This window comes from Desulforhabdus amnigena (assembly GCF_027925305.1).
Lineage (GTDB): Bacteria > Desulfobacterota > Syntrophobacteria > Syntrophobacterales > Syntrophobacteraceae > Desulforhabdus > Desulforhabdus amnigena.
In genome coordinates this window covers 4,128,603-4,359,288 of the sequence record NZ_BSDR01000001.1, presented here as the reverse complement: position 1 = coordinate 4,359,288, position 230,686 = coordinate 4,128,603, and the positions used below count along the sequence as shown (strand labels likewise).

The window sequence follows — 230,686 nt, the reverse complement described above, 5'->3', positions numbered from 1 at the left end:
CATCGAAGAATATGATGGGATCATATCGATAGCCTGCGGAGTGGGACCTCAGTTTCTCGCTGAGCGTTTTCCATCTTCGAGGATTTTTCCGGGAGTCAATACCAAGTTCATGGGAGGAGCCATCGAACATGGTGTCTGGGCGGAAAGATGTGCGGGATGTGGTCAGTGTGTGGTGCACTACTTTGGTGGTCTTTGCCCTATTGCGCGATGTTCCAAAAGCCTTCTCAACGGCCCCTGTGGAGGATCCGATAACGGTAAGTGTGAAATATCCAAGGATGTGGACTGCATTTGGGACATGATCGTTCGAAAAATGATGGAGCAGGGGCGTCTCGATGAGCTGCTCGAATTCAAACCGCCAAAGAGTTGGACCACGGCGCGGGATGGAGGCCCCAGGCGGTTGATCAGGGAGGAGCTGGTAAAATGAGCGAATACAAATCAGGAAGCAATCTCGAAAAAGTACTGAAGGCCGGCCATTTTGCCTTTACCGGTGAATGCGGACCTCCCCAGGGCGCCAACGTGGAACACCTCAAAGAAAAAGCCCGGCATCTGAAGGGTTGTGTGGACGCTGTCAATCTCACCGACAACCAGACTGCGGTCGTTCGAATGTCCAGTTGGGCGGCATCCCTCGTATTGCTTCAGGAGGGGCTGGAACCGAATTTCCAGATGGTGTGTCGAGACCGGAATCGCCTGGCCATGCAAAGCGATATCCTCGGCGTTTACGCTCATGGAATCCGCAATATGCTCTGCCTTTCGGGAGACCATCAGAAGTTTGGGAACCATCCCGAATCGAAGAACGTTTTCGATATTGATTCCATGCAGTTGATACACACGGTCAAGACCATGCGGGATGAGGGGAAATTCCTCAATGGCCAGGACATCGATGTTCCTCCCCGGATGTTTATCGGTGCTGCGGCCAACCCTTTTGCAGAGCCTTTCGATTTTCGCGTGTATCGCATGGCCAAGAAAATTGCGGCAGGAGCCGATTTCATCCAGACCCAGTGCATCTACAACATGGAAAAATTCAGAGAATTTATGAAGAGGGCTGTGGACATGGGATTGCACGAAAAGTGCTATATTCTCGCCGGGGTCACTCCCATGAAGAGTGTTGGGATGGCTCGCTATATGGCCAACCAGGTTCCGGGAATGGATGTTCCGGATTCCCTCATCAAAAGGTTACAGGGTGCCGGAAAGGGCAAGGTCGCGGAGGAAGGGATCAAGTTTGCCATCGAACAAATTGAGGAATTCAAGGAGATGAAGGGAGTTGCCGGTGTCCATCTCATGGCCATAGAGTGGGAACATCGAGTGCCGGAGATTGCCGAGAGAGCTGGAGTGCTTCCCAGACCGCAGGTTTGAGCGCCTTAAAGGTTATCCCTTTACCATAAACTTTTTAGGGAGTTTGGCGGATTCCAATATCCCGTTATTCACCACGAGGACACGGAGAAAATTTTGGAATTATTATAAAATTTCTCCACTATCTCTGTGCCTCCATGGTGAATGGGGATTTGAAGAGCGACTCACTCTTTTAGAGCCCGGAGATTCCAAGCAAGGAATCTCCGGGCTTTTTCATGCAGGCGCGTTTTTCCCTGTTTGAAAGTTTCAAGATCGTAAAAGACGGCTTGAACAATCTCCTATAAATTGATATGAAATTACTGTGCAAGATGGGCTGCTACGACTGCGAACGCATTGTGACTGCAAATCCGTGACTGATGGGACTGAAGCAAGAGCAGACATTCGACCGATTCCGATTCTGAAAGCTGTGTATGAAAAAAGGCCCATGGTTTTGAGCTCATGGCGTATGACAGTAGAACCTTTCAACAAAGTTTGTTGCTTCTTCTATTATTATTGCCTCGCAGCTTTTTACCGCCTTTTCATCCTTCATTGTGACCCGATGGGTCATGATTAGTTCATCGTTCGCTGCTTCCCACATGTCCTACCGTAGGAATGTCCCATCCTTGCTCGATGGGATGTCGGCTTGTTCGGAACGGAAAATTTTTGAGGTATTCCAGAGGTTCGAATTTTGATATATCCCCACCGTGTCATTGCCGACGGTATTTTGAAGCCGGGTGGCAAGGTGTGGAGGAAGCGCATTCCTGTTGTAGAGGTGTTTTGATTGTCGCTTCCCGGATCGTTTATTTTTGCTATTGACCATTTTTTTGATTCAGGTTTTATGCAATTGTCAAAAACTGGTTGATGCCTTTTGAAATGGGTCCCGTATCGGGTTGAAGTCCCATCCCATGTGATTTTTTTCGCAGGGGTCGCCTCAGGGCGCCGCGATAGTCACAACCCAAAATTTGAGTTTCAATGGATGGTTGAATGTTGCGGACGTTCAACCTCTTTTTTGTATATGGCGAAGGCAAACAACAATTTGGTTTGTATCCCATTCGGATCGGAAGGAAACAATGGAACGCATCCATACTCTGTCAATCCAGAAAAACAATTATGGCACCGAGTTTATCGAACAGGTGGAGAAGGCCAGTGGACAGCAGGTCAGCAAATGTTACCAGTGCGGTAACTGCAGCGCCAGTTGCAACTACACCTATGTCTACGACTATCCAGCCAACCAGATCATGCGTCTGGTTCAATTGGGACAAAGAGACATCGTGCTGAATTCACGTTCGATCTGGCTTTGCGCCTCATGCCAGGCCTGCACCACAAGATGCCCTTGTAACATCGATGTGGCCAAGGTCATGGAAAGTCTTCGGATCATGTCGCGAAAGGAAGGTACGGTCTCTTTGAGCGATATTCGTTTATTTTACGATGAGTTTTTAAAATCGGTGAAGACTTTCGGCCGTGTTTTCGAAACGGGCCTGCTCCCTATTTTCAATTTGAAATCCATGAAACTTTTTACGGATATGGATTTGGCTCCTCGAGTTTTGAAAAAAGGCAAGCTGGCAATGTGGCCTCACAAGATCAAAGGCCGCAGGCATGTTGCCGATATTTTCGACCGGCTGGAAGCATATAGAAACAAAAAATAGAGGAATGATTATTGCCGACATTTCGACCACTTCATGAATCCCGAATGAACATGAACATCATGGGACTTGCAAAACTCGCATCGAAACATGGTCGTTGTAAAATGACCCGACTCGATGAAAGACACAAGCGGAATGTCAGTCAGTGAAATCCATTCAGGTACTGAAAAAAGGAATCCCATTATGAAACGAGTCGCCTACTATCAGGGTTGCTCTCTGGAGGGACTGGCGGTTGAGTACGATGTTTCCACCCGTCTGGTATGTAAAGCGCTGGGCATTGAGCTGGTTGAAATTCCCGACTGGAACTGCTGCGGCTCCAGCCCCGCTCAGACAGTCGATCCACTTTTGTCTGCAGCCCTGGCTGGACGAAATCTCGCCATCGCCATTCAGCAGGGTTGCGACGTGGTCATGACCCCCTGTCCGGGATGTTTGAAAGCGCTCAAGGGAGCCCTGAAAACATACAATGACCCGGAAAAAAGAGAGGCTTTTTTGGAAGTTCTGGACATGCCTTTCGATGGGAATATAAAAGCCGTTTCCGTTTTGCAGCTCTTCTACGAGGATGTCGGAACGGAAGTTGTAAAGCAAAAAGTTACAAAACCTCTCACAGATAAGGTGATTGCACCTTATTACGGTTGCCTCACATCGCGTCCTCTGGCATTTGCGCAATTTGATGACCCTGAAAATCCCATCTCCATGGACCGCTTACTGGAAGCGATAGGCGCCACTGTTCCCGACTTCCCCTATAAAACAGAATGTTGCGGAGCAACATACGGCGTTACCCGCAACGAGATTGTCGGAAAACTGACAGGACGCATTCTGGACATGGCCCGCCGTGTGGGTGCGCAGGCCATTGCTGTTGCCTGCCCACTCTGCCAGCAGAATCTCGATCTGCGTCAGTCCCAGGTCGAACGCCACTCCCATCGTATTTTCAACATTCCGGTGGTTTATATAACGCAACTGATGGGTATGGCTTTGGGCATCGACCCAAAAGAGTTGGGGATGAAAAAGCTGTTTGTGGATGCAGATTTCATGTTCAGAGATCTGCGAAGGGCGAAGGAAGGCATTGGGGGTTAGCCGCTTAGGGAAGGGATGAAGATGGGCTGATTATGAGGTCTTCCGGTTGTCTTCGGCATCCGGTTTTCATCCCGAATAATCCTGATGTGCTGGAGTCTAAGAAATATCTCAAATGAGTTGAGGATAAAAAATGCGTATTGGTGTGTTTGTTTGTCAATGTGGAACCAATATCGCCGGTACGGTAGATACCGCGGCGGTAGCTCGCAAGGCTCTGACCTTCCCGGATGTTGTCTATGCGACAAGCTATATGTACACCTGTTCCGAACCGGGTCAGAAGGAAATCCAAAACGCCATCAAGGAGCATAATCTGCAGGGAGTTGTCGTAGCGGCATGTTCGCCCCGCATGCACGAACCCACGTTTCGGCGTGCCGTGGAGAAAGCCGGGTTGAACCGTTACATGTTCGAGATGGCAAACATCCGGGAGCATGTTTCATGGATCAGTTCCGACCGGGAAGCCAACACCCTCAAGGCTGCCGATTTGGTACGGATGGCGGTGGCCAAGCTGGCGTTGAACCAACCTCTTTTCTCGTCGAAGGTGCCCATCAACAAAAGGGTGATGGTTCTCGGCGGAGGGGTGGCTGGCATTCAGGCAGCCCTGGATTGTTCCGAAGGGGGCCTGGAAGTCGTTTTGGTGGAAAAGAATTCGAGCATCGGCGGGAAAATGGCGCAGCTGGATAAGACTTTTCCAACGGTTGACTGCTCCTCTTGCGTTCTCGGCCCGAAAATGGTGGATGTTTCTCAAAGAGAAAACATCAAGCTTTATGCCATGAGCGAAGTGGATTCCATCTCAGGCTATGTCGGCAACTTTACGGTCCAGGTCCGCAAAAAGGCCACCTATGTGAACTGGGATTTGTGCACGGGATGCGGTATTTGTACGGAAAAATGTCCATCCAAGCAGGTTCCGGACCCCTTCAATCAATACCTGGCTCCAACCCGGGCCATCAATATCCCCTTTCCGCAGGCCATCCCCAAGAAAGCGACCATAAACAAGGATTACTGCCGGCAGTTCACCAAGGGCAAGTGTGGGGTGTGCCAGAAGATATGCCCCGTGGGGGCCATCGATTATACCATGCAGGATGAAATCGTGACAGAGCAGGTCGGCGCCATCATAGTGGCAACCGGCTTTGACCTCTTCGATTATTCCGCCTATGGAGAATACGGCGGCGGGCGCTACCCGGATGTCATCTCCGGCCTGCAATACGAACGCATCCTGAGCGCTTCAGGTCCCTTCGGAGGCCACATCAAGCGTCCATCCGACGGCAAGGAACCCAAAAACATCGTTTTCGTTGCCTGCGTCGGTTCCAGGGATCCTTCTGTAGATCGTCCTTATTGCTCCGGTGTCTGCTGCATGTATATCGCCAAGCAGGCGATTTTGACCCGCGACCATATCCCGGATTCCAACTGCTATGTTTTTTACATGGACATACGCGCTCCAGGGAAAAACTACGATGAATTCGTCCGCCGCGCTCAAGAAGAATACGGGGTGCAATACGTTCGCGGGAGGGTCGGCAAGATTTACCCGAAGGGAGACCGCCTGGTGGTTCAGGGGGCGGACACGCTGCTGGGCGTTCAAGTAGAGGTGGAAGCCGACCTGGTGGTTTTAGCTACCGGTATCGAATCGGCATCGGGCGCGCAGGAACTGGCTGAAAAGCTCCGCATCTCTTATGACCAATACGGTTTCTACCTGGAAAGCCACCCCAAGCTGCGTCCGGTGGAAACCAACACGGCGGGAGTTTACCTGGCCGGCGTCTGCCAGGGTCCCAAGGACATCCCCTCTTCGGTCGCTCAAGGGAGTGCCGCTGCGGCCAAAGTCCAGGCCCTCTTTTCCAGGGATACCATTGAAACGGATCCTCAGGTCGCTCTGGTCAATGAACGGGCATGCATCGCCTGTGGGAAATGTATCGAGGTATGTCCATTCGGCGCCATCCAGTGGAAGGAACTCCGGGGTGGCGGACGAAAGGCGGAAGTGCTGCCGAGTGTTTGTCAAGGATGCGGCCTGTGCAATGCAACCTGTCCGCCGAAGGCGATTCAGCTGCAACATACCACGGACAGTCAGATCCTGGCAGAAGTCAATATACTTTGCGCTTAGGGAGGAATAAAGGTCATGACGGATTCCGCATCCAACAAGGATCAGCCAATTAAAATCATAGGTTTTTTATGTAACTGGTGCTCATACGGGGGAGCCGATACTGCCGGTGTATGCCGGTTCAAACAACCCACGGACTTGCGTGTCATACGCATTCCCTGCACAGGACGTATGGACCCTCTCTTTGTAGCGAAATCTCTCATCTACGGCGCGGATGGCGTATTGGTATCCGGCTGCCATCCAAGAGATTGCCATTATTCGGTCGGCAATTTTTATGCGCGTCGCAGGCTGGAAGTTTTGAAGCGTTTTCTCCCCTTCATGGGAATCGATGCCCGCCGTTTTCATTATACCTGGGTATCCGCTTCAGAAGGGCAGGTATGGCAAAAGGTGGTTACTGAGTTTTCCGAACAAATCCATCAGTTGGGACCAAATCCCGGTATCAGCCAGGGTATGGACATCTGCGAAAGGTTAGGGGTTGAAAGTGTCTGAGATCAAGACAAAACAATTGCGTGAATTGGTTGAAGCTGCCTTTCCTGAACTGGATACGGTGATCGGCTGGGAAGCGGGCTATGACGCTCTCCATACTACACCCGTTTTCATAAAAGATGCCAAGGACATCGGGAAGCTTGTCTGGAACCCGCTCTGCGTTCGAAACCTCAGCGGATATCTTGTGAAGACGCCCCCTGTCCAGTCTGCAGACGAAAACAAAAAAATCGGCATTTTCGTCAAAGGGTGCGACAGTCGATCCATAGTTGCCCTGATTCAGGAAAAATTCATCACTCGTGACAAGCTCTATATCTTCGGGGTCCCCTGCCAGGGAACCATCGATTGGCGCCGCGTGATGAAAGCCGCTCCGTTAAAAAATATTCAATCCGTCAAGATGGATGAAAAGCAACTGGTAGTGGAAGACGCCGATGGGACACACTCTTTTGCCTTGGAGGATGTTTTGGCCCGCAAGTGTCTTCGCTGCGCCTATCCCAATCCCCTCATGTATGATGTGCTGGTGGGTGAGCCGGTAGCACCGCGTGTTACCGTCAAAAATGCTTACAAGGACGTTCAAGAGCTGGAAAATCGATCTCTTGAAGAGAGGCTCGCGTTCTGGACGAAGGAACTGGACCGGTGCATACGCTGCTATGCCTGCAGAAACGCCTGCCCGCTCTGCGTGTGTCAGGACCGTTGCATTGCTGAAACACGGGAACCCAAGTGGCTCTCCCAATACATGCATACTTCTGAAAAATTCCTCTTTCACTTCATTCATTCCATGCACCTGGCGGGAAGATGCACCGAGTGCGGGGAGTGTGAACGGGTGTGCCCCATGGGGATCCCGGTCACCCTCATGAAGGAAGAGCTCAACAAGATCACCAGGGAATTATTGAATTATGAAGCGGGTGTTGATCCGAATGCCGTTCCTCCCCTGCTTACATTTAGTCCTAATGAAACAGGAATTTAATGTTCAAACATCCGCAATAGTGAGGACAATCAATGAGTGCGAAAGTATTCATCGCCCAGGAAAACTTGGGAACAGTCCTTGATGGGCTGTCCCGGAAAATAAGACTATGGGTCCCAGCATCGGCAGGGGAAGACAAGCATGGGGTGGAATTCGTGCCTTACCGCCCGGGGCTTGCTCCCGTATTGGACCGTCAGAGCACGATCCTTCCCAAGAAAGTCATGCTGCCGCAGGTAGAGAAACTTTTCAGTTATGAATATCTCAAGAACCCCGAGGACCCCTCCAAGGTACGTGTCAAACTGGAAGAACCCGAAGACTTCGAACCCACGCTGGTTTTTGGTGCACATCCCTGCGATGTGAAAGGCTTTTTCGTTTTCGACCGTGTCTTCACGCAAGGTCCGTTTGTGGACGGTTATTACAAGAAACGAAGAGAAAATACCCTTTTCGCCACAGTGGTCTGCCAGGAGGCCGACTCGGCCTGTTTTTGTTCCTCGGTCGGCAGCGGTCCTGCAGACCAGGCGGGCAGTGACTTTTGGATTATGCCCGTTGAAGGAGGCTACGTCGTAGAGGCTTTGACCGACCGGGCCCTGCCTTTCATGGACGCATTGGGTACAGCTCCCACCGAAGCTCAGGAAACCGCTGCGAAAGAACTTCATGAGCAGGTGGCCCGGCAGCAGGTGGGCAACCTCGATTTACAGGACAGCGTCGAATCCTTTAAGACGCGGTTTGAACAGACAGCATACTGGCAGGCCATGGCCGGGCAGTGTCTCAGCTGCGGCATTTGCACTTATGTCTGCCCCACGTGCTATTGTTTCACTATCAGCGACGAAATGAAGGGATTGAAGGGAGAACGTCTGCGTTCCTGGGATTCGTGCATGTTTTGCACCTACACTGCGGAGGCGAGCGGCCATAATCCCCGTCCCACTAAATTGGAGCGCTACCGTAACCGGGTAGGGCACAAGTTCAGCTATTTCCCGGAAAAGTATGACGGAATGATTGCCTGTTGCGGCTGTGGGCGGTGTATCCGCAGTTGCCCGGTATCCATCGATATCCGCAAGGTCGTGCAAGAGTTGAAGGAGAACGCCTGTGTATGCGCATAACCCATATCTGCCGGAGTTGGCGACCGTCCAGGAAGTGATTCAGGAAACACACAACATTCGAACGCTTCGTGTTCTCTTGGATGATGAAGAGAAGATGAAGCAATTCACTTTTCGTCCTGGTCAGGTCGGGCAGCTTTCAGTTTTTGGAGTCGGCGAATCGACGTTTGTTATCAATTCGCCCCCCACACGAAAAGATTACCTGCAATTCAGCGTCATGAGGACGGGAGAAGTCACTACCAAGATTCATCAACTCAATGCCGGGGACCAGATCGGGGTTCGTGCCCCTCTGGGCAATGGATTCCCCTACGAGGCGATGAAAGGGAAAAATATTCTCTTTGTCGGAGGCGGTATTGGAATGGCGCCGCTTCGAACCCTGATGCTTTACATGGCGGACAACCGCCAGGATTATGCCAATATCACGGCCATCTACGGCGCCAGGTCTCCAAAAGATCTCTGTTATACTTATGAATTCGAAGAATGGAGATCCGGCGGTGTGGATCTGGTGCTCACGGTCGATGCCGAATTTCCGGGATGGAAAGAACGGGTCGGTTTTGTTCCCACCGTGCTCAAAGAAGTAGCCCCATCCCCCGAAAACTGCCTGGCCATTGTCTGCGGTCCGCCGATCATGATCAAGTTCGTACTTTTCGGCCTTAAAGAGCTGGGGTTCGAGGATCATCAGATTTACTCCACCCTCGAAAAGCGCATGAAATGCGGCATCGGGATCTGTGGAAGATGTAACATGGGCACGAAATACGTTTGTGTGGACGGCCCCGTATTCACTTACGATCAACTCCGCCAGATGGTTCCCGAAATGTAGAAAATCCTGGTAATATTCTAATTGCCTTAAAATCAAAAACCATACCCCCGGAGCCCATGCGTTTTGCTCAAATGCATGGGCTCTTTCGATTGCCCCCGCCAATCGCGCAAATCCTCCATGTTCCATTCTGCGGTCCATTCACCCTGATCGCCAGGCTCACCAATAAAATAGATTGAGATAAGTCATCATTGCTGCCATATTACCTTTTATCAAATGACCTGCGGGAGCACTCCGGGAACAAGCCATTGCGGCCAAGGCCCATTCCTGCAAGACAAAAATTTCATTCTTCGTTGTGGCCCATGGGGTCATTTAAGGTTAATGGATTCCAGTTCGGATGACTTCCAATACCTGTTCTTACTCAGGAGTTGCCAGATGGTACGAACCTTGGCGGTTATGACGAGTGGCGGGGATTCCCCGGGAATGAACGCGGCCATAAGAGCGGTAGTCCGCAGAGCCCTTGATCGCAAGCTCAAAGTATACGGGATTTACGATGGCTACGAAGGTCTCGTTAAAGGAGGAGAAGAAATCCGCCAATTGAAATGGGAAGATGTCGGTGGGATTCTTCAGAAAGGAGGGACTTTTCTCGGCACTGCCCGGTCCGAGCGCTTCAGAACCAGGGAAGGGAGATATCAGGCGGTTCTGCAGATGCTCGAACGCAAGATTGAAGCCCTCGTTGTCATCGGTGGCGACGGATCTCTCAGCGGCGCACACGTACTTGCTCAGGAATGGCCTGAACATATTGAAAAGATCCGAAAAGACCATGAGGAAATGGCCTTGAAGGGCGACATCCCCATGCTGCAGGTGATAGGACTCCCGGGCTCCATAGACAACGATCTTTACGGCACGGACATGTCCATTGGAGCCGACACGGCCCTCAACCACATCATTCATGCCATGGACGACCTCACTTCAACGGCTGCCTCCCACCAGCGAACCTTTGTCGTGGAGACCATGGGAAGGCATTGCGGCTACCTTGCGCTGGCCGCCACCCTGGCGGGCGGAGCGTCCTGGGTGCTCGTACCCGAAGAAGAACTGGAACTTCGCTGGCACCAGAAAATGGTGGAAGCCATAGACAAGGCTCGAAAGATCGGCCGCCCACATCATATGGTGATCGTGGCGGAAGGAGCGAGACACCCCGATGGCTTGGCGATCACCTCCAATGATATCAAACGCATTCTCACCGAACGCCTGGGTTTGGACGTTCGCGTCACGGTGCTCGGGCACGTCCAAAGAGGCGGATCCCCGACGGCATTCGACCGCATCCTGTCCACCCGGCTGGGAGTGGCCGCAGTCGATATCCTGGTGGATGAACCGGATACACTTCATTGCCACATGCTGGGACTGGTCAAGAACGAAGTCGTCGCCACCCCCTTGACGACCGTCGTGGAAAAAAGCCGGGCGGTGGGCACTGAGATCGAGAGTGGAAACTATGGCAGGGCGCTTGAATTGCGAGGCGAAAGCTTCAAGAATATGTTGAAACTCGTCAAAACCTTGACCCGCATCATGCCCGCCCAGGAACAGCGTGAAAATGGGGCGGTCGCCATCCTCACGGGAGGCGCCGATGCTCCGGGCATGAACACTGCCTTGAGCGTCGCCGCACGCTGTCTCCTCAACCAGGGGGTCAAAGTCTATGGTTCAAAGGATGCTTTCCTGGGATTGATTCGCGGCGATTTCATTGAGCTGAACTGGGATGAAATGGTGGGGTGGGTCAACAGACCCAGTTCAGAAATCGGCACCTCCCGCGTGGAACTCAAGACCACGGATTTGGCTCAAATGGCCGAGAATATCCAAAAGTACAACATCAAGGGGATCATCGCCATCGGCGGCTGGGGAACCTATACCAAGATCGCACAAATAGCCGAGCAGCGTGAAAATTTTGACGCCTTCAATATCCCGATAGTGCTTCTTCCCGCCTCTATAGACAATAACCTCCCTTTAACCGATTTCTCCGTGGGCGCCGACACGGCACTGAACAACATCGTTGAAGCCGTGGACAAGATTCGGCATACTGCCGGCGCCACCCGCCGGGCCTTCATTGTGGAAGTGATGGGAAGGCAGAGCGGCTTTCTCGCCCTCACGAGCGCCCTGGCCTCAGGCGCGGAAAAAGCCTATCTTCCCGAAAAAGGAATCCGGCTGGCCGAACTGAACACAGACGTCGAAAATCTGAAGAAAAGCTTTGAATGCGGGAAAAGGCTGGTGATCTATATTCGAAACGAACAGGCATCTTTCCATTACACAACGGATTTCATAAGGCGTTTGCTCGAAGAGGAGAGCGAAGACCAGTTCGAAGTGCGCACAGCTATTTTGGGGCACGTTCAGCGCGGAGGAGCCCCCACGGCTTTTGACCGTATCCTCGCCAGCAGAATGGGGTCCAGTGCAGCCATGACCCTGCTCAACGCCATCCAGGAACAGTCCAGGGATATTTCCGTACTCGCACTGAGCGGTCGGGGAATCTCGACCGTTTCCCTTGCCGAAGCGCTGCAGGAAATGGATTTGCAAAAAGGACGCCCCAAGCATCAATGGTTCCTACAACTCATTGAAATTGCAAACACTCTGGCCAAGATCTATGCAGACTGACCCACCAACAGGGTCTCGTCCATTTGCTCTACTGTTTCTCACAAAATAGTATATCGAGGGTTTTGGGCAGTGTATTGCTTCGCAACCTTATCGAAGCACGGCTAATGAATGGATTCTCGACTTACGAAACGAAATGGCACGCAAAGTGCTTGATACAGAAGATCACGAATACGCAGTCGTTTCCGGAACGTAGATTGGGTTGAGCGGTTGGTTTCAACCAACTGCAGACCGGAAATTGCTGAGCGAAACCCAACGAGAACAAGTTTTTTTATGTTGGATTTCGCTTGGGGGGATGCGATTCGCAGTTCCCATGTGTTACACGATCAACCCAACCTGATTGCTTATGGTCACATCATGACGGTCTTGAATGCTTGGCCGATCATGATCGCCCAAGTTTAAAAAATATTCCATGGTTCAAAAATAGTCACAATGTTGGGTACATAGAAAGAGAATTTTGGGATGATCGATCTCCACAATCACATGCTCCCTGGACTGGACGACGGCGCTACAAACTGGAAACAGAGCCTGGCCATGGCCCGAATGGCCGTTGAAGACGGTATCGAAGAAGTTGTGTGCACTCCTCACTGGGTTGCGGGTTGCTTTGAAAACAGGCGGAAAACCATTGTTGATCTTGTCTATACTTTCCAGGAAAAACTGGATGCGGCCCAAATTCCGCTCAAGGTTTATCCCGGAGCCGAACTTCACCTGGACTTTGACCTGCCCCGGAAACTCGAGTCGGGAGAAGTCGCCTCGATCAATGATATGGGTCGATTCGCCCTCATAGAACTCCCCTCAGACATCGTTCCCCAAAACATGAGACATTTTTTCTGGGAACTCCTTTCCCGGAATATCACACCCATCATCGGCCACCCGGAGCGAAACAACGCCTTGAGAAGGCATCCGTCACGGCTCTTCAGATGGGTACAAATGGGTGCAATCACTCAGGTAACTGCGGGAAGCCTGGCGGGACGCTTTGGAACGAACATCCGCAGGTTTGCAGTATCCCTATTGGAGCATCACCTGGTCCACATCCTCGCAACCGACGCTCACGGCATCCAGGGAAGGATTCCAAAGCTCTCGGAAGGCTACCTGGAAGCCAGGAAAATTGTGGGGGAAGAAATGGCGCATCAAATGGTCATCGATAATCCACAGCAAATCCTCAACGGCGAGCCCGTCGTTTTTTATGACCCCATCCCCTATCGAAAAAGCCCACCCCGGTCTCCCTTGAGAAGACTGGTCTCGTTTCTTGGCCTGGGTCGAAGGGTTCAGCCCAGCTGACGGCCCTTCCCGCTTTCGTTAGATTTTGAACGGATAAGCCGAGACTCCGGGAGCACAACCATCTTGGCTGTTCTTTTTGGGGAGCCGCAATCCCCGGAATCTATCCGATAATGTAGAGACTTTGTCGGCAACCAAAAAACCTGATTTATTCCAAAATGATTCAGGATAATCAGTTCTTGGCTTCAATCATCTCGAGGAACTGTCGTGGTGTGAGGATAGGAATATTGAAATCTTTTAAGTGTAGCAAATGATCATCACCAGAAATGATCCAGTCAGCCTTTCCACTTTCAGCACACCAGATGAATATGTCGTCCGATGGATCGGCTGCGATGAAAGGCCTCCCGGCAGGGGCTTCGATTACTTCAAACCAAGGGAGGATTTCTTCGTAAAGAAGGAATTCAATCTCTTTCCTGGAAAGCCGGAACTTGGGATAAGCAAGAACACGGAGCACCTCCTTGATCATCTTTTGTGAAGCAATGGGCTGGATACGGCCGGTCTTCCAAAGCGGTATGAGGCGTACAGGATTTCCACCAAACAGAAGCGCTGAAATGAGCACGTTCGTATCGATGACAACCCTGATTACTTTGATCTTGCCCATTGGATTGCTTCTGAAACACTGTCTTCGTTTAGACCCAATTTCTTCATTTTGTCGCGGATCTGCTCCAGGTTTGTATCCGAAATGGCCACGGGCTTCATGATAATCGCCCCGTCCTTCCATTCCACTTCAAAATATCGTGTGCCCGGCATCTGAGCGAGGATTTTCCGGGGCACAGTAACCTGATTCTTGGAACTCAATTTGACCAGCATCTTCATTCTCCTTAAAGTAAAGAATTCAAAATTTCTGATAACTATAATCCTCACCATGGTAAATGGTCAACTCACGGTTTCATCAACTAGCAATTCTCATTTGGGATGGCTCTCATGATAAATGTTTCTCCCGAGGACTTCGGGCATGGGCATGAGTCGCCGACGCTCCTCGTAGAAGGCTTTCCTTGTTTATGAAGAAAAGCCTGGGTCTCAACGGTTCAAAGTATGAAGAGAGTGCAAGAAGGACCTTGACAACAGCCCATTTCTTGTGAGAGGAATACCGGAAATGTTCGAAACTGAATCATGAAATACGAGTATGAGTTATGTCAGGCGAGAGCCATCCAGACTCAGAGGGTCGGGGTGGTTTTTTTATTGTCTGGGTCCTTGACTGGCCCCCCGATCCGGAAGTCTTCTGCTCAGATTGCCGAAGGGAGAAACGTCATGAGACTCGTCATGATTGACAACTATGATTCTTTCACTCACAACCTGGTGCAATTGTTCTATGAATTCGATATCGAAGTTCTCGTCTTTCGCAATGACCGCATCACTCCTGCCGGGATCGAAAAACTGGCACCCGACTGGATCAGTATTTCTCCCGGGCCAAAAAGTCCCTCTCACGCGGGCGTAAGCAAGGCTGTCGTCCATCATTTCGGCCCGCACATTCCCATTCTCGGAGTATGCCTCGGAATGCAGGTCATCAATGAGGTCTTCGAAGGGAAAACCCGGAAAGCACCCGTTCCCGTGCACGGCAAAAGATCCCTGGTGAAGCATGCGAACCGGGGCATCTTTTCGAATCTTCCCTCGCCGTTCCGGGTCGCCCGTTATCATTCCCTCTGCATAGAAATCCGCTCACCTTTGCTCCAACCCCTGGCGTGGAGCGAGGACCAGGTGATCATGGGCATTCAACATCAAACCTGGCCGCTCTGCGGTGTCCAGTTCCACCCTGAATCCTTCATGAGTGAATACGGATTGGAGCTGATCGACCACTTTTTGTCCCTCCACCCCGCATGGTGTTCCGGCCGGACTTTCAAACCAAACGACGGTGCTCCATTTCCCCGTGTGCCCCCTCCCGCCGCAAGGCAAACACCGCCCATGTTTCAGGGACATTGGATGGAGCAAACTCTATGAAACCATTGCATTATACCCATCCAACACTTCACATCGCCGAAGAAAGAATCTTGAACAGGGCGGCCGACGACGACGCATTTCTCGGCTATGCACGAACTTGCACCCGGCAGCCCTTCAGTGTGGTTCTCTTGAGTGGAGGGAAGGCACGATCCCCCGGGAACAACCGCTATTCCATCGCAGGCTGGGATCCCCTGCTCATCTTCAAGAGCAAAGGAACCCGTTGCACTCTCACTACCGCATACGAAACATCCCGCATCCAATCGGACCCTCTCCAGGTGCTGGATCGCCTTTTCCCGGCAATGCCTCCAGAAGAATCTCCCAGAGCCCCTCTTCCCTTTGCAGGAGGAGCCATGGGCTATTTTGCATACGATCTCAAGAATTCCATCGAAAAGCTGCCTCAAACGGCCACAGACGATCTCGATCTTCCCGATATTCTGCTTTCATGGCCTGGAAAAATTCTCATCCATGATCGCCTGGAAAAAGAGCTTCGGCTTTTGACCCTTGCGACAAACAGAGAGAGTCGGGCACACAGTCCGATTCCACATCCTTCGCGCCCTGCTGAAGTGCCGTTAAAGGTCAAGGCAGGCGAACTGCAAAGCAATTTCAGTCATGAGGCATACCTTCATGCCGTGCGCACAGTACGTGATTACATCCGGGAAGGAGATGCCTATCAGGTGAACCTTTCCCAAAGATATCAATTCCCTTTTGAGGGCGAGCCTTTCGAACTCTGGACAGCTATGTTCCATCTAAATCCTGCACCCTTTTATGCCTACGTCCATGGAGGCGACCATCATGTACTCTCGACCTCAATGGAACGCTTTCTTTACCGCAGGGGTTCCTACGTGGAAACCCGCCCCATCAAGGGGACCCGAAAGCGGGGAAAAACACCCGGGGAGGATGATCTTCTGGCCAGGGATCTCCTTCAAAATCCCAAGGACGACTCGGAACTCTCCATGATCGTGGATCTGCTGAGAAATGACCTGGGACGTGTGTGCAAGCCGCGTTCCATTCGGGTCGAAGAGCATAAGCGTCTGGAAACCTACCGGAACGTCCATCACCTGGTTTCCATCGTGAAAGGCCAACTGCGGGAGAATACAACTTACGGGGAGATCCTTCGCGCCACTTTTCCCGGCGGCTCCATCACGGGTTGCCCCAAGATCCGGGCCATGGAAATCATAGATGAACTGGAACCGAATGTGAGGCACATATACACGGGGGCCATCGGATACCTGGGGTGTCAAAATAATCTCGACCTGAATATCGCCATTCGCACCGCCATCGTACGCGGGAACACATGCTATTTTTCAGTGGGGGGTGGAATCGTGTACGATTCCAACGAAGAAGATGAATATCAGGAAACTCTCCACAAAGGACGGACTCTTTTTCAACTGATCGAAAAGATAGGAAAGACCGCCGTATGAATTCGCCGGCCCAGCCCTCGCGGCAGATGCTCTGGTTGAACGGATGCTTCCTCCCCTTGGAGAAAGCTGCCGTCTCTCCTCTGGACCGTGGCTTTCTTTACGGTGACGGACTTTTTGAAACCATGCGCGCCGAAAATGGGCGTATTCTCTTTTTGAAGGAGCACACGGAAAGACTGCAAAGCTCCATGAGAGAGCTTCGGATAAAGGCCGATCCCTTTCCGCCGCTGGATGTTACGATCGGGAAGCTCCTGCACCTCAACAGCCTTTCTCAAGGAATTGCGACGGTAAAAATCATCGTGACGCGGGGAGATTGTTCCGGCCCAGGATTGCCCATGAATATCTCCGGTCCCCAACGCCCGACCCGATGTATCACCGCCCAAAAATACTCTCCTCCCTCCCCTTTCACCTACGAAAAAGGCTGGAAGCTGCATGTATTCGGGGAAGGCTATGCCCCTCCTCTGGCAATGCACAAGAGTCTCAACTATCTGTATCATTTGACGGCGCGACAATCCGCGTTGGATGCCGGAGCCGATGAGGCGCTTCTTTTGGACCCTTATGGGAATGTGACCGAAACCTCTGCCGGCTCCCTCCTCCTGCGGACCGAAGACACATGGTGGACCCCGGCCAACCCTCATCAACTGCCGGGCATCACTTTACACCGGGCAATCCGGTTCATGGAAAATTTGGGAAGGAAAGTGGAATACAAAACTGCAGGCATCGAAAAGCTCACGGAGGCAAAAACCATCTGGATCCTCAATTCCTTGATGCTCGTGATGCCCGTTTATGCACTGGGAAATTGTCCGGTGGAGGACCTCGCCGCAAACGACGCCTCACACCTCAGGAACGCTTTGATCCACCTCGAATGAGCTAATTGGACGGACTACTTTTTATTCTTGCAATTCCAATCGGGACCTATTTTGATGCCGCGTTTTTGAATCTCCTCGCTGTAAAGGGCAACTCCACGCATATACATTTCTTCTTGATTGTATCTCTTGAAAGCATACATGGCCCCTTTACTGTGGTATCCATTTCTGCTCAAGTAATTGGCCACGGATAAAATCGAATCCTCAACGGTATTCAAATCGATGGAACCATTGCCATCGCCGTCGGCTGCATAGCCCATGGACGCAGGCATGAACTGAGGAATTCCAATTGCGCCGGCCCATGACCCCTTGATCGCATAGGGATCCAATCCGAGCTTTTTTGATTGGATGAGCAGAACAGCCAGGTTATTCAGAGCGCGACTTTTGATGCGTTGAATGCGTTTTAGAGCCTCTCCCCTTGCCATGACCCCATCCTGAGCATAAGCCCCTTCCTCGTTGAGTTTTCTCTCGACATCGTCGATGTAAAAAGCTTGTCCAACGAACATTTTCAAAACATCATATTGACCTCTTTGTTCCCCCAGCCTCGATTCCCAATTCAAGATCGCAATGATGTCCGCAGGCGCGACACCCGTTCTTTCGTAGGCCAATTTGAACGTATCCGAATACGTTTCGAAGAACACCACTCCTTTGGAAAGGGTTTCGTCATTGACCAGTTTGGGAACCCAGTCAATATGTTGCTGTCTCTGCAGGCTCACTGAATTTGGGGATGCCATGAACAAAATCTTCTTCATATGGAAGTCATCCAATTCATTGCCCGCCTTCTTGGACAGCACAAGTCTCAGTTCCTCACGCGTAAAGTCCTTCTTGACCTCCTGGTACAGTCTGTCGAATTCGACAGGATAAAGCGCTGAAATATCCTTCCCTTCATCCCTGTAGGAAGCGACGAATTGCTTGAATTGTTCGGAAGGGGCAGGTAACGCCGAGACACCAAGGGCCGGCAAAAGGGTGCAGAGAAAAGCGAGGGTTGATACTTTCATTTTTAACATCAAGATCTACGGCTCCTCTTCTGATTCGTCAAAACAGCTTGAAATTAAACCGTGGCAACGGTTTTTTTAACAAATTTTCAAAAAAACATATGATTGGGTACTCATCAACCCATATCTAAGAACCTATCCAGAAACCACCTGTGGACTTTGCGACACCCCCCGTGGTCCCCCCTCGAGGGGGGAATTAAAGGGGGGTGTCCGCTGCCGAGGTAGGTTTTCGGATAGGCTCTAAGTCTCACGGGTTTCGATCGAACAGTCCCATCACTATACCAATGGATTGCATAAAAAAACAAGATAGCTGTATTATTACAAAGATAAAGTTATCTGAAATCTCAATAATCATGCGATAGGGAAGGAGATCAAAGCAATGTTTGCACTCTATCAGCCGGATGGCGGCATTTTCGGGGTTGGGGAAACCATTGAAGCTGCCAGAGCCGATGCGGCCGAATGGTTGGATGGCGGCCTGGATGAAGCAAACCGGGCAGAAATATCGAGCCCCGACAGGCACGACACCGGCAATAAGCTCTACATCCGGGAATGCACCGAAAGGCTCGCGGCAGCTATACGAAAAGAGGCCGGGACCGTCGTATTCGATATAAACGACAAAGGGATGTTGGATCTTGTGGAGGTCATCGATTGAAACATCGACGCCCTGCCCATATCTTGCCTAAGTACCCCAACGCACTAATTACGCGGCCATTTGCACGGATTTTGGAGCGAACTTGGCCACGAGCTTTGTTTTCGTATAGGTCCACTTTATGGGTTTTGGATGTCTGTTGAGCTCATCAAAGTAACCCATAAGCATTTGTGAAAGCTCCTTTTTGTCGTTGAAGTCGTTGGGAGTGAGTACATCCCTTGTAACCTTACTGAAGATGATCTCAACCTGATCGAGCCAACTGGCATATGTGGGAAGCCAGTAGATACGAACATTAAAAGAAAGGTTGAGAGAAGCAATCCATTTGCCCAGTTGTTTGGGTGCATGCGTAGAGCCATTGTCCAGAATGAGATCAATAACCTTGAATCCCTTGACAATGGCTGAAGAAAAGAAACTCAGAAGAAAGGTTTTGAACTCCGCGAAGCGCTTGCGAGCGAAGGTACGGGCGAAGGTGATTCCATTGGCGACGATAAGAGCACAAAACAGCTGTAATGCTCCCATCCGTTTGTATCGGGATGCCACGTGAACGGGGTGTTCGGCTATGGCGGGTTTGGTCTCGTGAAGAGGTCTTCTTGCTTGAATGGAGGTCTTCTCATCGATACAAACGGAAGCTTCACCCTGCTGGAACAACTGGGGAGCGTTCTCATAGAGATCCAGGACTGGAGACGCTTTCTCAACGAATTTTGGATCAGGAGATTTTTGCCATAGATGATATTGCCAGGGTTTGATCTTGTCCTGTTTCAGCCAAAGACGAATAGTGCTCGGGGCAATGTGGCTGACGATTCCTTTTTCTTTGGCGACTTGACAAAGCTTCTCTCCAGACCAGCGTTGCCATGGCTTGCCATGATCACACGGTTTCGAACAGGCCAACAAGGTGATCTGAGCCCTCACGGCAGAAGGATGCTTTCTTGGGGCTCCGGGTCGGGGGTGGTTTTTGAGGCTACCTTCATTGACCCATCTGTTGCGGAACTTCTTAACGGTGGATGGCCTGCATCCGACTTCATCAGCGATCTGCCGGATGCTCCATTCCGGGTGCTCATGCGATAGGAGGAGGATACGAGCCCTTACAACCTCCGCATAGGGTTTTGTGTAGCTCACTCTCAGATGTTTCAATACTTTCCGTTTCTCTGGAGGAATGTAGATGCAGTATTTGTGTTGAGGTCCAGGCATGGTTGTACTCCTCTCCTGTTTGTTGCCTTCTTATTTAATTTTAACATGCCTGGAACCTCTTAGGTTCTGTTGACATTTGGGTTCTAATTAATAGATGTCAACAGCACTACTACAAGATGAAACATGGTTGAAGATCCTCCAATTCCTTCGCTCCTGTGTGGATGTTTACGTAGGAGAAGAAGGTGATTGCCGTCTTTTCATTGAGGCACTCCTTTGGATTACACGAAGTGGTGCTCAGTGGAGACTGCTCCCGGAGAAATTCGGTAACTGGAACAGTGTCTATAAACGATTCGCCCGCTGGTGTAACAAGGGTATCTTCTCCAGAATGCACGAGCACTTCATAGATGATCCCGATATGGAGAACTTCATGTTTGACAGCACCATTGTTCGTGCCCATCCCTGTGCTGCCGGAGCCCTCAAAAGATCCGGTGGACAAGAGACACAGGCTCTCGGGCGCAGCCGAGGAGGTTTTTCCACCAAGATCCACGTAGCGGTAGATGGCTTGGGAAATCCCCTGAGGTTCATTCTCACTCCCGGTCAGAAGAGTGACATCGAACAGGGACCGGCTCTTATCGAGGGCTTCACCTTCGCTCATGCACTGGGAGACAAGGGCTATGATTCGGATGCCTTCGTCCAGGCGATCACCCAATCTGGAGCTACTGCTGTGATTCCACCCCGGTCCAATCGCAAAGAGCCCCGCGAATACGACCAATGCCGCTACCGCGAACGACATCTGATCGAGTGCTTTATGAGCAAGATCAAACATTTCAGACGCATTTTCTCCAGATTCGACAAGCTCGACAGAAGCTTCTTGGGCTTTCTTGGCTTTGTCGCAGCTCTCATCTGGTTGAGGTGAAATGTCAACAGAACCTAGGGTTGAACAAATCTGGTTGCGTAATTATCGCGCTGGAGTACTAAGTTACGAAAATCCACAGGATCGGATTCTTCCTGTTCGACAAGAGGCGCCCCCACTTTCCCTTCTCCCCAAAATATTATTATATAGCCTTTAGGATAGGCTCTCAGGATCCCTTCTCGGATTACTCTTCCTTGGCCGCGGGAGCTCCGGGGGCAAGAGAGGCCGAAGGTTCCAGGTAGATGATTCCTGTATTGTCTTCGTAGGCCAAGATCTCTGCATAGCGCCCCCAGTTTACGGCTGTATCCAGCTGTCGCTCGGCTTCGTCCACGGGAAATTCCAATTCCAGCGCTGTTTGAACGACTTCCCATTCCAGTCGATGTTTGTCTGCGGCTCTCAGCATGGCTATCATCCACTTGAAAATGGGAAGGCGCCGGATACGGGAGGCAAAGATTTCCTTGCGTGCCAGGATGCTGGCTTCAGCAAAGGTTTCGCCCAGGGAAGTCAAAAGGATATCGCCTTGAGTGATCGTAGCAAACCCCAGCAGCTCCGCACTTTCCATCAAGAGGAGGAGATGATCCGAATTCAATTTCAATTCTTCGGCCATCCGGTAGATGTCTGCCCGGTAGTTGGGCATTTCAGCTACCCGTTCGAGCAGCCCCGTTAGTTCGTTGAGGGTGATGTGGGGGAGCGAGCGCGTCTTCCCGGGTTCACCGGGCGCGGTTCCCAGTTCCAGGTATTCCGGCAGCGTCTGCCCGGCCAGTATGGCATACACCCGGTCCACAACCTCCAGAAATTTTGGATGCTTCCTCACACGAGGATGAATCAGAGGGACTCGCAATTCCTTCACCACACGACCCGGCTCTTTATCCATTATGACGATTCTATCCGCCATAAAAACCGCTTCTTCAATACTGTGAGTGACCATGAGGAGGGCGCGGGTGGGAATGTTGCCACTCGTCCACAGTTCCAGCAGTTCTCCTCGAAGGGCTTCGGCGCTGAGCACATCCAAAGCGGAAAAAGGTTCGTCCAGACAGAGGAGTTCAGGTTCCACGGCCATGGCACGCGCAAACCCCACCTTTTGGCGCATTCCCCCTGAAAGTTCACGGGGATAAGCGGTCTCAAACCCATCGAGACCGACTCTGTCCAGCAGATCGAGCGCCCGTGTGGTGCGCATTTTTTTCGGAATTCCACGGGCCTTGAGCGCCACTTCGACATTTTCCAAAACCGTGAGCCAGGGGAAAAGGGCGAAAGTCTGAAAAACGATGGAGGCGTGGGGGTTTACACCTTTCATGACCCCTCCGCGATAGAAAACCCGTCCTTCAGAGGGAGATTGCAGACCGGTGATGAGTCGCAGCAGAGTGCTTTTGCCGCATCCAGATGGCCCAAGGAGAGCAACAAATTCACCTTCGTTTAAAACAAGATTTACATCTTGAACCGCGGTAAAACTTCTCTGCCCACTGCCGTACACCTGGCTGATATGTTCCAGCTTCAACAGGGGGGTATCCACATTATCCATCTGCATATGCATCACTCCATGCGGTAGCGCTCTTCGGCCAACCGGTAAAGCCGCCTCCACCATAAACGGTTGATGGTGACAACCATGAGAATCATGCTGAGAGTGGCAGCCAGAAGAAGAGGATAATCTCCTACTGCCGTAGCGTGAGCGATTAGAGCCCCTACCCCCACCGTGTGAAATTCTTTCCCGCCAAATTGAGCGTACTCAGCCACAATGCTTGCATTCCAGGCGCCTCCGCTGGCAGCAATGCCTCCGGTGATCATGTACGGAAACAAGGCCGGCAAAATGAGATTGCGCCAGCGTTCCCATCGATTCATGTGTAAGAGGACGGTGGCGTATTTCAAATCCTGCGGAATCACGGCCGCCCCGGCGATGATATTAAAAAGCAGGTACCACTGGGTTCCCATGAGCATGAGCAACACTGCGGCCAAGTTCAGGCCGCCCGGCAGATTCAACAAAAAAAGCAGCAAGACGGGGAAGAGGGCCGTGGCCGGCACGGAAGCAGCGATTTGCACAATGGGTTGAAGCAACACGGCAAGCCGTGGATTGGTGCCGATGGCGACTCCTAGCGGCACCGTCCACGCCAAAGCGATGAGAAGGGTCACCACCACTCGCAACAAAGTAGCAATCAGGCCGATGCCGATTTGGCCCCACTGATACATGGACACTCCAAAAAGCATTTTTCCGGCGCGGTAACTCCCGTAGAGCATCAGCACGGCAAAGATGATCTGCAGGAAAATACCCACTCGGAATCGTTTTGCACTCCATCGGGGTAACCTCACGGGCAGCTTCATCGGTTTCGCAAGAAGGCTGCCGACAGCGGCAGCCAGATACTCGTTCACAAACTCAACCACCTTGATACGAACCCATTTCAGCAAACGCGAACTGACCAGAGCATCATAAAACCAGGATGTGGGCGGGACTTCGCCTTCGACCATTTCCAGTTTAAAGCGATCCGACCAGGCCAAAAGAGGTCTCCAGACACACTGGTCCAGCACAACAATGACGAGCACCAACACACAGATCCCCCAGGTGATCGCTTCGGCATCTCCCCGGTTCGCTGCTTCTTGAAGGTAAGCCCCCATGCCGGGCAAACGAAAATCCCGCTGCCCTACAGTGAAAATCTCGGCTGCCATCAAAAAGAACCATCCACCGGCCCAACTCATCATACTATTCCAGATGAGACTGATGGCCGCAAAGGGAAGCTCCAGAGTTTTGAAGCGCAAGGCCCGTCTGAAACCAAAAATGGTGGCAGCTTCCCGAAGCTCCTTGGGAATGGTGATGAGTGACTGATACCAGGCAAAAGTCATATTCCAGACCTGGCTCGTAAAGATGAGAACAACAGCAGCCAGCTCTACGGCAAATCTTTGAGGCAAAATGGCGGTTAAGCTCAAGAGCACAACGGGCAGAAAAGAAAGGATGGGAATGCTCTGAAGAATGTCGAGGATCGGGAGCAAAACCCGCTCAGCCGAACGATGCTTGGCGGCAAGAGATCCATATACCATTGTAAATATAAATGAAAGAACATAGGCAGATGCCATCCGCCGGAGGGAATACCCCACATACCAGGGTAAGGCGGCGGGCGAGAGGGATATCTCAGGACCTCGGACCACTGCCGCTGCACCGTGAGACAGGTAAACACCGATGTAGAGGACCACAGCGATACCGGCGAAAACGACCACATCTCCCCAGGCGATGAAGTGGTCACCTTGCGCCCCCACCTTGAACACATGGGACGATTGAGTCATGGGCATGCCACCGGTTCAAAAAAGCGAGTTGTTGTATCCATTGAAAGATTCTCCGTCAATCTCGGATCCTTCTCACTTTACCAGGGAAAAAGCTCTTCTGGTGGTGAGGTCCAAAGCGCTTTTCCTGCATTCCAACCTTCTGCTCAAGGCACCGTGTAACCATTCACTACCCTTTGCATATCTGCAGATTACGCAGAAAGGGAAAAACAGCCAATGCCAAACTTTCTTTATTCTCTATGCTCTCCGCGTCCTCTGCGGTGAACGGTTAACACACCGTAGTTTCAGGTGGAATTCCAAGGAAGTGAGCCGCTTTTGAAATCCCCCTTTACCACGGAAGCACAGAGATCACAAAGGAATCCCATAAGAATTCCAAAATCTTCTCCGTGCCCTCCGTGTCTCCGTAGTGAATAACGGGATATTGGAATCCGCCAACTCCCTAAAAAACTTTCTGGAGAAATCTGCGGCCCTTGTAACTGAAGATAGCCCCATCCTGGGTAATTTCCTCAAGCTTCAATCCGGCAGAAACTTCCTGTCCTTCACGTGTGGTGCGGCCGTCAATGATGACCATCCGGTCTGCAGGTTTTTTGGAATATACGAAAACGCTGAAAGACATTTTAGGGATCTGCAACTGTACATCCAGAGGCAAATCGGCCAAAGTGGGAACACTTGATTTCTTCGCCGTTTCCGCAGGGAGAGGTTCGGGAGACAGCTTTGCTGTGGGAGGAGAAGGTGGCCGTTGTGGCGCGGTCATTGCCGGAGAATTCAGAATCGCCTGGAGCAATTCCTTGGGGTAGGCGGGTGAGGAGGAGTCATCTGATCTCGCAGGGCTATTTTTCGTTGAATCGGGAGACAAAGATTTTCCAGCACCCCTTTTATCTGCTTCGCTCCGGCCTGCGGAGGAGGCAGTCGAAGGCTCTTGGGGAGTAGAAGCGACCCTTGTCACAGGTTCTGCAATCCTGACATTTTCATCCCTGTTTTTTGGACGGGAGGAAGGTTGAGCAACGGGTTCCTCCTTGGAAACGGCCTGAGGAGGCACGACAGCTTTGCGTGGAGAGATCTGATTTTCAGTCTTCTCGATGCTCTTATTCTTTTCTGTAAGCTTTGAGATTTCGGTTTTTTCTTTGGGAGAAGTAGTCGTTCCATCCACGAGTGGATGCACCGCCGCAGTTTGCATTTCAGCCGGAGACGCGGTTTTGTTGCCGCTCATCCGAGATTGGGAACCCTTCGGGGAATCAGGCGATGGAATCGATGCCGAAGATTCGGAATGTGCCTGATCTCCTTCAGATTTCGCAACATTTTGAGCCATCTGTCGCTCAACGCCCGATGGGGCGATATCGGCTTGTTTCTCTGAACTCCAGGGGCGCAACCACCAGAAGAGCAAACCGGCATTCAGGAGAAGTGCCAGGAAGAGCAGGTAGGGCCATAAGGCACGCTTTTCCGACTTCAGTGCAGGAGTCGCCTGCACTGTCCGCAAATTCGGAACTTCACCACGCTGCCGATCCTCTTCAGATTTCTTCAGTGCATCAAGAATGTAGGACATTTACCGGCCATCCTTTTTATTGCCCCACAATAACGGAATCCCCTGCCCCAAAGCGGTATTGATCCGAATCAGAGTCTGAGGTCCCACCAATCCATCCGGCTTCAGTCCGTGCGCAATCTGAAACTTCTTCACCTGCTCCGTCAAGGTTTTATCAAATACATCAATTTTCCCAAGGGGTTGAATCGGTTTTCCCTGAAGATTGGCAAGACGGGATCTCACCCATCCTACAACCGGGCCTTGATAACCCCCTTGAAGCACCCGCTCATAACCCGGCGGCGGCTTCCACAGCAAAGTATAGTCTCCTCGCCACCACTGGGCGATTTCAGCAATGCCAACTGATAAGGTTTCGCCACTGGAAGATAAAGTGGCCTCTCGCCCGTTCAGGGAACTCAAAGTGGCATAAAATGCCTGACCGTTCTTGTTGTGCAATTTCAACACGGCGGGACGATTCAATTTGGACAGTTCATCCAAACCTCCTGCAGCCGAAAAGCATTGCAGTCCCTGACTTTCCGCCTGCCGGCAGTCATCGCCGCCGGCATCCCGCCGAAACGTGATCTTCCATAGCTTGAACAGAGACTCGTAGGCACTCGACTGATTATATACATGAGGTCTGTCTGCCCAGCTTTCGAGACTCCCCGAATTCACCTTTTCCGTCGTCGCATTGCCGGGAGCAACAGCAGCACTGGAATTAGACCTTTGTTCCGGTTCTTGCGATGTTGTCAATGAAGGCATCGGTCTCCGATACGCGGGAGAGGCAATGACATTTTCCGGCTCCGGTGCGGGTGCGGTCACCGGCACTTCCCTTGTCTTGGCATCCGGGCTCTTATCATCAGGTGGATCCAGTGCTTTGGGCGGTTCAGCCCCTTTCGGAGATTCCACTACTTCAGGGACCTGGACCACATGGGCTTTCAAATCGGGCAGCTTGTGGTCGTAAAAGGGTTTGTAATAGTAAAAAGCTCCTCCCGCCAGGAAGCCCGCGGCAAGGATTCCCAATCCGATATAGGCCCTATGCAATTTCTTTCGATGAAAGCCGCCTTCGGCTTCCATCTCGCCGAACACCTCTCGAGCCGCTCGTTTGAGTGTCTTCTTATCGACCCGCTTTTTGTTTTGAGCATAAGTCCCAAGCAAGGAGCGATCACACAGGAGATTGATCAGCCGCGGAATGCCACCACTCATGCGATAGAGTCTGTCGAAAACCGAATCTGAAAAAAGCTCGTTGCGCATGCCGGCCACGGCGAGCCGGTGATTAACATAGGCCGACATGTCCTTTTTTGTCAACGGCCCCAAGTGGTAGCGGGCAATGATACGCTGAGCCAATTGGCGCAACTCGGGGCGGGCCAGGAGGATTCTCAGTTCCGGTTGACCGATGAGAATGATCTGGAGCAGCTTCCTTTGGTTGGTTTCCAGGTTGGTCAGGAGGCGCATCTGCTCCAAAACGTCCGTGGACAGATTCTGTGCTTCGTCGATGATGAGGACGGCCTTCAATCCCCTGGCATTGGCGTCCAAAAGGTAGGCATTGATCTTATCCACAAAAACTTTGACGCTCGTAGCACCTTCGGCGTAAGGAATACGAAATTCATCGCAAATGGTGGAGAGCAACTCCAGAACGCTCAATTTGGGGTTCAGGATAAAAGCCACCACACAATTTTCCGGCAGTTGTTCCAGCACACAGCGGCAAATGGTTGTCTTCCCCGTCCCCACTTCACCGGTCAGCAGCACAAAGCCCCCGTCACTATTGATGCCGAAAAGCAAGTGCGCCAAAGCCTCCCTGTGCTGCTCGCTCATGAACAGATAACGCGGGTCCGGAGCGATGGAAAAAGGCGTTTCCTTGAAACCGAAATATTCATTATACATAGGCTTTGAGACTCAACAATATTCCTGGAAAAATTTTTCGAATTATATGTAAGACTTTTTCCCTATACAAGCACAAACCGGCACGGCTGATAGCCGGGGAACATTCGTTTGTCCAAAAAGATTCAACCGGTAGAAGATGCTTTTAACCCTAGGGGGTCATCATTTCAACAGATCCGTAGAGAATACGGATATTCTCCTTATGATTCCAAATATATACAATAGGCAGAGTAAAAGAGTAAAGCGGACGACTTTTTGACTCTCCAAGTTTCTGTTCGGGTATAAATATTTTGCTTTGACATGTTCAACGGTTAAAATATGCTACGTCGCCCACTGGGTACGGCTATTTTCTGACTTTGCACCGAGTTTGACGTGCTTCTGCCTCCCGTGGAAAAAGCCTCAAGATGGAGTTCAAACAACTTTTTTCGTGCATACGCATTCGGTTCTCGTTTCCTTTAGCCGTTAAGGTTTTGTTTTATGGGTGAATTAAAAATTGACAGTTTTGTTTTCCTGGATGCTCGTGGAAAACGCTGGCCACGCTTGCGTAAATGGATTTTCTTTATAGGGCTTTTTTTCTCTTTAGCCATTATCCTTTTCATTCAGTCACTCTTCGTAACTTCACAACTTCAATTGCCTGCATCCGTCCGGCAATTGAAAGCCCGTTTGAAGGTGCTTCAAAAACAGGAATCCGGAAGCCCCCCCAAGACCACTAATCCCCTCTGGCTTCAATATTCCAGGGGAGGGCCAGGAGCCCCTAAACAGATATATGCAGCACAAAACGCAGTGGAAGGAGCCGGCAAGAATCGCACCAGAGAAGTCGTGCTTGGGTTTTATCAGAACTGGGACTCCAGGAGCTTTGAATCTCTAAAACTGCATGCCGATCAAATGACACATGTCTCTTCCCAATGGCTAACCATTGCCGACGGCCTGGGGACTCTCGTGTCAAACCCCGACCCTCAACTCCAGGCTTTCTGCGCAAGCAAAGGTATCGTCCTGATGCCGCTTTTGGACAACCTCATTGGAGACACCTGGCAGCCTGAAGCCGTAGAAAGTTTGGCCAACGGCCCCGAAGCCAGACAGGAGCAATTCATCTCCAACCTGATATCCCGACTGACCGCCCTAAAGGCCGGCGGGGTGGTAATCGATTGGGAGCAAGTGGACCCAGCCTACCAGGAATCGGTCACGGCTCTGGTACAGAAAATGGCGGTCGCACTTCATCAGCACAATATGGAACTCTGGTTGAGTGTACCTATGGGACAGGACCTCAAGGTATACGACCTGGAGACCCTGGCACACAGTGCAGACCAGTTTATCGCCATGCTGAGCGACGAGACTTCGGAAACCGATCCCCCGGGCCCCATCGCTTCCCAGGAATGGTTCAATGGCTGGGTGGAGTCCATGAGCGATTATGGAACTCCTTCCCAATGGATTATCGGCGTTGGATCTTACGGCTACGACTGGACCATGGATGGCAAGAAGGCTGAAACCATAAGCTTTCATGATGTCATGACCCGTGCCGGCCGTGCAGGCCTGACGGATTTTGAGCTGGATTCGGCATCCGGAAACCCTCATTTTTCTTACGAAGACGAGGATACGGAACATACCGTTTGGTTCCTCGATGTCGCCACATTCATCAATGAAATCCAAAATGCCCGAGAGAACATGACGGGAGGAATTGCCATTTCCCAACTTGGCAACGAAGATCCGGATATCTGGAAGGCATTGAAGTTCATCCGCGCCCCCCGACTGAAGGCAGAGATGCTAACGGACCTGCAGCCGTTGAAGCCCGAAGGCATCATTACGCATGTGGGTACGGGAGAATTTATCACGGTGGACGACGATCTTTCCGAGGGAGCACGCAGGCTTACTCTGGATGCCGACGGGAAGGTCTCCGAACGTTATGAAAAATTTCCCAATTATCTTACTCTATGCCATATGGGCGAAGGCGATGACGATCAGGTGGCTATTACGTTTGACGACGGTCCCGATCCCAAGTGGACGCCCATTATACTGGATGTATTGAAAGAAAAGGGAGTGAAGGCTGCCTTTTTCGTTGTAGGTGCAAAAGTTGAAGCCAATCCGGACCTGGCCGAAAGGATCGTGCGAGAAGGACATGAAATTGGAATACACACTTACACACATCCCAATCTGGCCATGGTGTCTGCAGAACGGGCGCTTCTCGAATTCAATGCGACAGAGCGTTTGATCGAAACGATTACCGGACGATCCACCATTCTCTTCCGCCCTCCATACAATGCGGATTCCCGTCCTCAAAATATGGATGAGATCGTGCCCATCAAATGGGCCAACGCCCTAGGGTATCTTACCGTCATGGAAAACATTGATACGGAAGACTGGGCACGACCTGGATCCGACGCTATTCTTCAAAGGGTCAAACAAATGCGCCGCGCTGGAGGAAACATCATCCTCATGCACGATGCCGGTGGAGACCGCCGCCAAACGGTGGAGGCCCTGCCTCACATCATCGATTATCTGCAGGCGAGAGGAGACCGAATTTCTTCTTTGGGTCAGGTATTGAACGAGTCACCGGACTTTCTCATGCCCCCCGTGCAGCAGAGCAGCCAATCGGTCACCCGGTTTGTAAGCGGCAGCGGATTTCGCATGTTACACATTGTTGAGAATTTCCTTTGGGCATTCATGATCTTGGCGACCTTTCTCATTGTCTTACGCACCCTGATCGTTGCCTTTTTTGCACTCGAAAACAGACGTTCACCGGCACAATCCGAGGAAGACCTTTTCCAGCCCCCTGTGAGCATCATTGTCGCAGCCTATAACGAAGAAAAGGTCATAAAAAGCACTCTGCAGAATCTGCTCAAAACCCGTTATCCAGGACACTTTGAGGTAATCGTCATCGATGACGGATCAAAAGATCGAACCGCCGAGATCGTCGCCGGACTGGCCGCAGCCGACTCCCGGATTCGCTTGATTCGGCAGCCCAACGGGGGCAAGGCACGCGCATTGCGCAGGGGGATCAACGCTGCAGCTAACGAAATTCTGGTCATGCTGGATGCAGACACTCATTTTCAGCCGGATACCGTAGAGCGCCTCGTTCAGCCCTTTCGAGACGAGACGATAGGTGCGGTTTCAGGTCACGCAAAAGTAGGAAACATGCGGACGTTTATCGCCCGTTGTCAGTCCCTGGAATACACGTGCGGGTTCAACCTGGACCGGCGCGCCTACCATCAGTTGAACTGCATCACGGTGGCCCCGGGCGCAGTGAGTGCTCTCAGGCGAACCGCTATTCTGAAGGCTGGGGGAATCAGTACCGACACGCTTGCGGAGGATACCGACCTGACTCTCAGCCTCCACAGGTGCGGGTTCCGTATCGCCTATGTACCCCAGGCCATTGCATGGACAGAGGCTCCTGAAACCCTTCGCACCCTTGCCAAACAACGTTTTCGGTGGGCGTTTGGAACACTCCAGTGTCTATGGAAGCACAGGGATCTCGTTTTCGATACCCGCTACAAGGCCCTTGCGTGGTTCAGCCTGCCAAGCATCTGGCTTTTCCAAATTCTCCTTGTGGCTGTCGGTCCCCTGGTGGATGCCTTCCTCATTTATTCGATGCTTTTTGGGATCGGTGAATCCGTTTACGTTTATTTTCTCATTTTTCTGCTTATGGATCTCTTTCTGGCCGCATTGGCCTGTTTGATGGAAAAGGAATCCCTGGGACACGCCTGGCTCATTATCCCCATGAGGTTCATCTACCGTCCCCTCCTCAGCTGGGTCATCTGGAAGTCCATATTCAGGGCCGTGCAGGGGGTCTGGGTAAGCTGGGGCAAATTGGAACGGACGGCCTCCGTGCCAAACCACCTGTAGTATCAGGGACTGTCCGGTAATCCTTCTCCCCACCGCTTCCCAAGAAGGCGAGAACGACTCATGGGCAGCCTGTTAACAAGGACCTCTTCATGATTTTTCGGTACAGAAATCTCAACACTCGACCGTGTTTCCCAGCTCTCTTGATGGTCGGCATTCTTATAATGTCGCTCACCTTGTGCGGTTGCCAGGAAGAGAGCTCTCCAAGGATCCAGGAAGCCCGTTCCCAGGTGACGGTTTTTCCGAAAAACGGGGCCTATACCGGTGCATTCATGGACTTTGGCGCTACCGAAGACGAGATATCTCTCGACATCCTCGAAGATTTTGAAAAAATGTCGGGAAAACACCAGACAATCGTTGCGTTCTCGAGCTTTTGGGGAGAACAGAACTTTCCCATGAAAAATGTGCAGATCATTTCCCATTATGGAGCCATACCCCTCATTTTCTGGTCCCCCTGGGATCGTCCTTACGCAGAGGATCGGGGCCCCGACCGTTTCAATTTGAAGAATATTCTGGCTGGAATGTGGGACAACTATATCGATCAGTGGGCAGATCAGGCAAAAGATTACGGCAAACCCATCCTGGTTTCCTGGGGACTAGAGATGAATGGATACTGGTTTCCCTGGTCAGGATATTTTTATGGTGGGGGAACACCGGTAACAGAAGGAGAGCCCAACCGATATCAAGGACCGGAAGTCTTCAAGCAAGCTTACCGATATGTCGTGAATCGCGTCAGAACCCGCGGTGCCAAGAATATCTTGTGGGGATTTCATGCAAACAACTTCACCTATCCGGATGAACCATGGAACTCCATGGATCGGTACTATCCCGGCTCAGACTATGTCGATTGGCTCGGATTGAGCGTTTACGGCAAACAGCTTTCAGATGACGATTGGATCTCCTTTCATACTGCCATGAATTCCGCATACGAGAACATCTGCAAACTGGATTCCACAAAGCCGGTCATCGTGGCAGAATGGGGTGTAGGCGAATTCCCCCGCGCAGGCAGCAAGTCGGAGTGGATTCGTGAGGCTTTCACGGCACTCGAAACGGAGTATCCTCGGGTAAAAGCCGCCGTCTACTGGCATGAACGCTGGAGAAACAAAGACGACACCTACAGCAACCTGCACATCAATTCCTCACCGGAAGCTCTGGAGGCGTATCGAGCCGGCGTAGCGGCCCCGCATTGGCTGGGGCATTTGCAGTATGAGATAGAAAAACCCAATGTGCAATGACAGAATTTTCCAGAAGGGTGGAACGAATCACCTTCCGGGTTTTCATTTTGGCAGGCAAGAAGAGACCGTTTCCAACCACCGGAGGTCCAGGGACACCTGCCGAGCTAATGATTTCGTCCAGCCTATTTCCCCTGAAAAACCGCTTTTCGCTTTTCCTGAAAAGCTTTCACTCCCTCTTGATAGTCGGCGCTCCCGTATACCGAACGGCAGAGTTTCCTCATATATTCCCATACCTCCGGCCGGAGAGGGACGGCATTACACAAAATACGGGCTTGTTCCTTCGTGCTTGAAAGGGTAAGAGGAGACTTGTTTGAGATTTCCCTGGCCATCTCATAGGTGAATGTTTCAAGCTCCTCCTCCGGCACAAGAAAATTGAGAAGGCTGATCCGCTCCGCTCGTGCCGCATCGATGGGCCGGGCTGTAAAAAACATCTCTTTGACGATATTCAATGGAAGGCGATTCAAAAACCGAAGAATGCCCCGGGCGCTGTAGGGTACGCCAAGATTTGCGGGAGTCACGGCAAAAGAACAGGTAGGGTCCCCAAAGACCAAATCGCAGGAGAGAGCAAACTCACAGGCTCCTCCCCAGACGGAACCGTGAACCATGGCAATGACCGGTGCAGGGAAATGGGTGATTTTTTGCAGGAGGAATTCCAAGGGATCGTTTTGGTCGGAAGTAAACTGATCCTTTGTATTCGCCAGTTCTTTGATGTCATATCCTGCAGACCAGATGCTGCTGCCCTTTACCGCGCGAAAAACGACCACACGAACGCCTTTTTCCTGCATTGCATCCAAAGCAGAGGAAATCTCCGCAATCATCCGACTATTGAAAGCATTTCGACTTTTTGGGCGGTCAAATACAATGGTTCCGATGTACCCTTCGATATGGACCTCAATATAGGACAAATCTGATCCCACTCTTCAATCTCCTGCCTGCTTTTCCCGAGAGGAAATCACTCACCTTCTCAGACGGGCGTTTTGGTGCTTTTCCGCCACTTTTCCAAGTATTGGAAGGCCTCTTGAGCGGCTTCGGCGGCCCGGCTTTCATAGGTGTAGAGTTCCACGGTCACGAACCCTTCATACCCGATCTTGTTGGCTGTTTCGAGTATCCCCGGAATATCGATTGCTCCCTTTCCCAGCATGAGGTGGTGATGCTCACGGGAAGCCGCAATATCTTCCAAATGAAAATGATGTATGAAGCCTTTCATATCCCTCATGAGTTCAGCAGGGTCTTCAGACACACAAAAGAAATGTCCTATATCGAAGTTGATTCCGAACACTTCGGGATCGAGCTCCCTGAAAAATTCTTTGAACTGAGTGCTGTTTTCGATAAGAAGTCCCGGTTCGGGTTCTATGAGGATCCGGATTCCCCTTTCCCTGGCTCTTCCCTCGACCGAATCGAGGCCCTCCTTGAAAAAACGAAGCCCCTCTTCCCGGGGTAATCCATCCAGAGGCCCTCCCGGTTCAGTGGAAATGGCCGGGGCTCCAAGCCTCTCCGCAAGATCGATGCATGCAAGGGTATAATCCACCCGTTTGGCTCTGAGCACCGGGTCCTTCTCTATCCACGAGGGATGATAGGTGTCTCCGTCCGCATGGTGCATGAAAGCATTGATATTGGATATTTCAAGACAATTGTCGTCCAGGGCTTTGCGTATGTCGCGGATATCCCCCGCACTCAGATGGGGGGGGTAAGCATGCGGAACATCGGCCATGATTTCAATGCCCTGATATCCCACCGAAGCTATAATGCGGATTGTATCCAGAAGATTGTAACGAAGAAACGCGTTGGAACTGAAAGCAAACTTCATTCTCTTTCCTTTCTTTTGCGTCAGACAAGGCTCCGCAAATAGCTCAGAGCACTTTTTGCAGCCGCTTCGGGCTGATGGGGATAGGTATAAAGCTCCACGGTTATGAAGCCTTCATAATGATGTCGGCCCAGTGTTTCAAAAAGACTCCCAAAATCCAGATCGCCCCTCCCGGGAATCAGGTGGTAGTGTTTTCTGTCTTTTATGTCCTCGATGTGAATATGAAAAATCCTCTGCCCCAGCCCGCCGATCACCTTCTGCGGATCCTCCCGCAGAAGGTGGCTGTGCCCTAGATCAAGATTGGCGCCGAGATTGGGCAGATCCAGCCCGTCCAGCAGCGAGGCGAGTTCTTCATAGCATTCCACGAGAAGTCCCGGCTCGTATTCGATTCCAATGCGAATGCCATGGTCATGAGCATACTCTGCAACTTCTTTCAGAGACTGCCTCAGAAAATCGAGAGATTTTTCCGGAAGAACGCCGGGAACCATCCGGCCGGATGTGACGCTCACACAGGGTGATCCCAGGAAGCTCGCCATGTCGATACACTTGCGGGTATAATCGATGCGCCACTGCCTTTCTAAAGGCTCGGGATGAGCCAGCGAAGGTTCGAAAAGCGGCTCCCAGAAGGATCTGCCATAATAGCCGACGGCCGTATTGGCATTGAGATTGGCCACGCGCAGCCCTGTTCGGCTCAGATGTTCTTTCAATTTCTGAAGATCTGATACAGATACGGAATCGGCATAAAGATGGGGGATATCAGCCAAAAGTTCAATGCCTTCATAGCCCGCCGCAGCTATCTTTTCCACTGCATCGAAAATGGAATATTGAGTGAACGCATTTGTACTGAAAGACACTCTCATTTTGCTCTAATACTCAACAATCGGCAATCCCTGTTCGAGCCGTCAGGCCACCCGGTCATCTCCGCCACCGGCTTTCCTTGCGTAATTCAGCAGCATCTCGAATTGCTCGTTCAGACGGTATTCTTCCACGCCCATCGGCGCCTTGAAATAGGAGGCAAGATGGGGCATCAGTCCCGATTCTCCGCGCCTTTTAGCCAGTTCGGCCAGGCGGACCAGGTCCAGAACCAGGGGGGCGGCCAGGAGGGAATCATATCCCTGCCAGACGAACTGGAGGGACATCTTGGTGCCGAGGAACCCCTTGAAATGAATGTAATCCCAGGCCGTTTTCTGATCGTCCAGGGAGGGGACGTAATGGATATGGACTCGAGAATGGGGCGTATAGCCCAGGATCTTTGAAAGCACCTGGTCCTTGCTCTTTATTTTCGATTCCCTGTTTTCCGGATGGTCCAGAACGCATCCATCCATATTGCCGAGAATATTGAAGCCCTCCCAACTCAGAACCTGCAGATTCCGGCACAGGAACATGGGCGCCAGGGCGGACTTCACCAGGGTCTCTCCGGTTTTTCCATCGTTTCCCATAACAGGGACCCCATTTCGCTCCGCCATTTCTACCACTGCCGGTATGAGGGCCCCATTGGACGGCGTAAAATTGATGTAAGGACACCCTTCCTGGACAGCGGCATAGGCATAGATCGTGCTCGCTCTCACCACATCGAGATCATTGCGGTCCAATGCGGCTTCAAAAGCCCCCAGGTCATGATGTACCTCCTGAATCGGCAGAGGTGGTTCCGTTGAAGCCAGATTGACCACGACGAGCTCATCCAGCGATTTTCTCTCTTTGAAGCTCCGGAACTGGCCGCAGATCGCCGCGACTTCCTGCCGGATCGATCCCTCGTCGAACAAAGTTGAAACAGAGAGCTTTCGGATGGCCTCCCCGCAATTCCTGACCGTCCCCATTTGGATATCACGCTCGATGGCCATAAGATCTTCATCGATCTCTTCCAGAAACTCGGAACTCAGGGCACCCGTTTCCCGGACAACATGACGGGCTGCATCCCGGAGTCGTCCCTTTCGCAGGTCACATCCCCCAAACTCCAATCGATCCAGGGAGACCAGCCCGAGCTCTTTGAAACTGCCGGTTTCCGTGATCATACCCGTGGTTTCTTTCGTTCCCTTTCTGAAAGACAAGGCTCCAAGGATCACAGTGGTCGCAATGGAACCCAAAGCTCCCACCAGCCATACACCGATTCTCCTATTGCTCATGGTAAAGCCAACCCTTTCGAATATCGAGACCAGCGGCAGTAAATCACCAGGTTCAAGTTACTCTCTTCCCCCCCGATAAGTGCTCTTGCCGAGAGGCAAGGGGCTGCAGTTGGGCGGAAGGCTTCCCGTTTCCACGACCACATCGATGGGGATTCCACCGCGGGCAAACCATAACCCCACAACCCTTATGTACTTGGGAGCCAGAGCTTCACGCAGGCGATTGTGCACGTACACCGTACAATCCTCGTGAAATGTCCCGTGATTGCGAAAACTGTTCAGAAACAATTTGAAGGACTTACTCTCGACGAGGCGATCTCCGGGAACGTAATCCACAACGAGGGTGGCAAAATCCGGCTGTCCCGTAAGGGGACAAACGGTGGTGAATTCCGGGGCGGTCAGGCGCACAGTATAGTCCACATTGGGATGGGGATTCGAAAAAGTTTCCAACGGAGCATTTTCAGGTGAGGAAGGGATTTCCGCTTTTGCCCCCAACTGAGTCAATCCGGAATAGTTCGTCGTCATTCAATTCTCCACATCATGAACAAAAAAGCCATAAAACAAATCGTATCGAAACTCCCAGAACGGTTCACGCACAACAGTTACCTGGTAAAACGGTGCAATCGCTTCAAGCAAAAGGAGCGTAGCGCGTAGGATCAGGAATTCCCGCTTCGGCAAAACCCTTCTTGCGAAGCAGGCAACTGTCGCAGTGTCCGCAGGCGAGTCCCTCCTCATCCGGATCATAGCACGAATGGGTGATGCCGTAGTCCACTCCCAATTCCATACCTCGCGCAATGATCTGAGCCTTGGTCAGGTGAATGAGGGGCGTATGGATTCGGAAATGCAGCTTGCCTTCCACCGACTCCCTGGTCGCCAGGTTGGCCATCCGCTCAAAGGCCTCGATATATTCAGGGCGACAATCCGGATAGCCCGAATAATCCAAGGCATTTACTCCGACAAAAATATCCGGGGCGCCGAGGACCTCCGCCCATGCGAGAGCATAAGAGAGAAAAATGGTATTTCGGGCGGGAACATAAGTGGCCGGAATTCTCTTCTGCATTTCCTCCGGAGAGACATCCCTGGGAACAGCAAGGTCATCGGTCAATGCCGATCCCCCGATCCGCCGAAGGGGAACTTCCAGGATCATGTGCTCACGAACTCCAAGTGCCGATGCCACGCGCCGTGCGGCTTCGATTTCTACACGGTGCCGCTGATGATAATCAAAACTGAGCGCACAAGGCTCATAACCTTCTGCCTTGGCTATGGCCAGACAGGTAGTGGAATCGAGTCCCCCTGAAAACAACACCACGGCCTTTGCCGATTGCTTTTCCGGCATATTGTATACCTCGTTTTCAAATGGCCCCCGCACTTCACGACACGAGGCCATCATCCGCTTTCTGCTGCATAACAAAAGATTTGAGGAGACGCCACTCAAAACCGAACCGATCCATCAGGAGATATCCTTCCAGATGAGATCCTGACTTCTCGACGACCTTGGAAGTCAAGGTTTCAACCCTTCACAGTATAAAAGGATCCGGATATCACACTCCCCGCCGATCGGGACTCCAGATTATTTTTTGCAATTGCAGGTTGAGCCGCACCCGAAGACGGTCTTCCAGAATCCATTCGGTCAATTGTTTCGGCTCCAGCAACCCGAAAACAGGGGAAAAGTGGATTGTATTTGCGCGAGAACAACCGCACAAGGTTCGGCGGGCTATCTCCCTGGCAAATATATAATCCTCCCTGTCCGCAATCACGCATTTGACCTCATCCTGCTCCGTCAAACGCTCGACATTGGTAAGATCATTGGAATCCGATTCCCCGCTGGACGGGCATTTGAAGTCGACAATTTTGATGCAGCGGTTGTCGACCCTTGAAATATCCTGACTGCCGTTGGTTTCCAGAAGAACCCTGTATCCATGATCGATCAAACGGGTGATGAGTTCTGGAGTCTCTTCCTGGATAAGGGGTTCGCCGCCGGTTACTTCCACAAGCCCACAATCTATCAACTGCAAACGATTCAGGATGTCGGGAATCGCCATCCCTTCCCCTTCATCGTAGGCATATTGTGTATCGCAATAGGAACAACGGAGATTGCACCCCGAAAGCCTCACGAAAATGCACGGCCATCCCGCATAAGTCGATTCCCCCTGGATACTGTAGAAGATTTCATTTACCGCAAGAGCCACTCAATCCTCCCAGTAGATAGCACCGGCGCCGGGTGTTTCACAGACTTTGACTTTGGAAATCTTGACCGTCCCGTCATTCAGTGCTCGAGAAAGTTCCCGGTAAAGAAATCCGGCAATATTTTCCGAAGTGGGGTTCTCATCTTTAAAGGCGGGCAGATCATTGAGATCACAATGGTCCATCCTGCCAAGAACTTCCTTCACGGCATTCTTGATATCACGGAAGTCGATGGCGATTCCGATTTCGTTCAATTTTCTGCACTGCACATACACTTCTATGATCCAGTTGTGTCCATGCACTCGGGCACAATCGCCGGGATATCCGCGGAGTCGATGCGCGGCGGAAAAATGTGTTTTCACATAGACCTCAAAAACTCCAGGCATTTAAACCTCCGTTCCTGCCGATATATTCCTGTCCGGGTTTATATGAAAAAAAGCTCATGGTTTATGGTTCATGGCTCATGGTTCATAGCTCATGGTTCATGGCTCATGCTAACATCACTTTTCAAGAGCTTTTCCCGCTTCCCCTGTTGTCTTTGTCTTCTTTCATTTTTCGTTGCGACCGTTCCGGCCGTGGGAGTTAAAAAAGATTCCCCTCTTAACATTCTTGATGTACAGGCCGCAAATTTAAAATTTATAACTTTTTCAGCAGGCCAAAGAAAAGACCGGTTGAAACTCTCTACGACACATGGAATCAAAAAAACCAGACTGCGGGAATCAGATTATGGAAAAAGGCTGGACGCTGAAAGGCTTTTATCGGATAAAATAGCGTCTCCAGAAGAGATCAAACCTCACAGGAGTCAAGAGAAGGTCCGGCCTGATTCCATTCAAAGACGCACAAGAAATTCCAACGCATCCTTTTTGAGATGGAGACTATTATGAAAAACTTTGTTTCAAAATGGATTCCGTTCTCGGGAATGTTGCTGGGACTCCCCCTGCTCGGTGTTTATCTGAAAGGTGCTCCCATCGGCAACTACCTTGAATTCCCCCCAAGAACACACTATGCGACACACGCTCCCTTTTCCTGGAGCGCATTTGTCGCCTACTCTTTCTTGATCGTCCTCACGACCGCCCCTTTGGGATGGCGATTGTTTCACGCACAAAAGGAGAAAACAGGTTCCCCACCCAAGCGCTGTCCGTTTCCCTGGTGGGGATGGGCCGGACTTGCGGCCGGTTCCGTTTCATGGATTCTTGCCTGGAACCGATTCGCCTGGTTTGCTCCCTTCCAGGCCTATACTTTCACGCCTTTATGGCTTTCTTTCATCCTGGTTGTCAATGCCGTGGGATACAAGATGAGAGGACAATGTCTCCTGGTGAATCATACGCGTTTCTTCCTGCTGCTCTTCCCCGTCAGCAGCCTTTTCTGGTGGTATTTTGAATACCTCAATCGATTCGTTCAGAACTGGCATTATCAGGTGCCCCGCTACGACGCTTTGCAATATTTCCTTTCCAGCACCCTGCCCTTTTCAACCGTTCTTCCAGCGGTCCTGAGCGTACGGGAATGTCTGATCGGCTGGGAGCGTCTTCAGCAAGCCTATGCTAACTTTCTTCCCCTGAGGCCTTCTCACCCCAAAGCATTGGCGGCCATCGTTCTGGCGGGTGCAGGCATGATTCTCACCGGTGTCGGTGTCTATCCGGATTATTTTTTTTCTTTCCTGTGGGTCTCTCCGTTCCTCATCATGGTCTGCCTCCAAACTCTTGCCGGGGAAAGGCACATCCTGTCGGGAATCGCCGAGGGGGACTGGCGGTTGGGTATGGCTTCCGTAATGGCGGGACTGATCTGCGGCGGGTTTTGGGAAATGTGGAACTATTACAGCCTGGCACGATGGGAATACACCATTCCCTTCGTGCAGAGGTTTGAACTTTTTGAAATGCCTTTACTCGGATACGCGGGCTATCTGCCCTTCGGACTGGAATGCGCCGCAGTGGAAAATCTGATGCGATCGGCGGAAAGGAGTTGAAATTTGAAATGGTTCAGTTTTCCTAAAATCACAGGAAATTTCATGGAGGATTATATGCCGCAAACGGCTGAAACCTTGACTTCAGGGTCATCGAGAAGTCAGGGTCTCAGCCGCGCAGAGTATAGCAAGAGGTGCGCAACGCGAAGTCACGAAATTCTCTTGCTATAGAATCCCCCTGTCCGCTCTCGGAAGTTTCAGAAGACGCTCTATTTTTTATTTTTTTTCGAGAGCTTGGCCTTCAGCATGTCTCCCAGCGTCCCCATGGATTTTGGTTTTTCTTCCAGATAGCTTTCATAATCCCCGGTTGCATCCTCTTCTTCGTCTCTGCGATTGTCGAGAACCATTGAAAGGGAAATCCGCTTGTTATCTTTATCCAGAGATTCAATTTTGACCTCCACGGTTTGGCCGACCGCGAGCACCTCACGGGGATGATTGATGCGTTTGCCCGCACCCAATTTGGAAATATGCAGCAGTCCGTCCACCCCTTCGCCAAGGGAAACAAAAGCTCCGAAATTGGTGAGACGCACCACAGTGCCCCTCTGGTAAGATCCCACGGGATACTTCGCTTCCGCCGTGTCCCAGGGATCGGGCAATGCTTCTTTCAGACTGAACGAAAAACGGTCATTCTCCCAGTCCAGCTTGACAATCACCACCTCCACTTCCTGCCCGACATTCAGAACATTGCGGATATCTTCCACTCTCCCCCAACTGATCTCAGAAACGGGAAGCAATCCCTCGATGGCTCCAATATTGACGAAAGCGCCGAAATCCCGAATGGAAGTGATGACACCCTTGACGGTCATTCCCTCCTGTAGGGATTTCTTCAAAAGCTCCTTCTGGGTCTGGCGTTCTTCTTCCAGAACGGCCCTGTTGGAGACGATCACATTGCGTCCCTTTTCAGCATATTCCGTGATCTTAAAATGAAGCCGCTGTCCAATAAATTGACCAGGATCATTGACCCTGTGCAAACCCATCTGCGAAAAAGGACAAAAGCTGCGCACGTTTCCGGCAATTTTGACTTCAAAACCGCCCTTGATCTCTCTTTCCACCAAGCCTTCCACAGGAATGCCGTTTTGCCATGCTTCTTCCAGAAACCGGCGCGCACTGTCCCCTGCACCGATCTTGGTAGTGAAAAGTTTTTCGTTTTGACCTTTCGAAAGGAAATACGCCTGGATGGTATCGCCTTCTTTCACTGTGAGGCGGCCTTCGGCATCCAGGAATTCCTTGCTGTCGATATATCCTTCGCTTTTACCTCCGAGATCGATAAAAACGGTCTCAGGGGTGATCTTGACAATCACCGCCTTCACCTTCTGGCCCGGCTCCAATCTTTCGGGTTTTATAAAACTCTCTTCCAGAAGTTCGGCAAAGCTCTTTTCTTCGTTTTCCTCAAAACTCTCCTGATATTCTTCTTGCATACAACTTCACCAGCCTTTTGATTGGATGACTTGAATGCAGCCTATTCAGCCGCAAGGATCAGAAAAACTCCTTATCAAACATTGTGCACAACATACCAAGCAGGCAACTACAGGGTGACCATGGCATCAACCGTGCCTGCTCACCTTTGCAGTTTTCACATTTTCGGTCTGTTGATGGAACCCAATATCATATCCGGGAATTCTTCGCCACTGCCGCTCGATTCTTTCCTCCAAAGCCTCAGGGGAATCGCGGAGAGCATCGAACTCACCGGTGCCTTTGACTTAAGGGAGTTGGCGGATTCTAATATCCCGTTATTCACCACGGAGACACGGAGAGCACGGAGAAGATTTTGGAATTCTTATGGGATTCCTCCGTGATCTCTGTGCCTCCATGGTAAATGGGGATTTCAAGAGCGACTCACTCCCTAAAAACGCTCATTCGTACCGATCCACTTCTCCCGGGGATTCCACGGTTTCCACCATTCCTTGAAGATCTTGCTCAGATAGACCTTGGATTTATTCCACACCTGGAGACTCGGAGGTCTTGGATTTTTCTTCCCGGTCCACAGTTTCAGGCACCTTCTTACGAATCTTCAAAGTATTCTGGATGCCGGAATCGAACTGGGAAGGCATAGGAGCGGCAGCCTTCTTTTGCAAAAGCGTGCCTTGACTCTGCTGAGACGCACTCATGCGCGTCTTGAGCATCCCCAATCCCGCAACATTCGATAGAATCCATTTGCCATAGGGAGAAAGCAAAAGCAGCCCGGCAATAAAAACCAGGACGGTAATGGAAATGAAAACCCATTTCCATTGCCGTCCAACCTGCTTTCCCTCCAGATCGGCGATCATTTCTTTGATGATTTTGTCGGAAACGGGCTTTTTCATATAGCCGTAGCCATTGATCAGGGCATTGTCACAGAGGATGTTGATCTTTCTCGGTATGCCAGCCGAATGTCGCACGATACGTCTCAAGGCCCCCCGATCGAAGATGCCGGCACTCCTGCCTCCCGATGTCAATAAACGGTGCTCGATGTAGTCGTAGCTCTCCTTTTGGGAAAGGGGAGCGAGTATCGCATGCACTGCAATGCGCTGACGAAGCTGCCTCAACTCGTTCAGGTTCAAAATACTCTCGAGTTCAGGCTGACCGACCAATACGATCTGCAGAAGTTTGTCCTTGGATGTCTCCAGATTGGAAAGCATCCTCAGATTTTCGAGAGTCTCCACCGGCATGTTCTGGGCTTCATCGATAAGAAGCACCACATTATTTCCCTGTTTGTACTCCTCGATCAGAGCCATGTGCAGGCTGTGAACCATCTCAAAAGTCTGGTCCGACGAAAACTCCACACCCAGTTCCCTTCCAATGAATTTCAAGAGGTCTCCGTAAGAAACATTGGCATTGAAAACAAAGACGGTTCTGATGTGGTCGTGGTTGATTTGTTCCAGGAAGGAATGAAGGATCGTCGTCTTTCCGAGACCGACCTCCCCCGTAACGGCGATGAATCCCTTCCTTTGTTGAACCCCATAGATCATCGCAGCCAGGGCTTCTTTGTGACTCTGGCTGAGATAAAGGAATTCCGGGTCCGGAGTGATATGAAAAGGCTCTTTCTTGAGTCCGTAAAACTCTAAATACATCTTATGGCCACCTTACATTAGCGGGAAAAAATCTATCCCTTCAGAAGATACGAGGCGTCCCTCGGTACCGCCATTCCATTAGAAGTGTGGTCAGGGAGGCGACACACTTCCACCGGATCGAAATCGTGACACCCGCGGGGAGGAAGTATTTCAAGGAAAACGACCTTTCCATGCGTCGAAATTTATACCACGAGATAACAGATCGACAAGGGAAAAGGCGTGGTTATCCCTTTTAAGCCGCAACCCGTGAGCCGCCTCCCGCCTCTCCGCCTGCACAGCATGGAAGTTGACAGTATGTAAAAGCGCATGTTACAAGAAACACTGTTGTTTTGAGTATTTTCATATGAGCAAATCTTTGAATGCTCGCTCTTCCATTGCCTTCTCTTCAACCGGCATTGCGCCTGCGTCGAAATTCAATGCCGTTAATTAACGGTTTTTTTGTGACACATGCAACTTTTCTTCAGGCTCACCGTATTTTCAAATTCTTCCTTGTAACAATCAATGCAAGAAGGAGAGAGGGCTCTTCTGTCTTCTGTAACCGGATTTGGAAGGCCGCAGGGTTTTCTGAACAGGTCTGCGCCCGTTATCCCCATGGGATGCATGCAGAGGGAACCATTTGCTCTGATCAAAAATTGAACAATGGAGAAAATGATGGAAAAGCAACCGTCCAAACCAAATGAGGTTGATGTTCTGGCGACATGTTCCGCCGCTTGTCCTGTGCATACAGATACCCGCGGCTATGTGCAGTGCATCAGCCAGGGCGATTATGAAGGCGCTCTGGACCTGCTCCTCGAGGTAAACCCCTTTCCGTCCGTGTGCGGACGCATCTGTCACCATCCCTGCGAATCCGAATGTCGCAGGAAGGAGATTGATTCCCCCGTCAGCTTGCGCATGTTGAAACGGTTCGTCGTGGAAAATACCAGAGAATACAGAAGTAAGAGGCGCAAACCCATCGAACGGACCAAGGGCAAAAAAGTGGCTGTTGTGGGTGCCGGCCCCTCCGGCTTGACAGCGGCAAAGGATCTGGCCGTCATGGGATACGGCGTCACCGTCTTCGAAAAAGATAACGTACTGGGCGGCATGCTGGCCCATGCGATTCCAAGATACCGGCTTCCCGTGGATGCCCTGCAGGAGGATATCGACGACATCCTGGCCACAGGGATTGAAGCAAGAACCAACGTCGAAGTGGGAAAGGATATCTCCTTTGAGCAATTGAGAAAAGACTATGACGCGATTCTCATCGCGGTGGGCCTTTCCGAGAGCAATAGCCTTCCCATCTCCGGAATCAATGCTGAAGGCGTGCTCCTCGGCATTCCCTTCCTCTGGGATGTGGCCAACCAACAACCTCCCAAGCTCGGCGACAGAGTCCTGATCATCGGCGGCGGAAACGTCGCCATCGATGTAGCCCGCGCGGCCAAGCGGCTGGGCCCCTCGAAAGTGTATATGGCCTGCCTTGAATCCCGTGCAGAGATGCCGGCATGGAAATGGGAAATCGAAGAGGCGGAAGAGGAAGGGATTGAAATTTTCAATTCATGGGGACCCAAAGCCATTTTGGAAAAGGATGGCAAAGTGACGGGCATTCAGTTCAAGAAATGCACGAGGGTCTTTGACGAAAACCGGCGTTTCAGCCCTCAATTCGACGAAGAAACAGTCAAGACCGTGGAAGTGGACAATGTCATCGTCACCATCGGCCAGAGATCCAACCTGGACTGTCTTACGGGAAGCCCGGTGGCTGTGGATCGTGGCCGCCTTGTTTGCGACCGGGCCTCCCTCACCACATCGGAACGGGGCGTTTTCTCCTGCGGTGAAGTCATGACGGGTCCCGGTTCCGCCATCGCAGCGATCGGGACCGGGCATGAGGCAGCCAGGGTGATCGACCGTTACTTGGAAACGGGGGAAATCCTCAAACTGCCGCAAAAGGCCATCCAGACCATAGGGGACCTTCCTAAAAAAACGGCGGCAAGAGCAAAGCAGTTCAGCCGATTGGAAGTGCCGCTCACAGACCCCGCACAACGCATCAGGGATTTCTCCCCTATTGAGCCCGGCTATACCGAGGCGGAAGCCCTCAAAGAAGCTCACCGGTGCCTGGCCTGCGCCACCGGCGCGGTCCTGGAAGACCCTGCCGTATGCGCCGGCTGCCTGACCTGCGTACGCATTTGCCCCTTTGGGGTTGCCACGGTGGATAGAACGGCCGTTATGCCTGCACAAGAATGTCAGACCTGCGGGCTCTGCGCAGCGGAATGCCCCGCTGCAGGGGTTGCTCTCGCCAGATTTGCCACCAACAAGATGAAAGAACAACTGGGCGTCATCCTGAATCAAGCCGACCAGAGCCGGATCAGCAGACCTTTTATTGTCTCGTATTGCTGTCTCAACGAAGCAACCAGCAGAAAATACCTCGTTCAGCAAGAGCACGTAGAGATCGAGGAAACGGGAATTTTGCGCGTGATGGTGCCCTGCGTGGGACGCCTCAGCGCTCTTGACCTGGTCAGCCCATTCGAACTGGGAGCGGACCGCGTGGTGGTGATCGCATGCAAGGAAGACGGCTGCTTCTACACCGGAGCGGAAGAACTGCTCCAGCGGCGTATCAAGAACGTCCGTAAGTTCCTGGATGAAATCAAGGTGGGAGCAGAAAATCTGCTCTATTATCAAACAAAAACCAATGCAGAAGAATCCTGGCCCGAGTTCTGGCAGGAGGCTAAAAAGATAGTGGGCAAAGCCGTCGTCGCATGACCTTGCAACGAACCCCCTTTGCCGTAGGATGGGCAAGAGGAGAGCGTTGCCTGGGGGATGCTTTCGGATAGGCTTCTTATATGGAGGAACTACAAGATGATAGTTGCCGATCAGAAACCGTTTGAGCAGATAAAAGGCTTTGTGGAGGATTATGAAAAGATCCTTGTGGTGGGATGCGGCACCTGCGTGACCGTCTGTCTGTCGGGAGGAGATGCTGAAGCCAAGCTCCTGACATCGGGCTTGAACATTGCTTTCAAACGGGAGGGCAAAAACAAGATCATCCTGGAAGACACTGTGCAAAGACAATGTGACGAGGAATTCGTCCTTCCTATTCTGGACCGGGTGAAGCAGGAAGAAATCGATGCCGTTATAACGCTTGCCTGCGGTGTGGGAGTGAATTTTCTGGCGGACCGGCTCGGGAATATTCCCGTGTTTCCCGGCGTGGACACGACGTTTTACGGGGCCGCCGTCGAGCAGGGCATGTGGGCTGAAATGTGTGCCGGATGCGGCAACTGTATCACTCAATATACCGGGGGAATCTGCCCTATCGCGCGCTGTTCCAAGCACCTTTTCAACGGTCCCTGCGGGGGTGCCGAAAACGGCAAGTGCGAAGTCGATCCTGAGAACATCGACTGTGTCTGGACGCTCATTTACAAGCGCATGAAGGCTCTCGGTCGTCTCCAGGATATGCAGAACATCATCCCCATGAAGGACTGGCGGACGGCAGCCGACGGTGGAGTACGACGCACTGTGCGGGAACATATCTTCAGGCTGGATTACAAAAAGCAACAGCAGGAGCGGAAATAGGTCCTGAAGGCCTGTTGAAACCAAAGGATGAAAAATATCAAAGGCTAATTTCGGAGCGTATACATGAGTGATACAAACGGAATGAAAGCAGGGAGCAACCTGGAAAAAGTATTCCGCGCCGGTCATTTTGCGGTCACCTGCGAATGTGGTCCGCCCAAAGGCGCCGATGTGGAGCATCTCAAGAAAAAAGTGAACATCATCAAGGGATACGTCGATGCCGCCAATGTCACGGACAACCAAACGGCCGTCGTGCGAATGTCAAGCATTGGAGCAAGCGCCATTCTCGTTCAGAACGGTATCGAACCCATCATGCAGATGGTCACTCGGGACAGAAACCGCATTGCGGCCCAGAGCGATGTTTTCGGGGCCTATGCCCTCGGTATTCGGAACATGCTCTGCCTCTCGGGCGATCATCAGAAATTCGGCAACCATCCCTTTGCGAAAAATGTCTTCGACATCGATTCCATCCAACTGCTCGACATGATGCGCGTCCTCCGTGATGAAGGAAAAATGAACTGCGGCGAAGAGGTGGAAGGCGGCATCAAGATGTTTTTCGGTGCAGCAGCCAATCCCTTCGCCGATCCCTACGAATTCCGGGTCATCCGCATGGCGAAGAAAATCATGGCGGGGGCGGACTTCATTCAGACGCAGTGCATCTACGACATGAAGCGTTTTAAAGAATTCATGAAGATGGCCTGCGATATGGGGCTGGATAAAAAGTGTTTCATCATGGCAGGATTAACTCCCCTCAAATCCGCCGGCATGGCCAACTATATGAACAAGCGCGTCTCGGGCATCACCATTCCCGATGAAATCATCCAGCGCATCAAAGGTGTTCCCAAAGACCAACAGGCCGAAGAGGGCATCAAACTGCTCATCGAACAGATCGAAGAAGTCAAGGAAATCCCAGGCATTGCCGGCGTTCATGTCATGGCCATAGAATGGGAAGAAAAGATTCCGGAAATCATGGAAAGGGCCAAGCTTCTGCCACGGCCTCAGGTGTAGGATATCCATCGCTTCAACGAGCACACCAAGCAGCATGAGAACGGTGGAATCAAAACGAGGAGCAATCCATGAACGATTCGGAAAAACATCCCAAACAAATCTTCGACATCCCTGAAAAAGGATTCGGTATCGGAGACACAGCCAAACGAGAAGACAGGGTTGATGTATCCCCTGCCGGGACAGAGGGCTGTCTGTGGGTCGATGACTTTCCCGAACTCGATGGAGAATAGTGGAGCCGTACCTATTGCGACATTGTCAGATCAACCACGGAGATACGGAGGGCATGGAGATTTCATTTGAAGGTCTTTCTCCGTGTTCTCCGTGCCTCCGTGGTTCAGATGAAATCTGACCATGTCGAATTATAGCCTATCCAGAAAACCAATTGTGACAAGTCAAACCCTCGAGGCAACCCTTCTTGGAGGCAACCCTTTCGAGCGGCCGTGACGCCATCCAGGAATATCTTTGCGAATCGGCCGGATTCTGTTATTCTTGTTCCAAAACCTACTCCGATCCCCAAAAGGGAAACGTGGCACGCTCCTTCCGCTCCGTTTTCATGACCGGTTCTTGCGCCTGGAGCGTGAATCACGGAGAAGCCCTTTTGAACCCTGGTTACAAGCATGACCTATCTTTTTATCTGCTATTGCTGTGTGTTCCTCTTTTTGGGAAGACAACCAAGGATGTTTTTATGGCAGACCTTCTCGACAATCGAAAATCCAAACAGAACCACCCGGATCGGGAGAAGGAAATCCCCGTACAGGATCATGGCACACCGAACATGAAAAATGAGTTGGCATGCCTGCAAGGCCTTTACGATCTGGCTCTAACCATGACAGTCGGCGGGAACCTTTATGAAAACCTCAGGCGCATTGCAAAAAAGTGCCGGGAATTGCTCCTTGCAGACGCTTCGAGCATAGCTTTGAAAGATCAAGGCAGCGACGAATTTTATATCCAATCCTGTTATGGGTTCAAAACGAGCGCCTTCAAACAAATGCGTTTTCCATTCAGCAAGGGACTCCAGACAATCTTTCATGATCCCGCCTCGCCACGTGTTTTTAGCGATTGCACCCCGGACGACGTATTCGACAAGACGACAGTAGAAATTCTAACTCACGAGCACATTGTCTCAGGAATGGTCGCCCCCATTGGGACGAAGGAAGAAAACCTTGGCGTTCTCTATGTCTTCTACCGATCGTCAAGAACATTCTCTCAAGGTGATCAAGATATCCTATGTAAGATTACAAAGCTTGCCACATCGATCATCCACCGCAAGCAGACCGAGGAATTGCTGCGGGAGAGCGAAGAACGGTTTCGCTTTATGGCTGAAACCACAGGAGACGTGATCTACCGCTTGAAATATGAATCCATGACTTACGATTATCTCAGTCCCAGCATCAGGAAGCTCACCGGATATTCTCCTGAAGAAATCAAAAGCATTGGGTTTTCGAAACTGGTACAGCGTATCGAGCTTCTGGAAAAAGGCCTCGTACCTCCCGATTTCATTGTCAGGAACCGCACGGAAGGTAAAATCGGTGAATACCGGGCCGACTATCAGATCCTCACCAAAATGGGCGAACTGAAGTGGGTTCGAGACCATTCTTTTCCCTGGCTGGCTGCAGGAAATCAGATCATTGGTTCAGTGGGAATATTGAGCGATATATCTGACTACAAACGCGCTGAAGTCCGGGTCCAGGAACGCACCAACGAACTCATTGAGTCCGAGGAAAAGTATCGAACCCTGGTGGAGAATGTTCCGCTGGTGGTCTATCGCATGAAACCGGGAAAAGAAATCCTTTTTGTGAATCATTTTGTGGAGGAGGTTTTGGGGTATAGCCCTGCGAAGATCCTCGGCAACCCACAATTGTGGACAGAGAGCCTCTATGACGAAGATCGCGCACGGGTCATGGATCTCTGGAAGAACAGTTTCGAAAACGGCAAGGAATTTGTCGCAGAATACCGCGTCGTCCACAAGAACGGTCACCTTGTCTACGTGATGGATCATGCCATTCCGTCTCAAACAGCCGATGGGAATACATACTGCCTGGATGGAATCATTATGGATGTGACCGGAAGAATGCGTCTGCAGGAGCAACTGGTCCGCTCCGAAGGACTCAAGACCATCGCTGAAGTCTCGGCCCGGCTGGCTCACGAATTCCGCAATCCGCTCGTATCCGCGGGAGGTTTTGCGCGGCGCCTTCTATCCGGCATGAAGGAGGATGATCCCAACCGGGGAAAGGTGGAAATCATCGTCAAGGAAGTGGGCCGCCTGGAAGGGATCCTGCGAATGGTCCTGAACTACATCCAGCCCGTGGAGGTGCACAGATCCGCAACGGACCCGAATCAGTTGGTCCGAAAAGTAATCGCTGGTGTGGACGCAGAAATGCGGGAAAGAAACGTTCGGCTGGATATCCAATTGTCTCCGACGATCCCTGATATTTCCATTGACCGTCCGCAAATGGAACGCGTCCTGGAAACCCTGATCAAAAACGCCTTGAATCAGATGCCGCAAAATGCCGCTCTTTCCCTTTCGACCAACTGGAACAAAGAATCCTTCTTCCTAAAAATGCACTATCCCGTCGAACACCTGTCGAAAGACGACGTAGAGCACTTCTTCTATCCCTTTACCACCTTCAAGACAGGATACCACACGGCGGACCTTCCCTTCTCGAAAATACTCGTCAGCAAGCACGGAGGCGAAATCGATGTCTCCATTGACAAATCGGGATGCCTTCTCCTCACTATTTCCCTTCCTTTTTGACTTTCACCGCCATACAGGAAACCGGCAGATCAAAATCTGCAACCGGTCTCCAGGGATATGGAGGTTGTAATGAGTGGACCTTCCCTTCTTGACTTCGGAAGCTATCGAATCTAGCTTTTTCGTATGTATCGAAATCATACTGCCAAAATAAATATTATAGATCCCTCCATTTACAATGCCGACTTGTCTCATTGAATTTCATCGAAGGGAGGTGGTTTCCGTGGTGAATTGAATGGGTTCAGGAATATTGAATTCCAAGTCTTTGTATCCGCAAGATTTTCTTGTCATCAGCAAATCAAAGGAGACGACAATGAGTATAACAAAATTTGCTGTATCTCTGGTAATCGGGCTTTTTCTTTTGACGGCTTCGGGACTTGCACTAGCTCAAATGCCGATGAAGGAGGTGATCAAAGAAGGGGTAAAAGAAGGCGCCCAGGAAATGCTCGGGGTGGAAAAGCCGGTTCAGGGTAGAGTTGAAATGATGGACGGCGCCAAGAAAATGATGGACGGCAAGAAAATGATGAAGGATGACCTTGTCAAGCATGGAAAAATAAAAGAAGGAGAGGCTCTGAAAGGTGAACGCATGATGTCCGATGGGTACGACATGGTGGCCGAAGGGGACAAAATGATTCAAAGCCAGAAGGCAGCCGAAGGCAAGAAGAAGATGATGGACGGCAGCAAAATGATGGCTGACGGCAAGAAAAAGATGATGCATGACATCTCCGAAAAGAAAATACTCAAGGAAAGTGAAAAATCCAACGGCTATACCATGATGGAAGATGGCGAGAAGATGATGAAGGACGCTGAAATGATGATGCTCAAATAGGTCGGATCCCTTGCCGAAGAAGGATTTCTGCAATTTTGAGCAGCTTGACGCAGGAAAGCTTTTCGACCAGGAGAAACCTTAGGATCCGAATTTTTTTCCTGTTCGGACCCGGGCGTTGTGAGAAGGAGTAAACGTGCCTGCGAACCGGCTCCTTTCGATGGGCCAACAAATCCTATCATGACGACGCGGGAAGAGAAAAGCCCCTTCCTGGGCAGATGAAAATCAGCCCCTATGGATAATATGGCTTGATCCGGTTTTTATGCCCTTTCAGAGTATAAAAACCGGAAAAACCAATCACCTCGTTTCGATTCTATATTTCGTTTGTTTTCATCACCCCGGAGGGCACCCATGAGCACCATTAGGTGAGGAGCAATGCTGCCCCGGCAATTGCAGCAAGGACTCTGTAGTAACCAAAGATCGCCAAACTGTGCCGGCTCAGATACCCAACCATCCACTTGATGGAGAATACAGCGAAGAGAAATGCAGAGAGGAGACCGATAAGAAGAGAGAGACCGTCAAAGGTCTGCAGCATGAGCTGACCGTGTTTCAAAAAATCATAGCCTGTAGCAGCGCCGAGTGTTAAGAGACCTAAGAGAAAACTGAACTCAACGGCGGCAGGTAAAGAGAGACCCACCAATATCCCTCCGACTATGGTCACGAGGCTTCTGCTCACACCCGGCCACATGGCGATGCATTGTACAAAACCAATGATGAGAGCCATTTTGATTCTCAGTTGATCGAGCGTTCTTCCAGCCCTCATCGACTTTCCACTCCCACCATTGAAGTGAACAACCACGAGGATTGCCAGCCCCCCCAAAAACCAGGCAGAAATTACAGGCCAGATACCGAAGAGATGTGTCTTTATGGCGTTATTAAACAACAGTCCAACGATAGCCGCAGGCAGGAACGCGGCGACCACATTGATCATCATCACCAGCCCCTCTCTATCTTGCCCCAAAATGCCTCGGCCAATCTGTTTTATGCGGCCGAAATACAGCCAAACTACGGCAAGAATGGCTCCAGCTTGAATACAGATCGTATAGGCATCCGCAGCGGTCTTCGAGCGTTTATCGTCTAAGGTGGGAGAGGTGCTTTCCTTTTCCAGTCCCATGAGTCTTTCTGCGACCAGGAGGTGTCCCGTGGAGCTCACAGGCAGGTACTCCGTCAGACCTTCGACAGCTCCAAGGAGTACGGCCTGAGTCATTGTCATACGCTTATTGCCGGTATCTTTTCCTGCAACACCTTCTGCGATGAGACATGTTGGAGCAACTAAGTTCAGAAAAACGAGACCCATTGATATTACTACGCCAGCCTTGAATCGCATTTTACATTCTCCTGATTTCTTTCAGGTAAACTCCGGCTCTGCCGAGAGACTCGCCGGAATCCGACCATTCCGGGAGTGTGTTCTCGAAGAGGAACATACTATTTTCAATCGCTCATTTCTTTTTTAACGATTCTTCCGAGTCCCTCCATTGAGTAGGGTTTTTTGAGAAACCCGCGGGCGCCGAGTTGCTGCGCGCGATAAACCTCTTCGTTCTCGGAGAATCCACTGGCTATAATGGCCTTCTGGTTTGGATGGATTTCGATGATGCGTTCGTAGGTCTGGCGGCCGTTCATACCGGGATGCATGAGCATATCCAGCAGGACCAGGTCCACACGGTTTTCCCGGAGATACTCTATCGCCTTTTCCCCGGAATCGACACATTCAACATCATAGCCCAGCACCTTCAGCATGCGGCCGGCAACATCCAGTTGCAGAGGTTCATCGTCCACGACCAGGATTTTTTCTCCGCCGCCTTTCAGCTCTTCTATCCCCGTATGGCTCTCTTCACGGGCCATGTCCTGTTTTGAAGCTGGAAAGTAGAGATCAAAAGAGGTTCCTTTAGTGCTGCTTGTAACGAGAACGGTACCCTCATGGTCCGTAACGCTGTTCCACACAACGGTCAAACCCAGGCCGGTGCCACTTTTGCCCATTACCTTCCGGGTATAGAACGGTTCGAAAATGCGGTCTAAATCCTCTGCAGGGATCCCTTTTCCGTCATCCTCAACGGTGAGAACGGCATATTCACCCGATTGAATGCTGTTTTCCCATGCCATCTTTTCATCCACCCTTCGATTACAGGTGGAAATAACGATATGTCCTGCGCCGTCTATCGCTTCCATAGCATTTATGACCAGATTCATGATACATTTTTTTATATGGACCGAAGAGCAGTGAATATTATAGAGGCTTGGATCGAGTTTGGTTGTACACTTTACATCCCCGTACGATGACATCAGCTTTTGATTTTCCGGGGAATTCAAATATTCCGATACAATCTGGTTCAAGTTGGCCGTTGTCTTAGTACCTGCAACTCCGCGGGCTACGGTGAGAAGATCCGCAACCACGGCGGCGGCTCTTTGCCCTGATTCCTGGATGGCCTTGAGGGGTTCTCTCAGACTGCTCTCCTCCGGGATTTGCATGAGAAGAAGCTCTGGATAACCGACCAGCCCCGACAGGATGTTATTGAGATCGTGAGCGACCCCGCCGGCCAGCAATCCTATGGTCTCTATCTTTTGCGCCCGCTGCAGTTTGGCTTCCATGGCTTTTTTTTCAATCTCGGCCTGCTTTTGAGCGGTCAGATCATCGTAAACGGCAACAATTTCTCCTGACGGAAGCTTATAAACAGAGCTTTCACGCCAACCCCGAAGCCTTTCGTCCGAATAATAACTGGCAGGATGGCGGGCGGATTGCCCTGTTTTCAAAACCTTGCGGAACACGTCGAGCAGTCCGAAGTCTATAACTCCCGGGAATACCTCGGTTATCTTTTTCCCTAGCGCTTCCTCGCGCTTTACCCCTTCAATTTTTTCAACAGCCCTGTTCATATCCCTGAGGATGAAATCCTGCCCCTCTTCCAGCGCTTCATAGACCAACACGCCGCTGCTCGAGTGTTCAAAAAGTTCGCGATACCGCCTTTCACTTTCAGTGAGTTCAGCCGTGCGCTGTTCCACTTTTTGCTCCAGACCGCCTATCAATTCACGAATGTGAGAGGCCATCACATTGAACGTGTGTGCCAGTCGGCTCAACTCATCCGTTCCTTCTTCGGCGGCCAAAACATCGAGATTGCCTTTCCTGAGCTCCTCGGCCGACCTTGTCAGCGCCACCACCCTTCGAGTAATCCCGTTGTTGAGTATCCTCGCTATATTCGCCGCTGCGACCAAACCCGCCAGTGTGATCGCCACCATGACGGCGATCGCTATCCTGTGCGCACGAACGATCCTTGCCTGTGCACGATCGACCTCTTCCTTTGCCAGTCGGATGAGAGTCTTTGAAACGGCTTCGGCGGCATCGGTCTGCAGGGCGAAGTCATTGAATTTGGCCTTTATCGCGACATCAATATCCAGAATGCTTTCGGCAGCGGAGATACAACGGTTGAGCATCTGGTTGATTCTCTCCCTCGACTCCCCTGTGAAGTTCGGCATACTGGCTATTTCCTTTCGCATCTGGAATGCCACATTGAAGGCGGACTGCATCAGGAAACGCTGTCGAGTGATCCTGTAATCCTGGGCAAAAGATTTCATCTCCCCATACAAGCGCGTCAGGTTCCCGGTTCCGACGATTTCAGCCTTCAAGGCATCAAAAGCTTTCTCCAACTGCGCCTCCAATCCATTTTCCGGAGCGGCCAGGTCCGTAACCAACTCAACGGACTGTATGGAGGTGTCCGCAAATCGTTTTGCGGAAGAAAGGTATAAATTCAAATCCACGTGGCTTTTGCGAAAAGCGTCGTTGGCGCTGGGCTGGGCGACCAGGCCCTTCAACCTGTTGCTGATGGTGATGACCTGGGCAATTTGTCTCACAGCGGGTTGTGCATACTGTTCATGGGCATTGGTGAGGCCAATCCGAGGGTACTGTAGAAAAAAATCTCGATGAAGACGACGAGCCTTCTCCATCCCCCGGTCCATCTCCAGCACCATTCGCTGTATTTCCGTACTGGTCCGAATGGATTCTTCCGTATCACGAATGAATGCCAGAGAAAGATAAGCCGTTGCGGCAATCATCACAATGAGCCACAGCAACAGCCCTATCCCCAAAGCAAACCTGGTTGTGATGCTCATCCCCCAAAGGAGTTGATACCATCTATTCCAAATATTCATGTTCTTTTCTCTCCAGGAAAATCAGACAAACGCTTACGGGGGCATCACGAATGGATTTGAAAGGATCCTGAAGCGTTCTTTATGCCCTTGTTCATTTTTCAGGAGAATAAGTGAACATCACATTGGACTGCAAACCTTCGAGCCCGGCCGTGGGATCGTTCAACCGCAGAACATTGAAAACAGGAAGAGCACAGTCTCCAAATGCATCACAGGACAGAAGGCCTGTTACCCCTTGAAATTCCCTGGTGGCGTAAAGGGCGTCTCGAAGCGCCTGGCGCCCCATATGCAGCGATCCATCCGGATCCTGGACGGCAATGGCCTCAATGGTCTTCAACAGCAGGTCGGCGGCATCGTAAGCGTTCTGATAGTAGCTCGCTGCGGGAGATACATCATACCTGGCCTTGTAGTCCCGGGCAAGCTTTTCGATGGCGGGGCCCGTAGGAGGAGCAGGCCCAACAAAATACATACCGATTCCATCCCCTTGAACATCTTCTATGAATGAGTTTTCTATCAATGCTCCATCGCTCATGAGGATTATTTTTTAAAAACCCGCTGTTTTTCTGGCCTGCCGAAGAATATGATTGCCTTCCGGCTGAAACAAGGGAAAGAATAAAAGCTGTGCGTCGGAATTCATCACAGCCGTCAGGACCGGCTGCATCTCCTTGTCCCCTTTATCGACAGAGGTCGATAAAACGATTTTGCCCCCAAGTTTTTCGAAGGCCTGCACGAATCCATCGGTCAGCCCCCTGGTATAGATATCTCCATCGTTTATGGTAGCGGCGTTGCGGACACCAAGTTCATGAAAGGCATATATAGCGGCGGCCTTGCCTGAAGCTTCCTCATTGGGGGCCGTCCGGAAATAACCCGGTTGCCAATGGGGAGCTTTCTTTCCTGCGACAGCCGTCAGAAACGGGGCGCTATTGTTGCCGGAAATCATCGTCAACCCTGCATCAGACATGGCCTTGGATGCGGTAACGGCAGCACCTGAGCAGGTCGTACCCAAAATGGCCACCACCTGTGGATCAGCTATGATTTTCAAAGCGGCATTGGCGCCGCCCTCTTCTGTACAACCGGTATCCTCCGTCTGCAACAGGATGGGGTGCCCAAGCACTTTATCCCGGTGTTTATCAATAGCAAGCTCAATTCCCCGAATTTGCTCAAACCCCAGTGGTGCGACCCTGCCCGACAAGGCCTGCAAAACACCAATTTTTAATGGTTCTCCAGGAGCCACGCTCACACAGCCGATGCTGTCCTTACACTCAAACCGGGGGGCCGATTTTTCGCAGGCCGTCAGCAATACGGCAGTCACTAAAGCACTTGCGGCAACCAATGAAATGATCCTTTCAGATTTCGGCATTTTCCTCTCCTGCCTTTTTTCTGTTGCAGTACGCCCCCTTCCCCTTTCGTGCTTCCCTTTGCACAAATCGACTTTCGCAAAAATTTGAATTTTCTGCTATATTAATTTGTTGGTGACGCAGGTTGAGAAACGATTTCCGACTTTTGTTCCCTGTTCGTCTTTTTTCTCAGGCAACTTATCTTTATTCATCCCTCATCTTTTCGGAGGACACTGATGCGAAGTTTTGGGAAAAACGGCAGTCAGAATCGTCCCTTTACCGGCAACGTTCAAGGATTTCGAGCTGCTATCGCCACAGAGCATTTTCTTTCCGCTCAAGCCGGCATGGACATCCTGAAACAGGGAGGCAACGCATTCGATGCCGCCGCTGCGGCGACGCTGGTGGAAAGTGTCGTCAATCCCCACATGTTTACCCTTGGGGGCGAATGTCCCATGGTCCTCTATGTTGCAGATCGACAAAAAGTGGTCTCCGTCAACGGCAATACCCAGGCCCCCCAAAAAGCCACGATCGAAGCCTACCAAGCGAGGGGGCTTGAGCTGATTCCTCCCGATGGAGTTCTGGCAGCCGGGGTTCCCGCTGCCCTTTCAGCCCTAGTGGAAATGCTCGTCCACTACGGCTCCCTTCCCTTCGAAACCGTCGCCGAACCCGCTTTTCTCATGGCCCGCGACGGGTTCCCCGCCCATGAGGGGCTGGTGGGTATGCCACGCTTTTCACTGGAAGCAAACAGGGAGAAGTTTCTCGAGCATTACCCCAACACGGCCGCAGTATATCTCAATGCGGACGGATCAGTACCGCACCCGGGTCAAAAGATAAGCAACGCACCACTGGCCCGGTTCTTGAGCATCCTGATGGAAGAGGCCCGGCGGGCTGCAGGCGGGGGGAGAGAGGCCGGGTTGAGGGCGGTCAAGGAAGCCTTTTACCTGGGAGACATGGCAAGAGAGGTGGAGCGCTTCGTTCAGGAGCGGGACGGCTATTTGAATATGCAGGATCTCGCCGCATTCGAAACCTTCCTGGAAGAACCCGCATCCACTCGGTTCCGGGACGCAATCGTTTTCAAATGCGGCCCATGGTCTCAGGGGCCAGTGTTCCTGCAGCTCTTGAACCTGCTGGACGGCTTCGACCTGGAAGGATTCGGGCACAATTCCACGGATTATCTGCACCTCTGGACCGAAGCGGCCAAACTGGCTTACGCCGACCGGGAACAGTATTACGCGGACCCGCGGTTTGTGGATGTTCCTCTTAAAGAACTGCTGAGCCGCGAATACAACGCAAAGCGTCGGAAGCTCATCGACATGGAGCGTGCGAGCGCTCTTCACCGGCCTGGAGATCCACGAAGGGGAGATTCTCTCCTGTCCAGGGAAGAGGTTTTCCAACGGGGAAACTGGGGGTTCGGCACGGTCCACATCGCCGTCGCCGACAGCAGGGGAAACCTGGCGGCCTTGACTCCCAGTGGAGGATGGATTTCTGCAAATGAAGTGATTCCCGCCCTGGGCTTTCCCCTCACTTCCCGTCTTCAGACCTTTTATCTGGAACCCCGGCATCCCAATGTGATCGCCCCCGGCAAGCGGCCCAGAACCACCCTCAGCCCTTCCCTCGCATTTTACCGGGGGCATCCATGGATGGCTTTTGGAACCATGGGTGGAGACCAGCAGGACCAGTGGACCAGTCAATTTTTCTTGAACCGCCTTGTCTTCAGAATGTCCGTTCAGGAAGCCATTGAGGCCCCCAAAATCACATGCGATCACATTCCGGGGTCGTTTTACCCTCATGACGCTTTTCCGAAAAGCATCAGCCTGGAAGGACGTATTGCCCCCGGGGTTGCGGAAGAACTCAAGCGCCGGGGGCACGTAATCAAGAGGGGAGACGATTGGAGCGCCGGCTACATTTGTGCGGTTTCCAGAGATGAAGAGGGACTGCTGCAAGCCGGAGCCGATCCGAGAGGGCAAAAGGGGAGCGTTTTCCCGGCGTGCGCTCTTGCATGGTGAGGATGGTATTACTGGTGTCCGTCAGCCTCTTTCCAAATGAAGCTCGAAAAAAATGTGTGGGGTTCAAAAGATTGCCGGAGCCGTTCATCAGTAAACACAGCAGCCATTCCCGGGCCTTCCTGCTTTTTTTGATCTCCCTGGCTCTATCATGCCTTTCCGGCTGCACACCAATCACACGGCAGGCCATCCTCGTTCCAATGCCCACGCCGGCCTGCATCCAGGACATTGCCCTTCTTCCTCAGAATGCCGCCGCCTATTTGAATCCTTCAACCTCCGGAAAAGAACTGATTCCTTATCATCTTTCAAAACTTTTATTTGAAAAATTCAAGGAAAACCATTTTGCTCCCTGGCACCGGAAAGAACCTCTCTACAGTAAGGATGTTGTCTCCAGAGGGAGACAACATCTTGAATACAAAAATATTTACGGAGAAAATACTCTACCGCGGGACAAGGAATGGCTTTATGCCCTTGATCGCATGACAGCGATGGAAAGCTACCCCAACACCCATCGATGGGCCATTGCCATTACAAATTCCAACCTCAGAGTGCTGCCCACGACCAGGCCCGCTTTTTATGATTTCGGAAGCGCCGGAGAGGGCTACCCGTTCGATCACCTGCAAATATCCGCCGTGTGGGGAGGCACCCCCCTTTTCATATCTCACACCTCTGCAGACGGTTCATGGCTGATAGCTGAAACGCCCTTTGCCTCGGGATGGATTCCCGTTTCCGATATCGCCTATGTCGACGAACCCTTTATAAAAGAATACGAAACAAACCGGCTGGCGGCCCTGATCAAAGACGAGATCCCCATTTCCGACCATGCTTCCCGTTTCCGGTTCATGGGCAAGGTGGGCTCGGTCTTCCCCATCGTGGCGGCAAAAGAGGGAGCATTTGAAATACTGATTCCCGCTGCTGACTGGAACCGCAATGCCATCTTGCTTCGTGGAAATCTTTCAAGGGAGCGGGCAACGGAAATGCCCCTGGCCGCCACACCTGAAAATATCGCTTCTCTTATCAACGAACTTCTGAGAAAACCTTACGGGTGGGGAGGTCTATACGAAAACCGGGATTGTTCGTCCACCATGAAGGACCTTTTCACTCCCTTTGGTATCTGGCTGCCCCGAAGTTCCCCAAGGCAGGCAAGGGAGGGATTCTTCATTCCTCTTCAAGGACTGGAACTCCGTGAAAAGGAAAAAACCATCATCCGGAATGCCGTTCCCTTCCTCACACTCCTCTGGATGCCCGGCCATATCGGGCTCTACATCGGGGAAGACCGCGGAAGAGCCCTCATTTTTCACAGCACCTGGGGAATCAAGACCAAGGATTCCGTGGGGCGGGAAGGGAGGAAAATCATCGGAGAGACAGTCATCACCACCCTGCAGCCCGGTATAGAACTCCCCGACATCCTGCTTCCGGGAGGAAATTTACTTTACAGAATCGCTGGGATGACCCTTTTGACGCCTGAGGGAAGCGCTCAGGATTTGAATGCAAAACGAGAGAAACAAAAATGGATGAACACGCAATCGCCCGGGAACTGAGGAACCTCGAGCAATCCATCAAGAACCGAAATCTGGACTTCAGCGCGCTCTATGTAGCACTCACCGACCTACGACAGTGGATCGAAAAATTTCCGGCAGCGGTCTGTGTTGAGACCGTCAGCGTTTTGAAAGATGTTCTGGAAGATTCCAGGCACACTTCACAAAAACAGGCCTATTTCCTCTTCAAGGAAGCTGCAGACACACTGGCGTGCATTGCTGTGGCGCAGAGAATAGACCGACCGGTTGTTGAAGCGGCCATCGGCAGCTTGAGATCCATTGTGAGCCGGACCAAAGGACATGCCCACAGGGCCGCAGCCGAAGCCATGGGATCCTTTCCTCTCGGCATACGAGGTCCTGAACTTCCGTTAGAACACTCAGAAAACGCCCCTCCCATTCACTGGGAAGAATTGCTGGATCGAAACGCATTGTCCATCGCCTCAGATCCCTTCATGATGGGCAGAAGCCTCGTGGCGCCGATCGAGCAGCATGAAGCCTTACTGGTCGTCAAGCTGGCGTGTTCAAAAGACAGCCCGGCTGCCATTGGCCAGGAAGCGGCCTGGATGGAACATCTTTGTTCCTGCAGCTCGGCTTTTTCAGTCCGATTCGACGTGCCTGCGCCTTTGAAGATCGATGGCAGTCTTCTTTTTCGGTTGAAGAGCCTTCCAGCCATTAGATGCATCCGGAGCGACCTGCATCCGGAAGGCTATGCCATCGCCTTCACTGCCCATCCGGATTACTTCAATTATATCAACGAACCCAACAAAAATTTACAGCCAGACCACAGTCCATTCAAGGAAACCATGCTGCGAAATGCTTGGCTGCTCGGAAAACTCGCCTCATGGGGCATTGTTCATTCGGCTCCCATTCCGCTGTTCCATAACCGCGTTCAAAGAGAGCGCAGGGCCGACGGCGGCCTGTATGAATGGCCACGAGGTGGGAGGTTGGACCGGTGGCTCCATTCGTGCCGTTATCCCAACTTTGGTCTTACAGGAATTCGAGACCTGGAACACCTCATTTCATTTCAAGGTATGAGCCGAAAACTCTATCAATACATCGGGACGCACATCTTGAGCCTCCTCCTGGTGGTGGGCAGCTATTTCCGCAATCAGGATTCGAGCCGTGTCGGTTTCGATTGCCGGGGCAAACCCGTTGACGCCCGGGAACTCTTCCATCAACCCTCTGTGAGGGAACTCATCGAAGGGATACTGAAATTTTATTACCGGGGATTTGTAGGACGTGAATTGGCCGACGCCATTCCCGCCAACCTGGACAGGCTCACCCGGCGCATGATCGACGAAATGGGCGTTGATCGCCATATGGAAGAAATTTTGCGCGCGGTGGACCAACGGGAAATGACGGATGATGCCTTCAGGGAATTTTTGCTTGAAAGAGGTTTTTCGCAGACGCAGGTCAGCACCTTGAGAAAGGGTACGGAAGATATCGTCATCCATACCGGCCCTCACCTCGGAGGCTTCAATGACAGGATCTCTCTGCCCGAACTCATCGAGTTCGTTGCGACGGCTTCTGCCCTCTGCATCGCCGGCCGCTATGCGGCGGAAGCCGTTTGAACCCTTATCTTCGGCATCAGAATGTCGTCAGCCGTTTCTCGTAAATCACAAGAGGTTCATACCCGAAAAGAGCGTTCAGATGATGCAGGAACGCATGCTGCCCTTCTTTCTGCCATGTCGCACCGATGTCTTCATTTACCCCTTTGTAAAAAGCCAATATATCCCGGCAGGATGCCGAGCGGTCTATTTTTCCTCTTTGAACCACCCCTTGTTCAATCAGGTCCAGCCACGTTTGACTGACTCCCATGATGAAATAGGGCCAGGATTTCTGGATGGGCAGGGACCAGTTGCGATCGCTGGTATCCTCCACATTGGGTTTGCTGATTCTGCCGGTATCGTCGTAAACGTCCTCCAGGATGATACCGGCACTTTTCATATCTTTCAGAATTCTGTTGGATCGAATAGACGCAAAAACCCGGTCGGCCACTTGGGGGTCCGCATAAAAGATGAAACTGAACTGGTGTCCCGATGCATCCGGAGCGGCCCTTCGATGGAAACGCCACAAGGAGATCTCCTCACTGTAGCGGCTTAGAACAGGGGCTATGACCCGGTGCGCCAGGAGCGGGTCCATGTGCCACAGTGGCTCCGCATCCTTGGGCCAATCCATTCGAAACTTTGCGTACCACCATCCCTTTGCGCCAGTTTTCTCCTCCTTTCGAAAGGTCTCTCGCTCCAGGAATTTCTTCGAATTCAAGGAGGCACAGCCGGAAAACAAGGAAGTGATCAAAATTAAAAAAATAATTAAAAATATATACTTATTGATCCAGCCCAAATACTTGCTCCATTTTGCCCACCATATTTTTCAAATAGCCCCTTAGACCTGTTACGCCCCCGTCCTCTCCCAGATCAACACTCCATCACGAAAGACCTGCCGCACCCTGTGGAAGGGAATGGTCACCGTTTCGCCTCCGAGACCCAGCAGTTGAAAGGAGAAATGGTTTCCCTCCTCAAAATGTATTTCACGGAACGGAATGCGGATGATCCGCTGTTCGATATGATCAAAATACCCGATTTCGAAACCGGCCCTGCCAAATTCCCTGTCCCACCGGATTCGGTTAAAAAGTTCGTGGATCGGAATCATGGGAAATTCTCATGAGAGATTCGACCGCAATTTAGAGCCTACCCGAAAACCTTCCTCAGCAGTGGACACCCCCCTTGGTCCCCCCTCGAGGGGGGGAATTGAAGGGGGGTGTCGCAAAGTCCACAGGGGGTTTCCGGATAGGTTCTTAATGCGATATTGTAAGAAGCGCTCACATGCAGAATTTTAAAGAACTTGTGATGGAGCGCTTATCCCAAAATGGATCACCGTGCAATCATGGCTCGCATCATATCACCCGCGTTTTCCGCATGATTGGAAATGTCCCCCATATACCGGATCAACTCAGCAAGATGATATGCTGAAGTAGGGCTTTCAAACGGATAGCTCAGGATGTCCGAAAGCAGTTTTCTTTCCACCTGATCGGACTGAAATTCATATTCACGGATCAGGCGAATCGCCTGTTTCACCTCCTTGCGCTGATTTTCGGAAAAATGCTGAAAATAATTGTCGGCCGCAACCACCAGGGGATGGATGGATTTCAAAACGTCAATCACCTTTTCAACCATCAGCAGAAGATCGTCCACCAATTCATCGGGGACAACGGTCTTTCGATACGAAAGCCAGTGCAGTACATCCTGTGTCCCATCGAGCACTTTATCCTGCTCACGCAGATACCAGAGCAGTTGAAATTTATCCATGGGCAGTAAAATCCCTCGAGGCAGATGGCCCCGAATGTTGCGTTTGATGCCATCGCCCTGGTCTTCTATGATGGTGATTTTATTGTGATAACTTTCGAATTCAGTATTATTCCCATCCAAATGGGCCAGGACTGCAAGCCTGAATATGGGGGCCGCCTCTTGAATCAGTTTCGCGTGTTTCTTGAGGCCTTCAAAAGGGGATTGGCGAAATAACGTCAGAAATGCCGTGCGCATAGAATCTCCTTTACTTATAAAAAGATTGCTTCAAGAATCTTAAATATAACGATTGTCGGCAATGCCGCCAGAGGGAGGGTAATCAGCCAGTACAGCGTGATCTTCCACACCATTTTAAAGTCCACCGCGGCGAGCCCCCCGGCAAGCCCAACGCCGATCACCGCCCCCACCGCAGCATGCGTTGTCGAAACAGGCAACCCCATTTTCGAAGCAATGAGTACAGAAGTGGCTGTGCCGAAGTCCACGGAAAAACCCCGGGTATTATTGAGAATGGTGATCTTGTGGCCAATGGTTTCAATCACCCGGTATCCCCATGTGAAAACCCCTATGGCAATGAAAATGCCTCCACCGGCAAGGAGAAAAAAGGGAACTTCGGCGCTTTGCGGAATGTGCCCCATTTTATAAATGGCGAAAATGCCGGCAACAGGCCCTATGGCATTGGCCACGTCGTTGGCTCCGTGCGCCAGGGAAACATAGCAGGCCGTAAATACCTGCAATCTCCTGAAGATTTCTTCCACCCCCTCTTCTTCTACCTTGCGAATCGTTTTAGCCATCCATTTTTTCGCTGCAAAGCCCAGCACAACCGTAAAAAGAATGGAAACAGCAGCGCTGGCTCCGGGGTTCAATCCCAACCGTTCTCCCAAGGGGGTTTTAGTAAGAAGAGAGAGCATGACGATAAGAATGGTTGCACCCGAAAAAAAAGGGGTCCAGCGGAGGGCTTCCAGAAAAAGTTTGGGTTTTCTGAGGATCCGTCTGCGAATGAACACGAAAATCATGTAAGCGAGGAAACCCGCAAAAACGGGGGAAATCAACCAGCTGAGGATGATGGGAATGATCTTGCCCCATTTGACGGCCGACACCCCCCCGACAACTATTCCGAATCCCACCACCGCCCCCACAATGGAGTGGGTTGTAGAAACCGGCAGCTGCTTCCAGGTGGCTACGAATACCCAAAAAGCAGAAGCCAGCAGGGCGGACAGAAGTCCAACACTCATCACCTGAGGGTCGGTGACGAGTTCTGCTTTGAGAATCCCACTGGATATGGTCGATGTGACGTGAGACCCGATAAAGGCTGCCCCAACAAAATCAAGAAATCCACCGATGAAAACCGCCTGCCGCAACGTGATCGCCTTGGCGGCCACCGGTGAGGCCATTCCATTTGCAATATCGTTGGCGCCGATATTCCACGCCATATAAATTCCGGCCAGAAGCCCCAAAGCAAGTACAATTTCCGCCATTTGAACCTCCCAAAATCAGACCATCATCGGTCGATGATCAATAGATGAAAGTTTGGCTCGCATTCGGACAGGCGTGCCTGAGATGGCCCCCATCTGCCTGAATGCAATATGAACCGATGAAATGGGAAAAAGGGCGAGAAGAAAGGTCTACCGATCGAAACCGCCTTGCCGATCCTGTTTCAGCAGCAAATTCGATCCCTTGGCTATCCAAAACGAATGCTCGGCCCCTGCTCAAACAACGCCAGAAAGATCATGGAATACTGAAAAACCGGTCAAGGGTTGGTACACTATACCTCGCGCGAAGAACAATTCGAGGGATGGTTGTGTTCTCATCAGGAAGGGGCATGAACTTGACGCGCCGAAGACGCAACATCCCCCGGCGGGCGGATCAGCTCCGTCTGCCGGGGGATGTAAAACGTTAAGATCGAAACAACACCTCACTCCATGGCAAAAGGAATTCCAGGCAGTATGCCGAAAAAAAGCATCCCGGGGAGGGAAAGCCGTTTTCTGGAATGCAGGCTTGGAACTCACCCTTTTTTCCAGGAGGTTATTCAGGGATCATCTTGCTGAAAAGGTGGCGGATGGACTGCCAGCCCATTTTACGGCGCAACATCCCCAATTGATCCTGCAGAGGAATATCTTTCGGACAAACATCTTCGCATCCCAGCAGACCGAGACACCCGAAAATGCCTTCTTCGTTGCCAACCACTTCAAAGTACTCGTTTCCGGTCCTCTGATCGCGAGGATCCATCATAAAACGCGCAATACGGTTGAAAGCAACGGCGCCCATGAATTCAGACCGCATGTTGGCCTTTCCGCAAGCCGCTACGCAGCAACCGCACTCAATGCAACGTTCCAGTTCGTAAATATCTTCGGCCAACTGGTTTTCCATACGCTCTTCGGGAGCATTGGGATCGAAGACCTTGTCCGTGTGAACCCAGGATTGAACCTTTTCATTCATGGCTCGGAACCAGGTTCCTGTATCTACAGAAAGATCTCCGATCAGCTTAAAGACCGGAAGCGGCAACAGGGTGATCTCTTCAGGCAGCCCTTTCGTCTTGGTGTGGCAGGCCAGATCGGGCCTTCCATTGATGAGCATGGCGCAGGAACCGCAAATACCGGCGCGGCACATGAAATCAAACTGGAGGCTCGGATCCTGCTCCTCGCGAATGCGATTGAGCGCGATGAAAAGAGTCATAGCGTCGGTTTCTTCCAGGTGGAAGGTGTCCATGTGGGGAACAGACGCAGGATCTTCGGGGTTATATCGAAAAATATTAAATTTTAAAGATCTTCCCACTTTAATACCTCTCCTCAATTGGTTTCCGGCGGTGTAATTCCGCGGCCCATAACCTCAGGATCCTCAGAGCAAATGATCTGGCAGGAACCGTAGCCTCTTTCTCCTGGAGGAATTTCCCAAACCTTCGAATTGGATTCATAATTCAAGGTGGGCAATACATCCCCCTCTTTCCATGTGGCCAGAGTTCTCTTGAGCCAATCTCTGTCGTTCCGTTCCTTATAGTCTTCGCGCGCATGGCAACCGCGGCTTTCCGTTCGTTGCTCGGCACCGTAAGCAACGCAGAGAGCCAACCGGACCATTCCCTTGATACGGAGAGCCAAAGCGAGTTCAGGGTTGGCACCCACACCGTTGGAACGCAACCCGACCTTTTCCGCACGTTCAGCAACAACCTGCAATTTTTCCACGGCCTTATGCAAGTCTTCGCCGTTGCGGAAAATGCCCACGCCTTCCATGAGGGCATCCTGCATGGCTGCGCGTACTTCGTAGACGTTTTCCTTACCGTCTCTGCCGCTAATGACCGCCGCAATGCGTTCCTGTTCCTTCTTCACTGCATCCCTGATGACTTCCGTTCTGAAATCGGCTTCATAGCCTTCCAGGAAATCGGAAACCTTCTGCCCCACGATCCTTCCGGCCACGATGGTTTCCGCCAGGGAGTTTCCACCCAGTCGGTTGAACCCGTGCATATCCCAGCAGGCCGCTTCGCCGGCGGCAAAGAGCCCCTTCAAGCCGTAAGCGGCACCGTCTTTGTTGGTGCGAACGCCACCCATGCTGTAATGCTGGCAGGGTCGGACGGGAATCATCTGAGTGATGGGATCTACACCGAGGAATTCGTTACAGATTTCTTCCACTTCACGGAGCTTGGTCTTGATGTGTTTTGCCCCCAGATGGCGGATATCCAGCCAGAGATGATCGCCGTAAGCACTCTTCACCCCCAGCCCCTTGCGAATGTGGTGGGTCATCCAGCGGGAAACGACATCGCGAGAAGCCAGTTCCTGTTTTTCCGGTTCATAGATGTGCATGAACCGTTCGCCGTTTACATCCTTCAAAGTTCCACCGTCACCGCGGCAGCCTTCCGTCACCAGGATGTTGGTGGGAACGATGCCGGTGGGGTGAAACTGCACGGCTTCCGGGTTTCCGATGGGTACGATGCCGGTCCTCAGAGCCAGGATAGCGCCGCTTCCATCGCAGATGACGGCATTGGTCGTTTCACGATACAGGCGGCCATATCCACCGGTCGCTATCAGAGTGGCTTTTGCCAGATACACACGCAGCTTGCCCGTCTTGAGGCAACGGGCCACGGCGCCGATACAGGTCTCGCCGTCGTGAATCAGGGAGATGGCTTCCACCCGGTCGTGGACCGTTACGCCCAGCTTCACCACCTGGTTGTCCATGGTAAAAAGCAGAGTATGCCCGGTTCCGTCAGAAGTGTAGCAAGTTCTCCACTTGGCCGTTCCACCGAAGTCACGGGCGGTAATGAGGCCTTCCTTCTCTTTGGATTCGATTTTCTCGAATTCCTTCCCACCCTTGAAGTAGGTGCTCTTGCCGGGTACAACGCGGTTCCAGGGGATCCCCCAGTGAGCCATTTCGCGAACGGCAATGGGCGCGGTTTCTGCAAACATGCGGGCAACTTCCTGGTCACATCCCCAATCAGATCCCTTGACGGTATCTGAAAAATGGATATCCGGGCAGTCGCCTTCGCCCTTGCAGCAGTTCCCCAAAGAAGCCTGCATGCCGCCCTGGGCTGCAGAAGAATGGGAACGCCGTGGTGGCACGATACTCAAACAGATGGTTTCAAAGCCCCGTGAAGCCGCCTCAACGGCCACCCGCTCGCCGGCCAAGCCCGCTCCGATACATAGCAAATCGGTATAAAAGGTTTCCAACTTTTGGCTCCTTACGCAGGGTTAATGATGAAGTATAAAGTGAAGAGTGTGATCAGACCAATGGTGATGAAGACCAGCGTCAGCTTATTTTCAAAGCGCTTCAACCCCTTACGGTTGGAACGGGTGATCCAGCCCCATTTGACGCCGATGCGGTAGAAACCGATTCCCACATGGAGTTCGATCATCGGAAGCAACAACAGGTAGAAAAGAAGCCACCATCCTGTCTGCACACGGGCTGCACTCTTGGCGGCCGTGATGGGCAGGTTGGTCAAAACGGTCCACATATGAATACTCCCCATGATCAGAATGATCATGGCGGTGATGGCTTGAACATTCCAGAGCCAGGTATCCAGGTGATTGAAGCGCACACTGTGCTCCCACATGGCCTTCTGTTCCTTGGCTCTGAAGGGAAGCTTGCGCGCCGCCAGAACAAAATGAACCAAAAAAACGAACGCGATAACAGGCCCACCCGTCTGAGCCAGATAGGTTCTTTCCAGGAAACCAGCAATCGCATTCATTACCCCCGGCCCGAAGTTCACACTGGCCACTAGGATCATGTGACTCCACATGAACAAGATCAGAGCGACACCAGTGAACATCTGCAGGGTATCCAGGTACGCGTCGGTCCTCACAGGTTGTGCTACTTGAGCTGCTGTTGGTTGGTTGGACATCATTCTCCCTCTGTTTTCGGATAAGGACTGTTAAGGACTCGGGTCGAAAAACCCTTACTCATCACAACCAGGAGAACATAGAGTACTTCTATCAAAAAGTTAAATATTTTTTATCCTTAGAAGGGGGAATCCCATGGTAAGTTACCATTATGACTTTAAGTTTTTTTTTTAACAAAGTCTGTTTACGTTATACAAATTCATTGATTTCAGCAGGTTAATAGTGCCAGGGGATAGCGGAGGGCTCACAGGAGGGTTCATCAAAACATGCAACCCCTTTTCGGGTTTGTTCAGCACCCTTTTATTTCCATCCAGGCTCGATGGTATTTGGCAATGCGCGTCAGATCTTTTTCCGTCACTTTTTCCATGCGGCGCATGTCCATATTGTCCTCCAGGTCCGCAATCTTGACCTGTACCGCAAGAGGATGACTTTTCACCCGCTCGATGAACCGCTCATAGGTTTCTCCTTCACGGCGTGTGAGGCAGTCCAGGGCCTCGAGGATGTCATTTGAAAAGCCTTCATCTCTTAGATTTTCCAGGGAAAACACCGTATCTTCTATGACATCGTGCAGAACAGCTATGACCCGCAGCATTTCCGTAGGCATTCGCTGCATTACTCGAAGGGGGTGCAAGATATAGGGAGCACCCGACTTGTCCCTTTGTCCATAGTGGGCTCGAGCGGCAATTAAAATCGCTCGTTCAAGATCGGCCATAATTTTTCTCGTTGGAGGTTCTCATCCTTGCCGGCTGCAACGACCAGAAGAGTCAAGAAGAGCGGTAGCCGCCCATTTTTCGAAGCCATGCTTCCCAATAAACAAGTTTTGGAAAATAAAGGACCATGAGCAGCAGCGCAAAAAGGAGAAGCGCATAGAACTGGCTGGTATATCCACCTATCAGGAAGAGGACCAGTCCCAGGATTGCCGGCACTTCACTCAGAGCGTAGGTCGCGATGTTTGAAATATGCAGTTTGGCGACCAGGGTCTTCAGATCATCCCCGGCGGATCTTTTTAAGATGGCTTTTCGCACCACCCTTATGCCGACCAGTGAGAGCAAGGCAAGTCCATAAAAAATATCCGGCAGTCGAACCGCATTCTGGGGGGCAAACCCTTCAAAAGGCTGGTGCGTCCTTTTCATGAATTCGACGATAACAGGATAAACCAGCACGGAAACCAACATGGCAACGCTTATGATTTTGCTTGCTCGGTATACCTTCTGAACATCCACTTGTTGTTGCATTTCTTCTCCTTTTTTTGCATTGCATCCAGCATGAGCACACTTCCATCAATACTTTCATCTCTGCCGTTTTGCAAGCCATGATGCTGTTTGCCTCGAGAAAACGGAAGAGTTCATGGATCTTGCGGTCGAAAACGACGTTGGGAGGTTCGATCAAAAAGAAACGATCTTCTCGGAATTTTCTAGAAAGGAGGGATGGGGCTTGTAGTTATACGAGGGGTACTCTGAACTTTGGAAGAACGCCTTTCGGATTACATCCGCACGGAAACGGAATATTCAAGTGAACCGGCAAGAAATGAGACCGGCCATGTTGGAGTCCAGGTCACGTTCGATCCAACATGGCTGCTTCAGGGAATGATCCGATTCCGAAAGAACCGGTTTTCCCCATTCTTTCAGAATCAAGGCATCATAAAAAAAATTTGATGGTCAAATCGAAATTTCCCAGGCAAGAAAGGTTCAAAAGCCTCAGACACTGCTTCCCTTCATGGCTTGTCCGATCTTGCGGCCAAGCTCAACGCATTTTTGAAGATCTTCGTGTGTCGGCGCAAATTGGATTCTCATACCCGGATCCACCACCTTGACCTTCATCTCTTCCAGGGCAGTGTTGAGAAGTTTTACCGCCTCTCCGCTCCATCCATAGGATCCAAAAGCGGCACCGATCTTGTCCGCCGGTTTCAATCCCTTCATATAACAGAGCATATCGGCCATCGTCGGCATGATGCCGTTGTTCAATGTGGATGATCCCAAAACCACGGCCCTGGCATCCAGGACTTCCGTCATGACATCACTGCGATGATTCAGCTTGAGGTTGAGCACCTTGAACTCCACCCCTTCCTCTCCCAAACCATCAGCTATGGCCATGGCCATCTTTTCCGTGCTCTGCCACATGGTTTCATAAATGATGAGCGCCTTCTCCCGGCTCTCCTGACGGCACCATTTCCCATACGCTTCAAGGATCTTGGCCGGATGAGTTCTCCAAATGAGACCATGGTCGGGGGCGATCATGTCGATCTCGAGACCCAGCTTCTTCACATTGGCAATGAGTTTTTCCACGAGGGGAGAAAAGGGCAGCAGAATATTGGCATAGTACTTGGCCGAATGGAAAAGCAGCTGATCGAGATCCACTTCATCGTCGAACCGCTCGCTGGTTGCCCAGTGCTGCCCGAATCCATCGCTGGAAATGAGGAGTTTATCTTCCTTGATATAGGTCATCATGCTGTCCGGCCAGTGAAGCATGCGGGTTTCGACGAACTGGAGGGTCTTTTCTCCAAGGCTGATCTCCCGTCCGGATTCAACGACTTCATAAGGCCAGTCTTCCCTGTGATAATGCTGCAGAAGAGCTTTCTTGCCCATAGCCGAACAGAACACCTTTTCGGGTTGAATCAGATCAATGATATCGGGAAGAGCACCGGAATGGTCCATTTCCACATGATTCACGACGATATAATCGATCTTCTCGGGATCGATGACTTTGCGGATATTATGGATGAGGGTATTCTTGTAGGGCAGTTTCACCGTATCGAAAAGAGTGACCTTTTTGTCCATGACCAGGTAAGAATTGTAGGTGGTGCCTTTGGGCGTTGAATACCCGTGAAAGTCACGCACATTCCAGTCAACAGCTCCAACCCATTGGATTCCCTTTTTAATTTCAACCGGCTTCATTATAATCCTCTCAAATGGCCCCATTCGAGGCTGTTCGACAAATGATAAAACCCCACCCTTAGGCGAGGGAAGGGGCTTCGCTACGGCACGGATTCGGAAAAAAACCGGAAAGCTCAGGCTTTCTCTCCAACAACGGAGCCCGGCCCTGCGAGCGGTTTGAACATTTTTTTGCTCGCTCCGCAAACGGGGCATTTCCATTCCTCGGGCAATTCACAGAAACGGGTGCCCTTGGGGATTTTCCCGCGGCGATCCCCCCTGTCGGGATCATAAAAACAACCGCAATTCGACGTTTGGCATTGATAGATTTCTTTTGGATCTGCCATGAAATTGTCCTCTTAAAATTGTCCACTCAAGCAGGAAAGACTCTACCAGTTCTCTCCCAGCAATTCATAGTAAGACTGAGGGTGTGCACAGGCGGGGCACGACTGTGGAGCTTCGGGGCCCTCATGCAAGTAGCCGCAGTTCATGCAGCGCCATACGACGGCGGTGTCTCGTTTGAAAACCTTCGAATTTTCAACGTTGCCTGCGAGGTCACGATACCTTTTTTCATGCTGCTTTTCAGCAACGGAAACAAATCTGAAAACTTTGGCGATGGCGTCGAAACCCTCTTCCTCGGCGACTTTGGCAAAGCCGGGATAAAGTTCCGTATGTTCGAAATGTTCCCCTGCGGCAGCAGCCTTCAGGTTCTCCAGAGTATTCCCGATAACCCCTGCGGGATAACCCGCCGTGATCGTCACTTCGCCACCTTCCAGAAAGCTGAAAAACCTTTTAGCGTGTTCCTTTTCCTGGTTGGCCGTCTCTTCAAAGATGGCGGCAATCTGCATCAGACCGTCTTTTCTCGCCTGCCCGGCAAAATAGGTATAACGATTGCGCGCCTGGGATTCTCCGGCAAAGGCTGCGAGTAGGTTTTTTTCCGTTTGAGACCCTGCAAGCTTTTTCATGCATTCCTCCTGATTGAATTCAGTGTTTATTTTGACTTTGTTTTTCTTGAGAAGTCGTCTTTGCCTCTTTGCATCTGGGGCAGAGTCCGGAAAACTCCATTCGTACTCCCTGTATTTCAAAACCATGAGTGTCCTGAAGTATTTTCTCCACCGGATAGAGAGGCAAAACCACCACATCTTCCAACGCTCCACAGCTCACACACCGCACATGATGGTGGATTTCGGTATTCACATCAAACCTTCTTTGACTGCCGGCCAAGTCCAGTTTCTGGATGATCCCCTGCACGGCAAGCGCATCGAGATTCCTGTAGACAGTTCCCAGGCTGATGCGCGGCAATCTACGCCGTACCCTTTCATAGATTTCATCTGCCGTAGGATGAAACCGGGCATTGTGCAGCTCCTCCAGGATGATTTTGCGCTGAGGAGTCATTCTCTGGAATTTTTTCTTGCCCATAGGTGACCCTTTTTCCTTGCTAATAGTAACTGTTATTAATAATATTCATTCGATCCGTGTCAACCCTCCGGCATAAACTCTTTTGCAGACCGAAACCAGAGGATGGGATTTTAAAATGTGTGTTGGATTGACTTTGCAACCGTTCTGAAGGAATATAATAAATCAGTGCGAAGATGTATTCTGCTCTTCAATATTAGATCGAAAGGTCCTTTTGCATGCATTCTTCCGATCTCATCACCAAGAAAAGCCTCTTTTCATGGATTCTGAAACGTTACGTGGGATTGCAGGTTTTTCTCATACTGCTGATACTGAGCACGATTTTCTTTCGTGTTCTTCCGTTGGAGCTGCAAAAAAGGATCGTCAACCAGGCCATCGCTTTCAAAAAGGTCGATATCCTTTTGATCTATTGTGGGCTCTACATCGGTGCAGTAATGCTTGCGGGGATACTCAAATACGTCATCAACGTTCTCCAGAGCTACATCGGTCAAAAGATTCTCAGAGAACTCCGCGAAAAACTGTACGACCATATTCTCAGCCTTCCCATTTCCTTTTTTCGCCGCACTCCACCGGGCATGGTCATCGCATCCCTCACCTCGGAACTCAGCGCAATCGGGGATTTCCTCGGCGGATCCATCGCCATTCCCCTTATAAATGTTTTGACGCTGGTGACATTTGCCGGCTACCTGATCTATCTCAACCCACTCCTCGCCATCCTGAGTTTCGCGATTTATCCCATTGAAATCATCATCATCCCCTTTCTTCAGAGGCGTTTCAACCGCCTGAACACGGAGCGGATCGATGCCACCCGCACCATGAGCAACGTCATTGGGGAAGCCATATCCGGCATTCATGAAATTCATGGAAATGCCAGTTATCACCTGGAAAATAAAAAACTCGGTCTGTTCAACAACCTCTTGTTTTCCCTCCGGAACCGGATGAACAATTTGAAGTTTCTCATCAAATTCGTGAACAACTTTTTTCAGAGCCTGGGCCCTTTCATCCTGTTCCTCCTGGGAGGTTATCTCACCATACAAGGTCGGCTCGACTTGGGTGCCCTGGTCGCCTTTCTTTCCGCCTACGAAAAACTTTACGACCCCTGGAAGGAACTGATGGATTATTATCAGGACCTTCAGGACAGTTACGTGCGCTATCACCGCATCATGGACTATTTTGACGTTCAACCCGAGTTCGCTTTGGCTCCCACTGAAGATCGTGAACCCTACCGGCTCAAAGGCGAACTGGACATCCGGGATCTCTCTTTTATCGTCGACGGCCAAATCCGCCTCCTGGACCAGGTGTCTCTGGAAGTGAAGCCTGGCGAACAACTCGCCGTGGTCGGCCTGTCGGGAAGCGGGAAAAGCACACTGGCCATGGTCATAGGCCAGCTTTACAGTTATACGACGGGGCATGTTCGCATCGACGGCAGGGAGCTCAAAACCCTTTCAAAACTCGATGTCAGCAAGAACATCGGCTACATCGCTCAATACCCCTTTATTTTTGACGGTTCCATTCGAAAGAATCTGCTCTACGCCTGTGAGTCCATCCTGCAGGAGGGAGAATCGTCCTCATTGCCCGGCAGGGAAGAAATCCTGAGAGTCCTTGAACTCGTGGGGCTTTCAGACGACATTCTCAAAATCGGGTTGAATACCCTTCTCAAACCCGGCGAACACCAGGAATTCACCCAAAAAATCATCCGCCTGAGGGAAACCTTCTTCAAGCGGTGGGGCGAAGAGCTTGCAACCGCTGTCGATTTCTTTGATCTGAATCGATTCCAACGCCATATTCGAGTGGGAGACAATATAACCTTCGGTTATCCCAATCGCGATGAATACAAGCTGGAAGCGCTTCCTCGAAATCCACTCTTTCTCGAATTTCTTTCGGAAAACGAGCTCATGGAGCCTCTGTTCCATCTCGGTGAGGAAATCGCAAGGCAAACGGTGTCTCTTTTGAAAGATCTTCCGGATGATCCCTTCTTCTTTGCAATGAGCCCGATTCCTCAGGAAGAATTCGATTATTACACCGATATTGTGGATCGCATGACCAAGTCGGGCAGGAACATGCTGACCCGACAGGATGAAGATGCCGTGCTGCGGCTGGCGTTGAGATTCATTCCGGCGCAGCACAAAATGGCTTCCATATCGTTTTACCTGGAGACTTCCATCGTGAGTGCCAGGAGGCGTTTCATGGAAAAAATCGCTCAGGAGGATCCAGGAGCTTTCAACTTTTACCGGCCGACGGATTATGTTTTCTCTCAGAACATCCTGGATAACATCCTTTTCGGCCAGCCCAAGGCAGACCATCCCCAAGCCATGGAGAGGGTCCGGGAGAAGGTGGAAGAGCTTCTGAAAGAACAAAATCTGATAGATGAAATCATTGAAATCGGACTTGATTTTCAGGTGGGAAGCAAAGGCGACCGGCTTTCGGGAGGGCAGAAGCAAAAGATTGCCATAGCTCGGGGACTTTTAAAAAATCCCCAAATTCTTATATTGGATGAAGCGACCGCCAGCCTGGATAATGCTTCCCAGGCGCGCATACAGCATCTCTTCAGTTCCGAACTGAAAGGGAAATGCACACTGATTTCCGTCGTTCACCGGCTTGAACTGGTGCGTGGCTTCGATCTCATTGCAGTCATGAAGGCGGGCAAAATTGTGGAAATGGGGAGATTCGACGATTTGATGCAAAGAAAGGGACTTTTTTATGAACTCGCACATGGCACATAGCAGTACCTGCTCATTGGATCACAGTGGCGGCCGCTGCGAAATGGATGCAAACCTGGAAATTTACCGGAACGTAGCCGCTTTTTCCGGAATTCCCATCGAACGCCTCAAGCTGCTCGCATATCTAAGCAAGCGGGTATACTACCGGGCGGGAGAATTTCTTTTTCACCATGGAGACATCGATGATCGCGCCTATCTGATCCTTTCCGGCAAGGCGCAGGTGATCAGGGAATTGAGCGATCATTCCGTTTTTCTGCACGAATTTACGGAAGGCGACTTTTTCGGCGGGCTAGCCCTTTTGTCCGATATCAAACGGCGCTTTTCCATCAAGGCCATTACAGACCTCGAGTGCCTGACCATCAACCGGGAAAGCTTCCAAAAACTGCTGCTACAATTCCCTGAAATTGCCATAAAAATGTTGGACCCCATGATCAAGCGCATGGTCCAAATGGAGGAAGAATTCCTGAAAGCAAAAACCAACCAGTGCCTTTACGGTTGAGCGGGCATCGAAAGACAATCCTTCTTACAGACAGTGAAGCCGAAAGGTATTCTGTTTCTCCCTCTCCGGAGACTATCGGCTGAGAAGAGTCGGCTTTTATGGATGAAGTAAATCAAAGACTTCAACTGGAAGCACAGCGCATCGCGTCGCGACATCCCATTCCGGAATTCTATGTGCGGTTCAGAACCCCCCTGGCCATTGCCCGAAAACTCTATTTCAGCGACCCCATGGTCCGCCTCCTGCGGGAAGTCCTCGAACCGGTGTTCACGGACGATTTCGGTCACGGTCTTTTCCACTCTTCGCGGGTCGGCATCGACAGTGCCGCTCTTCTCTTCATTGAACTGGAGACCACTCCCATGGAGCAGAGCCGGGTGACGCGGTTGATGGTTCTGGGGCTCCTGGCAGGGCTTCTTCATGACATACGGCGCAACGAGGAAAACCATGCTGAAGCGGGAGCCGAAGAGGCCGAAAGGGTTCTTCGGGATATGCCCCTCGATGAAGACGAAGTCCGGTGCATCTGTCTTGCCATAAAAAATCATGAAGCCTTTACAGAAACCGTTCAAAGCAGGCGCCCCTGGTTTCAACTTGTCAGCGACTGCCTTTACGACGCGGATAAATTCCGCTGGGGGCCGGACACTTTCACCCACACTCTTTGGCACATGGCCCATTACAATCACCTGACCCCCCAGGAACTCATCGGGAAATTCCCCTGGGGCATCGAGGGCCTCTTTCGCATCCAGAAGACTTTTCGAACCAGCATCGGAAGGGACTTCGGACCGCAAATCATCGATACGGGCCTTGAAATCGGGAAGGAAATTTACCGCTACCTGTTGAAGCATTTTGGAGAAGACGCGTCGGGATAGAATCCCGGCCATTTTCATGCTTCGCCATGACCGCTACGGTCATGGCGAGGTTCATCTCAAGCGAACAGGATCTTTCTTATGGATGAAAAATTCAACCCCTTTGCCATCGCTCAGCAGCAAATCGATAAGGTTGCGGAAAAGCTCGGTCTCGATCCGGCCGTTCACGAACTGCTCCGGTGGCCCATGCAGGAAATCAAGGTGACCCTGCCCGTCAAAATGGACGATGGAAACACCAGAATATTCCACGCCTTCCGGGTCCAGTACAACACGGCCCGCGGCCCGGCAAAAGGAGGGATCCGCTGGCATCCACAGGAAACCATCGACACAGTGCGGGCCCTCGCCGCATGGATGACCTGGAAAACATCGGTGGTGGACATCCCTCTGGGCGGCGGAAAAGGGGGAATCATCTGCAATCCCAAGGAACTCTCAGAAACGGAAAAGGAGCGGCTTGCAAGAGCTTACATCCGGGCTCTGGCGCGTTCCCTTGGAGTCACCAAAGATGTTCCCGCGCCGGACGTCTACACCACCCCGCAAATCATGGCATGGATGATGGACGAATACGAAAAGATCATGGGGGAGAGCCATCCGGGCGTCATCACGGGAAAACCCATCGCTATCGGTGGATCGATGGGACGGGGCGACGCTACGGCCCGGGGGGGGATCTATGTCACCAAAGAGGCGGCCGCAGCATTCGAAATGGACCTCAAGGGAAAGACCATGGCCGTCATGGGTTTTGGAAATGCGGGGCAAAATGCAGCCCTGCTGGGCGAAGAAATCCTTGGCCTCAGGCTGGTGGCGGCCTCGGATTCCAAGGGGGGTGTTTACAATCCAAAAGGGATCGACGCCAGAGCCCTCGTCGATTACAAGATCAAGAACGGCACGCTTAAAGGCTTTCCCGACACAGAAGACATCACCAACCAGGAACTGTTGGAACTGGATGTTACCGTTCTTTTTCCGGCGGCGCTGGAAAACGTGATCCTCAAAGAAAATGCGCCCCGTATCAAGTGCAAGATCTGCTGCGAACTGGCCAACGGCCCCACGACTCCCGAAGCGGACGCCATTCTGAACGACAAAGGCATTCTCGTTCTGCCCGACTTTCTCGCCAATGCCGGCGGTGTCACCGTTTCCTACTTTGAGCAGGTGCAAAACGCCTACAATCTATACTGGGAACTCCAGGAAGTGCACTGGAGGCTCGAGAAAAAAATGAGACGCGCCTTCAAGAGCGTCCACGAAATGAGCCAGACCAACAAGCTCCCCCTGCGGGAAGCTGCCTACCTGGTGGCTGTCGCCAGAGTGGCCGAAGCGTGCAGACTTCGCGGCTGGGTCTGATGAACGAAGCGATAAACCCGGCTGAGCCTACGATGGAATTCCGGCTGCTGGATCTCGTCAAAGCCTATCGCATGTACCAGCAAATGATGCGATATCCGCATCTTGTGGATGAAATGCGCGGGCTTTTCCTCTCTGCCCTCGAAGAAGCTGGAATCGGCGGGCGGGCGATGATCGAGGAAGCGGTGCGCAGGTTCCTGGCAAAAAAAGAAGAACCCTTCTCGGAAGGCGATATTCCGGATTTTACCGGCACCTTCATCGATCTCTACTTCGCACATCATTTCAGTGACGAACAAATTCAAAATTATATCCACCTGGCTCGGAAAAAAGATGCCTTTCGAAGGCTCAACCAGATCCTCAACATGGAAGGGGTCACATCGGGCCGCATCAAGAAAGCCTTGAAGGAGTTCTGCGCCATCCCCCAGGGCAACCTTCGCATTTCTCCCGATGAAGCCGAAGGCGTGCGCGTCTCCCTCATCAATCATTTTGTCTCCAACCAGCTTGCATTCATCGGCATCGCAAAACAATACATCACCATTCGAGATATCGACGAACTCCTGGAGCACTCCTACTGGAACCGTCGACGCTCCGGCAGAATCGGAGGAAAAGCGGCCGGAATGTTTCTGGCCGGAAAGATCCTTTTGCCGCGATTCGAAGAGAGGGACCCAGAAATCGAAAAATATCTCGCCATACCGGAATCCTATTATTTCAATTCAGGCATTTTGTCCGATTTCATCGATTATAACCACCTTTATTCCTTCCACAGCCAAAAGTACAAAAGCCGGGAAGCCATCGAGGAAGAATATGAGAACATGGAGGAACTGCTTCGAAGGGCATCCTTTCCCCCGGATGTCATCGAGGATTTCTCCGTTTTTCTGGAAAAGATCGGAGAACATCCCCTCATTCTGCGCTCTTCCAGCCTTCTCGAAGACAACTTCGGCTTCACATTCTCCGGGAAATACGAATCCTTTTTTCTTGCCAACCAAGGCGCCCTTCAAAAGCGCCTCAACGATTTCATGTGGGGCATGAAACAGATCCTGAAGAGCACCTTCAGTCCGGCGGCCATTCTCTACCGGCGCGACCACAATCTCCTCGACTTCGATGAACGCATGAGCGTTCTCGTGCAAAAAGTGGTGGGCCACCGGTGCGGGCCTTATTTTCTTCCCTTCGCGGCAGGCGTCGCCTTCTCTCAAAACATGTACACGTGGAGCCCCGTCATCCGGAAAGAAGACGGGATGGTGCGCCTGGTCCTGGGGCTCGGGACCCGCGCGGTGGACCGGACGGGCCCCGGCTATCCCCTCATCGTCCCCCTCAGCCACCCCCTCCTGAGGCCGGAAGTCTCGGCGGAGAGGATCAAAAAATATTCACAAAAAATGGTCGATGTCATCCACATGGAAACGGGACGTTTCGAATCCGTATCCTACTTTGACATTCTGGAGGCGCTGGATGGATCGGACCTCTTCCATGCCGTTTCCGTCGATCAGGAAGGGCACCTCTCCCCTCCTCTCTTCAAGGGGCAGAAGATCGACAAGGCACAGAGCTGCATCACCTTCATCAACTTCCTTTCCAAAACGCCCTTCGCGGCCCTGATGAAAAAAATCCTCAAACGGCTGCAGGAAGCCTATGGGTATCCGGTGGACGTGGAATTTGCCTGGGACGACGAAAAACTCTATCTTCTGCAGTGCCGACCGCTGGCGATCCGGGAACACATGGCCTCGGTCATTTTTCCGGATCACATTCCTGGGGAGCGGATCCTTTTCACCAACGACCGCGATTTGACTCACAGCTCCGTCAAGGACATCGAATACATCGTCTATGTCAACCCCAAGGGCTATGCGAGACTCTCAACCTTTGAGGAAAGAATGGCTGTGGCCCGCACCGTGGGAAAGCTCAACCATCTCCTTGAAGGCAAACGCTATGTCCTCCTGGGGCCTGCGAGATGGGGCACCACGGACATCAACCTGGGAGTGAAAGTCAGTTATGCAGATATCAACCACACGCTGATCCTGGGGGAAATCGCTTTCGAAGAGGATGGCCTCATTCCCGAAGTCTCCTATGGAACACATTTTTACAGCGACCTCGTGGAGGCGCGGATCATCCCTCTCGCTATCTACCCGGATCAAACCGGGATGGTTTTCAACGAAGCATTCCTCACGGACTCCCCGAATATTCTCCCGGAACTCGCTCCGGACCTTGCACCTAGGGCCCAGGTAGTTCGGGTCCTCCATGTTCCATCCTGCACCGGCGGGCTTTTCCTGCAGGTGCTTCAGGACGCCGAGAACCGGAAGGGAGTGGGTTTTTTCGCTCCTGCGGAAAATCGCGGGAAACAGGTGTGACTTGCACAATTAGGGAGTTGACGGATTCCAATATCCCGTTATTCACTAAGGATGCACGGATAAAATTTGGAATTCTTATAGAATTTCTCTGTGATCTCTGTGCCTCTGTGGTAAATGGGGATTTCAAGAGCGACTCACTCCCTTATTTGATACGAATATGGAAAAATTATATGGTCCCGGATGACCCCTTACCCGGTCCAGAGAGAGCCGACAATGAGGCCCTCCTGAGCCGCTTCCACCAATTCTTTGGTACTTGTCTTAGGTCCTGTTGACACTTCGCATCTGAGCATCATCGTAAAAGCTTGCCGGTAAAGGATTCTATTGGATAGCCCATTGAATATACGCACTCTACCATCCGATTGAAAAACACAACAAATCCGGAAAACATCAACAGAACCTAAGATTTTTCAATGAATGCAAGGTGGGTAATTTCCAATGTCAAGGGCTGACCCCGTTGATCTCTGCGGGAGCCTTCCTGATCAACGCCTTGGAATCGTCATCAAGAAGCCGGACGGAAGCCTGTACTTCTCTGTCGATTCCCATCCGCTTGCAAAGGTAACCTGCACATAAAGCAAAAACGATGTGTAAGATGTCTGCTGCCGCATGGGGGACAGAGCTGTCGCGGCCGACAATAATGTAAGTCATCGAGATATATAAAGGACTTATATAAAAAAAGGCTCATGATTCATAGATCATGCTGACATCGCTTTTCAAGAGTGTTTCCCGCTTTCCCTATTGCCTTGTATCTCTTTGCCTTTTCCGTTTTTCGTTGTGACCGTTCCGGTCATGGAAGTTGATAGCTTTGGGGAGAAAAAACTTTTCAGAACATGTCAGGAAAAAAAATAATTTACTTTGACGCTTCGCGGCTGCCCCAGGGGACAACGATCCTGGCGCGGGGGCCTGGGCCCGAAGCACAGAACGTCGTCCAATTCCTCATGAAGGTTTTAAAACAAGGACGGCAGTACCTTCAAGCGCACGTATAAGTTTGACACTCACATCTCCAACCAAAAATTCTTCAGCTTTTGACATCTTTCTCCGCCTTATCATCACAAGATCAAATTTCTTTTCACTTTTATTGAATTGATCAATAATACCCTCTGTTACAGTTGGATAAAAATCGGTAGTTAATTTAAGTTCGATATGGTCCGACTTGAAACCGGATTCAACCAGCTTATTTTTTGCCTGCTCCAGCATATTCATACACTTATAAATTTCCTCTTCAGTACATTTCTTGCCCATTAGCTCTTCTTCGGCAGGAGCCTTCCTGAAGATATGCAACAAAGTTATATATACATTATCCCTACACAAAGGAAGATTTGACATGGTATCGATTATCGCTCTTGTTTTACTTACATCACTTATTGGCATAAGTATGAATAAATCTTTCACTATCCACCTCCAGCAATAATCATGATTATTGCCATATATAATTGCAATATATTATTGACTATCTATAGCATTTTGTGCATTATATGAATATTATATTAAATTTATATCTTTAAGCATTCTTAAAGGTAAACTTTCCATAGCCACTTTAACTTGATCAAGAAAATTCTTAAGACCGTTATATTCAATTACAAGCCCCAGATGTTCTGCCAGGACACACATTGAATTCAAATCTTCCTGATTGAGTATCCATGGTTCATGATTATATATTTTGATCAACCCAATAACCGCTTTATGAGATTTGATGGGAACCGACAGCATGGAAACTATCCCTTCTTTAATAGCCTCCTCCGGGTACTGAATACGGGGGTCTTCTCTAAAATCGCTAAAAAAAACGGGTTTTCCAGTCTCAAATTCTGAAAATCTTTCGTCAACATATATGGGACCCTTGGAAAGATATGATTCGCTCAAGCCATAGCTGCTCACACAGAATAGCTGTTTTTCCCTATCGTCATACAGAAAAATGCTCGAACCTTTTACATTGAAAGACTTACACATCATTTCCACAAGATGATCGTTGAGTAAATTAATATCCGAATAAGTCGATATAGCATGACTGATTGCGGTAAACTCTTTTAAGAAAATTTTTCTCTCCGGCTGCTGCATCGGTTCATCTCCTGCTATAGTTAAAACAATGGTTCATTTTTCCAAAGCACGTTCTGTAAAATCTTTTGGTCTCACCATGCAGATCCACGGCTCAATACAAGGACATGAAACTTGCGACACAGGCAAATCGCAAGCTGCGTAAAAGATACAGATCCTGACAAAATAACGGTCTGGTCGTTGCTAACCGCCAGTATGACACCCAAAAGGCAGCCAGTCCAATCTAATTTTCATTGACTGCAGCCAAAATAAAACTGCCGCCCGATGAGACTCCTCCCATGCAGTTGGAGGAACTTCTCCCCTGTCGGCAACCGTTCACCCCCATTTGCACATATCCACAGATATCGCAGAGAGGGGAAACCGTAGAACATTTATTCCGGCAGGGATTGCAATCAAAAAAAGGGGCCATCAAACGGGCGGGATAGAGATCCAAAAGGAAAGCCACTCACGTGGGGCGCCGAGTGTTTACCGGCCTTCAGAATGGATGCTCAAAAAAGTTATTGGGCTTTGTATATGCACCGGCAAATTGTTGCTGGAGAGCATCCTCTCTCGAAAGGAGAGGATGCCGGGTGAGAACGAAAACTTTTCGTCATGGAAGACCCAGCTTTCTAGCCGTTCTTCCTGGCAAATTCCTTCATAAAATCGACCAGGGCCTGGACCGCCTCGGTGGGTACGGCATTGTAGATGGAAGCTCTGCAACCACCGACAGAACGGTGCCCCTTGAGTCCTCCCAGGCCGCTCGCAAGGGACTCTTTAATGAACTTTTGTTCCAGTTCCTCTGTCGGCAACCGGAAGGTGACATTCATGAAGGATCTGGAATCCGGCATCGCCGTGCCTCGATAAAAATTCTGACTGTCCAGGTAGTCATAAAGCAAGGCGGCCTTCCTATTGTTGACCCCTTCCATCTTCTCAATGCCTCCGACCGTCTCTTCAATCCATTGGGTCACCAGACCCATCACGTAAATGGCGAAAGTCGGGGGCGTATTGAACATGGATTTCTTTTCAACGTAAGTGGTGTACTTGAGCATCGTAGGCAGAGTCGCAGGAACGCGCTCGAGCATGTCGTCCCGGACGATCACCAGGGTTACGCCTGCAGGACCTGCGTTTTTCTGCGCTCCGGCATAAATCAGTCCAAAGGGTGCGGGGTCGAAGATGCGGCTGAAGATGTCCGAAGACATGTCGCAGACGATGGGAATCCCTGCGCTATCGGGGAAGAGACGCCACTGGGTGCCGCGAATAGTGTTGTTGGAAGTGAGATGGAGGTAGGCCGCTTTCCCGTCCGAGGGCACTTCCTTGGGAATATAGGTAAACTCTTTTTCCTGGGAACTCGCCACTACCCGCACGTCAAGCCCCTGAATGCGAGCTTCCTTGATCGCCTTGGTGGACCATGTGCCGGTATCCACGTAATCCACGGGTTTACCCGCTACGGCAAGGTTCATGGGAACCATGCAAAACTGCATGCTGGCTCCACCCTGCAGGAACAGTACATGGTAGCGGTCATCGAGCTTGAGCAATCGCTTGATCCGGGCGGTGGTATCATCCAGGACATCTTCAAACCACTTGGAACGATGGCTCACTTCCAGGATGGACATTCCGGAGCCCCGGAAATCCAGCATTTCTTCCTGAATATGTTCTAGAACCGGGAGAGGCAACGCAGCCGGTCCGGCATTGAAATTATAAATCCGCTGAGTCATGACTTTTCCTCCATAGACAAGATCTTAACCGAATCCAAATCCATTTTTCGACCGTTCGAAAGAACTATGCACGCTAACGAGGGAGCCGCTTTTTGTCAATGAGATTTTCCCTTGAGTTCTCTCAAGATATGTCGGCCCCTCTCCTCTTTTCTCCCATGATTGGCATTGCGACGGCAGTTCACATTAGTGTATCTTTTCCTGATATTCCGGCAAGGGACTGACAAGGGACTGATCCTAATTATCTGAAGAGCTTCTGATATACATGACGTTATTAACCGACAGAGCGCGAACACAAGACTACGGTGGCCAATCCATTCGAGTCATCGATGAAGACCAGCTGCTGCAGTGGGCTGTCCAAAACGGACTGTCTCCCTTGCAGGCACAGAGGGAAGCCCTCGAAAACGAAATCCTTCCTCTGCGTTATCTCAAGAATTTTCAATCCCTGAACTTTTCCGACCAGCTCCGTCTTTGCCGAAGCAGGGTTTTGATCTGCGGCTGCGGAGGATTGGGGGGAGTATTGATCAACCTGCTGGCTCGAGCCGGAGTCGGAATCCTACGACTGGTGGACGGTGACGTCTTTACCGTCTCCAACCTCAACCGCCAGTGGCTATCCGACACGGAACAACTCTCCCGTCCCAAGGCATTGGTGGGAATGGAGCGCGCCAGGCTCATCAATCCCTTCATGGAAGTGGAAGCTTTTCCTCATCCTCTGGATGAAACCAACGCCGCAGACCTGGTACAAGGCAACGACCTCGTGCTGGATGCCCTGGACAATCTTCCTGCCCGGTTTCTTTTGGCCGGAGAGGCGCGCAGCCTCAGGATTCCCATGATTCATGCCGCCGTTGCGGGGTGGTGGGGACAGATCACGACTTTTCTTCCCCAGGCAACTACCGATTTGACAAACATTTACGGGCAAAAGCGTTCGCGGGACGCCGCCGAGGATGCCGTGGGAGTGCTCGGCCCCACAGCTGCGGTCATCGGGAGCCTTGAAGCCCTTGAAGCCATACGCCTGCTCACGGGAAAAACCAGTGCGTATGCCGGACAACTTCTTTATTTCGATGGAGAAAGCGGACGGACGGAAATGCTTCCCCTCTGACTCCATGAGTTCACTTTACCTCAGCTCGAATATGCTCTGAGGCCTTTTTAAGGAGAAATCGATGTTCATTGAGTGGCAAATAACCAACCCCAAGGAATGGCAGGCAGAAGCCATTGTCTTTTTCAGTTTTGAAAAGTCATCGGAACCTCTTCCCGGTTTCAAGCGGTGGATAGAAGAGAACGCCTCCTGGATTTCCCAGTCCCAGGCTCTCAAGGATTTCAAGGGGAAACACCAGGAAGTCGCTGTCTATTATGGCCCTTCGGGCTCGAAAATACCCAGGATCCTCTACGTTGGACTCGGACCGGCTGAAAAATTCGAACTGGATAAGCTGCGAAGCGCCGCTGCCGGCGCCCTGCGCAAGTGCAGGGACCTTGGACTGAACCGCCCCGCCCTGCCCCTTACCGCATTGGAAGGATTACCCTTTGAAAGTATGGATGCTCTCCGGGAAGCGCTCATTGGAGGCATTTGCGGCTTGTACCGTTACGACGCCCTCAAAACCCGTGATCTGGAAGCCTCCACAGCTCCCGAAACCCTGCTGCTTCTTGACGAAAAAGAACCGGACGAAAACACCCGGTCTGCCCCTTCTGTTGCCCAGGCCATCGCCTCAGGGGTCTGTTCTGCAAGGGACCTGGTCAACGCTCCCGCCAACCGGGCCACCCCTTCCCATATGGCCGATGCGGCGCGGCGTCTTTCGGAAGAGTATGGTTTTCACATCCAGGTGCTGAATTTCGATATGGCCCAGACCCTGGGGATGGGCGCTTTTGCTGCTGTTGCACAGGGAAGTCGGGAACCCGCCTTTGTGATCATCCTGGAGCACCAGCCCAAAGGGACCGAAAAGGAGCCCCCCATGGTTTTCGTAGGAAAAGGGATCACCTTTGACACGGGGGGAATCTCCATCAAGCCGAGCGCCAACATGGAAACCATGAAGGAAGATATGGCAGGGGCAGCGGCCGTGCTGGGAGCTTTCGAAGTGATCGGAAAGCTGAAAATCAAGCGCCACGTGATTGGAATTCTCCCCTGCACGGAAAACATGCCCGACGGAAAAGCCTATAAACCCGGCGATGTCATTCGCTCTCTCTCGGGCCTTACCATCGAGGTCATCAGTACCGACGCCGAAGGGCGCATGATCCTTTGCGACGCGCTCACCTACGCCCTCCGTTCAGAACCCGCCCTCATCGTGGATCTGGCCACCCTGACGGGAGCCTGCCTTGTGGCGCTGGGAAAGGAAGTTGCGGGAATCATGGGAAACCATGAAGGACTCATCCAGAAAATCCAGGAAATCGGCAGACAGGTGGGAGAAAAATTCTGGCCCCTGCCCCTCTGGGATTTCTATTTCGAATATATCAAGAGTGATGTCGCAGACTTCAAGAACGTTGGCGACCGGACCGCTGGAACCATCATCGGGGGGATGTTCCTGAAACAGTTCGTACCCGATGAAATCCCCTGGGCTCATCTGGACATCGCCGGAACCGCCTGGGCGGACAAGGACCTCGGCACCGCTCCCAAGGGAGCCACAGGCTTTGGAGTGAGGCTCCTGGTCGAACTGGCGCAGCGCAAGGATGAATTGAACTTCGTTTAGCGCATCTCCACCCTCCCTCGCCCCTCTTGAGCGAGGGGGGAATGGAAGGATGGTGTCATCTCAGAAAATGGTTACATCTTTTCGAGCGTTTCCAAAGCCTTGGACAACAGATATTCTTTTTTGCGCCTCGGGGAAAGGATGCGAAAAACACGGTTGTTCTCGATATCGAACCCGTTGATGTAGCCGCGCGGCAGGGACTTTCCATACAGATTGAGGGTGATGAGGGTCTCTTCGGTGGGATTGCCCGTCTTATGGATACCCGCTTTCAAAGGAAAGGTATGAGCCGTTTCTCCCTGACGCAGTATCACACGCTCCACTTCTACCAGGCGGGCATACGCCTCACGAGATTCGTCGTCCTCGCGCTGGTAATTGATCACCTCGTACCCATCTGAAGCCGGTCCGATAACTCCCCAGGAATTGTGGTCGTGGGGCGTCGTAAATTCTCCCGGCCCCCAGAGGTACATCCTCAAGGAAAAAAGGCGGTCCTTATCGATATAGAGCACCAGTTCGTTGTCGAACGTCGTGGGGCGTTGAACGTCCAGAAAGCCCTCTCCTCTCAATGAATCTTTTATGATATCGATGAAAAGCCCCCGATTGCAAAGGAGTCCGGGCAGTTCTTTTTTTACATATTCGATGCAGGCTCGCGGGTCTTTCAGGTCTTTCAGAGCAACGGAGCTGCGTTCACAAAATTCGAGGATTTCCGATGGAATATTCCGCGATGATTGAGTCATTTCTTTTTTCCTCTCACCCGTTTTCAAGTCGAACATACTGTTGATAGTAAGGGGCGCCTTTTCCTATATCGGTAAGACCGGCAGCAATGAGCTGATTGGCGCCTCCGCCGAGCTTCATCCAGTCGCCCCTTCGATAAACCACCACTTCAGGGTGCAAGCCTTCCAAAATTTCAACCGCCACTTTGAGCCGCCCCAAAGGAGAGACGAGATAGATGTCCGCTTCCAGATCCAGATGTTTCAATGCCTGATGATCCGGCGCCACCCAGACTTTGGGAGGCATTTCTTGCTTGTCCGGCAGAATCTGCGAATGAATGGCATCCCCGCGAATGAGAGTCAAAAAGCGGTAGGGATATCCCGCCGGTGGAGACGCCTCGGCGTGGAGCACCGTTGGAAAACGGTATTTTCCGTCGGGATGATCGAAGCGCATTCCGGCATAGGCAATGAGGGGTCGTTTCGCCCGTACGTATCCCCTTTTTCGGAGTTCCTCAAGAGAGATATCTATGTAAGGGGAACAGAGTGAATTCCTGAAACACTCATCGGGATCTGGAAGGATAACAGGGGGATCCAGACGCCTGCCCAGCTCCGACAAGATCCAGTAATCGCTTTTGGCTTCCCCGGGAGCTTTGAAGACCGGTTTCACATAGTGCACATAGTCATGGAGGTAGGATGCTTCGATGTCCTCCTGTTCCATCATGAGGGCGCAGGGAAGTACGAGATCCGCCCGCTCCGCCGTATCCGTCATGAATGCATCCACCACCACTTTGAATTCGATGGATTCGAAGGCACGCATCATTTCATGGGAATCGGGAGCCTGGTTGACCACATTGGAACCATCCACCCAAAGCATTCGAACGGGAGGATCCGTCGCCGCCAAGATGTCGCGGCCGATAGTCGGCATCAGCAAAGACCGGCGCAGCTTCCTTTCAGGCTCTTTTGTCCAGTCCAGATTCATGTTTCTCAAAGAGTGGAGATGAAAATAAGTCCCCCCCCCGGAACGACCGATATTCCCTGAAAGCATGGCAAGGGCATTGATGAACCGGACGTTCTCCCCTCCGTAAGCATATCTTTGCAGGCCCGCACCAATGAGCGTTGCGGTCGGTTCCGGCGAGGCATAAAAAGAATAGATGCGCTCGACACCCTCCCGGTCTATGTCGCACCATTTCATCAACCGGTCCGGAGGCTGAGCCCAAATGAGATCTTTAAAAGCATCCCCGTTGTGTGCGTGGTCCAGGATATGAGAGGAAACCCCGTTGCGTTCCCACAGAAGGCGAATGACGGCTGCGGCGAGAAACCGGTCCGTGCCGGGCCGGATCCGGACCATCTGATCGGAAAAGGAGCCGTTTCCATCTCCACCGGGAGAAATGGTCAAGACTTTACAACCTTCGCGGCGGGCTTTACGCACGATGGCCGCCGTGTGGACGGAACTTCGCGCCAGGTCCTTGCCCCAGTTCACGATACGGCGGGCATGGAGCAAGTCATTGATGTCGTTGTTGTCCCGGGACCCAAAATCCGCAACGCAGGCAACATATCCGGCAGCATCACAAAGGGCTCCCTTCACCTGGGTGGAACCGAGGAGGGCAAAGAACAATTTGCTCGCCTGTTTGAGCACCCCCTTTGCCCCCTCACCGTGGAAATGGAGTATGGATGCCGGTTCCCGGCGATACCTGGCGATCTTTTCGGCACATAGATCCAGGGCATCGTCCCAACCGATGGCTTTCCATCCCCCATCGACCCGCAAGAGGGGGGTCTTGAGACGATCCGGGCTCTGCAATCGCCTCAGAAAATCCCTGGCTTTCCTGCAGGTGAAACCTGAAGTGAAGGGATGATCGGGATTGCCCTTGATTTGAACCTTCCCCTCCGCATCCTCCAAAATGAGGAGAGAACAGGAATCCGGGCAATCCAGGGTACAGGCTGTAATTTCTCTCATTTTTACTAAGCCATTCCCTCGGTCTTTGAAGTTTCTTCAAGAGCGGCAGCAGAACTCTTTCCCTTGAATTTGGCGGCAAATGCCTTGAGCTCATCGCCTTCGATGGATTCCTTTTCCAGAAGAATCTGTGCCAATTCTTTCAGGGAATCGCTGTGCTTTTTCAATAAACTCTGAACCTTCCGATGCGCTTCCTCGACGAGCCCGGAGACCTCTTCATCGATCTCCTGGGCCGTGCGCTCACTGAATTCCCTTTCTTTGGGTCCCATGCCGAGGTCCAGGTGAGCCGAACGGGGTTCACGAGTGTAGGTAAGAGGCCCCAGGCGCTCGCTCATGCCATATTCCATCACCATGCTGCGGGCAATGTCCGTAGCCCGCTGCAGGTCATTTTGAGCGCCGGTCGAAACGTCTCCAAAGATGACCTCCTCGGATACGCGTCCCCCCAGGAGCACCTGCAGACGTTGGAGCAGTTCGTTTCGTGTCATGAGATAACGGTCTTCGGTGGGAAGCTGCTGCGTATACCCGAGGGCCGCAATGCCGCGGGGAATGATGGATATTTTATTGACCGGATCCACATTGGGCAGAGACATGGCCACGAGGGCATGGCCGGATTCGTGATAGGCCACGATCTCTTTTTCCCTGGGATTCATAGCACGGTTCTTCTTTTCCAGTCCGCCGATGATACGGTCGGCAGCATCCTGAAAATCGACCATGGTCACTTCATTGCGATCCCGTCTTGCCGCAAACAGTGCCGCTTCGTTGACCAGATTGGCCAGATCCGCTCCGACAAATCCCGGAGTCATGGCCGCTATCCTCTTGAGGTCCACGTCCGGAGCCAGTTTGACATTCTTGATGTGTATCTTGAGAATGGCTTCCCTTCCCCGGATATCGGGCTTGTCGATGGCTACATGACGGTCGAAACGTCCAGGGCGCAACAGAGCCGGATCCAGTATTTCGGGACGGTTCGTTGCCGCCATGATGATGACTCCCGCCTGAGCGTCGAATCCGTCCATTTCCACAAGCAGCTGATTCAAAGTCTGCTCACGCTCGTCATGACCGCCGATAGGATTGAGTCCACGCGCTTTTCCGAGGGCATCCAGTTCATCTATAAAAATGATACAGGGGGCCTGATCCTTCGCCTGCCCGAAAAGATCTCTCACGCGAGCTGCTCCCACCCCCACAAACATTTCCACAAATTCGGAACCACTCATGCTGAAAAAGGGCACTCCGGCCTCTCCCGCAACCGCTTTGGCCAGGAGAGTCTTTCCCGTGCCGGGAGCTCCCAGGAGAAGCACCCCTTTGGGAATACGCCCTCCGAGGCGTTGGAATTTTTCAGGGCTTTTCAAAAACTGAACGATTTCCTGAAGCTCCTGCTTGGCCTCATCGATACCGGCAACATCGTCGAAAGTCACTCCCACCTCTTTTTGTGCAAAGATTTTGACTCGCGCCTTGCCGACGGAAAGGACCCCCTGCGCCCCCCCGCTCATTCTCTTGATGAGGTAACTCCAAAAGAAAATGAATATGGCCAGAGGCAAAAGCCAGGATACGATCACTCCTACCCACTTGTTTTCAGCAAAGCCCGTATACTCGATCCCCTTTTGATCCAAAAGCTCAACAAGCTCCGGATCTTCCACCCTGACGGTGACGAAATGCTTCGGCTGATCCTTTTGGTTTTTATCCTCTTTGATGTCCCCCCGAATTCTGTCCGGACCAATCACCAGGTTTTCGACTTTCCCGTCCCGCACCCATTGCTTGAATTGAGAATAGTTGATCTTTTCCCTCGGAGGCTCCGCCAGGTAACCCTGCACCCAGGAAATCAACAGCAAAGCGAGGATAAAATACCAGATGGAAAAATGCACTTTTCGTTGAGAAGAATCAGGTTGCTGAGGCCCTCCCTCCCCGGAGCCGCCTCTGAGGCGATCCATAAACTTATCCATGGGGTTCATATTGTCGTCACTTTTTTTCGCCATCGACCGATCCTCCTGGGAAAAAATACAAAACAAGTCAGATTGTCTTCCCGTATTCATCACCCTTATAAAATCCTGATTTTCGTTTTCAAGGATGACCGGGTATCATAAAACATCAAAAATATGTTCTCAGGTGCTTTATAAATCCAATTTCCAGAGTGCAGGCCAACTTTTAAAACGGGCAAAGCTGTTTAGAAATATATAACAACTCCGAAAATATGCAAAGCCATCGGATGCCCTGCGAAGGAAAGAAATTTCCAACCTTTCGTTGAGACCGATCCGAGTCATAGAGGTTCATCTGAAAAAAGACGTTGCAAACAAGCCGTTTGACTTTTTCTTGCCAAGTTGAGTGAGGATGGTAGAATACTTTTCCGTGTTCTTTCCAGCGTTGAGATACGTTTTCCTAATTTTTCGAATATATTGTTCAATCAGAGAGGAGGGGGGTATGAATGCGACTCGAAATCTTGTGGCAGCTTCTGTAGTTTTCCTGCTTCTAACGATTTTCATGACATTTGGAAACGTCCAAAGGAGCTGGAGCCAGGACACTCCATATCAAAACCTTTCCAAAATGGGAACCGCCACAGAAGAAGAGGAACCCTTTGAAGAGGAACACATCACTACTTCCGACCCTCTGGAGCCCATAAACCGGGCATTTTTCACATTCAACGATAAGTTCTATTTCTGGTTCTTAAAACCGGTAGGGACGGTTTATGGAAAAGTCGTTCCCGAGGGCCTTCGAATCGGCATCAAGAATGCCTATAGGAATGTTCAGTTCCCGGTGAGAGTGGTAAACAATACACTTCAGGGCAAATTCAAGGGAGCGGGAATAGAATTGAGCCGTTTCGTCATCAACTCCGCACTCGGTTTCGGCGGCATGATCGACATAGCCGACCGGCACTTCGATCTGCAACCTTACGAAGAGGATTCGGGACAGACATTGGGATTCTATGGAATGAAGCCGATGCTATACATCAACTGGCCTTTCCTTGGGCCCTCCACGGTACGGGACACCATTGGAGAGGTCAGCGATGGGTTTCTCAACCCGTTATTTTATCTGTCGCCGAATTTCTATGTAAGTGGAGGTGTCAAGGGGGGAACGATTATGAACAATGCTTCGCTCAGAATCGGAGAATACGAAGATTTCAAGGCCTCCGCGCTGGATCCGTATGTCTCCATGCGGGATGCCTATCTCAATTACAGGGCGAGAGAAATCAAACGGTAACAGGATGCCTCCCCTCCATCGCTCCAGGGGAGGCCGGTTTTCTCCTCTCAGAGGCTGTCTACTCCCAGGAAGTGCATCGCTCTTGAAACCCCCTTTTACCACGGAGGCGCAGAGATTACAGAGAAATTCCATAGGAATTCCAAAATCTTCTCCGTGTCTCCGTGGTGAATAGCGGGGTATTGGAATCCGCCAACTTCTTCAGATGAACGGTTATTCTTTCAAGTTAGGGCTTGCCCTTACTTTCAAAATATGAACGGATGGACTGCACCAACCCTTCGATGGTGTATTCGGATGGCATGATATCGGTTGCAAGTCCATGCTCTTCGGCAGTCTGTGCTGTAATCGGACCGATGCAGGCAACAGCGGTCTTTCGCAAGAGGGGAAGGATCTCTTCCCTTTGGAAAAGGCTGAAAAAATTGGCGACTGTCGAGGAGGAAGTGAAAGTGACACAGTGAATCTCGCTACGGCGTAAACGATCGAGTATCTCTTCACTGCGGTGTTCCGGCAAAACCGTCTGGTAGGCCGGGACGACATCCACCTGGGCGCCTTTTTCACAAAGCGTACGGGGTAGAATGTCTCGAGCCACCAGGGCTCTTGGCATCAGAAAGCGCTTTCCCGCCAAATCTTCCCCTGCAAGCCCTTCCAGAACGGACTCCGCTCGGTATTCCGTGGGCACGAGATCGGGACGCAGCCCGAATTTTTCCAAAGCTTCTGAAGTCTTGGGGCCGATGGTCGCCAACCGGACCCCTTTGAGTTCCCGCACATCGTGCCCAGCGGCCCAAAGGCGTTCCATGAAAAATTTGACTCCGTTCACACTGGTAAAAATCGCCCAATCGTAAGTAGAAAGCCTGGAGATTGCATTATCGAGGGGCTCCCAGGAGAAGGGCGGCTGAATCTCTATCGTGGGAAATTCGATGCAATGAGCTCCCAGTTTACTCAGGATGGACTTGAAGTCGCTGGCCTGTTCACGCGCCCGTGTCACCACAATGCGGCGGCCAAAGAGCGGACGATTCTCAAACCAGTTCAATTCGTTGCGCAATTGAACGACTCCGCCGACGACGGTAATGGCGGGAGGCTTCAATCCTGCCTGCCGAACGGCCTCCACGATGGTTTCCAGGGTTCCCGTCACTGTCTTCTGATCAGGAGTGGTTCCCCATCGAATCACTGCAACGGGAGTATCGGGAGCCCGGCCATTCTCTATGAGATTCCTGCAGATTTGGGGAAGGTTTTTGACGCCCATGAAAAAGACCAGAGTACCGACTCCCATGGCTAGTTTCTCCCACTCAATCTTGGAGTCTTCTGCGTCTTCGCGTTCGTGCCCGGTCACAAAGGCCATGCTTGCCGTGTGGTCGCGATGCGACAAGGGAATGCCTGCATAGGCCGGCACAGCGATGGCTGCGGTGATTCCCGGCACCACCTCGAAGGGAATGCCCGCCGTCACCAGCACCTGTGCTTCCTCTCCACCGCGTCCAAATACAAAGGGGTCTCCTCCCTTGAGGCGCACCACTATGTTGTCACGCCCTTTCTTCACCAGGAGATCGTTTATTTCCCACTGGCTCAGGGTGTGGTCGCCTCCCTTTTTGCCCACGTAAATTCTTTCAGCTTCAGGGGGAGCATACTTGAGGAATTCCACATTGGCCAGGTAATCATAAATCACGACCTCGGCCTGCTCCAGAAGTTCCTTTGCCCTCAAGGTCAGAAGCCCCGGATCTCCAGGGCCCGCTCCCACAAGATATACTTTTCCTTTTCCCACCAGCCATTCCTCTCATGACAGAACAGAAGTGCCCCGGTTTATTTTTCTGAATTTCGATAGACATCTTCCAAAATGCGACGGGCCCCCTGGCCCAAGAGCTCCTGGGCCACATTTCGTCCCAGAGCCTCGGCTCCACTGCGCGGCGCCGTTCGGGTGACCCGGAACATTTCCCGTCCATCCAGTGAAGCCACGAGCCCCGTCAAAGTCACTTCACTTCCGTTTACAACGGCGTGCCCCCCGATGGGAACCTGGCATCCACCTTCCAGTTCGTTCAGGAGACTCCTTTCCGCCTGGACTGCAACCGCAGTATCCGGGTCGTGCATGGGAGCGAGCACCTTCAGAACTTCTGCATCGCTGCTGCGGAGTTCAATGCCGATGGCGCCCTGGCCGATCGCGGGCACAAAGATCTCCTCTTGAAGATAGGCGGATATGCGGTCTTTCCATCCCATGCGGTGAAGTCCGGCGGCAGCGAGCAAAATGGCTTCATATTGCCCTTCGTGCAACTTCCGCAAACGGGTATCGAGATTTCCCCGCAGGTTCTGAATGTCCAAGTCGGGGCGAAGGCTTTTCAATTGAGCCGACCGCCTGAGACTGCTTGTCCCAACCCGTGCATTCAAGGGCACAGCATCCAATCCCAGACCGTTGCGGGTCACAAGAACATCCCGCGGGTCTTCCCGCTTGGGGATGGCTCCGATTTCAAGGCCCTCCGGCAACACGGCCGGAACATCCTTGATGCTGTGCACCGCCAGATCCACCTGCCCGGCCAAAAGGGCATCCTCGATCTCTTTGACGAAAAGCCCCTTGCCTCCCACTTTGGCCAAGGGCACATCGAGAATCTTATCGCCCATGGTCTTGATGACCTGGAGTTCCACTTGAAGGCCGGGCCAGAGTCCCTCCAGAATCCCCTTCACCATTGTGCTCTGCTTCAAGGCAAGCAAACTGCCCCGGGTTCCAATTCGAAGGATTTTATTCGTCAAATTTTCCTCATCTTATTTTCTCTAAAGAACGGATTGACTCTCCACCTTTCTGCCGTTTCCTCAATGGCAGGAACTGCAATTGCCACTGGTACAGCCGGCACAGGATGAAGCAGAGGTTGATCCCACACGGCTGCTCGCGGCACCCTTGTCCCCGCCGCTCTTGAACCCGCAGACGGAAAGGACCCTATGGATATCCCGGGAATCGCACTTGGGACAAGTTACGGTCTCATCGCTTCTGAAAACCAGAATCTCGAATTTTTCCTTACAGCCATTGCACTCGTATTCGTAGATGGGCATTTCATTCCTCCAACTCGAAAATCTCACAGGAATCCGACCGGATTCCATCTCCTTACCCCAAATCGGGTTGTGCTCCAAATTTCAAAAGATCTCCACGTTTCAGATTCGGAACCGCTTTTTATGATAACCCTTCGCAATTCAGACTCCAACGCCAGAACTATCATTCAGTTCCGCATCCATGGTGACAGATCCTGCATGAATTTTTGTGCGTTTTGTCATCTCATTTCTCCCGGGAGAGACATTCCTTGACCGTGGCCATGAAAAGCGGGAACATGATTTCATGATGTCCTATGAGGCTGATCCCCTTTCCCGTTCCGGCCGTGGGCCGTTGAATCACGTTGACCTGAGGTCTGTACTGACGCTGAAAATCCATATTGATGGTGGTGATTCCATCAAGACCAAAACCCAGATTGTGCGCCACACTCACCGCCTTCAAAAAGACTTCGGGCAATATGACGGCAGATCCCAGATTGATGAAGACCCCCTGATGCAGTGTGGTCACGAGGCGGCAGAAGAGCTTGAAATCGTAGTGGCTGAGCCATCCCATGGCCGCACCGTCCATAGCGGGATGCATGTGTATGATATCGGTTCCCACCGCCACATGAACGGTCACGGGGATGTTGAGTCGAAACGCCGTGGCAAGAAGGCTCAGATGAGCAAAGGGAACGTTCTCCGCGACGAGCCGCCTGCCGACGGCTCTCCCCAGCCCCATATTGCCATCCTTGAAAGCGGCAGCAACGGCCCCGTGAATGAATTCAGCCGTTTCCCTTGCAGTACCGAACTGCCCGCAGCCCAGATGCGCCGCCACATCTTCCGAGGTCTTTCCCGCCAGGGCCACTTCCACATCATGAATGATGCCCGCTCCATTCAGAGCCAGACCCCTGATGATTCCCTCCTCCATAGCATCCACCAGGACAGGGTTCAATCCCACCTTGATGGGGTGAGCTCCCATTCCCAAAATGACGGTTTTATCATTGCGGACCGCTTCCGCTACGGCTTGGGCGGCATCCCGGAATTGATCGGCCGCAAGGATGGCAGGCAGCTTTTCAATGAAACACCCCAGGGTCTCTCCAACGGCCCAGGGTTTGGCAAAGTCCTCGATGCGCACCTTGCTGGGGCGGTCCTTCAGGCTCGTTGTCTGCAACCCTTCAAAACTGAGCGGTTCCCAGTTGCATTCCGTCTTGCTCATTCGTTCTGCTCCAGGTTTCCGAAAAGCATTTCATCCACAAGGGCACATAAAATATGCCCCACCGTGATGTGGCACTCCTGAACACGCGCCGTCACCCGTGAAGGGGCGCGCAGGAGAATATCGCAATACGCATCCATTTCCCCGCCTGCCGCTCCCACCCAGCCCACGGTGCGAAGACCGTGTTCACAAGACCATCGCAGCGCCTTGACGACATTGGGAGATTTTCCGCTGGTGCTGATTCCGAGGGCCACGTCGCCCGCTTGAGCCAGTGCCCTCAATTGCTTGATGAAAATATCCTCGAAATGGAAGTCGTTGCCGATGCTGGTGAGCACGGACGAGTCCACCGTTAAAGCGATGGCCGGCAAAGGGGGACGATCCATTTGAAAGCGATTCACAAACTCGGCCGCCAGATGCTGAGCATCCGCCGCACTCCCTCCATTCCCGAAAAGAAACAACCGGTGATTTCCCCGAAAGGCCTGGACGATCATCTCGGCCATATCCAGAATGGTGCCGGTCTCTTCACGACGGAGAGCCTCCTTCACTTCGATGCTCTCGCGAAAACCCTGTTCGGCCATCATGCGGTAGCGTTCACGCAGTATGAGTTCCATCTTTCTATTCTTCCACCGGAGTCAACATTTCATCACAATGCAGCATATCCTCTTGAATGAGCGCCAGGAGCCTGCGGAAAACGGGACCGGGCCGGCCATCGCCGATCACATGCCCGTCATATCGGACCACGGGGAGGACATCGAATGTTGTCCCGAACATCATAATTTCCGCAGCATCGTAGGCCTGCTGAGGGGTTATATCCGTTTCCGCAATGCGGGTCAAATCACCGGAAGCCACCAGAGGGTTTGCCAATTCGAGGAGACGGGAAACAGTGGTGCCCCTCAGTATACGGTCGAATCTGGGCACGAGGAATTCCCGGTTTTTCGTCACGATTCCGACATTTTCCGTGGAACCCTCCCCCAGTGCTCCATGGGCATCCACGGAAACCGTAAAGTCTACACCCGCATCTTCGGCTTCTTTTTTCATGAGGACATTGGGGAGGTAGTTGCAACTTTTTATGTTGGCAAAATAACCCGACTTGGTTGGAATGCGGCTCGTCATGAGCGTGACACCGTTTTCGTATTTTTCCGGCCTGGGCATTTGCAGGGTAGTGACCACTACATAGAGCTGGCTTGCCGGACATTCATAGGGACTCGTGGAAAATCCTCCGGGACCACGGGAAACGAAAAGCCTCACGAGGCAATCGGAAACATTGGCTGCGCGAATGGCCGCAAGAATCGTTTTCTCAAGGGTCTCACGGCTTACAGGCAGAGAGAGTTGGGGACCCTGAAGAGAGCGTTCCATCCTGTCGAGGTGTCTTGCCAGAGCATACACCTTCCGGTTCACACACTTGAAGGCCTCGAAAATGCCATCCCCCCGATGCACCAGATGGTCGTCAATGGGTACCATCATGAGGGCAGGGTCTGTGACGATGCCCCCGTACCAGCTGGAATACATGGCCAGGTAATTCGCCTGATAAGGTTCTTTCAATTTGAGAAGCCGGTCTACCACTTCGTCAAAGCTCAAACTGCAAATTGAATCCGACATCTTGACTCCAATGCTATTTTTTTCGGCAAAAGCAATGAATGCCTTGTCCCTTTTGCTTTTACATAATATTATTCTTTGTTTATTTCTGCGAAGCAAAGCGCACTCAAACATAATCAACCGGCTCCCCTTCTGCAAGGGAAAAGGACTGACTTTCAAGACAAAAACTATGGACAAAAAACAACCAAACAAATTAGGATGCATTGTATTCGATTTTGATGGAACCCTTGCAGAACTTCGCCTGGACTTCGGAGAAATGAAGAGCCGGCTGGGGCGCCTCGGGCGGGCTTACCTGGATCTCGAACCGGCCGTTCCCGCCGTCCCCGCTCTGGAATGGCTGGAAATACTCGTCGCTCGTGTGCAAAAGGTCGATGCCGCAGCAGCACTCGAATTTCAAGACAGGGCTCAGAGACTCATCGTGGACATGGAAATGGAAGCTGCCCGCAACGGGGCATTGTTTCCTTTCACACGGAATCTCCTCGAGGGGCTCAAAGAGAAAAAAATTAAAGTCGCGATCATTACCAGAAACTGTGAAAAAGCTGTACGCCTGGTTTTTCCTGATTTAGGCAGCTACTGCATGGGTCTTCTGGCCCGGGAACATGTTCCACGAGTCAAGCCCGATCCCGATCACCTCTTTCGCGCGCTGCAGCATGTGGCGGCTCCTCCTCAAACGGCTCTCATGGTGGGTGATCATCCTCTGGATATTGAGACGGGAAAGCGTGCAGGAATCCTCACCGCCGGTGTATGGAGCGGCAGGGCGTCTCAGCAGGACCTCATACAAAGCGGAGCTCACTGGACCGCACAAAACTGCCGGGAATTGATTCTGGCCCTGGAATGTGAGAGACTGCTCTAATTCGAGTTGGATTCTACTCCTTCCACGCGTCGTCCCACTTGTCGTCAAAATCAAGCTCCTCGGGCATGCTTCCGACAAACTCTTGCAGCGCCTTCCTCAAGCCCTTTTCAGGTTATCGTCGGCATATTTCGGACAGCAGGTCGGATCGACCGGGCGCCCTCAGTCGTGTTTCATGGCAAAAAAACAAATCAGAATAGAAAGGTCTGTGGAATTTTATGGAAATTCATACCATTGTCGACCCAATCCGCATCCGGCGCGCTGTCCTGGGCTTTTCAGGGTGGCCTGACGCAGGAAAGACGATTCAGCAGACTTTTTCCGAGCTAAACAAGGTTCTACCCTGCAGGGCCGCTGCGGAATGGGATCTGGACGGCTTCTGGCACACGGAATCTTCACGCCCTCTCATTTCAGTTCGCCATGGGCAGATCAAAAGCATGGACTGGCCGACCTACCGTTTTTCCCTCTGCAACTCACCGGACGCCGAACCCATACTCGTGGGAATGGGACCTGAACCGACCATCCATTGGCGGCCTTTCGCACGAAAATTCATACGAACGCTCAAGGGATGGGGGTGTGAGGAGATCATTCTTCTCGGCAGTGTCTATGACGAAGTTTTTCACGATGAGATCCTTCTGACCGGCATCGTCAACGATTCACAAGGCTACAATCAGGTACAGGCCCTGGGATGCAGGCAGATCGAATATACGGGACCTGGAGCCATCCATGCGGTTCTCATGGAATACGCATCAAAATCACAAATGCGGGCTCTCAGCATCTGGTCTCATTTTCCCTCGTATTTGAATGCTCCTCACGAACTCCTCATCGCCCGCCTTCTGCACGCCATTGGAACCATCCTGGACGTAGAATTCAAAACGGACCACTTGTCTCAGATTTGGGAAAGACGACAGAAGGAAATCGAAGAACTCATTGAAAACGAACTGGAATTGCGTCAGGCCATGGAGACGCAGAAGGAACCTGGGTTCTTTCAGCCTCCTGTCCAGCCTTCCGCAAAAGTCATCGAGATCGATGAATTCTTAAGAAGGCGCAGGGAAAGAAGAGCTGACAAGGAATAGGATCGGATAGAAGCCTTTCGCGAAACTCAGAGGGCCCAACAGTCATTTGAGGACGACATGGAAAACACGTTTTTGACGGCATTTGCAGCCAGCTCTCTTGCTGCGTTGGTCACCTCCGCAGGAATCTATGTTATCCGCCATTTTGAGCGATGGGGACGCGAAAACAGCATCTATTTTGTCTGTTTCGCCGCCGGTGTTTTGATTTCAGTCTCGTTCCTGCATATTATCCCAAAAGCCTTTTCCATGAATGCCAATGCTCCGGTTTACCTGTTCGCCGGCTATATCAGCCTCCATCTGTTCAATCGCTTTATCAATGCCTTTGTGTGTGAAAAGAGTTCCGATGAGCAGTACGCGATAGGACTCGTCCCCATGGTCGGTATCGGCCTTCATTCATTTATAGACGGATTCATCTATTCCATCACCTTCACAGTCAGCATATTTACCGGGTTCCTGGCGGCTACGGGGATGGTTCTTCATGAATTTCCAGAGGGGATTATCACCTACCTGCTGCTCGTTCGAGCCGGTTTCAAAGAGAGGGTGTCGCTGCTCCTTGCGTTTCTGGCCGCCGCCCTGACCACACCCCTGGGCATGCTGGTTTCGTACCCATATATCAGTCAAATCAGTAAGCCGTTCCTCGGTGCGCTTCTGGCCTTTTCCGCCGGTGCACTGGTCTATGTGGGTGCTACACACCTTCTACCGCAAGCTGAAAGGGAGCATAAGAAATACAGCCTGCTCGCCCTGGGCGCCGGGGTTTTGGTTGCGTTCATCATTATTCTTTCAAAGACATAGACCAAAGATGGTATTTTTGAAGAGAGTTTTCTGGCGGCGTCCTCCCGATGAGGAACTTTGGAGGGATGCAGAGGCGGCCGTTTTTGCAAGGGAGGTTGTAGAAGGTGGATCAAACATTTTTAGAAAACTTTGAGGAGGTTATGACATGGCATACCAACCGGAAGTAGATGCTGAGAAATGCGTGGGTTGCGGTGAATGTGTAGATGTTTGTCCCGTGGACGTCTACGAACTCCAAGACGGGAAATCAGTACCGGTCAATGCGGAAGAATGTCTCGGCTGTGAAAGCTGCGTCGAGGTGTGCGAACAGGGAGCCATCACAATCACTGAAATATAAAGAAATCGGTACGGCTGTCTTGACATTGCCAGATTTCATCTGAACTGCGGAGACAGAGGACACGGAGAAAGACCATCAAAGGACCATGTCGATTCTCCCGTACAGGGAAAATGATTGCACTGAGAGAATCGCCATAGACCGGGAAAGAAAAATGATTTGCTTTCTCCGAGGCCAAAGCAATCGCCCCGGACCTCGCACTGTTTATGCGAGCCGGGGCGCATGCTGCCGTGCAGAGCCTTTCCCTTTGCGTCACTTTACCTTTCAACAATGCTTCCCACCTGCAGGGGTTCACTTGGGGTTGGGCAAGGATTTCATGGAAGCCGGGTTGGGAACGGCATTGGAGGCACCGCTTCAATGAGGCTTGAAATCCTCACCGCCGAATCCCTGGGAACAAGGGGGCTTTGCTGCCGGGTTGAAACATACGGACGGGTGATCGTGATCGATCCTGGGGTAGCTTTGGGGGCCTGGCGCTATCGCCTGCCCCCCCACCCGGTGCAGATTGCAGTGGGCAGAGCTGCCCGCAAACGCATCGTTGAAGCTCTGGAGAGGGCTACCGACGTGGTGTTCAGCCACTACCACGGAGACCATGTGCCCCTGACCGAGGCCAACCCGTATCAACTCTCCTTTTTGCAACTGCCGCCCCGCTTTACGGCGTTGCGCGCCTGGAGCAAATCCCCTGAGGGCCAGACCCAAAAGAGCCAAACCCGCGCCTGCGACCTGATGAACCTCCTGGGGGGCCAATGGCGGATCGCGGAGGGCCTGGAGGAGGGTCCCTTAATCTTCTCTCGGGCTGTGCCGCATGGAGTCGGTGGTCCGGCCTTGGGGGAAGTAATGATGACGCGGGTTGAACTGGGTGGGTGCGTCTTCGTGCACGGCTCCGATATTCAATTCCTGGACAAGGCCACAGTAGACGTCATCCTCGGATGGACACCGGACATCGTTCTGGCCGCAGGCCCTCCACTCTATCAGCGCCGGCTCAATGCAATTCAACGCGCCTATGCCTGGAGTAACGCCCTACGCCTGGCAAAAAAGGTGGGGACCCTCATCCTGGACCATCACCTCCTGCGCTCAGTGCAGGGTATGCACTGGCTGCAGACCCTTTCCCAGGCAGCGGGAAAGAGGATCTACTGCGCCGCCGACTTCATGGGTCGTCCCAGGCGGCTCCTGGAGGCTGAAAGGCAAGAACTCTACGCGACCATGCCGGTGCGGACAGGCTGGCATGAAGACTACACTCGTGGTCTGGCGCGGATGGAAGATTTTCCACCCGTAGAGCCGGGAACAGGGCCGACGCCCGACAGGAGATGCCCTGATCGATGAGTTACGCCCTGGACCGCCCTGGACGATGAAAGAGATAAAGAGTGATAAAGGATTCGGCTGTTCTTATGGCGGGCCAAACTTTCTGACCCGGTCGGTCCTTACGTGGAAGGTCGGCAACCACCGACTCCCTCGGCAGTATCAGAATCCCATACGGAAATGCTTCATATGAGGTGAAAATGATGACTCCAGAACAAGAATCGCTCTACCAGTACACGCTCTCCCATTTTAGCGAAATCGCCCGGAAGAATCGTTTTCCGGATAACGGTGCCATTGATCACGACTCTTCCCATTGCCTGATTTGCCACCCCGAATTGGTCCCGGAGCATCCCTTCGCGGTTTATCTCGAGGTCATCACTCAATCCATAAAAGCGAGGCGTCCTCGCCTGGACCAGGAATTGGTGGAAGTCATCAATCAGGACCTCGAACTTTTTGGGTCCTCCGTCCGAGTCACCAAAGAAACCCTTCTTTCTGGAAGCCCGCAATCTCTGCAATGTTGGACAAACTGGGCCCGGGATGCGGTTGCCACCGGCCTCAGTCTCCTCTCCATCCACAGCCCCACCAGCCGGGACTTCGATCTGGATGATGAGAAAATATCTAAAGAATTTGGTAAATTGATCCAGGATAAAATAGAGGAAATCATGAAACATCAAAGAAACAATGTCTCACCGGCATGAAATATTTTAACCCTTGACTTGCAGGCGAACTTTGGTTCGGCCGTGCCGGCAGCCTGTCGGAGAAACCGACAGGCTACCGGCCCAAAAGATCCTTCAACGTATCCTTCAGCAGCGGATACTTGAACTCGAATCCTGCATCCATCAGCTTTTGAGGAATCGCTCTCTGGCCTTTCAAAATAACATTAGCGAAATCCCCCATTATCATTTTCAGCATAAAGCCCGGAATAGATGGCAAAAATGCCGGTTTACCGAGAGCGTCAGCAAGAGCTTTGACCAGTTCCCTGTTCCTGACGGGATGGGGGGACATGCAATTCACTACGCCGTATATGTTTTTGTTTTCAATTAGAAATTCCATGATACGGCTGAGATCTTCCTCGTGAATCCAGGGAAACCACTGTTTTCCGCTTCCAAGAGGACTGCCAAAGTAAAGGTTGAAAGGGGGGATCATTTTACTGAGTGCTCCTCCCTTCTTGCCCAGGACGATTCCGAACCTGCATATCACCACTCGAACCCCGAAGCTTTCGGCTCGCTGCGCTTCCCTTTCCCACTGGATCGCCACCTCGGAGAGAAAGTCCCTGCCGGGAGGGCTGCTCTCAATCAGCACCTCGTCGTCGAGTCTCCCCCCGTAATACCCCACGGCCGATCCGCTCAGGAGCACCTTATCCTTCCCGTTTCCGGAAAGTGCATCCACCACGTTTCGTGTGCTCAAAACGCGGCTCTCCAAAATGGACTGGCGTGTTTTTTTCGTCCAGGGGCTGAAGATCGATGTTCCCGCAAGATTGATGACCACGTCATGCGCTGCAAGAATTTCTTGCCAGGGACCCGGCACCTTGGGATCGCCTCTGGTGAACGAAATATGCGAGACACCTTCATGAGCCTTTCGGCGAGAGCGCGAAAGCACTGTAATTTCGTGTCCCTCTTGAGCGAGCTTTCTCGTAAGGTAACCGCCGACAAACCCTGTTCCGCCGGTCATGAAGATTTTCATTGTAAACTCCTTTTCCGGAATCAAAAACGGCACATTCAGAGTTCAATACATGGAACGCATCAGCCTATTCTATCGAGGGCCTGCGCAGCCAGGTCGCATAAGCGGCACCGTTCGACCTTTCCATCAACAAAAATAGTGATTTCGGTCAGATCGTTCAACAGGGGTTCGATATGATCCCGGGTTTCGGGGTTTTTCAGAAATCCAAGAGCCCATACGGCAAAACCCCGTTGAACCGGATCCAGTGATTTGAGATATGGGAGAAGATGAGGGACGGCATTCCTCAGCAAATGGGGTCTCACCTGAGCCAAACGCCCGATCCCCCAGAGCACCCCGCGCTCCAGCATATCGTTTTCCAAGGGATTGCCGTCTTCGGCAATATAGGATATCAGAATGCGGTAGTATTCCTCTGCCAGCCTTTCATGGGCCGCCATGATTTCTCCCATGGCCTCGGCGGAACCCCAACCGGAACAACCGCTCTCGTCGTTGAGATTCCAGATGAAGCGCCGCATGATATTGCGGGCGGATTCCATATCCTGATCCGCCATGCGGGCCATGACCCTTCCCATGGCGGTCACGGCTCTTCCCTTGATCAGTTCGTCGGGGCTGTAGATAAAAGAAAATAAGGGATTGATCACCTGGCGCTCGGGGAATTGCGACAACTCCGACAATCGGTCGTCAAAATCATCCGATTGAAGCAATGAACCGACTCGACGCCTGAGACCTGCACCTTTCACTTTCTCTTCGCTCAAAGGTTTTCTCCCAAAGATTGAATACGAAAAATTGCCTTCACAGGGTGTTGCCACGGAGACATTCAAGCCTGAACCTGAATATTCAGCGATTCTTTCCAAATCGCAGGGTCATCCTTCAGATCGGGGCCCTCTTGTATCATTGGGACTCTTGCCAAGAGATACAATCTGTCGGGCAGCAGTTGATCGCTTCCTGTATACAATCCTCCGGATAGGAGTCGAGATCCTCCACCTCGATGTACCCCGATTCCGAAATCTTGAAAACTTCAGGGCACAATTCCAAACAGGCTTCACACCCCACACAACGGCCCAAATCCAAAATGGGTACTCTATGAGCCATATATTAAACACCTTCCTGGTTTTGAGAGCGAATCAACACACTATTTCTGATTCAAAAGATAATCATAAGCGGAAAGAGCCGCCTTGGCCCCTTCTCCCACAGCGACCACTACCTGCTTATAGGGAACATCCGTCACGTCCCCGCAGGCGAAGACCCCGGCCACGCCCGTCCTGCAAACCTTGTCCACAAGAATTTCGCCCTTCTTGTTCGTTGCCAACGTATCGATAAAAATACCGGAATTGGGCAACAGACCGATCTCCACGAAAACGCCTTCCACATCGATCTGCCTGATTTCACCCGTCTGCAGAGATTTGTACTCGATTCCCCGCACCACGGTTTCACCCAGAATCCTTGTGGGCTGACACTCCGTAAAAACCTCCACCTTGGAAGATCGCCCTATCTTTTCCTGATAGAAACTGTCTCCGGTCAGGGGAGTCAGGGAAATGAGGTAAATTTTGTTCGCAATATTGAGAAGATCGAGAACCGCTTCCAAAGCGGAGTTCCCACCCCCCACTACCGCAACATCGGCGCCGTCATAGAGGGGAGCGTCACAGGTGGAACAATACGACACCCCTTTTGCAAGGAGTTCCCTCTCTCCCGGAATATTCAGAGGGCGATGACTTCCTCCCGTAGCGATGATAATCGTCTTGCCGAAATAGATCTTACCATCTTCGGTGGTGACACGCTTGATACGACCGGCGAGATCGACGCTTCCCACATTCTTTCCAATAAGGCTTTCCACTCCGAAGGTCTTTACATGACTTTCAAATTTGGCAACGAGCTCGGCAGCGTTGACCTGGCTGAACCCGAGGTAGTTGTCCACATCGTTGGTCCAGGTAACCTGCCCTCCCACATCCTTGCTGATGATGAGGGTCTTCATGAGCTTTCGAATCGTGTAAATGGCAGCGCTGAGTCCGGCAGGGCCGGCGCCGAGAATGATCACATCGTAGAGGGGTGTATCGGATTTTTTCCACGTCTGCCCCAATCTTTCATAGAGCTCCCCGGTCGACTCCAGATCCACCAGCTCGGAATATCCTCCAATGGGTTCACTCCCAATCAGAATTTGAGGCAGGGAACCGCTTCCGGTCTTCTCCCGCATCTGGCGCCACTCATCCGAACCCGGCGATACGACAGTTTCCTGAAATTCAATCTCCTTCTCGTGCAGGAAGCTCTTGGTATGCTCACAAAAAGGACAACCGTCCATGGTATAAATGACAAGTTTCACAGATGATACCCTCTTCTGCCCAAAAGTATCGATGCCTATTCCAGGCTTTTCAAGGCCTTTTCTATGTCTTCCCGCTCAAACCCGACAATCACCTTGTCAGCAATGGCGATTACCGGAACGCTGCGTGCGCCGCCGGAAATCCTCTTCATCTCTTGGAACGCTTCCTTGTCTGCTGCCACATCAAAGGATTCGAATTCAACGCCTTTTTCCTTCAGGAATTCTTTAGCCTGCTGGCAATAGTGACAGGTGGGAGTTGTGTAGATCCTTACTTTTTTCTCCATGGATTCTATCCTCTTTTTGAATGGTGTTCTGTATGGCGGGCCGGCCAGGGAGGAACTCAACAGGCTTTGGAGCTTCGCTCCCTCAAAACGATCGCTTTTTCCGAAAACTTGTCGTTGGATGGCTGGAGAGGGTGATCAAAAAATGGGGCGGGATGAAACCCGCCCCTTTACCGCCGGAAAAGCAAAAGAATTCTTTACCCGCTAGCCGAGTTTTCTCAACTGCATAGTTAGACGTCGCAAATGCTCCTGCTCCTCTTTCACCAACTCTCCGATAAAAGCTTTGCCCTTTGAACCTTCGGTAGCGTCTTGCACCGTGAGGAAGAAAATCACTGAGTCTTTTTCGAATTCAATGGCCAGTTTCAATGCGGACTTCACATCCTTGACTCCGGCCAACTGCTTGTCCACACTCTCACTCGAGACGAATACATGTTGGTCCGCCATCATTTTGAGATAGGCATTGAGTTCATTCTCGGCATCGAAAACAGTGGGACTGGAAGCTTCAGGGGGAAGCTGTTTTTTCAAAGACTGGAATCTTTCCTTGTGCCCGATTTCCTGCTCACCCAAATCTGCAAAAAGTGCTTTTACTTCGGGATCGTCTACCATCCCCTTGGCGGTGTCGTAAAACTTTTTACCGTTTTCTTCGATCTTTATGGCAACATCAAAAATTTCAGCAGCGTTAAAATTAAAAATCATTCCGTCATCTCCTCTTCAGATTCTGTGAGCCACATCATCAGCTGTCTCGTCCACAGGGATCAGTAGTTTTTGCAAAGGTACAGGTTGCAAAGCTTGAGAGATATTCATCGCTCGGTGTCATGCGCAAGGCATAATGACGTCAAATCCCGATTCGCGATGGATCAGCGGCAAGACTATTCTTTCTCAAAATCGCTCTTGCCCGCTCCACATATGGGACAGACCCAGTCTTCGGGCAAATCCTGAAACTTGGTCCCGGGAGCAACACCATTGTCAGGGTCACCCTTTTCAGGGTCATAAACATAACCACAGATTTGACATACGTAACGGTCCATCTCATCACCTCCTACATTATTGTCAGTTCAAACATACCAACAGACTAAACGTCACCACATGTGAAGCTTTATACCATATACCACTTCAAGCATGAAAAAGTATAAGACTTTTGAATTCAATAGATCGAGAAGATTCAAAGATTCTTTTGCCTGGCCCAGACTCTTCTCAACCGCAGGGCATTGCTCACCACGGACACGGAACTCATGGCCATGGCTGCAGCCGCAAACATGGGATTCAACAAGATACCCCAAACAGGATACAATATTCCAGCCGCGACGGGAATTCCCAAGGAGTTATAAAAAAAGGCCCAGAAGAGATTTTGCTTGATGATCCTCATGGTAAGGCTCGAAAGCCGGATCGAGGATGCCACCAGCCTCAGATCGTCCTTGATCAGCGTGATGTCGCTCGCTTCCATTGCCACATCCGTTCCCGCGCCGATGGCCACCCCCACATCGGCAGCCGCCAGAGCCGGCGCATCGTTGATACCATCCCCCACCATGGCAACGATTTTGCCCTCTTTTTGCAGCCGGCGGATTTCCCCCGCCTTGTCCCCGGGAAGCACTTCCGCCATGATGGCATTGATCCCCACTTCATGAGCGATGGCCTGAGCCGTCTCCTCCCGGTCTCCCGTGATCATGGCCACTTCGAGATGCATCTCTTTCAAACGGGCAACGGATTCCCTAGCCGTTTCCCTGGCAGCGTCCGCAAGAGCGATGATCCCCACCGGTTTGCCTTCCACGGCAAAATAAACACAGGTCTTTCCTGAAGCAAGGAATTCATCCGCTTTTTTGCCCAATTGCCCGACATCCATCCCTTCCTCTTCAAGAAACCTCCGGCTTCCGGCAACGACGCTTTTGCCTCCCACCGTTGCGCGCGCTCCCAGACCCGAAACGGCCTCAAAGCCGTCGACTTCCCCGGGGCGAACCATATCTGTATCCCGTCCTGCATCGACAATCGCCCTGGCCAGAGGGTGTTCGGAAACGGCTTCAAGTGAAATCGCATATTTCATAAACTGATCCCGTGGAATCTCCGGCAGCACGAATACATCCGTTACCTGCGGAGTTCCTTTGGTGAGAGTCCCCGTTTTATCGAAAACGACCGTCGTCAGCCGGTATGCCTTTTCAAGACTCTCCCCGCCTTTGATCAGAATGCCGCTTTCCGCTCCCAGTCCGGTTCCCACCATGACGGCCGTCGGTGTTGCCAATCCCATGGCGCACGGACAGGAAATGATCAGCACCGAAACGAAATTCAAAAGAGCCCGAGTGAAATCCGCGTCGGGCACCAGAAAATACCATATACAAAAAGTAATGAAAGCGATACAGATCACCACGGGAACAAAGATGGAAGCCACCTTGTCGGCAAAACGCTGGATGGGCGCCTTGGACCCCTGAGCCTCTTCCACCAGTCGAATGATTTGAGCCAGAGCCGTTTCCGCTCCCACCTTGGTGGCTTTGAAGGTAAAGCTTCCGCTCTGGTTGACGGTTCCGGCCAAAACCTCGCTTCCCAATTCCTTGGCAACGGGAAGACTTTCACCCGTGAGCATGGATTCATCCACCGACGAATTCCCCGACTCCACCACTCCATCGGTTGGGATCCTTCCCCCGGGCCGAACCACAATCACATCTCCCCGCACGACCTCTTCCACCGGGACTTCCAATTCCTCACCGTTGCGCAATACGAGGGCGGTCTTCGGAGTCAGTTTCATGAGTTTTTTGATGGCTTCGGATGTCCGACCGCGGGCCTTCATTTCCAGCAAGCGGCCCAGCAACACCAGAGTGACGATCATGGCCGCCCCATCGAAATAAACGTGAAGCCCCAGACCCACTGTGGAAAAATGTTGCGGCCAAAAGGTTGCCAGCGTCGAATAGACGTAAGCGGAAAGGCTCCCCATGGCCACGAGCGTATTCATATCCGTTGTCTTCTGAAGTGCGGCCTTCAGGGCACCAGTGAAAAATCTTTTCCCCACCCAAAAAACGACGGGAGTGGTAAGAACGAAAAGAACCGGAAGCATCGTTTCCCTGGGAATGCCGTGCAGAAACGGAAACCAGTGCGGCATGCTCCCCATCATGATCACTATGCTCAAGACGGCCCCCACACCGACTTTTATCTTGAGCTCCCTGATTTCCCTTTTGTGAGCCGCTTCAACGGGATCTTCGTGAGCTTCCTCGAGAAGCCCCAGGTATTCGTAGCCGGCCTCTTCAACCGTTTTAGCAAGATCTTTGACGCCGACTCCCTGAGGATCATAAGTCACCGTCGCCCTTGAAGAGGCAAGATTCACGGACGCATCCTTCACACCCTCCAGGGCCTTCAGAGCCATTTCCACCCGGCGCACACAAGCCGCACAGGTCATGCCTCCAACGAGAAGGGTCGTTTTCTTGAAAGTCCTGCCTGCAGACTCACGGCCGGTATCCATAATATCGTAGCCAATGGCCTTGATTTTTTGCTCGATGACTTCCCTGGTCACAATGTCAGGGTCATACTCCACCGTCGCCCTGGAGGTGGCCAAATTCACCTTGGCATCCTGAACCCCCTCCAGCTCCATGATTCCCTTTTCCACCCGGCGCACACACGCCGCACAGGTCATACCCTGAATATGCAAATCGGTTTTAACCAAGTTCGTATCCCGCCTTTTCAACCCGCTCCCGAATCAACTCCGCAGGCACGGGCTTGGTCTCTTCAAAAGTCGCTTCCCCGCTGGAGAGGTCCACTTTTACATCTTTTATTCCATCGATGCCGCTCAACGCTTTGACCACTGCGTTCACGCAGTGTTGGCAACTCATGCCCTTTACTTTTATGCTTCTCATCATGGGAACTCCTCATCCATTCGTGAGTATCCACTCAGTATTTCCAATCCACACGCTGTATTTCTACTCATTATCAATAAGCATTCTTTTCCAGAAGGCCATAATCCCTTCTTTTCCAAAAGCCACCTGAACCAGTTCCCATCCCTTTCTCCCCTGTTCGTTCAAAATAGTCTGCATCTTTTCCGTCTGGGCAGAGGGAACTTCTTCAAGACCGCAAGCTCCGTCCTGCGAGCAAAAGTAAACGAATTCTCTAAAATACTCCGCAGGATGCCTGGTAATTTCATACTCAAATTTTTTCATGTCCTGGTTGATCTCCCTTTACTGAGCATCTATAAGCTCAATGAACATCAAGGATATCGACGCTGGAAGCAAAGTCGTTTTTCACTTTTAGAAACGCATCCAATCATTCCTTCTCGACCGGAAATGTCAGCTGTGCGCCGTACCAGCCGATAATGCCCACAAGAGGGGTAAGGGAAAGAATGAGCAGAAAATAGATCACGCTTCCCATTCCGAAAGAGCTCAAAAGTTCAGGATTTGCCATCCGCCAGGTGAAAGCGATGAGGGCAATAACAAACAAGACCGGCGAGACCACGATTTTGATGATCACAGATCGAACCGGTTTTGCCATGTAATTCAGCCACCATGTGAAAAGGCCGGTGAGCATCACGAGGGGCATGAACAAGATCCCGGCCCCCAGGCAGTGCAGTGCAGTCACCTCAAAAGATTTTACATGCGAAATCAGATAGAGAAGATTAAATGCTGTCGTGGCCAGCATAAAAACGATAGGAAAATGAACCGTCATGGGATGTGGATGTCGCCGCAGTATGGGAAACCGGTGGAGGAGGCGGGAGACGACTTCGGGCAGGGTCACCTCGGCCTCCCTCTCGGCTTTGAGTATCCCCACCTGAGGGTACCTTTCCAGGACATCGATCCCATGGGGGGCCGCCCCGATATCCACGGAGAGATCCCTGCCGGCATGATGCCGCTTCATGTGGAGCCCCCCCTTCCACAGTTTGCTGAGGGTGACATCATAGACCCTGCCCTGGTGAGCGATGTAAACAGGTTTGCCGTCCTTCCCATCAAACTCCGATAAATCCTTCAATTCGAATTCCTTCATCAACACCTTCCTCATTGAGCTGAGTTGAATCCCGCAAACAAATTCCTTCTCCTTATTGGACAAAAGCCTCTTCTTTTTTTGAATGCAGCAAAAAATATAGGTTCCCTCAAAGACTTTGTCCACTTTCTTAATAATATTTCAATGCGTTACCCAACCCGCAAATTTCTGTTTGTATTTATGGTTGACTTCTTTTATGATCTGAACCCTATCGATTCAATTCGATCGAATTCTTGATTTCCAAGGCTACTGTTCAACTATTTGTCCTCGCGGCGCAAAAAATTCATTGAGATTTTCATCAGCTTCGGCTCTTTCGTTTTTTTGATAAGTTATACATTTTTGTTTTTACAAGTAGTTGCAAACAATCCAATCACTGATCGGGATCATAGGGCTCTATGCTACATGCTCTGTTACGTTGTCGGAGCATTTCGGCATGTCAGGTCTTTTTGTTGTGGATCATTTTACCAACAGGCACGGGAAGTTTGTGATGACAGCAGGTTTCAATCGTCGGGAATTCTTGAGGATTATGGGCCTGGCGGGAACAACGGCCATGGTGGGTTGTTCTTCAGAGTCCGGCCGGACGTTGATTCCTTATATTGTTCCTATGGACGACATTCTCCCCGGTGAAGCCACCTGGTACGCAAGTACCTGCCGGGAGTGTCCGGCAGGCTGCGGTCTGCTGGCAAAGAACCGCGATGGTCATGTGATCAAGGTGGAAGGAAACCCGCTCCACCCCATCAATGCGGGTCGGCTTTGCGCCAGGGGCCAGGCTTCCCTTCACGGACTCTACAATCCAGATCGATTTCGCGGCCCTCAAAGAAGGAACTCCGCAGGGGATATGGAGCCGTTTTCATGGGATGAGGGGATGAATCTCCTGACCGGGAAACTCGGTGAAATCGCCGCAAGAGGCAAAGCGGACCGGATTGTTTTCATTTCGGATATCGTGAGCGGAACCCTCAAGGATTTCATAACGTTCTGGCTATCTGAGATGGGTTCCAGCGAACACATCATCTACGAACCCTTTTCGTACGAACCGCTCCGCAAAGCCCATCAACTTGTCTTTGGAATGGACGGAATCCCTTCTTACCGGTTGGACCAGGCGGACTTTCTCGTTTCCTTCGGCGCAGGTTTCCTGGAGACGTGGCTTTCCAACGTGGAATATGCAAGACAGTTTGCCGCTTTCAGGACTCCACACGAAAAAGGGAAGAACCCTTTTTTCTTTGTCGGCCCGCGAATGTCCCTCACCGCCGTCAATTCAGACCAGTGGATCGCGACGGCCCCCGGTGATGAATACCTGGTTGCAGCAGGCATGCTGAAATTTCTGGTGGACGCTCCCCTCATTCAGAACATACCATCCAAACAGCGGGATGCCGTGAAGGCTTTTACGAGCGGTCTTTCCATGGAAGCCATTACAGGGAGAACGGGAATCCCGGAAGAAACGTTGAGGCTGATGGCGCTTCAGTTTTCACGGGCCGAGAGGCCACTTGCTCTGGCTGAAGGACTTTCATTTTCGATTCCCAACGCCACGGAAACGGCAGTGGCGGCAAATCTTCTCTGTTCCGTGCACCCCGGTTCGCGGAAAGCCATCGATTTTCAGAATCCTTCCATTCACGGCACGGTCGATTCGGCAGCCAGGATGAAAGAGATTTCGGAAAAAATGAAGCACGGAGAAGTAGACCTTTTGCTGATCTATAATGCCAACCCGGTTTTTTCTCTTCCATCTTCCTGGGATTTTCAAAAGAGCCTGAAAAGAATTCCTTTCATTGTCAGCTTTTCGAGCGCGATGGATGAAACGACAGAGTCGGCGCACCTCATCCTCCCGGCACACACCCCTTTGGAATCTTGGGGGGACTATTCACCCCGGCCTGGAATCACGGGCATTCTGCAGCCGGTCATGGGGCCAGTCTTTGATTCCCGCCACGTGGGCGACATTCTTCTTGCCGCAGGCAAAAAGATAAAAGGTCCGAACCGGTTCCCCACAGAAAATTTCTACCAGATCCTCCGAAATTCCTGGCAGGTGCAGGGAGAAAAAAAGGCTCCCGGAACGCCTCCTGAAGGATTCTGGCAGGAAACCCTTCAGCAGGGCGGCACATGGGAACCCGAAAGCCGGGAGCCTGCGATATCTTTACCCGTCCCGTCGAAATTTTCCCCGAAACCATCGAAAGTTCCGGACCTCGGCAGCAAGGATTTTCACTTCACGGCATTTCCCACCATTCAATACTATGACGGACGGGGAGCCAACCGGCCCTGGCTTCAGGAAATGCCCGACCCGATCGCTCAAATCACGTGGGGATCCTGGGTGGAGATCCATCCCCTAAAGGCCAGGGAACTGGGTATCCAGAAAGGGGACATCGTTGTGATCCGTTCCCCCCATGGCAGCATGGAAGTCCCAGCGTTCCCCCTCTCCACGGTTCCGCTGAACACCCTGGCCGTGCCCATCGGACAGGGGCATACGCATTATGGGCGTTTTGCAGTGGCCGAATACGGCAATCCCATGGAACTTCTACCGGATCGAATCGACAAGACCAGCAAGGGAATGTTTCGCCCGGCTTTCAAAGTGACCCTCGAGAAAAAAGAGCGTCATGTTCCCGTTGCTCATACGGATGGAAGCCTTTTTCAGCACGACCGTGACATCGCACGATCCATCTCCATCGAAGAGTACCGGCAGGGGGTAGCAGATCAAGCCGAGCCTCATCTGTATCTTCCCCTCCCCGAAGGCTATGATCCAAAGAAAGACTTTTATCCGCCTCACGACCATGTGGACTATCGGTGGAGCATGGTCATCGATCTGGACCGTTGCATCGGGTGCGGCGCCTGCGTGGTGGCCTGTTATGCGGAAAACAATGTGGCCATTGTGGGAAGAGACCAGATTCTCAAAGGGCGTGAGATGTCATGGCTGCGTATTCAACGCTATTTTGATCCCGACTGGGGCACGGCTCGATTTCTCCCCATGCCGTGCATGCACTGCGACAACGCGCCCTGCGAATCGGTCTGTCCGGTTTATGCCCCCCATCATGGAAAAGAAGGTCTGAACAACCAGGTGTACAACCGGTGCATCGGTACCCGGTTCTGCGCACAAAACTGCCCCTATAAAGTGCGCCGTTTCAACTGGTTCACCTTTACGCGCCCCGAGCCATTGAACTGGCAACTCAATCCCGACGTGACGGTGCGTCAGAAAGGGGTCATGGAAAAGTGCTCCTTCTGCGTGCAAAGAATCATCGAAGCCAAGCTCCGGGCCAAGGACGAAGGCCGCAAAGTGCGGGACGGCGAATTCACCACGGCCTGTGCCCAAACGTGCCCTACCGAAGCCATTGTCTTCGGAAACCTCATGGACCCCGACAGCCGTGTGTCCCGCCTGATTAAAGAACATCGAACCTATCAGGTCTTGGAGCATCTCAACACCAAGCCTGCCGTTTTCTATCTCAAGAAATTGACCCAGGAACCCTTTAAATCATAGCGGGCTGCCCATGGAAGACATCAGTTACAGCAAGATCAACCAGGACATTCTGCGCAACATGTCCCCTCCCGGCCGGGAATACTACGTCCTTTTGGCCATGGCCTTCACGGGGGTTCTCATCGGAGCCTCCTGCTGGGGGTATCAGATCGCCACGGGGCTTGGAGCCGCAGGTGTAAACCTGCCGGTATTCTGGGGGACCTATCTCATCAACTTTGTATTCTGGGTGGGTATCGCACACTCGGGCACCCTCATTTCCGCCATCTTGTATCTTTTCCGGGCTCCCTGGAGGACGGCCATCGCTCGCAGCGCCGAGGCGATGACGGTTTTTGCCGTCTCCGTTGCAGGTCTCTTTCCCTTTATTCATCTGGGAAGAGTCTGGATCGTCTACTGGATTCTCCCCTATCCCAACCAGCGCAATCTCTGGCCCAACTTCCAGTCCCCTCTCGTCTTCGACGTGATTGCCATTTCGACTTATCTCACCGTCAGCGTGCTCTTTTGGTACACCGGCCTCATTCCCGACCTGGCCGTTGTGCGGAGCAGCTCCACGGGGTTGCGTCGTAAAATCTATGGCTTCTTCTCCCTGGGCTGGCTCGGGAGCCACCGGCAGTGGAACCACTACGGAACGGCCTATCTCCTCTTCGCCGCCTTGGCCACCCCCCTCGTCGTATCCGTTCACAGCGTTGTCTCCTGGGACTTTGCACTCTCCATTGTACCGGGCTGGCACAGCACCATCTTCGCACCGTATTTCGTGGCGGGAGCCATTCATTCCGGGCTCGCCATGGTGCTCACCCTCCTGATCCCCCTGCGGCGCATTTTCGGGTTCGAACATCTCATCACCATGAAAATCCTTGAAAATATCGCCAAGACAATCATTTTCACGGGGCTCATCGTGGGGTATGCGTACGGAGTGGAATACTTCATGGCGTTGTACAGCGGGAATATCGCGGAACGAGACACTTTCATCTGGAGGGCCATCGGGCACTATGCACTGGAATTCTGGATCATGGTCCTCTTCAACACTGTGGCTCCCCTTGCCTTTTTCATCAAGAAAGTGCGCACGGATCTGAGGTATCTTTTCGGCATTTCCATTTTGATCAACATCGGCATGTGGTACGAGCGTTTCGTAATCATCGTGGGGTCGGCCGCTCATCAGTTCGACCCTTATTCCTGGGGCTATTACACTCCCACATGGGTGGAATTCGGAATCATGATCGGTTCCTTCAGCCTGTTTTTCTTTCTGTTTCTCTTGTTCACCAGGTTTATACCGACAATTTCCATGACGGAAATGAAGGAAACCGGCAGACACTCGCGCAGGGAAAACCCAACCCATAAGGACCGCGGCAGGAAAAAGCCATGACGCATCAAAAGACAGTAATGGGCATTTTCGCCTATATCGATGATCTGCTGAAGGCGCTGAAGTTTATGGCGGAAAACGACTTCAAGGTGCATACCGTCTATTCGCCCTTTCCGCACCATGAGATCGAGGAAGCTTTGCACCTCAAGCCCAGTTCCGTTCGGTTCTTCACTCTCTGTGGAGGCATCCTGGGTGTCATGGTAGGTGTCGGCCTAGTGGTCTATACGTGCATGCAGTGGAAGTTCATCGTGAGCGGTAAACCCATCATTCCTTTCGTACCGGCCGTGGTGGTGGGATTTGAATTTTGCATTCTGCTGTCCGTGCTTTTCAACTTTGGAGGGCTCCTTTTCAGGAGCAGGCTTCCGAGGCTGCGCCGCCCCGAGCATTACGATGACAGGTTCAGCCAGGACCATTTCGGGATCTTGATCCAGTGTTCGGAAACCGATCTGGACCGATTGTCAAACATCCTGAAAGAAGCTGGTGCGGAGGAAATCCATGAAGTCGATCGATGAACCCCGCCCGGACCTTTTGACCCGACTCGTCGGGATGGATCGCCGCATTCCGGCCCTCGCTTTTCTCGCCATGGTTCTGGTCGGCGGGATCTCTTTCTGGTCAGGCATTTCGAATGAGAACGCTCAGAGGGTCTGGCAGGCCTATCTGACCAACTTCCTGTTCTGGACGGGGCTGGCCTATGGGGCCGTCCTGTTTTCCGCAGTCCTCAATATGACCAATGCCCGCTGGGCCCGTCCCATGAAGCGTCTTGCGGAAGCCCCAGGAGCCTTTCTGCCTTTTTCATTCCTGTTTTTCCTGATTCTGTATCAGGGCCGGGAGAACCTGTTTCACTGGATTCACGAACCGGTCCACGGCAAGGAATGGTGGCTCGACGTAAACTGGCTCTTTGCAAGAGACGGAGTGGGAATCTTTCTCCTCTCAGGCGTTTCGCTGGCCTTGATCTACTTTTCTGTCCGGAGCGACTTGAAATGGAACGCAAGGGAGGGGGTAACCGGGCGGGAAGCTGAGCCGGAAGAGGTTCCGGGGCGGAAAGAAATTCAATCCCGGCATTGGCGGGCCCAAGTCGTTCTATCGCCGGTCCTCGGCATTCTTTACGCCCTGGTTCTGACCCTTATGGCCGTCGACCTCATCATGGCTCTCGACCCCCACTGGGTCAGCACTCTTTTCGGGGCCTATTATTTTATCGGCAGTTTTTACTCGGCATTGGCCGCCCTGTTTTTCATGACAATCCTTGCAAGAGAATCGGAGGCGTTCAAAGACATTATTCAGCCCAAACACATGCACGACCTCGGAAAGCTTCTCTTCGGTTTCTGTATTCTCACGGGAGACTTCTTCTATTCTCAGTTTCTTGTAATCTGGTACGGGAACCTTCCCGAGGAAACGCGGTATGTGCTCCTGCGCATCCGCCAAAGCCCCTGGGAACTTCTGGCATGGACGGTCCTCCTTGTCTGTTTCGTCATTCCTTTTGTGCTGCTTTTGAACCGCAGGATCAAAATGAAACCGGTTCCCATGATGGCCCTGAGTTCCGTCATCCTCCTGGGAATGTGGCTGGAACGGTTCCTCCTGGTGGCTCCGTCCCTGTGGAAAGGGTCCGGCCTTCCCATAGGCTTTACGGAGATTTCGATCACGGCAGGTTTTTTCGGGGTCATGGCTTTGTGTCTCATGGCATTTTTCCGTCTTTTTCCGCTGCTGCCGCTTTCTGATCCCCTGTTCCGGGAGCAGATACGCCAAGTGCAGACGGAGAGCGGGCATCAACAAGCAAAAGGCCCGAAAAATTTTTAGACTTAGGGGTAACATGGCTGAGAGCACAGAAAAAAATGGAAAACCGATACTGAGGTATGGCTGGTTGGGGATTGGGGCGCTTTTGCTGGGCGCCACGCTCTATCTCTATTATATATACCCTGAGACGAGTATCGGTCCCAAACAGCCCATACTCTTCAGCCACCGCCTGCATGCGGGGGTGAAGGAGATCAATTGCAAGTTCTGTCACCCCTTTGTGGAACGGTCCCGGAACCCCGGCATTCCCGAGATGCAGAAATGCTTCTTCTGCCATGAATACATCATAACGAAACACCCTCAAATCGTTAAAGAAAGGGAGCACTACGATACCAAAACGCCTGTACCCTGGGTGCGGGTTTTCTATATACCGGATCATGTCAAGTTCAATCACAAGCCGCATATAAAGTATGCAAAACTTGACTGCACGGCATGCCACGGCGAGGTGAAGACCATGGACCGCCTGCAGAGAGTCGATTTCAAGATGCAGTTTTGCATTACCTGTCACCAGGAACGCAAGGCGCAGCTGGACTGCTGGCTGGCCTGTCATCACTGACGCATAAGGGATGGATGGGATCGCATAGAAAAAAACAGGGGGAACCGCATTGGAATTTTTGAGGGATGAACCCCACGGAACAGTGAAGGCATATTATCTGAGTTCGGCCATCTGGATGGTTCTTGGAACTCTGGCCGGATTCACCGGCGCCGTGGAACTGATCGCACCCGAACTGCTGGGAAACATTCCGTGGATCGTTTTCGGAAGAATCCGGCCGATGCATACGAACGCGGTCATTTTCGGCTTCGTGGGCTCGGCGCTTATAGGCTCCGCCCATTATATCGTACCCACCATGGTAAGGGCCCCGCTCTACAGCGAGCGGTTGGGGAAAGCCACTGTCTGGCTCTGGAATTTTTCCGTCGCAGCCGGGACGATTACCCTTTCTCTCGGCTACTCCCAAAACAGAGAATATGCCGAATGGATCTGGCCTATTGACGTGATGATACTGGCCGCACTGGGGATGGTTTTCCACAACCTTCTGGAAACCGTTAGACGACGGAAGGAAGAGCTCCTCTATGTTTCCGTCTGGTACGTTTTTGGCGCACTCGTTTTTACCTTTTTCATCTATTTTTTCGGAAATGCCGTATGGAATCCTTCCACCGGGTCCATCACGGGGATACCTGACGGCATTCTGGCGTGGTTTTACGGGCACGGAGTGGTGGGACTTTTTCTCACCCCGCTTGCCGTCGCCATCGCCTACTATGTCATCCCCATCACCTGCCGGGCCCCTCTTTACAGCCATACCCTTTCCCTTCTGGGCTTCTGGTCGCTCCTCATGATCTACACGCATATCGGTACACACCATATCCTGCAGGCTCCGACTCCCACCTGGCTCAAGGTCATCGCCATCACCGGGAGCATCGCCATGCTTTTACCCGTGGCGACGGTACTGATCAACCTCTGGCTCACCATGCGGGAACGCCTGCCCTATATCCTTGGAGACACGGGCGGTAAGTTCGTTCTGGCGGGAACGGTGTGGTATCTGCTCACCTGCCTGCAGGGTCCTCTGCAATCCCTGCCCAGCGTACAGAAAATCACCCATTTCAACAACTGGGTGGTCGCGCATGCTCACATGGGGGTCCTGGGATTTTCAGGCATCATCGCGCTGGGGGGAATGTATTTCATCCTGCCTCGAATCACCGGCCGCCCCCTGTACAGCAAGTTTCTTGCCGATATTCAGTATTGGCTCGTCCTCCTTGGGATGTCCGGTTTCTTTGCGATTCTGACTGCAGCGGGACTCATTCAGGGGAACGGGTGGTTGAATGGCGAAACCGTCTACCGGGTCCTTCCGGAAATCCACGTCTACATGATTCTGCGCCTGGCCGTGGGCACGCTCATCGTCTCGGGGGCCATGATCGGACTGTACAATGTCTACAGGAGCCTTTACAGCTCCGGGACAGGGAGGGAAACATCATGAAGATGACGCCCCCTCTTATCGTTTATGGCGGCGCATTGATTTTTGCGGCGGTTTTTTTCGTGGTGGTGGTTCTTCCATGGAACACCATGACCGACAAGCCATCCGAAATCTTTCGTTCCAGAACGGCCCTTGAAGAAAAAGGACGAAAGCTTTACGTAAACAATGGCTGTTCGTACTGCCATTCCCAATTCATCAGGCGCATCGACTGGGATTTGGGAGCGGAACGTATTGCCCAGCCGGGCGATTACATTGTGGAACGCCCTCATCTGCTTGGCACGGAGCGCACCGGCCCGGACCTTTCGCAGGAGGGAGGGGAACATCCGGACGACTGGCATGTGGCTCACTTCATCAATCCTCGCTACGTCCGTCCCGAATCCCTCATGCCCGAATGGGCGTTTCTGGGCATGGACAATATCCGGGCGTTGATCGCCTACAAGCAGAGTCTGGGCTACAAGGACGCAGACTACCGCGTTCAGCGTCAGCATGAGTGGAAACAAAAAGCCATCGAAGCCTATGAAAGTGGGACAGACGCCAATGTGGCCTGGCTGCACGAACAGGTTCCCGAACCCTGGAGGAAATTGCCGAACCCCTATCCCACCAGCGAAGCGGGGTTAAAGAGGGGACACAAAATCTACCAGGGCTTTTGCATCGGCTGTCATGGTCCGGTGGGCGATGGTATGGGACCGGCCGCACCCCACCTTTATCCCCCCCCTCTCAATTTTACGACCGTAAATGGAAGAGGGATATCCGGCGGCATTCTTTACTACCAGATCATGAACGGAATCACGGGAACGGCGATGCCTTATTTCAAGCGGGAGCTGGAATCGGAAAAAATCTGGGATGTGGGCAATTATGTCGCCGTGTACTTCATTTCCGAGACAGACGCCAACCAGGAACCCAGGGGGATCGATGCAGCTTATGAACCCCCTGAAAAAGCGGAGAAAAAGTAAATGGCCTACTACATGGGTTGGATACTCCTTGTAAGCGTCAGTGTCTGGACCGCTTTGATCGCTTTTGTCTGGGCGGTTCGGGCAGGGCAGTTTTCCGATCAGGGACGTGCCCGGTTTCTGCCTCTTATCGAACAAAAGGATCTTCCAGACCTACAAGAGCCTGTCAAAATAGGGCGCGGAGCTTATGCCCTTTTGTTCATTTTAGCTCTTGGAGGTATCGGCATGTTGGCCGTCATCGGCTTATCCATTATTCATATGAAGGGTTAGGTGGGTCATGAGATATTTCCCGGTGCTGGACTTCCAGAACGTAGTGCTCGCCATTTGCATTGGGCTCACAACACTCATTGTTCTCTATATCTCCTTCCGCAATTATGACCGTCCAAGTGCCGGCGGTGATCAGGAAAAGCCCCTGGAAGAATACCCGTCCGGCATTCGGGCCGGGCATCACCCCATACCGCCCGTTGTAGCTCTCGTGCTCGTGGGAGTGATCTTCTTCGCCGTCTATTATGTCATCTTTATTGGAATCAAAGGGCCTACTTTTTGATGGTATTCCTGCCGGGTCCAATCAGGAAAGAAGCCATGGAAAGCATTTCTTCGAATCAAGAAAGAAAATCCATCCTTCGCAGCTGGGCCATTGTGGTCGCCATTGCCCTGTCCTTTATCTGCTGGGGCATTTTCATCTTCTTTGCCGTGGGAGACAAGGGACAACCCTCATGGGATTTCGATATCGTCGAAGATATTCCTTCGGAATCCATCTATTCCACGCACCGAGCCACAAAGATTTTTGGACAACCGGCCCCTTTAGCGCCGCAGCATGTGTCCGGAGTGACACCCGGCCCTATTGAGCCTGCAACAGGAGGGAAATAATGATTGCCTGCCCATCCAGACTGATCTACTACATTCCGGTAGTGATGATGGCGTTCTCCCTGCTCTGCGGGTGCGACTATGCACGCATGAAAGAACAGGAGGCGCTGCGCACTTACAAGACGGTCATCCCGGAAATGCCCGAAGGGACGATTCCCACCCGGGGAGGAATCGAAATCGCCAGAAAATCAGATCCGAAGACCCTGCAAAATCCCCTGATCCTCTCGCAGGAATCCGTGGCCAGGGGGAAAACGGGTTACGAAACCTATTGCCTCATGTGCCATGGTCCCAATGCGGACGGGAATGGAACGGTCGGTCAGAGCTTCCATCCCCTCCCGACCGATCTGAGAGACCCGAAGGTTCAGGCGCAGACTGACGGAGAAATCTTTTACAAGCTGAGTTTTGGAGCCAAAAGACAGCCCCCGTTGGCTTACACCATTGCGGAGGAGGACCGCTGGGCCATTGTCCATTTCATCCGCTCTCTCAAAAGCCCTTCAAACGGCTAAAGGCAAGGACTGCTCATGTTCTCTTTCTTCCCTTTAAGCATCGGACTCCTTGGGAGCCTTCACTGTCTGGGAATGTGCGGTCCCCTGGTTTTAGCCTACTCCCTCCATCTGCAATCTCAATCGGACACAGCGACAAAATTTTCCACATTTCCTGCCAGGCTCGGGCTATTCCACCATATAGCCTTTCACATCGGTAGACTCGCCACTTACGGCATTCTCGGAGCCCTGGCTGCGGGTCTTTTCCGGGCCGTCGACCTGACCAGGATCTTTTTCAGTCTACGCAGTGGAATGTCTTACGTTGCGGGATCGCTGCTGGTTTTTCTCGGTCTGATGCTCCTTCGGGCAATTCCCCTGCCCGCTTTCTTGACCTCCGTTTCCCTGGGCCCAGGTTCCTTTTTCGGCCGCTGCTTCCCTCCCCTGTTCCGGTCTCAAACTGTTCTTTCAAAACTCTTGTTGGGCATGGCCACGGGGCTGATTCCCTGTTGCCTGTCATGGGCGATGATTGTCACGGCGGCTTCCACTCAGAACCCGATGCAGGGTTTCATCACAATGGTTCTCTTTGGAGCGGGCACCGTACCCGCCCTGTTTTTTACAGGGCTTTCCGCTTCTTTTCTCTCTCGGAAAGTTCGATTTCTGGGAGAGAAAGTGGCCGCCGTCTCCATTATTTTCATGGGCATCGTTCTGATCCTTCAGGGGGCTCAAATCATTGCCTGAAGCCTCGTCTCACCGCCGGTCCATACTTTCGGAACCCAAAGCCGTGTCCCACCATCCCGTAAAGAAAAAATGCAGCCTGTGCGGCCTTCCCGTGGGAAGATCTACGGCTCAGCGTACGATCCATGGCACAACGTACGACTTCTGCTGTCCTGGATGCATGTACGTCTTTGAAATCCTATTCAATAGTCCGGATGCGGCAAACCTTGATTTCAAAGAGACGGAGCTCTACCGCGCCTGCGTCGCTTCCGGGATCATTCCCGCCAACGAAGAGGAACTGGCCGCACTTCAGGCCAAACAGGCCCCACTGCAGGAGGCTCTTTCACCCAAAGCTGAATACCCGGAAGGCCTCTCCAAGGAATTGACCTTTCGAGTGACAGGGATGTGGTGCACGGCATGCTCATGGCTCATAGAGGAGGTGCTGCGCAAGACCCCAGGCATAGTCGACGTTCGGGTCTTTTTTCTCTCGGATCTGGCACAGATCAAGTATCTGCCGCATATCATCTCTTTAGAGGACATCCTGAACCACATATCGAAACTCGGATACCGTGCTGCGCTTTTCAGTGAAGACGACTCTCACGGATCAAAGGAAAAGAAGAATCTTCTCATACGGTTGGGGGTTTCCGCCATTCTGACCGCCAATGTCATGATGATTTCCTTTGTCCTTTACTTCGGTTTTTTTCAGGAACTGGGTAAAGACGCCGTCGAATATCTTTCCTACCCTCTCTGGATACTTTCGACCCCCGTGGTTTTTTATGGCGGATACCCCATCCTCAGACGGGCATTTCTTGGGCTTCGCCAGATGAGCACCTCCATGGACACACTCATCGCAGTAGGGTCTCTTTCCGCCTATTTTTACAGCCTCGTAAGCATCGGCACGGGCAGTCTGCACCTCTATTTCGATACGGCCGCCATGCTGGTCACCATCGTGCTTGTGGGCAAATACATTGAGATCCAGGCACGAGAACGGGTTTCCAAAGGCATCACGGAACTCTACCGGCTTTCCAAGGGAAAGGTCCGCCTGGTGCATGCAGGCCTTGAACGGTGGGTTTCTTCCGAAGCGGTGGAACCCGGCAACGAATTCATCGTTCTAGCGGGCGAACGCATACCCGTCGATGGAATCATCCTTTCAGGGACAGCCGAGTTGGACGAGTCTTTCCTCACCGGCGAATCACGCCCCGTCAAGAAAACAACGGGGGACGAAGCCATGGGGGGCGCTCACCTTCTACAGGGAAAACTTTGCCTCAAAGCCACGCGAGTGGGAAGCGAGAGCGCCATCGGGCAAATGATCACCCTCATGCAGGAGGCGCTCACTGGGAAAAATTCTTTTGAAATCATTGCCGACCGCATCACACGCATGGTTATTCCTCTCATTCTCCTCCTGGCGGCAGGGACTGCGGGGTACCTGTGGTTTGTCCGCGGCCTCACCTCGGACGAGGCCCTGCTGCGGGCCGTGACCGTCCTGGTGATCACGTGCCCCTGCGCTCTCGGTATAGCCACTCCCCTGGCCAAGGTGGCAGCCATCGGTATGGGGAGAACTCACGGGATACTCATTCGGAACACCTCGGCCCTGGAGCGGGCAAAAGACCTGGACGTGTTCATTTGCGACAAGACGGGCACGATAACCGAGGGCTCTTTTTCGCTGCGCCGGATCATCGCTTCCCATGTTTCTCCGAGAGAAGCCCTCGCAAAGGTGGCGTCCATCGAAGTGGGCGCATCCCATTTTCTGGCTAAAGAAATTCTCCGTAAAGCCCGGGAACAGTCCATCGAATGGGAAGAAGCATCCGATGTGGAAGCATTCGAAGGACTGGGAGTGAAAGGGTGTGTAGGAGGAGAGACAGTGGCTGCCGGCAACAGGGCATTCATGGAAATGGAAGGGCTGCTCTTTTCCCCTCAAATGGACGAAGATGCCAGGGAATTGGAGAGCAACGGAGAGACGGTTGTTTTTTTCGGCTGGAACGGCAAGGTAGAGGGGTGCATGGCTTTCGGGGATACCCTCAAAAAGGGCGCGTCGAGTGCGCTGGATCAGTTGCATGCCAGGGGCATGACCGTCCACCTTGTTTCGGGGGATTCCCAGGAAACGACCCGTGCCGTGGCCCGCGCTCTTGGCATTTTGAACTTCGTGGGCCAGGCCCTTCCCAGAGACAAGGTGGAGATCGTTCGAAAGTTGCAGGGAGAAGGACACAGGGTGGGCATGGTCGGAGACGGAATCAATGATGCGGCGGCCCTCGCCCAGGCGGATGTGGGCCTTTCCCTCGGAACGGGATCGAACATTCTCCAGGAAGCGTCGGACATTTCCCTCATCACGGGACATCCCGAAAAATTAGTGGAAGTGCTCGACCTCTCCAGGACGACGACACGCATCATTCATGAAAATCTCGGTTTTGCCTTTCTATACAATATCCTGGGAATTCCCCTGGCGGTCACGGGGATTCTCAATCCTCTCATCGCCGTTCTGGCCATGTTCGGCAGCAGTCTCACGGTGATTGGAAACACGCTTCGCATTTCAAGGAAAAGGATCAGCTCCAAGAACAAGAGTTTAGCTGTTTGACGCTTTTTGATTCTTTTTTTATCCGCAGATTGCGCAGATTTTCGCAGATCAAGAAACCTTTTATCTTGGGGGAAAATCATTTAGTCTGTGCAACCTGTGTAATCTGCGGATCGGTTTAGCCTGATTTTCAGCACACCAGTATCCATCTACAAATGCTAAGAGGAGGATCTCTCATGTCCAGAATTCTAATGACCATTACGTCGCTCATTGCAGTCACGACTTTGTTTCTCAACCCCTCCACCACAGTGGCGGAGGAAAAGACAAAAAAACCCGCCAATCCGGTTGTCGTAATGAAAACGTCATTGGGAGAAATTCAAATTGAACTCTTTCAAGACAAGGCCCCCATCACCGTAAAGAATTTTCTCAGGTATGTGGATGAAGGAGCGTATGACGGCACGATTTTTCACAGAGTCATGGATGATTTCATGATTCAGGGTGGGGGGTTCACACCGGACATGAAAAAACGAGAGACGCACGAACCCATCAAGAATGAAGCCTCTGCGGAGCTGGGAAACGATCTGGGAACCATCGCCATGGCCAGAACGAATGTCGTGGACAGCGCCACTTCCCAGTTTTTCATCAATGTAAAAAACAACGATTTTCTCAATCACAGGGACGAAACTCCCCAAGGATTCGGGTACGCGGTTTTTGGGAAGGTCGTCAAAGGGATGGATGTAGTGGATAAGATCAAGAAAGTGGAGACGATAACGGTGGGAGGCCACCAGAACGTACCCAAAACCCCAGTGGTGATAGAAAGCGTCAAAAGGCTGAAGTAAGGCGCAGTTTCTACGATAAGTGAAGTACCAACGGTTCCCGGACATTCCCTCCTTGCATGTCGGGCTGACAAGCCCGACATGCAAGGATACCATAAGCCCGCTATCATTATTCTTTTCCAGAAGAAGTCGCTCCCGGCCCCCCCCGTTTCACATCCCCCCTTGCACCTTGAATTCAAAGCCTCTTTTTCCCAGTATAGTGTGCATGTTGCGAAATCACCCGGCATATGCTACAAATCGGCAATTTCTGGCAGAGCTGTTTTTCGAGTGCGGGACAACCGAATTCAATCCTTGCGAAACGAACCTGCACCGTTCCTGATTCATGAGAAAAGGGTGACATATGGAATCGAGATATTTACCGAAAGCTATAGAGAAAAAGTGGCAGGAATACTGGGAAAGTGAAAAACTTTTCAGCGTCAAGGAAGATCCCTCCCGCGAAAAATTTTTTCTTCTGGAGATGTTCCCCTATCCGTCGGGCCGCATACACATGGGCCACGTGCGCAATTACTCCATAGGAGACGTGCTCGCCCGTTTTCTGAGGATGCAGGGCTACAACGTTTTGCATCCCATGGGTTGGGACGCTTTCGGAATGCCGGCCGAAAATGCAGCCATCAAAGCCAATACGCATCCTGCCAAATGGACCTATGAAAACATCGACTACATGCGCAGCCAACTGAAAAAACTTGGCTTTTCCTATGATTGGTCCCGGGAAATCGCTACTTGCGATGTGGATTACTACCGTTGGGAACAGCTCTTTTTTCTCAAGATGTACGAGCAGGGCTTGGCCTACAGGCGCAGTTCTTATGTAAACTGGTGCGAAACTTGCCACACGGTCCTGGCCAACGAACAGGTGGAAGGCGGGGCCTGCTGGCGCTGCGACCAGCCGGTTATTCAGAAGGAAATGGATCAGTGGTTCTTCAAGATCACCGACTACGTGGAAGAACTTCTGGAATACACAGAAAAGCTTCCCGGCTGGCCCGAGCGGGTACTCGTCATGCAGCAGAACTGGATCGGCAAGAGCTACGGCAGCAAGCTCGTCTTCCCGCTCGAATCGGGCGACGGGGAGATCACGGTCTTCACGACCCGGGCGGACACCCTGTTCGGCGCAACTTTCATGAGCATTGCTCCCGAACATCCTCTGGTGGAAAAACTCTGCAAGGGAAAGCCTCAGGAGAAAGAAGTCCTGCAGTTTGTGGAACGCACGAAACTTTCCAAACGAAGCGACCGTGAAACGGAGTTACTGGAAAAGGAAGGCGTCTTCACGGGAAGCTATTGCATCAATCCCGTGACCCAGGCGAAAATGCCCATCTACGTCGCCAATTTTGTTCTCATGGCTTACGGCACGGGTGCGGTCATGGCCGTCCCCGCTCATGATCAGCGGGACTTCGAATTTGCCCGCAAGTACGGGCTGCCCATGAAAGTGGTCATCAAACCCCAGGACGCAGCCGATATTCCCAAAGTGGAAGAACTTACGGCCGCCTTCGAAGAGGATGGGGTTCTGGTGGACTCAGGAACATTCAGCGGTATGACCTCTTCGGAAGCCAGGGAAGCCATCACGGCCGGCTTGGCGGAAAAAGGCCGCGGCGAACGCACCGTTCAATACAGACTCCGCGACTGGGGGATTTCCCGCCAGCGTTACTGGGGGGCTCCCATCCCCATCATCTACTGCGACAGATGCGGCGTCGTTCCCGTGCCCCAGGAAGATCTCCCCGTGGTCCTCCCGACGGATGTCGCCCTGCTCCCCAATGGAGCTTCACCTCTTCCGGTCCATGAACCCTTCTTCAAGACCACGTGTCCTAAATGCAAAGGCCCGGCGCGGCGCGAAACCGATACGATGGATACATTTGTTGAATCTTCCTGGTATTTTGCGCGGTTTGCTTCCGCCGGATACGATAAGGGTCCTCTGGATTTCGACCGGGTCAAATACTGGCTGCCCGTCAATCAATACATCGGCGGCATCGAACATGCCGTGCTGCACCTGCTTTATTCCCGCTTTTTTACGAAGGTCCTGAGGGATATGGGATATCTGGCCATAGATGAGCCCTTCCAGAACCTCCTCACACAGGGCATGGTAATCAAGGACGGCTCAAAGATGAGCAAGTCCAAAGGCAACGTCGTGGACCCGGATGAAATGATCCATGCCTATGGCGCGGATACGGTGCGTCTCTTCTGCCTTTTTGCCGCTCCCCCGGAAAAAGATCTGGAATGGAGCGATCAGGGCGTGGAAGGATCATTTCGATTTCTTTCCCGGGTCTGGCGATTGGTAGCCGACAATGAAGAGGCTTTGAAATCGGCCACACCCTATGCCGGTTCTGCAGAACTTTCCAAGACTCTTTCGGAACTGCACCGCAAGACCCACCAGACCATCAAGAAAGTGACAGAGGACATTCGGGACCGGTTCCACTTCAATACGGCCATCGCATCGGTCATGGAACTGGTAAATCAGCTTTATCAGGTCCTCGAGAATCCCTCTCAGGAAGCGCAATTCTGGCCTGTCGTGAGGGAAGCCATAGAAGCCGTGGTCCTGCTCATCTCCCCCATCGTTCCGCATGTTGCGGAAGAACTCTGGCGCACACTGGGTCATTCCAAAAGCATCATGAATGTTCCCTGGCCCAAATGGGAGGAAGATGCGTTGCAGGCTGAAGAGATGCTCATTGTGGTACAGGTAAACGGAAAGCTGCGCAGCCGCATTACGGTCTCCCCCGATGCAGGCAAAGAAGAACTGGAGGCTGCAGCGCTCGGGGATGGGCGTATCCAGGACTTCATTGCTGGAAAACCGGTCAAAAAGGTGATTGTCGTTCCCAAGAAACTCATCAACATCGTGATCTGATCATCGCGGATCATTCGGGGAGAAGCGATCCCATGAGGCTTTCAATGAGGCTGATGGCCCTTTCGAGCTTTTTATTTCTGTTCTTGAGCGCCTGTGGCTACCACTTCACAGGAGAAGGCGAGGGTCCTCGGCCGGGAATAAATGCGGTCGCCATCCCCGTATTTGAAAACAACACTTCGGAGCCCGATCTGGGGAGCATGTTTGCAGGAGCCTTAAGGAACGATTTCATTCAAAAAGGAGAGATTCGGGTCGTTCCCACCGATCAGGCCGATGTGATCTTCCGGGGCATTATCAAAAATATATATACGTCGGAAGTGGCCCACCGGGAATTCGAAAAGACTATTCTGACCCGCCTCTATGTGACTCTGGACATCCGCTGTGACGATGTGCGAAACGGGAAAGTCCTCTGGCAGGACCCTCAGTACACCTACTATCAAGTGTATATCCAGGACCCAGATCCCATCATCGCTTTCAGCAACAGGCGCCGGGCTCTGGAATTTTTGGCAAGAGAAATGTCTATTCGCATCCACGACCGTTTTCTCAGTAATTTTTAGTCATGCTGCTGAACGAATTCTTTGACCATGTAAAGCAGGCCTCGCCTGCTCCAGTCTATCTCTTTACGGGCAATGCGGAACTCCTCATGGAGGAGGCCTGGAAGAAGCTCCTCGATAAAATCGTGCCGGAAAAGGCCCGACGCTTCAACGGGGAGAGATTGACGGCCAGGGACTGCCTGGCGGCTCAAGTCCTGGAGCGTTTGAGCACTCTTCCCATGTTTGGGGGCAGGCAGCTCCTCATGGTTCAGCACATTGAAGAGTGGCCTAGGGATGAGCGGCAGATCCTGGAAACCTACATACGCCGGCCTCATCCCACTGCATGTCTCGTTCTGACCGCTCTACAGAGAAAAGGCCTGGACAAGTTGGAAGCGGCTGTAAAATCGGCGGGTATCGTGGTCCAGTTCTCCGGCCCCACGGAAAAAGACGCACCCCGATGGCTTCAGGAGCGGGCCCGGACCTTGGGGAAGCAACTGACTCCCCAGGCGGCTTTTTTTCTATTCGAACAAGTCGGGCTGGATTTGCATTGCCTGGAAATGGAACTGGAGAAACTCTCCATCTATGTGGGAGACCGCACAAGAATAGATGTTGAGGATGTGGGGGAGGTGGTCAGTGCGCAAAGAAGCTATTCTGTTTTCGAACTTCTCAGGCATGTCGGCCTGCACCAGACCAATCAGGCGGTTCATTCCCTGAGAAATCTCGTTCTATCGGGAGAAGCCCCTCTGGCGATCCTCGCCCTGCTGGCACGGCAGATCCGCCTGGTCTGGCAAGTGAAGGACGGACTGCAGCGAGGACTGGCATTGGCTCAAATCGCTCAAGGTACGGGCCTCTCTCCGTTTGTTGTCAAAAACTATGTTCAACAGGCTTCACAGTTTTCGGAGTCCGTGCTGCTTCACGCCCATCAAGCCCTGCGCAACGCCGACATTGCCATCAAGAGCAGTGGAAGCGCTCCCGAAATGATCCTGGAATGTCTTGTTCTGGATCTCTGTCAGCGCAATTGAAAAGCCCTTGAAGAGTATCTCTTCAAGGGCTTTTCGAACCGGAAAAACCGAAAAGGCTATGCTTTCTGCTCGGCCAGAATCGCGTTGATTTTCCGCGTCAGCCGAGAGATCTTGCGCGCGGCATTATTCTTATGGATCACGCCTTTACTGGCGGTTTTATCGATGGTGGAAATCGCTTCCCTGAGCCGTTCTACAATGACCTCGGGGGAATTGGAAGAGATGGCTTCCTGCACTTCCTTGATAACGTTTTTCATACGGGTCTTCCGCATACGATTGCGCAACCGCCTCGCTTCGTTTTGTTTTGCCCGCTTGATGGCTGACTTGTGGTTGGCCAAGGTCTAACCTCCTCTTGATATGGAATCCAACATTCTAAATCGAGTTTTTAACTCATTTTTAAGGGCACGATTTTTAAGAAAATCTATTCTAAAACTATCTTAGGAAAGCTGTCAAGGCAATTATCGCTGACTTGCCATATTTATGCGCTTGATTTTCTGACGGAAAGCTTCAGTTCTGCACTTCAAGGATTTCGAGATTGCGAATTCCTTTTGGAGTCTGCACCCGAACTTCATCTCCTTCTTCCTTCCCGATCAGGGCTTTTCCCAGAGGTGATGTCACGGAAATCGTTCCAGCCTGCACGTCTGCTTCATAAGGCCCCACGAGCGTGTAGGTAGTGACCTCACCCGTTTCGAGGTCTTCCATCACCACTTTGGACCCGAATATAGCCCTGCCGTTCTCCGATTCCGCCCCTTCGATGATTTCACAATGCCCCAGCTTTTCACAGAGGTCCTGAATGCGTCCTTCGATCAGTGACTGTTTTTCCTTGGCAGCTTCATATTCCGCGTTTTCCGAGAGATCCCCATGACCACGAGCCTCTTCAATGGCTTTGATCACAGCCGGCCGTTCTTCCTTCTGCAAGCGCTGCAACTCGATTTTCAACCGTTCATAACCATCTTTGGTGATTGGCACTCTTTGCATCTACTTCTCCCTTCATAAAATCAATGGAGAACCATTTAATGGTATTCCACGCACATGTCAAGTTGGATCGATCCAGCTTTGGATTTCTTTCTTGACAGTGTTTTTAGCCATCAATAATTTTGCTTTAGCACTTGGTCAAAAGACCTTCGAAGTTTGTTTCATTCTCTTATCATACCGCGCGAGAGCTGACGAGAGGCTCATCAAAAAAGTGCGTATTTCAATTTTCTTGCCATCCACCGCGCATCTCATGGTAAACTGATTTAGATAACAGAGGAAGGAGAGGTTACCAAACGAGATGAGGATGATCCATGCCATTTAAAAGAAAAGATATTCTAGGAATTCGAGAACTTGAAGTCCATGAAATAGAGCACATCCTGGAAATGGCTTTTTCACTGAAAGAAATCAATACGAGGCCTATCAAGAAAGTACCCACCCTTCGTGGGAAAACCGTCATTCATCTCTTCTACGAACCCAGCACACGAACCCGAACATCCTTTGACATAGCCGCCAAACGATTGAGCGCTGACACCTTCAGCATCACGGCATCTACCAGCTCCATGGTCAAGGGAGAGACCCTTCTGGACACCCTGAAAAATCTCGAAGCGATGAAACCCGACATATTTGTTATACGCCATTCAGCCTCGGGCGCTCCCCACCGATTGGCTCACAGAACAGAGGCCTCGATCATCAACGCTGGCGATGGCATGCACGAACACCCTTCCCAGGCATTGCTCGATATGATGACCATTCGAGAACAGAAAGGGCGTCTCGACGGGTTGAACATTCTTATCGTCGGAGACATCATTCACAGCCGTGTGGCGCGTTCAGACATCTGGGGACTCACCAAGATGGGAGCAGAGGTCACCGTTTGCGGCCCGACCACCCTGCTCCCTCCGGATATTTCCAGCATGGGTGCTCAAGTCTGTCTGCACCCCGAAGAGGCCATCCCCGACGCGGATGTCATCATCGTCCTTCGGCTCCAAAAGGAACGGCAGCAACAGATGCTCCTCCCCTCCCTTCGGGAGTATTCCATTTACTATGGCATCAATGCTGCAAAGCTCAAAAGAGCCAAGAAAGACGTCATCATCATGCATCCCGGCCCCATCAACAGAGGCGTGGAGCTCAGCCCGGATGTGGCGGACGGGCCTCACTCGGTGATTATGAATCAGGTGACCAATGGGGTTGCAGTGCGTATGGCACTGCTTTATCTCGTATCTCAGAAGTAGGATGAGCGTGTTCCTGGAAATGGACACATGAAAGCCAAAAATTACCGAAACCACATCCCAAGGAGCTGTTGAGAATGGAGTGGGGGAAAGCCGCAAATTTTCTTTTCCGCCAGGGTCGGGTCATCGATCCGCAGCAGGGAAAAGATACCATTGCAGATGTTCTGATATTGGAAGGACGGTTGGCTGAAATCCGACCGCAAATCCAGGTATCTCGAGATCGTACTTCTGAACTCCAGGAATACGACATGACCGGCAAATGGATTGTTCCCGGCCTGATCGACATGCATGTACATTTGCGTGAACCGGGTGAAGAATACAAGGAAACCATCGCTTCGGGAACTCAGGCGGCGGTGGCGGGTGGCTATGTTGCAGTGGCGTGTATGCCCAATACACAGCCCGTGAACGATTCTGCAGCGGTGACGGAGTTCATTTTAGAACGGGCCAGGGAGGAAGGGGCTTGCCATGTTTTTCCGGTAGGAGCCATCACCAAAGGCCTCAAAGGGGAAAACCTTTCCGAAATTGGGGAACTGCGGGCATCGGGAGCGGTGGCCGTATCGGATGACGGCCGCCCCGTCATGAACAGCCTCATGATGCGAAGGGCACTGGAATACGCTCGCATTTTCGATATGCCTGTAATCAGCCACGCAGAAGATATCCATCTCTCTCAGGGCGGCCTCATGAACGAAGGGGCGACATCCACCCTTCTGGGACTTCGCGGCATTCCCGGTGCGGCGGAAGAAGTGATGATCGCCAGGGATTTGATCCTAGCCGAACTCACTCGAAGCAGGGTCCATATCGCCCACGTGAGCACCTCCGGTTCGGTGCGACTTATCCGCGACGCCAAAGCGCGGGGAGTTCCGGTCACTGCAGAGACGGCTCCGCACTATTTCACTCTCACGGACGAAGAGCTCATGACCTTCGATCCCCTCTTCAAGGTCAATCCCCCCATTCGAAGAGCCGAAGACGTGGCGGCCATCAAGGAGGGTTTGCGCGACGGCACCCTCGACGCCGTCGCCACGGACCATGCCCCCCACAGTGTTCTCGAAAAGGATACGGAATTTGAATTTGCAGCCAATGGAATGATTGGGTTGGAATCCGCCCTTCCCCTCATTTTGAGCCTGGTTCGGGAGGGAATATTGGCTCCAACCGAGGCCATAGCCAAAGTCACCTGCAACCCCGCCCGTATTCTGGGAGCGCCCCTGGGAACGCTGCAAACAGATACATTGACCGATCTTACCGTTATCGATCCTGAACAAACCTACACGTTGGATGTAAACGAGTTCCACTCCAAAAGCCGCAACTGCCCCTTTCACGGCCGCCGGATGCAGGGGCGGGCCCTGATGACGATTGTGAGAGGAAAAGTTGCCTTTTCCAGAATGAGCCAATGAATGCATCCCCTTTCCAAAGCGCAAAAATTTTAGTCGTCGACGATGAAAGGAGCATGCGGGAATTTCTCGATATCATGCTCCAAAAGGAAGGATATCAAGTTCGCTGTGCCGGCAGTGGCAAAGAAGCCCTGGAAGCCATCCAGGAAGAGCCTTTCGACTTGCTCATCACCGATATCCGCATGAAGCCCGTCAATGGCCTTGAAGTTCTCAAGAAGTGCAGGCTCCTTTCTCCCCAAACGGTCGTCATCATCATTTCAGCGTATGCCAGCGCCGAAACGGCGGTAGCCGCAATGAAGGAAGGCGCATACGATTACCTGCCGAAGCCCTTCAATATCGATGAAATGCGATCCGTCATCGTCCACGCACTGCGCAGTAAAGAGGGAGAAGAAAAGTTACAGGATGCTCAGGAAGGCCCTTTTTATTTCGGCTGCCTCATTGGAGAAAGCCCTCCCATGCGGAGGGTCTATGAACTTATCAAACGAGTGGCAGCCACGAGCAGCAACGTCCTGCTCACCGGAGAAAGCGGGACGGGGAAGGAACTGGTGGCCAAAGCAATCCACCGGCAAAGCGCACGCCGGAACAAGCCCTTCGTGGCCGTCAACTGCGGTGGAGTTCCCGAACAACTCATTGAGAGTGAACTGTTCGGTTACAAAAAAGGAGCCTTCACCGGCGCCGGTACCGGCCACAAAGGTTTAGTAGAAGCGGCTGAAGGCGGCACCCTTTTTCTGGATGAAATCGGCGAACTCTCTCCTACTCTCCAGGTCAAGCTGCTGCGCCTGGTGCAGGAAAAAACCATTCGGCTGGTGGGTGACACGGAAGACATTGCTGTTGACGTCCGAATCATTTCCGCCACCAACCGCAACCTGGAAAAAATGGTCATCGAAGGGACTTTTCGCGAAGATCTATACTACCGTCTCAATGTATTGCCCATTGCGCTTCCGCCTCTAAGGGAACGCAAGGAAGACATTTCGATTCTCGCCCAGCACTTCCTTGCGAAATTCCGGGAACAATTCGGAAAGGATATCAAGAAGATTTCCTCTTACGCTCTGGACATCCTCAACCATTACGATTTTCCGGGAAATGTGAGAGAATTGGAGCATATCATAGAGCGTGGCGTGGCTATGGAAGCGTCCAGCATCATTCTTCCCGACAGCCTCACTTTATCGACTTACAGGAAGATTCAGAATGATCCGCTCCAGGCAGTGCCGGCAGAACTTCCCAAGGGGATCAATCTGGACGGCTATCTCGCAGAAATCGAAAAGAAGCTCCTGCAGCAGGCTTTGCAGCAGGCCCACGGAGTAAAGTTCAAAGCGGCTGAACTCCTGGGCATCAGCTTCCGATCTTTCCGCTACCGCCTCCTCAAATATGGTTTGGCCACCGAAGACGAATAAGAGACCAACCCGCCTCCTCACGGCAATCCGGTATATCGCGATAATTACGCGGTCATTTGCATTCAGCAGATTGTGTTTCGCTTGGGTAGATGCGATCTACAGTTCCCGGCTTACGCTGCCAATATGGCAAGGATGACACTGTATGTAAAAGCGGAGAGCAGGGTGAAAATGGAAATGCTGGTGGCGGCCAGTTCGGGATGCCCTCCGAGTTCCATGGCCATGATGTAGGTAATGGTCGCGGGTGGCGCTGCCAGTAAAATGATGCCGGGCAGGATGAGCGGTTGGGGAACCTGAGCCAAGACCATGAAGGCATAGCCCAACAGGGGCAGACAAATCAGCTTCATCATGCCGATGCCCATAATTTCCCGTACCATCAGCCGAAAACTCCCAAAGGAAAGGCTGGCCCCGATGAGTAACAGGGCTGTGGGGAAAGCCATGCCGGCAAGGATGTCCAGCCCCTTTTGGAAGGGGTGGGGGATAGAAAAGCCCATTGCCGAATAGGTTATGCCGAGCAGTACCGTCACGATGATGGGATTGCGGAGCATGTGCTTCAAAAGTTGGTGCCCCTGGGCTTCCCGGCGGGGTTCCGTATTGAAAGTAGTGAGGGCCCAAACCGCGAGAAGGTTTTGCCCCAACATGATGAAACTGCTCAAAATGGCCATCCTGGGAAAGTGGTCCGATCCAAGCGCATAATATGCGATGGCATAAGACATATATCCAATGTTTCCATGGAAACTGCTGTGAAGAAAGGTGCCCTTCCTGCTGTCAGGAACCTTCAGCAGATGCAGGAGTGCCAGGCTGATCAGCACTACGGCGCAAAGGGCTCCCAGAGTACATATCACCGCTCTCAGATTGAAATTTGCGCGGAAAGGCGCCTGTGCAATCTCGCTCAAAAGCATCGCGGGAATTGCCACATTAAAGACGATCTGATTGGCCGTCCTGGAATAGTCGGAACCTATGATTTCTTTAATCTTCAGGAAGTATCCAAGAAATATGATACTGAAAATCGGAAGGATGGTATTGATTAAAACATTGAACATGCGAAAATAACTTTCGGGGGGTTCTCAAATTTTTCCTGTCTCTCGAACAAGCTCAAATGACTGTTTGCCAGTGGAACGAATAAAACGGAGCAGACAACTTACACCCAAGTGGTTATCATTTCAATGCCCATGAAAGGTCAACCACGGGAACGTCGCTGCAGTGAAAGCACTTGACGTTTGTATCGACTTTTAATACACGGAATGTTTGCCGACATAAAATAGAAAGGAAATAACGGAGATAGGTTATGACGAAAAAAGATATGGACAACGATCAGTTGGTGGAAGAATTCGATGACGATAGTGATCTGAGCTACGATCAGGGAGAGGAACTCGATTTCAGCGGCGAGGAAGACATAGATATAGATGAAGGGGAAGACGAAGATCTTATGCCATCCGTCCTCTACAAGGGCGTATCCAGACCCAAGACGGAGGATGACTGGCGCCAGCTGCTCCTGGAAGCAAGCCGGGAAGGCGTCCCCGAATATCATTACACAGACAGTTACAAGGACGGCGATCTGATCATCCATAATCAGTTCGGTTTGGGAGTCGTCAGTAAAGTCATCTCACCCAAAAAGATGGAAGTGATTTTCGACACCAGTAAAAAACTCATGGCGATGAACCTCACCCCCCCCGAATAAGAGCCTATCCGAAAACCTACCTCGGCAGCGGACACCCCCCTTTAATTCCCCCCCTCGAGGGGGGACCAAGGGGGGTCGCAAAGTCCACAGGTGGTTTCTGGATAGGTTCTAAGTCCCTCTCGATACCTTTTTTCTGTTCTATTTTTTGACGCCTGCCCGGGAGGCCAGAGCAGGCACCAAAAAGGTCTTCACCTGTTCCAGAAGAAAGGGATGGGTGAGTGAACTTCCCCCCACGATATGCCCGTTTTCCAAATAGTTTTCCTCCCCCCAGAAATCGGTGACGATGCCTCCCGCTTCATGCACGAGCAATGCGCCCGCTGCGATGTCCCATGCCTTGAGCCCGGCTTCCCAGAAGCCGTCCACACGTCCCGCAGCCAAATAAGCCAAATCCAAAGCCGCAGCCCCCGCGCGCCTTATGCCACTCGTTTGCAGAAACACCCGTTTGAAGACCTCGAGATAGGGGTCGATGATATCCCGCGTCCGGTGAGGAAACCCAGTGGCAATCATTGTTTCCCCCAGATCCTCCGTACTCCTCATTTGAATGGGATGACCGTTCAGGAATGCTCCTCCCCCTTTTCTTGCCGTAAAACATTCATTGCGCACAGGGTCCAGCACGAAGCCCAGAATGGGTTCCCTGTTTTCACAGACCGCAATGGAAATGGCCACGAAGGGAAACCCGTGGATGAAATTGGCCGTTCCGTCAATGGGATCGATCACCCACGTGAAACCTTCATGCATGCCGTCATTTTCCGTTTCCTCAGCCATGATGTGATGCCGGGGAAAATGTTTTTCTATGATCCCGGTAATGATCCTCTCGCTCTCCATGTCCACTTGAGTGACATAATCGGAAATCCCTTTTGTATGGATATCGCTCGAAGAAATCTTCCCCATTTTTTCTCTGATCAGCGCCCCCGCCTGTTCCATCGCCAGGTGTGCTACTCCCTCCATTGCACGGATCATGTCCTACCTCGACTTTCTCTCTATCTACTGACTCGAAGATTAAGAGGATGTCTGAAAATTCCCCCCTTGAGGGGGGTGGGGGGGAATCGAAGCAGGTTCGGCTCCCAAGCAGAGGAATTTTCAGACAGCCTCTAAAATACCCGCAAATCCAGTCTCTTCTCATTTTCATTGAAATTTTAAGCAGCTGCGTTTTCCCTTAATGATTCCAGAAGCAATATTCTACTTTTTTCATGCATATTCAAGGCCCTATAGACAACAAAAAAGAGTTTTGCTACATTCCGAGATCATCGATGGCATGCAGCCGCATCCGTCCCGCATGCACCGGCCGCGTATCCTAAAACCCTCACCAGGATAATTCCAATGCGAATCGACGTCCATACCCATATTTTCCCCCCGGATATCGTGCGGGATCGCGCTCGGTTTTTTGAAGGCGAACCCATCTTCAAGCTTCTTTACGATTCACCCAAGGCCAAGCTGGCAGGCGCAGAATCTCTTCTCGAGACAATGGATAGAGATGGAATCGACCATGCGGTTGTCTTTGGTTTTCCATGGCAGGAAATGGAACTGGCCGTTCGGCACAACAATTATGTCCTGGAAATGACGGCAAAGTACGGATCCCGCCTCATCCCACTGGGATGCTTCAATCCACTGGACGAGAGGGGAGACCAGGAAGCCGAAAGATGTTTCAGGTCGGGAGCCAGAGGATTGGGTGAACTGGCCATATACGGTGCATGCAAAGCGGATTCGGCGCTGAAATGTTTTGAGCCTTTGATCGAATGTTGCAGGTCTCATGCCGGGATCATGCTCGTGCACGCCAATGAACCCGTCGGGCACAGTTATCCCGGCAAGGCGCCTCTCGGATTGGATTTCTACTATTCCCTTGCAAAACTGGCGGCCGGAACACCTCTCATATTGGCTCACTGGGGAGGGGGCTTGTGTTTCTACGAATTGCTGAAACGGGAAGCGCAAGACGTTTTGTCGCAGGTCTACTACGATACCGCTGCCTCCCCCTTTCTCTACGACCCGAAGATATACCCACACATGTCAAGGGTACTGCGCAAAGGCAAAATTCTCTTTGGGAGCGACTATCCCCTCCTCGCTCCTCGGCGCTATTTCAAGGAAATGGCAGAAACCGATCTCTCGGCGGCCGAAACAGCTGATATATCGGGCAAGAACGCAGCGCATCTTTTCGGTATTCCGACGCGCGGGTGACGATGACAACGGCCGCTCTTTCGAGGATACACAGGGAAAAGGCCCGCAAAAAAGTTTGTGATCCCTTCGATCTGTTGGGATGTCACGCAACTTGAAATTGGAGAGACCATGATGCTTCTCGCTGTCTTATCGGGTTTTATCCTGGCATTGGCGGAACCAGGGCTTTTCCGTATGACGGGCCGGAAGACGGGGTGGCTCCTGTCGGTTTTCCCTGTTACTCTGATGCTCTACTTTGCCCAATTCACGACGTCTATCGCATCCGGAGAAAAACTGGCTTTTGAATACCCATGGGTATCCAATCTTGGAGTCCATTTAAACTTTTATCTGGACGGCTTGAGCCTCCTCTTTGTATTCCTCATCTGCGGAATCGGAACACTGGTTTTCTTTTATTCAGGTGCATACCTGACCCATCACCCGGAACTGAGCCGTTTTTACAGTTTTTTGCTGCTCTTCATGGCCTCCATGCTGGGGCTGGTTTTGGCTGACAACGGGATCGCCCTCTTTATATTCTGGGAACTCACCAGCATCAGTTCCTATCTTCTCATCGGCTTCGACCACAAAAGGGAAGAAGCAAGGTCGGCAGCGCTGCAGGCGCTTCTCGTGACGGGGACGGGAGGGCTTGCGTTGCTGGCCGGACTGCTCCTTTTAGGAGAAGCCGGTGGAAGCCTGGAAATTTCCACTTTGGCGAGCCTGGGCGATTCCATCCGGCTTCATCCTCTCTACACACCCATACTGCTGCTCGTACTCGCCGGAGCCTTCACCAAGTCCGCCCAAGTTCCCTTCCATTTCTGGCTTCCCAATGCCATGGAGGCACCGACCCCCGTGAGCACCTATCTTCATGCGGCCACTATGGTCAAGGCCGGAATCTATTTGCTGGCGCGGTTCACTCCTATTCTCGGCGGAACGGAGCTCTGGATGCATCTGGTCCTTCCTGTGGGCGGCTTCACCATGCTCACAGGCGCCTATCTTGCTCTCATGCATACGGACCTGAAACGCATCCTCGCATACACGACCGTCAGCGCACTCGGCATTCTGACCCTGTTGCTCGGTCTGGGCAGCACAGCCGCAATTCAAGCGGCCCTGGTCCTTCTTTTGGCGCACGCTCTCTACAAAGGCGCGTTGTTCCTGGTGGCGGGGATATTGGACCACGAGACGGGGACAAGAGAAGCGGAACGGCTCGGGGGGCTGTTACAATCCATGCCCATCACGGCATTGGCTGCGGGCCTGGCGGCTCTTTCCAGCGCAGGTTTTCCCCCGTTTTTGGGATTCGTCGGCAAGGAACTGATGTACCAGGCCACCCTTTCGACTTCACAGGCATACCTGTTGACGGGAGCTGCCGTACTGGCGAGCGCTTCCTTTGTGACCGCGGCGGGGATCGTGGGATTCAAGCCTTTCTTCGGTAAGAGAACGCCGTTCCTCAGGGAGCCCCATGAGGCGCCTTTCGCTCTATGGGTCGGTCCGCTGCTCCTGGCCGTATTGGGCGCGTTGTTCGGGCTCAAGCCCGACCTCATTTCAGAACGGCTCATCGCCCCTGCGCTCTCCGCCATAGACGCGCAAGCCATATTCACCGAAGTGGTTTTATGGCATGGGTTCGACCCCAAACTTCTTCTGAGTGTCGGCGTTTTCCTGGCGGGCATCACCCTCTATTTTGGATGGTCCGGTATACGACGGACTCTGATACCCCTTGATTCTTCAGCTCGGTGGGGACCCAACCAGTGGTATTATGCTTCGCTGAAAGTCCTGGAGGGGATTTGCCGTATTCAGACAAGGTTCCTTCAGAGCGGCCATCTTCATCTTTATCTTCTCATCGTCATCATGTCGACCATCGTTTTGGTGGGAAGTCGGCTTCCGGAACAAGACGTGCTGGCGGGCTTTTGGAGATGGATGGACCTTCGGCCTTACGAAGCCATGCTTGCCGGCTCCATACTCATGGCGGCCCTCATGGTGGTTCGGTCCAAGTCCAGACTGACCGCTGTCGTAGCCCTGGGAGTCGTGGGTTACGGGGTTGCGCTGGTGTTCCTTCTCTTCAGCGCACCGGACCTGGCCATGACTCAGTTTTCCATCGAAACCCTCTCTGTCGTCTTACTGGTGCTCGTCATTTTTCGGCTCCCGAGGTTCAAAGCCTACTCTACAAAAATGGAACGCACCCGGGACGCCGCAGCGGCGCTGGTGTCCGGAGGATTGTTCACGGCTCTGATCCTGGCCGCCACCGCTATTGAGAGAGAGGCGCGGCTTGTTCCCTATTTTGCCGAGAATGCACTGGAACTGGCAAGAGGTCGCAACGTGGTGAACGTGATTCTGGTGGATTTTCGAGGATTTGATACTCTGGGGGAAATCACGGTTCTTTCCGTGGCTGCCGTGGGTGTTTACGCACTGCTCAAACTGAAAGCCGGAAAGACAGGGGAAGAAAAATCAGGTAAATTTTTGAGGAAACCGCCATGACCTCTCTCATTCTTTCCACTGCAACGCGTTATCTTCTGCCGCTTTTACTGCTGCTCTCGGTGCACCTGCTTTTGCGGGGCCACAATGAACCTGGAGGCGGGTTTGTGGGGGGGTTAGTGGCATCGGCGGCGTTTGCTCTTTATACCCTCAACGCCGGGATCGAAAAGGCAAAGAATATTATCAGATTAGATTCCAAAATATTGATCAGCGTGGGATTGATCATCGCCGCCGGGAGTGGAAGCTTCTCTCTTTTTTTCGGCAAACCCTTTATGACAGGCATGTGGTTGAAGGAGAATCTGCCCGTTATCGGGAAAGTGGGGACCCCTTTCCTTTTCGATCTTGGAGTCTATTTCGTGGTGATCGGTGTAACCTTGACCATTATTTTTTCTCTGGCGGAGGAATAGAATGGAAGTCGCACTCTCTTTCGTGATCGGCGGCCTCTATGCGGCGGGGTTTTACCTGGTGATGCGACGCAACATCGTCAAACTGATCATCGGGCTCGCTTTGCTCGGGCATGCCGCGAACCTGCTCATTTTCACCATGGGCCGGCTCACACGGGGCCATCCTCCCGTATTGCACACCTGGGACACGCGGCTCATGCCCCCTTTTGCAGACCCCATTCCGGAGGCATTGATTCTCACAGCCATTGTCATCGGCTTTGGCGTTCAAGCCTTCGCAACAGCTTTGATCCGGAGGTTCTATGAAACGGTCGGCTCGGACGATTTGGACGAAATGCAGTCCACCGACTCTTTGGACTGAAAAATTGAAAGGATGCACCCTTGACCGCCGGTTTTCGGACATCCGATCGTTCCCATCGACGAAGCATAAAAATTCGCTCATGAACCTTCTCAAAAACCGAATATAGAGAGATTGCCTCCATAATATGAAACTGCTGCTTCTATTCCCCATCCTGGTTCCCTTTCTCACAGCCATCGCCTCACTTCTTGCATGGGAGCATCGCCATGCACAGCGATTCCTCAACGTCGCGGGTGCATCGGCTTTGTTGGCGGCGGCTGTTTGCCTTTTTTCCTCCGTATGGGAAAATGGCATCCATGCCATCCAGCTGGGAAACTGGCCCGCTCCTTTCGGAATCACTCTGGTCGCGGACCTGTTCAGCGCATCCATGGTGGTGTTGGCCGGTCTGGTCGGCCTTGCGGTCTCCGTCTATTCCCTGGCGGGCATGGACCCTGGGAGGGAAAATTTCGGTTATTATCCTCTGCTGCATGTATTGCTCATGGGGGTATGCGGCGCATTTCTGACGGGCGATATTTTCAACCTGTATGTCTGGTTCGAGGTGATGTTGATCGCTTCGTTCGTCCTGCTCGGGTTGGGTGGCGAGCGGGCTCAATTGGAAGGCACCATAAAATATGTCACGCTCAATCTCATTTCTTCCGCCCTCTTTCTGGCGGCCATAGGCATTCTGTACGGCGTGGCGGGAACTTTGAACATGGCCGACCTGGCCATGCATTGCGATATCATCATAAAATCGGGATTAATGACCGCCATAGCGATGCTGTTTCTGGTGGCATTCGGCATCAAAGCGGCGATTTTCCCTCTCTTCTTTTGGCTGCCCGCGTCCTATCACACTCCGCCCGCTCCGGTATCGGCCATCTTCGCAGGATTGCTCACCAAGGTGGGCGTATATGCGCTCATCCGCGTCTTCACATTGCTTTTCGTCCACCATGTGCAATACACCCATTCTCTCATCGTCATTCTGGCCGGGCTCACCATGATCACGGGAGTGCTCGGAGCGGCTGCGCAGATGCAGTTTCGCCGTATTCTGTCCTTTCATATCATCAGTCAGATCGGCTATATGATCCTTGGGCTGGGATTGTTCACCCCCCTGGCTCTTGCAGGATCCATTTTTTATATTGCCCATCACATCATCGTGAAAACAAACCTTTTCCTGGTGAGCGGCGTCGTTCATCGACTTCGGGGTTCCTACGAATTGAAGGCCCTGGGAGGACTTTACATTTCTCATCCCTTTCTGGCATTCCTGTTCCTGGTTCCCGCCCTGTCTCTTGCCGGAATTCCTCCCCTTTCCGGTTTCTGGGGGAAGTTCATTCTGGCCAAGGCGGGTCTGCAAATCAAAGAGTATTTCATCGTGACCGTCGCACTTTTTGTGGGCCTCTTGACTCTGTTTTCTATGATCAAGATCTGGTCCGAGGTATTCTGGAAGGAATCCCCCCCGGCAGATCATGATCCCGGAGAAATTTCACGTCCTATCTCCCGAGGCAGTCTTTTCGCTTTCCTTTCACCCATCGCCTTCCTGGCATCACTGACATTGCTCATCGGGTTGGCTCCAGAACCGGTGATTTCCTTTGCAAGTCGTGCTGCAGAACAGTTATTGAATCCCGAGGAATACATTCGAACCGTACTGGGAGGTCCTATATGAAGGCATTCCTTTCAAACATCCTGCTTGCGTTCACCTGGGTTGCAGTCACCGGATTGTTCGAACCCATAAACTTCATCATAGGCTTTGCTCTGGCTTATGTGATCCTTTGGATGATCCAAAGGTCTACGGCGCCTTCCAACTACTTCTCAAAAGTCTATCAAGTCCTCTCTTTCAGCCTCTTCTTCGGGCGGGAGTTGGTCAAAGCGAACCTGCGTGTGGCTCACGACATCGTAACCCCCTATCACCACATGCGACCCGGCGTAGTCGATATTCCCCTGGATGTTCAAACAGATGAGGAGATCACCCTGCTCGCGAACCTGATCACCCTCACTCCCGGCACGTTGAGTCTGGACGTATCGACGGACCGGAAGGTGCTCTACATCCATGCTATGTACATAGATCATGTCGAAGAGTTCAGGCGGAGCATCAAGGAAGGTCTCGAGCGCCGGGTAATGGAGGTCCTTCGATGAACATGCAGGGCCTTACCTTGATCATTGTAGTATCCCTCCTGAGCCTGGCTTTTGTCTTTGCTTTCATTCGCATGGTGTGCGGACCGAGCCTTCCGGACCGTGTGGTCGCCCTCGACCTGATGTCCACAGTGGCAATCGGCATCATTGGGATCTATGCAATCGCAACCGGTGAGCCGGTTTTTTTGGACGTAGCGATCATCCTGGCGCTTGTCGCCTTTTTGGGAACAATCGCCTTTTCATATTACCTGATCAGGATTTCCCACCGTGAAAATGCTGAGGAAAGATGAAAGGAGTAGGGGATGCAAGAGGTTTTGTATTCGATATTCATGGTGACAGGAGCCGTGTTCATGTGTATTGCAGGGCTTGGAATCCTGCGCATGCCCGACCTTTTCATGCGATTGTCCGCGGCAACAAAGGCTTCGACGTTGGGCGTCGGTTTTCTCCTTCTCGCCGTAGCGGTCAAGTATCCGGTCATCGAGATCATCAGTCGCAGCCTGGCCATCATAGTCTTTGTCGTCCTGACCGCTCCCATTGCCGCCCACATGATCGGCAGAGCGGCCTACCTCTCGGGAATACCCTTGTGGAAGGACTCCATCGTAGACCGACTCTGTGATCGTTATGACCGCTGCAACCTCTTATTGCTGGGCGGAGAAAATTCTCCAACCTCACCAGAGCGTCAGGATCCTGAATAATATCCATGCAACAGCTCGATCAACCTTAAGAGCCTATCCGGAAACCTCCTGTGGACTTTGGAACACCCCCCTAGCCCCCCTCGAGGGGGGAATTGAAGGGGGGGGTCCGCAGCAGAGGAAGGTTTCCGGATAGACTTTAAGTCGGAGGATTTTGGCTTACTCTAAAGGATCAAGAGGCCATAAAATCGGGCAAGCCACGCAAGGCTTGCCCGAAGGTTTCTCTCTTGGAACCTTTATCATTTGTCGAGTTTGACTGAGACAGGTGTGGGATTTGCTACGGTGTTGAATACCGGTGAGTACTTCTGAGCCATCCTGATGAGCTCCTCTTTCTCTTCTTCGGAGACATCGGCATCGATTTTGAAATACACTCGAATATTCTCATACCCTACTTTGACATCCTTGGATAATCCAAGAAAGCCACGCAAATCCACGTCTCCTTCCAGCCTGGACTCGATTCCCCTTATTTCAATTCCCCTGGCAGCTGCATGATAGACAAGTGAAGAAGTCAGACAGCCCACCAAACCGGTCAACAGGTACTCTACCGGGTTGGGACCTATGTCTTCGCCTAAAAGAAGCGTATGCTCATCCTCATCCAGCTCAAAAGGCTTATCGTGAGACAGATCTTGTTTTGCTCCGTAAAAATCGGTGATCGTGGTGCGATTATGGCCTCCATTGATCCACCTGTTCCTGGCACGAAACTTAAATTTCGCGATCGTTGCATCACCCTTGATCGCCTCGATAGTGCTGAGCAAACGGCTCACATTGACGCCGTTGAGAATTTTATCATTTTGCTGTTCTGCTGCTTGTTGTCCCATATTTGATCACCTCCTTATCTATTTTTTAAAATTATAATCATTTTCAGCGAGAGTTTTTGGTGAAACATTGAATTTTCTTAATACTGAAAATTGTAAATACGTGGCCACTTCTTTGTAGATACGGCTTCCAGCCGTGACAGAAACCGGCAACCGCACACCTTGTCGCGGCAGGATGCCGCTCCTACGAAAACGTATGGGTAAACGGCTGCGTAATTACGAAGACCAGTACTTAGAGCCTATCCGAAAACCTACCTCGGCAGCGGACACCCCCCTTCAATTCCCCCCTCGAGGGGGGACCAAGGGGGGTGTCGCAAAGTCCACAGGTGGTTTCTGGATAGGTTCTTAGTGCTCAAGATCGCCATTACGCCATCCATTATATAGTTGACACGACCACTTGTCGGCCGTGTTCGCAGGACAAGAGGCTCCAAAAAACCGTCAAGCGGTAATAAACCTTATGTCCTTTAGACCCAGGCAACAAATTGTCCGGGCCACCCCGGGACCGCTCGATGGGTTTTGCAGAATGCAATGCCTGAAGCGATTCAGCTTTGCACTTCGCAATGCCCGTACCTGATAACCACAACAACATCTTCTTGATAATGGGCACAAAATGTTGGATTATTGAATAAGTTGGCTTTTAGCCAACATCCAGGAAATGTAAATCATTTGATGCTCATCCACTCTCAAAGGCTTGCTTCTGGTTCGGGCCATATCCATCAAGAACGCTCTGTAATTCATATCATGATTCCGAGTAGTTCCTTCTAACGTCTGTTCCCTGTGAGGTCTCGGACGCAGTGTCTGGCGGGTTATCTGAAGAATATCCCCAAAATACTCTCGGCGGCATGTTGATTGCTTCATAAACTGGCGAAGGAGGACGAAAGCATGTTAGGCATTCGAGAAAAGCTCTCCTTAGGTTTTGGGGGGCTGTTCCTCATCATCATCGCCATCAGTGTTCAAAGCATTATGCAGCTTACCCTTCTCGGCCATTCCATCGACGTGATCCTTCATGAAAACTACCGGAGCGTCATTGCATCTCAGCAGATGAAAGATTCTCTTGAACGCATGGACAGCGGTATTCTCTTCACCCTTCTTGGGGATACCGAACAGGGAAAGGAGCTCATAACGAAAAGCATACCCGTCTTCGAGGAGTCGCTTCACACGGCGTTGAATAACATCACTCTTCCGGGTGAAGCCGAAAGGGCGACACGCATTGGGGACCTTTTCAGTCAATACAAGGCTTCTCTGCAGGAAGTGCAGGACACGGGACTCCCTCTTGACGACCGGCGGGAAGCCTATTTCACGAAACTCTTTCCACTCTTTCATCAAATCAAGAATACGGCCGACGAGATCCTTCACATGAATCAACAGAACATGCTCGATGCCAACGAACGCGCACTTGCCGCTGCAGCGGCGGCAAGGCATCGGATGTACATCCTTCTTTTCTGTGGAGCTGTCGTTGCTGTTCTGTTCACCCTCTTTACAGGAAGGTGGATCCTTCGTCCGATCAACCGCCTCATTCGCTCGGCTGATGAAATCAGACAGGGGAATCTTGACCTTGTCGTTCAAAGGGATTCAGGCGATGAGATCGGCCGCCTTTCCGAGGCATTCAACGAGATGACCTCGAGCCTTCGAGAATTCCGGAGGAGTAACCGTACCAGGATGATTCGTATCCAGCACCTGATCCAGCAGGTGTTTCGGAGCCTGCCCGATGTCGTGGCTGTAATCAACCTCGAAGGGCATGTGGAAATAGCAACAGAGAGAGCCGCCGATGTCTTTGGCCTCAGACCCGATGTGCCCATCCACAGCCTCACTTTCACATGGATGGGAGACCTTTTTGACGAAGCCTTGAGGAGCAGGCGCACCGTCCAATCCCAGGGCAAGCAGACCATCATTCAGAGATTCATCAGAGGTGAGGAGCACTACTTTTGCCCTGAAGCCATTCCTATCCTTGATGCCGGAAGGCTGCCCACAGGTGTCATCCTGATCTTGAAAGATGTAACCAGCCGGATGCAGCAGGACAAGCTCAAAAGAGGGGTCATATCGACCGTCTCCCACCAGTTGAAGACGCCCCTGACTTCTCTGAGGTTGGCGATCTATCTCCTCCTCGAAGAAAAGGCGGGCCCCCTGACCTCAAAACAGGTCGAGCTTTTAGTTGCAGCACGGGATGAGAGCGACCGGCTGCATTCCATCTTGAGCAATCTTCTCGACTTGAGTCGCATCGAATCCGGAAAGGTACGGATGGAGTTTCGGCCCGTAGCTCCCCATGGGATGATCCTCGAACAGGTTGACTCCTTCCGGAATACAGCAAAAAACCGTGGAATCACCCTGAAGACGGAGCTCTCGGACGATCTTCCTGAAGTCTTGGCGGATCAGGCCCAGATCGGGCATGTCTTCGCAAATCTCCTCTCCAATGCCATCAAGTACACTTCGCCTGGCGGCGAAGTCACCATTTCCGCAGAAGCGGACGAGGATTCGGTTTGTTTTTCGGTTTCCGATACGGGAAGAGGCATTCCGGCTCAATATCTCGATCGAATTTTCGAGCAATTTTTCCGCATTGACGCTCAGGAAGGCGAAACGGGAGAAGGGCTGGGGCTCTCCATAGCAAAAGAAATTGTCGAAGCCCACGGGGGAACCATAAGGGTGAAAAGCGAGGAAGGACGGGGCAGCATCTTTACGTTCTGCTTGAAACGCGCTGACCGCACACTTAACTCGACATTGTCACATTAACTCCCATGACCGGAACGGTCACAACGAAAAATGAAAAAGGCAAAGAGATGCAAGCCAATATGGAAAGCGGGAAACGCTCTTGGCGATGTTATCATAAGCCATGAGCTATGAACCATGAGCCTTTTTTCATATAAATCACAGAGACACGGAGGGCACAGAGAAAGACCTTATGTTGAATCTTATTTGTATTCTGTCAATAGTGTTTTTCTTCGGCCTTTGCGCTTTGCTGGTGAAGGCTTTCGAGAGGCTCAAATCATGATGGATGCAATTGTAGGCATTATTGGAGTGATTCTGATCATCTACCTGTTTGCTACAATCATTCGACCGGAGAAATTCTAAAGGGGGTATTGGATCAATGGACATCTTCGGGTGGATTCAGTTGGCGCTCTTTCTGGGATTGCTCCTTCTACTCACAAAGCCCATGGGGAGGTACCTGGTGGGCGTGTTGGATAGAGAGAGCAAGACATTTCTCGACCCTCTCATGCGGCCATTAGAACGCCTGTTGTACCGCTTTCTGGGCATAGAGCCGGAAAAGGAACAGAGCTGGCAGCAGTATGCCTTTTCTCTCATCGTCTTCAGCCTGGTTGGGTGTCTGTTTACCTACGCGATTTTGCGACTGCAGCACTTCCTACCGTTGAACCCGCAAGGATTTGGGCCGGTAAGCCCCGACCTTGCCTTCAATACGGCGGTGAGCTTCACCACGAACACAAACTGGCAGAACTACGGAGGAGAATCCACCCTTTCCTATTTTTCCCAGATGGTAGGGCTTGTTTTTCACAACTTTGTTTCAGCCGCAGCCGGAATCGGGGTGGCGGCAGCCCTCATTCGCGGCATTGCAAGGCACTCCGCAAAGACTATCGGCAGCTTCTGGGTGGATCTCGTCCGGATCAATCTATACCTGCTTCTGCCGGCTTGTGTTCTCTACTCTCTTTTCCTGGTCTCACAGGGCGTCGTTCAAAACTTTCATCCATATGTTACGGCCCAAACGATCGAACAGGCAGAAGGGAGTTCCTTTACCCAATCCACCCAAACCATTGCCCAGGGCCCCGTGGCCTCACAGGTGGCAATCAAAATGCTGGGAACAAACGGTGGGGGATTTATGAATGCCAATGCCGCTCACCCTTACGAAAACCCGACGCCCCTTTCCAATTTTCTCCAGATGCTCTCGATCTTCCTCATACCGAGCGGACTCACTTACACTCTGGGACGAATGGTCAAGAACCAGAAGCACGGGTGGGCGTTATGGACCGCTATGGCCATGCTGTTCCTTGCCGGGGTTCTGGTCACATGGGCTTCGGAGGCCGCAGGAAACCCCAGGCTGCACGCTCTTGGCATAGATGCATCCCATGGGAACATGGAAGGAAAGGAGATCCGCTTCGGAATCTTCAACTCCGCCCTTTTTGCCGTCATTACAACAGACGCCTCCTGCGGAGCGGTAAACTCAATGCATGACTCCTTCACGCCCCTGGGAGGCCTCGTTCCTCTTCTCAATATCCAGCTGGGAGAGGTGGTTTTTGGCGGCGTCGGAGCCGGTCTCTATGGAATGCTCATCTTTGTTGTGCTGACCGTGTTCCTGGCGGGGCTGATGATCGGACGAACCCCCGAATACCTCGGAAAAAAGATCGAGGCCTATGATGTAAAAGTCAGTGCCATTGCCATACTCGTGCCCATATTTTCCATTCTGGGCTTTACAGCCTGGGCGGCGGTGAGCAATTGGGGGCTTGCGGGGCTCAACAACACCGGCCCACACGGGCTGAGTGAAATCCTCTACGCCTACTCCTCCACTTCCGGCAACAACGGAAGCGCCTTTGCCGGTCTTGCCGGCAACACGCCCTGGTACAACGTCACACTTGCCATAGCGATGCTCGCCGGGCGGTTCTTTGTCATTGTGTCCGTCCTGGCCCTTGCCGGAAATCTTGCTGCTAAAAAGCGGGTTCCGGCAAGCGGAGGCAGCTTTCCCGTCTCCGGTATAACCTTTGTGATCCTGCTGGTGGGAACGGTTCTCATTGTCGGGGCTCTCACTTTTCTGCCGGCACTCTCTCTTGCCCCCATCGTCGAGCACTTCCTCATGACCGGATCAGGGAAGCTGTTTTAGGAGGAATGAAAGCCATGGCTGCAAGAAAGCACTCTTTTTTCGATCGTGAAATCATGACGCAGGCGGCCTTTGATTCCATAAAAAAGCTCAATCCTCGCTCAATGGCGAAAAACCCCGTCATGTTCGTAACTGAAGTCGCAGCGGTCATCACGACTACTGTCGGGCTCATTTTGAGTGCAGGAAGCGAACCGCTTGCCTTCACTCTCCAGGTAACGCTCTGGCTCTGGTTTACCGTGCTCTTTGCAAACTTTGCCGAAGCGCTTGCCGAGGGGCGAGGAAAAGCCCAGGCCGGCGCCCTGCGAAAAACGCGCACGCAAACTGTTGCAAACCGGCTGCGCTCTGACGGTTCGATGGAGAAAACTCCCGCCGATGAGTTGCGGAAAGAAGATCTCGTACTCGTTTCAGCAGGCGAGATCATCCCGGCGGATGGAGAAATCATCCAAGGTGTGGCGACAGTGGATGAATCGGCCATAACGGGGGAGTCCGCCCCGGTTATCCGCGAGGCCGGAGGGGACCGCAGTGCGGTTACGGGAGGAACGCGGGTCTTATCGGACTGGATCAAGGTCCGCGTCACGGCCGATCCCGGCGAAAGTTTCCTCGATCGTATGATCGGCCTTGTGGAAGGGGCAAGCCGCCGGAAGACCCCTAACGAGATCGCTCTCACTATCCTCCTTTCGGCTCTTACGGTTATTTTCCTGGTTGCCATCATGACCTTCAAGCTCTTTGGCATGTACTCAAATGTCATTTTTTCCGTCACAGTGCTTGTGGCACTGCTGGTTTGCCTTATTCCAACGACCATAGGCGGTCTGCTGAGCGCCATTGGAATTGCAGGAATCGACCGGCTGGTCCAAAAGAACGTGCTCGCCATGAGCGGTCGAGCCGTGGAGGCCGCAGGGGACGTGGATGTGCTTCTTCTCGACAAGACCGGGACCATCACTCTTGGGGACCGCCAGGCAACGGAATTTCTTCCGGCCGAGGGAGTGCGCGTGGAGGAGTTGGCCGATGCGGCGCAACTGGCCTCTCTTACGGACGAAACCCCCGAAGGCAGGAGCATCGTTATCCTGGCCAAGAAATATGGCTTGAGAGGCCGATCCATAACGGAGATGCCCCATGCCGAGTTCATATCCTTTTCGGCAAAGACCCGCATGAGCGGTGTGGATTTGGAGGCTAGAAAAATCCGCAAGGGCGCTGCTGAAGCAATGAGGGATTTCATCTCCAGTCCCTTCCCGCCGGAGGTAGAATCGGCTGTGAAGACGGTCTCCCAGAAGGGGGGAACCCCTCTGGTCGTTGCCGACAGCAAGCGGGTTCTTGGTGTGGTTCACCTCAAAGACATCGTGAAGGGAGGCCTGAAGGATCGCTTCGAACGATTCCGCGCCATGGGAATAAAGACCGTGATGATCACCGGCGATAACCAGTTGACTGCAGCAGCCATCGCCAAAGAGGCAGGAGTTGATGACTTCCTGGCAGAAGCCAGGCCGGAGGATAAGCTTGCGCTCATTCGAAAGGAGCAGGCATCGGGACGCCTTGTTGCCATGACAGGAGACGGCACAAACGATGCTCCCGCCCTGGCTCAGGCAGATGTGGGTGTTGCCATGAACACGGGCACACAGGCAGCCAAGGAGGCAGGCAACATGGTGGATCTCGATTCAAATCCGACCAAGCTCATCGAAATCGTTGAAATCGGAAAGCAGATGCTCATGACCCGGGGGGCCCTTACCACCTTCAGCGTCGCAAACGATGTGGCCAAGTACTTTGCCATCATTCCGGCAATGCTGGTCAACGCATTTCCGGTCATCGGTCCCCTGAACCTGATGCGACTCGGCTCTCCTGCGAGCGCGATCCTGAGTGCGGTCATCTTCAACGCCCTCATCATCATAGCCCTGATCCCTCTTGCGCTTCGCGGCGTACGGTTCCGCCCTCTCGATGCCTCGGTCCTCCTGCGCCGAAATCTCCTGATCTATGGGCTTGGCGGCCTAGCTGCACCATTTGTCGGTATCAAGCTCATTGACCTCCTGGTCAACGCGTTGCACCTCGTTTAGGAGGAAATGAAAACCATGAAAGATTTTCCAGATACGAATCGTTTTGATATCAGGAACCTTGTGGCTGAACTCCGCACCTCCATCATTGCCACACTCTCCCTGGCCATCATCCTGTGCGGTGTCTATCCCCTGATCGTCTGGGGCATGGCCCAGGGGATTTTCGCAGAAAAAGCCAACGGCTCCCTGATCACCCGGGAAGGGAAAGCTGCGGGATCAACCCTCATTGCCCAAGGATTTTCCGGTCCCGGTTACTTTCATTCCCGCCCTTCGGCGGCAGGTGAGGGCTATGATGCGGCAAGCTCCGGCGGAAGCAATCTTGGCCCCACGTCCGAAAAGCTCATCGATACTGTCCGGGAGCGTATCGCCAGGTATCGTCTGGAAAACGGGCTGGTAGACAGTATCCCCATTCCCGCCGACGCAGTAACGACTTCGGGAAGCGGCCTGGATCCTCATATCAGTGTGCAAAACGCCCTGCTGCAAGCGCGCCGCGTCGCTCTGGCCCGCGGCATCAGCCAGGAGATTGTTCACAGGAAGATAGAGACTCACACCGAAGGACGCGATTTAGGACTCTTCGGCGAACCTCGAGTGAACGTACTGGAATTGAACCTTGATCTGGATGGAAAACGATAAGGAAGGAGGAAATGGCTGCAAACAGGGCCGACAGCTTTTTGCGTATGATTCGCCGCTCCCGGCGCGGTCGCCTCAAGATCTATCTCGGGTACTGCGCAGGGGTTGGGAAGACCTGGCAGATGCTGGAAGAGGCCCATCGGCTCAAGAGAGAAGGGCTCGATGTCGTGGTCGGTCTAGTGGAAACGCATGGCCGCGCAGAAACGGCAGCCCTCATCGAAGGTCTTGAGGTCATTCCCCGTCGCCGCCAGGAATACCGCGGGATCATGATCGAAGAAATGGATGTGGACGCTGTTCTTGCACGAAAACCCGAGGTCGCACTCGTCGACGAACTCGCTCACACAAACGTTCCCGGCAGCCGGAACGCCAAACGGTACGAAGATGTTCAGGATCTCCTTTCTGCCGGCATTCACGTCATAAGCACCCTCAATCTTCAGCATGTAGAAAGCCTCTACGACACAGTGGAAAAAATTTCGGGAATCAAAGTGCGCGAACGCCTTCCGGACAGTGTGATCGCCGATGCGGATGAGATCGTCAACGTGGATCTTACCACTGAAGATCTTCAGAAGCGTCTCGAAGAGGGGAAGATCTACCCGAGGGAACGCATTGACACGGCTCTTGCAAACTTTTTCAGGAAAACGAACCTGGAACAGTTGCGCGAACTCACATTGCGGGAACTTGCCTCGCAGATCGATCTCAGGAGCCGCGAAACCCTGGAGCCTGAAATACCGGCAACACCCGATCAGATCATGGTGTGCCTCAGTTCACGCGGCCCAAACAGCGAAAAGCTCCTTCGCTACGCTTCGCGCCTTGCGGGAAGACTCAACCGGAACTGGTACGCCGTATATGTTCAGACCCCTTCGGAAGCACCCACCATGATTGATTCCCACACCCAGAACATCCTCTCCGGCACCCTGACCCTGGCCAGGCAGCTTGGCGCCATGGTCTTCACGTATAAAGGAGAGGACGTTCCCGACACAATCCTGCGTTTTGCGAAAGAATACCGTGTGGGGCACATCGTGATCGGAAGTCCGGGCACGCAGCCCATCTGGAAAAGGATTCTTGGAAGGAAGAACATTGTCGAGCGCCTTATCGAGGATGCCAGGGGAATTACCATCGTCATTCTGGATACGCGAAAATATGAAACCCAGGCGCACAAGATCCGGGCCGAAGAATACATCGCCAACGCTGGAGCATAGTCCATCCATGGCGGCGACCGGTACGTCTGAACCACGTTTTCCATCCTACGTTAAAGCCATCAAACGGCCAGGAGATCGATGCAAAATGCCGCTGCCCAACGAATACGATTGCCTACTCTTTACCTTTCGCACCCTCGCGACTTTCCTTCTTCTGTTCGGCTCCTTCCCGGTCGGGTTCGAGTTCGATTTTACCGAACTTATGCCAGGAAGCGGTTCTATCCAGGTTGGCTTTTGCCGGTTTAAAGGTAGGGTCAATGTCCAGGGCGGCCCGATAAAACTTTTGAGCCTCGAGCCGGTTGCCTTTGATCTCCAGGAGTGCCCCGTACAGGTTGTAGACCTCGGGCTGGGCCGGGTCTGCAGCAATGGCTCTTTGAGTGAACTTGAGCGCCGTATCGAAGTTCCTATCGCTGATGTGGCGTTTGGCGAGTTCAACCAGGGTCAAGTAACCCGTAGCACTCTCTTCATCCAGGGCTTCGCGCTCTAAAACTTTGGCTGCAAGCTCACGAATTTCGCTCGGGCTGAACGGCTTTTGGAGAAAATCGGCTGCCCCGATCTTCATGGCCTCGACGGCCGACTCCACGGTCCCGTAAGCCGTGACGATGATCACCTGCATTTTGGGCCACTTCTCTTTGATCCGGTGCAGCACCTCCATTCCATCCATGCCCGGCATTTTGAGATCCAGAAATACCAGCCCGAACTGTTTTTCACGAAGTTTTTGCAGCGCATCTTCACCGTTTACCGCCGTCTCGACGGGCATTCCCAGGGGTTCCAGAGATTGGGACATCGTCAGGCGGATGTTCTTTTCATCATCCACTATAAGAATCGGTCTCTTTTCCATGTATTCCTCCTATTGGACCACCGGCACTGTGAAAGTAAAAGTACTTCCCTGACCCGGAACCGACTCGACCCAGATCGCACCTCCGTGCGCGCGCACAATCTCTTTGCAAATGGCAAGGCCGAGACCTGTACCTCCGGATTCCTGCCCCTTTACCTGTACAAATTTCTCGAATATTTTCGTCTGGTATTCTTGAGGAATGCCGGGACCGTCATCCTGAACAGAGAGGTGAATGTACGGCCCCATCCTGCCGGCCATGAGCTGGATATTCCCGCCCTTGTCCACATAGCGCAGGGCGTTAGAGACCAGGTTGGTCAGTACCCAGGTGATCTTGTTGGCGTCGGCACGAATGTGCGGCAAATCCCGTGGCAACTCCAACTTGAGTACGACCTGCTCTTTCTCCAGCTGCCCCTTGAAAACGGTTTGGACATTCTCGAAAAGGATTTGAACCGGAACGCTCTCAAACTCCAGATCGATTCGGCCGGCCTCGATTTTGGAGAGGTCGAGCAAATCGTTGACCAGAGCCTTCATGCGATGTACTTCCTCATGAGCCGCAAAGAGCAATTCCCGATCCTTTTCCGCAAGTCCATGTGCGGCATGTTCCAGCAGCAAATCAATGCTCATACCCATGCTTGTGAGCGGCGTCCGCAGCTCATGGGATGCAGCCATGACGAATTCACTCTTGAGTCGTTCCACTTCCTTCAGCCGGGTGACGTCTCTCAGCAGCAGCACAATGCCCAAAAGGTTCCGCTCCTTGCCTCGAATCGGCGTAACGGAAAAGAGATAGTGGCGTAAGAGTTTTCCCTCAGAAAGCGTAACGATCCGCTGCTCTTCGGGAATACTGGGTTGCAGGCCTGTTTCGACGATTTTCTCTATCAGGTCGCATACATTGGAGGAGGGCAGGATGTCCCGGCACCGCAGAGCGGTGTATTCAGCGGCTTCGAGGTTCAATATACGGCGAGACGCAGGGTTGATGCCTTTCAATCTGAGGTCGGTATCGAAAACCACGAGGCCGTCCTCTATACTGGCCAGGATCGCCTCCCCTTTGCTTTTCTCGGAAATGATTTCTTCGATATTCATTTCATGATAACGCTCAAGCCGGGCCGCCATTTGGTTGAATTCTCCGGCCAGGCGCCCGAGTTCATCACTTGTCTCCACCGGTACCTGAACCGTATAGTCCCCCGACGAGATTTTTCGAGATGCATCCATGAAGCGCCGAAGGGGTCTGACGATACGCTCAGCAAGCCATAAACTGAAAATCAGCGCAATGATCATCCCTGACGATGATACGAGCAACGTGGACCAGATCGCCTGTCCGGCCACTCGGCCCGCACGAAGGCTGGCATCGTACATGGTTTCCTCGTTGAGGTTGCGCAGCCGAACGCAGGCCTCGCGGATTTGAGCAAAGAACGGGTAGATGGATTGATGATAGGCACTCAGAGGATATTCCAAAGGTGGGGCTTGTGTACCGGGTAAATCGGTCAGTTCGGAAAGCCGTTGGCGGTATTTTGCATAATCAGCATCTATGGATTCAACCAACTCGCCCTCGCCCTTTATCGTAATATTGTCCTTGGCGCGAGCCAGCCATTGCAAGAACATGGCTTCGCTTTCCTGAAACTGGGAAATCCCCTTCCTGGTGTCGCCCAGGAAGATGAGTAGAATGGCGCTGTCCTGCCTTTCCAATGTGTCCACCATGTTTTCTGCGGCGAGAATGCTCCGATAGTTCTCGCGGAGGATAGCATCGGTTGCCTTGCCGAGAGATATCAGATTCACGACGGCCCACGCCACCACCAGGCCCATAAGGGCAAAGGCAACGCCATACCCGATCAGAATCTTCTTTTTCAATAACATGCAACATCCTCCATTCCATATACGATGCCTTTTACAATCATCGTACCACGATGCAACCAATGATATTTCAAATAGTTATATATGAATTAAGGGAAGGTTATCTTGAAATCTGAAAGACGAGTGCCGAATCGATCTTGCAAAATGCAATGAGGATAATGCTGATGGGCGGATCAAATGCCGTAAGCTTTTCGCCTCCGCCAGAGTGTTGCCTGGTCCATTCCTAGAACATCTGCAGCTTCCTGAAGTGAGGAGGTGTCGGCCAGAATTCTTCGGATATGAAGCTCTTCAATGACGGAGAGCGGAACTCGGTCACCGATGGCGGGAGCGCCGGCGGCAGGAGCAATATTTTCAGGCAGATCGACCTTGCCGATCTGTTCGCCACTCCCCAAAATCACGGCTCGCTCTATGGTATTGCGGAGTTCTCGAACATTGCCCGGCCATCTGTAGCCCTTTAGTGCCGCGGCTACCTCATCGGTGAAGCCGAAGATCGACTTGTGGTTGGCACGGCAGAAATGAGCGAGAAACTTTTCGGCAAGCGGCAGGATGTCTTCCGGCCTTTCCCGAAGCGGTGGCAGGGTAAGGCTGATCACATTGAGGCGGTAGAACAGGTCTTCGCGGAAGCGGCCTTCAGCCACTCGCTTGTCGAGATCGGCATTGGTCGCTGCGATGATGCGCACGTCCGCCCTGCGCGGCGTCGCTTCCCCCAGCCTCTCATATTCCCTGTCTTGAATGAAGCGCAACAACTTGGCTTGGACCGGAAGGGCCATGTCAGCGATTTCATCCAGGAAAAGCGTCCCACCCTCGCAAACCGCGATTCTGCCCGGATAGTCCCGTACAGCCCCTGTAAACGCACCCTTGACATGCCCGAAGAGTTCGCTTTCGAGAAGATCGGCGGGCACCGAGGGGCATGCCACCACGGCCATGGGTTTGGCGGTTCTAGCGCTCCACTGGTGGATAGCCCGGGCAAAAGCCGATTTGCCCGTACCACTTTCTCCCCGAAGCAACACGATCGCCTCCGAAGCCGCGGCTTTCTTTGCTGTTTCGATGACCCGCCGCATACCAACGTTCTTGCTCTGAAACGACGTCTCCGGATTAGAGCGTTGCATGTCCTCCTTGAGAACGGTGATCTCGTTTTCCAGTTCCCGAATCCTGATGATCCGTTGAGTCAGCAGTCTGACTTGGTCTGGAGTAAAGGGTTTCTGGATATAATCGGCAGCCCCGTGCCGTATGGCCTCCACCGCGCTTTCAATAGATCCATGAGCTGTGATAATGACGGTTTTCGTCCAGGGAGATTCAGCTGCCAGTACAGGAATCAAATCCATGCCGTTCTCTTGCCGCAGTTTGAGATCCACAAACGCCATGTCGAAAGAACGTCTCCGGACTTCATCAATGGCGTCGACGAGATTGCTCACAGCAATCACGGTATGCCCTTCCACTGCGAGACAATAGGAAAGCGTCTTGCGGATGTTGGTCTCGTCATCCACAACCAGGATGTTGAGTGAGGAGGTCTGTTGTTGGCTCCGCTTCATGCTTTCCCGTGTGTTGAAAGTTTTATAGTCAAGATTTCCAGTTCCTCTTTCCCCGTCTCTTTAATGCACAGATTTATATTAAAAAAAGGAGCTCAGACAGACGACCATGAGCATGGTCAGAGGATAATAGCTGGCCCGGTTGAACAGGGCTGCGGCGTACTTGGAAGTCCTGCCCTTGTAGAGCTTGTAAGCGGGAATCAGCAGCAGAAAAACCCCGCACGCAAGCGCTCCTGCAAGATAGAGGGGGCTCAGTTCGGCCGGAGTCACCCAGAAAAGCAGGAGACTCAGCAAAATAGCCAGGGCCAGAGAACAGAGGATGATGCGGGCAGTACCCTCTGCCCCAAAACGAACGGGGATGGTTTCGGCATCCAGGTCACGGTCTTCGTTCACATCGCTCCAGTCGTTGGGAACATTCTGTCCCCCGATTTCCCAGAAAAAGAGCCAGAGAAAAAGACAAAGCAGGAAAAGAAGGGAGGGATTCGGCACAACGGCGAAAACTGCGGCAATGGCCCCCGCTGTTTTCACTCCGCCGCTCACCAGCGTGCGAAAATAACTCACCCGAAGCATGAGGCAATATACCGCTTCGGCGACACACCCCCCCACAAAAACCAGGGCACAAGTGGGATTCAGCGTGTAAGCCCCCATGAGCGCCACCGCCCCCCACGCAACGGTCCATAAAATCCCCTCTTTCAGGCTCAGGAGCCCCTGGGCCAGAGGATGGCGCGCATAAACGGCATCCAGATCATTTTCACTCCAGGGTATGCCAAGCTCCCGGATTTTTTCTCTATCCACCTTATAGTCCACCACGTCATTGAGGGCGTAAACAGCGGTATATCCGGCAAAGGCTGTCAAAAGCCCCAAAAATGTCACCATGAGTGGAGGCATGGCCCCAAGCCAGAGCACGGCAGCCAAACCGGGCGTCGCCATATCGAGCAAGCCATGGGGGGTACGGGAAAGAGCCATGAAGAGCTTGATGCGTGAAAGCCCCGAGTGATTTGCCATAGATGTCGTGTTCAAGAATTTCCTCCCTGAAATACCGGTCTCCCACTACCTTCCGAAGCGTATTTCCTTGAAAAGCTCATCGAGCTGCCTCTCCGACATGGTTTTTCCCTCCAGGACCACTTCCCTGACGGTTTTTCCCGATTCATACGCCTCCCTGGCGATCTTCGAAGCCTTATCATAGCCGAGGACCGGGGCAAGATACGTGGAAAGTGCCAGACTCCTCTCAATGTTCTGAGCGCATCGCTCCCGGTTGGCCGTGATCCCGTCGATGCATCGCTCGGCGAAAAGGGTTGTTGCAGCACTCAAGAGGTCTATGGACTGGAGAAGATTATGTGCAATCAGGGGCAGCATGGTGTTCAATTCGAAATATCCCCCCTGAACTCCCATAGTGATGGCCACATCATTTCCCATCACCTGGGCCGCAACCTGAACCACGACTTCGGGAATCACAGGGTTGATTTTTCCAGGCATGATGGAAGACCCGGGCTGGAGCGCCGGCAGGTTGATTTCTCCCAACCCACATCTGGGACCGGAGGCCAGCCAGCGAATGTCATTGGCGATTTTTGAAAGACTGGCGGCTACGGTCTTGAGCGCTCCACTTGTCTCCGCCGCGGCATCCTGGGCCGCCTGCGCCTCGAAGTGGTTTGACGCCTCCCGGAAAGGAGAGCCCGTCTCACGGGAAATCAGCTCGATCGCTTTGGCTGCAAAATCCGGATGCGTGTTCAATCCTGTCCCCACGGCGGTTCCCCCCAGGGCCAGTTCCAAAAGAGAAGCCTGGACTCCCCGAATTCTTGCAATCCCCAGTTCCACCTGCCGCGCATACCCTCCGAATTCCTGCCCCAAAGTAACGGGAACGGCATCCTGAAGGTGCGTCCTGCCTATTTTCCCCACCTCCGCAAAATCTTCGGATTTTTGAAGCAGACTCCGCTGAAGCTTTTCCAAAGCGGGAATCAGGCGATCCTTGATAGCGGTCAATGCTGCAACATGAAGGGCTGTAGGAATCACATCGTTGCTGGACTGCCCCAGGTTCACATGGTCATTGGGATGAACGGGTGATTTTCCTCCGCGCCTTCCTGTGAGGATTTCATTGGCGCGCCCCGCAATGACCTCGTTGGCATTCATGTTGGTGGACGTTCCCGAGCCCGTTTGAAAAACATCTAAAACGAACTGATCCACCAACCTGCCTTCCACGACCTCTTGGGACGCCGCACCAATGGCTTCCGCCAACTCGGCGCTCAGCAGGCCCAGCTCATGGTTCACCAGGGCTGCACATTTCTTGATCAAACCGAGCGCTCTGATGAATGATGACGGAAACCTCCAACCGCTTACAGGGAAATTTTCAACCGCCCGCTGCGTCTGAGCTCCATAATAGGCATCTTCCGGCACCCGCACGCTCCCGAGCGCATCTTCTTCTATCCGGTATTTCATCATTTTTCTCCAGGCCCCTTATTCTCTATGCTCTCGGGGCCTTCCGCGGCAAATGTCCGCACGAGTTTTTCGGCTTTTTCAGTTGACGACCACGGTTTTTATATTCACAAACTCCTTGAGTCCATAATGTGACAATTCCCGCCCCATTCCCGACTTTTTGATCCCGCCGAAGGGAAGTCTCGGATCTGATTTGACCATGTCGTTGATGGCGACAAACCCCGATTGAATCCGTTGAGCCAGGCGCACCGCCCTTTCCACATCCCTGCTCCAAATGGAGGCCCCCAGTCCGAATTTCGTTGCATTGGCCCACGCAACGGCTTCTTCCTCATCTTTGACCACAACGATGGGAGCGAGGGGGCCAAAGACCTCCTCCTGCGCCACCTTCATGTCCGCTTTTACATTGACGAGCACCGCCGGTTGAAAGAAAAAGCCTTTTCCTTCGGGCGGCTTGGAGCCATAAAAAATGGTTGCTCCTTTATCGATGGCATCCTGCAACTGAACGTTCAGGTCTTCCACGAATTCGCTTTTGGCGAGTGGACCGATATCCGTATCCTCGTCCATGGGGTTCCCTACATGGAGCATGCGCAAGTATTCCAGGAATTTCACTTGAAATTCCTCCACTACGGAATCCATCACGATGAACCTCTTGGCGGCAATGCAGCTCTGACCGGTATTCAAGGCCCTTGCCGCCATTCCGACTTCAGCGGCTTTGGAAAGGTCCGCATCATCGAGTACGATAAACGGATCCGACCCTCCCAGTTCGAGTACGAGCTTTTTGATGTTCCGCCCTGCGGCCTCACCGACTCTCGAGCCGGCGACAAGGCTGCCCGTGAGAGAAACGCCGGCTACCTTTCCCTCTTCAATCAAACGGGTTGCCGACCCTGCATCGATGAGCAGCGTCTGAAAGACTCCGGTCGGCATTCCCGCGGATGTGAATATCTTCTCTATCTCCAGAGCGGCAAGGGGCACATTGGAGGCATGCTTTAAAAGGCAGACATTGCCTGCCGCCATAGCGGGAACAGCAAACCGGAAAACCTGCCAGAAGGGAAAATTCCAGGGCATGATCCCCAGAATGATTCCCAGGGGCTCAAAGTAAACCGTACTTTTCGCCGCATCCGTCTTTATGCTTTCCGGCTGCAGGAAGCGTGCTGCATGTTCCACATAATAGTCGCAGACCCAGGCGCATTTTTCCACTTCCGAGACGGCCTGCTTGATGGGCTTTCCCATCTCCCGGGTGATGATTTCTCCGTACTTCCTCTTGTGCTGCCGCAAGTCGGCGGCAACTCTCTTGAAAATCTCAACCCGGTCGGGCACGGAGCGGGCTTTCCACCGCAAAAGAGCTTCCTCTGCCCTCTGAACCGCTTCATCGACCTGTTCCACACCGAACATATCGAATTCATGGGTTATTTCCTCAGTAAAGGGATTGACGGACAGCATCTTCATTTTCTCTCCTTTGCACAAAACGAACGCCGGACGACTTCGCTCGCGACCTTCAAGCCTCGTCCAAAACCGGTTCAGCGGGTCTCATTTTGGGTGTCTCGCAAGATCTTGCCGTTTTTTTACCTCCTTCCCCGATTCCCTCCATCCTTCTATCAATGAGATCTCTCGGGGAACGTCTTCTCGATCTCTCGCTTCAGCAGGTTGATGGACTTGGTAACGGGGATCGTTTTGGGACAGACCCGCGTGCATTCGAAGTAGTTTTTGCACGACCAGACACCATCCTTGAAGTCAACCGCCTTGAGCCGTTCACGGAATGCGTCGTCTCTGGAATCGTTGATCAGGCGGTAGGCCCAGACGAGCGCCGCAGGGCCGACGTATTTTTCGTTCTCATCCATAGCGGGACAGGCGGCCGTGCAGCAAGCGCAGAGGATGCACCGGATGACGTCCCCCACCTTTTTCCGATCCTCGGGGCTTTGGTATCTCTCCTTTTCAGGGGGCGGACTGGTACTGATCAGATAGGGACGGAACCTCTTTACCTGTTCCAGAAAACCGTCCATCTCCACAATGAGATCCTTCAGCACCTTGAAATGTGGAAGCGGTTCCAGAACAACTTCAGTTCCCTCGTATTCCTTGACCAGCTTCTGACAGGCCAGGCCGCAAACACCGTTGATCCTCATCCCATCCGAGCCGCAGATCCCATGCCCGCAGGACATGCGGTAGCCGAGCGTTCCATCCTGCTCCCACTTGATCTTGTTCAGACAATCCAGAATGCGGTGATGCGGTTCGGCAGAAACCGTATAACTCTGGAAACGCGGTTCCTTGTCCACTTCCGGATCAAACCGGAATATCTTGAATCTCATTTCCATATCAATATGTCCTCGGTTTGGGTTGAAAGCGGGTGATTGTGACCGGCTTGTAGAAGACTCGCGGTTCACCGTCCTTTTTTTGGATCAAGGTATGTTTCAGCCACTCCTCATCGTTCCTTTCGGGATAGTCTTCCCGGGAATGCGCTCCGCGGCTTTCCTTTCGATTGAGGGCCGAAACCGTGACGGCTTCCGCAAGCCCCAGAAGGGCCTCAAGTTCCAGGGCATCCAAGAGGTCCGTATTGAACTTGAGACCCTTGTTATCGATGGCGATTCGTGCATAACGTTCCTGTAGGGAGCGGATTTCCAACAAAGCCTGTTCCATGGTCTCTTCATGACGGAAGACGGAGCAGTTCGTGGTCATGACTTCCTGCAAGGAGCTTCTCAAGGAACCGACCTTCTCCCCGGTTTTTCTTTCCTTGATCCTTCGAATCCTTTCTACAGTAGCGCGGTCGGGATTTTCAGGCGGCTCATTCCAGGGCAACCGACCGAGATCCCTTACAATCTGCAGGCCCGTGCGACGCCCGAAGACGACCAGGTCCAAAAGGGAATTGCACCCGAGGCGGTTTGCCCCGTGGAGCGAAAGGCACGAACATTCTCCAGCCGCATAAAGCCCCGTAATGATTTCGTGCTTGTCTCCAAGCACATGCCCGTCCACATCGCATGGAATCCCGCCCATCATATAATGGCAGGTGGGCTGCACCGGAACGAGCTCCCTGGCTGGATCGAGGCCCAGGTAGATTTTCACGAAAGAGGTAATATCCGATAGCCTTTCGGCGAGCTTTTTCTCACCCAGATGCGTCAAATCCAGATGCACGTAGTCCTTGCCCCCTACTCCCCTTCCTGCACGAATCTCCGTCCAGATGGCCCTTGAGACCATATCGCGCGGCGCAAGGTCCTTGATGGTCGGCGCATACCTTTCCATGAAACGTTCACCGGCGTCATTTCGAAGGACCCCCCCCTCCCCTCTTGCCGCTTCGGTCAGCAGGACCCCCAGGCCGTAAATGCCGGTAGGATGAAATTGAACAAACTCCATATCTTCCAGGGGAATTCCTGCGCGGTAAGGAATGTAAAGCCCCTCACCCGTATTGGCGAAGGCATTGGAAGTGGTCTTGTAGATCTTGCCATATCCACCCGTGGCGAGCATGACCACCCGGCTGTGGAAAAAGTGAACTTCTCCCGTTGCTAACTCGTAGGCCACCAGCCCCACCACCTGCTTGTCCTTGAAGATGAGATCCAACATTTGGAATTCGGGATAGGCCTTGATCCCTTTGCGTTCGACCTGGAAATAGAGGGTGTCCATCATGACGCGCCCGCTGCGGTCTGCGGCATAGCAGGCTCTTTTCACCGCAGCCTTGCCGAAATCCCGGGTGTGCCCGCCAAAAGCCCGCTGCGCGATTTTTCCTTCAGGCGTGCGGTTGAATGGAACTCCGAAATGCTCGAGTTCATACACGGCGCGAGGGGCATCCTGAGCGAGAATTTCCGCCACATTTTGATCCGTGAGATAGTCTCCCCCCTTGACTGTATCGTACATATGCCATTCCCACGAATCCGGCTCTTCATTGCCAAGTGCTGCGGCAATGCCTCCCTGCGCGGCCCCGGAATGAGATCGGGTGGGATAGACCTTGCTGATCAGGGCAACATCCGCATTGCCGGCTACCTCAAGTGCGGCCCTCAAACCGGCAAGGCCGGCCCCCACCACCACGACATCATGCTTGAACACCATTCGCTCCTCCTTTCTTTTGAAAGCTCATGGTTTATAGCTCATGGCTCATAGTGCGTGGCTCATAGTAACATCGCTTTTCAAGAGCGTTTCCCGCTTTCCCTGTTGCCTTGCATCTCTTTGCCGTCTTTTCATTTTTCTTTGTGACCGCTCCGTTCAACAGCCGAATCATCTTTCCGTGAGGGGTTTGAACTCACACCCGATGGGACCGCAGTAGTCTCCCACATATTCCGCCTTCGGCCTGTAGAGGGCGGGTTTACCCTGCGCTTCACCGAATTTTTCTTCGATAATATGGGAGCACCATCCGGAAATTCTCGAAATGGCAAACACGGGTGTCATGATGTCGACAGGAATGCCCATCATGGCGTAAACGGAGCCGCTGTAAAAGTCGACGTTGATCTTGATGCCCATTTTGCCCCTCTTTTCGAATTCCCTGATCCCTTCCTCCTCGATCCTGGTGAGCAACCGGTACCAGTTTTCACGACCCGTTTTCTTTCCCAACCGCAACGACATCTCTTTGAGAATTTTGGACCGGGGATCGAAGGTCTTATAGACGGCATGCCCCATTCCCATGATCTTTTCGCCCCGGTCGATACGATCCCTGACCCATGCACCGACTTCGTCCACCGCTTTGACTTCCGACTCCACCTGCTGAAGCATTTCCATCACCCGCGCGTTGGCTCCTCCATGCAGGCTTCCGGAAAGAGCGCCCACGCCGGCAGCTACCCCGGCATACATGTGCGCCTGGGTGGAAACCACTTCACGGCAGGCAAAGGTCGAAGCATTGAAAGTGTGATCGGCATGCAATATGAGACAAATGTCAAAATCACGCGCTGTCTCTGCATCCGGCTTTTGGCCTGTGAGCTGCCACAGGAAATTGGCGGCATGGGAGAGGGAATCGTCCGAAGGGAGTGGTTCCAGCCCATGGCGTATCCTGTGCCAGGCAGCAACCACAACGGGGAAACGGGCTATGAGGCGCATGGCCTTTCGTACGTTGGCTTCGCGGGATTCATCGTTGAGATCGGGATCATTCACCGCCAGAAGAGGCACGGCTGCCTGGAGCACGTCCATGGGATCCGAACTCCTGGGGAGTTTTTTGAAGACATCGTACAGGTAAGCCGGCAACTGCCTTCCTTCCACAAGCTCCTGCTCGAATTGAACGAGCTGTTGCTTGTTCGGCAAGGCCCCATTCAAAAGAAGATAAGCGGTCTCCGGGAATGTGGATCGCTCGGCCAGTTCCTCTATACGAAATCCACGATAGATCAAAATGCCGTGTTCTCCATCGATGTAGCTGATTTTCGTATCGGCTACGGTGACCCCTCTCAAACCAATATTCTTGACACGAACTTCCTCAGCCATATTTCGCCTCCCAGATGAATTCAGTTTCACATTTTGTACTCTCTTATGATGGTCGACCCTCGGCATGGGGATGTTGCCTCACGAAGTTCAAAGCGCCGCCGGCCAGCAAGTGCTTGCGCTGGCGTTCCGAAACTTTCAGAAAGGTAACAATCCTCCGACCATCCACTTCCACAGGAATTTCCACGTCTCCCTTTTCAATATGCGTTCTTACCGCGGGAAAAGCTACCTTTGATCCCTTTTTAAAAAGGTCATAGTCGGAAGGGTTCTTAAAAGTGAGAGGAAGTATCCCGAAATTACAGAGATTGGCTTTGTGAATTCGCGCAAAGCTTCGAGTGATCTTCGCACGGACTCCGAGAAAACGGGGAGCCAGGGCGGCATGTTCGCGACTGGACCCCTGCCCGTAATTCTCTCCTCCAATGACAACCACCGATCCTTTGGCCAGGCATTCCTTGTAAAAATCCGGATCGATCTGGGAATATACAAATTTGCTGATGGCCTCGATGTTGGACCGCAAGGGCAGAACCTGGTTTCCTGCGGGCATGATGGTGTCGGTGGAGATATTGTCTCCCACTTTCAACACCACTTCCGCCGTGAGGGTCCCGGGGAGAGGATCCATCTCAGGCAGCGGCTTGATATTGGGGCCCCGGATGACTTCGACGCTCCTCAATTCTTCGGATGGAGCGATGATAGAAGATATGTCGACATGGTATTTCTCCGGATCCTTGATGCGGGGATATTCCATCTCGCTTCCCAGATCCCGGGGATCGGTGATGACGCCTCTCAGTGCGGCAGCGGCTATGGTTTCCGGAGAACAAAGATATACCTGATCGTCCCTGGTTCCGGAACGTCCGGGAAAATTTCTCGGCATCGTACGCAGGCTCACTTCACCTGTGCCCGGAGCCTGCCCCATGCCGATGCACCCCAAGCATCCCGGTTCATGGATTCGAGCTCCCGCCATGAGAAAGGACATGACTCCCCCTTCAATCGCCACGTTTTCCAAAACTTGGCGGCTTCCGGGGTTCACATGAAAAGAAGTATAGGGGTGAGCATGGCGCCCTTCGACAATTTTTGCCACTACCATGAGATCCCGAAAGGAAGAGTTCACACTGCTGCCGACAATCACCTGATCGACTTTGATTCCGGCAACTTCCCTGACAGGGACCACATTTCCAGGAGAAGAAGGACAGGCGATAAGAGGTTCGAGAGACGAGAGGTCGATGGCGTCGTATTCGTCGTACTCCGCCCCTTCGTCGGCGCTCAGCTCCACCCAGCACTCCCCGCGCCCCTGTGCTTCCAGATAGGCACGGGTGTTCTCATCCGATGGGAAAATGGAGGTGGTCGCCCCCAGTTCCGTTCCCATGTTGCCGATGGTTTCGCGGTCGGTAGCCGAAAGGCTCTTTACCCCCGGCCCGTAATATTCGATGATTTTCCCCACACATCCCTTAACGTTATAACGCCTCAGCATTTCGAGGATAACGTCCTTTGCACTTACCCAATCGGGCAGAGCCCCCGTAAGTTCGACTCCCAGGACTCTCGGGCAAGGCAGATAATAAGGGAATCCGGCCATGGCCATGGCCACATCCAGACCGCCGGCTCCAATCCCCAGCATGGAGACACCTGCGGCGCCCGGCGTGTGGCTGTCGGCTCCGAGCATGGTTTTCCCGGGAACTCCAAAATGCTCCATGTGCACCTGGTGGGACACACCGTTTCCGGGAGGGCTATAATAAAGTCCATAGTGAGCAGCGGCCGTCTGAAGATATTTGTGGTCGTCGGCATTTTTGTTATCCGTTTGCAGGATGTTGTGATCCACGTACTGCACCGCAACTTCGGCCTTTACGGCTTCGATTCCGAGGGCCTCGAACTCCAACATGGCCATGGTACCCGTGGCATCCTGCAAGAGAACGTGGTCGATCTTGACGGCGATTTCTTCGCCTGGGATCAACCGCCCTTCCAATAAATGTGCATCAAGGATCTTTTGAACAAGATTCTTCGCCACTTTTCCCTCCTTAAAGCTAAAGCCGTAAAGAAACGAATCGGCCGAAAAGAATAGGGGAATGACAAAAGTGCAGAGTGGAATGGGCCTCGAAGAAAGACCTTGCGGAAGACAGGCAGGTCACTGGATATTTGGAATTCCCCTCAAAATTCAAGAAAAGGGTTGCAAGGATGCATAGGGGGATTTCATTTCAATTGAAAAGGTGATCGGGGCGGAACTCATGCCCCCGAATCGGCATCCCTCGCCGAAAAGCACTCTCCGCCCCAATCATTACTAATTCCGGTATCGACGAACAACGTCCTGCCTTGTTGGGCGGGGAGACTTTATTTTACTTTTTCGCTCAAGCTCTTGCCCGGTTTGAACTTCACAACCTTGGACGCTGGAATGCTGATCTTTTCCCCGGTCCTGGGATTCCTTCCTTCACGTGCAGACCGTTCCCCAACGCTGAAGGTTCCAAACCCCACCAAAGTCACCTTGTCCCCACCCGACAGGGCATCCGCGATGGCGGCAACCATAGCATCCACAGCCTTCTCCGCCTGTGCCTTGGTGATTCCGCCATCCCCAGCCACCTTCGATACCAATTCAGCTTTAGTCATGATCTTTCCTCCTCATAATTACTGAATTTAAAACTGAAAAATGAATTACACCGAATTATACGAGCCCCTGACTTCCCACCCCCTTTCCTTGCAAATAAAATTAGCCCCCTTCATCGCTCGAGATTCATTCTGACTGCAAGTCGTTCAAAAAGGCATTGAGAACCAGGCTGTCGGCCACATTAAAGGCACAGGGCCGATCTACCTGGAATGGTCCTATTTTCAATGAATTAGATATTCCTTACGGTCGGTCTCTCTATAGCTATCTCTTTAAGAAAAGCAGTTCATCCCTGTCTCATCCACCGAAACTGCGTCTGGTCACTCCAGCAATGTGGCGTATTCTAAAGCCAAGCTCTACTAAATACAACATTTTTTAACCGGTCGTCGGCATATATGCACAGCTGCGGAAGCTCATTTTCACAAGAGACAGAAACCATCTTCTCTAAGAACCCATTTTGACTTGCCGGATTTCTTTGATTGCCCATGGGCCATCGAAATGCATATGAAGAAATTCCCAAACGAACAAGGCCATGGCATTTTCTGCTCACAATTCATATCCTGTTGCAATAATTCATCATTCAAGTCCGATTTTCTTTGTCTTCTCTGGCGCCGACATTGACTTTGGTTTGTCTTTTGCTATACTCCTACCGGCCTTGGGTGAGGCACACCTGATCGAACCGGAAAAAAGTCAATCATAAAGAAAGGGCACAGATCTTGCGGCAGCCAAAATTTATTTTCATTACAGGCGGGGTTCTTTCATCGCTGGGAAAAGGGTTGGCCGCTGCTTCCATTGCAGCTTTGATGGAAAGTCGCGGCTTGCGAGTGACCCTGCAAAAGCTGGATCCTTACATCAATGTGGATCCCGGAACGATGAACCCTTTCCAGCATGGGGAAGTATTTGTCACGGATGACGGAGCCGAAACGGACCTGGATCTGGGGCATTACGAACGTTTTACCCATGCCCGGATGTCCAAGAAGAACAATTTCACATCCGGGAGCATCTACTACTCAGTCATCACGAAAGAACGGCGCGGCGACTACCTGGGAGGCACGGTCCAGGTGATCCCCCATGTAACCGACGAGATCAAGTCCTGCATCCGCGGAGCGGTGGAGGACTACGATGTCATCATTGTAGAGATCGGCGGCACGGTCGGCGACATTGAAAGTCTTCCCTTCCTGGAAGCCATCCGCCAGTTTCGAAACGACGTGGGCAGGGAAAACGTTCTTTATATACACGTCACTCTCGTACCCTTCCTGAAAACATCGGGCGAAGTGAAGACCAAGCCCACTCAGCACAGTGTCAAGGAGCTTCGAAGCATAGGCATTCAGCCGGACATCCTCCTCTGCCGTACCGAAAAAGTGCTCTCGGCCGAGATCAAGGCCAAGATCGCGCATTTCTGCAATGTTGAACCCGACGGAGTCATCACGGCACAAGATGTGGAATGTATTTATGAAGCTCCACTTCGTTTTCATCAGGAGGGGCTGGACGAAAAAATTCTGCGCCTTCTCAATATATGGACCCGTGCTCCTATCCTCGATCCATGGCGGGAAATGGTTCGCAAGCTCAAAGAGCCTGAATACGAGGTCCGCATTGCTATTGTAGGAAAATATATTGAATTGACGGAATCCTACAAGAGCCTGAACGAAGCCCTGGTCCATGGGGGGGGTGCTCACAATACCCGCGTGCTGCTGGATTATGTCGACTCTGAGAATGTAGAAAAAGAAGGCGGCGAAGCTCTCATCGAAGGAGCCGACGGTATCTTGATTCCTGGGGGATTCGGTCAGCGGGGTGTTGAAGGAAAGATCAAGGCCATCAAGTATGCCAGGGAAAACAAGGTCCCGTTTCTCGGCATTTGCCTGGGCATGCAGTTGGCCACTGTGGAGTTTGCGCGCAATATCGCAGGGTTGGAAAAGGCTCACAGCATGGAATTCGACAAGCACACTCCCTACCCGGTGATTTACCTCATGAGGGAGTGGTTCGACTACAAAAACAATCAGGTGATCCGCAGAGATGAAAGCTCGGATTTTGGCGGTACCATGCGGTTGGGCGCTTATCCCTGCGTGCTGGAGCCGAATTCCTTTGCCTACGAAGCCTATCAGCGCTCGGAAATCTCGGAACGGCACCGGCATCGTTATGAATTCAATAATGATTTCAGGGAAATTCTGGCCAAGAACGGATTGCGTTTCAGCGGCCTTTCTCCCGACAAGAATTTGGTGGAAATCATAGAGATTCCCGACCATCCATGGTTTCTTGGCTGTCAGTTCCATCCCGAATTCAAGTCCCGCCCCATGGAACCCCATCCCATCTTCAAGGCCTTTGTGGGCAAGTGCCTGGAACAAGCTAGAGAAAAACGTCCCGAGGACTTTAAAAAGGAATGTGAATGCTGAAATTTCAGGAGCACATGCGTGGCAAAATTTGAAGTGTTGGGACAACAAATAGGGAAGAGTCGCTTTTTTGTCATCGGTGGCCCCTGCGTCATTGAAAACGAAGCACTGGTGCTGAGAATCGCAGCTTTCCTGAAGGCAACATGCGAAGATCTTGGAATCCCTTATGTCTTCAAGAGCTCCTACGATAAGGCCAACCGTACCTCCCTGCAATCGTATCGCGGACCGGGACTCAAAGAGGGCCTTTCTATCCTGGCCCGTGTAAGAGAGGAGCTCGGAGTTCCCGTTTTGACGGATATCCACAGTGTACCGGAAGCCGCTCAGGCAGGGAATATCGTGGACATTCTTCAGATTCCGGCTTTTTTGGCACGGCAGACAGACCTTTTGCGAGCAGCGGGAGAAACGGGAAAACCGGTCAATATCAAGAAGTCTCAATTTCTCGCTCCCTGGGATATGACCCAGGTGATAGAGAAAGTTCGACAGACCGGCAATGAAAAGATCCTTCTCACCGAACGAGGAAGTCAGTACGGGTACAATAACCTGGTGGTGGACATGCGATCCATCCCCATCATGACCGATTTTGGCTACCCCGTCGTTTTCGATGCCACTCACAGCGTTCAACTGCCTGGAGGAGAGGGTTCGAGTTCCGGCGGGCAGCGCGAATATGTCGCCCCACTGGCTTGTGCGGCTGTTGCAGCAGGTGCCCACGGGGTATTCCTCGAGATGCATGAGGACCCGGACAAAGCCCTCTGCGACGGACCGAATTCTCTGAGGCTTTCCCAGGTACCTTCACTGCTCGAAAAGCTTCTGAAAATCTATCATGCCGTGCGGGATGACCAATGAACCTTGTGCTTGAACGGCCATGGAAGGATCTCAGTACCAGACACCATTTCCCGGAGACAGGTGGAAAAAATGACTTTTACTGAAATAAGCCACGAATTGCGAATGCGCATCCTACCCGTTCGACTGGTGATTTTCGACGTGGATGGCGTTTTGACCGATGGACGCATCATCTACCACGATGACGGGTCGGAGATCAAAGCCTTCGATGTGCAGGACGGGCATGGTATCAAGCTGCTGCAGCGGGCGGGAATCGATGTGGCGCTGGTGACCGGCAGGTACTGCAGGGCGGTGGATAACCGGGCGGAGGGTCTGGGGATAAAAAAAGTCTACCAGGGAGTCCACTACAAGGTGGAAGCCTATGAGAAGATCCTTTCGGAAACCGGTCTGAAGGACGAGGAAGTAGGGTATGTGGGAGATGACTTGATCGACATCCCCGTCATGCGAAGAGTGGGGTTCGCCGTCGCTGTATCCAATGCAACCTCTCACGTAATGCCGTATGCTCATTATGTGACTCGAGCCAGGGGAGGATCTGGAGCGGGAAGAGAAGTTTGTGAGCTGATTTTACAGGTCCAGGGCCGGTGGGAAAAAGTGACGCAACGTTATTTCCAAAGCTGACAACGACTTCCTTCATCCCCTCTCCCCGTTTTTTCAAGCTCCTATCAAAAAAATTATAGAATATCACTTTACAGGCACAGCTAGTGCATGTTAAATAGAAAATGATATCGTAATTAATTAATTTTATTAAATAAATTTATTTTCTTTCACAAGCTTCATTACTGAAAGAAAAGCAAGTGGTTAAGAGCCTATCCGAAAACCTACCTCGGCAGCGGACACCCCCCTTTAATTCCCCCCTCGAGGGGGGACCAAGGGGGGTGTCGCAAAGTCTACAGGTGGTTTCTGGATAGGTTCTAAGTTGGCCGACCCTCTCTTATGAAGTGGTCCCCGGAGAAGGCGTCCCAGGCTATCCACTTGCGGAAGCCAGGCGGATGGCAATCTTTCCATGGTGACTGCATCCTGTCGGCAATGAGGCGCAGGTATAGTGTGATGTCTTCTCGCAAATTACTGCAGGGATTGGTTCTGACTCTGGCGTTGGGTTTGACGTCGGTGCTCATGGTGGGAATCTGGAAAGGGAAAACCATGAAAGAACAGCGGGTCGTTGAGGAAAGCGAACCGACGGAAGCTGAAATGAAGCTTACGGACATGGAATACACGGAAATGCAGGAAGGCAATCGCATCTGGACCCTCAAGGCATCCGAGGCAAATTATTTTCAGGATGAACAAAAGACGCTTCTCACATCGGTCCTACTCACTCTCTTTTTGAAGAGCGGAGAAGAGATTTATTTGAAAAGTCAGAAGGGCATTTTGTTTGCTGGGACGCGGAACATCGAATTGACGGATTCCGTCGAAGCGACGCTGCCTCAAGGGTATACTCTATCCACAGAGAAGGCTTTCTACAATCATGAAGCCAGGACCATCCAGTCGGAATCACTCATTCACCTCACAGGACCCGACGTGGATCTTCAAGGGAAACGATGGCAGTTCCACATCCCGGAACGTGAGGGAATCATCGAGGGAGGGGTCCGGGCGACTGTGGTTTTCCTTCCTCCCAAATCTCAACCCAGTCAATGAGGCCACCATGCAATCATCCCATATGAATTCCAGGCATTTTGTTCCTCTGGTCCTGCTTCTCTTTTGCTTGCTGTTGAATACAATACCCAACGTTTCGTTCGCTGCAGAGAAAAAATCCGTCTCCCCCATTCCCGGCGAAAAAGCCCTCAAAAGCGATTCTCCCCTGCACATCGCCAGTGATCGGATGGAAGTCAAACAGAACGAGAAAACCATCCTCTTTGAGGGGCATGTGGTGGTGCAGCAAGACGATTTGACGATCACGGGCAGAACGCTGAAAGTCTATGCCGCATCCACGGGGACGGAGAAAAATTCCCAGTCCAGCATGATGGATAAAATAGACCGCATCGAAATAGAGGGCGATGTCAAAATATCCCAACAAGACAAGGTCGCCACTGCCGACAAGGCGGTATATTACCACGTTGAACAAAAGATCGTTCTCATGGGTAATCCCGTTGTTTCCCAGGGTGCGGACAAAGTCCAGGGGCGTCTCATCACGTTGTACATCGCTCAGGGCCGCAGTGTAGTGGAAGGTGGCGCACAGACTCCTGTTCAGGCGGTTCTCCACCCCGCCCGAAAGGACTGAGACCATGCCGGATTCATCCAAAAAGTTGATCGTACAGGATCTGGTCAAGAAGTACGGGGGAAGATACGTAGTCGATCGGGTAAGCCTGGAAGTGCGTGCAGGCCAGATCGTGGGGTTGCTCGGCCCAAACGGAGCAGGAAAGTCCACAACGTTTTACAGCGTGGTGGGAATCATTCGGCCGGACGCGGGTGAGGTGTTTTTGAACGGTGAAAACATCATTCAAATCCCCATGTACCTGCGGGCTCGAAAGGGAATCACATACTTACCCCAGGAGGCCTCGATTTTCAGGAAATTGACCGTGGAACAAAACATCATGGCTATTTTGGAAACCTTGTCCATGAGCAGGGAAGAACGAACCGCTCGAATGAAGGAACTGCTGGAAGATCTGAATATCGCTCACCTTGCTGGAAACAAGGGGGACCGACTGTCGGGCGGGGAAAGGCGTCGCGTGGAAATCAGCAGAGCTCTTGTGACCCAGCCCAGCTTTATCCTTCTGGATGAACCTTTTGCTGGAATAGATCCCATTGCCGTCCTGGAGATCCAGGGACTCATTCGATCTCTCAAGGCAAAAGGGATCGGCGTTCTCATCTCAGACCACAATGTTCGTGAAACCCTCAAGGTTTGTGACTGGGCTTACATAATGCACCAGGGAAAAATTTTGGAAGCAGGCGATCCGGTGAGCATTGCCCAGAGCGATCTGGCTCGCAGGACCTACCTAGGAGATCAATTCAGTCTTTCGTAACAGGATAGAACAATGGCGGCACTGGAACTGAGACAACAGCTGAAACTCAGCCAGCAACTGATCATGACCCCTCAGTTGCAACAAGCGATCAAGCTCCTTCAACTTTCCCGTCTCGAACTCTTGGAGACCATCAACCAGGAACTGGAAACCAATCCGTTGCTCGAGGAGACGCAGGAAGAGATCGTGCAAGGAGACGAATCAGTTACGGCCGAGCCCCTCAAAGCGGATGAACCTTTTGAATCTGTTGAAATTACTGAAAAAATCAGAGAAGATTTCGACTGGGAGGGCTACCTGGACGAATACAGTTCGGGGAGCCCCGTGGTGGTGGAAACAGACCCTAACCAGGAATGGGCATCCTACGATCATCGTCTGACACTTCCCGATACGCTGGAAGACCACCTCGTCTGGCAGCTTCGCCTGTCTGATGTTACAGAATCCGAAAAGCAAATCGGAGCTCTCATCATTGGAAACCTGGATAAAGACGGTTACCTGGATGCAACGATAGAGGAAATCGCCCAAATGGGGGAAGTGAGCACCAAAGAAGTGGAATCCGTTCTGGAAAAGATTCAACTCCTCGATCCTCTGGGCGTGGGAGCTCGTGATTTGCGGGAATGCCTTCTCATTCAAGCCAAGGTCCTTTATCCCGACAACGAACTGCTCCATCAGATCATCGACCAGCATCTGCACTACCTTGAAACCAAGAACTACCAGGCGCTGGTGCGGACCTTGAAAAAGACGCCTCAAGAAGTCAAGGCAGCCATCGATATCATCCTGCAGCTCGATCCCCGTCCGGGCAGCGCGTACAACGAAGAGTCGGTTGAATACATCAGCCCGGACGTCTATGTCGTCAAGGTGGATGATGAATTCGTGATTGTTCTGAACGAAGATGGAATGCCCAAGCTGAGAGTCAGTTCCTATTATAAAGAGGCCCTCAGTGAAGATGCCGTATTGCCAGCAGATGCCAAGGACTACATTCAAAACAAACTGAGATCGGCCGCATGGTTGATCAAAAGCATTCACCAGCGTCAGCGGACCCTTTACAAAGTTGCTCAGAGTATCCTCAAACTGCAGTCGGATTTTTTTGAAAAGGGTGTGGCCTATCTCAGGCCCATGGTTTTGAGGGATGTGGCTGAAGATGTGGGAATGCACGAGTCCACGATCAGCCGGGTGACATCCAATAAATATATGCATACTCCCCATGGGATTTTTGAGTTGAAATATTTTTTCAACAGTTCCATAAATAGCGTTTTGGGAGAAGCGGTTGCTTCAGAGAGCGTCAAGGAGAGGATTCGACAGATCATCCGGGAAGAGGATTCGAAGAAGCCTTACAGTGATCAGGAAATCGTCGAAATCCTCAAAAAAGAGAATGTCAACATCGCTCGACGCACCGTAGCCAAGTATAGGGAAATGCTAAATATATTGCCTTCCAGCAAACGTAGGTCATCTTTCTGGGAGTCTTGACATCGCAACCCTGGTTTGTCGGCATGCAAAAGAGATAAGAGATGCCTTTGAAAACTTTTCTCCACCGGCCAAAGCTAGAGGCTCAAGGGTGAATAATATTCATGTTGAAGTGGACTTGCCTTGCCCGATTCTTTACGAAAAGCTTCCGAAGCGCATAACGGAAATTCCTGCGCAGGCATTCACCATGGAGGATCTTACAGATGCAAATCAGCGTGACGTTTCGCCATATTGATCCGTCCCCGCCGTTGCGGACTTACACCGAAGAAAAGATTTCGCGCATAAAGAAATATCTCAAGGAACCCATCGATGCGCATGTGGTTCTCAAAGTGGAAAAATTCCGGCACATCGCGGAAGCAACCATCGATGCCGGCGGATTGCGTCTGAACGCAACGGAAGAAATGGAAGATATGTACGCCGCCATCGACATGTTGACCGATACCCTTGAGGGGCAGGCGAAAAAAAGCAAAGAGAGGTCCAACCGGTACAAGGGAGGAAACCATTCCAAGCGCCTCGGTGCGCCTGGAGAATTCGTACGAACACAGCCGCCACAAGATGAAGAGGAAGCGCGCATCATCAGGTCGGAACAGGTCTTTGCAAAACCCATGGACCTTGACGAAGCGGTGATGCAATTGAATCTTTCCAATGGTGAATTTATAGTTTTCAACAACCGGAACACCAATAGAATCAATGTGCTTTATCGGCGCAAGGACGGCAATTACGGCCTCATAGAAACGATTTCATAACTCAGGTCGCCCCATAAAGGGTTTGCAGGACTAGCAATTCCAGATTCGAATCATACGTGGAAATATGCTCCGCGAGAGGGTATCGGATTTTGAATGTGGAGGGCCATCCGGCATCCCATACAACGCCCCGACTGATGGATCAATGCACATTCGATGATTCCAGCTGAAGAGCGCACGAGGACAAGAGGGATAGATGAAGATTCTGGATATCTTGACAGAGAAATCAGTCATAACGGAGCTTAAAGGCAAGACCAAAAAGCAGGTTCTGGAAGAGCTCATCGATGCGGTGCTGGAACACAAACCTCAACTGGACCGCAGCCGATTGATGGCCGTCTTGCTGGAGAGAGAACGCCTTGGAAGCACCGGGATAGGCGACGGCATCGCCATCCCTCATGGCAAACTCAAGGATCTGGACCAGCTCGTTCTGTCTTTCGGAAGATCAACCGGGGGGGTAGATTTTGAGTCCATGGACGGCAAACCTGTGCACCTCTTTTTCCTTTTGGTCGCCCCGGAAAATTGTGCGGGGATTCACCTGAGGGCCCTTGCGAAGATAGCCCGGCTTCTCAAGAACAGCGCGGTGCGCAAGAAATTGGGGAGCGTTTCAAGCCGGGAAGAGATCTACTCCATCATCCGCCAGGAGGATGAAGACTTCTGAACATGAAGACACACATTGAAGTGATGAGGGGTCGACTCATGCTCCCCCTCTCTCAATCTTGACCGTCTCACATCGACAGATCTTTATCTGTGTCAGCAGAGCATTCCATTCTTTCTTCCCCCTGCTCCAATACCGGTATTGACTTTTCGGGTGAGGAGGAAATCCTTCATAAAAAACCAGGGATACAAGGTATGACGGAAAGAAAAGTCCACGTGGTGGTTGTCACCGGACTCTCAGGGTCCGGCAAGAGCACGGCAATCAAGGCCTTCGAAGATCTGGATTATTTTTGCATCGACAACCTGCCTGTCCCGCTTCTTCCCGATTTTCTTTCCCTTTGTGAGAAAGATATGCCCGACATCAGCAAGATTGCCCTGGGCATTGACATTCGGGAACGGAAATTCCTTAAAGATTATGAAACCATCTTCAAACGCCTGGAAGACTTGGGCTATTCTTTTGAGATGATCTTTCTTGAGGCGGCGACGGACATTCTGCAGCGTCGGTACAGCCAGACGCGCCGGGTCCATCCCGCAGGATCTTCCGATTCTCTGCTCCTCGATGCCATTCATTCCGAACGGGAACAACTGAAGGCTCTGCGCAGTCGGGCGACACGCATCCTGGACACGGGAAATCTCTCGGTACATCAACTCAAGGCGATGATCACGAGATCTTTTTCCATGATCAGGGAAAAAGAGATGTTGGCAGTGCAAGTGCTTTCTTTCGGATTCAAATACGGGCTGCCGTTCGAAGCGGACCTGGTCATGGATGTCCGTTTTCTGCCAAACCCTCATTTCGTCGAAAATCTGAGAAAACTGGACGGATCCACTTCCGAGATCCGTTCCTGGGTCCTTCAATGGCCTGCGGCTCAGGATTTCATCGACGATTTCAGCCGTCTTGTGCTGAAGCTCCTACCTTCCTATGTGTCGGAGGGAAAGCGTTACCTGACCATCGCCATCGGCTGTACGGGAGGAAAACATCGTTCCGTGGTTATTGCCGATCAAGTTGCAGATAAGCTGGAAAAAAATGACTATTTTGTAAACGTTTTTCACCGGGACATCCATTTGGAATGAGAGGGGCTGATGTCAAAGGATAACGACCGGGCAGTCATTGGAATCGTGGCGATCTCTCACTGCCGGCTGGCTGAAGAAATGCTGAAGGTTGCGGAACTGATCGTGGGACGTCTCGAAGCGTGTAAGGCATTTTGCTTTAAAGCCGATCAGCCCGTTGAGGAAATGGTGAAGCAATTGGGGGAAGCCATCAAAGAACTGGACCAGGGGAAAGGTGTATTGATCCTCACAGATCTTTTTGGCGGCACACCGGCAAATATCAGCCTTTCTTTTCTTGGCCCCAAAGTGGAAGTCGTTTGCGGCATGAATTTGCCCATGCTCATCAAGCTGGCATCCTGCCGCAAAGATCATACCCTCAATGAAGCCGCGAAGCTGGCCAAGGAGTATGGGCAACGCCACATATCGCTTGCCAGCGAAGTTTTGGCACGCACAGTGAAAGCGGAGTGACACAAAGAGCGGGAGAAAAATTCCATAAGAATTCCAAAATCTTCTCCGCATCCTCCGTGTCTCCGTGGTGAATAACGGGACATTGGAATCCGCCAACTTCCTAAGAATTTTTTATGCAAGGTAAGGAAACGAATAAAAATCCGGGCATGGAGCACCCACTGGAAATTCGGCTCACTCGACTGCATGAAGAAGAGCTGCCGCAGATCCTGGCTATCGAGCGGGAGAGTCATCTTGAACCATGGTCCGGAGAGTCCTTTTTGGAAGAACTGGGTCACTCTTTTTCTCAGATCCTTGTGGCGCAGGTTCGTGAGCCCGATGATGGACGGAAAGCCCGGCAGGCCCGCGAAGGATCGGTCCAGGCGCCACGCGGCAATCTTTCATTCCGCATGGCCGGCTATATTTGCTTCTGGTGCGTGGCCGATGAAATACAAATTCTCAATGTCACCGTCGACAAAAAATGGCGCAGGCGAGGAATCGCGCGAAGGCTTCTCCATCATGTCTTAGAACTGGCCAGGGAAAGCAGTGCCCAGAGCATTGTCCTGGAATTGAGGAAAAGCAATCTTCCTGCACGAATGCTCTATGAAAACCTGGGATTCCAGGTGGTTGGAGAACGCCCCGACTACTATGGAGTCATAAGAGAACCGGCGATCCTGATGGAAATGCGCATAGGGGGAAAGGGACCCTTTTAAAACGGTCCCTTCATGAGTTAAGATATTGAAGTACTTTGAAGTATTGCTTTTTTCCAGGATGAAGTCAGCCCTATCATTCACATTCAAAAAGAGAGGGTCCAGAGTTTTCCCGGTTCGACTCAAATGCATTGCATTTTCTGACCCATGGCCTGCGGTCGCCCATCCGAAGCAAAGTGACTTCTCACCATCTTCATTTCATCCCGAAAGAGCGCTCTTTCAAGAGGATAAGTAAAATGAACAACTTACTGGAATTAGATAGAATCCAATCCGACGCCCTGACTAAGAACCTGGACTTGACCAATGTCAAGGTTGAGGTACCTCCTCATTTCGAGATCCTCGTCGAGGCAGTCAAAGGTTATGCTGGAAAGGAGCAGCAGGCGAGAGAACTCCTCTTGGAGTATCACCACCTCTATCGCAACTGGCAGTTTGTTATTCAAGAGACCTGGCGATACGCCACTTCCAACCTGCGCCTCTACCGCAACCATCCCCTCAATGGCATGGTGGTCTACCTTTTGTCTCATATTCTCCTGGGAGCCCTCAGACAATCCGAACGTTCGGAAATCCGCAATCTCGCTGCAGATCATCTTCTGGCTTTTTGGCTCAAGATTTCAGAAGAGATGTCCGAAGAGATTTCACGGCCGGTCCCGGCTGGAGTATCCCTCGAAATCATGGATCAGGCGGTACCCGATATCACCGCCTGCCATCAGGGAATCCCGAGATTCTTCCTCAGGGAGCTCTCCCAACTGGACGAACGCCCTTTCGAACATCTCATGCGGAGCTACTATCAACCCAAAAAACTCGCAAAACGACTGCTCAAGATATGGACGGAAACCGCGTCATTTTTGGAACTTCGTGCCCTGATGCAACGTTTAACGGAAGAAACCTATCACTTCTGGCTCCTTAGGGAAGACCCCTGTGAATGGCTCAACCAGCAGGGACAATCCTCCTGTGCTGCGGCCCCCTGGGTTAACCTCTGCTCCTTCGTCAGTCATCATCAGTTCCAGGTACGGCTGCAGATGCTCAAAACGGAGATCGAACGGGAAAAAGATCATCGGGAAGCGGTGGCGAAGCTCACGGAACTGCCGGATTTTCATGAAATTGTGCGCCACTATTTCAAACTTCCTGAAGAACTGAAGCGCTATGAAACCGCAGACGACGGAACGCACCTCAGCATGCTCATGCGCCTCAAGATAATGGAAACCAGGGGACTGGAAGGTATCCATGAAGAAACACTCAGGGAAATCAACTTCGATATCGCCAGAATCATCCGGCAGGAGCCTGCGGAAGGCCTGCAAAACTTTCTGAACCGCATTTTCGATGTTCTGGAAGTCTGCATGAAAAATTATCCCGAAGCGGCTCTTCAGATAGTGCGCACCATTGGGGTTGAAGTGATCCATACGGGGATTCCCTCTTTGATCGACCCTTTTCTGAAGCGGATCATTTGTATGGGTTTCCAGACACCCAAATTGGGGGGAATCAGCGAGCATTGGCAAAGAGACGTCAATCCGGCGCATCTTCCCAACATCCGCATCTGGCTGGAAATCATTAAGAAGAACCCAGCCAGGACGAAGATGCTCCTCTCCGCCCTCATCGTAAATCTCTCCCTGGGAGGGATTTATATCCGGGACACAGACCTGTTTCAAAAAGATGTGAGCCAGCTGCTCCACGCCCCCATTCGCACGGCCTACAATCTCATCAAACAGCTGGCCAAGCTTTTCCCTGTCTATTTCAACCAGATCGGAGCAGAAGGTCAGCTCAGGGCCGTATCCACGGATGTGGATGAATTGACGGGAAGAAGTGACCGGCTCATTCACTTCCTCCGCAAGCAGAGCCATGTGGAAAGCAACAATGTGGTGGTTTCCTTCATCGAAGCCATCATCAATTTCTGGAGAACCCTGGACAAGAGTAAACTCAAGGAACTTGTCCCGGCAGAAATCTATTCGGAAATCGTCACGTCAGGGCCTTTGGTCGATGAAGTCCACCGTATTTTCACTCTCATTTTCGAATCCAAGACCATTCATCACGTCAAGGATCTTCTGGATTTGTCCGAAGAAGATGCGCTGTCGCTCATTCAACAGGTCCCGGATCTTTCCGACAGGGAGCGTAAACGGGCCTTTTTAATCATCCAGCTTTATCAGTTGCTGCATGAAAAATATGCTCTGAGTTTCAAGGACATTCACATCCATCTCCAGAGGGCTGCCAACCTGGGATTGCCGGATCCAACCCATCTTTTGGAAGCTCTGGAATACCCCGATCCGGGCATGAAACTTGAAGCCATATTGGACTACCTGATGGAGCTCAAGGAGGTCATTCATACCCCCAGCGAACTTCACATTCAGGAAAACATCTATTACAAACGACACATTGCGGTAGATATTCCCTCCATGTACGGCACCTACAACGAACACAAGTTTGACGCCCTCGGACTGACTTTCCGCCTGGAAAACCTGGCCAATGTGCTTTTTGAGGAAATCATCTTTTCCTTCAATCTGAGCTTCATCACGAGAGCCACATTTTTCCGCATTGCCAAGTTCCTGCCTCTTTTCATCAAGGCCCTGGCAATCGACGGCATCACCTCCAACCGCCTGGAACTGCAGACGGAATTATTCCTCAAATCCCTGGAAGTCCGCCGGTTTTCCCACTCTCAATTCATGGATATTTTTCGAGGTTTTTCGGAAGCCATCAAGCAGATCATCCAGACCAACTACCACTCGGTCCATGAAGCGAACCTGGATCTCGTCATCAAGCAGTTGGGGCCGGAAAACCTCCTGCCCCGCTACCAGCGGGAAGGCCATGCGGAATCGCAAGCGGAGCGCAACCAGAGGGTATCGGAGAGTTTCCTGCGAGATCTCATCGCACGCACCTTCGGATTGCAATACTTCGACCACTTCATCGGGAGCATCCTGACGACCCTGGCCACCCAGCGGGAAGTACTCAGTACCGATAAACTCGATCTTCTCCTCAGCTATGATCCGGAAAAGACCATTTCCCTCGTCTACAAGCCCAACCCCAAGACCTATGATCTCATACACATGGGGAACAAAGGATACAACCTGGCCAAACTTTACTCCATCGGCATCAAGGTGCCGCCGGCATTTGTCATCACAACGGAATACTTTCGCTGCCGCAGCGTTATCACCGATTTCGCCCAGGCCAGGGAGGACTTCGAGGAACGGGTGATGAATCATATCACCAAGCTCGAAGAAGAGACGGGCCGGGGATTCGGCTGCCCTGGAAATGCCCTTCTCCTGTCGGTGCGCAGTGGGGCTGCCGTATCCATGCCGGGAATGATGAACACCTTTCTGAACGTCGGCATCAACGAACAGGTGGTCGAAGGGCTTATTCGGCAGACGGGCCAATCCTGGTTTGCCTGGGACAATTACCGGCGATTCATCCAGTCATGGGGGATGTCCTTCGGAATGCAGCGCGATGAATTCGATGCCATCATGGCATATTACAAGAAGGTTCACGGCCGCCTCGTAAAGAGAGAATTCAAGCCCGAAGAAATCCGCGAACTGGCTCTCGCCTACAGGAAAAAGCTGGAAGAGCACCATATTGATTTTTCGGACTCGCCCAAGGAACAACTTTTCACCGCCATCGGCCAGGTGATGGAATCCTGGTATTCCGAGAAGGCCAAAACCTACAGAGAAATCATGATGCTTTCGGAAAATTGGGGAACCGCCGTGGCTATCCAGGCCATGGTCTTCGGAAATCTGGACAATCGCTCGGGGGCGGGAGTGATGTTTACGCACAACCCAAAGACTTCGGAAGATGAAATCGATCCCGTCGGAGACTTCACTCTGGGCAACCAGGGCGAAGACGTGGTGGGAGGATTGGTGAAGACGCTTCCTCTTTCGGAAAAGCAGCGCCTGGCTGAAGGCGAGAGAGAAGAGTATTCACTGGAAAAGCTTTTTCCCCGCGTCTATCAGCGCCTCTTCGACATAGCGAGGGAACTCGTCTCCAGGCGGAGCTGGGCTCCCCAGGAAATTGAATTCACCTTCCAGGGAGATGGAGAAGAAGGTGTGTATATCCTTCAATCCAGAAACATGGCTCCACGGGTACGCCGCCTTTACCCCGTATTCAAGCCTTCCGCGGAACTTCAGCAAATGCATATCGGAAGCGGGATAGGCGTCAGCGGTGGGGCTCTGTCCGGTCTCGTGGCCTTCGACCTGGACTCCATTGTTCGTCTCCGAAAGGAACATTTGAATCAACCCATCATCCTCATTCGAGCGGACACCGTACCGGATGACATCGGTGAAATCTCTATATCCGACGGTATTCTGACAGGCAAGGGAGGAGCCACTTCTCATGCCGCCATTGTCGCCCACCGGCTGGGCAAGACGTGCGTCGTCGGTCTGAGTAAAATGAAGGTTTGGGAAAAGGAGAAGAAATGCATCATCACTTCCCCGTCTCAAACCGAACATATTATTCACACGGGGGATTCCATCGCCATTGACGGTCGAAGCGGGGCCGTTTATATGGGCTATCATGAGACAATCCAGGTAGATGTGCTCAACTGAGTTTTTACCCCCCTTGAGAGGATTGTGAAGGTTGTTTGTTCCCCGCTGAACCTATTGCGTTTTTCGGAAAGACAAAAGGCGGGAAAGGCCTTGAATTCACATGCAACAATGAATACTCTTGCGAGCATCTGCCCAAGAATCCAGACTCTTTGAACGGGTCTCCATTGATCTTTATCTGATTATTGCATCTTAGCCTGTGTCCATGAATGGAAACGATCTTACAGGGAGGAAATATGAGCGAACAGGAAAAAATGGTGCCGATGAAACTGGGTATTAACGGTCTGGGAAGAATCGCCAAGCTTTCCATATGGCACCACGTCGAACGGCAGTATTTCTCTGAACTCGTTGTCAATATCGGCCGGGACGTCGGCACCAGCCTTCAGGACATCGCCCATTTTGTCGAGAGGGACTCCACCTATGGCGCACTCCATACTTACCTTTACGGATGCCGGGCCAATAGGGTCATCGAGGAGATCAATGATGCAGAAGGAAGCATGCGCATCAATGGAGTGAAGACCACTTTCCTTCGCAAAGAACGCAATCCATCCAATATCGGCTGGCGCGAACACCGGGTGGATCTGGTGGTAGACGCCACGGGAGCATTTCTGGATCCCACGGTTCCCGCCGATGATCCCAAAGGTTCTCTTCGAGGCCATCTTGCGGCGGGTGCAAAAAAAGTCATCGCGTCGGCTCCCTTCAAGATCAAGGACAAGAGCAAGGAAATGCCGGCAGATGCCGTAACGACCGTGATGGGAATCAACGACGCCGATTACGATCCCACCCGGCATTTGCTCATCTCCAACGCATCCTGCACGACCACCTGTCTTTCTTACATGGTCAAACCCCTGCTGGATTACTTCGGGGCGGACCGGATTCTCTCCGCATCCATGACCACGGTGCACGCAGCCACCAGCTCTCAGCAGGTACTGGACCGGTCTCCTAAGACCAAGGCGACGGACTTGAGAAAAAACCGTTCGGTGATGAACAACATCATCCTCACGAGCACCGGTGCCGCAAAGGCGCTCGGGCTGGTCATCCCCGAGATGAAGCGCATTGGTTTCATTGCGGAGTCCGTGCGTGTTCCCGTCACCACGGGGTCGCTCATTATCCTGGTCATGATGATTCAGGACGAGAGTCTGAGAAATCCCATCAACAGGGAAAAGATCAACGGCATTTACCAGCAGGCTGCCAAGCATTTCCCGGAGGGGTATCTGGTTTATTCGGAAGAACAGAATGTTTCTTCGGATATCATTGGAATCCCCAGGGCCGCCGCGGTCATAGAAGGTCATGAGAACCACACCCGCACTTCGGCTGTGCGCATCAATATGGAGAGCGTTTTGAGCGCGTGTGATTATGTAAAATCCCTGGGTGAAGGTGGAGCATCCAAGTCGTTTGACATCACCCAGATCCCCCAGGGAACCGAAAAGGCTCAAAAAAATAACATCCTGGAAATCCCCGTCACGCAGGCCGTGATCTATGGGTGGTACGACAACGAACTAGGCAGCTATACCAATATGCTTGGGGACCGGACGGTCAGCATTGCCAAAATGTTGTAATCCGGGTGAGAGTGCTTAGAATCTACCCAGAAACTTCCTGTGGACTTTGGCCCCCCTTAGTCCCCCTTCGAGGGGGAATTAAGGGAGGGTCCGCTGCCGAGGAAGGTTTTCGGATAGGCTTTTAGTAGAAGCGGGATGTGCCGAATTACCGGTATCGAAAACGGGTTGAAATTTGTCACGCTGAAACTGCGCCAACTCACGAATACAAAGAAAGGATAGAATATGTCTATTCGAGTCGCAATCAACGGTTTCGGGCGTATCGGACGCACCATTTTCAAAGCCCTGCTCGACAGAAATGCGCCCCTGGAAGTAGTCGCTCTCAACGACATGGCCGCTCCCCCGGAACTGGCCTACCTTCTTAAATACGATTCCGTCCACGGGGTGTGGCCACGTGAAGTTTCCGCCACCGAAAATGAACTGGTCGTCGACGGGAAGGTATATAAATGCCTCAAAGTTTCAGATCCGGCCGAGTCGCCATGGCACGAACTCAAAGTAGATGTCGTTCTGGAAAGCACGGGCCGCTTCGCCGACCGCGACAATTGCCAGAAGCACATCAACGCGGGCGCCCGCAAAGTTGTCCTTTCAGCACCGGGTAAGGGCATGGACGCCACTTTTGTGATCGGAGTCAACGAAGATACTTATGACCCCAGAAAACACCACATCATCTCCAATGCGTCCTGCACGACCAACTGCCTGGCACCCATCGTGGCGCTCCTGCACGACCACTTCGTGGTGGAACACGGCCTCATGACCACGATTCACTCTTACACCATGGATCAGCGGCTCCTGGACGCTCTTCACAAAGACAGGCGCCGTTCCAGGGCGGCGGCACTCTCCATGATTCCCACCACCACGGGTGCGGCAAGGGCTGTCGCCGAGGTCATTCCTGAATTGAAGGGCAAGCTGGACGGGGTTGCCATTCGCGTCCCTACACCCAACGTTTCGCTGGTGGATCTCGTGGCGCGAGTCGGAAGGGATGTCACCATCGAAGAAGTGAACAAGGTCCTCGAGGAAGCAGCCAACGGACCTCTCAAAGGGATATTGAACTTTGTAACGGAAGAACTGGTTTCGTCGGACTTCAACCACACGTCCTTTTCGTCCAGCGTGGATGCGAAACTCACCAATGTCATCGGTGGCCGCATGGTCAAAGTATTCAGCTGGTACGACAATGAATACGGCTATTCCAGCCGCCTGGCCGACTTGGCGGTGATGGTGGGCAAGAGCATCGACTGATTGGAACCGGGCTTCACAGCTCTACTCTCCATTTGAAGGCTCCACGTACAGAAACGGAAAGGACAGGTATACATGAAGACCCTGGATACGCTCGATCTTGCAGAAAAGCGCGTTTTCATGCGGGTGGATTTCAATGTTCCTCTCGACAAGCAGCGCCGGGTGACGGATGACCTGCGCATTCAGGCTGTTTTGCCGAGCATCAGGAAGGTGGTGGACGCGGGTGGTAGGCTCATACTGGCATCCCACCTGGGAAGACCCAAGGGAAAAGTGGCTGAGGATTTTTCTTTGAAGCCGGTAGGCGAATATCTTTCCAGAATTTTAGGAAAGCCGGTTCAAATGGCCCCCGATTGTATCGGGGCAGCTGTTGAGGCTCTGGTTTCCAAACTGCAGGGGGGAGAAATCCTTTTGCTCGAAAACCTTCGGTTTCACGCAGAAGAAGAGAAGAACGACGATGCCTTTTCCCGGCAGTTGGCCGCTCTGGCCGACGTCTACGTCAACGATGCATTCGCCGTTTCGCACCGCGCCCATGCATCGGTTCACGGCATCACCCGCCACGTGCCCCTTTGTGCTGCAGGATATCAACTCGAGAACGAAATCAAATACTTCCATCAGGCCATGGAAGCGCCCCAACGCCCGCTGACCATGATCATTGGCGGAGCCAAGGTTTCATCCAAGATCGGAGTTCTGGAAAATCTCCTCTCCAAAGCCGATCATCTCATCATAGGTGGCGCCATGGCCAATACCTTCCTCAAGGTACAAGGGAAAAATGTGGGAAAATCCCTTGTGGAAGACGATCACATGGAAACGGCAACAAACCTTCTGGAGCGTGCAAAACAGAAAGGAGTAAAAGTCTATCTCCCGGTGGACGCCGTCGTAGCTCCGAAGCTGGAAAGTGGGACGGCGATAAAAGAGGTGGACATCGACAACGTTCCTTCCAGTGATCTCATTTTGGATGTAGGCCCCAAAACCATCGAAATTTTTAAATCGGTCCTCAAAAACAGCAAAACCATCGTTTGGAACGGGCCGCTGGGCGCTTTTGAAACTCCCCCCTTCCATAAGGGAACTTTTTCAGTTGCCGAATTCCTGGGTAGTCTTGACGCCCTCACCGTCATTGGAGGTGGAGATTCGGCCGCAGCCGTTCGGCAGGCCGGAGCGGCCGACAAGGTAAGTTACGTTTCAACGGGAGGAGGCGCCTTTCTGGAACTTCTGGAAGGAAAGACCCTTCCAGGGATCGCAGCCCTGGAGGAATGCAGCCAACGTTCTTAGGGGGTGAGCCGCTCTTGAAGTCCCCATTTACCGCAGAGACACAGAGATCACAGAAGAATTCCATAAGAGTGCCAAAATATTCTCCGTGCCCTCCGTGTCTCCATGGTGAATAATGGGATATTGGAATCCGCCAACTCCCTTAGAAGCTATCCGAAACCCTCTTTCCCAATCCGAGAAGAGCGGTTTTCCATATAGGCGTTTAAAGATATCCACGTGCAGCATTTGCAGCCTATCCGCCCGGCAATGTTGCACCTTCAACCACCAAAGACACGACACCGCTTTTAAACAGCCTTGGAAGCTGCCGAAACCCTTCCCTTCGAGGGAGGCGATGGCGGTACAACCTTTTTCCCTTCCCATTTTAGGCTGTGGGCAAGAGGCGAACGGCCTGAAAGCGATGTCTGAAGAGGGGGCTATGGACAAGAGAATATCACTGATTGCAGCCAACTGGAAAATGCACAAAACCATTGGAGAAACGGTCTCCTTTATCGAGACTCTTCAAAAAGAAGTCGGTCCGTGCACGGATCGGGAGGTCATGATCGCACCGCCATATACAGCGCTCGATGCGGCGCGCAAAGCAATGACCATGGAGGGTTACAAGCTGGCTGCACAAAACTTCCATTGGGAAGAAAAAGGGGCTTATACCGGAGAAATATCTGGCCCCATGCTCAAGGACCTCGGCTGCGACTGTGTCATTCTGGGACATTCGGAGAGGCGTCACCTGTTTGGCGAAACCGATGAAATGATACAGAAAAAACTGGCTGCAGCGTTCAAATTTGGGCTTCTACCCATCCTCTGCGTCGGTGAGGTTCTCGAAGAACGTGAAGCGGGCAGGACCCTGGAAGTCATAGGCACACAGCTGGAGAGAGCGGTTCAAGGCCTGAGCAGGGAAGAATCCGGGAAGATTGTCATCGCGTATGAACCCGTCTGGGCCATCGGTACCGGAAAAACGGCAACCCCGGGGCAGGCCCAGGAAGTGCATCTTGCCATCAGGCAGCATATTGCCGCCTTATTCGACAAAGAGGTTGCAAACAGGCTCAGAATATTATATGGAGGATCGGTTAAACCGGACAATGTCGATGCGCTCATGGCGCAACCGGATATAGATGGACTGCTGGTAGGCGGTGCAAGCCTGGAAGTGAGTTCTTTCAAACGCATCGTCCAATATCAATTCGTGGAGAAATGAGTCAACTGATGTACACAGCAATCATTATTGTTCACACCCTGGCCTGTATCGCTCTTATATTGATCGTCCTACTTCAGACCGGCAAAGGTGCCGACATGGGAGCCGCTTTCGGCGGAGCCTCACAGACACTTTTCGGTGGAAGCGGCGGAACGACTTTCCTGAGCAAGCTGACGACTGGAGCCGCCATTGTCTTCATGCTGACCTGCATCAGCCTGACAAAACTCTCCTCGGGGCCTCCACAGAAATCCATCATGGATAGCCTTCCTGCACAACAGAGCCAGGGACCAGTGGTTCCCGAAGCAAAACCCGTTGCTCCTGCTCCGTCTGCATCTTCCGAGCCCGCCCCCAAGGCCCAGGAGAGCGAGGCAACTTCGCAGCCCCCCGCTCAACAGCCTGCTGCTCCCTCCACAGAAACGGCTCCATCAGCGCAGCCCCAGGAAAAGCAGTAGAAAAAAAGTTAAGTTTGGGCTTGCCAAAAGACGCGATTTGAGTATAATCCATCCTGCTTGCCGAAGTGGTGGAACTTGGTAGACACGCCATCTTGAGGGGGTGGTGGGGAAACTCGTGCCGGTTCGAGTCCGGCCTTCGGCACCATACGTATGAAATGAGGCGTAATCTTAACGGGTTACGCTTTTTCTATTTTGGCTGGTTGCGGCTGGGTTGCGGATGGTTGCGTTTCGTCCAATCGGTTTACGGCATCCCGGTTGCTGCTCGGGATCAGGTGCCCGTAAATGTCCACGGTCATCTGAATGGAAGAATGACCGAGCTGTTCCTTCACGTAAACCGGGCTTTGACCGTCAGTCAGAAGCAGGGAAGCGAACGTGTGCCGGGTTTCGTGTAACCGGATATCCCGGAGTCCTGCCTTGCGAAGAATACCTTTAAAAACGTTCCTGACAGTGTTCTGTGAAAGGATTTCATCCTCCCTGGATAGAAAGATGAATCCATCAGCGACGCCGTGCCCTTTCTTCAACGCTTCCCGCTTCCGTTGCGTTTGAAGCCCTTTCAAGACGTTCATCAACTGGTCCGACATATCCACCCGCCGGTTCTTTCCCGTCTTCGTGGGGGTTATCTTGCCACGCTTGGCACTCCTGCTCACACGGATAAATTTCCCGTTCCAATCGACATCCCCCCACTTGAGGCCCAAGAGCTCCCCGAGTCTCATCCCCGTTCGGAAAGCAGTCAAGAAAAGCGGATAGTATTCCGGCCGGTTCTGCTTGCATGTCTCAAGGAAAAGACCGACTTCCTCTTTTGTGAGGGGTTCAACTTCCTCCTGCTTGTCCCTGGAAAGGTTGAGTCGTTTCACCACCCCGAGAACCGGATTCACTTCAATGATCTCATCGTCAATGGCATGGTTGAAAACGCCGCTCATGACGTCACGGACAAGGCACACGCTCGCCTTTGAAAGCCCCTTTGCCCGAACGGAAAGAAGAAGCTCCCTGACATCCTTCCGCGCAATCTCGTTTATGGGAGTGCTCCCCAGTGTTGGCAATACGTGCCGCTTAAGCATGTCGGAATAACGCTCAAATGTCGTTTCCCGTCTCAAGGGCTTAATGTATCCATGCAACCAAAGATCAGCGGCTTCTTTGAACGTGGGGGCTTTCTTCTCGGGGTCTTTCAGTCCCATATCCCCCAACGTCAACTTGGCCTCGATCTTCTTCGCCGCTTCCAGTGCAAGCTTTTTGTCCGTGCCGACCTTCTTCGCCTTCCGTTGTCCGTTGTGGTCGATGAACAGCCACCAAACGCCGCTTCCTGCCGATTTCTCCCGCACCTTAACGCCCATGTGCCGCCCCCCTCTTTTCAACGTGATCGGCCATAAGCCGCAAGATCAACTCCCGCATGGTGATTTGTTGCCGCACCGCCGCAAGTTTCAATTCCTGATGGAGTGCCGGCGGGATGTCCCGAAGCAGGAAATTCTTTTTCATGGCGTGCCCTCCTGATAATCAACGTTATCTTTGCTTGCCCAAAAAAAGCCCCCGGTTTCCCGAAGGGCTTATGATCGCTTTCCTATGAAGCCGCTGTTTCATTAAATTCTTGGTTCGTCATGTCGTTCTCTCCTTTGTGGGTAGCAGGTTGTTAATATGTTCTAGTTTTATAGAACATAGCCTGGTCACATTGACACGTCAAGGGAAATGTTCTAAAAAAATAGAAATTTGATTTCGAAAGGGGAGCATTTGAAAAGCAAACTCAAGAGCGTCATGAAAGAAAAAAAGGTCACGGTCCGCGAGCTTCAAAAAATGTCCGGTGTCTCACTTCAAACCATCACAAAGGCCTGTGATGAACGGATAAACACATGCTCCGTTCGGTCAATATACAGCATTGCGAAAGCCCTTGAGGTTTCCATTGTGGATCTCATTGAAGAAGAACCTTGACGGTGAAAAAACGGCCTCGAATTTTGCCCCTAGAATCCACTTTCTCGGGTCGGTCCATATCTAAACACGTCCAGAAAATCACCCGGTCCCCTCCTGACCGGGATTACTCGTTCTCGTCGTCCTCAGTCTCAAGGAGTCCCCGGATCGCCGTCCCGAGGTCGAGTGTCTTTTCAGTGGATACTTTCAGGAAAACATCCCGGTAGGGCACGGGCTTAAGTGGCGCCCCGGTCCCGCTTGCCATGACGTTATCCATGACCGCGCAAAACGCTTCCAGGCCCGCCCCCGCCGGCAGTCGCGCCGTTGTTCCATCATCCAGTGTGAATTCCTCCATTTCATCGGTCATCTTCCGTTCAAGCCGCTTGAGCCGGTCTTTCAAGTTCATCGGTTCGCCTCCTGCTTTTCCACAAGCTCCTCAAGCTGTTCAAGCCGCCGTTCGAGCTCGCCGTCCTTGATTGCCCCTGACAGGATATTGCACAAGTATCCAAGGCGCCCGGAAATAGCCGGGTCCACTTCGCCCCGTTCAACCCGGTTTATCAGATTTGCCAGGTATCGGCGCACATCATCGAGTGTTTTCAATCGTATAGCCATGGGTGTCCTCATGATTGAGCAATGTTTTCAAATGGATCGTCAAATCTTTGACATCAAAAAGCATATAGAAATGATACAATTTTGTTACAAAAAGCGTCATCTGTTAGGCGTCCGCCTCCCTTCTCGTCACCGCCGCCCCTGCCGGGTGAATATGCGCCACAACCGCCTGATTCAGCCACGTCCAGGGCACACGGGCTTCATGGTCCTTCCCTACGATTCGAACGTTTTTAAGCAGGAAATAGCCGCTTTCCGTGCCGGTTACGTGCCCTTCCACAATGGTCCCTATCCGCGTTTGAAACGTGAGGTCTTGCCCGCACAGCTCAGAGAACGGCTTTCGTTTCGGCTTGGCTTGCTCTTTCGGCGTCTCGGACTTTCTGGCTTCCTTGGTGGGAGGGTCAACGCGCGGGATCGTCTCCGCTGGCTTTTGTTGAAACACTGGTTTTGCATCCCTCGGCTTGGTTTGTGCTGGTTTTCGGATCACATAATTCATATGGCGTCCCTTTCCTGGGAGACGGCAACAAAACCGCCTCCCGATCTGAGTTAGATTTTCATCCCGAAATGGCGCTTAAAGCTATCGGATGTCGCATGGTCTCTTCGCCGCTGGTCGTCCGCCTCCAGCCGCGAGGCTTCCGTGTAGAAGTCCCGCACCTCCTCGGGCAAATCCTCCCACCTGGTCGGCGGGTCGTCCTCTTCCATCATGCAGAAGATATGAGTCAAAAGGGATGTCATGTAAAACTGCCGGTCGTCCGGTCGTATGAAGTTCATCCCGCCGCCGCCGTGGTACGATTCAAGAGCCTCTTCAGCGTCGTAGCCCACAAGCCGCGCGGCGTTCTGAGCCCGTTCCCATGACAGTTTTTCGTACCAAGGTTTTACGGGAAATTCGATTACGCTCATTGTCTATGTTCCCTTCTATGTGCTAAATTCTCGTTGAGCTTTTACACGTGCCCTGGGAGGTCCGCCGCCTGCCAGGGTTTACTTTTTGCCCTTGCGCTTTCCTCTGCCCTGCCGGGTCCGCTTCGCTATCACGGCTTGACATACCAGGCATGTGATAGGTTCCCCGTCTCGATAAAACGGAGCGCCCCACAGGTGCCCGTATCGCCCCCAAACACATCCAGCTTTTGAATGATTCTTCATGCCGTTCCTTTCTCAAGTCTTCCGGTGCGCTTTTCGTCCTCGGCTTGAAACTTCTCCAGGAGGGAAAAGGTCAAGTATTCCGCCCCGGCCCGGCTGCCGCACCAAATGAAGGGGACGCGATACCTCACCGAAAACGCCGCGATTGATTGAAGGACGCTGTGCGGCCTCATCTGGCTCATGTATCGGCCCTGGCGCACGTCGTCCATGCTCGCCTCCACCACAACCGCGAAGCATTCCAGTGATTGCGCCCGACAAAGCTCCCGCTCAAAGCGCGCCCTGTTTGGAGGCATGAGACATTGGATCAGGTCGTTCAGTTCCTTCCGTTCAATCGCCACACGATCCTGATATCCGTGAAGCGAGTAGTCGCCGGTCTTCAACCCGGTCCGCTCCACGATGGTCCCCGGAAAGCGTTTGAAGGAAAACGGCCGTTGTTCCCTGGTGTCGCATAAGACTTTCATTAAACCGCCTCCCTTTTATGTGTCCCGGCCTTGAATTTGGGACAATCGCCCCCATCGGTCGGCATCTTGGTGAATTTACCGTCCGGTGCTTCGGGACAGGTGCCCGGTTTGTTCTTGGGATCGGATCGGTTCGCCGTGAAGTTCAGGCAGTCGGCACAGGTTGAAAGGTGGGTTTTAGGTGTTTGGTGGGGGTGTTTTCCCCCATTATATAAATATGTCACGTGACAGTTTTCCGTATAGGGTTTAGCGACACCCACTAAATCTACCAAACCCACCTTCCACACTCCGATTTTTTGCCGGGTTCCCTCTTTGGAGAAGCGCAAGCCTTCAACTATCCGCCCTTGGTGTTTTTCGATCCATCGGCCCAATCGCCGGGAATTGATTACGCCCCGCTCGCCCGCGATTTCATCCAACGCGGCCCAAAGTTCGGAGTCTTTGTCCGCTTCAGCCGTTCGGATAACTTGCGCGACGGTCTTTCCGTCTTTCCCGAAATTCGTGTGCCATGCGTCCAATAACGCCGCGAGTTTGCTCGTTTCCGGGTCCGCTTCGAAATTCTCCGTGATCGAGGCAACCGGGTCCATCACGTCCAGCCATCCGTTCTTTCCGATCCAGCACACGCAGCCGCGTATGAAGTCGCTCCACGCTTCAAAACTCGCGAGCCTGTCTTGTGGCTTCGGCGCCCCACTTGCCAGAAAGCCCTTGAGAAGCATCAGCCCGGCCCGAATCAACTCAAGGCGATGCGTCCGGCAATCTTCCAGGGGATCGAAGGGAAAGCTCCGCTGCCAAGGCGTTTGCATTTGAGGGTCGATTCGAACGGAAATGAAGCGCCGCCCCAAATCGCCGACGAGGGAAACATTGTTGCCGGTAAGCACTATCAGTGCGTTCGCTGGCACGGTCAGTGTACTGGATTCACCTAAAATGCGGTCGGTGATGGTCCCTGTAGTTGAGACCGCACAGAGTGTGTCTGATTCAAAATGGCCGGATAGATTGTCGAAAATGATGCAGCCCGCACCGCCACGAAATGCTGCCAAAAACCGCTTGCGCAGCTCGTCATCATCCTTCGCCCGTGGGTATACCTCGGGTTCCTGCCCGGCCAATGCCGCCAGGCAAAGCGCCAGCAAGGTCTTGCCGGAACCGGCCGATGGTGCGGTTAAAAGACAGCCCGGCGCCGTGGGAAGAAGCGGCCGCGTAGTCGCCGTGAGAATCCCCGCGAGCATCGAGCCGCGTGCAACTGGATCGACAAACGGAAACAGTTCAAACGGCTTCCAAACGGTTTCAGCCGCCGCTTTAAGCTCGGTTTCGGTCGGCTTCTCGGGAATGGCCCGCCAGCGTCCTTCCGGGTCCGGGAAGTCCAGGTAAAGGCCCGTTTCTTCATCGTGTCCTTCCTGGTCAATAACGCGCCCCTCGGGGGTGATTGTCGGTGCGGTAATAATCCCGGTCAGCCTCGGAAGCCCCCACGATCCAGACATCGCCAGGACCGTTTTAGCCAGGTCTACCGGGCAATCTTTCGTCAGCCACTCCCCGGCGCGGGCATCGTATTTCTCGAAGCGAATCAGCCCGGTCAAATACCAGCGCAACCATTCCGGGCTCAATGGATTGGGCTTGCCCTCGGCGAGTCGGACAAGCTCCCCTCCACGCTCGTAAATGGTCCCATCAAGCCGCATGAGCTCCAGGCATCGCCCGGTGATGGATTGCAGCTCGCCGCCCTCTATCCGAACGGTTGTAACAGCACGATGGAGGGTGTATCGCTGCCCCCCATGAGCAAAGCTCCATATATACGGTTTCCCGGCCGTCCGAAGATTCGCCTGGGCAATTCGCGGGTCGTTCCCATAGTCCGGTTCAAGCGGGTCATGACAGCGGATGCCGTGGTACTTTTTGGGGTTGTCGAGGAGCTGTCCGACGGTCAGCACGCCGTGCTTTTCGGTGCAGATCTGGAAGTCTCCGAAGAGCCTCCGCTCTTTGACAGCCCGTGTCAGTTCGTCCCGGGTCCGTTCCCGGTCAAGATCGGGATTCCCCTTGACCATTTGTGCAAGGCGGTCTTCAACCCACAGCTCCCGCGCCTGGTCCGCTTCCGGTTTTGCCGCCGCCCGTGCCGCCCGTTTGAGTTCTGCAAGCCGTTTCTTTTCATCCGGTGTCAGGTCGGGAAGCGCCGTGCGAGTATCGAGGAAAGCCCCATCCGGGTTGTAAATCACTGGGTCCGGCCGCCGCTGTTCGATTCCTGGCCCGCAAGCCGCCCCGCCCGCGAAATCGAGCCGTTCAGGTTGATGGACTGCGCCATCAATCAATGTTCGCCAAAAGAATGCCCCGCTCTTTGAAATGACAGAGAAATCGTACCCGGCAAGACATAGCCGATCGAAAAAGACTTGCCCGGCCCGTGGGATGTCGGAAGCATCCTGAACGAAGATGTAGATTCGCTGGCCCATGATCCCGCGCAACTCTTCGCCGTTGTCCGTCCGGCAAATACAGCTTGATGCCGAAGCGGTCCAAACGTGCGGCGCCGTCTTCAACTCGGGGCAGACACTGTAAAACGTCCGTCGCAATTCGTCGGGGGTCAACGGTTCTTTGCCGGGCTGGGGATCGTAGTCGAGCATCAAAATGCCAGCGCCTTCCGGCCAATGAAGATGTTCACGGGTCCGTGCGATGGTCGGCAATGCGCCGTCGTCCGATGTCTTTGTTAATGCCTCAGCAGTGACGATACGCGCCCTGTCATGTGCAGAAACCCCGTATGTAAGCGCCTGGCCGGGGTGAAGAGATTTCAGGAGAGAGGCAAAGCCAGAAACGGAAACGCCGCGAAGCTCAATGATACCTTCGACAAGCTGCCCGCCTGGGATCTTCTGTAAAACGCCTCCGCTGACGTATTTGAAGCCCTTAGAGAGTCGTTCGGGTTTCGTTGCGGTAATGACGGAGAGGGAAATTTCGCTCATTGGCCCATTACCTCAGCAACCAGCTTGTCAACCGCGTTTGCTTCGTCCGCCCTGAACCGCTCAAACCACACGTCCGCTTCCGTCCGTTTGAAACGGAGTGCCTTCCGTCCTACCCGGAAATGGGGAAGCCCTTTTTTCAGGAAATGATTGATGGTCCGCTCGCTCATGCCGAAGTAGTCGGCGAGCTGCTTCTTATCGAGGTATTCTCGTTCGGCAGGATTCTTATGCACCATTTTGAAAGCTCCTTAGTCGTAAGGGTTAATCAAGATGGTGCAAGCATAAGCAATTGATTTTTAATATAAAATTGGATTTATTCGGAAAATCTGGATTTTATGAAATCATCCAGTTTTTTTCTGAATCATTTCAACAAAAAAAGCCGCTATGGTTTCACTCCATGCGGCCAAATCATCCAGTTTTTTTTGATTCGGTGGGGGTCTATTCTTTGCGGGGTCGGCCAGGTTTGCCCGGCCCTTGAATCAGTTTCCTGAGATACGATAAGGATGGAATCTCCACTTGATGCTTTTTGTAAATTTTACGGATCTCCGGTAAGTCCACTATGATCTCCATCTTGAACCCTTCTTGATACTTTTTCTTGGCAAATTCCCGGACTTCCTCGTTTGCGGCCGCCTTTGCATCACGTTTCCGTGCCTTTTGTGGGGGCTTTTTATCCCGATCTATTTTTTCAACCTCTTCCGTCAAGTAATAGCTTTCGAGGAGAAGCGCCTTTAGTTGCTCTTCTTTCGCCGGGGACAAATCCGATTGCTTTAAGATCCTCCATATCTTCGCGGGTTCAAGCTCGTTCTCAAACTTCTCTATGTCCCGGTTAACGTCAGCAAGTTCCTTCTGTTTTCTGGCCCTCCGTTGGACTGGATCTCTGATCGGTATCCTCTCCATCCATTCATCAGCCGCACGAATCTCATCGTCGCTTTGATTCAGCCATTCTCTCAATTTTGCCCGCCTGAATCTCAGCCATTGAAGCGTGTCGTATTTCGACCTATCTGAACGCGTGGGCAGGAGTCTATGCGCCCCCTGATGTTCATCGGGATCACTCCATGTCATCGGTTCGGCAAGAAGATAGGGAGTGATAACCCCTTGCCTTACAGGCTCAATGATTTTTGATATGTCGCCCTGAAACCTTCCATGTAACTCCCGCCCGCTGATCCACTTCATTTCTTGCGCCTCCTGTAAGCGCCCTGGGAGGAATCCAAGGGAAACCCGGCCAGGAAACCGGGCTTTTCGAGAAGGGTAGCTAATCCGTCCCTATCCCTTGGAAATTGTGCGTATTCTAATCGCTTTTCATGTTCAATGCAAATTCTTGAATTTGGTTGCGTATAGGTTGCGGATTGGGGTCAAAAACCCGCATTTTTGAGCATGTCGGATCTAATGATTTCAATAACTTGAGGCCTTCTTAGTGAATCCGGCCTTCGGCACCATGCTTGAAATCATTAGAAAAGTCGGCTCTTAAGCCATCTTTTGCCAAATTTCTGCCGAACCTTGCCGAATGAAACGCTTAGAAAGCTAAGCGCGGTCAGGTTCGGCAGACCTGTTTTTCATCTGCCGAACTAGATGGTTTCCCCTTCAAGGTCTTCCCCAGATCCTTTCTTCCTTCACTCGGAATCTTTAAAGAAGCATTTTCCGAAGAGTGGGTCAGACAGAACGTGAGAGATTTTTTAAACGAGTTGGTGATCATGCGCCGGATCATTCCGTGGCAGAAGGTCATTGAGCGGCTGGCCGGTTTTTACCGCAAAGGAAAGGGACGGACCGGGAAGTCGCTGCGAATGATGGTTGCCCTTCTGGTTGTTGGCAAGCTGCGGAAGTTGAGTGATGCTGAAGTGATCAAGCATGGCGCCACAAATTTCACGGGACGCTCCTCTCTTTTTCATAATGTGATTTCATCTCTTCTCCGGCGGCGCTATCTTCCATGGCGGTGCTCCTTGTTTGTATCTATCGAACCATCCCCTCCTCACCTTTTTCCCATCCCCCACCCAAAGCCTTGTAGAGAGAGACTCCATCAATGGCCAGGTTGCGGCGGCTTAGAATCTGAGCTTCTTCTGAAACGAAGAGGGACTGCTGTGCCGTGATGACATTCAGAAAGTCCGTCTGTCCGGAGGTATAGAGTTCCATGGACAGGTCCACAGCCTTGCGGTTGTTCATGACCGCCTCTCCCAGCAGCTTGAGGTTTTCCTGTTCCCTGGCATAGGCCACCAGCGACGTTTCCACATCCTTCAGCGCCGAAAGGACTGTCTGTTCATAAGCGAGAAGCGTCTGTTCCTCGACCGCCTTCTGGACCTCGATGTTCCAGCGGATGCGCCCCGCATCGAAAATCGGCCACAGTACATTCGGCCCGACAGACCAGGATCGGTTGTTCCAGTTCGCGACGGAGGCAAAATCATCGGCAGAAAACTGGAGATTACCGGTCAAAGAGAACTTCGGGTAAAGGTCGGCCGTGGCAACTCCGATGCGGGCTGTGGCCGCGTGTATCTGCGCTTCCACGCGGCGGATGTCCGGGCGACGGCGAATCAGGTCCGACGGCAGCCCTATGGGGATTTGCGGCGGTGTCACCGGGATGGGGGCTTTCTCCTGGAGCTCCTGCGCCAGGGCGGTCGGGGGTTCACCCAGCAGGACGCTGAGATTGTAAATGGTACTCTGAATGCTCGCTTCGAGGACCGGTATCCGGGATGCTGTGGTGGCCGTCTGGGCTGCCGCATTGGCTACGTCGAGGCCGGTCACAAACCCCGCTTCAAAACGTCTCCGCGTGATATCCGCCGTCTTCTGCTGTGCCCGAAGATTCTCCTCGGCAATGGCCTTCTGCCCTTGGAGGCCTCGAAGGTCGATATAGTTCACTCCGACCTCGGCCAGGAGGGTCACCAACACATCGCGACGATCCTCAACCGTTGCCTGAAGGTCAGCGTCCAACGCTTCGATGTTTCGGCGTGTTCCGCCGAAAAAATCCAGCTCCCAGGCAGCATCCAGGCCCGCACTGAAGAGGTTCTGGTCTCCTCCCCCTCTGATGAGCGAGGAAGTGTCAGTGGTGTTGCCCCCCGACGAGGAATCTCCACTCCCGCTGCGGCGATAGAGGGCCGAGGCATCCAGGGTCGGCCACAAGGCAGCGGCCCCCACCCCGCGGGAAGCTCTTGCCTGCCGGATGCGGGCACTTGCCTGTCGAACATCGAGGTTGGACCGCATGGCTCGTTCCATAAGGGAAGAGAGCGTACTGTCATTGAAGCTCTTCCACCATTCCACGAGAGTCACCGGTTCCGGAACGGTTGTGCTGATGCGAGCGGAATCGGCGGCCGTCGCTCCCTTCCATGCCGCCGGGAGACTCGGGTTGGGAGGCTTGAAATTAGGTCCCACAGTGCAGCCCGTTATCCAGCAGAACCCAAAGACCACGAGGGATGCGTATTTCAAGACTTCCGCTTTTCGACAAGGCGTTTTTTCTTCGAGGTTTTTTTTCAGCATGAACATTCTTTCGTGAGTGACAGTTCATTCGTAGCGCAGGGCGATGATAGGATCGAGTCGCGACGCCTTCCACGCGGGATAGTAGCCAAAAAGGATTCCAACACTCGTGGAGACTATAAACGCAGCCAGGATGGCTTCCATGGATGGCGCAGTAGGCCAATGCAGGAGCATGGACACCAGGATGGAGGCTCCACGCCCCACAAGAATGCCGGCGGCGCCCCCGAAAAAACACAAGGCGACGGATTCCACCAGGAACTGCTGCAGGATATTCCGCCGCCAGGCCCCTACGGCCATGCGCAAACCGATTTCGCGGGTTCGTTCCGTCACCGAGACCAGCATGATGTTCATGATGCCTACACCTCCCACCAGTAAGGAAATGAGGGCGACAGCCAGCAGCAGCCGGGTCATCATAGAGGCAGTGGAAGTCATGGCTTTGGTCATTTCCGTCATGTCTCGAATGTTGAAGTCGTCGGGTTCTCCAGGCCTTATGCGGTGGCGCTCCCGCAAGATGGTGGTGATCTGCCGGATGGCGTTTTGGACCTCTGTGGAAGAAGCTGCCGCGACGAGGATACGGTCGACGTTGGTGAACCGCACGGGCAGAGGGGTGTTGGCCGCCTGAGTCGCCGACTGTTCAGGGTACAGGCTGCTTCCAGTGGAGGGGTAGAGATCGCTGGTGCTGCTGGTAGTGGAAGTGCTGGAGGTGCTGGTGGTCGAAGCGCTCTGGTTGGTGGTGCTGAGCGATTTGGCCGTAACCCGGTATTTGATGGTTGTCCAGGGAGCCAGGACCACATCGTCCTGGTCCATTCCCATCATGTTGGCCCCTTTGGGACTCAAGATGCCGACCACGGTAAAGGGAACATTATTGATGCGCACTTCCTTCCCCAAAGGAGGTTCACCCTGGAAAAGCTCCCTCGCCACCGTCTGCCCCAGAATGCATACCTTGGCGCCACGGCGCACATCCTGATTTGAAAAACCTTCACCTTCGGCCACGCCCCACTCCCGCGCGTCGAGATAGGCAGGGGTGGTCCCGGAGATTTCACTCGGAACCCAGTTGCGATTGCCGTAAATCACCTGAGTACGCGCTCTCACAATGGGCGCGGCTGTACGCACCGCAGACGCTTCGGTTTGAATGGCTTTGGCATCGTCGGGGGTGAGGGTCATGCTGGTTCCGGCACCGAAAGTGACTCCGCCACTGGCAGCCGTCCCAGGCATGATTGCGATGTTGTTGGCTCCCATGCTGGCGATGGTCTGCTGAATGGACCTCGACGAACCCTGCCCGATTTCCATCATGGCAATGACCGCCGAGACCCCGATGATGATGCCCAGCGTGGTAAGAGCTGCCCTCAGCATATTCCGGCGAAGCCCCGTGAATGCCGTACGCAGCATATGGAGTCCTCTAGTAAGGGCTTTTGCCGCCGAGCTCTTTCTTGCACCGGAAATTTCCTCCCGGATTGGCCATTTCTCCTGGCTACTCTCCGCAGTCGCCTGTACTCCGGATTGCTCCGATTCAACAATCCCATCCCGAATACGAACCACGCGTTTGGCATACCGGGCGACGGATTCGTCGTGGGTGACCATGATGATGGTCACACCCTCCTGGTTCAGTTCCCGAAAGATCTGCATCACCTCTTCGCTGGTGCGGGAATCGAGGTTGCCCGTGGGTTCATCGGCGAAAAGAATTGGAGGCTGGTTGATGAGGGCGCGGGCGATGGCCACGCGCTGCTGCTGTCCGCCCGAAAGCTGCGAAGGCTCATGGTGGATTCGGTTCCCCAGCCCCACCCGCTCCAACATGGCTTCCGCCCGTTTTCGCCCCTCCCGTTCCGAAGGGGGATCGGGCGAATAAGCCAGAGGCATCCGGACATTTTCCAGAGCACTCGTGCGCGGAAGCAGGTTGAAGTTCTGAAAGACGAATCCCATGGTCTGGTTGCGGAGCACAGCCCGCTCATCCGCCGACAGTGCCCCTGCATCCCGTCCATCGAGCCGGTACTCTCCCGAGGTGGGGCGATCCAGACATCCCAGGATGTTCATGAGGGTCGTTTTACCCGATCCTGATGAGCCCATGAGGGCTACATACTCACCGCGAGAAATCTTGAGGGAAATTCCCCGCAGTACGGGCATGGCGATTTCCCCCATTTGATAGACTTTATGAATATTGTGCAGTTCCACAAGTTCCACAGGATATGACCTCTTACTGATAAAACCTAATGTCGCGGCCCCCTTGCGGGCAATTTGGGCGTGAACGGGTTGACCGTTTGAGCGGTCGCTGGCCCCCCCTTGGCCTGCTCCCCGATGACAACCTGCATTCCTTCCGCGAGGCCTTGGCCTTCGATCTCCGTCTGAAGACCGTCATTGAGTCCGGTCCGAACGAAAACGGGCCGCACGAAGTTTCCCTCGGGAATCCACACGGTTCCCCGCTCGCCCTCGGCCTTGCCTCTCCCGGAAGCCTTTTCACCCGAGGCTTCCGTTCCTGTTTTCCGTTCCAATTCGAAAGCCTTTCGACTTTCGGGGGCGATCCTTTCAGGATCCGGGGTCCAGCGCAAAGCCGCATTGGGTACCGCCAGAACATTTTGGCGTTCGTTCACGATGAACTTCACGTTGGCTGTGAGATAAGGAAGCAGTCTGCCGTTGGAATTGTCCGTATTGACCTCCACGGTGTAGGTGACCACGTTCTGCGTCATTGTGGCATTGAGGCGGATCTTGCCCACCTTTCCTTCAAAGGTTTCGCCCGGAAAGGCATCCACTGTAAATACCGCCGGCTGATCGGCCCGGATGCTGCCGATATCCGCTTCGTTCACCGCCACCCAGATCTGAAGGCGTTTCAAGTCCTTGGCAATTAAAAAGAGACTCGGAGCGTTGAGGCTGGCGACCACCGTCTGGCCGATATTCACCCGCCGGTCGATGATCACCCCTTTTACCGGGGATTTGATGGTGCAATAGTCCAGGTTCTGACGGGCGCGCTTCAGGACCGCTTCCGCCTGGGAGACGGCTTTTCGCGCCTGTTCGATGGCTGCCTGTCCTACAGCCACATTGGCTTTAGCCACTTCATGCGCCGACAGGGCGGCATCGTAGGCGCTCTGGGAAAGAGCGTCCGAAGGGCCCAGCTTCCGGGCGCGGTTCCAGTCTCTTTCCGCCTGCACACTCTTGGCTTGAAGCTGCAGGAGATCCGCTCGCGCTCGCTCCAGAGCCGCATTTTCCTGCCCCAACTGCGCTTCCGCCTGGGCCACATCCGCGGCAATGAGGGCGTCATCGATCTTGGCCAGGACCGTCCCCACTTCCACGGGGGAGCCGTAGTCGACGACCTTGCCGGCGGCATCTTTTCCAAAACTGAGGATTTTCCCCGCTACCTGAGCGCCAACGTCCACCAGTTCTTCGGGTTCCACCGTGCCCGTAGCACTGATGACGGTTTGAAGGTCGCCCCGGGTAACGGACGCCAGACGGAAAGAAGGTGTGGATTGGTTTTTAGCAGAGGTAAAGAAGAGAGCCATGGCTCCCGCCCCCACCAGGAGGATGCCTGCAACGAAGGTTCGCTTGATGGTTCGATTCACTTGGTATTCTCACTTTCCTTTGAAAAGAGGGAACAGAGGGGGGGTCAGTTTTTAAATTCCTGAGGCGATGATTCACAGGGGTTGCCACTCTCGTCTTTGCTTCCGGGCTTTCTCTTCGCCCGACGCTCCTCCATCTCCTGGTGGAGTGCATCCAGCTTTTTCTGCTGCTCGGGTGAAAGCTCCGCTTTCATCTGGAGAGTGCTCCGCTCCAGGATCTGTTCCCTTTCGGGTTGCGTGCGCCGGTGAAGGTCCATCAGTTCCGCATGCGTCCGGCAGACAATTTCGGTGATACGCGCTTTTTGGGACTCGTTCAAATCCAGCTCGCGAGTGAGCTTATCGATGATGATCCGTGGAATATCACCCCTGTCGTGATGGAGAACATTCATGATATGGTATTCCCCGGCCATCCAGGCACCCATAGCTCCAATGAAGCATCCTGAAAGGAACAGCGCCAGGAGTCCTGTCCATAGTTTCAGCTTTTTCACTACAGCCCCCCTTTTACCGGTTTATGAAGGAACCGGCGAGGTCCGCATTGGTTGAATCGTCCAGGATGAGCTCAGCCATCTGGTATTGAACATCCCGGTTCGAGACTATCAGGTATCCGGCCAGAAGCAACGCCACCAGAGAGGCTGCCAGAGCAAAACGCCAGGCAGTTCGAGCTGTTCCTGAGCCGTTGAGGGCCGGAACACTGCGCGGTGGAGCCTCCCTGACAATGCGCGACATCACATCTTCCTGCCAGGCAGGATCGATGGAATGGCAACGCGGCTTCCGGTGAAAGTGAATGAGAGCCTCTTCAACTTTTCGGATCTCATCGCTCTGCTTTTTCATACTCCACCTCGCTTCTCATTCAACAAATCGGAGACGATTTTGCGGAGCTTACGCCTGGACCTGTGGGCGCGTACCTTGACTGAAACAATATTCCAGCCGAGGAGAGTCGCAGCCTCTTTGACCGGGTAGCCGTCGAGATGCACCAAAGTCAGGACCATCCTATCTTCAATGGAGAGCTCACCCAATGCATAGGCCAGAACTTCCGCGGCTTCTTGCCTTTCCGCTTCCTGTTCAAAGGCTTCATGCGAGCTGGCGGCTAGAACACGATCCATCCATTGCTCCGCGTCATCAGAAAGGCTGCTCACCGGCACTGTTGGATTCCCGCTGCGTTCGCGCCAAAAGTGATAGCAACAGCGTGTGGCGATCCTGGAAAGCCAGTGGCTGAATGGACTTTTCTCGGAAAAGGACCTCAAGGAACGGTACGCCTCCAGAAAGGTCTCCTGGGCCACGTCCTCCACGCTCTCGGCGGGTACGTGCTTCATGACGATACTGAAGACGCGGGACTGGTAGCGCCCCATCAATTTTTCAAAGGCATTGACATCTCCACAAAGGACGCAGCGGATGATCTCCGCATCCGAGGTCTCGCCTGTCGAGCACTCTTCCACCGAAACCGTTCGTACCGCGACCACGCTAAGGTTCCGCTGAAAGTTTGTGCGAGACAGGGATGGAGCTGCACCGCCCTCCTCCCACCTTCGTCTGATGGCTATACTCCACATGCTCTGTATCCACTAAAATAAGACAGAAGGCGGCGAAGCCTCCCCTCTTTTTTTCTGCAGCCGTTTTTCAATTGAATCAACTTTCCATTTCTATAGTGTTCCGGATGAAGAAAAAAGTTACACAAAAAGATCCTTTTCATGACAACTTCCCTTCGGCTCGCCCACAAAAGCAAAAGGTATGCTAAGATTGTTTTATCAATTAATTAAATTGGTTAAAAAAACAACCGGGTCGCAGAAATGGCTATTTCTGCTCTATAGAGTAAAATACGTTATGCTATAGTTGATTTTTTCTTCATAGTTAAGAACCGAGTCCAATCGCGCCCTTGGAAAATTGAGGCTCGGATGGGAAGGAAGATGATCGGGATGGATGAAAATCTGTTCTTTCGTGAGGCGACATTGCGCCTGTGCAGCAGTCTTTATATCGAAACGGCTTTGAAACGTTGTTATGAATACATCACGTCTTTCATTCCCGTGATCCAAATGAGTCTAAGCATAATGTACTTTAATCTCAAAATCTTACGGTTCGTGGATGAAAGAAGAAGCTGGCGGCCAGGATGGCCGCGCTCCCAGGAATCCATGAAATGAAGAAAAGTCTTGATTTCAACCATTCACGGTATAACCTTCAATCGCCGCATAAAAGAGATGAGCAAAAACTGGATCGATACCGAGGTTCACTGCGGAAAGGACGCTTTGCATGCAGCAAATAGCCTTCACGGATATAGAGGATATCACAGTAGGACATGCGCACAACCTGGATGCCGCCACGGGCTGCACTGTTGTCATCTGCGAAAAAGGGGCAACGGCCGGCGTTGACGTTAGGGGTGGAGCGCCCGGAACACGCGAAACCGATCTGCTGCATCCCGTCAACCTCGTGGAAAACATCCATGCGGTCATGTTGGCAGGGGGCAGCGCATTCGGCCTCGATGCGGCCTCCGGCGTGATGCAATATCTGGAAGAGAGGAATATCGGTTTTGACGTCCAGGTGACCAGGGTTCCGATTGTTTGCGGGGCGGTTTTGTTCGATCTGACCATTGGCGACCACAAAATAAGACCGGACAGGGAAATGGGTTACCAGGCGTGCCGAAATGCCACGAATCTGGAGTGTGCAGAGGGCAATGTGGGCGCCGGAGCCGGCGCAACGGTGGGCAAGGTATTGGGCATGGAACGGGCCATGAAAAGCGGCCTTGGCTGTCATGCCGTCCAGGTGGGCGCCTTGAAAATCGGCGCGATGGTTGCGGTCAACTGCCTTGGCGACGTGATCGATCCCGAAACCGGAGAGCGGCTGGCGGGCCTCTTGAACGAAGATCTGACGGGATTGGCCGACACGGAAGCAGTTATGATTCAATCTTTTGCCGACAAGAGAAACCTCTTTGCCGGCAATACCACTATCGGAATCATCGTCACCAATGCTATGCTGACCAAATCTCAGGCCACCAAACTGGCCTCCATGGCTCAAAACGGATATGCCAGAACCATGCGGCCTGCGCATTCCATGTTCGATGGGGACACCGTATTCACTATGGCGACAGGACACGTCGAAGCGGATTTGAGTACTCTCGGCCTGCTGTCGGCAAGAGTAATGGAAAGAGCTGTCGTTTCGGCCATAAAGAAAACCTCTCCTCTCTTTGGCCTTAAATGCCTGGCGGATTTGGAGGGCATCAGGTGTGAGGCTGAAGAGTTCTGCAGCAGTTAGCCATCGCTTTACACAGATTGCACAGACTAAGGGAGAGTCGCTCTTGAAATCCCCATTCACCACGGAGGCACAGAGATCACGGAGGAATCCCTTAAGAATCCCAAAATCTTCTCCGTGCCCTCCGTGTCTCCATGGTGAATAACGGCATATTGGAATCCGCCAACTCCTTAAATAAATCCCACCAACCTTGGATACGAGGCTTCTTAATTTGTGAGAAAGATCTTCAAGTGAAATCGCTGTGTTCTCCATGTCTCTGTGGTTTTCCGCATTCCCTATTGCCTTGCATCTCTGCCGTTTTTTTCATTTTTCGTTGTGACCGCTCCGGTCTTGGGGAGCCGAAAAGTCGTCTCGCTCAAATCTGTCAGGCCTAGTTTCGCCGATATCCGACGCATTCCAAGCAAGTTCACGCACCTCATAAAGTTAAACGCCGCTAAGCGATGCCCCCATGCATAAACATTGTTTAATATAATGTTTTTAATAGACAAACTGGTTTAAATGCGGTACTCGAATGCTGCTTGTCTATTGGTGAACTCAATAGACGCCGAAGGAATCAGGACTCTCCAGGAGCCATTGTCTCGACCCGCCCCGACGGGAAGGGATGCGATGCCGAAAACTGGATTGCAATCCATATTTAGAAGTGTAAAATTCAAAGCGCCGGTGAGCGCTATCTCGCTCGCTAAATAAAAACCCCAATGGAAGGAACTTTTATGAGTGACTCGGATGGCAGTCATAGTTGCCAGCTAGTGATACAAGAACTGCCGCAAAATGAGCTCGATGACCCTGGATCGCTACAGGTTCGGCCAGCGGTTCGTGAGTTGAACGGTCGGCGCTCGATCCGAGTGTAAAGCCCGCCGGTTTGCTTCCGAACGCACCTGCCCCCTGGTAGCGGCTGAAACGGAGGTAAACCATGAAAAACCCATTCATCGTTCCTGGATTTCGCTCGCTTATCGAAACCTGGACCCCCTCTGATCTCAGATTTTTTCTCGAAGTTTTAACCCAATGTCTGGCCGGAATGGCGCCGCAAGCCGGCATGAACTTTTTCCACTGCAGCATCGAAGAAGTGCGGTGGTGGAATGGTCGTCATCCATCCCACGGCATTCACAGCCTTCTTTGCAAATCCTTATCCGAGCGGGAGGCTATGCCATGATTACAGGTCTTCTCAAAAGGCTCTTTCGGGATTCCACCGCTGAATCACTCGATCGAAAGAGACCTCAGGAAGTGACCAATCACGAGCGCCATTTGATCGATCTTTGTGCGCTCCCGATTCGAGATGCTCTCAATGCCCTTGGCAGCAGTTCCCAGGGATTGGGCTCTGAAGAGGCGGACCGGCGCCTGGATGAATATGGGCCGAACGAACTGGCACATGCAAGACGCGCCGGGTTTTGGGTTGACATCTTCCATCGCTGCAAAAGCCCTCTCGTTGTGCAACTGCTGCTCATCGGCACAGTCTCGGCCTTGATCGGCGAGATCAAATCAACGGTTATCGTCAGCACAATGGTGCTTCTCAGCGTAGGACTTTCCCTCATCCTCGATCGCCGTTCAAACAACGCGGTGGAGGCGCTCGGCAAACGCGTGCAGTCACGCACACTGGTTTTGCGAGACGGTAAGGAAGCGGAGGTCAAAATATCGGAGATTGTGCCGGGTGATGTCGTTCTCCTTCATGCCGGCTCGATCATCCCAGCGGACCTGAGACTGCTCACAGCCAAGGACTTTTTCGTGAGCCAGTCGGCACTTTCCGGAGAGTCCATGGCCGTCGAGAAAACGGCCAACGGCAGTGCGGTTCGTGGGCACAACAACGCATGGGAGCTTTCGAACGCCTGCTTTCTTGGAAGCAGCGTCACCAGTGGCTCGGCCCGTGGGGTTGTAGTAAACACCGGGACGCGGACCATGTTCGGGGCCATCTCGGAGCGATTGACCGAGCGCCGTGAAGAAACCAGTTTCGATCGGGGTGTGCGATCCTTCACCTGGCTCATGATCCGGTTCATGGTGGTCATGGTTTGTGCCGTGTTCTTTATCGTCGGCATGACCAAAGGCGACTGGGTGGAAGCCCTCTTGTTCGGCCTCGCCATAGCCGTGGGTCTCACCCCGGAAATGCTGCCGATGATCGTTACCGTAAACCTTGCCAAGGGCGCACTGACCATGGCCAAGAAGAAGGTCATCGTCAAAAGGCTCCCAGCCATTCAGAACTTTGGCGCCATAGATATCCTGTGTACTGACAAAACGGGGACCCTTACCCAGGACAAGGTGGTTCTCGAACAACATGTGGACATCACCGGACATGTGAGCGAAGATGTATTGAACTACGCCTATCTCAACAGTTACTACCAAACCGGCCTGCGCAACCTGATCGATCGGGCCATACTCGATCACACCGATCTTGATGTGGAAGAGAACTGCACTCTGGTGGACGAGCTTCCATTTGATTTCCAACGCCGCCGCATGTCGGTCGTGGTGGATTACGAGGGCGATCATGTACTGATCTGCAAAGGAGCCGTAGAAGAGATCTACGCCTGTTGTAACCGTTATCAAATAGGTGATGAAGTCTATCCTCTGATCGACATGATCCGGGAAGACCTCTTCGAGGAGGTCGAACGACTCAACAAAGACGGCTACCGTGTGCTGGGTATCGCCTACCGAGAATTCCTACGCGACAGGACCACCTATACCGTTGCGGATGAACGCGAGTTGATCCTTCTCGGCTACATCGCCTTCTTCGATCCGCCCAAAGATTCGGCGGCCGAGGCCATTGAACTCCTGAGAGCGGCAGGTGTCACGGTCAAGGTCCTCACTGGCGACAATGGACTCGTTACCAGCAAAGTCTGCCGGGACGTGGGTATTGAGGCGAAACGGATCGTCACCGGTGCCGATCTCTTGCACCTCTCAAAGGATGATTTTTCCCGCGTTGCAGGTGAAGCCTGCGTTTTCGTCAAGGTCAGTCCGGCTCAAAAGGAACAAATAGTCCAGGAACTGCGTGACAGCGGCCATGTAGTGGGATTCATAGGAGACGGCATCAACGATGCACCTGCCCTCAAAGCCGCCGACGTAGGGATTTCCGTGGACTCAGCTGTTGATGTGGCCAAGGAAGCCGCCGACATCGTGCTTCTGGAAAAAAGCCTCCTGGTCCTTGAAGAGGGGATCATCGAAGGAAGGAAAGTCTTTGCAAACATCGTCAAATACATTCGCATGGGTGCAAGCTCCAACTTCGGCAATATGTTCAGCGTGGTCGGCGCAAGCTATCTATTGCCTTTTCTGCCGATGCTGCCCGTACAGGTTCTGACGAATAACCTTCTTTACGACTTTTCCCAAACCGGAATTCCCAGCGACAATGTGGATGAGGAGCTGATCACCAGGCCTCTCAAATGGGACATCGGCAACATTAAGCGTTTTATGATCTCCATAGGACCCATAAGCTCCATTTTCGACTATGCGACCTTCGCTCTAATGTGGTTCTTTTTCCACTGCAGTGCCTTTACTGATCCGGCTACGGGGCCACATCAAAAGGAGGCGCTCACAAGCCTTTTCCAAACCGGCTGGTTCGTGGAATCGCTTCTGACTCAAACGCTGATCGTCCACATCATAAGAACACAGCGGATACCCTTCTTCGGGAGCCGCGCTTCCCTGCACCTGACGCTGACCACTCTTGTTATCATGAGCATCGGTGCATGGCTGCCCTATTCACCCTTTGCAGGGAAACTCGGCATGGTCCCATTACCGCCTGTTTACTGGGTCTGGATTGCGGTCTTCCTCCTTTCATATGCGCTACTCACCCATACCGTGAAGATGTGGTTTTTCAAAAATTACGAAAGCCGGTGAATCGGCTGATTTCCGATTCACCGATGCACCGAAAGGGAGTGATTGATCATGGATAGCTTACTCGACGCCCTGCAGGAAGGCAGGTTGATCGAACTGCTTGACAACAACAAGGAAGATGCTCTGCAGTTCCTGGCACACATTATCGAAGCGATTCCATCTCTTCCAGCCGGAACCGATGTGATGGAGCGGGTCATGGCAAGGGAGCGCGCGGCGAATTCCGCTCTCGGGAAGGGTTGGGCCTGTCCCCACACGCGCGTGCCCTTCGAAGAGGACCTCATGTGCGTTGTGGGGTGGAGCCCCCAGGGCATCGATTACGGCGCTCCGGATGGAATTCCCGTATCGATTATCGTCATGTATCTCGTGCCGGAAAACCAGCGAAACCAGTTCCTGCGAGAGGCCTCCATGCTGGCCAAGGCTTTGAAATCCTACGCAGACATGGAGAAACTGAGCGCAGCCGGAGAACTGAACGAGATCCGAGATTATCTGCTTGACCTGATCAGCTCCACCAGGGAGTGCGTTGGCCCCGATGCGCGGGCACGAATGATTCAACTCCAGGTCAGGCCAAGCGTCGCTCCCATTCCGGCCTACGACCTGGCAAATCTTATCGTGGAGCCGGTGACCATTGTCACTGGTCCCGGTCTCAAACACATCGTGCTCGCTCAAAACCGCCATCTCGTCGAATTCCTCGATTCTGCCCGCGGGCTGGTTGAGAAGCTTGCGACCGAGGGGGTATTTCAAAACGACGGATGGCGGGTCTTGAAACGAGGGGAAGTAACCTATCAGGGAGACCGTATTTTGTACGACTGCCTGGCGATAAAAACGGCAGACGCCAATCCAAAGACAGACAGGTGAGATGACTTCATGCCAAATGCTGCAAAAAGCCGGCAGGCGGGATTTTTGCCTGAAAATGCGCCATCTGTAGGTCGGGCTTCCTTTCCCGACGTCGAATGTCGAGTTTGGAAACCCCGACCTACAATTCTCATGGTCGGGGATGAATATTCCCGGATGTGTTCATGACATGTTGGACCGATCGAGAGCCTCTTTCATCGCCATGAAACAAGACCTCTCCGATTATGCAGCAGGGATGGAAGAGGTACGGACCACCCAAATCCCCCTTCCAGGTTTTTTCCTGGCAGGGGGATTTTCGTTTCTTCTATGAGGAGGCAAATCCCGTACGCAGAAGCGAATCGCGGTTGATCATCCCCTTGAATTTACCCTCCAGGTCGAGCACCGGTAGGCGTTTAATGGCTCCCTCGAGCATGAGTTTGATAGCCTCCTCGATGGGGGTGTCCTCGCGAACCGTCACGATGTTGGTATTCATCACATCGGCGGCCGTCCTCGCACGCAGATACTCGCTCAACTCCTTGTACCGTTGGCCCCGCTCGGTAAAGGGGATCTTGCTGACGAAATAATCCCAAATTCCGGGATGGTAGTCCGAAAAAGAAGCGAGCAGATCCCGGTCTGAAATGAGCCCGAGAAAATGTCCTTCCTTGTCCACGACACAAACCCGCTGAATGTCGTTACAAGCTATGATGCGTATCACCTCCTCGACGGGGGTATCCGGAAGCACCATAGAGGTGTCCCGGCGCATGATATCGGAAACAAATCGCAGTCCGCGGACAAGAATGTTTTTATCCTGCAGGGCGGGCCAGTTCGGACATTCTTTCATAACGGTGCGAAAGACATCCACGCGGGACAGTATGCCAATGAGCTTTCCTGCTTCGTCCACGACGGGAAGGCGTTTTACCTTCTTCTCCAGCATGAGGCCTACGGCCTCCGTCACCAGTCTGTCCTCTCCTACGGTAACGGCCGGCTGCGTCATGACTTCTTGGGCCTGCTTCGGAGCAAGAGATTCGAGGATGGCCTCACGCTTTTCACGATCCGATTCGGACAAGAGCCCCAGCCGCATGGGCAGACCGGCTTTGTAGATCAAGTCTCCCTGTGCAATGACTCCAACCGGGCGGTTTTCCCCATCAACCACGGGAAGACCAGTGAAGACGGAAGAGAGCAGCAGCCTGGTCACTTCGCTCAAGGGCGTTTCTGTGGCGACTTTCTTTGGATTAGGAGTCATTATGTCCCGGACTTTAACGTGTCTTGGTATGAATCGGCCACGGGTCTTATGGGATATGACATCTACATCCCTGGCTGCTATGATGCCGTCCGTGACCATTCGTTCCACTGTGGAAAGAACGCGCTCGAATTCGAAAACAGGCAAGACGATGGTTATACGCACAGGCATGTTGTAAGAAAGAACCTCCAGCCTTCCGGTGGCAATCTCCCCACTCTCGTAGGAACCCTCTATTCCTCTCGTAACCATGCATCGCGCTGCGATTTTGAGATCGCTCACATGCTGAACGACGGCGCTGTAGAGTGGCTGTCCCTGCCACCTGGCCTCCTCATTGGTGAATATCTCGATGACTTTGTACTGCAGCATGGTCAGCTTCTCCCTATCTCAGTCGACCAACCCACATGCCAAGAAAAACAAGGGCTGTGCCAATAAGGTTGTTGGAAAGAAAATTAGCCGCTGTAACGAGGTATGTTTCCGCACGCATGGAGTTGACCGTCTCCAAAGCAAAGGTTGAAAAGGTCGTAAGAGCCCCGAGGAACCCGGTCATGAAAAAGAGCCGCAGCGAAGGATTCATGATGCTTACCCCCCGATCGGCCAGGGTAAAAGAGAGGCCGATGAGAAAACAGCCCGAAAGGTTTACAATGAGTGTTCCAAACGGAAACCGGCTTCCAAAGAGCTTTGCAGCCAGCAGCGATACACCGTAACGGGAAAGTGCTCCAAGGCTTCCGCCGACCATGACAAAAAAAATCTTCATCATCCATCCATCAGTCCGAATGAACCCCAATTTGCGCCAAAAATTCCACTTCTGCACATACTCTCTGTTTTGAACGTGCCTCACCTTTGGACTCGGTGAGGATTTACGCTTTCGTAATTTCCGCCCCACTGGATCACTCCCTAAGAATTGGAACCGCTCTTTGATGAGCGAGGCTAGGTACTCGGGCCGATAGATGATGATCTTGCTTTTAAGCAGTTTCTGGAGGTGAGGATGCAATGCGCGGCCCTCCGGAAGAGGGCATGAAGAAGGAAAGCCGCATATTCCTCTCGTGCCGGGTCATCGCACCACAATCACCGTGCAGTGGGCATAACTTATAACCCGTTTCGCCACAGATCCGAGCAACCACCTTTGCAAAAGGCTTTCTCCGCGATGGCCCATCACGATGGCATCCGCATTTTCCTCGTTGGCCAGATGCACGATCTGTTCGGCCGGATGCCCCACCTTTACCAGAAAGGTTGCATCAACGCCTGCGGACTCCGCCAACTCCTTGAGACACTTGAAATGTCCCTCGAAGTACTCGGTAGCACTCTCGAGCACCGCTTCGAACTCCACAGTAATGGGGGGTTCGGGCGGATGGGCCACGGAGAGCACCATCATTTTGGCAGAAAATTTGGATGCTATATCGAGAGCAAGCTTATAGGCCTTTTCCGATTGTTTGGAACCGTCATAGGCGACAATCAATTTACTGAACATAGGATTCATCTCCTTTCTCTACGGTTCAATTTCCTTTTTCATTATTGGTTTTGGTGGGCTTTCTTTTTAGCACGGGCAGAATCTTCTTGCCTCCTTCCGCCCTTCTGGAAGTCTTCTTCACAGATGCCGACGATGCCTCGAGAAGATGTAGGGGCAGGAAGAAGGCATTGGCAATCAAAGTAGGAACCACGGCGCTTCCCACCACAGTGGCAACGAGATAGGAATATTGTGAGGTATCGATGATCCCATGAGAAAGTCCGAAAAGGGCTGAGATGCTCCCAAAGGTAAGACCGGTGGACATGAGGAGCGTCGTGTACATCCCCTCTTTACCTGCACCGTTGAAAGCCTTGGTCACCGGATAGACGGCAACGAGCTTGGTTACAATCTTTGTGACGAGGAGGATCAGGAAAATGGCAGGGGCAGCGATGAGAGCAGGAACCGAGACGAAGGAGCCCGCTCGAATAAAGTAGAAGGGGGTGAGCAGTCCGAAGGTGAGGGTCCTGAGTCTCCGTATGAGCATATGGTCTTTGCCCACGGTACCGGCAAGGACCATTCCGATCAAATAAGCGGGAAGAACCGCCTCGCTGTCCGCCCACGATGCGAGAAACCCCATCCCAAAGAGGCAGAGAAGAAGGTACTTTGCTTCGAGCTCGGAAGGCCTTCCGCCATAGCGTTTGAAAAAGCGGGGAGTGAGATAAGGAAGCAAAGTGAACACGACTACGCCCACCCCAGCGAAGATAACCGTTTTCATGGTAAAGGGCGCAAAGATGAGCCCTAGGGCAAGCACCGTTCCAAGATCTGTTATGAAGCAGGCGGCAAGCACGGTTTTCCCATAGATACTGGTGTTTAAACCAAATTCCAGCATGACGGCGTAGACTACGGCAACCGACGTAGTGGAAAGGGCCACACCGGTAAGCCAGCTCGCCTGGGGAGTCCAATGCAAAAGATAATGGGCAACAGCGGCGCACCCGAGGAAGGGAACAACAAAGCTTGCAAGGCCGATCCCTACAGCCTCTTTCCATTTTTCCCTGAAGACGCTCGGATCGAGTTCGGCTCCGGCCAGGAAAGTCAGAATGATCGCACCGGTTCCGGAAAGGAATTTGATCCACGGATCATTGGCTCCCAGAACAGCACCGCCAAGGAGCGCTCCGATCACCAATTGGGCGACTGTTCCCACTACAATTTCGGAAAGGGCGGTTGCGATCCCGAACCAGATGGAAAGCAGTGTCGCAATGAGGGCCAATCCCAGCCAAAGTGTTGCCAACAGCCATGTTTCAGTCATCGTGGCAATCCTTTCCTGCAAGGGTTCAATTCTTCCGGTGTTACTCTTGAAGTAAGGATATCCGAAAAAGTGATGCTCATAAAAAAAAGCTCCTCCAGGCCTTAGCCAAGTAGGAGCTTTCGTTTGATAGTGAAAAACTCCCACCAGGCGTCCAAAAATTGGTTGGCTTGGTAGGAGTCATCAGCCAGGATCGGCGATTAGCGGGGTGGACTCCATCACCACTGTCTGCAATGCCTTAAAACATTAAGGCACCAAGATTATTAACATAAGGGGAATGCCGGATCAAGCCTCTTTTCCAGAAATCCCCGCACTTTTTCGCAACAGGTAGTATTCATTTTAGGGAGTGAGTCGCTCTTGCAATCTCCATTCACTACGGAGGCACAGAGATCACGGAAGAATCCCTTAGGAATTCCAAAATGTTCTCCGTGCCCTCCGTGTCTCCGTGGTGAATAACAAGATATGAAAATCCGCCAATTCTTTTAGGGAATCACTTTGACGGGTTAAAGGCTTTCGCCCGGCAACCTCAGACATTGAGCGATACAGTTATAAATTCTATTTATTCAAAGCGCTCATGATCCCTTTCACCGCGGCAGGAATGTCGGCAGGGAGGAGAACGATCTTCGAGTTCTGCGATGTGGAAAGGTTTTTGACCGCCTCGATATACCTTTCACCCAGGAGGAACATGACGGGCAGGTCATTTTCCTGGACGGCTTCCGTGATTTTCCTGATGGCGATCTGGCTTGCTTCAGCCAGAACGACCTTTGCCTGGGCATCGCGCTTGGAGGCTTCGAGGCGGCCTTCCGCTTCGAGGATGGCAGCAGCTTTTTCACCGTCCGCCCGCGTCACGGTCGCCCTTCGCTGCCTTTCGGCGGCCGCCTGCTCTTCCATGGCCCTCTGCATGGTTTCAGAAGGATTGATGTCCTGGATTTCCACCGTTTTGAGAGTGATTCCCCAATCGGCGATATCGTCGGAGATGGCCGTCTTCAGCCGTGCCTTGATCATGTCCCTCGAAGAAAGAGCGTCATCCAGGTCCATTTCGCCCACAATGGAACGCAAAGAGGTCTGCACCAGGTTTTGAATGGCAAACCGGTAGTCCTCGACCCCATACACGGCTTTTTCCGGGGAAACGATATTGATGTAGGCCACCGCGTTGACTATGATGACGGCATTGTCCTTGGTGATGACCTCCTGCGAGGGGATATCCAGGACGATGTCTTTTGTGGTCACCTTATAGGCGACCGTATCGATGTAGGGCACAACGACATTGAGGCCCGGTCCGAGGGTCTTGTGATACTTCCCCAGCCGTTGCACAACCTGCTTGCTGCCCTGAGGCACGATTCTCACCCCCAGAGCGATGGTCACCAAAACCAGAATAAAGAAAACCCCTGCAACAACCAATCCCGCCATAGCCTTCTCCTCCTCTCCAGATTTTTTAGATGCTTCAGATGATTACGCGGATTCCTTCCTCTCGACAATGAGTGTGTTGCCGGAAAAATCCCTGACAACAACCCGCTCCCCCAGACTCACTTTGCTTTCACAGATAAAAGGCCATTCATCGTCTCCCAAAATGGGCGTGGTGAAACGAACGATGCCCCGCTTTCCTTCTTCTGGGACCTTGATGACCTGTCCGACTTCCCCCAGAACGGCTTCCCTGGAAATACCTGCCTTGGTGCGGTCGGCCATCAGAGGTCTGAAGAATTTGAACCAAAGGAACGTGAACAGGCTGGAAGCGACAGCCCAGATGAACAGCTGCCAGCTCAGAGCAAGATCCGGGATCAACCAGAGCACCCCGCTGAGAAGAATAGCTCCCAGTCCAAACCAAAAAATGGTAAAGCTCGGGATGAACAATTCGGCGATCACAAGGACCATTCCAAAGACAAGCCAGTGCCAGTAAAGCAGTTTGAAATCCATGCAGGCTTCTTCTCCCTTCACGGTGCGATTTCTATCATGCTGCTCGTTTTTCATGCCCTCACAAAAGAAAATATCCCATCCTGTCGGCTATGACGCCCCTTTTCTTTATATGAAAAAAGGCTCATGGTTCATAGCTCATGGCTCATAGTAATAACATCGCTTTTCAAAAGCGTTTCCCACTTTCCCTATTGCATTGCATTCCTTTGCGTTTTTTCATTTTTCGTTGCGACCGCTCCGTTCATGGAGGGTAATGGAGAAGATGGATGAAAATGTTTATACTGAAAGCCTCATGTTTTGATCGTTTTTTGAAAGGAAATCTATTGAAAACTGTAACAGCCGCTATTTTGATTCGAGAAGGCCGTATTCTCATTGCCCGACGCAGGGCCGGAACCCACCAGGAATTCAAGTGGGAATTTCCGGGGGGAAAGGTCGAGGTGGGGGAAACCCCTGAAGAATGTCTGAAGCGGGAAATCAAGGAAGAACTTCAAATTGAAGTCCGTATCGGTGCTTTTCTCTGGGAAAGTATTTACCATTACTCTCAAGATTCCATAAGGTTGCTTGCCTATGAGACTTTTTGGGAAAGCGGTGAAATGGTCCCAACCGTTCATGAAGCTATCGAATGGGTTTCCGTGGAGGATATGAAGGATTATGATTTTGCCCCCGCAGACATCCCCTTCGTCAGGAAGCTGATCGAAAGAAAAACCGAGTCAAACGGGGAATGCTTAAAAAAGGAGTCAAAATTGAAACCCATTTATTTGGATTATAACGCAACCACTCCCATTGATCCGCAAGTCGCCGGAGCCATGCTGCCTTTTATCCATGAGCACTTCGGGAACCCATCCAGCAGCCACGTCTTTGGAACCAAAGCCAAATCCGCTGTCGAGAGAGCACGAAAACAGATTGCAGAAGTGCTCCACTGCACCCCGGATGAATTCATTTTCACCAGCGGCGGATCGGAATCCAACAATTACGCCATAAAGGGCGTTGCGCGCGCCTATCTGGGCAAAGGCAATCACATCATAACGTCATCCGTGGAACATCCTGCTGTAACAGAAGTTTGCCGCTACCTGGAAGGATTGGGTTACGAGGTGACTTATCTGCCCGTCGACTCCTACGGCCGGGTAAACCTGCAAGAACTCGAAGAAGCCATCACACCCAAAACCATTCTGATCACCGTCATGCATGCCAACAACGAAGTGGGCACCATTGAACCCATCAGGGAAATCAGCCTCATTGCCCATCGGCACGGAATCCTGGTCCACACGGATGCCGCTCAGTCCATAGGCAAAATCCCGGTTCATGTGGATGACCTGGGAGTGGATCTCCTTTCAGTGGCAGGACATAAGCTCTATGCTCCCAAAGGAATTGGAGGATTGTTCATTCGATCGGGCGTTCGACTTGAAAAACTGATTCATGGTGCAAATCACGAAAGGAACATGCGGGCAGGTACGGAAAATGTCATAGAAATTGTGGGATTGGGAGAAGCCTTTCAGATGGTCGGCGAGAATTCTCAAAGCTATCGGGAACACTTGCAAAAAATGCGAGATCTGCTGGAAACCCGTTTGAAGGGCGAATTTGCCGACATCAGAATCAACGGCCATCCGGAAATGAGACTGCCCAACACTTCCAGTGTCAGCTTCAAGGGAGTTGGAGCCAACGTTATTCTTGCCGGGATGCGGAACGTTGCCGCTTCCGCCGGTGCAGCATGCCATAGTGAAGGAGTGCAGGTATCGAGCGTACTCAAAGCGATGGGCATCCCTCTGGAATATGCAATGGGGACCATCCGGTTTTCGGTGGGGCGTTTCACTACGGCAGAAGAAATCGATCGCGCAATGGAGGATATCTCTTCCGCCGTACGGGATTGCGCGAGACAAGCGTAGTCCGGTTGAAACGGACGGCAGGAATTGCAAGTCGCATCTTCCGAGCGAAACCCAACGAGAAGAAAGCTTTCATCTTGGGTTTCGCTCGGCAATCTCCGGTCAACAATGAGTCGGGCCCAACCACCGAATCCAGCCTACCCTTCACACCATATAAATGGCCACGCAATGAATGAAGGCCATCCGGATTCAACGACTCCGATGCGAATCACCTTACTTTTGGAGCTGATCGACCACTACTCCACCAACAGCCCCGGCAGCAGCCCCGGCTACGGCGCCCACAGCGAGAGAACCGCCCACAATGGCCGCAGCCCCAACGCCGGCCGCCGTCCCAATGGCGCTGCCGCTCAATATGCGTTGTTCAGTCCGTGACATTCCGGCACAACCAAAAAGAGAGAAGACCAAAACCAGAACCACCAGAATCCTACAGGACTTCATCCTAGATACCCCCCTTCAGCAGATCTTCCTGGATTGTTATTTTCGCAGGAGAACAGTCTCAACCCATCACTCCCCTACGAGAGGAGCCGTACGTCAGCAGATAACACGGATTACTCCCAAAAGCGCTTCAGGTCAAATGAATCTATTCGCTTGATCGGCAAGAATCATTGTCTCTGTCACCCTGACGACCGCTGTTGCCATGAGCTATGAACCTTTTCCCCTATAAACCTCTTGACTCATGAGTTATCATTATCAATGGAAAGAAAACTCTTTCCTCCTCGGGGGGAGTCAGGTTTCCCCCTCCTCCTTCCTGACTCCCCCCCTTCTTCAATTTTGCTTTTTTCGCGTCATGACTGCCCTCCCAGTAAAGCCTGAATTCAGGCGCATCATAAATTCATCGTTCAAACAGCGATAATGTTCATGTGTGACTTGACAAAATGATGCGACATTACTAGGTTAGTTTAGCACTCATCTTCAAGGAGTGCTAATTTATCTATTGAATGGAGAGTCGCTCGTGACCGAACTTACAAAACGTGACCAACAGGTGCTGGAAGCTGTCATTACCGACCACATTCAGAGTGGAGAGCCGGTAGGATCGCGGACCATATCCAAGCGCTACGGGCTGAAGGTGAGTTCGGCGACCATCCGGAATGTCATGGCAGATTTGGAGGAGATGGGCTTCCTTCAGCAACCTCATACTTCTGCCGGGCGCGTGCCCACGGAAAAAGGCCTTAGATTTTATCTCGACTCCATAATGAAATTTAAGGAAATGGAGGAAGAGGAACGCCGCCTCATTCGTCAAGCTTTGCAGGAAACACAAAAGGATATGAAGGCACTGCTACAGCGGACCTCTCGAATACTTTCCAGGTTCTGCAAACAGGCGGGCGTTGTTTTGTGGCCAAAGATTTCGCTGACGCGGTTGAAGCAAATAGAATTCATTCGGTTGAGACCCCACCAGATCATGGCTATCCTTATCTCGAAATCCGGGCTGGTGCATCATGCGGTTCTGGACTGGGAAGAGGATATTACCCAGGATGAGCTGGATAAGTATGGGCGTTATCTGAATGAACTCCTCGAGGATATCCCTTTGGGAGAAGCCAAAGAGCGCATTCTGAACGAGATGCGGAAAGAGAAAGTACTCTTCGATCAGCTTTACTCGCGTGCGCTGAAGATTTCCCGGCACTTTTTCCAATCCGCACTGGAGAAAAGCGATATCTACATTGAGGGGCAGACCAATTTGCTCAATAACCCCGAGTTCAGCGATGTGGAGCGAATGCGTCGTCTTTTCGAAGCTTTCGAGGATAAATCCAGGATCATACGGCTTCTGGATAAAACGCTGAAAGTTTCTCAGGGGGTTCAGATTATTTTGGGCCAGGAGAGCGAGCTTCAGGAACTCCAGGAGATCAGTTTGATCTCCTCTCCGTATCGGCGGGGAGATACCCTTTTGGGAGTTCTGGGCGTTATTGGGCCGGTGAGAATGGACTATTCAAGGATTATCCCCGTGGTTGAATTTACAGCCAGCCTTCTGAGCCAGCTTATGGAAGAACCTGAAGGCTATTAGTTTTTTATGATCTTGCGGGATGGGGAACCTTGTTATAAAGCATGTTCATGCTTAAAAAAGGCTAAATTGTCCGCAGGGAGGTTACCGATATATGGCCGATGAAGAAAAACAGGAAGAGCGCAGCAACGAGGAAGCGGAACCGTCAGAGGAAGCTGTAGGTGAAACTCCCATTGAGGAAGAGAGCCTGGAAGAGTTGCTGGCAAAAAAGAACGAGGAACTCAAAGAGCTTCAGGACCGCTTGTTGCGCATGGCTGCGGAAAATGAGAATACGCGCAAGAGGCTGGAGCGTGAAAAATCCGACGGAATTTGTTTTGCCAATGAAAATCTCATCCGTGAACTGCTTCCAGTGATAGACAACCTGGAACGGGCGGTTCAACATGGGGAGAACGACTCGGATTTGGAGGGCCTCTTGGAAGGGGTCCGCATGACTCTGAAGGCTTTCGCCGAAACACTGAGCAAATTCGGGTGTAATTCCTTTGAATCGGTCGGCAAACCCTTCGATCCCAATTATCACGAAGCCGTCATGCAACAGGAAAATGAGGAATACCCGGAAAATACTGTATTACAAGAGTTTCGCAAAGGTTACACTTTGAACGATCGTCTCCTCCGTGCCGCTATGGTCGTAGTTTCCAAGGCTTCCTCATCTTCATGAGGAGGATGCGATACAGAAGGCGGTCATTCACATTCATTCAATGACACGATGTCATTTGGCAGTAAAAGTATCATTCACGATATTTTGTTTTAAGAGATAAGATTTTTTCCGCTTCGGTTTGTTGAAGACCGAAGGCAAAACCAATTTGAATCGTTTGGAATCTGAATTCATAAAATAAAGGGAGGCTATTTGGATGAGCAAGATCATAGGCATTGACCTTGGAACCACAAACTCCGTGGTTGCCATCATGGAAGGGAAAGACCCCAAAGTGCTGCCCAATTCGGAAGGAGGGCGCACCACTCCTTCGATGGTAGCTTTTACCGAAAGTGGAGAACGCCTGGTTGGGCAGGTTGCAAAACGGCAGGCCATCACCAATCCGGAAAATACGATATTCGCGGTAAAGCGTCTGATCGGACGTAAGTACGATTCAAAAGAGATTCAGCAGGATGTGAAAATCCTTCCCTATAAGATCGTCAAAGCAGCCAACGGTGATGCTCACCTGCGGATTCGCGGGCGAGACTACAGCCCTACGGAGATATCCGCTTTCATCCTGATGAAAATGAAGCAGACCGCGGAAGATTACCTGGGCGAAAAGGTGACGGACGCAGTCATCACGGTGCCTGCATATTTCAATGATAGCCAGCGCCAGGCTACCAAGGACGCGGGCAAAATTGCGGGACTCAATGTACTGCGCATCATCAACGAACCTACCGCTGCTTCCCTGGCCTACGGCCTGGACAAGAAAAAAGATGAGAAGATCGCCGTATTCGATTTGGGGGGTGGAACGTATGACATCTCTATCCTGGAAATCGGCGAAGGTGTTTTTGAGGTCAAGTCGACCAACGGCGACACGCACCTGGGCGGTGAAGACTTTGATCAGAGGGTCATAGACTGGCTGGCAGACGAGTTCAAGAAAGACTATGGGATTGATCTGCGTAACGACAAGATGGCTCTGCAGCGGCTGAAAGAGGCTGCAGAAAAAGCCAAGATAGAACTCTCTTCCACCATGGAAACGGAAATCAATCTCCCCTTCATCACTGCGGACGCTTCGGGCCCCAAACACATGAATATCAAGCTCAGTCGAGCCAAGTTCGAATCCCTCGTAGAAGAACTCGTCGATCGAGTCGTTCCCCCCATGGAACAAGCTCTGCGCGATGCAGGTCTCAGCCGTTCCGACATCGACGAAGTCATTCTCGTGGGCGGTATGACCCGTATGCCCCGTGTTCAGCAGAAGGTTCAGGAATTTTTTGGAAAAGAACCTCACAAGGGAGTGAATCCCGACGAAGTGGTGGCTGTTGGCGCCGCGATTCAGGCCGGAGTGCTCAAAGGGGATGTCAAAGACGTACTCTTGCTGGACGTAACCCCTCTTTCTCTTGGCATTGAGACTCTCGGCGGAGTCATGACCAAGTTGATCGAGCGGAATACAACGATTCCCACTCGAAAGAGTCAGATCTTTTCGACTGCAGCCGACAACCAGACGGCCGTTTCGATCCATGTGCTCCAGGGCGAACGGGAGATGGCTGCAAACAATAAGACATTGGGGAGATTCGAGCTGGTGGGCATTCCACCTGCGCCGCGCGGAATCCCCCAGATCGAGGTGACCTTTGACATCGATGCCAACGGTATCGTGCATGTCTCCGCCAAGGATATGGCCACGCTGAAAGAACAATCCATTCAAATCACGGCATCCAGCGGTCTCAGCGATGAAGAGATCAAAAACCTGGTGAAAGAAGCCGAAATACATGCCGCTGAAGACAAGAAAAAGCGTGAACTGATTGAAGCGAGGAATCAGGCGGACTCCCTCATCTACAGCACAGAAAAGACCATGCGGGACATGGGAGATAAAGTCGATGCAAAAACACGCCAGGACATCGAATCTCAAATAGAGAGACTCAAAAAGGCGATGGAAGGCGAAGACCGCGACGCCATTCAGCGAGAAGTGGATCAACTGATGCAGATTTCTCATAAGGTTGCGGAAGAGGCATATAAGCGTGCTTCGGAGCAGCAGGCGGGCGCCGCAGGAGCTGGTGAAGGGGCCGCCGGAGCTGGGAAAAAACCCGAGGAGGATGTGGTGGACGCTGACTTTGAAGAAGTGAAAGATAAATGATTCAAAGATATTTCTGAGCGTTGTTCTTTTTCCGTCACATGACCAGGCAGTCAAGACGAACCATGAAAAGACAGGTCGGGACTCGTTCCCGACACGAGAAGGCCGGGTAGGTAAACGGGACCCGGTATTTCAATAAAAGATTAAGGGCACATGAATTTTTCATGTGCCCTTAATCTTGTTCTTGGGGTATACGTTCTTTTCAACGTATTGGAATCATCAGTAAGAGAGGATCAGTCCACCTGCAATGAGGCGCCTTATGAGAAGAAAATACTGCTGGGTATTCTTTGTCCTGTCATTTTTTCTGCTTTCAAGTTGTGCAACTGCTCCCCGTTCTTATAACGAACCCGCTCCTCCAGCAGCTTCGACTCAGGCACCGCCCCGAGATGCGGAGTCACTGCTGCAGCAGGCGGAAAAAGAGAAAAAAATGGGGAACATCCCAAAAGCCATCAGCACATGGGAGCGCATTGCCCAAACATGGCCCAATAACCTCGTCGCGGCCCAATCCCTCTATGAGATCGGCCATATTTATTTGCAGCAGAGACAGCCGGAACAGGCATTAAAATATTATGATTACTTGATTTATACCTACCCCTCATGGGATGGAATCCATCGCGCCCGTTTAGATCAACTCCGGGCTCAATGGATGACAGGGAAGAAAAAGCAAGTCATGAAAGAGGCATCTCCTCTTTGGGAGGCGTCCTCTGCTCATCCCGAAGTCCAGGTTGAGCTGGCTGAGTTCATGGCGGACAACTATGGAGCGGAAGGCGACGTTGAGACTGCCTTCGACTGGTTGACCGCCGGTTTTGCGGTTGCCCGTACCCCTGAAGAGAAAAAAGCTCTGACCAAAGCGATGAATTCTCTTCTCAAGGACAGAGACATGCAAACCCTGAACAAGCTCCTCAAGAAGAACCCCAATCCATTCATGCAAGTTTTCATCGACTTCAGGGCAGCGCAAATCGAGATGCAGCAATCTCCATCCGAGGCGACGCGAGAGCGTTTACGAACTCTGCTGAGCCAGAATGCATCACATCCGATAGCACCCTTTATTCAGGCTGCATTGCGTGGAACGGCTCCGGAAATATCTCTCCCCCTCAATCCGGACCGGGTGGGCTGTCTTGTACCGGTCAATGGTCCCTACGCCAATTACGGAGAAATGGTTCTGAGGGGCATTTCCCTGGCTAAAGGCGATTGGAACGCACAACACTTCAATGAGCAGGTCACCCTGGTCATAAAAGATGCTCAGGCAGACCCGAACATAGCCGTGCGGTCATTTGAAGAGTTGGTCAAAACAGATGGAGTCCTGGCCGTTGTCGGGCCTTTGGGATCAAAAGCCGCAAAAGCTGTGACGTCGGTTGCCGACAAACTGGGCGTTCCTCTGCTCTCATTGACGCAAAGGGAAGAAGATCTCAACCCCGACACTTTTGCAGTTCCCCTCATGTTGGATAATCGGGAACTGGTACGCAACCTTGTCCAATATTGCATGGAAAGGCTTCACTACACTCGTTTCGCCGCCCTGTATCCTGACGACCGCTATGGCCAGAACCTTTCGAAGATCTTTGGCGAAGTGGTGCGGGAACTCGGAGGAGAGCTCATGGCCAGCGTTTCCTACAAGGACAAGAGTACAGACTTCAAAGAGCCAATCCAGAAGCTCATGACCATTGCAGAGAAAAACGCACCTCCGACGGGGGTTCAAACAACTCCGTTCGAAGCTTTATTCATCCCCGACCAGGTGCAGACCGTTTCACTCATTGCCCCTCAGTTACCCTATAATAATGTGGTCGGTGTAACGCTTTTGGGGACCAACCTTTGGGGAGAAGGCCCGATCGTCGAGGCTGGAGGAGTTTACGTGGAACAGGCAATTTTCGCCACTCCCTTTTATGCGGACAGCCAGGCTCCAAGAGTGCGGGCATTTAAAGAACGTTATCAGGAGCTTTACCAGTCTCAACCCTCCTACCTCGAGGCTCAGGCGTATGATGCACTCATGCTTTTGCTCAACGCCCGCTCAGCTTTGGATCCCTCTTCCATAGACAGGTATTCGTTGCTCCAGAGTCTTTTCCAGATTCACAAATTTGAAGGGGTGGCCGGCGTCTATTCATTTACGCCCGACGGAAATCTTACCCGGAGCTATCAAATCCTCCAGGTCATAAACGGTGAACTAGTCCCGGTGTCTTCTCCCTAGCATCCCGGAATGTTCACATCCAACAATGAAAATCGTAGGTCGGGATTCCTTTCCCGACCTGCAGACGGTATATTTTCAAGGGAATCGAAGGAAAAGCACATAAGGAATTTGAAAAGCGAATCCGAAAGTTCCTTCTCGAACGTCTTGACATTGGGGAAAGGAGTTTTATAATTTTGCAGTGATTGAGCTGGTCATTAAAAGGCTTTTATTTCTAGTGAGTCGCAAAATATAATCAAGGAGGTTTTGGGGATGCCGATCTACGAATACGAATGTTTGAAGTGTGGAAAAACAATGGAAGCCATGCAAAAATTTTCGGATGCGCCATTGACTGAATGTTCTGAATGCAAGGGTGAGTTGCGTAAGCTTATTTCCATGAGTACTTTCCACCTTAAAGGTTCAGGTTGGTATACCACAGATTATGCCGGTAAGAACCAGAGTACCAGTGCATGCAAAACGGCGGAAACACCCAGCACGGAAAAGAAATCCAGCAGCGCTTCCACTGATGAATAGAGATCGGTAAAACGGGAGTGGGGGTTGAGTTCGGCTCCGTAAGATCCGGGCCGTAGGGATAGAATGTTGAAAAATATCTGGCTCTGGTGCTCAAGCTGTCAAAACGGTCCAGGAAAATATGACAAGGGTGCTTTGAGAGCCGATGGATGAAAAAATTTGAGCGGGTCGGTTGAACCCGCTTTTTTTGTTTCAAAATGCCCTTTTCAAGCAATCCGTCTTTATCAGGTTAACGGGCGGAAACGCTCCTCAAGAATCGTGAACCTTCTCGCCGGGCCAAGGTCACGAAAATGCAGCAGCTCAAACACACTTGCCACGACTAGAAACTAAAAGCACAGGA

Annotated in this window: 202 protein-coding genes, 1 tRNA gene, 2 pseudogenes and 1 riboswitch (1 of these 206 running past the window's edge); of the genes and pseudogenes, 109 read left to right on the top strand and 96 right to left on the bottom strand. The window is 52.3% G+C overall.

Annotated features, from left to right (window positions below):
- From QMG16_RS18715 to QMG16_RS18665, 11 genes are all read left to right on the top strand, one after another.
- On the top strand, positions 1 to 424 hold the 3' portion of the coding sequence (locus QMG16_RS18715) for a methylenetetrahydrofolate reductase C-terminal domain-containing protein (RefSeq protein ID WP_281796711.1). 245 nt of this gene lie to the left of the window's left edge; the window shows 424 of its 669 coding nt (coding positions 246-669); its start codon lies beyond the left edge, outside the window; it ends in the stop codon at positions 422 to 424.
- The gene (locus QMG16_RS18710) at positions 421 to 1,353 is read left to right on the top strand and encodes a methylenetetrahydrofolate reductase (protein ID WP_281796709.1); all 933 of its coding nucleotides are present in this window, start codon (positions 421 to 423) and stop codon (positions 1,351 to 1,353) included. The genes QMG16_RS18715 and QMG16_RS18710 overlap by 4 nt, the downstream gene beginning before the upstream one ends.
- Positions 1,354 to 2,399: 1,046 nt before the next feature.
- Complete coding sequence (locus QMG16_RS18705; protein ID WP_281796706.1) at positions 2,400 to 2,975, top strand: 4Fe-4S dicluster domain-containing protein; 576 nt, start codon at positions 2,400 to 2,402, stop codon at positions 2,973 to 2,975.
- A gap of 180 nt (positions 2,976 to 3,155) precedes the next feature.
- A complete protein-coding gene (locus tag QMG16_RS18700) occupies positions 3,156 to 4,046 on the top strand; it encodes a CoB--CoM heterodisulfide reductase iron-sulfur subunit B family protein (protein ID WP_281796704.1) in 891 nt (296 codons plus the stop codon).
- A gap of 130 nt (positions 4,047 to 4,176) precedes the next feature.
- Positions 4,177 to 6,135, top strand: coding sequence for a CoB--CoM heterodisulfide reductase iron-sulfur subunit A family protein (locus QMG16_RS18695; protein WP_281796702.1), 1,959 nt, complete (start codon positions 4,177 to 4,179; stop codon positions 6,133 to 6,135).
- A 15-nt stretch (positions 6,136 to 6,150) separates the two neighbouring features.
- Positions 6,151 to 6,621 (top strand): hydrogenase iron-sulfur subunit, encoded by a 471-nt coding sequence (locus QMG16_RS18690; RefSeq protein ID WP_281796701.1) that lies wholly within the window; start codon positions 6,151 to 6,153, stop codon positions 6,619 to 6,621.
- Positions 6,614 to 7,582: a 4Fe-4S dicluster domain-containing protein gene (locus tag QMG16_RS18685; protein WP_281796699.1), complete on the top strand. Its 969-nt coding sequence runs from the start codon at positions 6,614 to 6,616 to the stop codon at positions 7,580 to 7,582. The genes QMG16_RS18690 and QMG16_RS18685 overlap by 8 nt, the downstream gene beginning before the upstream one ends.
- A gap of 32 nt (positions 7,583 to 7,614) precedes the next feature.
- Positions 7,615 to 8,679, top strand: a complete 1,065-nt coding sequence (locus tag QMG16_RS18680; RefSeq protein ID WP_281796696.1) for a 4Fe-4S dicluster domain-containing protein — start codon at positions 7,615 to 7,617, stop codon at positions 8,677 to 8,679.
- Positions 8,666 to 9,496, top strand: a complete 831-nt coding sequence (locus QMG16_RS18675; protein ID WP_281796694.1) for an FAD/NAD(P)-binding protein — start codon at positions 8,666 to 8,668, stop codon at positions 9,494 to 9,496. The genes QMG16_RS18680 and QMG16_RS18675 overlap by 14 nt, the downstream gene beginning before the upstream one ends.
- Positions 9,497 to 9,868: 372 nt before the next feature.
- The gene (locus tag QMG16_RS18670; RefSeq protein WP_281796691.1) at positions 9,869 to 12,073 is read left to right on the top strand and encodes a 6-phosphofructokinase; all 2,205 of its coding nucleotides are present in this window, start codon (positions 9,869 to 9,871) and stop codon (positions 12,071 to 12,073) included.
- 459 nt (positions 12,074 to 12,532) lie between these two features.
- Positions 12,533 to 13,351 carry a tyrosine-protein phosphatase gene (locus QMG16_RS18665; protein ID WP_281796687.1) on the top strand — a complete coding sequence of 273 codons (819 nt, stop codon included), beginning with the start codon at positions 12,533 to 12,535 and terminating at the stop codon, positions 13,349 to 13,351.
- Between the two features lie 169 nt (positions 13,352 to 13,520).
- On the opposite strand, the gene QMG16_RS18660 is transcribed toward QMG16_RS18665, so the two are convergent.
- Together QMG16_RS18660 and QMG16_RS18655 are read right to left on the bottom strand one after the other, a co-directional pair.
- On the bottom strand, positions 13,521 to 13,949 hold the full coding sequence (locus tag QMG16_RS18660) for a putative toxin-antitoxin system toxin component, PIN family (RefSeq protein WP_281796685.1): 429 nt from the start codon (positions 13,947 to 13,949) through the stop codon (positions 13,521 to 13,523).
- The gene (locus tag QMG16_RS18655) at positions 13,931 to 14,158 is read right to left on the bottom strand and encodes a hypothetical protein (protein WP_281796682.1); all 228 of its coding nucleotides are present in this window, start codon (positions 14,156 to 14,158) and stop codon (positions 13,931 to 13,933) included. The genes QMG16_RS18660 and QMG16_RS18655 overlap by 19 nt, the downstream gene beginning before the upstream one ends.
- 441 nt (positions 14,159 to 14,599) lie before the next feature.
- On the opposite strand from QMG16_RS18655, the gene QMG16_RS18650 reads away from it, so the two are divergent.
- The 3 genes from QMG16_RS18650 to QMG16_RS18640 are packed head-to-tail and all read left to right on the top strand — an operon-like array spanning position 14,600 to position 17,573.
- The gene (locus QMG16_RS18650) at positions 14,600 to 15,286 is read left to right on the top strand and encodes an anthranilate synthase component II (RefSeq protein WP_281796680.1); all 687 of its coding nucleotides are present in this window, start codon (positions 14,600 to 14,602) and stop codon (positions 15,284 to 15,286) included.
- The gene (gene pabB / locus QMG16_RS18645) at positions 15,283 to 16,707 is read left to right on the top strand and encodes an aminodeoxychorismate synthase component I (RefSeq protein WP_281796678.1); all 1,425 of its coding nucleotides are present in this window, start codon (positions 15,283 to 15,285) and stop codon (positions 16,705 to 16,707) included. Before QMG16_RS18650 ends, pabB begins: the two co-directional genes overlap by 4 nt.
- A complete protein-coding gene (locus QMG16_RS18640; RefSeq protein ID WP_281796675.1) occupies positions 16,704 to 17,573 on the top strand; it encodes an aminotransferase class IV in 870 nt (289 codons plus the stop codon). Before pabB ends, QMG16_RS18640 begins: the two co-directional genes overlap by 4 nt.
- 14 nt (positions 17,574 to 17,587) lie before the next feature.
- Here QMG16_RS18640 and QMG16_RS18635 read toward each other — a convergent pair whose 3' ends face one another.
- Positions 17,588 to 18,577, bottom strand: a complete 990-nt coding sequence (locus QMG16_RS18635) for a lytic murein transglycosylase (RefSeq protein WP_281797115.1) — start codon at positions 18,575 to 18,577, stop codon at positions 17,588 to 17,590.
- A gap of 367 nt (positions 18,578 to 18,944) precedes the next feature.
- On the opposite strand from QMG16_RS18635, the gene QMG16_RS18630 reads away from it, so the two are divergent.
- Complete coding sequence (locus tag QMG16_RS18630; RefSeq protein WP_281796674.1) at positions 18,945 to 19,217, top strand: hypothetical protein; 273 nt, start codon at positions 18,945 to 18,947, stop codon at positions 19,215 to 19,217.
- A 48-nt stretch (positions 19,218 to 19,265) separates the two neighbouring features.
- Here the strand turns inward: QMG16_RS18630 and QMG16_RS18625 are convergent, their stop codons facing one another.
- Positions 19,266 to 20,402, bottom strand: coding sequence for an IS630 family transposase (locus QMG16_RS18625; protein ID WP_281792982.1), 1,137 nt, complete (start codon positions 20,400 to 20,402; stop codon positions 19,266 to 19,268).
- 94 nt (positions 20,403 to 20,496) lie between these two features.
- On the opposite strand from QMG16_RS18625, the gene QMG16_RS18620 reads away from it, so the two are divergent.
- Positions 20,497 to 21,258, top strand: a complete 762-nt coding sequence (locus QMG16_RS18620) for an IS5 family transposase (RefSeq protein WP_281792066.1) — start codon at positions 20,497 to 20,499, stop codon at positions 21,256 to 21,258.
- Positions 21,259 to 21,439: 181 nt separating this feature from the next.
- Here the strand turns inward: QMG16_RS18620 and QMG16_RS18615 are convergent, their stop codons facing one another.
- The 4 genes from QMG16_RS18615 to QMG16_RS18600 all read right to left on the bottom strand — a co-directional run bounded on the left by QMG16_RS18615 (position 21,440) and on the right by QMG16_RS18600 (position 27,916).
- On the bottom strand, positions 21,440 to 22,780 hold the full coding sequence (locus QMG16_RS18615) for an ABC transporter ATP-binding protein (RefSeq protein ID WP_281796672.1): 1,341 nt from the start codon (positions 22,778 to 22,780) through the stop codon (positions 21,440 to 21,442).
- 5 nt (positions 22,781 to 22,785) lie between these two features.
- On the bottom strand, positions 22,786 to 24,522 hold the full coding sequence (locus QMG16_RS18610) for an ABC transporter permease (RefSeq protein ID WP_281796668.1): 1,737 nt from the start codon (positions 24,520 to 24,522) through the stop codon (positions 22,786 to 22,788).
- Positions 24,523 to 24,958: 436 nt separating this feature from the next.
- Complete coding sequence (locus QMG16_RS18605; protein ID WP_281796665.1) at positions 24,959 to 26,062, bottom strand: general secretion pathway protein GspB; 1,104 nt, start codon at positions 26,060 to 26,062, stop codon at positions 24,959 to 24,961.
- Positions 26,063 to 27,916, bottom strand: coding sequence for an ExeA family protein (locus tag QMG16_RS18600; RefSeq protein WP_281796664.1), 1,854 nt, complete (start codon positions 27,914 to 27,916; stop codon positions 26,063 to 26,065).
- A gap of 474 nt (positions 27,917 to 28,390) precedes the next feature.
- Between QMG16_RS18600 and QMG16_RS18595 the strand changes: the two genes are divergently transcribed.
- Both QMG16_RS18595 and QMG16_RS18590 read left to right on the top strand, forming a co-directional pair.
- Complete coding sequence (locus QMG16_RS18595) at positions 28,391 to 31,750, top strand: trifunctional glycoside hydrolase family 18/polysaccharide deacetylase/glycosyltransferase family 2 protein (RefSeq protein WP_281796661.1); 3,360 nt, start codon at positions 28,391 to 28,393, stop codon at positions 31,748 to 31,750.
- Between the two features lie 89 nt (positions 31,751 to 31,839).
- Positions 31,840 to 32,982, top strand: a complete 1,143-nt coding sequence (locus tag QMG16_RS18590; protein WP_281796660.1) for a glycoside hydrolase family 26 protein — start codon at positions 31,840 to 31,842, stop codon at positions 32,980 to 32,982.
- A gap of 122 nt (positions 32,983 to 33,104) precedes the next feature.
- Here QMG16_RS18590 and scpB read toward each other — a convergent pair whose 3' ends face one another.
- From scpB to queD, 8 genes are all read right to left on the bottom strand, one after another.
- On the bottom strand, positions 33,105 to 33,899 hold the full coding sequence (scpB, locus tag QMG16_RS18585; RefSeq protein WP_281796659.1) for a methylmalonyl-CoA decarboxylase: 795 nt from the start codon (positions 33,897 to 33,899) through the stop codon (positions 33,105 to 33,107).
- A gap of 47 nt (positions 33,900 to 33,946) precedes the next feature.
- Positions 33,947 to 34,789 carry a sugar phosphate isomerase/epimerase family protein gene (locus QMG16_RS18580; protein WP_281796657.1) on the bottom strand — a complete coding sequence of 281 codons (843 nt, stop codon included), beginning with the start codon at positions 34,787 to 34,789 and terminating at the stop codon, positions 33,947 to 33,949.
- A 20-nt stretch (positions 34,790 to 34,809) separates the two neighbouring features.
- Positions 34,810 to 35,646 carry a sugar phosphate isomerase/epimerase family protein gene (locus QMG16_RS18575; protein ID WP_281796654.1) on the bottom strand — a complete coding sequence of 279 codons (837 nt, stop codon included), beginning with the start codon at positions 35,644 to 35,646 and terminating at the stop codon, positions 34,810 to 34,812.
- A gap of 42 nt (positions 35,647 to 35,688) precedes the next feature.
- Positions 35,689 to 36,909, bottom strand: a complete 1,221-nt coding sequence (locus QMG16_RS18570; protein ID WP_281796652.1) for an inositol-3-phosphate synthase — start codon at positions 36,907 to 36,909, stop codon at positions 35,689 to 35,691.
- Between the two features lie 57 nt (positions 36,910 to 36,966).
- On the bottom strand, positions 36,967 to 37,431 hold the full coding sequence (queF, locus tag QMG16_RS18565) for a preQ(1) synthase (protein WP_281796649.1): 465 nt from the start codon (positions 37,429 to 37,431) through the stop codon (positions 36,967 to 36,969).
- Between the two features lie 103 nt (positions 37,432 to 37,534).
- Positions 37,535 to 38,242 (bottom strand): 7-cyano-7-deazaguanine synthase QueC, encoded by a 708-nt coding sequence (gene queC, locus QMG16_RS18560; protein ID WP_281796647.1) that lies wholly within the window; start codon positions 38,240 to 38,242, stop codon positions 37,535 to 37,537.
- Between the two features lie 205 nt (positions 38,243 to 38,447).
- A complete protein-coding gene (locus tag QMG16_RS18555; RefSeq protein WP_281796645.1) occupies positions 38,448 to 39,095 on the bottom strand; it encodes a radical SAM protein in 648 nt (215 codons plus the stop codon).
- The gene (gene queD, locus QMG16_RS18550; protein ID WP_281796644.1) at positions 39,096 to 39,476 is read right to left on the bottom strand and encodes a 6-carboxytetrahydropterin synthase QueD; all 381 of its coding nucleotides are present in this window, start codon (positions 39,474 to 39,476) and stop codon (positions 39,096 to 39,098) included.
- A gap of 494 nt (positions 39,477 to 39,970) precedes the next feature.
- Here queD and QMG16_RS18545 point away from each other — a divergent pair, with 494 nt between their 5' ends.
- Positions 39,971 to 41,053 carry a hypothetical protein gene (locus QMG16_RS18545; RefSeq protein ID WP_281796642.1) on the top strand — a complete coding sequence of 361 codons (1,083 nt, stop codon included), beginning with the start codon at positions 39,971 to 39,973 and terminating at the stop codon, positions 41,051 to 41,053.
- A 206-nt stretch (positions 41,054 to 41,259) separates the two neighbouring features.
- Here QMG16_RS18545 and rpsA read toward each other — a convergent pair whose 3' ends face one another.
- Together rpsA and QMG16_RS18535 are read right to left on the bottom strand one after the other, a co-directional pair.
- Positions 41,260 to 42,468 (bottom strand): 30S ribosomal protein S1, encoded by a 1,209-nt coding sequence (gene rpsA / locus QMG16_RS18540; RefSeq protein WP_281796640.1) that lies wholly within the window; start codon positions 42,466 to 42,468, stop codon positions 41,260 to 41,262.
- Between the two features lie 516 nt (positions 42,469 to 42,984).
- On the bottom strand, positions 42,985 to 44,100 hold the full coding sequence (locus QMG16_RS18535; protein ID WP_281796637.1) for an ExeA family protein: 1,116 nt from the start codon (positions 44,098 to 44,100) through the stop codon (positions 42,985 to 42,987).
- Positions 44,101 to 44,459: 359 nt separating this feature from the next.
- Here QMG16_RS18535 and QMG16_RS18530 point away from each other — a divergent pair, with 359 nt between their 5' ends.
- The 7 genes from QMG16_RS18530 to QMG16_RS18500 all read left to right on the top strand — a co-directional run bounded on the left by QMG16_RS18530 (position 44,460) and on the right by QMG16_RS18500 (position 52,223).
- Positions 44,460 to 44,780: a hypothetical protein gene (locus QMG16_RS18530; protein ID WP_281796635.1), complete on the top strand. Its 321-nt coding sequence runs from the start codon at positions 44,460 to 44,462 to the stop codon at positions 44,778 to 44,780.
- On the top strand, positions 44,749 to 46,830 hold the full coding sequence (locus QMG16_RS18525; RefSeq protein ID WP_281796632.1) for an FAD-dependent oxidoreductase: 2,082 nt from the start codon (positions 44,749 to 44,751) through the stop codon (positions 46,828 to 46,830). Before QMG16_RS18530 ends, QMG16_RS18525 begins: the two co-directional genes overlap by 32 nt.
- A 96-nt stretch (positions 46,831 to 46,926) precedes the next feature.
- Positions 46,927 to 47,637, top strand: a complete 711-nt coding sequence (locus QMG16_RS18520; RefSeq protein WP_281796631.1) for a methylenetetrahydrofolate reductase C-terminal domain-containing protein — start codon at positions 46,927 to 46,929, stop codon at positions 47,635 to 47,637.
- A gap of 63 nt (positions 47,638 to 47,700) precedes the next feature.
- On the top strand, positions 47,701 to 48,642 hold the full coding sequence (locus tag QMG16_RS18515; protein WP_281796629.1) for a methylenetetrahydrofolate reductase: 942 nt from the start codon (positions 47,701 to 47,703) through the stop codon (positions 48,640 to 48,642).
- A 68-nt stretch (positions 48,643 to 48,710) separates the two neighbouring features.
- Positions 48,711 to 48,872, top strand: coding sequence for a hypothetical protein (locus QMG16_RS18510; protein ID WP_281796627.1), 162 nt, complete (start codon positions 48,711 to 48,713; stop codon positions 48,870 to 48,872).
- A 455-nt stretch (positions 48,873 to 49,327) separates the two neighbouring features.
- Positions 49,328 to 51,397, top strand: coding sequence for a PAS domain S-box protein (locus QMG16_RS18505; RefSeq protein ID WP_281796624.1), 2,070 nt, complete (start codon positions 49,328 to 49,330; stop codon positions 51,395 to 51,397).
- A 310-nt stretch (positions 51,398 to 51,707) separates the two neighbouring features.
- Complete coding sequence (locus tag QMG16_RS18500) at positions 51,708 to 52,223, top strand: hypothetical protein (RefSeq protein WP_281796622.1); 516 nt, start codon at positions 51,708 to 51,710, stop codon at positions 52,221 to 52,223.
- Positions 52,224 to 52,581: 358 nt separating this feature from the next.
- Here QMG16_RS18500 and QMG16_RS18495 read toward each other — a convergent pair whose 3' ends face one another.
- The 3 genes and pseudogenes from QMG16_RS18495 to QMG16_RS18485 form a co-directional block, all read right to left on the bottom strand.
- On the bottom strand, positions 52,582 to 53,433 hold the full coding sequence (locus QMG16_RS18495) for an undecaprenyl-diphosphate phosphatase (protein WP_281796619.1): 852 nt from the start codon (positions 53,431 to 53,433) through the stop codon (positions 52,582 to 52,584).
- Positions 53,434 to 53,651: 218 nt separating this feature from the next.
- The gene (locus tag QMG16_RS18490) at positions 53,652 to 56,357 is read right to left on the bottom strand and encodes a hybrid sensor histidine kinase/response regulator (RefSeq protein ID WP_281796616.1); all 2,706 of its coding nucleotides are present in this window, start codon (positions 56,355 to 56,357) and stop codon (positions 53,652 to 53,654) included.
- A 91-nt stretch (positions 56,358 to 56,448) separates the two neighbouring features.
- Positions 56,449 to 57,714, bottom strand: a pseudogene (locus tag QMG16_RS18485) (branched-chain amino acid ABC transporter substrate-binding protein).
- A gap of 213 nt (positions 57,715 to 57,927) precedes the next feature.
- Between QMG16_RS18485 and QMG16_RS18480 the strand changes: the two are divergent.
- Genes QMG16_RS18480 through QMG16_RS18470 form a run of 3 tightly spaced genes read left to right on the top strand, consistent with a single transcriptional unit; the run spans position 57,928 to position 62,803 of the window.
- Positions 57,928 to 59,697 (top strand): gamma-glutamyltransferase family protein, encoded by a 1,770-nt coding sequence (locus tag QMG16_RS18480; RefSeq protein ID WP_281796614.1) that lies wholly within the window; start codon positions 57,928 to 57,930, stop codon positions 59,695 to 59,697.
- A gap of 2 nt (positions 59,698 to 59,699) precedes the next feature.
- Positions 59,700 to 61,235, top strand: a complete 1,536-nt coding sequence (locus tag QMG16_RS18475) for an SH3 domain-containing C40 family peptidase (protein ID WP_281796613.1) — start codon at positions 59,700 to 59,702, stop codon at positions 61,233 to 61,235.
- Positions 61,205 to 62,803, top strand: coding sequence for a SidJ-related pseudokinase (locus tag QMG16_RS18470; RefSeq protein WP_281796611.1), 1,599 nt, complete (start codon positions 61,205 to 61,207; stop codon positions 62,801 to 62,803). Before QMG16_RS18475 ends, QMG16_RS18470 begins: the two co-directional genes overlap by 31 nt.
- A 16-nt stretch (positions 62,804 to 62,819) precedes the next feature.
- On the opposite strand, the gene QMG16_RS18465 is transcribed toward QMG16_RS18470, so the two are convergent.
- The 13 genes from QMG16_RS18465 to QMG16_RS18405 form a co-directional block, all read right to left on the bottom strand.
- A complete protein-coding gene (locus QMG16_RS18465; protein ID WP_281796610.1) occupies positions 62,820 to 63,410 on the bottom strand; it encodes a hypothetical protein in 591 nt (196 codons plus the stop codon).
- A gap of 216 nt (positions 63,411 to 63,626) precedes the next feature.
- Positions 63,627 to 63,884, bottom strand: coding sequence for a DUF504 domain-containing protein (locus QMG16_RS18460; protein ID WP_281796608.1), 258 nt, complete (start codon positions 63,882 to 63,884; stop codon positions 63,627 to 63,629).
- A 221-nt stretch (positions 63,885 to 64,105) separates the two neighbouring features.
- A complete protein-coding gene (locus QMG16_RS18455; protein ID WP_281796606.1) occupies positions 64,106 to 64,774 on the bottom strand; it encodes a TIGR00153 family protein in 669 nt (222 codons plus the stop codon).
- Between the two features lie 14 nt (positions 64,775 to 64,788).
- On the bottom strand, positions 64,789 to 66,012 hold the full coding sequence (locus tag QMG16_RS18450) for an inorganic phosphate transporter (RefSeq protein ID WP_281796603.1): 1,224 nt from the start codon (positions 66,010 to 66,012) through the stop codon (positions 64,789 to 64,791).
- Between the two features lie 547 nt (positions 66,013 to 66,559).
- Positions 66,560 to 67,309: a fumarate reductase iron-sulfur subunit gene (locus tag QMG16_RS18445; protein WP_281796601.1), complete on the bottom strand. Its 750-nt coding sequence runs from the start codon at positions 67,307 to 67,309 to the stop codon at positions 66,560 to 66,562.
- A 14-nt stretch (positions 67,310 to 67,323) separates the two neighbouring features.
- A complete protein-coding gene (locus QMG16_RS18440) occupies positions 67,324 to 69,189 on the bottom strand; it encodes a fumarate reductase flavoprotein subunit (protein ID WP_281796599.1) in 1,866 nt (621 codons plus the stop codon).
- A gap of 11 nt (positions 69,190 to 69,200) precedes the next feature.
- The gene (locus QMG16_RS18435; RefSeq protein WP_373878756.1) at positions 69,201 to 69,860 is read right to left on the bottom strand and encodes a succinate dehydrogenase/fumarate reductase transmembrane subunit; all 660 of its coding nucleotides are present in this window, start codon (positions 69,858 to 69,860) and stop codon (positions 69,201 to 69,203) included.
- 287 nt (positions 69,861 to 70,147) lie between these two features.
- Entirely contained in the window at positions 70,148 to 70,570 is a 423-nt protein-coding gene (locus QMG16_RS18430; protein WP_281796597.1) for a hypothetical protein, read from the bottom strand.
- Positions 70,571 to 70,622: 52 nt separating this feature from the next.
- The gene (locus tag QMG16_RS18425; RefSeq protein WP_281796596.1) at positions 70,623 to 71,093 is read right to left on the bottom strand and encodes a hypothetical protein; all 471 of its coding nucleotides are present in this window, start codon (positions 71,091 to 71,093) and stop codon (positions 70,623 to 70,625) included.
- Positions 71,094 to 71,555: 462 nt separating this feature from the next.
- Entirely contained in the window at positions 71,556 to 72,752 is a 1,197-nt protein-coding gene (locus QMG16_RS18420; RefSeq protein WP_281796594.1) for an FprA family A-type flavoprotein, read from the bottom strand.
- Between the two features lie 113 nt (positions 72,753 to 72,865).
- Positions 72,866 to 73,075, bottom strand: a complete 210-nt coding sequence (locus tag QMG16_RS18415) for a rubredoxin (protein ID WP_281796592.1) — start codon at positions 73,073 to 73,075, stop codon at positions 72,866 to 72,868.
- Between the two features lie 42 nt (positions 73,076 to 73,117).
- Positions 73,118 to 73,693, bottom strand: a complete 576-nt coding sequence (gene rbr / locus QMG16_RS18410; RefSeq protein ID WP_281796590.1) for a rubrerythrin — start codon at positions 73,691 to 73,693, stop codon at positions 73,118 to 73,120.
- A gap of 19 nt (positions 73,694 to 73,712) precedes the next feature.
- On the bottom strand, positions 73,713 to 74,147 hold the full coding sequence (locus QMG16_RS18405) for a Fur family transcriptional regulator (RefSeq protein ID WP_281796588.1): 435 nt from the start codon (positions 74,145 to 74,147) through the stop codon (positions 73,713 to 73,715).
- Between the two features lie 215 nt (positions 74,148 to 74,362).
- Here QMG16_RS18405 and QMG16_RS18400 point away from each other — a divergent pair, with 215 nt between their 5' ends.
- From QMG16_RS18400 to QMG16_RS18380, 5 genes are all read left to right on the top strand, one after another.
- A complete protein-coding gene (locus QMG16_RS18400) occupies positions 74,363 to 76,867 on the top strand; it encodes an ABC transporter ATP-binding protein/permease (protein WP_281796586.1) in 2,505 nt (834 codons plus the stop codon).
- Positions 76,857 to 77,363 carry a cyclic nucleotide-binding domain-containing protein gene (locus QMG16_RS18395; RefSeq protein WP_281796584.1) on the top strand — a complete coding sequence of 169 codons (507 nt, stop codon included), beginning with the start codon at positions 76,857 to 76,859 and terminating at the stop codon, positions 77,361 to 77,363. The genes QMG16_RS18400 and QMG16_RS18395 overlap by 11 nt, the downstream gene beginning before the upstream one ends.
- Positions 77,364 to 77,461: 98 nt before the next feature.
- The gene (locus QMG16_RS18390; RefSeq protein ID WP_281796582.1) at positions 77,462 to 78,226 is read left to right on the top strand and encodes a hypothetical protein; all 765 of its coding nucleotides are present in this window, start codon (positions 77,462 to 77,464) and stop codon (positions 78,224 to 78,226) included.
- 78 nt (positions 78,227 to 78,304) lie between these two features.
- Positions 78,305 to 79,555 carry a Glu/Leu/Phe/Val family dehydrogenase gene (locus tag QMG16_RS18385; RefSeq protein WP_281796580.1) on the top strand — a complete coding sequence of 417 codons (1,251 nt, stop codon included), beginning with the start codon at positions 78,305 to 78,307 and terminating at the stop codon, positions 79,553 to 79,555.
- Positions 79,555 to 81,888 (top strand): PEP/pyruvate-binding domain-containing protein, encoded by a 2,334-nt coding sequence (locus QMG16_RS18380; protein ID WP_281796579.1) that lies wholly within the window; start codon positions 79,555 to 79,557, stop codon positions 81,886 to 81,888. Before QMG16_RS18385 ends, QMG16_RS18380 begins: the two co-directional genes overlap by 1 nt.
- A gap of 933 nt (positions 81,889 to 82,821) precedes the next feature.
- Here the strand turns inward: QMG16_RS18380 and QMG16_RS18375 are convergent.
- From QMG16_RS18375 to serC, 3 genes are all read right to left on the bottom strand, one after another.
- Positions 82,822 to 83,277, bottom strand: a complete 456-nt coding sequence (locus tag QMG16_RS18375) for a putative universal stress family protein (RefSeq protein WP_281796576.1) — start codon at positions 83,275 to 83,277, stop codon at positions 82,822 to 82,824.
- 90 nt (positions 83,278 to 83,367) lie between these two features.
- Positions 83,368 to 83,940: a GAF domain-containing protein gene (locus tag QMG16_RS18370; protein ID WP_281796573.1), complete on the bottom strand. Its 573-nt coding sequence runs from the start codon at positions 83,938 to 83,940 to the stop codon at positions 83,368 to 83,370.
- Positions 83,941 to 84,545: 605 nt separating this feature from the next.
- Entirely contained in the window at positions 84,546 to 85,631 is a 1,086-nt protein-coding gene (gene serC / locus QMG16_RS18365) for a 3-phosphoserine/phosphohydroxythreonine transaminase (protein WP_281796571.1), read from the bottom strand.
- A gap of 262 nt (positions 85,632 to 85,893) precedes the next feature.
- On the opposite strand from serC, the gene QMG16_RS18360 reads away from it, so the two are divergent.
- Positions 85,894 to 86,727, top strand: coding sequence for a HesA/MoeB/ThiF family protein (locus QMG16_RS18360; protein WP_281796570.1), 834 nt, complete (start codon positions 85,894 to 85,896; stop codon positions 86,725 to 86,727).
- A gap of 61 nt (positions 86,728 to 86,788) precedes the next feature.
- Entirely contained in the window at positions 86,789 to 88,306 is a 1,518-nt protein-coding gene (locus QMG16_RS18355) for a leucyl aminopeptidase (RefSeq protein ID WP_281796569.1), read from the top strand.
- 71 nt (positions 88,307 to 88,377) lie between these two features.
- Here the strand turns inward: QMG16_RS18355 and QMG16_RS18350 are convergent, their stop codons facing one another.
- From QMG16_RS18350 to ftsH, 3 genes are read right to left on the bottom strand one after another with little or no spacing between them, the layout of a single operon-like run.
- A complete protein-coding gene (locus QMG16_RS18350) occupies positions 88,378 to 89,037 on the bottom strand; it encodes a cupin domain-containing protein (protein ID WP_281796567.1) in 660 nt (219 codons plus the stop codon).
- A 13-nt stretch (positions 89,038 to 89,050) separates the two neighbouring features.
- A complete protein-coding gene (locus tag QMG16_RS18345; protein WP_281796565.1) occupies positions 89,051 to 90,964 on the bottom strand; it encodes a molybdopterin-dependent oxidoreductase in 1,914 nt (637 codons plus the stop codon).
- Positions 90,965 to 90,969: 5 nt separating this feature from the next.
- Positions 90,970 to 92,931: an ATP-dependent zinc metalloprotease FtsH gene (ftsH, locus tag QMG16_RS18340; protein WP_281796563.1), complete on the bottom strand. Its 1,962-nt coding sequence runs from the start codon at positions 92,929 to 92,931 to the stop codon at positions 90,970 to 90,972.
- Positions 92,932 to 93,373: 442 nt separating this feature from the next.
- Between ftsH and QMG16_RS18335 the strand changes: the two genes are divergently transcribed.
- Positions 93,374 to 94,150, top strand: a complete 777-nt coding sequence (locus QMG16_RS18335; protein ID WP_281796561.1) for an MlaA family lipoprotein — start codon at positions 93,374 to 93,376, stop codon at positions 94,148 to 94,150.
- Positions 94,151 to 94,373: 223 nt separating this feature from the next.
- On the opposite strand, the gene cobA is transcribed toward QMG16_RS18335, so the two are convergent.
- The 6 genes from cobA to QMG16_RS18305 form a co-directional block, all read right to left on the bottom strand.
- Positions 94,374 to 95,903, bottom strand: coding sequence for a uroporphyrinogen-III C-methyltransferase (cobA, locus tag QMG16_RS18330; RefSeq protein ID WP_281796560.1), 1,530 nt, complete (start codon positions 95,901 to 95,903; stop codon positions 94,374 to 94,376).
- A gap of 38 nt (positions 95,904 to 95,941) precedes the next feature.
- Positions 95,942 to 96,880 carry a hydroxymethylbilane synthase gene (hemC, locus tag QMG16_RS18325; RefSeq protein WP_281796559.1) on the bottom strand — a complete coding sequence of 313 codons (939 nt, stop codon included), beginning with the start codon at positions 96,878 to 96,880 and terminating at the stop codon, positions 95,942 to 95,944.
- 60 nt (positions 96,881 to 96,940) lie between these two features.
- Complete coding sequence (locus QMG16_RS18320) at positions 96,941 to 97,177, bottom strand: FmdB family zinc ribbon protein (RefSeq protein WP_281796558.1); 237 nt, start codon at positions 97,175 to 97,177, stop codon at positions 96,941 to 96,943.
- Positions 97,178 to 97,397: 220 nt separating this feature from the next.
- Positions 97,398 to 98,366 (bottom strand): GSU2086 family protein, encoded by a 969-nt coding sequence (locus QMG16_RS18315; RefSeq protein WP_281796556.1) that lies wholly within the window; start codon positions 98,364 to 98,366, stop codon positions 97,398 to 97,400.
- On the bottom strand, positions 98,363 to 98,962 hold the full coding sequence (locus QMG16_RS18310) for a D-sedoheptulose-7-phosphate isomerase (protein WP_373878755.1): 600 nt from the start codon (positions 98,960 to 98,962) through the stop codon (positions 98,363 to 98,365). The genes QMG16_RS18315 and QMG16_RS18310 overlap by 4 nt, the downstream gene beginning before the upstream one ends.
- A gap of 16 nt (positions 98,963 to 98,978) precedes the next feature.
- Positions 98,979 to 99,962: an aminotransferase class IV gene (locus QMG16_RS18305; protein WP_281796554.1), complete on the bottom strand. Its 984-nt coding sequence runs from the start codon at positions 99,960 to 99,962 to the stop codon at positions 98,979 to 98,981.
- Between the two features lie 166 nt (positions 99,963 to 100,128).
- Between QMG16_RS18305 and QMG16_RS18300 the strand changes: the two genes are divergently transcribed.
- The 6 genes from QMG16_RS18300 to QMG16_RS18275 all read left to right on the top strand — a co-directional run bounded on the left by QMG16_RS18300 (position 100,129) and on the right by QMG16_RS18275 (position 104,996).
- Positions 100,129 to 100,812, top strand: coding sequence for an HAD family hydrolase (locus QMG16_RS18300; protein WP_281796552.1), 684 nt, complete (start codon positions 100,129 to 100,131; stop codon positions 100,810 to 100,812).
- A 215-nt stretch (positions 100,813 to 101,027) separates the two neighbouring features.
- On the top strand, positions 101,028 to 101,882 hold the full coding sequence (locus QMG16_RS18295; RefSeq protein WP_281796550.1) for a PAC2 family protein: 855 nt from the start codon (positions 101,028 to 101,030) through the stop codon (positions 101,880 to 101,882).
- Positions 101,883 to 101,939: 57 nt separating this feature from the next.
- Entirely contained in the window at positions 101,940 to 102,671 is a 732-nt protein-coding gene (locus QMG16_RS18290) for a ZIP family metal transporter (RefSeq protein WP_281796549.1), read from the top strand.
- Positions 102,672 to 102,816: 145 nt separating this feature from the next.
- Complete coding sequence (locus tag QMG16_RS18285) at positions 102,817 to 103,005, top strand: ferredoxin (RefSeq protein ID WP_281796546.1); 189 nt, start codon at positions 102,817 to 102,819, stop codon at positions 103,003 to 103,005.
- A 354-nt stretch (positions 103,006 to 103,359) separates the two neighbouring features.
- Positions 103,360 to 104,322, top strand: coding sequence for an MBL fold metallo-hydrolase (locus tag QMG16_RS18280; protein WP_281796545.1), 963 nt, complete (start codon positions 103,360 to 103,362; stop codon positions 104,320 to 104,322).
- A 176-nt stretch (positions 104,323 to 104,498) separates the two neighbouring features.
- Positions 104,499 to 104,996 (top strand): hypothetical protein, encoded by a 498-nt coding sequence (locus QMG16_RS18275; protein ID WP_281796543.1) that lies wholly within the window; start codon positions 104,499 to 104,501, stop codon positions 104,994 to 104,996.
- 73 nt (positions 104,997 to 105,069) lie between these two features.
- On the opposite strand, the gene QMG16_RS18270 is transcribed toward QMG16_RS18275, so the two are convergent.
- The 11 genes from QMG16_RS18270 to QMG16_RS18220 all read right to left on the bottom strand — a co-directional run bounded on the left by QMG16_RS18270 (position 105,070) and on the right by QMG16_RS18220 (position 113,520).
- Complete coding sequence (locus tag QMG16_RS18270; protein ID WP_281796541.1) at positions 105,070 to 105,981, bottom strand: TIGR01777 family oxidoreductase; 912 nt, start codon at positions 105,979 to 105,981, stop codon at positions 105,070 to 105,072.
- A 59-nt stretch (positions 105,982 to 106,040) separates the two neighbouring features.
- The gene (locus QMG16_RS18265) at positions 106,041 to 106,730 is read right to left on the bottom strand and encodes a DVU0298 family protein (protein ID WP_281796539.1); all 690 of its coding nucleotides are present in this window, start codon (positions 106,728 to 106,730) and stop codon (positions 106,041 to 106,043) included.
- A 136-nt stretch (positions 106,731 to 106,866) separates the two neighbouring features.
- Positions 106,867 to 107,067, bottom strand: a complete 201-nt coding sequence (locus tag QMG16_RS18260) for a ferredoxin (protein WP_281796537.1) — start codon at positions 107,065 to 107,067, stop codon at positions 106,867 to 106,869.
- A gap of 40 nt (positions 107,068 to 107,107) precedes the next feature.
- Positions 107,108 to 108,292: an FAD-dependent oxidoreductase gene (locus tag QMG16_RS18255; RefSeq protein ID WP_281796534.1), complete on the bottom strand. Its 1,185-nt coding sequence runs from the start codon at positions 108,290 to 108,292 to the stop codon at positions 107,108 to 107,110.
- A 35-nt stretch (positions 108,293 to 108,327) separates the two neighbouring features.
- A complete protein-coding gene (locus QMG16_RS18250; RefSeq protein WP_281796531.1) occupies positions 108,328 to 108,573 on the bottom strand; it encodes a glutaredoxin family protein in 246 nt (81 codons plus the stop codon).
- A gap of 201 nt (positions 108,574 to 108,774) precedes the next feature.
- Positions 108,775 to 109,266 carry a ferritin-like domain-containing protein gene (locus QMG16_RS18245; RefSeq protein ID WP_281796529.1) on the bottom strand — a complete coding sequence of 164 codons (492 nt, stop codon included), beginning with the start codon at positions 109,264 to 109,266 and terminating at the stop codon, positions 108,775 to 108,777.
- A gap of 173 nt (positions 109,267 to 109,439) precedes the next feature.
- On the bottom strand, positions 109,440 to 109,598 hold the full coding sequence (gene rd / locus QMG16_RS18240) for a rubredoxin (protein ID WP_281796527.1): 159 nt from the start codon (positions 109,596 to 109,598) through the stop codon (positions 109,440 to 109,442).
- 134 nt (positions 109,599 to 109,732) lie between these two features.
- The gene (locus QMG16_RS18235; protein ID WP_281796525.1) at positions 109,733 to 112,213 is read right to left on the bottom strand and encodes a heavy metal translocating P-type ATPase; all 2,481 of its coding nucleotides are present in this window, start codon (positions 112,211 to 112,213) and stop codon (positions 109,733 to 109,735) included.
- On the bottom strand, positions 112,206 to 112,406 hold the full coding sequence (locus tag QMG16_RS18230; protein ID WP_281796523.1) for a heavy-metal-associated domain-containing protein: 201 nt from the start codon (positions 112,404 to 112,406) through the stop codon (positions 112,206 to 112,208). The genes QMG16_RS18235 and QMG16_RS18230 overlap by 8 nt, the downstream gene beginning before the upstream one ends.
- Before the next feature lie 60 nt (positions 112,407 to 112,466).
- Positions 112,467 to 112,703 carry a DUF4177 domain-containing protein gene (locus QMG16_RS18225; RefSeq protein ID WP_281796520.1) on the bottom strand — a complete coding sequence of 79 codons (237 nt, stop codon included), beginning with the start codon at positions 112,701 to 112,703 and terminating at the stop codon, positions 112,467 to 112,469.
- 103 nt (positions 112,704 to 112,806) lie between these two features.
- A complete protein-coding gene (locus QMG16_RS18220; protein ID WP_281796518.1) occupies positions 112,807 to 113,520 on the bottom strand; it encodes a DUF2231 domain-containing protein in 714 nt (237 codons plus the stop codon).
- Between the two features lie 484 nt (positions 113,521 to 114,004).
- On the opposite strand from QMG16_RS18220, the gene QMG16_RS18215 reads away from it, so the two are divergent.
- From QMG16_RS18215 to holA, 17 genes are all read left to right on the top strand, one after another.
- Positions 114,005 to 116,974, top strand: coding sequence for a 4Fe-4S dicluster domain-containing protein (locus QMG16_RS18215; RefSeq protein WP_281796516.1), 2,970 nt, complete (start codon positions 114,005 to 114,007; stop codon positions 116,972 to 116,974).
- 10 nt (positions 116,975 to 116,984) lie between these two features.
- Entirely contained in the window at positions 116,985 to 118,331 is a 1,347-nt protein-coding gene (gene nrfD, locus QMG16_RS18210) for an NrfD/PsrC family molybdoenzyme membrane anchor subunit (protein ID WP_281796513.1), read from the top strand.
- Positions 118,328 to 118,840, top strand: coding sequence for a DUF3341 domain-containing protein (locus QMG16_RS18205; RefSeq protein ID WP_281796511.1), 513 nt, complete (start codon positions 118,328 to 118,330; stop codon positions 118,838 to 118,840). Before nrfD (QMG16_RS18210) ends, QMG16_RS18205 begins: the two co-directional genes overlap by 4 nt.
- Positions 118,824 to 120,122, top strand: a complete 1,299-nt coding sequence (gene nrfD, locus QMG16_RS18200; RefSeq protein WP_281796509.1) for an NrfD/PsrC family molybdoenzyme membrane anchor subunit — start codon at positions 118,824 to 118,826, stop codon at positions 120,120 to 120,122. Before QMG16_RS18205 ends, nrfD (QMG16_RS18200) begins: the two co-directional genes overlap by 17 nt.
- A 13-nt stretch (positions 120,123 to 120,135) precedes the next feature.
- Positions 120,136 to 120,672, top strand: a complete 537-nt coding sequence (locus QMG16_RS18195) for a cytochrome c3 family protein (RefSeq protein WP_281796507.1) — start codon at positions 120,136 to 120,138, stop codon at positions 120,670 to 120,672.
- Positions 120,673 to 120,721: 49 nt separating this feature from the next.
- Positions 120,722 to 122,089, top strand: coding sequence for a cbb3-type cytochrome c oxidase subunit I (locus tag QMG16_RS18190; protein WP_281796504.1), 1,368 nt, complete (start codon positions 120,722 to 120,724; stop codon positions 122,087 to 122,089).
- Positions 122,086 to 123,039 (top strand): cbb3-type cytochrome c oxidase subunit II, encoded by a 954-nt coding sequence (locus QMG16_RS18185; protein WP_281796501.1) that lies wholly within the window; start codon positions 122,086 to 122,088, stop codon positions 123,037 to 123,039. Before QMG16_RS18190 ends, QMG16_RS18185 begins: the two co-directional genes overlap by 4 nt.
- Positions 123,040 to 123,306 (top strand): cbb3-type cytochrome oxidase assembly protein CcoS, encoded by a 267-nt coding sequence (gene ccoS, locus QMG16_RS18180; RefSeq protein ID WP_281796499.1) that lies wholly within the window; start codon positions 123,040 to 123,042, stop codon positions 123,304 to 123,306.
- 7 nt (positions 123,307 to 123,313) lie between these two features.
- Positions 123,314 to 123,583: a hypothetical protein gene (locus QMG16_RS18175; RefSeq protein WP_281796497.1), complete on the top strand. Its 270-nt coding sequence runs from the start codon at positions 123,314 to 123,316 to the stop codon at positions 123,581 to 123,583.
- Positions 123,584 to 123,618: 35 nt separating this feature from the next.
- Positions 123,619 to 123,906: a hypothetical protein gene (locus QMG16_RS18170; protein ID WP_281796495.1), complete on the top strand. Its 288-nt coding sequence runs from the start codon at positions 123,619 to 123,621 to the stop codon at positions 123,904 to 123,906.
- Entirely contained in the window at positions 123,906 to 124,409 is a 504-nt protein-coding gene (locus tag QMG16_RS18165; protein WP_281796493.1) for a c-type cytochrome, read from the top strand. Before QMG16_RS18170 ends, QMG16_RS18165 begins: the two co-directional genes overlap by 1 nt.
- A gap of 15 nt (positions 124,410 to 124,424) precedes the next feature.
- Complete coding sequence (locus tag QMG16_RS18160; protein ID WP_281796491.1) at positions 124,425 to 125,123, top strand: sulfite exporter TauE/SafE family protein; 699 nt, start codon at positions 124,425 to 124,427, stop codon at positions 125,121 to 125,123.
- Positions 125,116 to 127,671, top strand: coding sequence for a heavy metal translocating P-type ATPase (locus QMG16_RS18155; protein WP_281796489.1), 2,556 nt, complete (start codon positions 125,116 to 125,118; stop codon positions 127,669 to 127,671). Before QMG16_RS18160 ends, QMG16_RS18155 begins: the two co-directional genes overlap by 8 nt.
- 173 nt (positions 127,672 to 127,844) lie before the next feature.
- A complete protein-coding gene (locus QMG16_RS18150; RefSeq protein WP_281796487.1) occupies positions 127,845 to 128,447 on the top strand; it encodes a peptidylprolyl isomerase in 603 nt (200 codons plus the stop codon).
- Between the two features lie 337 nt (positions 128,448 to 128,784).
- Complete coding sequence (gene leuS, locus QMG16_RS18145) at positions 128,785 to 131,274, top strand: leucine--tRNA ligase (RefSeq protein ID WP_281796485.1); 2,490 nt, start codon at positions 128,785 to 128,787, stop codon at positions 131,272 to 131,274.
- Between the two features lie 32 nt (positions 131,275 to 131,306).
- Entirely contained in the window at positions 131,307 to 131,828 is a 522-nt protein-coding gene (gene lptE, locus QMG16_RS18140; protein ID WP_281796483.1) for an LPS assembly lipoprotein LptE, read from the top strand.
- Positions 131,829 to 131,830: 2 nt separating this feature from the next.
- Positions 131,831 to 132,826, top strand: a complete 996-nt coding sequence (holA, locus tag QMG16_RS18135; protein WP_281796481.1) for a DNA polymerase III subunit delta — start codon at positions 131,831 to 131,833, stop codon at positions 132,824 to 132,826.
- 56 nt (positions 132,827 to 132,882) lie between these two features.
- Here holA and rpsT read toward each other — a convergent pair whose 3' ends face one another.
- Together rpsT and greA are read right to left on the bottom strand one after the other, a co-directional pair.
- Positions 132,883 to 133,161: a 30S ribosomal protein S20 gene (gene rpsT / locus QMG16_RS18130; protein ID WP_281796479.1), complete on the bottom strand. Its 279-nt coding sequence runs from the start codon at positions 133,159 to 133,161 to the stop codon at positions 132,883 to 132,885.
- A gap of 169 nt (positions 133,162 to 133,330) precedes the next feature.
- The gene (greA, locus tag QMG16_RS18125) at positions 133,331 to 133,801 is read right to left on the bottom strand and encodes a transcription elongation factor GreA (RefSeq protein WP_281796477.1); all 471 of its coding nucleotides are present in this window, start codon (positions 133,799 to 133,801) and stop codon (positions 133,331 to 133,333) included.
- Positions 133,802 to 134,109: 308 nt separating this feature from the next.
- On the opposite strand from greA, the gene QMG16_RS18120 reads away from it, so the two are divergent.
- The 3 genes from QMG16_RS18120 to QMG16_RS18110 all read left to right on the top strand — a co-directional run bounded on the left by QMG16_RS18120 (position 134,110) and on the right by QMG16_RS18110 (position 137,806).
- On the top strand, positions 134,110 to 135,027 hold the full coding sequence (locus tag QMG16_RS18120) for an aspartate carbamoyltransferase catalytic subunit (protein WP_281796475.1): 918 nt from the start codon (positions 134,110 to 134,112) through the stop codon (positions 135,025 to 135,027).
- A gap of 74 nt (positions 135,028 to 135,101) precedes the next feature.
- On the top strand, positions 135,102 to 136,415 hold the full coding sequence (locus QMG16_RS18115; RefSeq protein ID WP_281796472.1) for a dihydroorotase: 1,314 nt from the start codon (positions 135,102 to 135,104) through the stop codon (positions 136,413 to 136,415).
- Entirely contained in the window at positions 136,412 to 137,806 is a 1,395-nt protein-coding gene (locus QMG16_RS18110) for a sigma-54-dependent transcriptional regulator (protein ID WP_281796470.1), read from the top strand. Before QMG16_RS18115 ends, QMG16_RS18110 begins: the two co-directional genes overlap by 4 nt.
- A gap of 110 nt (positions 137,807 to 137,916) precedes the next feature.
- On the opposite strand, the gene QMG16_RS18105 is transcribed toward QMG16_RS18110, so the two are convergent.
- On the bottom strand, positions 137,917 to 138,846 hold the full coding sequence (locus tag QMG16_RS18105; protein WP_281796468.1) for an AEC family transporter: 930 nt from the start codon (positions 138,844 to 138,846) through the stop codon (positions 137,917 to 137,919).
- Positions 138,847 to 139,091: 245 nt separating this feature from the next.
- Between QMG16_RS18105 and QMG16_RS18100 the strand changes: the two genes are divergently transcribed.
- Positions 139,092 to 139,484, top strand: coding sequence for a hypothetical protein (locus QMG16_RS18100; protein ID WP_281796466.1), 393 nt, complete (start codon positions 139,092 to 139,094; stop codon positions 139,482 to 139,484).
- A 138-nt stretch (positions 139,485 to 139,622) separates the two neighbouring features.
- Here the strand turns inward: QMG16_RS18100 and QMG16_RS18095 are convergent, their stop codons facing one another.
- Positions 139,623 to 140,444 carry an inositol monophosphatase family protein gene (locus tag QMG16_RS18095; protein WP_281796464.1) on the bottom strand — a complete coding sequence of 274 codons (822 nt, stop codon included), beginning with the start codon at positions 140,442 to 140,444 and terminating at the stop codon, positions 139,623 to 139,625.
- A gap of 360 nt (positions 140,445 to 140,804) precedes the next feature.
- Between QMG16_RS18095 and QMG16_RS18090 the strand changes: the two genes are divergently transcribed.
- The 8 genes from QMG16_RS18090 (at position 140,805) to mnhG (ending at position 147,655) form a co-directional block, all read left to right on the top strand.
- On the top strand, positions 140,805 to 141,656 hold the full coding sequence (locus QMG16_RS18090) for an amidohydrolase family protein (RefSeq protein WP_281796462.1): 852 nt from the start codon (positions 140,805 to 140,807) through the stop codon (positions 141,654 to 141,656).
- Positions 141,657 to 141,764: 108 nt separating this feature from the next.
- Positions 141,765 to 144,098 (top strand): putative monovalent cation/H+ antiporter subunit A, encoded by a 2,334-nt coding sequence (locus tag QMG16_RS18085; RefSeq protein ID WP_281796461.1) that lies wholly within the window; start codon positions 141,765 to 141,767, stop codon positions 144,096 to 144,098.
- Positions 144,095 to 144,502: a Na+/H+ antiporter subunit B gene (locus QMG16_RS18080; RefSeq protein ID WP_281796460.1), complete on the top strand. Its 408-nt coding sequence runs from the start codon at positions 144,095 to 144,097 to the stop codon at positions 144,500 to 144,502. The genes QMG16_RS18085 and QMG16_RS18080 overlap by 4 nt, the downstream gene beginning before the upstream one ends.
- A gap of 1 nt (position 144,503) precedes the next feature.
- Positions 144,504 to 144,857 (top strand): Na+/H+ antiporter subunit C, encoded by a 354-nt coding sequence (locus QMG16_RS18075; RefSeq protein WP_281796459.1) that lies wholly within the window; start codon positions 144,504 to 144,506, stop codon positions 144,855 to 144,857.
- A 124-nt stretch (positions 144,858 to 144,981) separates the two neighbouring features.
- Positions 144,982 to 146,493, top strand: a complete 1,512-nt coding sequence (locus tag QMG16_RS18070; protein ID WP_281796458.1) for a Na+/H+ antiporter subunit D — start codon at positions 144,982 to 144,984, stop codon at positions 146,491 to 146,493.
- The gene (locus QMG16_RS18065; RefSeq protein ID WP_281796457.1) at positions 146,490 to 146,963 is read left to right on the top strand and encodes a Na+/H+ antiporter subunit E; all 474 of its coding nucleotides are present in this window, start codon (positions 146,490 to 146,492) and stop codon (positions 146,961 to 146,963) included. Before QMG16_RS18070 ends, QMG16_RS18065 begins: the two co-directional genes overlap by 4 nt.
- A complete protein-coding gene (locus tag QMG16_RS18060; protein ID WP_281796456.1) occupies positions 146,960 to 147,250 on the top strand; it encodes a monovalent cation/H+ antiporter complex subunit F in 291 nt (96 codons plus the stop codon). The genes QMG16_RS18065 and QMG16_RS18060 overlap by 4 nt, the downstream gene beginning before the upstream one ends.
- Before the next feature lie 12 nt (positions 147,251 to 147,262).
- Entirely contained in the window at positions 147,263 to 147,655 is a 393-nt protein-coding gene (mnhG, locus tag QMG16_RS18055; RefSeq protein ID WP_281796455.1) for a monovalent cation/H(+) antiporter subunit G, read from the top strand.
- Positions 147,656 to 147,891: 236 nt separating this feature from the next.
- On the opposite strand, the gene QMG16_RS18050 is transcribed toward mnhG, so the two are convergent.
- Positions 147,892 to 148,470 (bottom strand): OsmC family protein, encoded by a 579-nt coding sequence (locus QMG16_RS18050; RefSeq protein ID WP_281796454.1) that lies wholly within the window; start codon positions 148,468 to 148,470, stop codon positions 147,892 to 147,894.
- Between the two features lie 879 nt (positions 148,471 to 149,349).
- Between QMG16_RS18050 and QMG16_RS18045 the strand changes: the two genes are divergently transcribed.
- The 6 genes from QMG16_RS18045 (at position 149,350) to QMG16_RS18025 (ending at position 157,154) form a co-directional block, all read left to right on the top strand.
- Positions 149,350 to 151,194 (top strand): ATP-binding protein, encoded by a 1,845-nt coding sequence (locus QMG16_RS18045; RefSeq protein WP_281796453.1) that lies wholly within the window; start codon positions 149,350 to 149,352, stop codon positions 151,192 to 151,194.
- Positions 151,195 to 151,308: 114 nt separating this feature from the next.
- Positions 151,309 to 151,533: a potassium-transporting ATPase subunit F gene (locus tag QMG16_RS19720; protein WP_373878690.1), complete on the top strand. Its 225-nt coding sequence runs from the start codon at positions 151,309 to 151,311 to the stop codon at positions 151,531 to 151,533.
- 16 nt (positions 151,534 to 151,549) lie between these two features.
- Positions 151,550 to 153,289 (top strand): potassium-transporting ATPase subunit KdpA, encoded by a 1,740-nt coding sequence (gene kdpA, locus QMG16_RS18040; protein ID WP_281796452.1) that lies wholly within the window; start codon positions 151,550 to 151,552, stop codon positions 153,287 to 153,289.
- Between the two features lie 14 nt (positions 153,290 to 153,303).
- Complete coding sequence (gene kdpB, locus QMG16_RS18035; RefSeq protein ID WP_281796450.1) at positions 153,304 to 155,328, top strand: potassium-transporting ATPase subunit KdpB; 2,025 nt, start codon at positions 153,304 to 153,306, stop codon at positions 155,326 to 155,328.
- A 15-nt stretch (positions 155,329 to 155,343) separates the two neighbouring features.
- Positions 155,344 to 155,958: a K(+)-transporting ATPase subunit C gene (gene kdpC, locus QMG16_RS18030; RefSeq protein WP_281796449.1), complete on the top strand. Its 615-nt coding sequence runs from the start codon at positions 155,344 to 155,346 to the stop codon at positions 155,956 to 155,958.
- Between the two features lie 11 nt (positions 155,959 to 155,969).
- Positions 155,970 to 157,154 (top strand): universal stress protein, encoded by a 1,185-nt coding sequence (locus tag QMG16_RS18025; RefSeq protein ID WP_281796448.1) that lies wholly within the window; start codon positions 155,970 to 155,972, stop codon positions 157,152 to 157,154.
- A gap of 112 nt (positions 157,155 to 157,266) precedes the next feature.
- Here the strand turns inward: QMG16_RS18025 and QMG16_RS18020 are convergent, their stop codons facing one another.
- The 11 genes from QMG16_RS18020 to QMG16_RS17970 all read right to left on the bottom strand — a co-directional run bounded on the left by QMG16_RS18020 (position 157,267) and on the right by QMG16_RS17970 (position 171,773).
- Complete coding sequence (locus QMG16_RS18020) at positions 157,267 to 157,992, bottom strand: sigma-54-dependent transcriptional regulator (RefSeq protein ID WP_281796447.1); 726 nt, start codon at positions 157,990 to 157,992, stop codon at positions 157,267 to 157,269.
- 9 nt (positions 157,993 to 158,001) lie between these two features.
- Positions 158,002 to 159,840: a sensor histidine kinase gene (locus QMG16_RS18015; RefSeq protein WP_281796446.1), complete on the bottom strand. Its 1,839-nt coding sequence runs from the start codon at positions 159,838 to 159,840 to the stop codon at positions 158,002 to 158,004.
- Positions 159,841 to 160,010: 170 nt separating this feature from the next.
- The gene (locus QMG16_RS18010) at positions 160,011 to 161,369 is read right to left on the bottom strand and encodes a sigma-54-dependent transcriptional regulator (protein WP_281796445.1); all 1,359 of its coding nucleotides are present in this window, start codon (positions 161,367 to 161,369) and stop codon (positions 160,011 to 160,013) included.
- Positions 161,370 to 161,447: 78 nt separating this feature from the next.
- Positions 161,448 to 162,386 (bottom strand): UbiA family prenyltransferase, encoded by a 939-nt coding sequence (locus QMG16_RS18005; protein ID WP_281796443.1) that lies wholly within the window; start codon positions 162,384 to 162,386, stop codon positions 161,448 to 161,450.
- Positions 162,387 to 162,416: 30 nt separating this feature from the next.
- A complete protein-coding gene (locus QMG16_RS18000; RefSeq protein ID WP_373878754.1) occupies positions 162,417 to 163,799 on the bottom strand; it encodes a class II fumarate hydratase in 1,383 nt (460 codons plus the stop codon).
- Positions 163,800 to 163,877: 78 nt separating this feature from the next.
- On the bottom strand, positions 163,878 to 165,242 hold the full coding sequence (locus QMG16_RS17995; protein WP_281796441.1) for an NAD-dependent succinate-semialdehyde dehydrogenase: 1,365 nt from the start codon (positions 165,240 to 165,242) through the stop codon (positions 163,878 to 163,880).
- 149 nt (positions 165,243 to 165,391) lie between these two features.
- On the bottom strand, positions 165,392 to 166,105 hold the full coding sequence (locus tag QMG16_RS17990) for a succinate dehydrogenase/fumarate reductase iron-sulfur subunit (RefSeq protein WP_281796440.1): 714 nt from the start codon (positions 166,103 to 166,105) through the stop codon (positions 165,392 to 165,394).
- Between the two features lies 1 nt (position 166,106).
- Positions 166,107 to 167,828 carry a succinate dehydrogenase flavoprotein subunit gene (gene sdhA / locus QMG16_RS17985; protein ID WP_281796439.1) on the bottom strand — a complete coding sequence of 574 codons (1,722 nt, stop codon included), beginning with the start codon at positions 167,826 to 167,828 and terminating at the stop codon, positions 166,107 to 166,109.
- 165 nt (positions 167,829 to 167,993) lie between these two features.
- Positions 167,994 to 169,184: a citrate synthase gene (locus QMG16_RS17980; protein WP_281796438.1), complete on the bottom strand. Its 1,191-nt coding sequence runs from the start codon at positions 169,182 to 169,184 to the stop codon at positions 167,994 to 167,996.
- A 43-nt stretch (positions 169,185 to 169,227) separates the two neighbouring features.
- On the bottom strand, positions 169,228 to 171,180 hold the full coding sequence (locus QMG16_RS17975; protein WP_281796435.1) for an aconitate hydratase: 1,953 nt from the start codon (positions 171,178 to 171,180) through the stop codon (positions 169,228 to 169,230).
- A 320-nt stretch (positions 171,181 to 171,500) separates the two neighbouring features.
- On the bottom strand, positions 171,501 to 171,773 hold the full coding sequence (locus QMG16_RS17970) for an HU family DNA-binding protein (RefSeq protein WP_281796433.1): 273 nt from the start codon (positions 171,771 to 171,773) through the stop codon (positions 171,501 to 171,503).
- 711 nt (positions 171,774 to 172,484) lie between these two features.
- On the opposite strand from QMG16_RS17970, the gene pyrG reads away from it, so the two are divergent.
- From pyrG to QMG16_RS17875, 19 genes are all read left to right on the top strand, one after another.
- Complete coding sequence (gene pyrG, locus QMG16_RS17965; protein ID WP_281796432.1) at positions 172,485 to 174,158, top strand: CTP synthase; 1,674 nt, start codon at positions 172,485 to 172,487, stop codon at positions 174,156 to 174,158.
- A gap of 18 nt (positions 174,159 to 174,176) precedes the next feature.
- Entirely contained in the window at positions 174,177 to 174,998 is an 822-nt protein-coding gene (kdsA, locus tag QMG16_RS17960) for a 3-deoxy-8-phosphooctulonate synthase (RefSeq protein WP_281796431.1), read from the top strand.
- A 69-nt stretch (positions 174,999 to 175,067) separates the two neighbouring features.
- Positions 175,068 to 175,613: a KdsC family phosphatase gene (locus QMG16_RS17955; protein ID WP_281796430.1), complete on the top strand. Its 546-nt coding sequence runs from the start codon at positions 175,068 to 175,070 to the stop codon at positions 175,611 to 175,613.
- Positions 175,614 to 176,042: 429 nt separating this feature from the next.
- Complete coding sequence (gene lptC, locus QMG16_RS17950) at positions 176,043 to 176,627, top strand: LPS export ABC transporter periplasmic protein LptC (RefSeq protein WP_281796429.1); 585 nt, start codon at positions 176,043 to 176,045, stop codon at positions 176,625 to 176,627.
- A gap of 7 nt (positions 176,628 to 176,634) precedes the next feature.
- Positions 176,635 to 177,210 (top strand): lipopolysaccharide transport periplasmic protein LptA, encoded by a 576-nt coding sequence (gene lptA, locus QMG16_RS17945; protein ID WP_281796427.1) that lies wholly within the window; start codon positions 176,635 to 176,637, stop codon positions 177,208 to 177,210.
- Between the two features lie 4 nt (positions 177,211 to 177,214).
- Positions 177,215 to 177,952 carry an LPS export ABC transporter ATP-binding protein gene (gene lptB, locus QMG16_RS17940; protein WP_281796426.1) on the top strand — a complete coding sequence of 246 codons (738 nt, stop codon included), beginning with the start codon at positions 177,215 to 177,217 and terminating at the stop codon, positions 177,950 to 177,952.
- Positions 177,953 to 177,964: 12 nt separating this feature from the next.
- A complete protein-coding gene (rpoN, locus tag QMG16_RS17935; RefSeq protein ID WP_281796425.1) occupies positions 177,965 to 179,413 on the top strand; it encodes an RNA polymerase factor sigma-54 in 1,449 nt (482 codons plus the stop codon).
- 200 nt (positions 179,414 to 179,613) lie between these two features.
- The gene (gene hpf / locus QMG16_RS17930) at positions 179,614 to 180,156 is read left to right on the top strand and encodes a ribosome hibernation-promoting factor, HPF/YfiA family (RefSeq protein WP_281796423.1); all 543 of its coding nucleotides are present in this window, start codon (positions 179,614 to 179,616) and stop codon (positions 180,154 to 180,156) included.
- A 193-nt stretch (positions 180,157 to 180,349) separates the two neighbouring features.
- The gene (locus tag QMG16_RS17925; protein WP_281796421.1) at positions 180,350 to 180,811 is read left to right on the top strand and encodes a PTS sugar transporter subunit IIA; all 462 of its coding nucleotides are present in this window, start codon (positions 180,350 to 180,352) and stop codon (positions 180,809 to 180,811) included.
- A gap of 191 nt (positions 180,812 to 181,002) precedes the next feature.
- On the top strand, positions 181,003 to 181,878 hold the full coding sequence (gene rapZ, locus QMG16_RS17920) for an RNase adapter RapZ (protein WP_281796420.1): 876 nt from the start codon (positions 181,003 to 181,005) through the stop codon (positions 181,876 to 181,878).
- Positions 181,879 to 181,887: 9 nt separating this feature from the next.
- Positions 181,888 to 182,322 (top strand): PTS sugar transporter subunit IIA, encoded by a 435-nt coding sequence (locus QMG16_RS17915; protein WP_281796419.1) that lies wholly within the window; start codon positions 181,888 to 181,890, stop codon positions 182,320 to 182,322.
- Positions 182,323 to 182,435: 113 nt separating this feature from the next.
- A complete protein-coding gene (rimI, locus tag QMG16_RS17910; protein WP_281796418.1) occupies positions 182,436 to 183,011 on the top strand; it encodes a ribosomal protein S18-alanine N-acetyltransferase in 576 nt (191 codons plus the stop codon).
- A gap of 233 nt (positions 183,012 to 183,244) precedes the next feature.
- Positions 183,245 to 187,531: a PEP/pyruvate-binding domain-containing protein gene (locus QMG16_RS17905; protein ID WP_281796417.1), complete on the top strand. Its 4,287-nt coding sequence runs from the start codon at positions 183,245 to 183,247 to the stop codon at positions 187,529 to 187,531.
- A 233-nt stretch (positions 187,532 to 187,764) separates the two neighbouring features.
- Positions 187,765 to 189,087 carry a type I glyceraldehyde-3-phosphate dehydrogenase gene (locus QMG16_RS17900; RefSeq protein WP_281796416.1) on the top strand — a complete coding sequence of 441 codons (1,323 nt, stop codon included), beginning with the start codon at positions 187,765 to 187,767 and terminating at the stop codon, positions 189,085 to 189,087.
- A gap of 222 nt (positions 189,088 to 189,309) precedes the next feature.
- Positions 189,310 to 190,320: a type I glyceraldehyde-3-phosphate dehydrogenase gene (gene gap, locus QMG16_RS17895; protein ID WP_281796414.1), complete on the top strand. Its 1,011-nt coding sequence runs from the start codon at positions 189,310 to 189,312 to the stop codon at positions 190,318 to 190,320.
- 72 nt (positions 190,321 to 190,392) lie between these two features.
- The gene (locus QMG16_RS17890; RefSeq protein ID WP_281796413.1) at positions 190,393 to 191,586 is read left to right on the top strand and encodes a phosphoglycerate kinase; all 1,194 of its coding nucleotides are present in this window, start codon (positions 190,393 to 190,395) and stop codon (positions 191,584 to 191,586) included.
- A 328-nt stretch (positions 191,587 to 191,914) separates the two neighbouring features.
- Positions 191,915 to 192,769, top strand: a complete 855-nt coding sequence (tpiA, locus tag QMG16_RS17885) for a triose-phosphate isomerase (RefSeq protein ID WP_281796411.1) — start codon at positions 191,915 to 191,917, stop codon at positions 192,767 to 192,769.
- Between the two features lie 8 nt (positions 192,770 to 192,777).
- Positions 192,778 to 193,218: a preprotein translocase subunit SecG gene (secG, locus tag QMG16_RS17880; RefSeq protein ID WP_281796410.1), complete on the top strand. Its 441-nt coding sequence runs from the start codon at positions 192,778 to 192,780 to the stop codon at positions 193,216 to 193,218.
- A gap of 59 nt (positions 193,219 to 193,277) precedes the next feature.
- Positions 193,278 to 193,363: transfer RNA gene (locus QMG16_RS17875), tRNA-Leu, on the top strand.
- Between the two features lie 31 nt (positions 193,364 to 193,394).
- Here QMG16_RS17875 and QMG16_RS17870 read toward each other — a convergent pair.
- Together QMG16_RS17870 and QMG16_RS17865 are read right to left on the bottom strand one after the other, a co-directional pair.
- Complete coding sequence (locus QMG16_RS17870; protein WP_281796408.1) at positions 193,395 to 194,549, bottom strand: tyrosine-type recombinase/integrase; 1,155 nt, start codon at positions 194,547 to 194,549, stop codon at positions 193,395 to 193,397.
- On the bottom strand, positions 194,539 to 194,691 hold the full coding sequence (locus QMG16_RS17865) for a toxin-antitoxin system HicB family antitoxin (RefSeq protein WP_281796406.1): 153 nt from the start codon (positions 194,689 to 194,691) through the stop codon (positions 194,539 to 194,541). Before QMG16_RS17865 ends, QMG16_RS17870 begins: the two co-directional genes overlap by 11 nt.
- A 228-nt stretch (positions 194,692 to 194,919) precedes the next feature.
- Between QMG16_RS17865 and QMG16_RS17860 the strand changes: the two genes are divergently transcribed.
- Positions 194,920 to 195,138, top strand: a complete 219-nt coding sequence (locus QMG16_RS17860; protein ID WP_309298891.1) for a helix-turn-helix domain-containing protein — start codon at positions 194,920 to 194,922, stop codon at positions 195,136 to 195,138.
- A gap of 103 nt (positions 195,139 to 195,241) precedes the next feature.
- Here the strand turns inward: QMG16_RS17860 and QMG16_RS17855 are convergent, their stop codons facing one another.
- The 8 genes from QMG16_RS17855 to QMG16_RS17820 all read right to left on the bottom strand — a co-directional run bounded on the left by QMG16_RS17855 (position 195,242) and on the right by QMG16_RS17820 (position 201,412).
- Positions 195,242 to 195,520 (bottom strand): hypothetical protein, encoded by a 279-nt coding sequence (locus QMG16_RS17855; protein WP_281796402.1) that lies wholly within the window; start codon positions 195,518 to 195,520, stop codon positions 195,242 to 195,244.
- Positions 195,517 to 195,726, bottom strand: a complete 210-nt coding sequence (locus QMG16_RS17850) for a hypothetical protein (RefSeq protein ID WP_244085295.1) — start codon at positions 195,724 to 195,726, stop codon at positions 195,517 to 195,519. The genes QMG16_RS17855 and QMG16_RS17850 overlap by 4 nt, the downstream gene beginning before the upstream one ends.
- Before the next feature lie 103 nt (positions 195,727 to 195,829).
- The gene (locus QMG16_RS17845) at positions 195,830 to 196,162 is read right to left on the bottom strand and encodes a hypothetical protein (RefSeq protein ID WP_281796400.1); all 333 of its coding nucleotides are present in this window, start codon (positions 196,160 to 196,162) and stop codon (positions 195,830 to 195,832) included.
- A 104-nt stretch (positions 196,163 to 196,266) separates the two neighbouring features.
- Positions 196,267 to 196,620 carry a hypothetical protein gene (locus QMG16_RS17840; RefSeq protein ID WP_281796399.1) on the bottom strand — a complete coding sequence of 118 codons (354 nt, stop codon included), beginning with the start codon at positions 196,618 to 196,620 and terminating at the stop codon, positions 196,267 to 196,269.
- A 236-nt stretch (positions 196,621 to 196,856) separates the two neighbouring features.
- The gene (locus QMG16_RS17835) at positions 196,857 to 197,318 is read right to left on the bottom strand and encodes an ERCC4 domain-containing protein (protein WP_281796398.1); all 462 of its coding nucleotides are present in this window, start codon (positions 197,316 to 197,318) and stop codon (positions 196,857 to 196,859) included.
- Positions 197,318 to 200,242: a hypothetical protein gene (locus QMG16_RS17830; RefSeq protein ID WP_281796395.1), complete on the bottom strand. Its 2,925-nt coding sequence runs from the start codon at positions 200,240 to 200,242 to the stop codon at positions 197,318 to 197,320. The genes QMG16_RS17835 and QMG16_RS17830 overlap by 1 nt, the downstream gene beginning before the upstream one ends.
- Positions 200,239 to 200,475: a helix-turn-helix transcriptional regulator gene (locus QMG16_RS17825; protein WP_281796393.1), complete on the bottom strand. Its 237-nt coding sequence runs from the start codon at positions 200,473 to 200,475 to the stop codon at positions 200,239 to 200,241. Before QMG16_RS17825 ends, QMG16_RS17830 begins: the two co-directional genes overlap by 4 nt.
- A 202-nt stretch (positions 200,476 to 200,677) precedes the next feature.
- On the bottom strand, positions 200,678 to 201,412 hold the full coding sequence (locus QMG16_RS17820) for a hypothetical protein (protein WP_281796391.1): 735 nt from the start codon (positions 201,410 to 201,412) through the stop codon (positions 200,678 to 200,680).
- Between the two features lie 518 nt (positions 201,413 to 201,930).
- Between QMG16_RS17820 and QMG16_RS19760 the strand changes: the two are divergent.
- Positions 201,931 to 202,026: pseudogene (locus QMG16_RS19760) on the top strand (hypothetical protein); the annotation flags it as partial.
- Between the two features lie 160 nt (positions 202,027 to 202,186).
- Here QMG16_RS19760 and QMG16_RS17810 read toward each other — a convergent pair.
- The 6 genes from QMG16_RS17810 to QMG16_RS17785 are packed head-to-tail and all read right to left on the bottom strand — an operon-like array spanning position 202,187 to position 208,703.
- On the bottom strand, positions 202,187 to 203,701 hold the full coding sequence (locus tag QMG16_RS17810) for an efflux transporter outer membrane subunit (RefSeq protein ID WP_281796387.1): 1,515 nt from the start codon (positions 203,699 to 203,701) through the stop codon (positions 202,187 to 202,189).
- 24 nt (positions 203,702 to 203,725) lie between these two features.
- Entirely contained in the window at positions 203,726 to 205,876 is a 2,151-nt protein-coding gene (locus QMG16_RS17805; protein WP_281796386.1) for an ABC transporter permease, read from the bottom strand.
- 26 nt (positions 205,877 to 205,902) lie between these two features.
- Positions 205,903 to 207,246, bottom strand: coding sequence for an efflux RND transporter periplasmic adaptor subunit (locus QMG16_RS17800; protein WP_281796384.1), 1,344 nt, complete (start codon positions 207,244 to 207,246; stop codon positions 205,903 to 205,905).
- Positions 207,247 to 207,290: 44 nt separating this feature from the next.
- Complete coding sequence (locus QMG16_RS17795; protein WP_281796381.1) at positions 207,291 to 207,731, bottom strand: hypothetical protein; 441 nt, start codon at positions 207,729 to 207,731, stop codon at positions 207,291 to 207,293.
- Positions 207,732 to 207,744: 13 nt separating this feature from the next.
- Positions 207,745 to 208,074 (bottom strand): hypothetical protein, encoded by a 330-nt coding sequence (locus QMG16_RS17790; RefSeq protein ID WP_281796380.1) that lies wholly within the window; start codon positions 208,072 to 208,074, stop codon positions 207,745 to 207,747.
- Entirely contained in the window at positions 208,071 to 208,703 is a 633-nt protein-coding gene (locus QMG16_RS17785) for an RNA polymerase sigma factor (protein ID WP_281796378.1), read from the bottom strand. Before QMG16_RS17785 ends, QMG16_RS17790 begins: the two co-directional genes overlap by 4 nt.
- A 781-nt stretch (positions 208,704 to 209,484) precedes the next feature.
- Here QMG16_RS17785 and QMG16_RS17780 point away from each other — a divergent pair.
- The 4 genes from QMG16_RS17780 to QMG16_RS17765 all read left to right on the top strand — a co-directional run bounded on the left by QMG16_RS17780 (position 209,485) and on the right by QMG16_RS17765 (position 215,148).
- Positions 209,485 to 210,483 (top strand): P1 family peptidase, encoded by a 999-nt coding sequence (locus QMG16_RS17780; RefSeq protein WP_281796377.1) that lies wholly within the window; start codon positions 209,485 to 209,487, stop codon positions 210,481 to 210,483.
- 907 nt (positions 210,484 to 211,390) lie between these two features.
- Complete coding sequence (locus QMG16_RS17775; RefSeq protein WP_281796376.1) at positions 211,391 to 211,630, top strand: hypothetical protein; 240 nt, start codon at positions 211,391 to 211,393, stop codon at positions 211,628 to 211,630.
- Complete coding sequence (gene mgtA / locus QMG16_RS17770) at positions 211,627 to 214,296, top strand: magnesium-translocating P-type ATPase (RefSeq protein ID WP_281796373.1); 2,670 nt, start codon at positions 211,627 to 211,629, stop codon at positions 214,294 to 214,296. The genes QMG16_RS17775 and mgtA overlap by 4 nt, the downstream gene beginning before the upstream one ends.
- A 48-nt stretch (positions 214,297 to 214,344) precedes the next feature.
- The gene (locus QMG16_RS17765) at positions 214,345 to 215,148 is read left to right on the top strand and encodes a PTS sugar transporter subunit IIA (protein ID WP_281796371.1); all 804 of its coding nucleotides are present in this window, start codon (positions 214,345 to 214,347) and stop codon (positions 215,146 to 215,148) included.
- Between the two features lie 301 nt (positions 215,149 to 215,449).
- Here QMG16_RS17765 and QMG16_RS17760 read toward each other — a convergent pair whose 3' ends face one another.
- The 6 genes from QMG16_RS17760 to QMG16_RS17735 all read right to left on the bottom strand — a co-directional run bounded on the left by QMG16_RS17760 (position 215,450) and on the right by QMG16_RS17735 (position 221,025).
- Complete coding sequence (locus QMG16_RS17760; protein WP_281796370.1) at positions 215,450 to 216,730, bottom strand: DUF190 domain-containing protein; 1,281 nt, start codon at positions 216,728 to 216,730, stop codon at positions 215,450 to 215,452.
- 13 nt (positions 216,731 to 216,743) lie between these two features.
- A complete protein-coding gene (gene crcB, locus QMG16_RS17755) occupies positions 216,744 to 217,121 on the bottom strand; it encodes a fluoride efflux transporter CrcB (RefSeq protein ID WP_281796368.1) in 378 nt (125 codons plus the stop codon).
- A 294-nt stretch (positions 217,122 to 217,415) separates the two neighbouring features.
- Positions 217,416 to 217,832 (bottom strand): universal stress protein, encoded by a 417-nt coding sequence (locus QMG16_RS17750; protein WP_281796367.1) that lies wholly within the window; start codon positions 217,830 to 217,832, stop codon positions 217,416 to 217,418.
- A 25-nt stretch (positions 217,833 to 217,857) separates the two neighbouring features.
- The gene (locus tag QMG16_RS17745) at positions 217,858 to 219,114 is read right to left on the bottom strand and encodes a cation:proton antiporter (RefSeq protein WP_281796366.1); all 1,257 of its coding nucleotides are present in this window, start codon (positions 219,112 to 219,114) and stop codon (positions 217,858 to 217,860) included.
- A 164-nt stretch (positions 219,115 to 219,278) separates the two neighbouring features.
- Positions 219,279 to 219,343: riboswitch (Fluoride riboswitch) on the bottom strand.
- A gap of 323 nt (positions 219,344 to 219,666) precedes the next feature.
- Positions 219,667 to 220,521, bottom strand: coding sequence for an SPFH domain-containing protein (locus tag QMG16_RS17740; protein ID WP_281796364.1), 855 nt, complete (start codon positions 220,519 to 220,521; stop codon positions 219,667 to 219,669).
- Between the two features lie 42 nt (positions 220,522 to 220,563).
- Entirely contained in the window at positions 220,564 to 221,025 is a 462-nt protein-coding gene (locus tag QMG16_RS17735) for an NfeD family protein (protein WP_281796362.1), read from the bottom strand.
- 320 nt (positions 221,026 to 221,345) lie between these two features.
- Here QMG16_RS17735 and QMG16_RS17730 point away from each other — a divergent pair, with 320 nt between their 5' ends.
- On the top strand, positions 221,346 to 222,905 hold the full coding sequence (locus QMG16_RS17730) for an IscS subfamily cysteine desulfurase (RefSeq protein WP_281796360.1): 1,560 nt from the start codon (positions 221,346 to 221,348) through the stop codon (positions 222,903 to 222,905).
- A gap of 210 nt (positions 222,906 to 223,115) precedes the next feature.
- On the opposite strand, the gene QMG16_RS17725 is transcribed toward QMG16_RS17730, so the two are convergent.
- On the bottom strand, positions 223,116 to 223,340 hold the full coding sequence (locus tag QMG16_RS17725) for a YMGG-like glycine zipper-containing protein (protein WP_281796359.1): 225 nt from the start codon (positions 223,338 to 223,340) through the stop codon (positions 223,116 to 223,118).
- 514 nt (positions 223,341 to 223,854) lie between these two features.
- On the opposite strand from QMG16_RS17725, the gene hrcA reads away from it, so the two are divergent.
- From hrcA to QMG16_RS17700, 5 genes are all read left to right on the top strand, one after another.
- On the top strand, positions 223,855 to 224,901 hold the full coding sequence (gene hrcA, locus QMG16_RS17720) for a heat-inducible transcriptional repressor HrcA (protein ID WP_281796358.1): 1,047 nt from the start codon (positions 223,855 to 223,857) through the stop codon (positions 224,899 to 224,901).
- A 91-nt stretch (positions 224,902 to 224,992) separates the two neighbouring features.
- Positions 224,993 to 225,553 (top strand): nucleotide exchange factor GrpE, encoded by a 561-nt coding sequence (gene grpE, locus QMG16_RS17715; protein WP_281796357.1) that lies wholly within the window; start codon positions 224,993 to 224,995, stop codon positions 225,551 to 225,553.
- A gap of 193 nt (positions 225,554 to 225,746) precedes the next feature.
- Positions 225,747 to 227,660 carry a molecular chaperone DnaK gene (gene dnaK, locus QMG16_RS17710; protein WP_281796356.1) on the top strand — a complete coding sequence of 638 codons (1,914 nt, stop codon included), beginning with the start codon at positions 225,747 to 225,749 and terminating at the stop codon, positions 227,658 to 227,660.
- Positions 227,661 to 228,084: 424 nt separating this feature from the next.
- Positions 228,085 to 229,839, top strand: a complete 1,755-nt coding sequence (locus QMG16_RS17705; protein ID WP_281796355.1) for a penicillin-binding protein activator — start codon at positions 228,085 to 228,087, stop codon at positions 229,837 to 229,839.
- A 249-nt stretch (positions 229,840 to 230,088) separates the two neighbouring features.
- Positions 230,089 to 230,349, top strand: a complete 261-nt coding sequence (locus QMG16_RS17700; RefSeq protein WP_281796354.1) for an FmdB family zinc ribbon protein — start codon at positions 230,089 to 230,091, stop codon at positions 230,347 to 230,349.
- The last annotated feature ends 337 nt before the right edge of the window (positions 230,350 to 230,686 follow it).

Coding starts and splice junctions, on each gene's coding strand:
- QMG16_RS17835 (WP_281796398.1), bottom strand. CDS start 197,318: ATGAAAGTCTTATGCGACACCAGGGAACAACGGCCGTTTTCCTTCAAA.
- serC (WP_281796571.1), bottom strand. CDS start 85,631: ATGACTCAGCGGATTTATAATTTCAATGCCGGACCGGCTGCGTTGCCT.
- QMG16_RS18320 (WP_281796558.1), bottom strand. CDS start 97,177: ATGCCCATCTACGAATACGAGTGCAATGGCTGTAAGGAAAAATTCGAG.
- QMG16_RS18355 (WP_281796569.1), top strand. CDS start 86,789: ATGTTCATTGAGTGGCAAATAACCAACCCCAAGGAATGGCAGGCAGAA.
- QMG16_RS18475 (WP_281796613.1), top strand. CDS start 59,700: ATGGTATTACTGGTGTCCGTCAGCCTCTTTCCAAATGAAGCTCGAAAA.
- QMG16_RS18000 (WP_373878754.1), bottom strand. CDS start 163,799: ATGAAATACCGGATAGAAGAAGATGCGCTCGGGAGCGTGCGGGTGCCG.
- ftsH (WP_281796563.1), bottom strand. CDS start 92,931: ATGGCGAAAAAAAGTGACGACAATATGAACCCCATGGATAAGTTTATG.
- QMG16_RS18225 (WP_281796520.1), bottom strand. CDS start 112,703: ATGAAAAAATTTGAGTATGAAATTACCAGGCATCCTGCGGAGTATTTT.
- QMG16_RS17745 (WP_281796366.1), bottom strand. CDS start 219,114: ATGACTGAAACATGGCTGTTGGCAACACTTTGGCTGGGATTGGCCCTC.
- QMG16_RS17870 (WP_281796408.1), bottom strand. CDS start 194,549: ATGGGCGTTAAGGTGCGGGAGAAATCGGCAGGAAGCGGCGTTTGGTGG.
- rimI (WP_281796418.1), top strand. CDS start 182,436: ATGCAAGGTAAGGAAACGAATAAAAATCCGGGCATGGAGCACCCACTG.
- QMG16_RS18185 (WP_281796501.1), top strand. CDS start 122,086: ATGAAGATGACGCCCCCTCTTATCGTTTATGGCGGCGCATTGATTTTT.
- QMG16_RS18290 (WP_281796549.1), top strand. CDS start 101,940: ATGGAAAACACGTTTTTGACGGCATTTGCAGCCAGCTCTCTTGCTGCG.
- QMG16_RS18430 (WP_281796597.1), bottom strand. CDS start 70,570: ATGGCCGATCTTGAACGAGCGATTTTAATTGCCGCTCGAGCCCACTAT.
- QMG16_RS18015 (WP_281796446.1), bottom strand. CDS start 159,840: ATGTTATTGAAAAAGAAGATTCTGATCGGGTATGGCGTTGCCTTTGCC.
- mnhG (WP_281796455.1), top strand. CDS start 147,263: ATGCAAGAGGTTTTGTATTCGATATTCATGGTGACAGGAGCCGTGTTC.
- QMG16_RS18245 (WP_281796529.1), bottom strand. CDS start 109,266: ATGATTTTTAATTTTAACGCTGCTGAAATTTTTGATGTTGCCATAAAG.
- QMG16_RS18345 (WP_281796565.1), bottom strand. CDS start 90,964: ATGAGAGAAATTACAGCCTGTACCCTGGATTGCCCGGATTCCTGTTCT.
- QMG16_RS18710 (WP_281796709.1), top strand. CDS start 421: ATGAGCGAATACAAATCAGGAAGCAATCTCGAAAAAGTACTGAAGGCC.
- QMG16_RS18580 (WP_281796657.1), bottom strand. CDS start 34,789: ATGAAGTTTGCTTTCAGTTCCAACGCGTTTCTTCGTTACAATCTTCTG.
- QMG16_RS18595 (WP_281796661.1), top strand. CDS start 28,391: ATGGGTGAATTAAAAATTGACAGTTTTGTTTTCCTGGATGCTCGTGGA.
- QMG16_RS18500 (WP_281796622.1), top strand. CDS start 51,708: ATGAGTATAACAAAATTTGCTGTATCTCTGGTAATCGGGCTTTTTCTT.
- QMG16_RS18470 (WP_281796611.1), top strand. CDS start 61,205: ATGGATGAACACGCAATCGCCCGGGAACTGAGGAACCTCGAGCAATCC.
- QMG16_RS17995 (WP_281796441.1), bottom strand. CDS start 165,242: ATGAAGATGCTGTCCGTCAATCCCTTTACTGAGGAAATAACCCATGAA.
- QMG16_RS18350 (WP_281796567.1), bottom strand. CDS start 89,037: ATGACTCAATCATCGCGGAATATTCCATCGGAAATCCTCGAATTTTGT.
- queF (WP_281796649.1), bottom strand. CDS start 37,431: ATGACGACGAACTATTCCGGATTGACTCAGTTGGGGGCAAAAGCGGAA.
- QMG16_RS18405 (WP_281796588.1), bottom strand. CDS start 74,147: ATGGGCAAGAAAAAATTCCAGAGAATGACTCCTCAGCGCAAAATCATC.
- QMG16_RS18270 (WP_281796541.1), bottom strand. CDS start 105,981: ATGAAAATCTTCATGACCGGCGGAACAGGGTTTGTCGGCGGTTACCTT.
- nrfD (WP_281796513.1), top strand. CDS start 116,985: ATGGAAGACATCAGTTACAGCAAGATCAACCAGGACATTCTGCGCAAC.
- QMG16_RS18050 (WP_281796454.1), bottom strand. CDS start 148,470: ATGGGACAACAAGCAGCAGAACAGCAAAATGATAAAATTCTCAACGGC.
- crcB (WP_281796368.1), bottom strand. CDS start 217,121: ATGATGAAGATTTTTTTTGTCATGGTCGGCGGAAGCCTTGGAGCACTT.
- QMG16_RS18590 (WP_281796660.1), top strand. CDS start 31,840: ATGATTTTTCGGTACAGAAATCTCAACACTCGACCGTGTTTCCCAGCT.
- QMG16_RS18600 (WP_281796664.1), bottom strand. CDS start 27,916: ATGTATAATGAATATTTCGGTTTCAAGGAAACGCCTTTTTCCATCGCT.
- leuS (WP_281796485.1), top strand. CDS start 128,785: ATGGAATCGAGATATTTACCGAAAGCTATAGAGAAAAAGTGGCAGGAA.
- QMG16_RS18380 (WP_281796579.1), top strand. CDS start 79,555: ATGAACGAAGCGATAAACCCGGCTGAGCCTACGATGGAATTCCGGCTG.
- nrfD (WP_281796509.1), top strand. CDS start 118,824: ATGAAGTCGATCGATGAACCCCGCCCGGACCTTTTGACCCGACTCGTC.
- QMG16_RS18195 (WP_281796507.1), top strand. CDS start 120,136: ATGGCTGAGAGCACAGAAAAAAATGGAAAACCGATACTGAGGTATGGC.
- QMG16_RS18115 (WP_281796472.1), top strand. CDS start 135,102: ATGGAGTGGGGGAAAGCCGCAAATTTTCTTTTCCGCCAGGGTCGGGTC.
- QMG16_RS18295 (WP_281796550.1), top strand. CDS start 101,028: ATGGAAATTCATACCATTGTCGACCCAATCCGCATCCGGCGCGCTGTC.
- QMG16_RS18025 (WP_281796448.1), top strand. CDS start 155,970: ATGGCTGCAAACAGGGCCGACAGCTTTTTGCGTATGATTCGCCGCTCC.
- QMG16_RS18395 (WP_281796584.1), top strand. CDS start 76,857: ATGGCACATAGCAGTACCTGCTCATTGGATCACAGTGGCGGCCGCTGC.
- QMG16_RS18610 (WP_281796668.1), bottom strand. CDS start 24,522: ATGACTCAATCGTCCCATGTGTTCAAGGTGGGGGCGCAAGGTGACCAC.
- sdhA (WP_281796439.1), bottom strand. CDS start 167,828: ATGGTGTTCAAGCATGATGTCGTGGTGGTGGGGGCCGGCCTTGCCGGT.
- grpE (WP_281796357.1), top strand. CDS start 224,993: ATGGCCGATGAAGAAAAACAGGAAGAGCGCAGCAACGAGGAAGCGGAA.
- QMG16_RS18425 (WP_281796596.1), bottom strand. CDS start 71,093: ATGCAACAACAAGTGGATGTTCAGAAGGTATACCGAGCAAGCAAAATC.
- QMG16_RS18260 (WP_281796537.1), bottom strand. CDS start 107,067: ATGGCTCATAGAGTACCCATTTTGGATTTGGGCCGTTGTGTGGGGTGT.
- QMG16_RS18100 (WP_281796466.1), top strand. CDS start 139,092: ATGACGAAAAAAGATATGGACAACGATCAGTTGGTGGAAGAATTCGAT.
- QMG16_RS18175 (WP_281796497.1), top strand. CDS start 123,314: ATGAGATATTTCCCGGTGCTGGACTTCCAGAACGTAGTGCTCGCCATT.
- QMG16_RS17890 (WP_281796413.1), top strand. CDS start 190,393: ATGAAGACCCTGGATACGCTCGATCTTGCAGAAAAGCGCGTTTTCATG.
- QMG16_RS17955 (WP_281796430.1), top strand. CDS start 175,068: ATGACTTTTACTGAAATAAGCCACGAATTGCGAATGCGCATCCTACCC.
- QMG16_RS18635 (WP_281797115.1), bottom strand. CDS start 18,577: ATGTTAAAAATGAAAGTATCAACCCTCGCTTTTCTCTGCACCCTTTTG.
- rapZ (WP_281796420.1), top strand. CDS start 181,003: ATGACGGAAAGAAAAGTCCACGTGGTGGTTGTCACCGGACTCTCAGGG.
- QMG16_RS18680 (WP_281796696.1), top strand. CDS start 7,615: ATGAGTGCGAAAGTATTCATCGCCCAGGAAAACTTGGGAACAGTCCTT.
- queC (WP_281796647.1), bottom strand. CDS start 38,242: ATGCCGGAAAAGCAATCGGCAAAGGCCGTGGTGTTGTTTTCAGGGGGA.
- QMG16_RS18285 (WP_281796546.1), top strand. CDS start 102,817: ATGGCATACCAACCGGAAGTAGATGCTGAGAAATGCGTGGGTTGCGGT.
- kdpC (WP_281796449.1), top strand. CDS start 155,344: ATGAAAGATTTTCCAGATACGAATCGTTTTGATATCAGGAACCTTGTG.
- QMG16_RS17725 (WP_281796359.1), bottom strand. CDS start 223,340: ATGAAGTCCTGTAGGATTCTGGTGGTTCTGGTTTTGGTCTTCTCTCTT.
- QMG16_RS18335 (WP_281796561.1), top strand. CDS start 93,374: ATGAATGCGACTCGAAATCTTGTGGCAGCTTCTGTAGTTTTCCTGCTT.
- QMG16_RS18640 (WP_281796675.1), top strand. CDS start 16,704: ATGAATTCGCCGGCCCAGCCCTCGCGGCAGATGCTCTGGTTGAACGGA.
- QMG16_RS18655 (WP_281796682.1), bottom strand. CDS start 14,158: ATGCTGGTCAAATTGAGTTCCAAGAATCAGGTTACTGTGCCCCGGAAA.
- rpoN (WP_281796425.1), top strand. CDS start 177,965: ATGGCGGCACTGGAACTGAGACAACAGCTGAAACTCAGCCAGCAACTG.
- ccoS (WP_281796499.1), top strand. CDS start 123,040: ATGGCCTACTACATGGGTTGGATACTCCTTGTAAGCGTCAGTGTCTGG.
- QMG16_RS18545 (WP_281796642.1), top strand. CDS start 39,971: ATGAAAAACTTTGTTTCAAAATGGATTCCGTTCTCGGGAATGTTGCTG.
- QMG16_RS17830 (WP_281796395.1), bottom strand. CDS start 200,242: ATGAGCGAAATTTCCCTCTCCGTCATTACCGCAACGAAACCCGAACGA.
- QMG16_RS18110 (WP_281796470.1), top strand. CDS start 136,412: ATGAATGCATCCCCTTTCCAAAGCGCAAAAATTTTAGTCGTCGACGAT.
- QMG16_RS18060 (WP_281796456.1), top strand. CDS start 146,960: ATGAACATGCAGGGCCTTACCTTGATCATTGTAGTATCCCTCCTGAGC.
- QMG16_RS18305 (WP_281796554.1), bottom strand. CDS start 99,962: ATGTCGGATTCAATTTGCAGTTTGAGCTTTGACGAAGTGGTAGACCGG.
- QMG16_RS18095 (WP_281796464.1), bottom strand. CDS start 140,444: ATGATCCGTGCAATGGAGGGAGTAGCACACCTGGCGATGGAACAGGCG.
- QMG16_RS17825 (WP_281796393.1), bottom strand. CDS start 200,475: ATGGTGCATAAGAATCCTGCCGAACGAGAATACCTCGATAAGAAGCAG.
- QMG16_RS17705 (WP_281796355.1), top strand. CDS start 228,085: ATGGGGAACATCCCAAAAGCCATCAGCACATGGGAGCGCATTGCCCAA.
- QMG16_RS17980 (WP_281796438.1), bottom strand. CDS start 169,184: ATGGCTGAGGAAGTTCGTGTCAAGAATATTGGTTTGAGAGGGGTCACC.
- QMG16_RS17735 (WP_281796362.1), bottom strand. CDS start 221,025: ATGGATTTCAAACTGCTTTACTGGCACTGGCTTGTCTTTGGAATGGTC.
- QMG16_RS17850 (WP_244085295.1), bottom strand. CDS start 195,726: ATGGCTATACGATTGAAAACACTCGATGATGTGCGCCGATACCTGGCA.
- QMG16_RS18170 (WP_281796495.1), top strand. CDS start 123,619: ATGGAAAGCATTTCTTCGAATCAAGAAAGAAAATCCATCCTTCGCAGC.
- QMG16_RS18665 (WP_281796687.1), top strand. CDS start 12,533: ATGATCGATCTCCACAATCACATGCTCCCTGGACTGGACGACGGCGCT.
- QMG16_RS18385 (WP_281796580.1), top strand. CDS start 78,305: ATGGATGAAAAATTCAACCCCTTTGCCATCGCTCAGCAGCAAATCGAT.
- QMG16_RS18300 (WP_281796552.1), top strand. CDS start 100,129: ATGGACAAAAAACAACCAAACAAATTAGGATGCATTGTATTCGATTTT.
- QMG16_RS18415 (WP_281796592.1), bottom strand. CDS start 73,075: ATGGCAGATCCAAAAGAAATCTATCAATGCCAAACGTCGAATTGCGGT.
- QMG16_RS18065 (WP_281796457.1), top strand. CDS start 146,490: ATGAAGGCATTCCTTTCAAACATCCTGCTTGCGTTCACCTGGGTTGCA.
- QMG16_RS18495 (WP_281796619.1), bottom strand. CDS start 53,433: ATGACAATGACTCAGGCCGTACTCCTTGGAGCTGTCGAAGGTCTGACG.
- QMG16_RS18360 (WP_281796570.1), top strand. CDS start 85,894: ATGACGTTATTAACCGACAGAGCGCGAACACAAGACTACGGTGGCCAA.
- QMG16_RS17765 (WP_281796371.1), top strand. CDS start 214,345: ATGGATAGCTTACTCGACGCCCTGCAGGAAGGCAGGTTGATCGAACTG.
- QMG16_RS18280 (WP_281796545.1), top strand. CDS start 103,360: ATGAGGCTTGAAATCCTCACCGCCGAATCCCTGGGAACAAGGGGGCTT.
- QMG16_RS18220 (WP_281796518.1), bottom strand. CDS start 113,520: ATGAAGGAATTCGAATTGAAGGATTTATCGGAGTTTGATGGGAAGGAC.
- QMG16_RS18250 (WP_281796531.1), bottom strand. CDS start 108,573: ATGGAGAAAAAAGTAAGGATCTACACAACTCCCACCTGTCACTATTGC.
- QMG16_RS18510 (WP_281796627.1), top strand. CDS start 48,711: ATGAACGATTCGGAAAAACATCCCAAACAAATCTTCGACATCCCTGAA.
- QMG16_RS18275 (WP_281796543.1), top strand. CDS start 104,499: ATGATGACTCCAGAACAAGAATCGCTCTACCAGTACACGCTCTCCCAT.
- QMG16_RS18695 (WP_281796702.1), top strand. CDS start 4,177: ATGCGTATTGGTGTGTTTGTTTGTCAATGTGGAACCAATATCGCCGGT.
- QMG16_RS18630 (WP_281796674.1), top strand. CDS start 18,945: ATGTTTGCACTCTATCAGCCGGATGGCGGCATTTTCGGGGTTGGGGAA.
- QMG16_RS18520 (WP_281796631.1), top strand. CDS start 46,927: ATGATAGTTGCCGATCAGAAACCGTTTGAGCAGATAAAAGGCTTTGTG.
- QMG16_RS18690 (WP_281796701.1), top strand. CDS start 6,151: ATGACGGATTCCGCATCCAACAAGGATCAGCCAATTAAAATCATAGGT.
- QMG16_RS17915 (WP_281796419.1), top strand. CDS start 181,888: ATGTCAAAGGATAACGACCGGGCAGTCATTGGAATCGTGGCGATCTCT.
- QMG16_RS18045 (WP_281796453.1), top strand. CDS start 149,350: ATGTTAGGCATTCGAGAAAAGCTCTCCTTAGGTTTTGGGGGGCTGTTC.
- QMG16_RS18105 (WP_281796468.1), bottom strand. CDS start 138,846: ATGTTCAATGTTTTAATCAATACCATCCTTCCGATTTTCAGTATCATA.
- QMG16_RS18525 (WP_281796632.1), top strand. CDS start 44,749: ATGATGGAAAAGCAACCGTCCAAACCAAATGAGGTTGATGTTCTGGCG.
- gap (WP_281796414.1), top strand. CDS start 189,310: ATGTCTATTCGAGTCGCAATCAACGGTTTCGGGCGTATCGGACGCACC.
- QMG16_RS17855 (WP_281796402.1), bottom strand. CDS start 195,520: ATGAACTTGAAAGACCGGCTCAAGCGGCTTGAACGGAAGATGACCGAT.
- pabB (WP_281796678.1), top strand. CDS start 15,283: ATGAAACCATTGCATTATACCCATCCAACACTTCACATCGCCGAAGAA.
- QMG16_RS17760 (WP_281796370.1), bottom strand. CDS start 216,730: ATGCTGCAGTACAAAGTCATCGAGATATTCACCAATGAGGAGGCCAGG.
- QMG16_RS18620 (WP_281792066.1), top strand. CDS start 20,497: ATGTCAACAGCACTACTACAAGATGAAACATGGTTGAAGATCCTCCAA.
- QMG16_RS18020 (WP_281796447.1), bottom strand. CDS start 157,992: ATGGAAAAGAGACCGATTCTTATAGTGGATGATGAAAAGAACATCCGC.
- QMG16_RS18120 (WP_281796475.1), top strand. CDS start 134,110: ATGCCATTTAAAAGAAAAGATATTCTAGGAATTCGAGAACTTGAAGTC.
- QMG16_RS17990 (WP_281796440.1), bottom strand. CDS start 166,105: ATGGAAATGAGATTCAAGATATTCCGGTTTGATCCGGAAGTGGACAAG.
- QMG16_RS17925 (WP_281796421.1), top strand. CDS start 180,350: ATGAAGATTCTGGATATCTTGACAGAGAAATCAGTCATAACGGAGCTT.
- lptC (WP_281796429.1), top strand. CDS start 176,043: ATGTCTTCTCGCAAATTACTGCAGGGATTGGTTCTGACTCTGGCGTTG.
- lptB (WP_281796426.1), top strand. CDS start 177,215: ATGCCGGATTCATCCAAAAAGTTGATCGTACAGGATCTGGTCAAGAAG.
- QMG16_RS18160 (WP_281796491.1), top strand. CDS start 124,425: ATGTTCTCTTTCTTCCCTTTAAGCATCGGACTCCTTGGGAGCCTTCAC.
- holA (WP_281796481.1), top strand. CDS start 131,831: ATGCTGCTGAACGAATTCTTTGACCATGTAAAGCAGGCCTCGCCTGCT.
- kdpB (WP_281796450.1), top strand. CDS start 153,304: ATGGCTGCAAGAAAGCACTCTTTTTTCGATCGTGAAATCATGACGCAG.
- lptA (WP_281796427.1), top strand. CDS start 176,635: ATGCAATCATCCCATATGAATTCCAGGCATTTTGTTCCTCTGGTCCTG.
- QMG16_RS18615 (WP_281796672.1), bottom strand. CDS start 22,780: ATGCAGATGGATAATGTGGATACCCCCCTGTTGAAGCTGGAACATATC.
- queD (WP_281796644.1), bottom strand. CDS start 39,476: ATGCCTGGAGTTTTTGAGGTCTATGTGAAAACACATTTTTCCGCCGCG.
- QMG16_RS17775 (WP_281796376.1), top strand. CDS start 211,391: ATGAAAAACCCATTCATCGTTCCTGGATTTCGCTCGCTTATCGAAACC.
- QMG16_RS17840 (WP_281796399.1), bottom strand. CDS start 196,620: ATGAGCGTAATCGAATTTCCCGTAAAACCTTGGTACGAAAAACTGTCA.
- QMG16_RS17780 (WP_281796377.1), top strand. CDS start 209,485: ATGCAGCAAATAGCCTTCACGGATATAGAGGATATCACAGTAGGACAT.
- QMG16_RS18390 (WP_281796582.1), top strand. CDS start 77,462: ATGGATGAAGTAAATCAAAGACTTCAACTGGAAGCACAGCGCATCGCG.
- dnaK (WP_281796356.1), top strand. CDS start 225,747: ATGAGCAAGATCATAGGCATTGACCTTGGAACCACAAACTCCGTGGTT.
- QMG16_RS17810 (WP_281796387.1), bottom strand. CDS start 203,701: ATGCTGAAAAAAAACCTCGAAGAAAAAACGCCTTGTCGAAAAGCGGAA.
- greA (WP_281796477.1), bottom strand. CDS start 133,801: ATGCAAAGAGTGCCAATCACCAAAGATGGTTATGAACGGTTGAAAATC.
- QMG16_RS17740 (WP_281796364.1), bottom strand. CDS start 220,521: ATGGCGGGATTGGTTGTTGCAGGGGTTTTCTTTATTCTGGTTTTGGTG.
- QMG16_RS19720 (WP_373878690.1), top strand. CDS start 151,309: ATGAGCCTTTTTTCATATAAATCACAGAGACACGGAGGGCACAGAGAA.
- mgtA (WP_281796373.1), top strand. CDS start 211,627: ATGATTACAGGTCTTCTCAAAAGGCTCTTTCGGGATTCCACCGCTGAA.
- QMG16_RS17900 (WP_281796416.1), top strand. CDS start 187,765: ATGAGCGAACAGGAAAAAATGGTGCCGATGAAACTGGGTATTAACGGT.
- QMG16_RS17820 (WP_281796391.1), bottom strand. CDS start 201,412: ATGAAGTGGATCAGCGGGCGGGAGTTACATGGAAGGTTTCAGGGCGAC.
- QMG16_RS17865 (WP_281796406.1), bottom strand. CDS start 194,691: ATGAAAAAGAATTTCCTGCTTCGGGACATCCCGCCGGCACTCCATCAG.
- secG (WP_281796410.1), top strand. CDS start 192,778: ATGTACACAGCAATCATTATTGTTCACACCCTGGCCTGTATCGCTCTT.
- kdpA (WP_281796452.1), top strand. CDS start 151,550: ATGGACATCTTCGGGTGGATTCAGTTGGCGCTCTTTCTGGGATTGCTC.
- QMG16_RS18460 (WP_281796608.1), bottom strand. CDS start 63,884: ATGATTCCGATCCACGAACTTTTTAACCGAATCCGGTGGGACAGGGAA.
- QMG16_RS18080 (WP_281796460.1), top strand. CDS start 144,095: ATGACCTCTCTCATTCTTTCCACTGCAACGCGTTATCTTCTGCCGCTT.
- QMG16_RS18530 (WP_281796635.1), top strand. CDS start 44,460: ATGCTCGCTCTTCCATTGCCTTCTCTTCAACCGGCATTGCGCCTGCGT.
- QMG16_RS18165 (WP_281796493.1), top strand. CDS start 123,906: ATGATTGCCTGCCCATCCAGACTGATCTACTACATTCCGGTAGTGATG.
- QMG16_RS18070 (WP_281796458.1), top strand. CDS start 144,982: ATGAAACTGCTGCTTCTATTCCCCATCCTGGTTCCCTTTCTCACAGCC.
- lptE (WP_281796483.1), top strand. CDS start 131,307: ATGAGGCTTTCAATGAGGCTGATGGCCCTTTCGAGCTTTTTATTTCTG.
- QMG16_RS18625 (WP_281792982.1), bottom strand. CDS start 20,402: ATGCCTGGACCTCAACACAAATACTGCATCTACATTCCTCCAGAGAAA.
- QMG16_RS18490 (WP_281796616.1), bottom strand. CDS start 56,357: ATGAATATTTGGAATAGATGGTATCAACTCCTTTGGGGGATGAGCATC.
- QMG16_RS18075 (WP_281796459.1), top strand. CDS start 144,504: ATGGAAGTCGCACTCTCTTTCGTGATCGGCGGCCTCTATGCGGCGGGG.
- QMG16_RS18660 (WP_281796685.1), bottom strand. CDS start 13,949: ATGGGCAAGATCAAAGTAATCAGGGTTGTCATCGATACGAACGTGCTC.
- rd (WP_281796527.1), bottom strand. CDS start 109,598: ATGGACCGTTACGTATGTCAAATCTGTGGTTATGTTTATGACCCTGAA.
- QMG16_RS18400 (WP_281796586.1), top strand. CDS start 74,363: ATGCATTCTTCCGATCTCATCACCAAGAAAAGCCTCTTTTCATGGATT.
- QMG16_RS18480 (WP_281796614.1), top strand. CDS start 57,928: ATGCGAAGTTTTGGGAAAAACGGCAGTCAGAATCGTCCCTTTACCGGC.
- QMG16_RS18705 (WP_281796706.1), top strand. CDS start 2,400: ATGGAACGCATCCATACTCTGTCAATCCAGAAAAACAATTATGGCACC.
- QMG16_RS17970 (WP_281796433.1), bottom strand. CDS start 171,773: ATGACTAAAGCTGAATTGGTATCGAAGGTGGCTGGGGATGGCGGAATC.
- QMG16_RS18205 (WP_281796511.1), top strand. CDS start 118,328: ATGACGCATCAAAAGACAGTAATGGGCATTTTCGCCTATATCGATGAT.
- QMG16_RS18700 (WP_281796704.1), top strand. CDS start 3,156: ATGAAACGAGTCGCCTACTATCAGGGTTGCTCTCTGGAGGGACTGGCG.
- QMG16_RS18420 (WP_281796594.1), bottom strand. CDS start 72,752: ATGAAGCCGGTTGAAATTAAAAAGGGAATCCAATGGGTTGGAGCTGTT.
- QMG16_RS18150 (WP_281796487.1), top strand. CDS start 127,845: ATGTCCAGAATTCTAATGACCATTACGTCGCTCATTGCAGTCACGACT.
- rpsA (WP_281796640.1), bottom strand. CDS start 42,468: ATGCAAGAAGAATATCAGGAGAGTTTTGAGGAAAACGAAGAAAAGAGC.
- rbr (WP_281796590.1), bottom strand. CDS start 73,693: ATGAAAAAGCTTGCAGGGTCTCAAACGGAAAAAAACCTACTCGCAGCC.
- QMG16_RS18575 (WP_281796654.1), bottom strand. CDS start 35,646: ATGAGAGTGTCTTTCAGTACAAATGCGTTCACTCAATATTCCATTTTC.
- QMG16_RS18605 (WP_281796665.1), bottom strand. CDS start 26,062: ATGTCCTACATTCTTGATGCACTGAAGAAATCTGAAGAGGATCGGCAG.
- QMG16_RS18465 (WP_281796610.1), bottom strand. CDS start 63,410: ATGGATTGGCCCAAGGATGCGGAGCCACTGTGGCACATGGACCCGCTC.
- QMG16_RS18450 (WP_281796603.1), bottom strand. CDS start 66,012: ATGGCGGAAATTGTACTTGCTTTGGGGCTTCTGGCCGGAATTTATATG.
- QMG16_RS18090 (WP_281796462.1), top strand. CDS start 140,805: ATGCGAATCGACGTCCATACCCATATTTTCCCCCCGGATATCGTGCGG.
- QMG16_RS17700 (WP_281796354.1), top strand. CDS start 230,089: ATGCCGATCTACGAATACGAATGTTTGAAGTGTGGAAAAACAATGGAA.
- QMG16_RS18535 (WP_281796637.1), bottom strand. CDS start 44,100: ATGTATTTAGAGTTTTACGGACTCAAGAAAGAGCCTTTTCATATCACT.
- QMG16_RS18085 (WP_281796461.1), top strand. CDS start 141,765: ATGATGCTTCTCGCTGTCTTATCGGGTTTTATCCTGGCATTGGCGGAA.
- QMG16_RS18435 (WP_373878756.1), bottom strand. CDS start 69,860: ATGTCCAACCAACCAACAGCAGCTCAAGTAGCACAACCTGTGAGGACC.
- QMG16_RS17790 (WP_281796380.1), bottom strand. CDS start 208,074: ATGAAAAAGCAGAGCGATGAGATCCGAAAAGTTGAAGAGGCTCTCATT.
- QMG16_RS18650 (WP_281796680.1), top strand. CDS start 14,600: ATGAGACTCGTCATGATTGACAACTATGATTCTTTCACTCACAACCTG.
- QMG16_RS18670 (WP_281796691.1), top strand. CDS start 9,869: ATGGTACGAACCTTGGCGGTTATGACGAGTGGCGGGGATTCCCCGGGA.
- QMG16_RS18505 (WP_281796624.1), top strand. CDS start 49,328: ATGGCAGACCTTCTCGACAATCGAAAATCCAAACAGAACCACCCGGAT.
- hpf (WP_281796423.1), top strand. CDS start 179,614: ATGCAAATCAGCGTGACGTTTCGCCATATTGATCCGTCCCCGCCGTTG.
- QMG16_RS18455 (WP_281796606.1), bottom strand. CDS start 64,774: ATGCGCACGGCATTTCTGACGTTATTTCGCCAATCCCCTTTTGAAGGC.
- QMG16_RS17750 (WP_281796367.1), bottom strand. CDS start 217,832: ATGTTCAGTAAATTGATTGTCGCCTATGACGGTTCCAAACAATCGGAA.
- QMG16_RS17905 (WP_281796417.1), top strand. CDS start 183,245: ATGAACAACTTACTGGAATTAGATAGAATCCAATCCGACGCCCTGACT.
- QMG16_RS18515 (WP_281796629.1), top strand. CDS start 47,701: ATGAGTGATACAAACGGAATGAAAGCAGGGAGCAACCTGGAAAAAGTA.
- QMG16_RS18570 (WP_281796652.1), bottom strand. CDS start 36,909: ATGAGCAATAGGAGAATCGGTGTATGGCTGGTGGGAGCTTTGGGTTCC.
- tpiA (WP_281796411.1), top strand. CDS start 191,915: ATGGCGGTACAACCTTTTTCCCTTCCCATTTTAGGCTGTGGGCAAGAG.
- QMG16_RS18230 (WP_281796523.1), bottom strand. CDS start 112,406: ATGATGAGAAGCATAAAAGTAAAGGGCATGAGTTGCCAACACTGCGTG.
- QMG16_RS18215 (WP_281796516.1), top strand. CDS start 114,005: ATGACAGCAGGTTTCAATCGTCGGGAATTCTTGAGGATTATGGGCCTG.
- QMG16_RS18010 (WP_281796445.1), bottom strand. CDS start 161,369: ATGAAGCGGAGCCAACAACAGACCTCCTCACTCAACATCCTGGTTGTG.
- QMG16_RS18315 (WP_281796556.1), bottom strand. CDS start 98,366: ATGAGCAAGACGGAATGCAACTGGGAACCGCTCAGTTTTGAAGGGTTG.
- QMG16_RS18370 (WP_281796573.1), bottom strand. CDS start 83,940: ATGCAGCAGCCGGAGAGAAAAATTTTCTTAAAAGAGTTTACCGCAATC.